The organism is Agrobacterium sp. LEGMi-208b, assembly GCF_059511785.1.
The window spans coordinates 1,677,098-1,907,783 of the sequence record NZ_CM183445.1 but is presented as its reverse complement, the minus strand read 5'-3'; the positions used below and the strand labels follow the sequence as shown (position 1 = coordinate 1,907,783).

General features: G+C 59.5%; 198 protein-coding genes and 2 riboswitches (2 of these 200 cut by a window edge). Of the genes, 85 read left to right on the top strand and 113 right to left on the bottom strand.

What is annotated here, in order from left to right; genetic code table 11:
* Both AC5YUO_RS09280 and AC5YUO_RS09275 read left to right on the top strand, forming a co-directional pair.
* Positions 1-477, top strand: partial view of an MBL fold metallo-hydrolase gene (locus tag AC5YUO_RS09280; RefSeq protein ID WP_400817255.1) — the 3' portion only. It extends 225 nt beyond the left edge of the window; only the last 477 of its 702 coding nucleotides appear in the window; the start codon falls outside the window, past its left edge; its stop codon occupies positions 475-477.
* A 210-nt stretch (positions 478-687) separates the two neighbouring features.
* The gene (locus AC5YUO_RS09275; protein ID WP_496153080.1) at positions 688-2,382 is read left to right on the top strand and encodes an adenylate/guanylate cyclase domain-containing protein; all 1,695 of its coding nucleotides are present in this window, start codon (positions 688-690) and stop codon (positions 2,380-2,382) included.
* Between the two features lie 34 nt (positions 2,383-2,416).
* Here AC5YUO_RS09275 and AC5YUO_RS09270 read toward each other — a convergent pair whose 3' ends face one another.
* Positions 2,417-2,899: a class I SAM-dependent methyltransferase gene (locus AC5YUO_RS09270; protein WP_496153079.1), complete on the bottom strand. Its 483-nt coding sequence runs from the start codon at positions 2,897-2,899 to the stop codon at positions 2,417-2,419.
* Positions 2,900-2,903: 4 nt separating this feature from the next.
* Positions 2,904-4,244, bottom strand: a complete 1,341-nt coding sequence (locus AC5YUO_RS09265) for a nucleotide sugar dehydrogenase (protein ID WP_496153078.1) — start codon at positions 4,242-4,244, stop codon at positions 2,904-2,906.
* Positions 4,245-4,371: 127 nt separating this feature from the next.
* Between AC5YUO_RS09265 and AC5YUO_RS09260 the strand changes: the two genes are divergently transcribed.
* Both AC5YUO_RS09260 and AC5YUO_RS09255 read left to right on the top strand, forming a co-directional pair.
* Positions 4,372-5,469 (top strand): glycosyltransferase family 4 protein, encoded by a 1,098-nt coding sequence (locus AC5YUO_RS09260; RefSeq protein WP_496153077.1) that lies wholly within the window; start codon positions 4,372-4,374, stop codon positions 5,467-5,469.
* A complete protein-coding gene (locus AC5YUO_RS09255; protein ID WP_496153076.1) occupies positions 5,466-6,209 on the top strand; it encodes a polysaccharide deacetylase family protein in 744 nt (247 codons plus the stop codon). Before AC5YUO_RS09260 ends, AC5YUO_RS09255 begins: the two co-directional genes overlap by 4 nt.
* Here AC5YUO_RS09255 and AC5YUO_RS09250 read toward each other — a convergent pair.
* The gene (locus tag AC5YUO_RS09250; protein WP_496153075.1) at positions 6,201-7,163 is read right to left on the bottom strand and encodes a glycosyltransferase family 32 protein; all 963 of its coding nucleotides are present in this window, start codon (positions 7,161-7,163) and stop codon (positions 6,201-6,203) included. The genes AC5YUO_RS09255 and AC5YUO_RS09250 overlap by 9 nt on opposite strands.
* 211 nt (positions 7,164-7,374) lie before the next feature.
* Here AC5YUO_RS09250 and AC5YUO_RS09245 point away from each other — a divergent pair, with 211 nt between their 5' ends.
* The 7 genes from AC5YUO_RS09245 (at position 7,375) to AC5YUO_RS09215 (ending at position 17,057) form a co-directional block, all read left to right on the top strand.
* Positions 7,375-9,267 carry an ABC transporter ATP-binding protein gene (locus AC5YUO_RS09245; protein ID WP_496153074.1) on the top strand — a complete coding sequence of 631 codons (1,893 nt, stop codon included), beginning with the start codon at positions 7,375-7,377 and terminating at the stop codon, positions 9,265-9,267.
* Positions 9,264-11,165, top strand: coding sequence for an ABC transporter substrate-binding protein (locus AC5YUO_RS09240; protein ID WP_496153073.1), 1,902 nt, complete (start codon positions 9,264-9,266; stop codon positions 11,163-11,165). Before AC5YUO_RS09245 ends, AC5YUO_RS09240 begins: the two co-directional genes overlap by 4 nt.
* A 1-nt stretch (position 11,166) precedes the next feature.
* Entirely contained in the window at positions 11,167-12,165 is a 999-nt protein-coding gene (locus tag AC5YUO_RS09235; RefSeq protein WP_400817029.1) for an ABC transporter permease, read from the top strand.
* The gene (locus tag AC5YUO_RS09230) at positions 12,162-13,337 is read left to right on the top strand and encodes an ABC transporter permease (protein WP_065656984.1); all 1,176 of its coding nucleotides are present in this window, start codon (positions 12,162-12,164) and stop codon (positions 13,335-13,337) included. Before AC5YUO_RS09235 ends, AC5YUO_RS09230 begins: the two co-directional genes overlap by 4 nt.
* A 72-nt stretch (positions 13,338-13,409) precedes the next feature.
* On the top strand, positions 13,410-14,618 hold the full coding sequence (locus AC5YUO_RS09225; protein WP_496153072.1) for a glycosyltransferase family protein: 1,209 nt from the start codon (positions 13,410-13,412) through the stop codon (positions 14,616-14,618).
* A 43-nt stretch (positions 14,619-14,661) separates the two neighbouring features.
* Complete coding sequence (locus AC5YUO_RS09220) at positions 14,662-15,909, top strand: glycosyltransferase (protein WP_496153071.1); 1,248 nt, start codon at positions 14,662-14,664, stop codon at positions 15,907-15,909.
* Positions 15,906-17,057 carry a glycosyltransferase family protein gene (locus AC5YUO_RS09215; RefSeq protein ID WP_496153070.1) on the top strand — a complete coding sequence of 384 codons (1,152 nt, stop codon included), beginning with the start codon at positions 15,906-15,908 and terminating at the stop codon, positions 17,055-17,057. Before AC5YUO_RS09220 ends, AC5YUO_RS09215 begins: the two co-directional genes overlap by 4 nt.
* Here the strand turns inward: AC5YUO_RS09215 and AC5YUO_RS09210 are convergent.
* The 6 genes from AC5YUO_RS09210 to AC5YUO_RS09185 form a co-directional block, all read right to left on the bottom strand.
* A complete protein-coding gene (locus AC5YUO_RS09210) occupies positions 17,023-17,763 on the bottom strand; it encodes a copper homeostasis protein CutC (protein ID WP_496153069.1) in 741 nt (246 codons plus the stop codon). The genes AC5YUO_RS09215 and AC5YUO_RS09210 overlap by 35 nt on opposite strands.
* Positions 17,764-17,789: 26 nt before the next feature.
* Positions 17,790-18,995 carry an MFS transporter gene (locus AC5YUO_RS09205; RefSeq protein WP_400817040.1) on the bottom strand — a complete coding sequence of 402 codons (1,206 nt, stop codon included), beginning with the start codon at positions 18,993-18,995 and terminating at the stop codon, positions 17,790-17,792.
* A gap of 62 nt (positions 18,996-19,057) precedes the next feature.
* Positions 19,058-20,491 (bottom strand): M81 family metallopeptidase, encoded by a 1,434-nt coding sequence (locus AC5YUO_RS09200; RefSeq protein ID WP_496153068.1) that lies wholly within the window; start codon positions 20,489-20,491, stop codon positions 19,058-19,060.
* Between the two features lie 12 nt (positions 20,492-20,503).
* Entirely contained in the window at positions 20,504-22,423 is a 1,920-nt protein-coding gene (locus AC5YUO_RS09195) for a beta-N-acetylhexosaminidase (protein ID WP_496153067.1), read from the bottom strand.
* 43 nt (positions 22,424-22,466) lie between these two features.
* Positions 22,467-23,249, bottom strand: a complete 783-nt coding sequence (locus AC5YUO_RS09190) for an SDR family oxidoreductase (protein WP_496153066.1) — start codon at positions 23,247-23,249, stop codon at positions 22,467-22,469.
* A gap of 78 nt (positions 23,250-23,327) precedes the next feature.
* Complete coding sequence (locus AC5YUO_RS09185) at positions 23,328-24,191, bottom strand: MurR/RpiR family transcriptional regulator (RefSeq protein WP_496153065.1); 864 nt, start codon at positions 24,189-24,191, stop codon at positions 23,328-23,330.
* Between the two features lie 243 nt (positions 24,192-24,434).
* Here AC5YUO_RS09185 and AC5YUO_RS09180 point away from each other — a divergent pair, with 243 nt between their 5' ends.
* Positions 24,435-24,920 (top strand): hypothetical protein, encoded by a 486-nt coding sequence (locus AC5YUO_RS09180; protein ID WP_269347004.1) that lies wholly within the window; start codon positions 24,435-24,437, stop codon positions 24,918-24,920.
* A gap of 150 nt (positions 24,921-25,070) precedes the next feature.
* Here the strand turns inward: AC5YUO_RS09180 and AC5YUO_RS09175 are convergent, their stop codons facing one another.
* The 6 genes from AC5YUO_RS09175 to AC5YUO_RS09150 all read right to left on the bottom strand — a co-directional run bounded on the left by AC5YUO_RS09175 (position 25,071) and on the right by AC5YUO_RS09150 (position 30,875).
* Complete coding sequence (locus AC5YUO_RS09175) at positions 25,071-26,183, bottom strand: ABC transporter ATP-binding protein (protein ID WP_400817052.1); 1,113 nt, start codon at positions 26,181-26,183, stop codon at positions 25,071-25,073.
* 189 nt (positions 26,184-26,372) lie between these two features.
* Positions 26,373-27,605, bottom strand: a complete 1,233-nt coding sequence (locus AC5YUO_RS09170) for an ABC transporter substrate-binding protein (RefSeq protein WP_496153064.1) — start codon at positions 27,603-27,605, stop codon at positions 26,373-26,375.
* Positions 27,606-27,643: 38 nt separating this feature from the next.
* Positions 27,644-28,501: a carbohydrate ABC transporter permease gene (locus AC5YUO_RS09165; RefSeq protein ID WP_400817056.1), complete on the bottom strand. Its 858-nt coding sequence runs from the start codon at positions 28,499-28,501 to the stop codon at positions 27,644-27,646.
* Positions 28,498-29,382 (bottom strand): carbohydrate ABC transporter permease, encoded by an 885-nt coding sequence (locus AC5YUO_RS09160; protein WP_496153063.1) that lies wholly within the window; start codon positions 29,380-29,382, stop codon positions 28,498-28,500. Before AC5YUO_RS09160 ends, AC5YUO_RS09165 begins: the two co-directional genes overlap by 4 nt.
* A gap of 13 nt (positions 29,383-29,395) precedes the next feature.
* The gene (locus AC5YUO_RS09155) at positions 29,396-30,577 is read right to left on the bottom strand and encodes a Gfo/Idh/MocA family protein (RefSeq protein WP_496153062.1); all 1,182 of its coding nucleotides are present in this window, start codon (positions 30,575-30,577) and stop codon (positions 29,396-29,398) included.
* 115 nt (positions 30,578-30,692) lie between these two features.
* Positions 30,693-30,875: a hypothetical protein gene (locus AC5YUO_RS09150; protein WP_496153061.1), complete on the bottom strand. Its 183-nt coding sequence runs from the start codon at positions 30,873-30,875 to the stop codon at positions 30,693-30,695.
* Positions 30,876-31,028: 153 nt separating this feature from the next.
* On the opposite strand from AC5YUO_RS09150, the gene AC5YUO_RS09145 reads away from it, so the two are divergent.
* From AC5YUO_RS09145 to AC5YUO_RS09130, 4 genes are read left to right on the top strand one after another with little or no spacing between them, the layout of a single operon-like run.
* Positions 31,029-31,781, top strand: a complete 753-nt coding sequence (locus tag AC5YUO_RS09145) for a GntR family transcriptional regulator (protein ID WP_496153060.1) — start codon at positions 31,029-31,031, stop codon at positions 31,779-31,781.
* A gap of 25 nt (positions 31,782-31,806) precedes the next feature.
* A complete protein-coding gene (locus AC5YUO_RS09140; protein ID WP_496153059.1) occupies positions 31,807-32,829 on the top strand; it encodes an SIS domain-containing protein in 1,023 nt (340 codons plus the stop codon).
* Positions 32,826-33,995 carry an N-acetylglucosamine-6-phosphate deacetylase gene (gene nagA / locus AC5YUO_RS09135; protein WP_496153058.1) on the top strand — a complete coding sequence of 390 codons (1,170 nt, stop codon included), beginning with the start codon at positions 32,826-32,828 and terminating at the stop codon, positions 33,993-33,995. The genes AC5YUO_RS09140 and nagA overlap by 4 nt, the downstream gene beginning before the upstream one ends.
* A 3-nt stretch (positions 33,996-33,998) precedes the next feature.
* Positions 33,999-34,925, top strand: coding sequence for an ROK family protein (locus AC5YUO_RS09130; RefSeq protein ID WP_496153057.1), 927 nt, complete (start codon positions 33,999-34,001; stop codon positions 34,923-34,925).
* Between the two features lie 6 nt (positions 34,926-34,931).
* On the opposite strand, the gene AC5YUO_RS09125 is transcribed toward AC5YUO_RS09130, so the two are convergent.
* Both AC5YUO_RS09125 and AC5YUO_RS09120 read right to left on the bottom strand, forming a co-directional pair.
* Complete coding sequence (locus AC5YUO_RS09125) at positions 34,932-36,185, bottom strand: FAD-dependent oxidoreductase (RefSeq protein WP_496153056.1); 1,254 nt, start codon at positions 36,183-36,185, stop codon at positions 34,932-34,934.
* Between the two features lie 31 nt (positions 36,186-36,216).
* Positions 36,217-36,918 carry a phosphatase PAP2 family protein gene (locus AC5YUO_RS09120; protein WP_496153055.1) on the bottom strand — a complete coding sequence of 234 codons (702 nt, stop codon included), beginning with the start codon at positions 36,916-36,918 and terminating at the stop codon, positions 36,217-36,219.
* Between the two features lie 188 nt (positions 36,919-37,106).
* Here AC5YUO_RS09120 and dxr point away from each other — a divergent pair, with 188 nt between their 5' ends.
* Positions 37,107-38,300: a 1-deoxy-D-xylulose-5-phosphate reductoisomerase gene (gene dxr / locus AC5YUO_RS09115; protein ID WP_496153054.1), complete on the top strand. Its 1,194-nt coding sequence runs from the start codon at positions 37,107-37,109 to the stop codon at positions 38,298-38,300.
* Between the two features lie 35 nt (positions 38,301-38,335).
* Here the strand turns inward: dxr and hemA are convergent, their stop codons facing one another.
* A complete protein-coding gene (gene hemA, locus AC5YUO_RS09110; protein WP_003521261.1) occupies positions 38,336-39,553 on the bottom strand; it encodes a 5-aminolevulinate synthase in 1,218 nt (405 codons plus the stop codon).
* A 370-nt stretch (positions 39,554-39,923) separates the two neighbouring features.
* On the opposite strand from hemA, the gene AC5YUO_RS09105 reads away from it, so the two are divergent.
* The 5 genes from AC5YUO_RS09105 (at position 39,924) to AC5YUO_RS09085 (ending at position 49,329) form a co-directional block, all read left to right on the top strand.
* Positions 39,924-40,175 carry a YMGG-like glycine zipper-containing protein gene (locus AC5YUO_RS09105; protein ID WP_003504940.1) on the top strand — a complete coding sequence of 84 codons (252 nt, stop codon included), beginning with the start codon at positions 39,924-39,926 and terminating at the stop codon, positions 40,173-40,175.
* Between the two features lie 175 nt (positions 40,176-40,350).
* On the top strand, positions 40,351-42,276 hold the full coding sequence (locus tag AC5YUO_RS09100; protein ID WP_496153053.1) for an autotransporter assembly complex protein TamA: 1,926 nt from the start codon (positions 40,351-40,353) through the stop codon (positions 42,274-42,276).
* Between the two features lie 45 nt (positions 42,277-42,321).
* Positions 42,322-46,482, top strand: a complete 4,161-nt coding sequence (locus AC5YUO_RS09095) for a translocation/assembly module TamB domain-containing protein (RefSeq protein WP_496153052.1) — start codon at positions 42,322-42,324, stop codon at positions 46,480-46,482.
* 266 nt (positions 46,483-46,748) lie between these two features.
* Positions 46,749-47,225, top strand: a complete 477-nt coding sequence (locus AC5YUO_RS09090) for a chemotaxis protein CheW (RefSeq protein WP_003504949.1) — start codon at positions 46,749-46,751, stop codon at positions 47,223-47,225.
* 364 nt (positions 47,226-47,589) lie between these two features.
* Positions 47,590-49,329: a methyl-accepting chemotaxis protein gene (locus AC5YUO_RS09085; RefSeq protein ID WP_496153051.1), complete on the top strand. Its 1,740-nt coding sequence runs from the start codon at positions 47,590-47,592 to the stop codon at positions 49,327-49,329.
* Between the two features lie 47 nt (positions 49,330-49,376).
* Here the strand turns inward: AC5YUO_RS09085 and fdhD are convergent, their stop codons facing one another.
* The 8 genes from fdhD to AC5YUO_RS09045 form a co-directional block, all read right to left on the bottom strand.
* Entirely contained in the window at positions 49,377-50,192 is an 816-nt protein-coding gene (gene fdhD / locus AC5YUO_RS09080; RefSeq protein ID WP_496154836.1) for a formate dehydrogenase accessory sulfurtransferase FdhD, read from the bottom strand.
* Positions 50,193-50,549: 357 nt separating this feature from the next.
* Positions 50,550-50,960, bottom strand: coding sequence for a F0F1 ATP synthase subunit epsilon (locus AC5YUO_RS09075; RefSeq protein WP_003492358.1), 411 nt, complete (start codon positions 50,958-50,960; stop codon positions 50,550-50,552).
* Positions 50,961-51,090: 130 nt separating this feature from the next.
* On the bottom strand, positions 51,091-52,545 hold the full coding sequence (gene atpD, locus AC5YUO_RS09070; RefSeq protein ID WP_400817088.1) for a F0F1 ATP synthase subunit beta: 1,455 nt from the start codon (positions 52,543-52,545) through the stop codon (positions 51,091-51,093).
* Between the two features lie 23 nt (positions 52,546-52,568).
* Positions 52,569-53,447: a F0F1 ATP synthase subunit gamma gene (locus AC5YUO_RS09065; RefSeq protein ID WP_496153050.1), complete on the bottom strand. Its 879-nt coding sequence runs from the start codon at positions 53,445-53,447 to the stop codon at positions 52,569-52,571.
* Between the two features lie 30 nt (positions 53,448-53,477).
* Positions 53,478-55,007, bottom strand: a complete 1,530-nt coding sequence (gene atpA, locus AC5YUO_RS09060) for a F0F1 ATP synthase subunit alpha (RefSeq protein ID WP_004443771.1) — start codon at positions 55,005-55,007, stop codon at positions 53,478-53,480.
* Entirely contained in the window at positions 55,007-55,573 is a 567-nt protein-coding gene (locus AC5YUO_RS09055) for a F0F1 ATP synthase subunit delta (protein ID WP_496153049.1), read from the bottom strand. The genes atpA and AC5YUO_RS09055 overlap by 1 nt, the downstream gene beginning before the upstream one ends.
* 261 nt (positions 55,574-55,834) lie before the next feature.
* Entirely contained in the window at positions 55,835-56,221 is a 387-nt protein-coding gene (locus tag AC5YUO_RS09050) for an AGROH133_08824 family phage infection protein (RefSeq protein ID WP_496153048.1), read from the bottom strand.
* Between the two features lie 80 nt (positions 56,222-56,301).
* Positions 56,302-58,518, bottom strand: a complete 2,217-nt coding sequence (locus AC5YUO_RS09045) for a primosomal protein N' (RefSeq protein WP_269708598.1) — start codon at positions 58,516-58,518, stop codon at positions 56,302-56,304.
* Positions 58,519-58,639: 121 nt separating this feature from the next.
* On the opposite strand from AC5YUO_RS09045, the gene AC5YUO_RS09040 reads away from it, so the two are divergent.
* Positions 58,640-59,587 (top strand): tyrosine recombinase XerC, encoded by a 948-nt coding sequence (locus AC5YUO_RS09040; RefSeq protein ID WP_496153047.1) that lies wholly within the window; start codon positions 58,640-58,642, stop codon positions 59,585-59,587.
* A gap of 80 nt (positions 59,588-59,667) precedes the next feature.
* Entirely contained in the window at positions 59,668-60,765 is a 1,098-nt protein-coding gene (locus AC5YUO_RS09035) for a TraB/GumN family protein (RefSeq protein WP_496153046.1), read from the top strand.
* Here the strand turns inward: AC5YUO_RS09035 and AC5YUO_RS09030 are convergent.
* The 16 genes from AC5YUO_RS09030 to sdhC form a co-directional block, all read right to left on the bottom strand.
* Positions 60,749-61,237, bottom strand: a complete 489-nt coding sequence (locus AC5YUO_RS09030) for a DUF2867 domain-containing protein (protein ID WP_496153045.1) — start codon at positions 61,235-61,237, stop codon at positions 60,749-60,751. The two genes, AC5YUO_RS09035 and AC5YUO_RS09030, sit on opposite strands and share 17 nt — an antisense overlap.
* 79 nt (positions 61,238-61,316) lie before the next feature.
* On the bottom strand, positions 61,317-61,817 hold the full coding sequence (locus AC5YUO_RS09025) for a cytochrome b (protein ID WP_496153044.1): 501 nt from the start codon (positions 61,815-61,817) through the stop codon (positions 61,317-61,319).
* 126 nt (positions 61,818-61,943) lie between these two features.
* Positions 61,944-63,350: a dihydrolipoyl dehydrogenase gene (gene lpdA / locus AC5YUO_RS09020; protein WP_496153043.1), complete on the bottom strand. Its 1,407-nt coding sequence runs from the start codon at positions 63,348-63,350 to the stop codon at positions 61,944-61,946.
* Between the two features lie 66 nt (positions 63,351-63,416).
* Positions 63,417-64,061: a LysE family translocator gene (locus tag AC5YUO_RS09015; RefSeq protein ID WP_496153042.1), complete on the bottom strand. Its 645-nt coding sequence runs from the start codon at positions 64,059-64,061 to the stop codon at positions 63,417-63,419.
* Between the two features lie 13 nt (positions 64,062-64,074).
* Positions 64,075-64,488 (bottom strand): MAPEG family protein, encoded by a 414-nt coding sequence (locus AC5YUO_RS09010; RefSeq protein ID WP_496153041.1) that lies wholly within the window; start codon positions 64,486-64,488, stop codon positions 64,075-64,077.
* Positions 64,489-64,557: 69 nt separating this feature from the next.
* A complete protein-coding gene (odhB, locus tag AC5YUO_RS09005; protein WP_035221640.1) occupies positions 64,558-65,796 on the bottom strand; it encodes a 2-oxoglutarate dehydrogenase complex dihydrolipoyllysine-residue succinyltransferase in 1,239 nt (412 codons plus the stop codon).
* A 53-nt stretch (positions 65,797-65,849) separates the two neighbouring features.
* Complete coding sequence (locus tag AC5YUO_RS09000; protein ID WP_496153040.1) at positions 65,850-68,846, bottom strand: 2-oxoglutarate dehydrogenase E1 component; 2,997 nt, start codon at positions 68,844-68,846, stop codon at positions 65,850-65,852.
* 175 nt (positions 68,847-69,021) lie between these two features.
* Positions 69,022-69,924, bottom strand: coding sequence for a succinate--CoA ligase subunit alpha (gene sucD, locus AC5YUO_RS08995; RefSeq protein WP_496153039.1), 903 nt, complete (start codon positions 69,922-69,924; stop codon positions 69,022-69,024).
* Between the two features lie 17 nt (positions 69,925-69,941).
* Positions 69,942-71,135 carry an ADP-forming succinate--CoA ligase subunit beta gene (gene sucC, locus AC5YUO_RS08990; RefSeq protein WP_496153038.1) on the bottom strand — a complete coding sequence of 398 codons (1,194 nt, stop codon included), beginning with the start codon at positions 71,133-71,135 and terminating at the stop codon, positions 69,942-69,944.
* A gap of 33 nt (positions 71,136-71,168) precedes the next feature.
* Positions 71,169-72,131: a malate dehydrogenase gene (gene mdh / locus AC5YUO_RS08985; protein WP_003504984.1), complete on the bottom strand. Its 963-nt coding sequence runs from the start codon at positions 72,129-72,131 to the stop codon at positions 71,169-71,171.
* A gap of 178 nt (positions 72,132-72,309) precedes the next feature.
* The gene (gene zapE, locus AC5YUO_RS08980) at positions 72,310-73,473 is read right to left on the bottom strand and encodes a cell division protein ZapE (RefSeq protein ID WP_496153037.1); all 1,164 of its coding nucleotides are present in this window, start codon (positions 73,471-73,473) and stop codon (positions 72,310-72,312) included.
* A gap of 95 nt (positions 73,474-73,568) precedes the next feature.
* Entirely contained in the window at positions 73,569-74,111 is a 543-nt protein-coding gene (locus AC5YUO_RS08975; RefSeq protein WP_496153036.1) for a protease inhibitor Inh/omp19 family protein, read from the bottom strand.
* 205 nt (positions 74,112-74,316) lie between these two features.
* Positions 74,317-75,096 (bottom strand): succinate dehydrogenase iron-sulfur subunit, encoded by a 780-nt coding sequence (locus AC5YUO_RS08970; protein WP_052818754.1) that lies wholly within the window; start codon positions 75,094-75,096, stop codon positions 74,317-74,319.
* Positions 75,097-75,111: 15 nt separating this feature from the next.
* Positions 75,112-76,953 carry a succinate dehydrogenase flavoprotein subunit gene (gene sdhA / locus AC5YUO_RS08965; RefSeq protein WP_496153035.1) on the bottom strand — a complete coding sequence of 614 codons (1,842 nt, stop codon included), beginning with the start codon at positions 76,951-76,953 and terminating at the stop codon, positions 75,112-75,114.
* Positions 76,954-76,960: 7 nt separating this feature from the next.
* On the bottom strand, positions 76,961-77,341 hold the full coding sequence (gene sdhD, locus AC5YUO_RS08960; RefSeq protein WP_003504989.1) for a succinate dehydrogenase, hydrophobic membrane anchor protein: 381 nt from the start codon (positions 77,339-77,341) through the stop codon (positions 76,961-76,963).
* Between the two features lie 11 nt (positions 77,342-77,352).
* Positions 77,353-77,745, bottom strand: coding sequence for a succinate dehydrogenase, cytochrome b556 subunit (gene sdhC / locus AC5YUO_RS08955; RefSeq protein ID WP_400817126.1), 393 nt, complete (start codon positions 77,743-77,745; stop codon positions 77,353-77,355).
* A gap of 304 nt (positions 77,746-78,049) precedes the next feature.
* On the opposite strand from sdhC, the gene AC5YUO_RS08950 reads away from it, so the two are divergent.
* On the top strand, positions 78,050-78,418 hold the full coding sequence (locus AC5YUO_RS08950) for a hypothetical protein (protein ID WP_496154835.1): 369 nt from the start codon (positions 78,050-78,052) through the stop codon (positions 78,416-78,418).
* 56 nt (positions 78,419-78,474) lie between these two features.
* On the opposite strand, the gene AC5YUO_RS08945 is transcribed toward AC5YUO_RS08950, so the two are convergent.
* The 5 genes from AC5YUO_RS08945 to tsaD are packed head-to-tail and all read right to left on the bottom strand — an operon-like array spanning position 78,475 to position 81,978.
* Positions 78,475-79,119 carry a class I SAM-dependent methyltransferase gene (locus tag AC5YUO_RS08945; protein ID WP_496153034.1) on the bottom strand — a complete coding sequence of 215 codons (645 nt, stop codon included), beginning with the start codon at positions 79,117-79,119 and terminating at the stop codon, positions 78,475-78,477.
* A gap of 7 nt (positions 79,120-79,126) precedes the next feature.
* The gene (locus AC5YUO_RS08940; protein WP_496153033.1) at positions 79,127-79,570 is read right to left on the bottom strand and encodes an EVE domain-containing protein; all 444 of its coding nucleotides are present in this window, start codon (positions 79,568-79,570) and stop codon (positions 79,127-79,129) included.
* Positions 79,571-79,576: 6 nt separating this feature from the next.
* A complete protein-coding gene (locus AC5YUO_RS08935) occupies positions 79,577-79,870 on the bottom strand; it encodes a YciI-like protein (RefSeq protein WP_035221661.1) in 294 nt (97 codons plus the stop codon).
* A gap of 27 nt (positions 79,871-79,897) precedes the next feature.
* Positions 79,898-80,881: an NAD(P)H-dependent glycerol-3-phosphate dehydrogenase gene (locus AC5YUO_RS08930; RefSeq protein ID WP_496153032.1), complete on the bottom strand. Its 984-nt coding sequence runs from the start codon at positions 80,879-80,881 to the stop codon at positions 79,898-79,900.
* On the bottom strand, positions 80,881-81,978 hold the full coding sequence (gene tsaD / locus AC5YUO_RS08925; RefSeq protein WP_496153031.1) for a tRNA (adenosine(37)-N6)-threonylcarbamoyltransferase complex transferase subunit TsaD: 1,098 nt from the start codon (positions 81,976-81,978) through the stop codon (positions 80,881-80,883). Before tsaD ends, AC5YUO_RS08930 begins: the two co-directional genes overlap by 1 nt.
* Before the next feature lie 73 nt (positions 81,979-82,051).
* Here tsaD and hemC point away from each other — a divergent pair, with 73 nt between their 5' ends.
* From hemC to AC5YUO_RS08895, 6 genes are all read left to right on the top strand, one after another.
* Positions 82,052-82,981 (top strand): hydroxymethylbilane synthase, encoded by a 930-nt coding sequence (gene hemC / locus AC5YUO_RS08920; RefSeq protein WP_496153030.1) that lies wholly within the window; start codon positions 82,052-82,054, stop codon positions 82,979-82,981.
* 4 nt (positions 82,982-82,985) lie between these two features.
* Positions 82,986-83,726, top strand: coding sequence for a uroporphyrinogen-III synthase (locus AC5YUO_RS08915; RefSeq protein ID WP_496153029.1), 741 nt, complete (start codon positions 82,986-82,988; stop codon positions 83,724-83,726).
* A 73-nt stretch (positions 83,727-83,799) separates the two neighbouring features.
* Positions 83,800-85,257 carry a mitofilin family membrane protein gene (locus tag AC5YUO_RS08910; RefSeq protein WP_496153028.1) on the top strand — a complete coding sequence of 486 codons (1,458 nt, stop codon included), beginning with the start codon at positions 83,800-83,802 and terminating at the stop codon, positions 85,255-85,257.
* Between the two features lie 4 nt (positions 85,258-85,261).
* Positions 85,262-86,878 carry a heme biosynthesis protein HemY gene (locus AC5YUO_RS08905; RefSeq protein ID WP_496153027.1) on the top strand — a complete coding sequence of 539 codons (1,617 nt, stop codon included), beginning with the start codon at positions 85,262-85,264 and terminating at the stop codon, positions 86,876-86,878.
* 14 nt (positions 86,879-86,892) lie between these two features.
* Positions 86,893-87,381 (top strand): tellurite resistance TerB family protein, encoded by a 489-nt coding sequence (locus AC5YUO_RS08900; protein ID WP_020813557.1) that lies wholly within the window; start codon positions 86,893-86,895, stop codon positions 87,379-87,381.
* Entirely contained in the window at positions 87,371-88,102 is a 732-nt protein-coding gene (locus AC5YUO_RS08895; RefSeq protein ID WP_496153026.1) for a glutamine amidotransferase, read from the top strand. The genes AC5YUO_RS08900 and AC5YUO_RS08895 overlap by 11 nt, the downstream gene beginning before the upstream one ends.
* A gap of 12 nt (positions 88,103-88,114) precedes the next feature.
* Here the strand turns inward: AC5YUO_RS08895 and AC5YUO_RS08890 are convergent, their stop codons facing one another.
* A complete protein-coding gene (locus AC5YUO_RS08890; RefSeq protein WP_400817149.1) occupies positions 88,115-89,347 on the bottom strand; it encodes an MFS transporter in 1,233 nt (410 codons plus the stop codon).
* A gap of 246 nt (positions 89,348-89,593) precedes the next feature.
* On the opposite strand from AC5YUO_RS08890, the gene AC5YUO_RS08885 reads away from it, so the two are divergent.
* Positions 89,594-89,884: a YggT family protein gene (locus AC5YUO_RS08885; protein WP_003492418.1), complete on the top strand. Its 291-nt coding sequence runs from the start codon at positions 89,594-89,596 to the stop codon at positions 89,882-89,884.
* Positions 89,881-90,192: a DUF167 domain-containing protein gene (locus AC5YUO_RS08880; protein ID WP_496153025.1), complete on the top strand. Its 312-nt coding sequence runs from the start codon at positions 89,881-89,883 to the stop codon at positions 90,190-90,192. Before AC5YUO_RS08885 ends, AC5YUO_RS08880 begins: the two co-directional genes overlap by 4 nt.
* A 5-nt stretch (positions 90,193-90,197) precedes the next feature.
* On the opposite strand, the gene ppa is transcribed toward AC5YUO_RS08880, so the two are convergent.
* The 4 genes from ppa to AC5YUO_RS08860 form a co-directional block, all read right to left on the bottom strand.
* Positions 90,198-90,731, bottom strand: coding sequence for an inorganic diphosphatase (gene ppa, locus AC5YUO_RS08875; protein ID WP_400817153.1), 534 nt, complete (start codon positions 90,729-90,731; stop codon positions 90,198-90,200).
* Positions 90,732-90,889: 158 nt separating this feature from the next.
* Complete coding sequence (locus tag AC5YUO_RS08870) at positions 90,890-91,396, bottom strand: GNAT family N-acetyltransferase (RefSeq protein ID WP_080815633.1); 507 nt, start codon at positions 91,394-91,396, stop codon at positions 90,890-90,892.
* Between the two features lie 211 nt (positions 91,397-91,607).
* Positions 91,608-93,428: a translational GTPase TypA gene (gene typA / locus AC5YUO_RS08865; RefSeq protein ID WP_269346894.1), complete on the bottom strand. Its 1,821-nt coding sequence runs from the start codon at positions 93,426-93,428 to the stop codon at positions 91,608-91,610.
* Between the two features lie 150 nt (positions 93,429-93,578).
* Positions 93,579-95,639 carry a M3 family metallopeptidase gene (locus tag AC5YUO_RS08860; protein ID WP_496153024.1) on the bottom strand — a complete coding sequence of 687 codons (2,061 nt, stop codon included), beginning with the start codon at positions 95,637-95,639 and terminating at the stop codon, positions 93,579-93,581.
* 264 nt (positions 95,640-95,903) lie between these two features.
* On the opposite strand from AC5YUO_RS08860, the gene AC5YUO_RS08855 reads away from it, so the two are divergent.
* Positions 95,904-96,362 (top strand): MarR family winged helix-turn-helix transcriptional regulator, encoded by a 459-nt coding sequence (locus tag AC5YUO_RS08855; protein WP_400817158.1) that lies wholly within the window; start codon positions 95,904-95,906, stop codon positions 96,360-96,362.
* A gap of 5 nt (positions 96,363-96,367) precedes the next feature.
* On the top strand, positions 96,368-97,564 hold the full coding sequence (locus AC5YUO_RS08850) for a multidrug effflux MFS transporter (protein WP_496153023.1): 1,197 nt from the start codon (positions 96,368-96,370) through the stop codon (positions 97,562-97,564).
* A 54-nt stretch (positions 97,565-97,618) separates the two neighbouring features.
* Here the strand turns inward: AC5YUO_RS08850 and AC5YUO_RS08845 are convergent, their stop codons facing one another.
* Complete coding sequence (locus tag AC5YUO_RS08845; RefSeq protein ID WP_269346887.1) at positions 97,619-98,842, bottom strand: argininosuccinate synthase; 1,224 nt, start codon at positions 98,840-98,842, stop codon at positions 97,619-97,621.
* A 315-nt stretch (positions 98,843-99,157) separates the two neighbouring features.
* On the opposite strand from AC5YUO_RS08845, the gene AC5YUO_RS08840 reads away from it, so the two are divergent.
* Positions 99,158-100,012, top strand: a complete 855-nt coding sequence (locus AC5YUO_RS08840) for an SDR family NAD(P)-dependent oxidoreductase (protein ID WP_496153022.1) — start codon at positions 99,158-99,160, stop codon at positions 100,010-100,012.
* 131 nt (positions 100,013-100,143) lie between these two features.
* Positions 100,144-100,791, top strand: a complete 648-nt coding sequence (locus AC5YUO_RS08835; protein WP_400817164.1) for a LysE family translocator — start codon at positions 100,144-100,146, stop codon at positions 100,789-100,791.
* A gap of 37 nt (positions 100,792-100,828) precedes the next feature.
* Here the strand turns inward: AC5YUO_RS08835 and AC5YUO_RS08830 are convergent, their stop codons facing one another.
* The 7 genes from AC5YUO_RS08830 to AC5YUO_RS08800 form a co-directional block, all read right to left on the bottom strand.
* Complete coding sequence (locus AC5YUO_RS08830) at positions 100,829-101,623, bottom strand: ABC transporter ATP-binding protein (protein ID WP_065114292.1); 795 nt, start codon at positions 101,621-101,623, stop codon at positions 100,829-100,831.
* Positions 101,620-102,501, bottom strand: coding sequence for an ABC transporter permease (locus AC5YUO_RS08825; RefSeq protein ID WP_496153021.1), 882 nt, complete (start codon positions 102,499-102,501; stop codon positions 101,620-101,622). Before AC5YUO_RS08825 ends, AC5YUO_RS08830 begins: the two co-directional genes overlap by 4 nt.
* Before the next feature lie 106 nt (positions 102,502-102,607).
* Positions 102,608-103,561 (bottom strand): ABC transporter substrate-binding protein, encoded by a 954-nt coding sequence (locus AC5YUO_RS08820; RefSeq protein WP_269346878.1) that lies wholly within the window; start codon positions 103,559-103,561, stop codon positions 102,608-102,610.
* A 108-nt stretch (positions 103,562-103,669) separates the two neighbouring features.
* The gene (rlmN, locus tag AC5YUO_RS08815) at positions 103,670-104,842 is read right to left on the bottom strand and encodes a dual-specificity RNA methyltransferase RlmN (RefSeq protein ID WP_496154834.1); all 1,173 of its coding nucleotides are present in this window, start codon (positions 104,840-104,842) and stop codon (positions 103,670-103,672) included.
* A gap of 266 nt (positions 104,843-105,108) precedes the next feature.
* Complete coding sequence (locus AC5YUO_RS08810) at positions 105,109-105,612, bottom strand: invasion associated locus B family protein (protein WP_003523183.1); 504 nt, start codon at positions 105,610-105,612, stop codon at positions 105,109-105,111.
* Positions 105,613-105,908: 296 nt separating this feature from the next.
* The gene (locus AC5YUO_RS08805; protein WP_006310844.1) at positions 105,909-106,289 is read right to left on the bottom strand and encodes a YkvA family protein; all 381 of its coding nucleotides are present in this window, start codon (positions 106,287-106,289) and stop codon (positions 105,909-105,911) included.
* 51 nt (positions 106,290-106,340) lie between these two features.
* Entirely contained in the window at positions 106,341-106,646 is a 306-nt protein-coding gene (locus tag AC5YUO_RS08800; RefSeq protein ID WP_496153020.1) for a 4a-hydroxytetrahydrobiopterin dehydratase, read from the bottom strand.
* A gap of 58 nt (positions 106,647-106,704) precedes the next feature.
* Between AC5YUO_RS08800 and AC5YUO_RS08795 the strand changes: the two genes are divergently transcribed.
* Complete coding sequence (locus AC5YUO_RS08795) at positions 106,705-107,184, top strand: low molecular weight protein-tyrosine-phosphatase (RefSeq protein ID WP_400817172.1); 480 nt, start codon at positions 106,705-106,707, stop codon at positions 107,182-107,184.
* On the opposite strand, the gene thpR is transcribed toward AC5YUO_RS08795, so the two are convergent.
* Both thpR and AC5YUO_RS08785 read right to left on the bottom strand, forming a co-directional pair.
* Entirely contained in the window at positions 107,118-107,711 is a 594-nt protein-coding gene (gene thpR / locus AC5YUO_RS08790; RefSeq protein WP_080853013.1) for an RNA 2',3'-cyclic phosphodiesterase, read from the bottom strand. The genes AC5YUO_RS08795 and thpR overlap by 67 nt on opposite strands.
* A gap of 68 nt (positions 107,712-107,779) precedes the next feature.
* The gene (locus AC5YUO_RS08785; protein ID WP_496153019.1) at positions 107,780-108,430 is read right to left on the bottom strand and encodes an arylesterase; all 651 of its coding nucleotides are present in this window, start codon (positions 108,428-108,430) and stop codon (positions 107,780-107,782) included.
* A gap of 91 nt (positions 108,431-108,521) precedes the next feature.
* Between AC5YUO_RS08785 and AC5YUO_RS08780 the strand changes: the two genes are divergently transcribed.
* The 3 genes from AC5YUO_RS08780 to AC5YUO_RS08770 all read left to right on the top strand — a co-directional run bounded on the left by AC5YUO_RS08780 (position 108,522) and on the right by AC5YUO_RS08770 (position 112,791).
* On the top strand, positions 108,522-109,232 hold the full coding sequence (locus AC5YUO_RS08780; protein WP_496153018.1) for an ABC transporter ATP-binding protein: 711 nt from the start codon (positions 108,522-108,524) through the stop codon (positions 109,230-109,232).
* On the top strand, positions 109,229-111,790 hold the full coding sequence (locus AC5YUO_RS08775) for an ABC transporter permease (protein ID WP_496153017.1): 2,562 nt from the start codon (positions 109,229-109,231) through the stop codon (positions 111,788-111,790). Before AC5YUO_RS08780 ends, AC5YUO_RS08775 begins: the two co-directional genes overlap by 4 nt.
* A gap of 218 nt (positions 111,791-112,008) precedes the next feature.
* Positions 112,009-112,791 (top strand): Bax inhibitor-1/YccA family protein, encoded by a 783-nt coding sequence (locus AC5YUO_RS08770; protein WP_400817181.1) that lies wholly within the window; start codon positions 112,009-112,011, stop codon positions 112,789-112,791.
* A gap of 123 nt (positions 112,792-112,914) precedes the next feature.
* Here AC5YUO_RS08770 and AC5YUO_RS08765 read toward each other — a convergent pair whose 3' ends face one another.
* The 3 genes from AC5YUO_RS08765 to acnA form a co-directional block, all read right to left on the bottom strand.
* Positions 112,915-113,307 (bottom strand): DUF2794 domain-containing protein, encoded by a 393-nt coding sequence (locus AC5YUO_RS08765; RefSeq protein WP_003523170.1) that lies wholly within the window; start codon positions 113,305-113,307, stop codon positions 112,915-112,917.
* Between the two features lie 400 nt (positions 113,308-113,707).
* Entirely contained in the window at positions 113,708-114,448 is a 741-nt protein-coding gene (locus tag AC5YUO_RS08760) for a DUF1223 domain-containing protein (RefSeq protein ID WP_496153016.1), read from the bottom strand.
* A 189-nt stretch (positions 114,449-114,637) separates the two neighbouring features.
* Positions 114,638-117,331 (bottom strand): aconitate hydratase AcnA, encoded by a 2,694-nt coding sequence (gene acnA, locus AC5YUO_RS08755; protein WP_496153015.1) that lies wholly within the window; start codon positions 117,329-117,331, stop codon positions 114,638-114,640.
* A gap of 270 nt (positions 117,332-117,601) precedes the next feature.
* Between acnA and ccmA the strand changes: the two genes are divergently transcribed.
* The 5 genes from ccmA to AC5YUO_RS08730 all read left to right on the top strand — a co-directional run bounded on the left by ccmA (position 117,602) and on the right by AC5YUO_RS08730 (position 120,714).
* On the top strand, positions 117,602-118,243 hold the full coding sequence (gene ccmA, locus AC5YUO_RS08750) for a heme ABC exporter ATP-binding protein CcmA (RefSeq protein WP_496153014.1): 642 nt from the start codon (positions 117,602-117,604) through the stop codon (positions 118,241-118,243).
* Between the two features lie 202 nt (positions 118,244-118,445).
* Positions 118,446-119,105, top strand: a complete 660-nt coding sequence (gene ccmB, locus AC5YUO_RS08745) for a heme exporter protein CcmB (RefSeq protein WP_059759870.1) — start codon at positions 118,446-118,448, stop codon at positions 119,103-119,105.
* A 73-nt stretch (positions 119,106-119,178) separates the two neighbouring features.
* Positions 119,179-119,940 (top strand): heme ABC transporter permease, encoded by a 762-nt coding sequence (locus AC5YUO_RS08740; RefSeq protein ID WP_400817192.1) that lies wholly within the window; start codon positions 119,179-119,181, stop codon positions 119,938-119,940.
* Positions 119,941-119,944: 4 nt separating this feature from the next.
* Entirely contained in the window at positions 119,945-120,118 is a 174-nt protein-coding gene (gene ccmD, locus AC5YUO_RS08735; RefSeq protein ID WP_496153013.1) for a heme exporter protein CcmD, read from the top strand.
* On the top strand, positions 120,115-120,714 hold the full coding sequence (locus AC5YUO_RS08730; protein WP_496153012.1) for a DsbE family thiol:disulfide interchange protein: 600 nt from the start codon (positions 120,115-120,117) through the stop codon (positions 120,712-120,714). Before ccmD ends, AC5YUO_RS08730 begins: the two co-directional genes overlap by 4 nt.
* Before the next feature lie 16 nt (positions 120,715-120,730).
* On the opposite strand, the gene AC5YUO_RS08725 is transcribed toward AC5YUO_RS08730, so the two are convergent.
* The 7 genes from AC5YUO_RS08725 to AC5YUO_RS08695 all read right to left on the bottom strand — a co-directional run bounded on the left by AC5YUO_RS08725 (position 120,731) and on the right by AC5YUO_RS08695 (position 128,158).
* Positions 120,731-121,912, bottom strand: coding sequence for a GGDEF domain-containing protein (locus AC5YUO_RS08725; protein WP_496153011.1), 1,182 nt, complete (start codon positions 121,910-121,912; stop codon positions 120,731-120,733).
* Between the two features lie 121 nt (positions 121,913-122,033).
* The gene (locus tag AC5YUO_RS08720) at positions 122,034-122,630 is read right to left on the bottom strand and encodes a DUF2585 domain-containing protein (protein WP_496153010.1); all 597 of its coding nucleotides are present in this window, start codon (positions 122,628-122,630) and stop codon (positions 122,034-122,036) included.
* Positions 122,627-123,277, bottom strand: coding sequence for a septation protein A (locus AC5YUO_RS08715; protein ID WP_400817202.1), 651 nt, complete (start codon positions 123,275-123,277; stop codon positions 122,627-122,629). Before AC5YUO_RS08715 ends, AC5YUO_RS08720 begins: the two co-directional genes overlap by 4 nt.
* A 2-nt stretch (positions 123,278-123,279) precedes the next feature.
* Positions 123,280-124,716 (bottom strand): signal recognition particle-docking protein FtsY, encoded by a 1,437-nt coding sequence (gene ftsY, locus AC5YUO_RS08710; protein WP_496153009.1) that lies wholly within the window; start codon positions 124,714-124,716, stop codon positions 123,280-123,282.
* Between the two features lie 32 nt (positions 124,717-124,748).
* Entirely contained in the window at positions 124,749-126,023 is a 1,275-nt protein-coding gene (mtaB, locus tag AC5YUO_RS08705; RefSeq protein WP_496153008.1) for a tRNA (N(6)-L-threonylcarbamoyladenosine(37)-C(2))-methylthiotransferase MtaB, read from the bottom strand.
* The gene (gene dapF / locus AC5YUO_RS08700; protein ID WP_496153007.1) at positions 126,020-126,919 is read right to left on the bottom strand and encodes a diaminopimelate epimerase; all 900 of its coding nucleotides are present in this window, start codon (positions 126,917-126,919) and stop codon (positions 126,020-126,022) included. Before dapF ends, mtaB begins: the two co-directional genes overlap by 4 nt.
* 123 nt (positions 126,920-127,042) lie before the next feature.
* Positions 127,043-128,158, bottom strand: a complete 1,116-nt coding sequence (locus tag AC5YUO_RS08695; RefSeq protein WP_496153006.1) for an MBL fold metallo-hydrolase — start codon at positions 128,156-128,158, stop codon at positions 127,043-127,045.
* Between the two features lie 281 nt (positions 128,159-128,439).
* Here AC5YUO_RS08695 and ffh point away from each other — a divergent pair, with 281 nt between their 5' ends.
* The 5 genes from ffh to trmD all read left to right on the top strand — a co-directional run bounded on the left by ffh (position 128,440) and on the right by trmD (position 132,138).
* Positions 128,440-130,008, top strand: coding sequence for a signal recognition particle protein (gene ffh / locus AC5YUO_RS08690; RefSeq protein ID WP_496153005.1), 1,569 nt, complete (start codon positions 128,440-128,442; stop codon positions 130,006-130,008).
* Positions 130,009-130,019: 11 nt separating this feature from the next.
* Positions 130,020-130,337, top strand: coding sequence for a chorismate mutase (locus AC5YUO_RS08685; RefSeq protein WP_065114319.1), 318 nt, complete (start codon positions 130,020-130,022; stop codon positions 130,335-130,337).
* A 33-nt stretch (positions 130,338-130,370) separates the two neighbouring features.
* On the top strand, positions 130,371-130,748 hold the full coding sequence (gene rpsP, locus AC5YUO_RS08680) for a 30S ribosomal protein S16 (RefSeq protein ID WP_220317723.1): 378 nt from the start codon (positions 130,371-130,373) through the stop codon (positions 130,746-130,748).
* A gap of 120 nt (positions 130,749-130,868) precedes the next feature.
* Entirely contained in the window at positions 130,869-131,435 is a 567-nt protein-coding gene (rimM, locus tag AC5YUO_RS08675) for a ribosome maturation factor RimM (RefSeq protein ID WP_080815609.1), read from the top strand.
* 4 nt (positions 131,436-131,439) lie between these two features.
* Positions 131,440-132,138: a tRNA (guanosine(37)-N1)-methyltransferase TrmD gene (trmD, locus tag AC5YUO_RS08670; protein WP_496153004.1), complete on the top strand. Its 699-nt coding sequence runs from the start codon at positions 131,440-131,442 to the stop codon at positions 132,136-132,138.
* Here trmD and AC5YUO_RS08665 read toward each other — a convergent pair.
* Positions 132,120-132,866 carry a sulfite exporter TauE/SafE family protein gene (locus AC5YUO_RS08665; RefSeq protein WP_496153003.1) on the bottom strand — a complete coding sequence of 249 codons (747 nt, stop codon included), beginning with the start codon at positions 132,864-132,866 and terminating at the stop codon, positions 132,120-132,122. The two genes, trmD and AC5YUO_RS08665, sit on opposite strands and share 19 nt — an antisense overlap.
* Positions 132,867-133,131: 265 nt before the next feature.
* Here AC5YUO_RS08665 and rplS point away from each other — a divergent pair, with 265 nt between their 5' ends.
* From rplS to AC5YUO_RS08645, 4 genes are all read left to right on the top strand, one after another.
* Positions 133,132-133,671 (top strand): 50S ribosomal protein L19, encoded by a 540-nt coding sequence (gene rplS / locus AC5YUO_RS08660; RefSeq protein ID WP_003520506.1) that lies wholly within the window; start codon positions 133,132-133,134, stop codon positions 133,669-133,671.
* 314 nt (positions 133,672-133,985) lie between these two features.
* Positions 133,986-135,719 (top strand): type I secretion system permease/ATPase, encoded by a 1,734-nt coding sequence (locus AC5YUO_RS08655; protein ID WP_496153002.1) that lies wholly within the window; start codon positions 133,986-133,988, stop codon positions 135,717-135,719.
* Positions 135,712-137,025, top strand: a complete 1,314-nt coding sequence (locus tag AC5YUO_RS08650) for an HlyD family type I secretion periplasmic adaptor subunit (RefSeq protein ID WP_496153001.1) — start codon at positions 135,712-135,714, stop codon at positions 137,023-137,025. The genes AC5YUO_RS08655 and AC5YUO_RS08650 overlap by 8 nt, the downstream gene beginning before the upstream one ends.
* A gap of 180 nt (positions 137,026-137,205) precedes the next feature.
* Positions 137,206-138,159 (top strand): rhizobiocin, encoded by a 954-nt coding sequence (locus AC5YUO_RS08645; protein WP_496153000.1) that lies wholly within the window; start codon positions 137,206-137,208, stop codon positions 138,157-138,159.
* Between the two features lie 122 nt (positions 138,160-138,281).
* On the opposite strand, the gene AC5YUO_RS08640 is transcribed toward AC5YUO_RS08645, so the two are convergent.
* Positions 138,282-139,559: an MFS transporter gene (locus AC5YUO_RS08640; protein ID WP_496152999.1), complete on the bottom strand. Its 1,278-nt coding sequence runs from the start codon at positions 139,557-139,559 to the stop codon at positions 138,282-138,284.
* A gap of 427 nt (positions 139,560-139,986) precedes the next feature.
* On the opposite strand from AC5YUO_RS08640, the gene leuC reads away from it, so the two are divergent.
* On the top strand, positions 139,987-141,396 hold the full coding sequence (gene leuC, locus AC5YUO_RS08635; protein WP_400817230.1) for a 3-isopropylmalate dehydratase large subunit: 1,410 nt from the start codon (positions 139,987-139,989) through the stop codon (positions 141,394-141,396).
* Between the two features lie 55 nt (positions 141,397-141,451).
* Here leuC and AC5YUO_RS08630 read toward each other — a convergent pair whose 3' ends face one another.
* The 7 genes from AC5YUO_RS08630 to AC5YUO_RS08600 form a co-directional block, all read right to left on the bottom strand.
* Complete coding sequence (locus tag AC5YUO_RS08630) at positions 141,452-142,912, bottom strand: M48 family metalloprotease (RefSeq protein WP_020010815.1); 1,461 nt, start codon at positions 142,910-142,912, stop codon at positions 141,452-141,454.
* Positions 142,913-143,219: 307 nt separating this feature from the next.
* Positions 143,220-143,936 (bottom strand): thiamine ABC transporter ATP-binding protein, encoded by a 717-nt coding sequence (locus AC5YUO_RS08625; RefSeq protein ID WP_496152998.1) that lies wholly within the window; start codon positions 143,934-143,936, stop codon positions 143,220-143,222.
* Positions 143,933-145,558 (bottom strand): thiamine/thiamine pyrophosphate ABC transporter permease ThiP, encoded by a 1,626-nt coding sequence (gene thiP, locus AC5YUO_RS08620; protein WP_496152997.1) that lies wholly within the window; start codon positions 145,556-145,558, stop codon positions 143,933-143,935. The genes AC5YUO_RS08625 and thiP overlap by 4 nt, the downstream gene beginning before the upstream one ends.
* Before the next feature lie 19 nt (positions 145,559-145,577).
* On the bottom strand, positions 145,578-146,591 hold the full coding sequence (thiB, locus tag AC5YUO_RS08615; RefSeq protein WP_496152996.1) for a thiamine ABC transporter substrate binding subunit: 1,014 nt from the start codon (positions 146,589-146,591) through the stop codon (positions 145,578-145,580).
* A 38-nt stretch (positions 146,592-146,629) separates the two neighbouring features.
* Positions 146,630-146,740: riboswitch (TPP riboswitch) on the bottom strand.
* Between the two features lie 45 nt (positions 146,741-146,785).
* On the bottom strand, positions 146,786-147,178 hold the full coding sequence (locus AC5YUO_RS08610; RefSeq protein WP_003520331.1) for a VOC family protein: 393 nt from the start codon (positions 147,176-147,178) through the stop codon (positions 146,786-146,788).
* Positions 147,179-147,276: 98 nt separating this feature from the next.
* Positions 147,277-149,103 carry an ABC-F family ATP-binding cassette domain-containing protein gene (locus AC5YUO_RS08605; protein WP_496152995.1) on the bottom strand — a complete coding sequence of 609 codons (1,827 nt, stop codon included), beginning with the start codon at positions 149,101-149,103 and terminating at the stop codon, positions 147,277-147,279.
* Between the two features lie 4 nt (positions 149,104-149,107).
* Positions 149,108-149,761 carry a thiamine diphosphokinase gene (locus tag AC5YUO_RS08600; protein WP_496152994.1) on the bottom strand — a complete coding sequence of 218 codons (654 nt, stop codon included), beginning with the start codon at positions 149,759-149,761 and terminating at the stop codon, positions 149,108-149,110.
* A gap of 89 nt (positions 149,762-149,850) precedes the next feature.
* A riboswitch (SAM riboswitch) is annotated at positions 149,851-149,927 on the top strand.
* 84 nt (positions 149,928-150,011) lie between these two features.
* Here AC5YUO_RS08600 and metA point away from each other — a divergent pair.
* A complete protein-coding gene (metA, locus tag AC5YUO_RS08595) occupies positions 150,012-150,938 on the top strand; it encodes a homoserine O-acetyltransferase MetA (RefSeq protein WP_400817242.1) in 927 nt (308 codons plus the stop codon).
* Between the two features lie 176 nt (positions 150,939-151,114).
* Positions 151,115-152,134, top strand: a complete 1,020-nt coding sequence (locus tag AC5YUO_RS08590; protein ID WP_496152993.1) for an aldose epimerase family protein — start codon at positions 151,115-151,117, stop codon at positions 152,132-152,134.
* Between the two features lie 15 nt (positions 152,135-152,149).
* Here the strand turns inward: AC5YUO_RS08590 and mtgA are convergent, their stop codons facing one another.
* The gene (gene mtgA, locus AC5YUO_RS08585) at positions 152,150-152,797 is read right to left on the bottom strand and encodes a monofunctional biosynthetic peptidoglycan transglycosylase (protein ID WP_496154833.1); all 648 of its coding nucleotides are present in this window, start codon (positions 152,795-152,797) and stop codon (positions 152,150-152,152) included.
* A gap of 235 nt (positions 152,798-153,032) precedes the next feature.
* Between mtgA and AC5YUO_RS08580 the strand changes: the two genes are divergently transcribed.
* Positions 153,033-153,947, top strand: coding sequence for a polyprenyl synthetase family protein (locus AC5YUO_RS08580; RefSeq protein ID WP_496152992.1), 915 nt, complete (start codon positions 153,033-153,035; stop codon positions 153,945-153,947).
* A 30-nt stretch (positions 153,948-153,977) separates the two neighbouring features.
* Here AC5YUO_RS08580 and AC5YUO_RS08575 read toward each other — a convergent pair whose 3' ends face one another.
* The 6 genes from AC5YUO_RS08575 to AC5YUO_RS08550 form a co-directional block, all read right to left on the bottom strand.
* Positions 153,978-154,640, bottom strand: coding sequence for a YiaD family glycine zipper/OmpA-like lipoprotein (locus tag AC5YUO_RS08575; RefSeq protein WP_400817248.1), 663 nt, complete (start codon positions 154,638-154,640; stop codon positions 153,978-153,980).
* Between the two features lie 66 nt (positions 154,641-154,706).
* Entirely contained in the window at positions 154,707-155,957 is a 1,251-nt protein-coding gene (gene ispG, locus AC5YUO_RS08570) for a flavodoxin-dependent (E)-4-hydroxy-3-methylbut-2-enyl-diphosphate synthase (RefSeq protein ID WP_496152991.1), read from the bottom strand.
* Positions 155,958-156,077: 120 nt separating this feature from the next.
* A complete protein-coding gene (locus AC5YUO_RS08565; protein WP_400817251.1) occupies positions 156,078-157,268 on the bottom strand; it encodes an MFS transporter in 1,191 nt (396 codons plus the stop codon).
* A 12-nt stretch (positions 157,269-157,280) separates the two neighbouring features.
* Complete coding sequence (locus AC5YUO_RS08560; protein WP_496152990.1) at positions 157,281-158,081, bottom strand: DeoR/GlpR family DNA-binding transcription regulator; 801 nt, start codon at positions 158,079-158,081, stop codon at positions 157,281-157,283.
* Positions 158,082-158,208: 127 nt separating this feature from the next.
* The gene (gene pyc / locus AC5YUO_RS08555; RefSeq protein WP_496152989.1) at positions 158,209-161,670 is read right to left on the bottom strand and encodes a pyruvate carboxylase; all 3,462 of its coding nucleotides are present in this window, start codon (positions 161,668-161,670) and stop codon (positions 158,209-158,211) included.
* A 106-nt stretch (positions 161,671-161,776) separates the two neighbouring features.
* Complete coding sequence (locus tag AC5YUO_RS08550) at positions 161,777-162,514, bottom strand: helix-turn-helix transcriptional regulator (protein ID WP_496152988.1); 738 nt, start codon at positions 162,512-162,514, stop codon at positions 161,777-161,779.
* Between the two features lie 337 nt (positions 162,515-162,851).
* On the opposite strand from AC5YUO_RS08550, the gene AC5YUO_RS08545 reads away from it, so the two are divergent.
* A complete protein-coding gene (locus AC5YUO_RS08545) occupies positions 162,852-164,618 on the top strand; it encodes a glucan ABC transporter ATP-binding protein/ permease (protein ID WP_400817505.1) in 1,767 nt (588 codons plus the stop codon).
* Positions 164,619-164,730: 112 nt separating this feature from the next.
* Here AC5YUO_RS08545 and AC5YUO_RS08540 read toward each other — a convergent pair whose 3' ends face one another.
* Positions 164,731-164,958 (bottom strand): hypothetical protein, encoded by a 228-nt coding sequence (locus tag AC5YUO_RS08540; protein ID WP_496152987.1) that lies wholly within the window; start codon positions 164,956-164,958, stop codon positions 164,731-164,733.
* 484 nt (positions 164,959-165,442) lie between these two features.
* Complete coding sequence (locus AC5YUO_RS08535; RefSeq protein WP_496152986.1) at positions 165,443-173,938, bottom strand: GH36-type glycosyl hydrolase domain-containing protein; 8,496 nt, start codon at positions 173,936-173,938, stop codon at positions 165,443-165,445.
* Between the two features lie 573 nt (positions 173,939-174,511).
* On the opposite strand from AC5YUO_RS08535, the gene AC5YUO_RS08530 reads away from it, so the two are divergent.
* Positions 174,512-175,690: a M20 aminoacylase family protein gene (locus tag AC5YUO_RS08530; RefSeq protein ID WP_496152985.1), complete on the top strand. Its 1,179-nt coding sequence runs from the start codon at positions 174,512-174,514 to the stop codon at positions 175,688-175,690.
* A gap of 77 nt (positions 175,691-175,767) precedes the next feature.
* Here the strand turns inward: AC5YUO_RS08530 and AC5YUO_RS08525 are convergent, their stop codons facing one another.
* Positions 175,768-175,911: a hypothetical protein gene (locus AC5YUO_RS08525; protein WP_003505150.1), complete on the bottom strand. Its 144-nt coding sequence runs from the start codon at positions 175,909-175,911 to the stop codon at positions 175,768-175,770.
* Between the two features lie 229 nt (positions 175,912-176,140).
* Between AC5YUO_RS08525 and AC5YUO_RS08520 the strand changes: the two genes are divergently transcribed.
* Positions 176,141-177,244, top strand: coding sequence for an NAD(P)/FAD-dependent oxidoreductase (locus AC5YUO_RS08520; protein WP_496152984.1), 1,104 nt, complete (start codon positions 176,141-176,143; stop codon positions 177,242-177,244).
* Between the two features lie 12 nt (positions 177,245-177,256).
* Here AC5YUO_RS08520 and AC5YUO_RS08515 read toward each other — a convergent pair whose 3' ends face one another.
* The 4 genes from AC5YUO_RS08515 to denD form a co-directional block, all read right to left on the bottom strand.
* Positions 177,257-178,231: a threonine ammonia-lyase gene (locus AC5YUO_RS08515; protein ID WP_496152983.1), complete on the bottom strand. Its 975-nt coding sequence runs from the start codon at positions 178,229-178,231 to the stop codon at positions 177,257-177,259.
* A 125-nt stretch (positions 178,232-178,356) separates the two neighbouring features.
* A complete protein-coding gene (locus tag AC5YUO_RS08510) occupies positions 178,357-180,141 on the bottom strand; it encodes an IlvD/Edd family dehydratase (RefSeq protein ID WP_496152982.1) in 1,785 nt (594 codons plus the stop codon).
* A gap of 9 nt (positions 180,142-180,150) precedes the next feature.
* Positions 180,151-181,053, bottom strand: a complete 903-nt coding sequence (locus AC5YUO_RS08505) for an NAD(P)-dependent oxidoreductase (RefSeq protein WP_400817493.1) — start codon at positions 181,051-181,053, stop codon at positions 180,151-180,153.
* Complete coding sequence (gene denD, locus AC5YUO_RS08500) at positions 181,050-182,036, bottom strand: D-erythronate dehydrogenase (RefSeq protein ID WP_496152981.1); 987 nt, start codon at positions 182,034-182,036, stop codon at positions 181,050-181,052. The genes AC5YUO_RS08505 and denD overlap by 4 nt, the downstream gene beginning before the upstream one ends.
* A gap of 200 nt (positions 182,037-182,236) precedes the next feature.
* On the opposite strand from denD, the gene AC5YUO_RS08495 reads away from it, so the two are divergent.
* From AC5YUO_RS08495 to AC5YUO_RS08470, 6 genes are all read left to right on the top strand, one after another.
* Positions 182,237-183,682, top strand: coding sequence for an FAD-binding oxidoreductase (locus tag AC5YUO_RS08495; RefSeq protein WP_400817489.1), 1,446 nt, complete (start codon positions 182,237-182,239; stop codon positions 183,680-183,682).
* Between the two features lie 117 nt (positions 183,683-183,799).
* Positions 183,800-184,516, top strand: coding sequence for a FadR/GntR family transcriptional regulator (locus tag AC5YUO_RS08490; RefSeq protein ID WP_400817487.1), 717 nt, complete (start codon positions 183,800-183,802; stop codon positions 184,514-184,516).
* A gap of 201 nt (positions 184,517-184,717) precedes the next feature.
* Entirely contained in the window at positions 184,718-185,878 is a 1,161-nt protein-coding gene (locus AC5YUO_RS08485; RefSeq protein ID WP_496152980.1) for a fumarylacetoacetate hydrolase family protein, read from the top strand.
* A 21-nt stretch (positions 185,879-185,899) separates the two neighbouring features.
* Entirely contained in the window at positions 185,900-186,430 is a 531-nt protein-coding gene (locus AC5YUO_RS08480) for a TRAP transporter small permease (protein ID WP_496152979.1), read from the top strand.
* A 4-nt stretch (positions 186,431-186,434) separates the two neighbouring features.
* Entirely contained in the window at positions 186,435-187,712 is a 1,278-nt protein-coding gene (locus AC5YUO_RS08475; protein WP_142842194.1) for a TRAP transporter large permease, read from the top strand.
* Positions 187,713-187,742: 30 nt separating this feature from the next.
* Entirely contained in the window at positions 187,743-188,750 is a 1,008-nt protein-coding gene (locus tag AC5YUO_RS08470; protein WP_496152978.1) for a TRAP transporter substrate-binding protein, read from the top strand.
* A gap of 109 nt (positions 188,751-188,859) precedes the next feature.
* Here AC5YUO_RS08470 and acs read toward each other — a convergent pair whose 3' ends face one another.
* The gene (gene acs, locus AC5YUO_RS08465; RefSeq protein ID WP_496152977.1) at positions 188,860-190,815 is read right to left on the bottom strand and encodes an acetate--CoA ligase; all 1,956 of its coding nucleotides are present in this window, start codon (positions 190,813-190,815) and stop codon (positions 188,860-188,862) included.
* A gap of 229 nt (positions 190,816-191,044) precedes the next feature.
* On the opposite strand from acs, the gene AC5YUO_RS08460 reads away from it, so the two are divergent.
* Positions 191,045-191,746, top strand: coding sequence for a DUF1013 domain-containing protein (locus tag AC5YUO_RS08460; protein WP_496152976.1), 702 nt, complete (start codon positions 191,045-191,047; stop codon positions 191,744-191,746).
* A 57-nt stretch (positions 191,747-191,803) separates the two neighbouring features.
* Here AC5YUO_RS08460 and AC5YUO_RS08455 read toward each other — a convergent pair whose 3' ends face one another.
* Positions 191,804-192,463 (bottom strand): YggS family pyridoxal phosphate-dependent enzyme, encoded by a 660-nt coding sequence (locus AC5YUO_RS08455; RefSeq protein WP_496152975.1) that lies wholly within the window; start codon positions 192,461-192,463, stop codon positions 191,804-191,806.
* 193 nt (positions 192,464-192,656) lie between these two features.
* Between AC5YUO_RS08455 and leuS the strand changes: the two genes are divergently transcribed.
* From leuS to holA, 3 genes are read left to right on the top strand one after another with little or no spacing between them, the layout of a single operon-like run.
* Positions 192,657-195,287, top strand: a complete 2,631-nt coding sequence (gene leuS / locus AC5YUO_RS08450) for a leucine--tRNA ligase (protein ID WP_496152974.1) — start codon at positions 192,657-192,659, stop codon at positions 195,285-195,287.
* Entirely contained in the window at positions 195,280-195,825 is a 546-nt protein-coding gene (gene lptE / locus AC5YUO_RS08445; protein WP_496152973.1) for an LPS assembly lipoprotein LptE, read from the top strand. The genes leuS and lptE overlap by 8 nt, the downstream gene beginning before the upstream one ends.
* 11 nt (positions 195,826-195,836) lie before the next feature.
* Positions 195,837-196,874, top strand: coding sequence for a DNA polymerase III subunit delta (gene holA, locus AC5YUO_RS08440; RefSeq protein WP_400817474.1), 1,038 nt, complete (start codon positions 195,837-195,839; stop codon positions 196,872-196,874).
* A gap of 72 nt (positions 196,875-196,946) precedes the next feature.
* On the opposite strand, the gene fdxA is transcribed toward holA, so the two are convergent.
* The 4 genes from fdxA to AC5YUO_RS08420 form a co-directional block, all read right to left on the bottom strand.
* Positions 196,947-197,285, bottom strand: coding sequence for a ferredoxin FdxA (gene fdxA / locus AC5YUO_RS08435; protein ID WP_003520294.1), 339 nt, complete (start codon positions 197,283-197,285; stop codon positions 196,947-196,949).
* Positions 197,286-197,443: 158 nt separating this feature from the next.
* Positions 197,444-197,860: an RNA-binding S4 domain-containing protein gene (locus tag AC5YUO_RS08430; protein ID WP_400817472.1), complete on the bottom strand. Its 417-nt coding sequence runs from the start codon at positions 197,858-197,860 to the stop codon at positions 197,444-197,446.
* Positions 197,861-197,864: 4 nt separating this feature from the next.
* On the bottom strand, positions 197,865-200,945 hold the full coding sequence (locus AC5YUO_RS08425) for a helicase-related protein (protein ID WP_400817529.1): 3,081 nt from the start codon (positions 200,943-200,945) through the stop codon (positions 197,865-197,867).
* Between the two features lie 458 nt (positions 200,946-201,403).
* Positions 201,404-202,729, bottom strand: a complete 1,326-nt coding sequence (locus AC5YUO_RS08420; protein ID WP_496154832.1) for a ubiquinone biosynthesis hydroxylase — start codon at positions 202,727-202,729, stop codon at positions 201,404-201,406.
* Here AC5YUO_RS08420 and tesB point away from each other — a divergent pair.
* The 6 genes from tesB (at position 202,705) to AC5YUO_RS08390 (ending at position 210,151) form a co-directional block, all read left to right on the top strand.
* The gene (gene tesB, locus AC5YUO_RS08415; RefSeq protein ID WP_496152972.1) at positions 202,705-203,589 is read left to right on the top strand and encodes an acyl-CoA thioesterase II; all 885 of its coding nucleotides are present in this window, start codon (positions 202,705-202,707) and stop codon (positions 203,587-203,589) included. The two genes, AC5YUO_RS08420 and tesB, sit on opposite strands and share 25 nt — an antisense overlap.
* A gap of 224 nt (positions 203,590-203,813) precedes the next feature.
* The gene (locus tag AC5YUO_RS08410; RefSeq protein WP_496152971.1) at positions 203,814-204,152 is read left to right on the top strand and encodes a P-II family nitrogen regulator; all 339 of its coding nucleotides are present in this window, start codon (positions 203,814-203,816) and stop codon (positions 204,150-204,152) included.
* Between the two features lie 29 nt (positions 204,153-204,181).
* Positions 204,182-205,528: an ammonium transporter gene (locus AC5YUO_RS08405; RefSeq protein WP_059759790.1), complete on the top strand. Its 1,347-nt coding sequence runs from the start codon at positions 204,182-204,184 to the stop codon at positions 205,526-205,528.
* 215 nt (positions 205,529-205,743) lie between these two features.
* On the top strand, positions 205,744-208,410 hold the full coding sequence (locus tag AC5YUO_RS08400) for a DNA translocase FtsK (protein ID WP_496152970.1): 2,667 nt from the start codon (positions 205,744-205,746) through the stop codon (positions 208,408-208,410).
* 50 nt (positions 208,411-208,460) lie between these two features.
* Positions 208,461-209,186, top strand: coding sequence for an outer membrane lipoprotein carrier protein LolA (locus AC5YUO_RS08395; protein WP_496152969.1), 726 nt, complete (start codon positions 208,461-208,463; stop codon positions 209,184-209,186).
* Positions 209,187-209,347: 161 nt separating this feature from the next.
* Positions 209,348-210,151 (top strand): exodeoxyribonuclease III, encoded by an 804-nt coding sequence (locus AC5YUO_RS08390; protein WP_400817461.1) that lies wholly within the window; start codon positions 209,348-209,350, stop codon positions 210,149-210,151.
* A gap of 36 nt (positions 210,152-210,187) precedes the next feature.
* On the opposite strand, the gene AC5YUO_RS08385 is transcribed toward AC5YUO_RS08390, so the two are convergent.
* Both AC5YUO_RS08385 and AC5YUO_RS08380 read right to left on the bottom strand, forming a co-directional pair.
* Complete coding sequence (locus AC5YUO_RS08385) at positions 210,188-210,643, bottom strand: cyclic nucleotide-binding domain-containing protein (protein ID WP_400817459.1); 456 nt, start codon at positions 210,641-210,643, stop codon at positions 210,188-210,190.
* Positions 210,644-210,797: 154 nt separating this feature from the next.
* Positions 210,798-211,481: a response regulator transcription factor gene (locus AC5YUO_RS08380; protein WP_003492637.1), complete on the bottom strand. Its 684-nt coding sequence runs from the start codon at positions 211,479-211,481 to the stop codon at positions 210,798-210,800.
* Positions 211,482-211,664: 183 nt separating this feature from the next.
* Between AC5YUO_RS08380 and AC5YUO_RS08375 the strand changes: the two genes are divergently transcribed.
* Entirely contained in the window at positions 211,665-212,168 is a 504-nt protein-coding gene (locus AC5YUO_RS08375) for a L,D-transpeptidase family protein (protein ID WP_496154831.1), read from the top strand.
* Positions 212,169-212,240: 72 nt separating this feature from the next.
* Here AC5YUO_RS08375 and AC5YUO_RS08370 read toward each other — a convergent pair whose 3' ends face one another.
* A complete protein-coding gene (locus tag AC5YUO_RS08370; RefSeq protein ID WP_003505223.1) occupies positions 212,241-212,810 on the bottom strand; it encodes a CarD family transcriptional regulator in 570 nt (189 codons plus the stop codon).
* Between the two features lie 542 nt (positions 212,811-213,352).
* On the opposite strand from AC5YUO_RS08370, the gene AC5YUO_RS08365 reads away from it, so the two are divergent.
* Both AC5YUO_RS08365 and AC5YUO_RS08360 read left to right on the top strand, forming a co-directional pair.
* Positions 213,353-218,113, top strand: coding sequence for an NAD-glutamate dehydrogenase (locus AC5YUO_RS08365; RefSeq protein ID WP_496152968.1), 4,761 nt, complete (start codon positions 213,353-213,355; stop codon positions 218,111-218,113).
* Positions 218,114-218,218: 105 nt separating this feature from the next.
* A complete protein-coding gene (locus tag AC5YUO_RS08360) occupies positions 218,219-219,595 on the top strand; it encodes an MFS transporter (RefSeq protein WP_496152967.1) in 1,377 nt (458 codons plus the stop codon).
* A 48-nt stretch (positions 219,596-219,643) separates the two neighbouring features.
* Here AC5YUO_RS08360 and phaR read toward each other — a convergent pair whose 3' ends face one another.
* Positions 219,644-220,219 carry a polyhydroxyalkanoate synthesis repressor PhaR gene (phaR, locus tag AC5YUO_RS08355; protein ID WP_003520279.1) on the bottom strand — a complete coding sequence of 192 codons (576 nt, stop codon included), beginning with the start codon at positions 220,217-220,219 and terminating at the stop codon, positions 219,644-219,646.
* A gap of 243 nt (positions 220,220-220,462) precedes the next feature.
* Here phaR and AC5YUO_RS08350 point away from each other — a divergent pair, with 243 nt between their 5' ends.
* From AC5YUO_RS08350 to bfr, 4 genes are all read left to right on the top strand, one after another.
* Positions 220,463-221,644, top strand: coding sequence for an acetyl-CoA C-acetyltransferase (locus tag AC5YUO_RS08350; protein WP_400817452.1), 1,182 nt, complete (start codon positions 220,463-220,465; stop codon positions 221,642-221,644).
* A gap of 172 nt (positions 221,645-221,816) precedes the next feature.
* Positions 221,817-222,542, top strand: coding sequence for an acetoacetyl-CoA reductase (phbB, locus tag AC5YUO_RS08345; RefSeq protein ID WP_400817449.1), 726 nt, complete (start codon positions 221,817-221,819; stop codon positions 222,540-222,542).
* 267 nt (positions 222,543-222,809) lie between these two features.
* Positions 222,810-223,121 carry a (2Fe-2S)-binding protein gene (locus AC5YUO_RS08340; RefSeq protein WP_279656547.1) on the top strand — a complete coding sequence of 104 codons (312 nt, stop codon included), beginning with the start codon at positions 222,810-222,812 and terminating at the stop codon, positions 223,119-223,121.
* Positions 223,087-223,572, top strand: coding sequence for a bacterioferritin (gene bfr / locus AC5YUO_RS08335; RefSeq protein WP_400817447.1), 486 nt, complete (start codon positions 223,087-223,089; stop codon positions 223,570-223,572). Before AC5YUO_RS08340 ends, bfr begins: the two co-directional genes overlap by 35 nt.
* Positions 223,573-223,614: 42 nt before the next feature.
* Here the strand turns inward: bfr and AC5YUO_RS08330 are convergent, their stop codons facing one another.
* From AC5YUO_RS08330 to AC5YUO_RS08295, 8 genes are all read right to left on the bottom strand, one after another.
* On the bottom strand, positions 223,615-224,127 hold the full coding sequence (locus AC5YUO_RS08330; protein WP_020811992.1) for an RNA pyrophosphohydrolase: 513 nt from the start codon (positions 224,125-224,127) through the stop codon (positions 223,615-223,617).
* Positions 224,128-224,173: 46 nt separating this feature from the next.
* The gene (locus AC5YUO_RS08325) at positions 224,174-225,373 is read right to left on the bottom strand and encodes a divergent polysaccharide deacetylase family protein (protein ID WP_496152966.1); all 1,200 of its coding nucleotides are present in this window, start codon (positions 225,371-225,373) and stop codon (positions 224,174-224,176) included.
* A gap of 62 nt (positions 225,374-225,435) precedes the next feature.
* The gene (locus AC5YUO_RS08320) at positions 225,436-226,764 is read right to left on the bottom strand and encodes a S41 family peptidase (RefSeq protein WP_400817441.1); all 1,329 of its coding nucleotides are present in this window, start codon (positions 226,762-226,764) and stop codon (positions 225,436-225,438) included.
* Positions 226,754-228,151, bottom strand: coding sequence for a murein hydrolase activator EnvC family protein (locus AC5YUO_RS08315; protein WP_496152965.1), 1,398 nt, complete (start codon positions 228,149-228,151; stop codon positions 226,754-226,756). Before AC5YUO_RS08315 ends, AC5YUO_RS08320 begins: the two co-directional genes overlap by 11 nt.
* A 147-nt stretch (positions 228,152-228,298) precedes the next feature.
* Positions 228,299-228,781 carry a 23S rRNA (pseudouridine(1915)-N(3))-methyltransferase RlmH gene (gene rlmH / locus AC5YUO_RS08310; RefSeq protein ID WP_496152964.1) on the bottom strand — a complete coding sequence of 161 codons (483 nt, stop codon included), beginning with the start codon at positions 228,779-228,781 and terminating at the stop codon, positions 228,299-228,301.
* Between the two features lie 159 nt (positions 228,782-228,940).
* A complete protein-coding gene (gene rsfS, locus AC5YUO_RS08305; RefSeq protein ID WP_400817523.1) occupies positions 228,941-229,429 on the bottom strand; it encodes a ribosome silencing factor in 489 nt (162 codons plus the stop codon).
* A gap of 69 nt (positions 229,430-229,498) precedes the next feature.
* Positions 229,499-230,083 carry a nicotinate-nucleotide adenylyltransferase gene (locus AC5YUO_RS08300; RefSeq protein WP_496154830.1) on the bottom strand — a complete coding sequence of 195 codons (585 nt, stop codon included), beginning with the start codon at positions 230,081-230,083 and terminating at the stop codon, positions 229,499-229,501.
* 42 nt (positions 230,084-230,125) lie between these two features.
* On the bottom strand, positions 230,126-230,686 hold the 3' portion of the coding sequence (locus AC5YUO_RS08295; protein ID WP_496152963.1) for a glutamate-5-semialdehyde dehydrogenase. Its footprint extends 726 nt past the window's final position; only the last 561 of its 1,287 coding nucleotides appear in the window; its start codon lies beyond the right edge, outside the window; it ends in the stop codon at positions 230,126-230,128.

The following is a 230,686-nucleotide window of genomic DNA, read 5'->3' as shown; positions in this document are numbered from 1 at the left end:
TGGTTTCCCGTTCCCTTGGAGATTTGCTGCGCCAGGATCGCAACGCGGGACTTCAAGGCGGGCGATGTACTCGATGTGCATCCTGGCCTTTCAATCAGAACCGGAATGCTCAATCACCCTGGCAACGCCGTCGGATACCGGCTTGACTGGGAAGGAAAGTCGCTGGCCATCATCACCGATACCGAACATGAGCCGGGCAGCATCGACGAAACCGTGCTCGACCTGATCAGGGACGTCGATCTTTTCCTTTACGACGCCATGTTCACCGATGACGAAATGGGCCTCTATCGCGGTTACGGCCACTCCTCCTGGCAACAGGCAATCCGGCTCGCCAAACTTGCCGGCGCAAAAAATGTCGGCTTCATCCACCACGCCCCAAGCCGCAGCGACGAGGAACTGGATAGTATCGAAAAACAGGCGAAAGCCCTGTTCAGCGGTGCATTTGCGGCCATGGACGGCCAGATCATCGAACTCTGATCGCAATTGGCTCCCGCGAAGGTTTGGCCTGTTCGACCGTTTTTTTAAAGTCCTGATTCAACATCTTTTGCCATGCGGGTATTCGAACACGCACAATTGACCGTTTCCGATCAATTGCTCCACGATATTGCCACGAGACACCCTGCAGTAAGGATGCCATCACGTACGACATGATGATTCTGCGCCGAATGACCACATGATGGGATTTGCATGATCCGTTTCTTTTCGGAGACCAATTTGAGACGCGCCCGGATTTTATCCGGCCTCATCATATTGGCTTTCGTATTTTCCCATCTTTTCAATCATTCCCTCGCGCTCATCTCCATCGACACCGCCGAACGGGCGCGAAAATGGTTCAGCCTGATCTGGCTCAACCCCGTCAGCAGCCTGCTTTTTTATGGCTCGGTTGTCGTGCACGTCTGCCTCGTTCTGCGCTCGCTCTATCAGCGCAGAACGCTGCGCATGCCGCTTCGCGAAGCCCTTCAGGTCATCCTCGGCCTGTCGATCCCGTTTTTGATCATCGGTCATGCCGTCAATATCCGCGTATCGCGCATGCTTTACGGCATCGACATCGGCTATTACTCAGTTGTTCGCCGGCTCTGGATCAACAACCCCGTGGGAGGAGCGTGGCAAAGCCTTGCCCTGATCGTCATATGGGTTCACGGATGTATCGGCCTGTATTTCTGGCTGCGATACCGGGACTGGTATCCGAGAATTGCCGGACTATTCATGACGGTAGCGGTGATGCTGCCACTTCTGGCGCTGCTGGGCTTCAGCGATGCGGGCCGCTGGCTGGAAGAAGTCGATAAAAAATATGCGCTCCCCCCGGGGCTTACCGATACAACCGTGCAAAGGGACGAGATTCCGCTGCAGCGGGAGATGGAAACGCAGATCCAGTTCATCACCGGCGCGACAGAGGCACTTTTCGCCGGTGCCGTGATGCTCGTCTTCATGTTGCGCGGCGTGCGAAGCTGGCGGCAGAGATCGACGGCTATCGAAATCCGTTATGAACATGGTGTACAGGCGCGCGTTCCGGCCGGACTGAGCATCCTTGAGGCCAGCAGGCTGACCGGCATTCCGCATTATTCCGTCTGTGGCGGCAAGGGACGCTGTTCCACCTGCCGGGTGAGGGTTCTCGGCAGTAAAGGGCCGCTTCCGCCTCCCGGAGACATCGAGCAAACCACGTTGCGACGCATCCATGCCGATTCGGACGTGCGGCTCGGCTGTCAGTTGCGCCCTGTGCACGATGTCCAGATCGCGCTTCTCGTCTCGCCACCGCAGCAGAGCGACCTGCCGGCGGATGCACAGGCGGCCCGGCCCGGTAAGGAAGAGGAAATCGCCATCCTCTTTTGCGATCTGCGCAACTTCACCACGCTTTCCGAGGCCAAGCTGCCTTACGACGTCGTGTTTCTCCTCAACCGCTATTTCACCATTGTCGGCCAGGCCGTCGAGCAGGCCGGAGGCCATCTCGACAAATTTATCGGCGATGGCGCCATGGCCCTTTTCGGACTGGGCGATGACGCGGAAAATGCCTGCCGCAACGCCATGAAAGCAGCCGCAATCATATTGCGGGAGCTTTCGATCCTGAACGAAGGGCTGGAAAAACAATTCGCAGTCCGGCTGGAAGTGGTGGTTGGAATTCACTCTGGTCCGACCATCGTCGGCGTCATGGGATATGGCGCCGCAAAAACCCTGACGGCGATAGGCGATACCGTCAACGTGGCAAGCAGGCTCGAATCCAAGGCCAAGGAGTTCGGCGCCGCAATCGTTGTTTCCGAACCGGCCATCATTCAGGCGGGACAGGAGATTGCCGACCTCAGAAGCGAACAAATCGCCATTCGCGGGCGCAACTCGCAAATGAAGGTCTTCCTGCTCTCGAAAGAAGAGAGCGAGCGCTATTTATGAGATCGCTCCGATACTTCTGGTGGAGCAACCGGCTTCAAATCTTGCGATAGAGAAAATAGCGGTCCGTCGGCACGCTTGCCGGCACCGGCAACGGCTTCAGCATGGAATGATCCAGAGGCAGGCCGCTGACCGCGATGCCACCTTTTACCAGCATACCCGCAGCAAGATCGGGCAACCATGTGAGGGTGACCGCATCTTTTTCCGGATAGCCCGTGCCGATATCGGCATGCACGAATGCCGCTTCCGTGCCGACGAAAGCCGGAGCGGTTTGCGATATTTCACCAATCACCAGATCCTCCTGCGCCGGAACGGAGGAGGCATGGGCACCCATGGCCCTGTCGAAAGCGATGATGCGGCGGTTGGGGAACAGCTCCTGGAGGTGATTGAAAGTGCGCCCGTTTCCAAGGCCGATTTCCATAAGCGCCCCTTCGCCCGGCAGATCGAGATCGGCTGCGACATGGTTGAGGATATCCCGCTGCGCGGTCAGACGGCGAATGAAACTATCGAGTCGGCTCATGTTATCAGGCCTTGATGATGTGTTTTGCGGAAATATCCCGACGCGCGAAGACATTGCGTGTGTCGATGATAAGCGGCGCCCATTCGCTTAGAGCAGCATAATCGACATTGTCATGGTCGGTGGCAACGAGAACGGCGTCGAAGGCGCCGATCGCCTGCCTGTCCCATGATACGGATTTCATCCCCATCAGGTGGCTATATTCCCGGGTTTTCGGGATTTCGGCCACGTGGGGATCGAAATAGGCCGCTTCGCCGCCACGCTCCTGAATAAGCTCGATGAGCTTCAGCGAGGGGCTTTCGCGAATGTCAGGTACGTTCTTTTTATAAGCGAGACCGACGACCAGCACCTTCGAACGGCTGAGCGCCTTGCCGGAATGAATATCGAGCGCTTCGGCAACCCGCCCGATGACGTGACGGGGCATACCGGTATTGATCTCGCCGGCAAGCTCGATGAACCGCGTCGGCAATTCATATTCGCGGGATTTCCAGGTGAGGTAGAAAGGGTCGATCGGTATGCAATGGCCGCCAAGACCCGGGCCGGGATAAAACGGCATGAAACCGAACGGCTTGGTCTTCGCCGCATCGATCACTTCCCATATGTCGATACCCATGGCCTCGTAAACGACCTTGAGTTCGTTGACCAGCGCGATATTGACGGCACGGAAGACGTTTTCGGTGATTTTCACCGCCTCGGCCGTGGCATTGGTAGACACAGGGACGATCTTTTTGACCACCGAACCGTAAAAGGCCGCCATCAGCTTACCGGCCGCATCGCCATCGCCGGCAACGACCTTCGGAATGGTCGAGGTCTCGAAATCGCGATTGCCGGGATCTTCCCGTTCTGGCGAAAAGCCGATGAAGAAATCGACACCGGAGACGAGCCCGGTACTTTCCAGGATGGTCTTCACCACGCCGTCCGTCGTGCCGGGATAGGTGGTCGATTCCAGAACCACGAGTTGCCCCTTGCGCAGATGGGCGGCAATATCGCGACAGGTCTTTTCGACATAAGAAAGGTCCGGCTCGCGATATTTTGTGAGGGGCGTGGGCACGCAGATGGCAATGACATCGCATTCGGCAAGCCTGGAGAAATCCGAGGTGGCGACAAAGCCGTCATCCTGTCTCACACTTGCCAACACCTCGTCCGAGACCGCTTCGATGTAGCTGCGCCCGGCCTCGATCGCGGTAATTTTACCGGGATCGATATCGAAGCCGACAACCTTGAAACCGCCTTTGGCGATTGTCATGGCAAGCGGCAGACCGACATAGCCGAGGCCGATCACCCCCGCTTTGGCGCTTTTGTTTTCGATGCTGGAAAGCAGGGTTTTGGAAATGTCTGGGGAAGTCAAAGCGTCTCACGCTCCGCGCATGTGCAAAAGATGCCTTTCAGTTGGGCAAGAATGACGGACCTGTCAAGGCTCGGCCCTTTCAAATTCCGGTTGACGCCCGAGCCACCGGCAACGCACAACCATCGCCATGAAGATCGCCTTTTATTCGCCGCTCAAATCGCCCAACCATCCCGTTCCCTCCGGTGACCGGCTGATGGCCCGCCTGTTGATGAAAGCGATGACGATGGGCGGTCACGATGTTTCCGTCGCCTCGCAACTGCGCAGTTTTCTGAAACAGGCGGATGACTCGGCAAGGGCCTTGCTCGCCGATGAGGCCGAGCGCGAAATCGAGACCATCACGCGGCGCTGGCGACGGGAGGGCGTGCCGGATCTCTGGTTTTGCTACCACCCCTATTACAAGGCCCCCGACTTGCTCGGACCGGAACTGGGCAGACGTTTCCGCATCCCCTATGTCACCGCCGAAGCGTCCTATTCGCCCAAGCGGAATGGGATGGGATGGCAGGCGGTTCAGGACGGTTTGCTGGCCGCATTGAACGCCGCCGCCATCAATATCTGCTTCACCGCGCGGGATCGTGAAGGGCTGGTGCGTGCCTCTCTCGCCCTTCGCTGGGCGATGTTGCGGCCCTTCATCGACGCCGAGGCCTTTCTCAGAAACACACCCCGACCGACACCTGCAAGGCTCATCACCGTCGCCATGATGCGGCCGGGTGACAAGCTCGATAGCTATCGCGCCCTTTCTGAAGCGCTCACCCTGTTGCCGCAAAATCTCGACTGGACGCTGGATATCGTCGGTGACGGACCGGAACGCGCGGCCGTGCAGGCCATGTTCAGCGCGTTTCCCAATCACCGTCTCGTCTGGCACGGGGAAAAAACCGCGGCCGAAATCGCAACGCTTCTTTCAAAAGCCTCTCTCTATGTCTGGCCGGGCCATGGCGAGGCCTATGGTCTCGCCTATCTCGAAGCGCAGGCCGCCGGCCTGCCCGTTGTGGCCGAAGAAGTGGCCGGCGTCCCCGAAGTGGTAAAATCCGGCGCCACAGGATTACTGACACCAGAAAATGATAGAGCCGCCTATGCCGATGCGATTAAAACCCTGCTCGGCAACGGCAGACAGCGCGAAGAACTGGCACGGGCGGCCCGGCAATTCGTCAGGAACGAACGGTCTCTGGAAAACGCCGCGAAAGAACTGAACCATATCCTGCTGCAAGCAAAGGCGCGAACATCATGAGTCTGGAAAAACTCGTTGCGGCACTGGACGAATGCGGGCGGCGCGGCATATCCGCCGATCTCTGGCTCCGGGACGACGATGCGGTGGAGCCGACACAGGCGCTCGACACGCTGCTCGATCTTTGCGGCGGCTTTTCCGTTCCGGTCACGCTCGCGGTCATTCCCGAGACAACGACAGGCAGGCTCGCGCAGCATCTGGATGCGTCTGATATCGCCCAGGTCGCCGTCCATGGCTGGTCCCATACGAATTATGCCGGCGAGAAGGAAAAGAAACAGGAACTCGGATCGCATCGCGATCCGGCCGTCGTTCTCGATGAATTGCAATCCGGACTGGATAAACTCCATGACTTACATGGCGGACGTTTGGTGCCGATGCTCGTGCCGCCGTGGAACCGCATAGATGCCGGTATCGTGAAGGCCTTGGCGGGCCTCGGATATCGTGCCCTCTCCGTTTTCGGACCGGAGAAAACCACCCTGCCGCCCTGCCTGAACACCCATGTCGATGTGATAGACTGGCACGGCAGCCGCGGCGGCCGCGACGACAACGTGCTTTTCGCCGAAACCGCCGCCCGCATCCTGAGCGCCGCCGAAAACGGCGGCACGACCGGCATCCTTACCCATCATCTCGTGCATGACGACAATGTCTGGCGCTTTCTGCGACGGCTTTTCGAGGTGACCGCCAAGCATCCGGCCGCTCGCTGGCGTTCTTCGAAAGACCTGGTCGAGGACATCTCACCATGATTTCCAGGCGATCAGCAGCCCGCTCGCCTCAGTGGAAAGTTTCCACCTGACCGCTTCTACCGTCTCAAAGGGGGCGCGGTCGGGAAGGGACGCGGCAACGAACCCCGCCGGCGCGAGGCTGATGCTGCCCGCCCGGGCGACGATGGTGAAGATCAAAGGACCGGTCGACCACCAGGCGGGCGCACGCGGCATGTCTTCGATAATCCCGGGAAAGGCTTCAAGCATCCTGCTGAAAACCGGATGCCTGGCCGGAGCCGCGATGAAGGAATTGGCAAGCAGCATGCTGCCCTGCCCCGTGTCCCGCGGCGTCTTTTCGTCAAACGCCGTCAACCCCGCCAGAGGCAGGAATGTATCGAAGCTCACATCGTCCCGCGCCGGATACCAGTCGCAGTCGAGATAGATGCCGCCAAACCGCTCCAGCAGGATATAACGGGCCACATCCACCGCGCCCGGATAATCGCCCTTGTCCAGCATGGTTTTGAAGACGCCGTTCGAAAACACCCCTTCACGCTCAAGATCGGCCTCCCGCCAGAGGCGATAGTCGTAACCGTGGTTCGAAGCGTGGGCGGCCCATGCCTCAACCGACACCGGCGCGGCTTTTTCCCCGATCCATATCTGGTGGATGAGCCTTGGCACATCCTCATGGCTTTTAAGGCTGATCGTGCGGCGTTCTTCCGTGGAAAACCGCGCATATTTCTCCAGCACCTGCGGGGGTGGAACAAGCGTATATTGATAACCGATCTTGGCGACCATATCGCCCTCGGCCTTGGCGAGGCGCAGCCGGGCCGCATGCAGCCGGCGCGGCAGGCCGAGCACCGTTTTCTCACCCATCAGGTGGCCGTCCTTTGCTGCAACCAGCGATAAGAGAAGCGCATTGGCTTCCGCATATTGGCCGCCATTTTGCAACTGCCGGGCTTTATCCAGCTGGGCATCATAATATTTCTTGTCGGACATGGATCCTCATCCAGAAACGCTCGTTAACATATCGCCAAACAAAAGGCGTCAGGCAAGCCATCGTGTTTCGGAAGCCGGCTTTGAATTTGCTAAACAATTCGATGTTTCAGAGGCATAGACAGACAACAAACCCTGCGATAACGTGAATTTAAGCCCTCCTGAACAAATTGTCACAAGGCAACGATAAAGAGACGGCAAGGAACCCTTTGGCATGAGCGCAGGCGCAGATTTGCTCCGTATTGAAAATCTGCGGGTCACGTTTTCTCTCATGGGCGGCACCATCGATGCCGTCAGGGGCGCCAGCCTTCGCATTCTTCCGGGAAAAGTCACGGCTCTCGTCGGCGAGTCCGGCTCCGGAAAATCCGTCATCGGCCAGACCATCATGGGCATTCATCCCAAGACGGCGCGCGTGAACGGTCGCGTGCTGTTTACCGATCCGGAAAATGCCGCAGCCGGCCCCGTCGATCTACTGCAACTGCCGAAGGACGGCCGGGAAATCCGTTCGATACGCGGAAACCGCATCGGCCTGATTTTTCAGGAACCGATGACATCTTTCTCGCCGCTGCACACCGTCGGCAACCAGATCGACGAGGCGCTCAGGATTCACAGCATCCTGTCGCCTGCCGAACGTGCGGAAAAAATGTATGAAACGCTCGACCTCGTGGGGTTTTCCAAACCCAAAAAGGTCGTGAACATGTATCCCTTCGAATTGTCGGGCGGCATGCGCCAGCGCGCCATGATCGCCATGGCGCTGATCTGTCGTCCAGCACTTCTGATCGCCGACGAGCCGACGACGGCGCTGGATGTGACCATACAGGCGCAAATCCTCAAGCTCTTGCGCGATCTCCAGAGCCGCCTGAACATGAGCATGCTGCTCATCACCCACGATCTCGGCGTGGTGGCCAACATCGCCGACGAGGTCGCAGTGATCTATCAGGGCGAAATCATGGAGGCCGGCACGGTCGACGACATCTTCAAGTCGCCGAGCCATCCCTATCTCAAGGGCCTGATGGCCGCCGTGCCGCATTTCGACATGAAGCCCGGCGAAAGGCTGAAGGCGCTGCGCGAAATCAACATTGACCACGAAAGCCTCGTTGGCAAGAAAACCGCCGCCGTGAACAAGACCCCCGGTCCGCTTCTGACCGTGGACAATATCAGCAAGACCTTCACGACCCGAAAGTCCAGCTGGTTCCGCAAAGGTGACGCCAACGCCACCAAGGCGGTCAACAGCGTCAGTTTTGAAATTCGCCGCGGCGAATGCCTCGGGCTGGTGGGCGAAAGCGGCAGCGGCAAAACCACCGTCAGCAAAATCCTCATGCGCGCCGTTCGCCCGGATGAAGGCTCGGTGACCTTTCACCGGCCTGAGGGCGACATCGATGTCCTCAATGCCAGGGATGGAGACCTGAAAGAGCTGCGCTCGAAGATACAGATGGTCTTTCAGGACCCGATATCGTCGCTGTCTCCGCGCATGACCGTGGGCAACATCCTGAGCGAGCCGCTGGAAATCCACGGACGGGGCGATGCGAAATACCGCGCGGAGAAAGTGCGCAATCTCGTCAGGGCCATCGGGCTTGGAGAAAGCGCGCTGAACCGTTACCCGCACAGTTTTTCGGGTGGACAGAGGCAGCGTATCGGCATTGCCAGGGCATTGGCGCTCGGTCCCGAGCTTGTCATCTGCGACGAACCCGTTTCCGCACTCGATGTCTCCGTGCAGGCGCAAATCCTCAATCTGCTGAAGGATTTGCAGCAGGATCTCGGGCTCACCTATCTCTTCATTTCGCACAATCTCGCGGTGGTGGACTATATGGCCGACCGCGTGGCCGTGATGTGCGAGGGCCGTATCGTGGAGCTGGCGCCGCGCGAAATCCTGATGCGTTCTCCGGTTCACCCCTATACCAAATCCCTGCTGGCGGCCGTGCCTTTCCCCGATCTCGACCGTCCGCTCGATTTCCGCACCATCGGCAAGATCAGCGCGACGGGCAAATTCGACTGGGGCAAACAGTTTCGCGACGAGGGTGATGGCGACATGATTTCCGCCGATCTCGGCGAAGGCCATTTCGTGCTTGCAAACGGCAATGCGGATATTCGGGAGCTTCGCCCTTGATCACGCGTCGCACCACCCTTGCCCTCCTGGCCTCCGTCTTCCTGCCGGCTTATGCCCGGGCTGCCTATACCGACCCCAGCTATTTCAAGGAAAAACGCGAAAAGGGCGAATTGCCCGACGTCGCCGAACGCCTGCCGAAAAACCCGCGCGTCATCGACATGAAAGCGCTTGGCCGCGAGCCGGGAAAACATGGCGGCTCGGTGCGCATGCTCATTGGCGGCCAGCGCGATATCAGGCTCATGCCGATCAGCAACTATGCCCGCCTTGTCGGTTATGACGAGAAATTCGAGCTTCATCCGGATATTCTCGAAAGTTACGACGTTGAGGAAGAACGCATCTTCACCTTCAAGCTGCGCGAAGGCCACAAATGGTCCGACGGCAGCGATTTCACCTCCGAGGATTTCCGCTATTTCTGGGAAGACGTCGCCCTCAACCGGGAAATCCACAAGGGCGGCCCGCCGATCGAACTTCTGGTCAACAGCAAGCCGCCGTTGATCGAGGTCGTTGATCCGTTGACGGTACGCTACACCTGGGATGGTCCGAACCCGGATTTTCTGGCGAAACTCGCCGCCGCTTCGCCGGCGCGGCTGTTTTTGCCCGCCGCCTATATGAAACAGTTCCACGTCAAATATCAGACGGCGGAAAAGCTTGCCAAGCTGATCAAGAAAAACAAGACGGATGACTGGAGCGGGCTGCATATCAAGATGTCGCGGCAGGTGCGTCCCGAAAATCCCGACCTGCCGACGCTGGATGCCTGGCGCAACACGACCGCGCCGCCGGCCGAACAATTCGTCTTCGAGCGTAACCCCTATTATCACCGGGTCGACGAAAACGGCCTGCAACTGCCCTATCTCGATCGTTTCCTGCTCAACGTCACCTCGTCCGATATCATCTCGGCCAAGACGGCATCCGGCGACAGCGACCTGCAATATTTCGGCCTCGATTTCGCCGACTACACCTTTTTGAAGGATGCCGAAAAGCGCTTTCCCCTGAAGGTGAACCTCTACAAGCGCTCTCAGGGTTCACGTATCGCGCTGCTGCCCAATCTGAATTGCGCCGACCCAGTCTGGCGCAGCGCTTTCCAGGATGTCCGCGTGCGCCGGGCGCTGTCGCTCGCGATAAACCGGCACGAAATCAACATGGTCTGCTTTTACGGGCTGGCAAAGGAAAGCGCCGATACCGTTCTGCCGGAAAGCCCGCTTTACCGGCAGGAATTTGCGGACGCCTGGAGCGCCTTCGACCGGGCGGCGGCCAACAGGCTGCTTGATGAAGCCGGTCTCGACAAGCGCGACAATGCCGGCCTTCGGCTCCTGCCGGATGGTCGTCCGGCCTATATCATCGTCGAAACGACAGGCGAGAGCACGCTCGAAACCGACGTGATGGAACTGGTGACGGATCACTGGCGGCATATCGGCATTGCCGTTTCCGTCCGCCCCACCCAGCGCGATGTCTTCCGCAAGCGCGCCATGGGCGGCGAGGTGCTGATGTCGGTATGGATGGGCATGGACAATGGTGTGCCGACGCCGGACATGCTGCCTTCCGGCCTCGCGCCCACCGGTGATGACCAGCTGCAATGGCCGGTCTGGGGCGTGCATTATCTTTCCGGCGGACGCGAGGGCAAGGAGCCCGATCTGCCGGAGGCGGCGCATCTGCTCGATCTCCTCAAGAAATGGCGCAGAAGCGTCACCGAACAGGAGCGCGAAGCCATCTGGCTGGAAATGCTGGGTATTTACACGCAGCAGGTGTTTTCCATCGGCATCGTCAACGGCGCGCTGCAACCCGTTGTCCATGTCAAACGCATGCGAAACGTGCCGGACAAGGCGCTTTTCGGTTACGAGCCCACATCCTATCTCGGCGTCTATATGCCGGATAGCTTCTGGTATGACGGAGACGCCTGATATGCTGCGGTATATTGTAAAGCGCATCCTCGTCATGATCCCCACGCTGATCCTGATCTCGATGCTGGTCTTCACCATCATCGAGCTGCCGCCGGGCGATTATTTCGAAAGTTATGTCGCCGAGCTGCGCGCCATGGGCGAAACGGCGAACCTTGCCGAAATCGAGGAACTGCGCGTCCGCTACGGTTTCGACCAGCCGGCCCCGATCCGTTATTTCCGCTGGGCGACCGGCATGCTCGTCGGCGACTTCGGTTATTCCTTCGAATATCAGCTGCCGGTCAGCGATGTGGTGGGAGACCGCCTCTGGCTGACGGTTCTCGTCTCCTTCGTCACCATCATCGTCACCTGGATCCTTGCCTTTCCGATCGGCATCTACTCCGCCACGCATAAATACAGCTGGGGTGATTACGGGCTCACCTTTCTCGGCCTGCTCGGCATCGCCATTCCCAACTTCATGCTGGCGCTGATCCTGATGTATTTCGCCAATATCTGGTTCGGCATCTCCATCGGCCATCTGATGGACCGGGAATATCTGAACCAGGCGATGAGCTGGGCAAAGTTCAAATCGATCCTCGAACATATCTGGATCCCCGTTCTCATCATCGGAACGGCGGGCACCGCCGGCATGATCCGCCGCCTGCGCGCCAACCTGCTGGACGAACTGCAGAAACAATATGTCGTCACCGCCCGCGCCAAGGGGCTGCACCCCTTCAAGGTGCTCACCAAATATCCGCTGCGCATGGCGCTGAATTTCTTCATCTCGGACATCGGCTCGATCCTGCCCGCCATCATATCAGGCGCGGAAATCACCGCCGTCGTCCTGTCGCTCGAAACCACCGGCCCCATGCTCATCCGGGCGTTACAGAGCCAGGATATGTATCTGGCCGGTTCGTTCCTGATGTTCCTCGCATTCCTGACGGTGATCGGCGTTCTGGTGTCGGATATCGCCCTTGCCATACTCGATCCGCGCATCCGCTTCGGAGGTGGTAACGTCAAATGACTTCATCCATTCCGAAACCCGGCGAAGCGCTGCCACATTATGTCTCCACCGCACCGTTCGACCCGTCGCTGATCGAACCCAACACGTCGGGAATGGCGGCCTTCAGCAAGGCCTCACAGCTCCGCCTCATGTGGTGGCAGTTCCGTCAGCACAAGATCGCGGTATGGTCCGGCGCCTTTCTGGTGGTGCTTTATCTTTCGATCCTGATCAGCGAGTTTCTCGCACCCTATAATCTCCACACCCGCAATATCGAGCATATTTACGCGCCGCCGCAGGCCATTCACCTGTTCAATGACGGAAAATTTGTCGGCCCCTTCGTTTATGGCCGGGAAATGACGCTCGACATGGACAATCTGCGGCGCGTCTATCGGGATGTGCCGACGGATATCCAGCCGCTGCGTTTCTTCTGCAAGGGCGATACCTATCGTTTCTGGGGCATGTTCGAGGGCAGAACCCATCTCGTCTGCCCGGCGGAGGGCGGTGAATTGTTCCTGCTCGGCACGGATCGTCTCGGCCGTGACGTGCTGTCCCGCATCATCTATGGCGCGCGCATTTCGCTGACCATCGGCCTTCTCGGCGTCGCCATGAGCTTCGTTCTCGGCATTGTGATCGGCGGTCTGGCGGGTTATCGCGGCGGCACCTTCGACCTGATCGTCCAGCGCATCATCGAGGTGCTGCAATCCATCCCGAGCATTCCGCTGTGGCTGGCGCTTGCGGCAATCATGCCGGTGACCTGGAGCCCCATCCTCGTCTATCTCGGCATCACCATCATTCTCGGCATGCTGGACTGGACGGGCCTTGCGCGCGCCGTGCGCTCAAAACTTCTGGCGCTTCGCGAAGAAGACTATGTTTTATCTGCACAATTGATGGGTGCCGGCACGCCGCGCATCATCGGCAGGCACCTTATTCCCGGCTTCATGTCGCATCTCATCGCCTCGGCCACCCTGACGATACCCGGCATGATTCTCGGCGAAACCGCACTGAGCTTCCTCGGCCTCGGTCTCAGGCCACCGATCACAAGTTGGGGAATTCTGCTCACGGAGGCGCGCAGCGTCAGCGTCATTGCGCTATATCCATGGCTTCTCATCCCGACGATCCCGGTCGTTCTCGTCATTCTGGCCTTTAATTTCTTCGGTGACGGACTACGTGATGCTGCGGATCCCTTCAGATAAAATGGAACACCCTTTGATAAACTGCCCTTCCGCCATCGCCTTTTTTGTGAAAGGCAAAAAGAGGTGTGGCCCATGACCTCCCGTTTGAACGACGCGCGTATCCTCATGTACAGCCATGATTCTTTCGGGCTCGGGCATCTGCGGCGGTGTCGCACCATCGCGCATGCTCTGGTGGAGGATTATCGCGGCCTCAACGTCCTCATCATTTCAGGCGCAACGATTGCCGGCGCTTTCGATTACCGCGCCCGCGTCGATTTCGTGAAAATCCCGAGCGTCATCAAGCTGCGCAACGGCGAATATACGTCCATGGATAGACATATCGATCTTCAGGAAACGCTGAAGATGCGCCGCTCCATCATCTACCACACCGCCGAAAGCTTCCAGCCTGACATCTTCATCGTCGACAAGGAGCCGATGGGCCTGCGCGGTGAGGTGGAGGAAACGCTCGCTTATCTCAAGGGACAGGGCACCAAGCTCGTCATAGGCCTGCGCGACGTCATGGATGCGCCGCAGCTGCTCGAGGCCGAGTGGAAGCGCAACAATGTCATGACCAAGATCGGCCAGTTCTATGACCATGTATGGATCTATGGCCCACCCGATTTCCACGATCCGCTGACAGGGCTCGACGTTCCGCAGACCGTGCGCGACAAGATGGATTTCGTGGGATTTCTGCAACGATCCAAAACGCAGGCCGAAACCGTGGCGCATCGGCCGGAAGGCGATTATCTTCTCATCACCACCGGCGGCGGCGGCGATGGCAGTGAACTTATCGACGATGTCATCAATGCCTATCGCCATGACAGCGAACTGACGCACAAGGCGCTGGTGGTGCTCGGCCCCTATATGCCCGCCGATCAGCGTCAGCGCTTCATGAGCAGCGTTGCCGATATTCCGCATATCGAGATCATCGAATTCGACAACCGCATGGAAGACCTCGTCGCCGGCGCGCAGGCCGTCGTCTCCATGGGCGGATACAACACCGTCTGCGAGATATTGTCCTTCGACAAACCCGCCCTCGTCGTGCCCCGCACGGTGCCGCGGGAAGAGCAGCTCATCCGCGCCAGCCGCGCTTCGGAGCTTGGCCTTTTCGACATGCTTCTGCCGGAAGATGCCGAAAACCCGGCAAAAATGGCGGCAGCTCTGAAAGCGCTGCCGAACCGCGCTCCGCCTTCCGTCAATGCGTGCGGGCTGAAGCTCGACGGTCTGGAAAACATATCGCGCCGGATCGCCGAATGGCTGCCGCCCGAGGGCGACAAGGCGCCGATCACGCTGACCGCGTGACCGGCTCCCCCACAAACACCGCTTCAAAAGAGACACGCGCAACGTGACCGATACAAAAAAAATCGTGGTGCTCCTCAAGGGCTATCCGCGCCTGTCCGAGACTTTCATCGCCCAGGAACTTCTGGGACTGGAAAAGGCCGGGCTGAAACTCGAACTCATGTCGATGCGCCGTCCGACGGATAAAAAACGCCATCCCGTTCACGATGAAATCCGCGCACCCGTTACCTATTTGCCGGAGTATCTGCACGAGGAACCGCTGCGCGTTCTGAGGGCGGTTTGGGCCTGCCGCAAAAAGCCGGGCTTCACCAAAGCGCTTCGCCAGTTTTTCAGCGATCTGCCGCATGATCTCAGCCGCAACCGCTTCCGCCGTTTTGGCCAGGCTGCGGTGCTCGCGCACGAATGGCCTGAAGATGCCGAATGGCTGCATGTCCATTTCATCCACACGCCCGCCTCAGTCGCCGCCTATACCCACCTCATGACAGGCACGCCCTGGACGATTTCGGCCCATGCCAAGGATATCTGGACCTCCAGCGACCGCGACCTTGCCGCAAAGCTGCAAAGCGCGCGCTGGGCCGTAACCTGCACCGCCGGCGGCTTCCAGCACCTGCAGAGCCTTTCCGGGGCCAGACAGAATGTGCATCTGAGCTACCATGGCCTCGATCTCACCCGTTTCCCGCATTTCGACACGCCGCGCCCGGCAAGAGACGGTTCAGATGCCGATGATCCGGTGAGGATTTTGAGCGTCGGCCGGGCGGTCAAGAAAAAGGGCATCGATATTCTCCTGCGCGCGCTCGCCTCGCTGCCGCAGGATATCCATTGGCGTTTCACCCATATCGGCGGCGGTGACGAACTGGTTGCGCTGAAGAAACTCGCGGACGAACTCGGCATTGCCGACAGGATCGTCTGGACCGGGGCCATGGACCAGAAACAGGTGCTGGAGAACTACCGGGAAGCGGACCTCTTCGCCCTTGCCTGCCGCATCACCAGCGATGGCGACCGCGATGGCCTTCCCAATGTGCTGGTCGAGGCCGCGAGCCAGGCGCTGACCTGCATCTCCACCAATATCTCAGGCATTCCGGAATTCTTCGTCAGTGGTGAAAACGGCCTGCTGACCGAGCCGGAAAATCCGGCCGCCTTTGCAGAAGCACTTCGCGCCGCGATCACCGATCCGCAATTGCGCCAGCGTCTGGGCGCTGCCGCCGAAGACCGCGTCCGAACGGCTTTCGACCATCGCACCAGCATTGCCGAGTTGAAGGCCCTGTTCGAGACCGAGTGGGAAAAAACGCCATGACCGATCCGGAAAAACGCCCCTGCGTCTTCTTCTACGTCCAGCATCTTCTTGGCATCGGCCATATCGCCCGCGCCAGCCGCATTGCCAACGCCCTTCAGGCGGACGGTTTCGATGTCGTGCTGGTGACCGGCGGCACGCCGGTTCCGGGCTTTCCGGGCGAGGGCATCCGCCATGTCGAATTGCCGCCCATTGCCGTCAGCGACGGCAGCTTTGCCGGTCTGGTCGACAGTTCCGGCAAACCGGTGGATGACGACTTCAGGCGGCTTAGGACCGATATGCTGATCGGCGCCTATCACGGTGCCAAACCCGATATCGTTATCATCGAGGCTTTTCCTTTCGGTCGCAGGCAGGTGCGCTTCGAATTATTACCGCTTCTCGATGAGATCGAGGATAGCGAACCGCGCCCGCTCGTGATGACATCATTGCGTGATATCCTGCAGGAAAAGACCAAGCCCGGCAGGGACGAAGAGACCGTGTCCCTGGTGAAGAAACATTTCGACGCAGTGCTCGTGCACGGCGATCCGGATTTCGCCCGGCTGGAAGACACGTTTCCGCTTGCCGGCGAGATCAGCCAGCGCATCGTCTATACCGGCCTCGTCGCTCCCCTTCCGCCGCCGGAACCGGCGGAAAAATTCGATATCGTGGTTTCCGCAGGCGGGGGCGCCGTCGGTGCCGCACTCATTCGGGCCGCTCTTGAGGCGGCCCCTCTCCTTGATGGCATCAGGAACTGGTGCCTCGTGACCGGTCCAAACGTGCCGCAGGCGGATTTCGATGCGATCTCGGCAGAGGCGCCGGACAATGTATCCGTCTTCCGTTTCCGCAAGGATTTCGCAAGTCTGCTCGCCGGCGCACGGCTTTCGGTGTCACAGGCGGGTTACAATACCGTCTGCGATATTCTTCAGGCCAGATGCCGCTCGCTTCTAGTTCCCTTCGCAGCCGGTGGCGAAACAGAGCAAAGCGCCCGCGCCGAACGCCTGACGCGGCTGGGGCTGGCGAATGTGCTGGAGGAGAAGGACATTTCGGCGCAGCCGATGGCCGATGCCATCAAGGCGGCGCTGACCTTGCCGGCACCCGGCACGATCACGCTCGATCTCGACGGCGCGGCCGGAACGGCTAGAGTTCTGCGCCGCCTTTATGATGAGCGGTGAGAATTGTCTTCAAGTCGCGAACCGCCGCCTCATCGGTAACCTTGCGCCCCGCACCGGTGAAACCGAGCTTCGCCACCCTGCTATCCGGATCATAGGATGGTACGGCGGAGCAGGATGCGTGAATCTCCGTGATCGGAAAGCGATCCAGCAAGGTCTGAACACTCTGCGGACGCACACCGGCACCGGGCATGATGACGATCCGGCCTTCGGCAATCTCCGACAGGCGTGCCAGAGCCTCCATCCCCTCAAGCGCCGAACGCGCACCACCGGAGGTGAGAATTCTTGGGAACCCCAACGCGATGGCGGCTTCCAGGCCCTCTTCCATGTCGGGTACGACATCGAACGCCCGGTGCAAGGTCACATCCAGCCCGTCGGCATGACTGAGCAGTTCTTCAAGCAAGCCGATATCGAGCGAACCATCGCCACGTGATGCGCCGAGCACCACGCCGGAAAGGCCGGCGGCACGTGCCGTGTCGATATCGCGTTTCATCACATCCGCTTCGTCACGCGTGAACACGAAATCACCCGCCCGCGGCCTGATCATGACGCTCACCGGCAGCCCACAGGACGCCGCCCGTTGCATGAAACCCGCCGATGGCGTGACACCGCCGCCCGACAGCGCCGCGCAGAGCTCGATGCGGTCGGCGCCGCCATTGACCGCCGCTTCCAGACCGGCGACATCGTCCACGCAAATTTCGAGAATCATCGTAACCTCTTTCATTTGGGTGGCCGTTACCTGCGGCGGCCCTTTCCATCAAGCGCGTAAAGCATATAAACGCCGCCAAGCCCCACGATCGCTCCCAATATGGAAGTCCCCGAATAGGTGGAGACCAGGGTTCCAACGGCAAAAATCAACGCACCCAGACCAGCGCCGAGGAAGATATTGACGGCAATCAGCGAGCTTCCCAGTCCCGGCCGGTCCGCGATCAGTTCCTGCAGATAGGTAATGGGAATGCTGATGATCGCCGCGGCACCCAGCGCACTGATGACCGTCTGCGCGTAGATATGCCACGGCGCGGAAGCAAGCCCCTGCAGGATGAGATAGATGGCATAAAGCCCCGCTCCCGCCGCAAGTGTCAGTGTCTGCGGAACCTTCTTCTCGATCCAGCCCCATAGAAGAATGAAGACGATTTCCAGCGCAGCGACGATACCCGCAACAATACCGATATCCGCCACCGTACCCTTTGCCTGTCCGGTTATGATGAGCGAGCGCACGGAATCGTTGAGGTGCAGCATCGAACAGATGAGCGCAATGGCGATGACCCTGAGAAGCACCCGCCGCGATCCGATTTCCGCAAGCGAAGCGCGCAGGCCGAAACGCGCTTCGGTCTTCGCCGATGCCGGCGTGGCGGCCCGTGGCAGGCAGAAGGCGACAAGCAGAAAGCAGACGAGCGCGCAAATGCCGGAAAACAGGAATGCCATCAGCATATTGCCGGAATTCACCAGAAAAATACCGACAATGCCCGGCACCAGCACCCAGGAAAGCGAGATCGTCGCCCGCATGATCGAATTCACCGCGATCATGTCGCCCGTTGAAAGGTTGCGCGCATCGGCACGCACATGCGCGAAGATCAACGAATTCATCGCCCCGAAAATCGGCAGGAGCACGAGCTTTGCGGCGACAAAGGCGGTGGCGTTGCCAGCCAGATAGACCAGCATATAACCGCTGACACCAAAGAGCGCGATATAGAGCATCGGCTTGCGATATTCACCCAGCCGGTCGGCAACGATGCCCATCAGCACGCTGGCGCTGACATTGATGACGGCGGCAAAAAGCATCAGCAGGGAATAGACGCTGTTGCTGAGACCGATTTCACGAATGCCGATGACCGCCTGATAGGGGGCGGTCGCCGCATTCGAAAATCCGAAGAACAGGATGGCGAGCGCCCCGATGCGGATCGACGGATTGTTGATGACGATGGAAAGAGCCGACGGCATGGATATTCGCCTGAGATGATCCGGCACCGCCGGATCGCTGGATAGGAGCTACCGGACCGCCGTCATCGCCAGCGGGCCGAAAGGATAGGTTTGGGGCTATAGTCGAAATGCGGCTTCCATGGGTAAAAATCGCCGTCCCGGCGGCGATTTGGAAGGTTTTCGATATCCTGATTGATGACCCCTTCCGTCAGCGCCATGAGGTTGGGATTGGCGATCGGCGCAAGCTCCGGTGAAAGATAACCTGATTTGACGACCAGCAGCCGCACGTCCTTTGGATTAAAGCCGAGACGGGTGAAATCGGAAATCATGTGATAAGGCCGGCGCCGAGCCGCCAGAATGACCGTGATGCCGCCGGTGGAGATCACCGCCTGCCGCTGATCGGCCGCACCTGGATCGTCCAGTTTCAGAACCTTGGCTTCGACGGTGACGGAAGGGCTCTGCGGATCGAGACTGCCGCCGATCTTCAGGGAAAGGCGCGCACCTTCGCCGGCTGCAAAACAGGCTTCGACCGCCGGCTTGTCGGTGATGCCGCCCAGCAGCGCACCCTGCCAGTTGCGCGCAATCAGTGCAGCCAAAACATCGGCGCGATCACCAACCCCACCCCCCGTCGGATTGTCGCCCGAGTCGGCGAGGATGACCGGCCGGCTTGCGGTTTTTTCCGCAATATCCAGAATGACCTCAAGCGGCTCGGTCACGGGGCCGAAACGAAAATCCTCCCGGTCATTCCAGTAGGATTGTGCGATCTTGGTCACGACGGCTTGCGCTGCCCCTTTATCCGTTCCCGTCACCACGGCGCAGGCCGTTGCGCGGGGCTCGTCCGCCCAGACGTAACCGATCATGAAATTCGCATCCCATATGCCGGGTCGGGCATCATAGTCAGGCAGAACCGCATAGAGACTTTGGGCCGGTTCGTCTTCCGTGGATGTCTTTTCACCCGGCAGCAGAACGGGAATTTTCGCCCAGGCCACGCCCGGCTTTTCACCGGTTTTCAAGGCCCTCAACAACATCGTCCACGCCCGCACCATCGTCTCGCGCACGTCGATATGCGGCGCCGTTCGATAGCCGGCAAATATATCCAGCTGATCGATGATCGTCTGGCTGACGTTGCCATGCAGATCATAGCTCGCAGAGACCACGACATCCGTTCCGACTACGGCGCGGGCACTGGAAATCCAGTCCCCCTCAGCATCGTCCATACCTTCGACATTCATCGCGCCATGCATGGCAAGGTAAAGTCCGTCGAGCGGCAGACACGCCGTAAGGCGTTCGAGAAACTCCGCCTTGAACGCCTCATAGGTCGCGCGCGACACGGGGCCGCCCGGCACCGCCCGCGCATGCAGAAGCGGCAATACGTCCGCCTCGCCTTCGCCGAGGAAGTTGAAATATTCGGCCTCCCGAAGCTCCGCACCGCGAAAGACGCGGAAATCCTCCTGCCCCATCAGCACCGGAGAATAGGTGCTGCATTCGGTATGGATTCCACCAACGGCAATACGCATGTCGCCCTCCCCTCAATAAACCGGGCTCAGGGGAACGATGGCGGAAAAGCGCAGCCAGTCCTTCTGGGCCTTCGGCGTCCACGCCGCCTCGGCAATGGCCGGTAGCCTCGGGAAAACCAGATGGTTGAAATAGGCACGATTGAGGAAATGTTCAGACCAGATGCAGGCCTGAACGCCCTTCATCCGCTCCTTCAATTCTTCTGGAAAGTCACCGACAGCTTCATAAGCATAGGTGTGCGACGGCGGAACCGTGCCGGCCCAGCTTGCGCCGGGCTCCTGCCAGGCTTCGTCCTGCACCATGTCGAGATAATAGGCCTGACCCGGCGTCATCACCACATCATAACCCTGCTTTGCAAGCTCAAGCCCGACTTCCGGCTTCTGCCATGCCATCAGCAATGTTCCGGCCGGATCGACACCGCCACCATGGGAAACCTCGTCCCAGCCGGCAAGCTGGCGGCCGCGCTCATGCAGCATCGTCTGAATACGTTTCATGAAATAGGACTGAATGCCGAAGGTGCCGTCCAGCCCTTCCTTGTCCATCAGCGCCTTGGCGAGCGGCGAGGCGAGCCACGAGCCATCTGCAACCTCGTCGCCGCCGATATGGATGAGCCGCGACGGGAACAGCTCCACCATCTCATCGAAGATCTTGCCGAGGAATTCATAGGTCGGCTCGATGGCCGGGTTGAGCGCATTATTGGGATATCCCTGCACCGAGCGATAGCTGTCCGGCGCTTCCTGTCCGTCCGTCAGTTCCGGATAGGCAACAAGAGCCGCGGTGCTGTGACCGGGAATATCCACCTCCGGCACGATTTCGACATTCAACGCCGCCGCATGCGCCACGACCAGGCGCACATCATCCTGCGTGTAATAGCCGGAAACCGGTTCCGCACCATTGCCGAGCTGCGGCAGAAGCGGCGCATCCGGACCACGCGTCGCGCCGACGGTGGTCAGCAGCGGATAGGCCTTGATTTCGAGACGCCACGCCTCGTCATCCGTCAGGTGCCAATGGAAGCGGTTCATGCGCAGCCATGCGAGAATATCGATCAGCCGCAGCACATCATCGGTCGGATAAAATTGCCGCGAAACATCCAGATGGCAACCGCGCCAGCTATAACGTGGCGCATCGCTGATCGTGCCGGAGGCCGGGAAACGGAACTTCGGATCGATACGCGCGCCATGCAGCAGCTGCGCCAGAACTGTCAGGCCATATTGCAGGCCGGCAGCGGCCGAATATTCCACGGTGACAGCGTTGTTGGAGAAGGTGATGCGATAACCTTCCGCTTCCAGCCCGCTATGCTGCTTGAAATGCAGCGGTTTTCCCTCATGCACCGGCGCAAGGCTGAAAGGCACATGCCCGACGGCAAAGAGCCTGCGGAACAACGACAACACGGTTTCCACCGCAAGCACTTCCTCCGCTTTGGCGTCTTCCATCGGGAAAAGTGCGACGGGAAAGCCCTCGCCCGGTTCGGCATCGATTTCAGCCGGCCAGGGCTGGATGGCGAAGGGCAGATCGAGCTTGCCTTCGGGAAGCAGCACCGGCGCCGGCTCGCTGTGGCGCCCATCCAGCATCAGGTCACCCACATCCACGGCGCGATGCGTGCCATCGGCAAGGCTGACATAGGCGGATTTTGCGCCATCCGTGCGATGCCGGGCGGGTCTCAACAGGCCATCGACGGTGAAGCGCCAAGATTTGCCCGGCTCCAGCACGAAACCGGACGGAGGGGCAAATTCATGGAAATTGGCGTTGCGGCGCAGATAGATGGCATTGCCGCACACCGGCTTGTCCACCGTCCGTGTCAGCGAGGTATAGACGATGCGAAAATCCTTCAGCGGTTCGCGGGAAAGATTGACCAGCGTGAAGGTGAAGCCGCCGGATGCGGACTCTGCGAGCGGATGCCATGAATTTTCGAGACGATACTGTGCGAGCGCCATGATGCTCCCCTTATTGCGCATTGAACCCGTCAGAGGGTTTCGGTCAGTAATGTTCGGATTGCGAAAAAGTCCGGGCCAGCGGCGCCTGCCCTGCCGTCAGCCCACAATCAACCGGCAGGCACACGCCGCTGATGGCGGCGGCCTGCGGACCAGCGAGAAAAGTAACCGCATTGGCGACATCCTCGGGTCTGACGATGCGCTGCAGCGGATACCAGTGTTTCGCTTCCTCGAAGACCTGAGGATTGGCGGCGGCACGCGCCTCCCATGCCTGCGTGCGCACGGTGCCCGGCGCGACAGCGTTGGAACGAATACCGAATTTGCCGTATTCGACGGCGATCAGCTTGGTCAGATGGATCAGCCCGGCCTTTGCCGCGCTATAGGCCGGATGACCGAACACCGCCATGCCATTGACGGAGGTGATATTGACCACGGAACCCTGGGTGCGCTTCAACGCCTCCTCGAAAGCCCTGAAGCAAAGAAACGGCGCTTCCAGATTGAGCGCATTGTCCTTGCGCCATATCTCAGCGGTCGTGTCATGCAGGCTGACAGCCCGTGCCGCACCGGCATTATTGACGAGGGTGGCAACATCCCCCAGCACGGAAACGTCTGCGGCCAGCCGCGCAAGATCCTGCGGATCGGTGACGTCACAGGTTTTCGCAACGAAACCCGGACCGGAAAGCCTGGAAAGCGCTTCGGACAGGCCGTCGGCATCGATATCGACCAGCACCACCTTCGCGTGGCTTTCAGAAAGTGCCGCAGCAATCGCCCGGCCAATATCCCCTGCCGCACCGGTTACGATGGCGAGCTGGTCTTTCCTGTCCTTCATCACCTTTACAACTCCCTTGAAACTTTCCGACCCACCACAGGGGCCCGCAGGCAAAACTGCCCGTATTTTTTCTCGCCCTCAGTCACCGAGCAATTGCTTGTCATCCGGATCGCGATGCTCCACGAGCTGCTGCTTGATGTGACGCAACGTCACCATCGATCTTTGCCGCTGGTGGTAAGCGGCAAGCGTCGCCAATATGTCGACGGCGGCCAGATAGGCGTAACGGGACGAGGTCGGCCGGAAGATATTGTTTCCTTCGGGCACATTAACCGCCACCACCATATCGGCCGCGGCAGCGACCGGCGTGTCGCTCTGGGTAAGCGCGATGGTGGTGACCCCCATTTCCCGCGCCAGCCGGAAACACTTCACCAGTTCCATGTTGCGGCCGGAAAAGGACGAACCGATAATCACGTCTTCCTTGCGCGCCGCAGCCGTCATCATCAGCTGCATGCTGTGATCGGCACTGGTCGAAACGCGCAAACCCAGCCGGAACAGCCGGTTCTGGATTTCCGAAGCGATCATCGAGGAATTGCCGCCCGCACCGAAGGCGTAGATCATGCCGCTATTGGCGATCCTGACCGCCGCTTCGTCGGCGATCGCGGGATCGAGTGTCTTGTGCAGCAGGAACAGTGCTTCCTGCGCCTTGGCCAACACCTCTTCCGCGACATCGGAAGGCCCGGTGCTGGAAGGTTCTGATGTGAGATACCGGACACCCACATAGGCCGTCTTGGCAAGGCTGACCTTGAAATCCGAAAAGCTCTGGCAACCGAGACGACGGCAGAACCGCGTCACCGTCGGCGGCGAGACTTCTGCGCGGGCTGCAAGCTCGATGATCGACGCATTGACGGCGAATTCAAAGTCCGAAACCAGAATATCGGCGATCCGCCGTTCCGATTGCGAGAACTGCCCCCTGTCTTCCTGTATCCTTGCGAAAATATCCATGCTCACCGGTCTCCGTTCCGCCAAAACTTAACGCTTGGCCCCATTGCCGATGCACCCTAATAAAGCGCGCCCGTCAACCGCATAGACCCATGAATCGACCATGTTTCGTCCCTTTGACGACACGACGGATACCTTTGATTTGAAAATCATTTTCTCTGTTGATTGGAAGATGAGCATATGCCAACAATATTCACCAGAGAAATCTCCAAATCTTGAAAATAATTTCAACAACGGACCCAAACCATGCGTGATCCCTTCAAGAACCCCTTTCCCGAAACCGACACCGCCCGCCATTCCATCTGGGAGATGCTGGTGACGCGCGATATCGACGCTTTCCTTGCGGCCGACTGGTCGAAGGTCGCGGATGATTTCGTAGAGGACGGCTTCCTCGGCATCAACGCCAACCGTGATGCGAACCCGGACAATTGGCGCCTGTCCTTCCCCTCGCTTGAGGCCTATCGCGACGAGTGGCTGCGGCAGGCGAAGGATTTCCAGACCCAGCAATTCGCGGAAGACCCGCGCCATGCGATTTTCACCACCACCACGCTGGAAGAGATCGAAGTGGAAGGCGAAACCGCGCTGGTGCGCAAGAAGTTCGACGGCGGGCTCCGCAAGGCCGACGGCAGCTTCGACGTCATGAAGTGGCAGACCCTCTATTATTGCCGGCTGCATCAGGGCCGCTGGAAGATCAGCGGCTTCACCGGCTACATGCCCAACCCGATGCCGTGATCCAGCAGACGTGTACGACAGCCTTGAACGCCGGGCCGAAAGCCCGGCGTTGTTTTTTCGCCTCGCGACGACGGACGAAAAACGCCGAAAACGGATCGCATCAGGAAAAGCCGGGCATGGAACGACAGAGTGCATGGCCCGGCTCCGTTCCTATTGGATCAGCTTGAGGACTGACAGGTCGACGCGACGATCGAGAGCAATGCCGCTTTCATCGAAGAGATGGCAATCCGATGCCTTGACGCCGGTGACGATCGGCTCATCCACGATAACGGGCGCGGAGCCGGGAAGCAGAGCGCAATAGTTCTCACCCGTCGGCGCGACGCCATAAGCGATGGTATTCACCCCAAGCCGCTCGATCACGCTCGGCGCGACCTTGATGTTGAGATCGGCCGCTTCGAGACCGGTATGTTCCGGGCGAATGCCGAGCGTCAGCTGCTTACCCTCAAGACCGGCACGGGGCTCCACCGGAACAGTGATCGTCTGGCCCTCATAGGCCACCGTCACGCCCTCGGCACTGACCGATTTGCAGGTGACCTTCAGGAAGTTCATTTTCGGATTGCCGATGAAGCCGGCCACAAACAGGTTCGCCGGCTTGTGGTAAAGCTCGAGCGGCGCACCGACCTGGGCGATTTCCCCGGCATTCAGCACCACGATACGATCAGCCATAGTCATGGCTTCCACCTGATCGTGGGTGACGTAGATCATCGTCGCCTTCAGCGTCTTGTGAAGATTGGTCAATTCGATGCGCATATCGGCGCGAAGGGCGGCATCGAGGTTCGAAAGCGGCTCGTCGAACAGGAATATTTTCGGCTCGCGAACGATGGCGCGGCCGATCGCCACGCGCTGGCGCTGGCCACCGGACAGATTGCCGGGCCGCTGCTGCAGGCGCTGGTCTAGCTGGAGGATTTTCGCGACACCCTCAACCTTCTGCCTAATCTTCTCCTCCTCCATCTTCTCGACCCGGAGGGGAAAAGCGATGTTTTCGAAAACCGTCATATGCGGGTAGAGCGCATAGGACTGGAACACCATGGCGATGCCGCGTTTGACCGGCGGCAATTCATTGACCTTCACGCCGTTAATGACGACGTCGCCGGCGGAAATCTCCTCAAGGCCGGCGATCATGCGCAGCAATGTGGATTTACCACATCCCGAAGGGCCGACAAAAACGACGAACTCGCCATCCCTGATGTCGAGCTGAACGCCCTTGATGACTTCGAAATGTCCATAGTTCTTGCGGACGTTGTTGAGATAAAGCTGACCCAAGACTTGCCTCTCCCGTCAGCGGCCGACATCAGGCCACGTTCAGAGATGTTCCGAAACAGGGACAAAACCGCGCCGGATCGGAACCGTTGAAAAATACGGGAGGGAGCGCCAAAAAAGAGCGCAGGCATTCCCGCAGCGAAATTGAGAGGATGCGGGCGGCCTTGCGCCCGCATCCGTGGTCATGAGAAATTATTTGTACTGCTCGAGAGCGGCGGATGCCTTCTTTGCGGCATCTTCCGGTGTTGCCTTGCCGGTAACGACGGACTGCACCATCTCGATCATCGTGTCCTGGAAGCCCTTGTAGTCGGTGAAGAGCGGCTCAGGACCACCATAGGCGATACCCTCGATCAGCGGCTTCCAGAAGGGATCCTTGGCTACGAATTCATCGACCTTGGCTGACGGACGCAGCGGAGTGAGGCCGGCGCCGCCCTGCAGCTCATATTCACCCTGCGGGCCGGGCGAGGTGATGAATTTGGCGAATTCGGTCGCCTTTTCTTCCACGCCGGTTCCCTTGAAGATCGCAAGGCTGTCGGTGATGAGCAGCGTGCCGGGACCCTTGGCTTCAGGGCCGAGCGGCAGGGTGGCGATGCCCCAGTTGATCTTGGTTTCCTGCAGGCGGGTTGCAGCACCCGAGCCCGCCTGGATCATGCCGACCTTGCCATCGAGGAAGATCGCGCGGATTTCGTTCTGCTCGTAGGCGGTCGGGCCTTCGACGGAATAGGGCGTGATGTCCTTGTAAGCCTTCAGCGCTGCAACAACCTGCGGGCTGTCGACGGTGATCTTGTCGCCGTCAATTACCTTGCCATTATTGGTGTAAACCCAATGCATGAACTGGTGCATGGTATTATCGAAGGTCTTGGCGGGCAGGCCATAACCGGCAATGCCGGTCTTTTCCTTGATCTGCTTGGCAAAGGCGATTTCTTCAGCCCAGGTCTTCGGCGGCACTTCCGGGTCGAGGCCGGCCTTCTTGAACAGATCCTTGTTCCAGTAAAGCGCCTTGGTCGAGAAAGCGACCGGCACGCCCCATTGCGTATCCTCGAAGGTGACCGTGTCGACGATGTTGGGGTAATAGCTCTTCTTTTCGTCTTCGGTCATCGGCACCGGAACGATGAGATCGTTCTGCGCGAACTGCTTCAGCGTGCGCGAACCGACATAGGCCATGGCGACCGGTGTGCCGGCAGCGGCGAGCGTCGTGGCCTTGTCCTGGCACTGCTCCCAGCCGACGACCTCAGGCACGACCTTGAAGCCTGCATTCTTGCCTTCCCATTCCTTGATGTATTTTTCATGGATGGGATCCATCTTGTCGCCGCAATAGATCCAGCTGATCTCCTTGTCGGCGGCATGCGCCGCCACCGTGCCAAGGGCGGTGGAACCGGCAAATGCGAAAGCGCAAAGCGCCAATCCGTAATGTTTCAGTGCCATGGTTAGTCTCCCGTTTTGGTAGTCGTTCCGGTTATTGCTTATTTCACCGCGCCGGCGGTCAGCCCGCCGACGAGATATCGTTGCATCAGGAAGATCGCGATCATCGCCGGTGCGATGCCCACGAAGCTCGCTGCCATCAGCTCGTTCCAGACGACCTCCTGCCGGCCGAAATAGGCAAACAGCCCGACCGGCAGCGGCATGTATTCCGTCTTCGAGTTGAAGGTCAGCGCGTAGATGAATTGCTGCGCATAGGCTTCGATGAAGGAGGAAATCGCGACAACAGCAATGCCCGGCGTTGCGATCGGCAAGACCACCCTGCGAAGCGTATAAAGCCGGCTCGCCCCATCCACATAGGCCGCTTCCTCCAGCTCGCGGGGAATGCGGCGCATATAGGTCACGAGAAGCAGGATGCCCGTGGGGATGATGAAAGCGACACCGGGAATGATCATCGCGAAATAACTGTTCAGCACACCGATGGACCGCATCAGCCGGAACAGCGGGATGAGCAGCACCGCGCCGGAGAACATCTTCACCGCCAGGAATATGCCCAGCAACAGGCCGGCTCCCTTGAACTCGAAACGCGCAAAGGCATAGGAGGCGGGTATGACGAGCACAAGCACGATCAGGGTGATCGAACCGGCGATGAAGAACGAATTGAAAATATAAAGCGCGAAGCCCGGTACGCTCACCCACATCGTCCGGTAGGCCTCGAAGGAGCCGTTCTCCGGCCAGAACCTGTAGGGTGAGGAAAACAGCAGGCTGAGCGGCTTCAGCGATACCAGGAAGCCTTCGACGAAAGGCGCCAGCACGAAGGCCAGGAATACGGCGATACCGCAATAGATTCCGACCATTTCATACCAGGTGTAGCGGTTGATCCTCGCATGTCTGTCGGTCATCGTGTGGCCTCCTGCGAGAAACGGCGGGTGATGCGGAAATAGAAGAAGGTGAAGATCGACAGGAAGATGCAGATGAGCACGGCGCGTGCGGCACCTTCACCATATTTATAAGCGCCTATCGCCGTCTTGTAGGTGTCGATGATCATCGTTGTGGTTTCGCCGTTCGGACCGCCACGCGTGAGGATCCAGATGATATCGAAGGAGTTGAACGTCGAAATCAGGGACAGGACCGACATGGTGATCATGGCGGGCAGCATCAGCGGCAGCGTGATGCGACGGAAGCGATAGGCGCGGCTGGCGCCGTCCGTCCACGCCGCTTCGTAAAGGTCCTGCGGAATGGACTGGATTGCAGCCAGCAGATAAAGCGTCACCATCGGCACGCCGATCCACACATCGGTGACGATCGTCGCCCAGAAGGCCGTTCTGCCATAGGCGAGGAACGCGACCGGGCCGTCCACCAGGCCGAGATTCTGCAGCACCCCGGAAATCATGCCGAACTGGCCGTTATACATCCAGCCCCACATGAAAATACCGATAGCCATCGGCACGATCCATGGCGGCATGGTCAGAATGCGAAACACTGCGCGACCGGGAACGGCGGAGTTCAGCAGCACGGCACCAAATGTGCCGATGATCATCTTTATCGAGACGGAAAAGAACGTCCAGACAAAAGTCCGCGTGATGACATCGGCAAAAGTCGCGTTGAAAATCTTCTCGTAATTGATGAAACCGACCCAATTCGTCACTTTTTTAAGCGACGCATCGGTAAACGACAGAATGAATGTATCGACGAGCGGATAGGCGACGATCAGTGTGATGTAGAAGAGCGCCGGCAGAAGAAGAAACCAGGCGAAGATGACTGCGCTGCGTTTTGCATCCATCGCGCAGTCCCCCTCAAGCCGATTTCACGGCGGGGGATTTCGGCTGACCGTGCAGCGCCAGATCATACTCCTCCCACACCGGTTTAAGATCGACCACCTTGCGGCCATGGCGCGCTTCATCCATGGCAAGCGCCAGAATGCCGGCCTCGATCGCGTCGAGCGCGGAAACCGGCAAGGGCGCGCCCTTGACGATATGGGCGATCACATCCTCGGCCATCTGCTCATCCGCGCCATAATGCTGCGAGAGCGTGGTCGCCGCCGAATAGGTCTTGGCGACCGTCTTTTCATTGGTACGGGCATTGTGAACGTTCAGGAAACCTCGCACGAAATCACCCTCCGCCATTCCCTTAGCACCGATGACGCAGAAGCGGCGGAAATCATCGGGGACGTTGAGATTGGTATGGAAGGCAAGCGACGCGCCGTTTTCATATTCGACGATCGCCGTCTGGTAATCGATGATGTCGCCGTCGCTGTCGAACACCTTGTCGGAGCCCATCCAGCCGCTCGGCTTGCGGTGATAGACTTCCATGTCGTTGATGCCGTCATTCTGCGGCGCGTTCGCGGGCGTGAAGCTCTTGCGACCGCCGAAGCTCGACACGAAACGCGGCCGCGCGCCGACCACGCCATTATAGAGATCGAGATCGTGGCAGCATTTTTCCAGCATGAAGGAGCCGGAATAATTCTCGTAACGCCGCCAGTCACGCATGAAGAATGCGCCGTGATAGGGCGGGATATGCTCCGAGGCCTCGATGGAAACAACATCGCCCAGCTTGCCTTCGGCCTGCGCGGCGCGCAGATCGCGGTAAAGCGGCGAATAACGCAGGACCAGACCAACAAGCAGCCGCTCATGGCCGTGCTTGTTGAGCAGCCGGGCGAGTTCGAGGCTTTCCTCGATGCTGACGACGATGGGTTTTTCCGAGAAGATGGTGCAACCGGCCTCAAGGCCGATGCGGATATGCTCCAGATGCATGTGGTTCGGCGAGCCGATCATCAGGAGATCGAATTTTTCACCGGCGATCAGCGCTTCCGGGCTGTCATAAACCTTGCCGGCCGAAATGCCCTTTTCCTGCAAACCCGGCAGACCTGCCGGATGAGGGTCGACATAACCGACGATCTCGAAATCCTTGTCGATCTCATGAAAAACGTAGCCCAGATAACCGAGACGGAATCCGAGTCCGATAATTCCCACCTTCATGAACTTTGTTCCCTGTTCATTCGTAATTCATTTTCGCAGAAGCAACCATTTCTGTGCTGGCCGTCCAGTTATCTGCGATAATTTCCCGTCACGATGAAATTAATTTTCACGACGGTCAAGCTAAATTCGATTTCGCAAACGCTGTCGCGAATTGGAAACCGATTTTCCCGGCGCGACGGATGCGAAACAGATCGCCGCCGACCACCGACGCAAAAAACAATACCAAAAAAATGCCAATCGTCCAGAGCAATTCCGCTATCGAGAAAATTTTTTTGGTTAATGCGAAAATATAAAGCACTGAGCCTCATTATTCGGCAAAATATCGAAAAAACCACCGATTAATCGTACAAATATAGTAATGGTTCTATTTTGGTATTGCCGATTGTGTGGCATATGATATAGCCAGAGCCGGCCATATCGCCGACCACATGGATCGTGACAGAGGTTATGGATGAACGGGGCAGCGCTTAATCTGGACGACCTGCAATCAGGCGGCGGCCCGCTTTACCTGAAACTGCGCCAGACGATTGAAGACGCCATCAATGGCGGCCGCCTGAAGCACGGCGACGCCTTGCCGCCGGAGCGCGATATCGCCGAAAGCGCCTGCGTCAGCCGCGTCACGGTGCGCAAGGCGGTGGACGATCTCGTCCGCGACGGCCTTCTCGTTCGCCGGCACGGTTCGGGTACTTTCGTCGTCAAGCCCATCACCCGTATGCAGCAGCCCCTGACCAAGCTCACCTCGTTTACCGAGGACATGCGCCGGCGCGGCATGACGGCAAGCACCCGCTGGCTGGACAGAGGCCTGTTCCACCCGACCGGCGACGAGATGATGGCGCTCGGCCTTTCCCAATCGGCCATGGTCGCGCGGCTCACGCGTCTGCGTCTTGCCAATGACCAGCCTATCGCACTCGAAGTCACCAGCCTGCCCGGCGATATTCTGCCTGACCCGCAACTGGTGGAAAACTCGCTGTATCTGGAGCTTGAGAAAAACGGCATTCGCCCCGTGCGTGCCATTCAGCGCATCTCCGCCCGCAATCTCACGGATGAGGAAACATTGCTGCTTGGCGTTGCGCCAGGCTCGGCAGCGCTTTCCGTGCAGCGCATGGCCTATCTGGAAAGCGGGCGCCTCATGGAAATATCCCGCGCGCTGTACCGCAGCGACGCCTATGACCTCGTCGCCGAACTGACGATGGGCCCCGAGTGACAACCTTGATCAAGGACACGAAACGATGACAACCCTGATGCGCCAGGAAATCGATGAGATTCCCGATGCAGTCGCCCGCCTGCTGGACAATGCCAATGCCGACTTCCACGAAGCCGGAGGCAGGCTGAAGGCCCGTGATCCGGTCGTTATCGTCACCATTGCGCGCGGCTCCTCCGACCACGCCGCGCATTTTCTGAAATATGCCATCGAATTGCAGACCGGGCTTCCTGTCGCTTCGCTCGGCCCCTCGCTCGCCTCGATCTACCAGACGAAGCTGCGGCTGGACCGGGCGGCGGCCTTTGCCGTCTCGCAATCCGGCAAAAGCCCTGACATCGTCGCCCTGGCGGAAAGCGCTCGCAAAGGCGGCGCACTCACCTTCTCGCTGGTCAACACCCTGCCCTCCCCACTCGGCGAGGCAGCCAATCACGCCATCAACATCCAGGCCGGTCCTGAAAAAGCGGTGGCCGCAACCAAATCTTTCGTCAACTCCATCGTCGCTGGCCTCGCAATCCTTGCCGAATGGACGGAAGACAGCCTGCTTGCCAAGGCCGTCAGCGCCCTGCCGCAAAATTTCGCCAAGGCCATCGCGCTCGACTGGAGCCAGATCGGCGAAGCGGTCAAGGGCGAAGAATCGCTTTATATGCTGGGCCGCGGCCCCGCTTTAGCCATTGCCGCGGAAGCCGCCCTCAAATGCAAGGAAACCTGCGAACTCCACGCGGAGGCCTATTCCTCGGCGGAAGTGATGCACGGCCCGGTTTCCCTGGTCGCGCCGAAGTTTCCCGTGATCGCTTTTGCCGCGCGTGACCGCGCCGAAACCTCCGTGACTGAGATCGCGGCCGGTCTCGCCGGCAAGGGCGCAAGCGTTTTTGTTACCTCCGCGAAGGGCAACCCGGCCAAGCCTCTGCCCTTCGTGGAAACCAATCACCCTTTGACCGATGCTTTGTTGCTGATCGCGCCGTTTTACGGCTTCATCGAGCAATTGTCGCGCGCACGCGGCTTCAATCCGGATGCACCCGTGGCATTGAAGAAGGTGACGGAAACCCAATGAGCAGCAAGGCATTTGTCGGCGCCCGCATTTTCGATGGCGTCGCGTGGCACGATGGCAAAGCGCTCGTGACCGGTGATGGCCACGTTGTCGACATCATCGACCGCGTATCCGTGCCCGCAGACGCCGAAATCATCGACACGGAAGGACTGCTGATTGCACCGGGTTTCATCGACCTTCAGGTCAATGGCGGCGGCGGCGTGATGTTCAACAATGCGCCGGATGTGGACGGTATTGCCCGCATCTGCTCGGCCCATGCGCAATTCGGCACCACTGCACTGATGGTCACCCTCATCACCGACCGGCCGGACATCACCTCCAAAGCCGCCGAAGCCGGCATCGCCGCACACAAGGCAGGGGTGCCCGGCTTTCTCGGCCTGCATTTCGAAGGACCGCATCTTTCGGTCACACGCAAGGGCACACACGATCCGGCGTTGATCCGAAAGATGGAAACGGCCGATCTTGCGGTGCTGACGGCCTGCAAGGCGAAGCTTCCTTTCGTGCTGACAACCATCGCCCCGGAAAACGTAACCGAGGAGCAGGTCGCAGCGCTGCGCAAAGCCGGCATCGTCGTTAGCCTCGGCCATACCGATGTGGGCCTCAGCGTCGCGACGGCTTATGTCGAGGCCGGCGCGTCCATGGTGACGCATCTCTTCAACGCCATGAGCCCGCTCGGCCACCGTGAACCGGGACTGGTGGGCGCGGCACTTTCGAACGGCAAGCTGGATTGCGGGCTGATCGCCGATGGTTTCCATGTCGATCCCGCAGCGATCGGCATTGCGCTTCGCGCCAAGAATGGTCCCGGCCGCATTTTCCTCGTCACCGACGCCATGTCCACCATCGGTACGGATGACGACGGTTTCGAACTGAACGGCAGGCGTGTCTATCGCAACGGCGGCCGGCTGACGCTTGAAGACGGCACGCTGGCGGGGGCGGATATCGATATGCTCTCCTGCATCCGCTTCATGCATGAAAAGCTGGACACACCGCTGGAAGAGGCCTTGAGAATGGCCTCCGCCTATCCTGCCCAGGCGGTCGGCGCTTCCGGCAAAGGTAAGCTCCTGCCCGGTTTCGATGCGGATTTCGTCATGCTGACACCCGATCTTCAGATGCATTCGACATGGATATCAGGAGAAAAAATCCACGATGCCGCACGTTCCGGAGCCTGAATCATGATCGTTTGTTTCGATATAGGCGGAACGACCATCAAGGGCGCGATTGCCTACGCTCCCGACGATATTCGGCCCGTGCCGCGTATCCCGACGCCCAAGACCAGTTTTGAAGACTTCGCCGCCGGCCTGAAATCGGTCATCGATAATAGCGGTGGCACACCCGGTTGCGTGTCGCTGTCGATTGCCGGCGTCATCGATCCCGACACCGGCAAGGCCACTGTCGCCAATATTCAGAGCATCCATGGCAGGGTATTGAAGGACGAGCTGGAAAAGGCGCTGAACCTTCCCGTCATCGTATCCAACGATGCGGATTGCTTTGTGATCGCCGAATCGGAAATCGGTTCCGGGCGGGGCCACCGCGTGGTTTTCGGCGTCATCCTCGGAACGGGTGTCGGCGGCGGGCTGGTGATCGACGGCAAGCTCATCAACAGCGATGGCGGTTTCGCCGGAGAATGGGGGCACGGGCCGGTGGCCGCGACATTGGCCGGAAATCCGCCGGTCTCATTGCCGCGTTTCGAATGCGGTTGCGGCCTTGCCGGCTGCGTCGATGCGATCGGCAGCGCCCGCGGCATGGAAAAACTGCATTCGCATCTTCACCAGCGGGAGATGACCAGCGAAGATATTATTGCGGCCTGGCAGGCGGGCGATGCGAAGGCCGCAAGGACCATTGATGTCCTCATCGATATTCTCGCCTCGCCTCTGGCGATGGTGATCAATGTCACCGGCGCAACCATCGTGCCGGTCGGCGGTGGACTTTCGAATTCGAAGGCGCTTCTCGCCGCTCTGGACGAGGTGGTGAGGAGCCGCATTCTGAGACGCTTCGACCGCCCTCTCGTCGTGCCCGCCATCTGCCGCATCGAGCCGGGGCTGATCGGTTCCGCCGTCATCGGGCTGAAATATGAGAAAGAAGCCGCCGGCACCGCCTGAGCGGCATCACACCGTCTTAATCTTTTCCCGGCGGAAGCCCAGTCCCACCAGCCGGCCGGTCAAATGGGAAAGAAGCGGAAACCGCATGATAGCCAATACAAAGGCTGGCGGTCCTTTCGGTTTTTCCGCATCGGCCCGTCCCTTCTTGCCGCCGATACGCATCATCCGCTGCAAAAACTGCGTGGCCTTGGTCGGGAAGGATCGCCGCTTTTCAATTGCAGCAAGATCGTCATCGGCAATGGCACGACCGGACAGGAGCACCGGCACCAGTATATTAGCGGCCGCAACCGCATCCTGAATGGCGAGGTTAATGCCAACACCACCGACAGGCGACATGGCATGGGCCGCATCACCGATGCAGATCAGGCCGGGTTTCCACCAGCGCTTCAGCCGGTCGATACGGACGGTCAGGAGATGCACGTCGTCCCAGCTCTTGAGCTCATCGAGCCGCTCCCGTGGAAAAGGGCAGATTTCCGCGACCCTGTCCCTGAAGGCTTCAATTCCCTGCAGCTTTATGTCGGCGAAAAATCCCTTTCGCACCACATAACCGCATTGCCAGTAATCGCCCCGGTTGATCATGACGAAACCCTGCCGCGAGCCGGCATGCCCCATGGTTTCCGTCGGATCACCGGGCTGTTTCGAAAGACGCAACCACAGCACCTCGGTCGGAATGCCGAAGCGCTGCACCTCCAGCCCCGCCGCCTCGCGGACAATGGAGTTGCGTCCATCCGCCCCCACCACCAGATCGGCCTCGATCTCGATGATGCCTTCCGGCGTGCTGACCGTGAGACCGCCGACATGCCCGCCGCGCTCGACCAGACCGGTCACCGGCGCATTCATCAGCAACCGGAAATTTTCGTATTGCCCCGCCTTGCCGACGATGAAATTGAGAAAATCCCATTGCGGCATAAAGGCGATGAAGCGGTGACGGACCGGCAGGCGGGAGAAATCCGCTATCGTGATACGCTCGCCGCCGATAACAGCATTCAGCCTCGGCGCCCGCGTATGCGGCAGGCTCAGGAACTCATCGATGAAACCCAGTTGCTCCATCAATTCAAGCGTCGAGGGGTGGATGGTATCGCCGCGAAAATCGCGGAGAAAATCGCCGTGTTTCTCGACGACGACGACATCGATACCGCTGCGCGCAAGCAGCAGGCCAAGCATCATGCCCGCCGGCCCGCCGCCGGCGACGGCGACCGCGGTACGGATGTGCTGAACGGCCCTGCCGTCATTTTCCGGAGCGACTTTCGCTTCTTCCATCACCTTCCCCCCTGCATCCCGCTTAAGGTCCTTATCGTGTATCCGCCGCCGGAAGGTTTGCATTTTTCGGCTGCGGCCAGCCCTGCGCATCGAACCGGAACAACATTTCGGACCGGGCAAAGATAAAGGCGAAGGCCATGGCCGTCCACATGCCGAGCAACAGTCCGGCGGCAACGTCGCTTGGATAATGTGCGCCGACGATGACACGCGAAACACCGATGACAAGGGCAAGCAGAAGAAACGCCCAGCGGAAACGCGGCATCAGCATGGCAAAAACACCAAAAAAAGCTCCGGCGGCTGTCGAATGGCCGGAAGGGAAACTTTCATAGAGATTATCGCCGGTAAATGGAGTGAGGCTATAGGCGCCCATCTCCAGGAAAAGCTCCGGCCGTGCCCGCCCGATCAGGAATTTCAGCGTATGGACGAGAATGCTTGCCGTTCCGATCGTCAGGAAGAAATAGGCAAGAAGCCGCCATGCCGTCCTCAATCGTCCATTATAGGTCTGCGCCTTTATAACCCGTGCGGCGACATAGGCCAATATCGCCAGAAGGCCGGTGGAATAGAGCATCCAGCGGAAGGTTCCGAAATCGGTAATGGCGCGGTTGAAGGAAACCACTCCTCCTGGCAACGCCTGCGCGCTTTCGGAAAGACGCGGATCGAAAGGAATGAAGACCAGGACCAGCACAAGGCTTGTCGCAAAAATCCATCCGCTGGAAACCAGGAAACGTCGCATCAATATCCTCTCATTGTTTTTCTTGCATATGGCTTTGCCTTCCGCAAAAACAATAGCCCGGGCTTTGTCCTTGTTATGGCTGGTTTTCGCGAGTAGAGGCTAATGCATGTGGCCCGAAAATGCGTAGCGGTTTCGGGAGAACGACAAGCACCAAGAGGTGCGAACCGGAAAAGACCGACGGACTGAATATGACGAATGCCAGTGAAATGCCGCGCAAGCTGACAATATTGGGTTCGACGGGTTCGATCGGCACCAGCACGCTGGATGTCGTCCGTCAGCTGGGTGGCCGCGACGGGTTCGAGATCACGGCTTTGACCGGAGCGGGCAATATCGCTCTCCTGGCGCAACAGGCGCGGGAATTCGGCGCGCGGCTGGCGGTTACCGCCGAGGACGACAAATATGAAGCGTTGAAATCCGCCCTTGCCGGCACCGGCATCGAGGTTGCCGCAGGCAAATCCGGCCTTGAAGAAGCCGCTTCGGCGGATGCCGGCTGGGTGATGGCAGCGATTGCCGGAACCCCCGGCCTTGCGCCTACTCTTACAGCCGCGCGGCGTGGCGCGGATATAGCGCTCGCCAACAAGGAATGCCTGGTTTCGGCTGGCGATGTCTTTCTGCGCACCGTCAAGCAGGGCGGTGGCAGGCTGATCCCCGTCGACAGCGAACATAGCGCAATCTTCCAGTGCCTAACGGGCGATCATAAACAAGCCGTGGAACGCATCGTGCTGACGGCTTCCGGCGGCCCCTTCCGCACCTGGTCGCGCGATGAGATGGCCAATGTCACGGCGGATATCGCCCGCGCCCATCCCAACTGGTCGATGGGGCTGAAGGTCTCCATCGGCAGCGCCTCGATGTTCAACAAGGGGCTGGAAATGATCGAGGCAAAATATCTCTTCGATCTCAGGCCCGACCAGGTGGAGGTGATCGTCCACCCGCAGTCGATCATCCATTCGATGGTGGGTTACACCGACGGCTCCTATATCGCCCAGCTCGGCTCCCCCGATATGCGAACCGCTATTTCTTATGCCCTCACCTATCCGCAACGCGGCAATCTGAATGTCGAGCGGCTGGATTTCGCAAAACTGGCGCGGCTCGATTTCGAAGCGCCGGATGAAGCCCGTTTCCCGGCGATCCGTCTGGCCCGCACGGCACTGGAGCGCGGCGGTTTGCAGGGCGCCGCCCTGAATGCCGCCGAAGAAACCGCCTTTCACGCCTTCGTTGCCGGCGGCATCGGTTTTCTCGATATGGCCGAGATCGTCGAAACGGTCATGGACCGGATGCATGACGGGCGCTCCGCCGAGACGATGGACGATGTTTTCGCTGCGGACGAGGAAGCCCGCCGTCACGCCCGCGAATTGATCGCCACCAAAGAAAAGGCCGCGTAAACGCGGCCCGGTCTTCTCTTGTCTAAACTGCGGCCTTACGCCACCGCCCGCGCCAGCGCACAATGCGACCAGAGCTGGTGCAACGCGCCGACCAGATGCTCGATATCGGCATCGCTATGCAGTGGCGTCGGCGTAATGCGCAGGCGCTCGGTCTTGCGCGGCACGGTCGGATAGTTGATCGGCTGCACATAGACGCCGTGATTGTCGAGCAGGATATCCGAAATCCATTTGCACTTGGCGGCATCGCCCACCATGACAGGCACGATGTGGCTTGGATTGTCCATGTGCGGAATACCACGTGCATCCAGAAGACCGCGCAGCTTGCGCACCCGGTCCTGATGGCGGGCGCGTTCGAAGGGGCTTGCCTTCAGGTGCTGGATCGAAGCGATCGCACCGGCAGCAAGCGACGGCGGCAGGGCCGTCGTGAAGATGAAGCCGGAAGCGAAAGAACGGATGAAGTCGCAAACCGCCGTAGAACCGGTAATGTAACCGCCCATGACGCCGAAAGCCTTGCCGAGCGTCCCTTCGATGATCGTCAGGCGATCCATCAGGCCTTCGCGCTCGGCAATGCCGCCGCCGCGCGGTCCGTACATGCCGACGGCATGAACTTCATCGAGATAGGTCATGGCGCCATAACGGTCGGCCAGATCGCAGATTTCCTTGATCGGCGCGATATCGCCATCCATCGAATAGACGGATTCAAAGGCGATCAGCTTCGGCGCATTCGGATCCGCCGCCTTGAGCTTGGCTTCGAGATCCTCGAGATCGTTGTGCTTCCAGATCACCCGCTCGCAACGGCCGTACCGAATGCCCTCGATCATCGACGCATGGTTGAGCGCATCCGAGAAAATGATGAGCCCCGGAATTTTCTGGCCGAGCGTGCCAAGGGTTGCCCAGTTGGACACATAACCCGAGGTGAAGATCAGCGCCGATTCCTTGCCGTGCAGGTCGGCAAGTTCGCGCTCAAGCAGGACGTGATAATGGTTGGTGCCAGAAATATTCCGGGTGCCTCCCGCACCCGCGCCACAGTGATCGATGGCGGCTTTCATGGCTTCGATGACTTTCGGATTCTGGCCCATGCCGAGATAATCGTTGGAGCACCAGACCGTGACGTCCTTGCGCTCGCCATTGGCGTTATACCGTGTCGCGCGGGGGAAATTGCCCTGCTGGCGTTCGATATCCGCAAAAACGCGATAGCGTCCCTCAGAATGCAGGCTTTGCAGTTCCGTCGTGAAAAATGCCTCGAAGTCCATGCCATGCTCCAGAATTGACCAGATCGTTTTCTGCCTCGACACCGGGACCGTCAACCCTTGTGGGCCACATTAACCGCGTCTGCGTCAATTCGCCGTTGTTTTGAACCATTCCAATAAACCGTTTATAGAAGATGATGGAAAGTACAAAATTGATTCACATCAAAAAACCCGGATTTTTGGAACCTTTTTTAAGCCGCGCCGTTGTTTGGGACGCAATCGATTTACGCTCGGAGGAATGCCTGAAGAGGAGGCTTCCCTAAACGACATCGAATTGTTAGTTATCTGTGGCGGTCGGAGGTAGCAGTCGCCGCAGATAAATATGGGACGCCTACCGAGCCGAAGAGCTCATTGTAACGTTGGAGAGAGTTTCATGAAAAAGGCAATCATATTTGCGCTCGTCGGCCTGTCGCTCGCAAGCTGCACGCAGACTGAAAAGGGCGCTTCCATCGGTGCCGTTTCCGGTGCTGTTATTGGCGGAGCCATCACGGGCAACGTTCGTGGCGCAGCAGTCGGCGCAGCAATTGGCGGCGTAGGCGGCGCTCTTATCGGCAATGCTTCCGAGCCGGGTTATTGCTATTATCGCGACCAGTACGGTCAGCGTTACACGGCACGTTGCCGCTAATCTCATCACGAGATACCGTTGCACAGAAGCCCCGGTCACCCGGGGCTTTTTGCGTTAAGGGCAGCAAAACACAGGCGCAAGGGTCCTCAAAGCCGTTTATTTATGATTAAATTGCAATGTTAACGGACAGGAAACGGGTTAGGGCGACAATAAAGGCTCAACCATAAAGCAGCATATGCGAAGAACACGAACTAACCCGAAGACAGGTATTGCGTATCGGAAAGCTGGCACCGCACTTGCGGTTGCCGTGACGTTCGCCCTGTATCCGGCGTTTACCCGTGATGCCTTTGCCTTCAAACTGTTCGGCATGCGCCTTTGGGGTTCGGAAGAACCGGAGGTGGAGGTTATCAACCCCGTCAAATATGCCGTCACGCTTGATGTCGCCGATGCCGATAAATCCCTGAAAGACAGCCTGGAAAACAGCTCGCTTCTTCTCGCCGACAAGGACAAGCCGGCCTCCGGCGATCTTGGCCTTCTGATAAAGGCGAGAGACGACCGGGACAGGCTGATCGCGGCGCTTTATGAAAACGCCCGTTATGGCGGCATCGTCAAGGTCACCGTCGCCGGCAAGGATGTGGATGCTCTGCCGCCCAATCCGGTGTTCGATCATTCCGCTCCGGTGCCCGTGGTCATCACGGTTACGCCCGGCCCGGTGTTCAAACTTGGCAATGTCAGGCTTGAAGGCGATGTGACCGGTCGCAACCTTGAGGAATATGGCCTGACGACCGGCGGCGACGCCGGTTCTCTCGCAATCATCCGCGCCGGCAACAAGCTGATCGACGATCTGAAGGCCGAAGGCCGTCCGCTTGCGAAGCTGACGAAGCGCGAGGCGGTCGCCAACCACGCGACGAACACGGTCGATATCACCATGGCGGCCGAAGGTGGTCCCGTGGCGCCCCTCGGCACAGTCACCGTCACGGGTGAAAAAACCGTCGATGGCGATTTCATCCGTCGTTATTCGCGCCTCAATGGCGGCGAGCCCTATTCGCCGGAAAAACTGCGCAAAGCCGCCGACCGGCTGCGGCAGCTCGGCGTCTTTTCCAGCCTCACCATCAAGGAAGCGGGAACGCTGGCGCGCGACGGCACCATTCCGCTTACCATCGAGGTTTCGGAAGGCAAGCACCGCTATTTCGGCGTTGGCGCGCAATATTCCACCACGGAAGGCATTGGCCTTCAGGGGTATTGGGGCCACCGGAACCTGTTCGGACAGGCGGAATCGCTGCGTATCGAAGGTTCGGTTTCGCGCATCGCCGAAGCATCGAGCGTCGAAGGCATGGATTATTCGGCGGGCATCACTTTCACAAAGCCCGGCATGTTCAATCCGCGTACCACCTTCAAGACCAGCCTGATTGCCAAGACCGAACACCCAGATACATACGACGCCAAGACGGTGACGGGCACGGCCGGTTTCGCCTACGAGCTGAACGACACCGATACAGCCGCAGCCGGCCTCGAGGTGCAATGGGCCGACACGGAAGACGCATTCGGCAAAAACGAATATCTCACGACCTCCATCCCGCTGGAATTCGTTCGCGATACGCGCGATGACAAGCTCAACCCCACCGAAGGCTTTCGCGCCTCGGTGGCCGCCAAGCCGAGCTATGAAGCGCTGAACGGCACCTTCTTTTCCTCTTTCGAAGGTTCCATTTCAGGCTACAAGGGGCTTGGCGCCGAGGACCGGCTGATCATGGCCGGAAAGCTTTCCGGCGGCGTACTGGTCGGCGGCAGCGATCTGCAGGACATTCCCACCACCAGGCGTTTTTATGCCGGCGGCGGCGGATCGGTCCGCGGTTACAGCTATCAGGAAATATCGCCCTATAATGCCGCCGGCGACGCGACGGGCGGCCGCTCCTATGTGGTCGGTTCCATCGAAGCCCGCATCAAGGTCACCGATACGATCGGCATCGTGCCCTTCATCGATGCGGGTGTGGTTTCGGAAGACGTGGCACCCGATTTTTCCGATATCCGGGCTGGCGCCGGTATCGGCCTGCGTTACGCGACGCCCTTCGGGCCTCTGCGTCTCGATGTCGCCATGCCGCTCGACAAATATGATGGCGGCAACAGTTTCGGCATTTATGCTGGCATCGGTCAGTCTTTTTAAACGCCGCAGTCGAACACCCTTGCAACAGAGTGTAGATTACCCTTTATGAAAACGTTGATTCGATTGCTGAAATGGCTGGGCTACGCTGCTTTGTGCGGCGTGGTGCTGGTGTTGCTTGCGGTTCTGTTCGTCGGATTTACACCGATGGGCGCAAGAATTGCCGCAAAGCAGATTTCATCGCTCGTTTCCACACCCGATCAGGTAATCGAGATTTCGCCCCCGAGCGGCCTTTTGACCGGCCGCCTGCGGCTCGACAATGTCACCCTTTCAGACCGGCAGGGACCCTATGCCCGCGTGAACCAGATCGCCGTCGACTGGTCGCCGCTTTCGCTGCTTGCCGGCACCTTCCATGCCGACCGGGTTTCGGCCGGATCGATCGATGTCGAGCGCAAACCGCTTGCCCCGGAGCAGACATCGACCAAGAGCTCCGGCAATTCCTCGCTACCGATCGAAATCGCCGTCGACAAGTTCAGCTTTCCCGATATCAGCCTTGGCCAATCGCTTCTCGGCCGTCCCTTCGACCTGAACGCGGAAGGCAATCTCACGGCTGCCCAGGACGATATGCGGCTGTCGCTCACCGCCCATCGGCTTAATGCGCCGGATGCGGAGGTCAATGCCGACATCGCCTTCCTTCCGAATGAGAATGTTCTCAAGCTGAAAGCGGAGATGAAGGAACCCGAAGGCGGTCTTCTCGCCACGCTGCTTTCGCTTCCCGGAACGCCTGCGGTGGCGATAGACCTCAACGGCGAAGGCCCGCTTTCCAATTGGACGGGCACGTTGCGCGGCAATGTCGCCGGCAACCCTGTCGTCAACGTCACCGGCCGCCACCTTCTGGCAGATGATGGCACCCGCCGTATCGAAATTGCAGGCGGTGGTCAGCCGGACCTGCTGCTGCCCCCCGCCTTCCGCCAGCTTTTTGCCGGCGAGACGAAGCTCGACGCAAACGCCACGCTCTCGCCGCAGGGCCGCATCGAAATCGGCAGCAGCACACTGGAAACCGGCACCCTGCTGCTGACGGCGTCAGGCACGGTCGATCCGAACGGTCAGAACAATCTTGCCGCCAATCTCATCGGCACCGCCGGCCCCGTGGATTTCCGCTGGCCGCTGGAGAATGGCGAGGTTCAGGCGCTCATCAACGGCCTCGACCTTTCCCTCAAGGGTGGCGCAGACGCCGCAAATCTCAACACGACCGTATCGTTGCGCAGCCTCTCCCTGCCGCAAGGCAGGCTCGATGACGTCAAGCTGACGGCCGAGAGCGCCGATCTCAACATCGCCAACCGTAGCGGCACGATTGCGACGGTCCTGTCCGTGGCGCAATCCTCCTTCGTCAGCCCCGATATCGACCGGCTGGTGCGGGCACCCCTAACCATCAAGGCGCCGCTCAGCCTCACCTCTTCCTTCATCGGCTTCGACGGCGCCACACTGGAAAGCGCCAGTGTCGGTGGAACGCTGAACGGCAGTTTCGATCTCGCCGGCAATCGCCTGACCTCCAGCGTGCAGCTCTTTGCGCTGCCCGCCACGCTGCCTCCGGCGCTCGCGGAAAAATTCGACACCACCATCGCCCTCCAGGGCGATATCGACCTGACTATCGGCGGCCGCACCAGCGTTGAAAACCTCGTCGTGAAATCGGGAACGATCGAAGCCACAGGCAATGTCGGCCTCGAAAACGATGCATTGAGCGCCAGCCTGACGGGTAAATTTCCCGCTCTTGAAAAGTTGACGCCACAGGCGAAGGGCGTCGCCGATTTTGCAATCGAGGCCAGCGGCGCACTTGCAGCGCCGGATTTCAACGTCACCCTGGGCTCCGAAAGCGCAATCCTTGCCGGACGAACACTCGAATCGCTGAAGGTGAATGCAACCGGCAAGGCCGATCCCGCCGCGCCTCAGGCAAAACTCACCGCCAGCGGCAGCCTCGACCGGCAGAAGATCGACGCCAATGCCGATGTGGTGCAGACCGAAAACGGCACGGCTATCCCCGAGCTGCATGTGGCCGTAGGCCGCAATATCTTGAATGGGCAGCTGCAATTCTCGCAGCAATTCCTGCCATCGGGCAATCTTTCCTTCAATTTCCCCGATCTTGCCCTGCTCGCCGCGCTCGCTGCGCAGCAGGCGAACGGCGATATTGCCGGTGACATAACGCTGAGCAACGCCAATGGCCGGATTGCGGCAACGATCAAGGCCAATGGCGGCAGCATCCGTCAGGGCACGACAACGATCTCCAAGCTGGCGGCCGATATTTCCATTGACGACCTTCAGGCTCTCGCCATCAATGGCAAGCTCAGCGCTGATAGCGTCAATGCCGGCGCCGCCTCGATTTCCGCCCTGAATGCCACCATCGGCCATTCCAGCACGACGACGCAGTTCGACGTCAACGGCCGTTACGACAATGCACCGCTGGTGGTGAAGGGCAGCGCCGACACCGGCGGATCGCCGATGACGGTACGGCTCGACGCCTTTTCCGCCGCCCCCAAAGGCATTGCGGTGCGCCTTGAAAAACCGAGCACCATCGCCATCCAGAATGGCACGGCCCGCATCTCCGATCTGACCATCATCACGGGTGAAGGACGCATCGAGGTCAACGGCACCGCCGGGTCGACGCTCGATGTCAATGCCGATATCCGGTCGCTGCCCGCCAGTCTCGCAAATGCTTTCGCCACCGGGCTGGATGCGGCAGGCAGCATCTCCGGCACGGTGAGCGCCAAGGGTGCGGCATCGGACCCCGCGGTCGACTACAATCTGAACTGGACCAATGCCGAAGTCGCGCAGACACGCGCGGCGGGGCTCGCCGCACTCGGCATCAAGGCGAACGGCCGCTTTGCCGGCGGCACCTTGCAGATCGATACCAATGTCTCCGGTCAGGGCGGCATGGCGCTTTCCGGCGGCGGTTCGCTTGGCATCGCCGGCAATCGTCCACTTTCCATGGCGTTTACAGGCAGATTGCCCTTCTCCGCCGTCGCGGCGCAAACCGCAGCGCAGGGTCTCGATGTGGATGGCACCGCCTCCATCGATGTGAGGATTTCCGGCAGCGCCTCCGCGCCTGTCGTTACCGGCAGCATCACCACCGATGGGACGCGCCTCACCGACGTGCGCAGGAACCTGACCGTCAACGATCTCGGCGCGACCATCACCTTCGACCGCGACCGCGCGGTCATTTCCCGATTGACGGGTAAGCTGGCGGGCGGCGGAACGATCTCGGGAACCGGCAGCGTCGGCATAGCCGGTGGTTCGGGTTTCCCCGCCGATATATCGATCACCCTTAATCGCGCCGGTTATAATGACGGCACGCTGGTGACGACGGTGGTGAGCGGCACGCTGACACTGAAAGGCCCGCTGTTGAATTCCCCCGTGCTGGGCGGCAACCTGACGCTGGACAGAAGCGCCATCACCATTCCGGAGAAGCTTCCGGCCTCGCTGACGGAAATCGATGTCAAGCACAAGAACGCCCCGCCGAAGGTGCGCGCGCAGGCCAAGGCGCTCGGGGCTGACCAGGGCGGCAGCGGCAGTTCCTCCACCATCAATCTCGATCTGCAGGTGAATGCACCGAGCGGTATCTTCGTGCGCGGACGCGGCATCGATGCGGAACTCACGGGCAATCTGACGATCCGTGGCACAGCGGCCGTTCCCGTCATTTCCGGCGGCTTCGAAATGCGCCGTGGCCGGCTCGAAATCCTCACTCGCCGCCTCGATTTCACCACCGGCAATATCAGTTTCGGTGGCGGCCTCGTTCCGGTTCTCGATATGAAGGCGGACTCGACGGTCGGTTCGACGACCATCACGGTGGCGGTTTCCGGCAATGCCAACGATCCGACCTTTGCTTTCTCCTCGGCGCCCGCCCTGCCGCAGGATGAGGTGATGGCGCAGCTGATCTTTGGCCAGTCCATGTCAAAACTCTCAGCGCTGCAGATCGCAAGGCTGGCCGATGCGGCCGCCCAGCTGGCCGGCGGGCGTTCCACCTCGCTGTTCGACAAGCTCAGAAGCAATCTCGGCGTCGACGATCTCGATATTTCGACGGATTCCGAAGGGCAGGCCCGCGTTTCCGCCGGTAAATATCTGAACGAAAGAACCTATCTGGAGCTGCAGCAAAGCGGAGAATCCGGTGCAAAAGCCATCATCAATCTCGATGTCGGCCGGGGCGTGAAGCTGCGTGGGGAAGCGGGCGGCGATGGCGAAGGCGCGGCCGGCATTTTTTACGAGAAAGAATATTAGCATTTGCAGTAAAAGTGCGTAGCGGTTTTACGTCCGGATAATCCGTAAAATCAAAGAGAGAGTATTTTCGCGATTCGAAGAAAAGCGAAAACGCTCCAGGGCCGCTTCGTATTTAGGTTTGCGAAACCATCTCGTGCTACGACTCTTCCATTGACGACGGAAATATTGTTTCCGGCTGTTCAGGCACCAGGCAGAACGCCAAATTCGCATTGCAAGTGTCGGTGCACTTGCGCCGGCCTCCACAGCGAGCATTGGGAAGAATTCTGATGGCAATGATTAACTCTACCAATTTTGGCGGTGAGACGCTCGAAATCATCGCGTTCCGCCTGCATGATCAGGAATTCTGCGTGAAGACGACGACCATTCGCGAAATCCGCGGCTGGGCGCCTTCCACGCCCATTCCGCACGCACCGAAAGACGTCATCGGCGTCATGAACCTGCGCGGTTCGGTCATTCCGATCATCGATCTGGCTCACAAGCTCGGCATGAAGAGCACCGTCGCCAATGAAAGAAGCGCCATTGTGGTGGCGGAAGTGCACAATATGGTCATCGGCATGCTCGTCGACCGCGTTTCCGACATTCTGACGATCCCGGCAAACCAGGTTCAGCCGGTTCCGGAAATCTCGGCCTCCTTCGACAAATCCTATTCGGAAGGCATCATCGCCAACGAACATGGCATGATCTGCTTCCTGAACCTCGCGAAAATGTTCAAGGGAACCGAAGCGGAAGATCTCGCGGCCTAATCAGGCCTTTTGGCTGGCCTCACCGCACGAAGACTTTCGATCAATCCAGACCGCCGGAGCACCTGCCCGGCGGTTTTGTTTTTCCTCCTTACCCCGTTTTATTAAATAAGAACATTTTAATATTATGGATATCTAATATTAAAGACCGAGGATCAGTATGCGCCGGCACGACTATCACGCGGGCCCGATACCTGACCGAGGCGGAGAGAGAAAAGTGCCTGCATTGCTGCCTTCGGCGGCAAACCTGTTCGTTGTTCAACATGATACGACGTGGACCGCATAGTCTGTGCGGCTCGCCGCGCCGTGGGCCGTTTTTGGGGGACGTATAATGCTGGGGTTAGGGAAAAGCGCAGACAACAGAAATATGCTCGATGCGATATCGAGATCGCAGGCGGTCATAGAATTCGATCTCAAGGGTAATATCCTCACCGCGAATAAAAATTTCTGCACGGCGCTGGGTTATGATCTTGCCGAGATCGTCGGCAAGCACCATCGCATCTTCTGCGACAGCGAGCTTGCCGCGTCGCCGGCCTATCAGGAATTCTGGGACTCTCTCGCCCGTGGCGAGTTCCAGGCCAAGGAATATCGCCGTATCCGCAAAGACGGCTCGGTTATCTGGATCGAGGCCTCCTACAACCCGGTTTTCCGTTCGGGCAAACCCTATAAGGTCGTGAAGATCGCCACCGACATCACCGCCAAGAAGATCAGGGCCGTGGACGATGCGGGCAAGCTGGAGGCGCTCTCCCGTTCGCAGGCCACCATCGAGTTTTTGCCGGATGGCACCATCATCACCGCCAATCCGAATTTCTGCGCCACGGTGAATTACGACCTCAAGGAAATCGAGGGCAAGCACCACCGCATCTTCTGCGATCCGGCCTATGCCGCCTCGCCTGCCTATAGCAACTTCTGGCCGCGACTGGCGGCAGGGGAATTCATCTCGGATGAATTTGTCCGTTACGGAAAGAACGGCAAGGAAATATGGATTCAGGCCGCCTATAATCCGGTACTGGACGAGGCCGGCAAGGTGGTGAAAGTGGTGAAATTCGCTACCGATGTCACGCCGCGCATGAGCGCCATCAGTGTGCTTGCCGATGCCCTGCGGGCACTTGCCGAAGGCGATCTTGTGCAGCGCCTCGACAACAGTTTCGTGCCCAGCATGGAAAAGCTGCGTGCAGACTTCAACGAAGTCGTCGCCAGGCTGCAGGCCACCATGCTGACCATCGCCCATAATGCCTCGACAATCGCTTCCGGCTCCGGCGAAATCCGCATCGCCGCCGATCAGCTTTCGCAGCGCACCGAACAGCAGGCCGCCTCACTGGAAGAGACCGCAGCCGCGCTGGAGGAAATCACCACCACCGTTACCGATGCCAGCCAGCGCGCCGGCGAGGCCGGCAAACTGGTATTGCGGACGAGAGAACATGCCGAACATTCCGGCGATATCGTCCAGCAGGCAATTTCCGCCATGGATGCGATTTCGCGGTCCTCCGGTGAAATCACCAACATCATCGGCGTCATTGACGACATCGCCTTCCAGACCAATCTTCTGGCACTGAATGCGGGTGTCGAAGCCGCCCGCGCCGGGGAGGCGGGCAAAGGGTTTGCCGTCGTGGCGCAGGAGGTCCGAGAGCTTGCGCAGCGATCCGCCGTTGCGGCCAAGGAAATCAAATCCCTCATCAACACCTCCCGCGAACAGGTCGCCAATGGTGTGGATCTGGTGGGCAGAACCGGCGGCGCGCTCCGGGATATCCAGTCGCAGATGAGCGAGATCGACACCAATGTCTCGGCCATCGTTGAAGCCTCGCGCGAGCAGGCGAATGGTCTTAGGGAAATCAATCAGGCCGTCAACGTCATGGATCAAGCCACCCAGAAAAATGCTGCCATGGTCGAGGAAACCACCGCCGCCAGCCACGGCCTCGCCACGGAGGCGGAAAATCTGCACGAGTTGCTGCGGCAGTTCAGAATATCGCATGAGGCATCGGCATCACCCACACGCGCGGCAAACAAAAAGCCAGCCGTCGTTACCAGACTTCCGGCGCCGCAGCCACGATATGCCGCCCCGCCAAGGTCTCACGGAAACGCCGCAGCGGAATGGGCGGAATTCTAGACCTGTTCTGAAGCCGGGAGGCCGCCGGGACGATGGCGGCCTCAACATTATAGAATGATACGATCCGCCCGGGTGAAGATTTCAAAATCTTCACCCCGCACCAGTGCGACAAGTGTGACACCCGCCCTCTCGGCCGTTTCGATGGCAAGTGCCGTGGGTGCTGAAATTGCCGCTAGAATGGGACTGCCAAGGATAGCCGTCTTCTGGACCATTTCCACCGACAGGCGGCTGGTGACGGCCACAATTCCCGCCTCGGGAGATATCTCCGCATTGATGACCGCACCTGCGAGCTTGTCGAGCGCATTATGGCGGCCGACATCTTCGCGGACAGCAAGCAGCCCTTTTTGAGGATTGTAGAAACCCGCGCCGTGAACTGCCCTCGTTTCGCGATTGAGACTTTGCGCCTCATTCAGCGCTTTCACCGCAGCAACCACGTCATCACCGTCAACGGAGACTTGCACGCCGCTCAACTCCGGTACCACGCGGACCGCCTGCTCTATGGATTCGATGCCACAAAGACCGCAGCCGACAGGGCCCGCCATATGTCGCCGTCTTGCCCTCAGCGCATCCGCATTGGCATCCTGCAAATCCACCTGAACATCGAAACCCTGCCCGGCTTCGATCACCTCGATGGACCGGATTTCCGCCCTTGCGGATATGATGCCTTCCGTAAGACTGAAGCCGACTGCAAAATCGACAAGATCGGCGGGGCTGGCCATCATCACGGCATGCGTGCTGCCGCCATAAGAAAAGGCGACTGGCACCTCCTCCGGCACCGCCCTCTCGCCCTCGGTTATAGCCCCTTGCCGCACAGCGGTTCGTGCGACCCTTCGGTAACTTGCCTCTGCCGACACGCTGATCACTCCTCCATGACGAAAATCTGCTTCGCCTCGCTCATGGTCCCAAAGCAGCATTTCTTCCCGCTATCACATCTAACCGAAAGCCCGGAAAATCGGAATCGGTTTCCCGGCTGCCCCATCGAAACAGAACCTTTGAAGGCGCTCCTCGCCTTACCCATTTTCCGCACGTGAACCACTGACGCAATCCCGCCAAGGCCATTCTGAAGCTTGGACTAGGCCAACCGGTGGGCTCCTATGCGAAAGCAGCCATGTTTCGCCTGATGGTGAGGCAACAGCCCAAAACAAAAAAGCGACCGAAACGGCCGCTTTCTGTTTTGGATTTTTTGTGGGCAGTCATTCTTTCGAACCCGCCCGGTGCTTTCAAGCAGCGACGAGAACCTCATGCAGGTTCGTCAGCTCATAGAGGTGCTTCTCAAGCTTGGTCAGATGTTCGTGGTGATGATTGCCCTCTTCGATTTCGGCCTTGGCCGCATCGATACGCTTCTGCAGCGTGTCGGGAGACATATCATCGGCCGAAACGGCGGATTCGGCGAGAAGCGTGCAGCCGGTCGGCAGAATATCGGCAAAACCACCGAAGACGACATATTTATGCGTCTCGCCGGAAGCGAACTTCACCGTTACCAGACCTGGCTTGATCGTGGTCATCGTCGGCGCGTGATTGGCCAGAACGGTCATTTCACCCAGCGTAGCCGGGATGACGACTTCCGTAACCGTTTCGGAAACGAGCAGACGCTCCGGGGAAACGAGATCGAATTTGAAACTGTCAGCCATGGCTATTCACTTCTTTTCAATTACGCGGGCGTCACGGACTTGTTTTTTACAACAAAGGCGAAAGCCTTTCCGGTTTCGCCACCATTGTCGGCAAGGCGCACGGATGAACCGCGCGCCCGCCAATTCATGATCAGGCAGCCTCGGCAGCCAGCTTCTTTGCCTTTTCGATGGCTTCTTCCATCGAACCGACCATGTAGAAAGCAGCTTCCGGCAGGTTGTCGTACTCGCCGTTGACCAGGCCCTTGAAGCCCTTGATCGTGTCTTCGAGCGCGACAAGCTTGCCCGGCGAACCGGTGAAGACTTCAGCAACGAAGAACGGCTGCGACAGGAAGCGCTCGATCTTGCGGGCGCGGGCAACCGTCAGCTTGTCTTCTTCCGACAGTTCGTCCATGCCGAGGATGGCGATGATGTCCTGAAGAGCCTTGTAGCGCTGCAGGGTCGACTGAACCTTACGGGCAACTTCATAGTGCTCTTCGCCGACGATCATCGGGTCAAGCATACGCGAGGTGGAGTCGAGTGGGTCAACAGCCGGGTAAATACCCTTTTCAGCGATCGAGCGCGACAGAACCGTCGTTGCGTCAAGGTGTGCGAACGAGGTTGCCGGAGCCGGGTCGGTCAAATCGTCGGCGGGAACGTAAATCGCCTGAACCGAGGTGATCGAACCCTTGTTCGTGGTGGTGATGCGTTCCTGCATCTGGCCCATGTCGGTTGCCAGCGTCGGCTGATAACCCACGGCCGAAGGAATACGGCCGAGCAGAGCCGACACTTCCGAACCAGCCTGCGTGAAGCGGAAGATGTTGTCCACGAAGAACAGAACGTCCTGGCCTTCGTCACGGAAGTTTTCAGCGATCGTCAGACCGGTCAGAGCAACGCGCGCGCGGGCGCCCGGCGGTTCGTTCATCTGGCCGTAAACGAGCGCAGCCTTGGAGCCTTCGCCGCCGCCGAGCTTGTTGACGTTCGATTCGATCATTTCGTGGTAGAGGTCGTTACCTTCGCGGGTACGTTCACCCACGCCGGCGAATACCGAATAACCACCATGCGCCTTGGCGACGTTGTTGATCAGTTCCATGATGAGAACCGTCTTGCCAACGCCGGCGCCGCCGAACAGGCCGATCTTGCCGCCCTTGGCGTAAGGAGCCAGAAGGTCGACGACCTTAATGCCGGTGACGAGGATCTGTGCTTCGGTCGACTGCTCGACGTAAGACGGTGCATCCTGGTGGATGGCGCGCTTCTTGGCCGTGGTGATCGGACCGGCTTCGTCAACCGGCTCGCCGATGACGTTCATGATGCGGCCGAGCGTTTCCGGACCGACCGGAACTTCGATCGGTGCGCCGGTGTTGGCGACGGCCTGACCGCGGACGAGACCTTCGGTCGAGTCCATGGCGATCGTACGGACGACGTTCTCACCGAGATGCTGCGCGACTTCCAGAACCAGGCGGTTGCCGTTGTTCTCGGTTTCGAGCGCGTTCAGGATCGGAGGCAGTTCGCCTTCGAACGCCACGTCGACAACAGCGCCGATAACCTGGGTAACCTTGCCCGCGCCGTTCACCGCTGCGGTTTTCTTGGGGGTAGCTGCCTTAGCCATTATCCTTACCCTCTTTCCTTACCTCAGAGCGCTTCCGCGCCCGAAATGATTTCAATGAGTTCCTTGGTGATCTGAGCCTGACGCTGACGGTTGTAGGACAGCGTCAGCTTGTTGATCATTTCACCGGCATTGCGCGTTGCATTGTCCATCGCGCTCATCTTGGCGCCCATTTCACCGGCAACGTTTTCGAGCAGAGCCCGGAAAACCTGAACCGAAATGTTGCGCGGAATAAGGTCTTCCAGAATAGAAGCCGCATCCGGCTCATATTCGTAGACGGCGTTCTGCGTCGCGGCATCCTCTTCCACAACAGGCGTTGCGGCCGGAATGAGCTGCAGACCGGTCGGGATCTGACTGATGACGGACTTGAATTCCGAATAGATCAGCGTGCAGACATCGAACTCACCCGCGTTGAAGAGCGAGATCACCTTCTTGGCGATCTGGTCGGCGTTTTCAAAACCGACCTTCTTCACTTCGCGCAGTTCGACACGCTCGATGATGTTGGCTGCAAATTCGCGGCGAAGGCTGTCGTAACCCTTCTTGCCAACCGTGATGATCTTGACCGTCTTGCCTTCCGAAATCAGCTTGCGGGCGTGATCGCGGGCAAAACGGGAAATCTGCGAGTTGAAACCGCCGCAAAGACCACGTTCAGCCGTGCAGACGACGAGCAGGTGCACGTCGTCCTTGCCGGTGCCGGTCATCAGCGCCGGAGCAACGTCCGCCTCGACCGCCGAAGCGATGTTGGCAAGAACGGCGCTCATGCGCTGAGAATAAGGCCGGGCGGCCTCCGCGGCTTCCTGGGCGCGCCGAAGCTTCGCCGCGGCGACCATTTTCATCGCCTTGGTAATCTTCTGCGTCGCCTTCACGGAGGCAATGCGGTTTTTCAGATCCTTTAGTGAAGGCATCCGTTATCCGTCCGAGTAAAAGAGCCCTGATTACGAGAAAGACTTGGCGAAGCTATCAAGAGCGCCCTTGAGCTTGCCCTTGGTATCGTCGCTGATAGCCTTTTCCGTGCGGATGGTGTCGAGGATCGCCTTGCCTTCCGACCGGAGGTAGGAGAGCAGACCCTGCTCGAACTTGCCGACCTGTGCGACCGGAACCTTGTCGAGGTAACCGTTGACGCCGGCGAAGATCACCGCAACCTGTTCTTCCGTCTTGAGCGGAGAGAACTGCGGCTGCTTCAGAAGCTCGGTCAGGCGGGCACCGCGGTTGAGCAGGCGCTGCGTGGAAGCGTCGAGGTCCGAACCGAACTGGGCGAAGGCGGCCATTTCGCGATACTGGGCGAGTTCACCCTTGATCGAGCCGGCAACCTGCTTCATCGCCTTGATCTGAGCGGCGGAGCCAACGCGCGAAACCGACAGACCGACGTTAACGGCCGGGCGGATACCCTGATAGAACAGGTCGGTTTCAAGGAAGATCTGGCCGTCGGTGATCGAGATCACGTTGGTCGGAATAAAGGCCGAAACGTCGTTACCCTGGGTTTCGATGACAGGCAGGGCCGTCAGCGAACCAGCGCCCATTTCGTCGGAGAGCTTTGCAGCGCGCTCGAGAAGACGGGAGTGAAGATAGAAAACGTCGCCCGGATAAGCTTCGCGGCCCGGAGGACGACGCAGCAGAAGCGACATCTGACGATAGGCAACGGCCTGCTTGGAAAGGTCGTCGTAACCGATGAGGGCGTGCTTGCCGTTGTCACGGAAATATTCGCCCATGGCGCAGCCGGCAAACGGTGCGAGGTACTGCATCGGAGCCGGATCGGAAGCCGTTGCGGCAACGATGATCGAGTACTGCAGCGCGCCGCGCTCTTCCAGAACCTTGACGAACTGGGCAACGGTCGAACGCTTCTGACCGATAGCGACGTAGACGCAATAAAGCTTGTCGCCGTCAGGACCATTGTCGTGAATGGCCTTCTGGTTCAGGATCGTGTCGAGAATGATCGCAGTCTTGCCGGTCTGGCGGTCGCCGATGACGAGTTCGCGCTGGCCGCGGCCAACCGGGATGAGCGCGTCGATGGCCTTGAGGCCGGTCGACATCGGCTCATGAACCGACTTGCGCGGAATGATGCCTGGAGCCTTGACGTCAACGCGCGAACGCTTGGCGGCATTGATCGGGCCCTTGCCGTCGATCGGGTTGCCAAGCGCGTCAACGACGCGGCCGAGCAGTTCCGGGCCGACGGGAACGTCAACGATAGCGCCAGTCCGCTTTACGGTGTCGCCTTCCTTGATGTCACGGTCCGAACCGAAGATAACCACACCGACATTGTCGGCTTCGAGGTTAAGCGCCATGCCGCGGATGCCGCCCGGAAACTCGACCATTTCACCAGCCTGAACATTGTCGAGACCGTAAACGCGGGCAATACCGTCACCGACGGAAAGCACCTGGCCGACTTCCGAGACTTCCGCCTCGTTGCCGAAATTTTTGATTTGATCTTTCAGAATTGCGGAAATTTCCGCGGCGCGGATATCCATCAGCCAACCTCTTTCAGTGCAAGCTTAAGGGTGGAAAGTTTGGTGCGAAGAGACGTATCGATCTGGCGGGAGCCGACCTTGACGATCAGGCCACCGAGGATCGAGGGATCGACGGTAACGGAAACCGCCACATCCTTGCCGGTAACGCTCTTCAGCGCCGCCTTCAGTTCAGTTTCCTGCGCCTCGTCGAGCGCATGTGCCGAGGTGACCTCGGCGGTGATTTCGCCGCGGTGGGCAGCGGCAATGGTGCGGTAGGCGCGGATCATGCCGGGAACGGCAAAGAGACGGCGGTTATTCGCAACAACCTTGAGGAAATTGAGTGCGAGACCAGCGATGCCGGCCTTTTCGCAGATCGCGGTGATTGCCTTGAATTGATCCTCGGCGGAAAACACCGGGCTCGCAACCAGACGCTTCAAATCGTCGCTTTCGTCGAGAAGTGCGCCAAACTTGTCCAGTTCGGCCTGAACCGCTTCGACCGTACCCGCTTCCAAAGCAAGCTCGAAAAGCGACGACGCATACCTTTCCGCTACACCGGATGTTCCCTGGGAGGTCTCTGCCACGGGCACTTTTTCCCTGCTAATCGTCCAAGACCATCAGCGATGGGGCTCCACCGCATCAAATTCTTGAAATCGTTTCAATTTCCCCGAAAAAGACCGGAATTCCCCCCTGCCTTTTCCCAATTTCGCGGTCCGTCTAGCATAGGACGCCGGGACTCGCAACACGCGTAATAGCGGAAAGCGCCGTTTGGGCAAGGGGGAATGCGTTTAAATTTTCCGATTTCGCTCAGGATGCGGCATCTGTGCGTCACAAAAGGCAAAAAGGCCGCCTCAGACCAGCCCGAAGACGTAGCTCAACGCGAGTGCGGACAGCAGAAAGTGCACAACCAGAAGTAAGAAATTCCGCATGGTTGCGCCACCATCCGACAGTATGGAGAGAATGCCCCCGAACACGCTGAGGCCGAAGGCCGCACCAAAGGCGAGATAGACCATGGGCTGGGCGAGAAGCAGGGCCGCCGCACCGAGACCGAGATAGAACCCGGCAAGTGAAGAACGTACCAGCGTATAACCATCCCTGCGCTCACCGGCCGGCTGCAGACCGAAAGCGCGAAGCGTCAGCCCCGGTGCAAACATGAAAAACAGGCCGATGATGGCTGATACCACCGCCGCGCCGAAGGCCAGTTGTTCGCCGAATTCGGCCGGAAAATAAAACTCCATCTCGTTCCCCAAATCATTGTGTCGTTCGCTCGCGTTATGACACGGTCATGACAAGTGGAAAACGCCCTCTTTGGCAAAGTTCAAAGGAAACTTTGCGGATCGATATCGAGCTGTACATGCACGCTGCCCCGCTCCTTCGGACCATTGGCCAGCAATGTACGGAGAAAAGACTGCATGTCCGAATTGCGCCGCCCGTGCACCAAGAGGCGGAAACGGTGACGGCCACGGATCAGCGCCAGCGGTGCTTCCGCCGGGCCAAGTAGCATGATGCCGGTTACCTGCGGCGCGGCGGCCCTTAGACCACGCGCATGAGTTTCGGCCTCCCCACGCGTATCGGCGGAGACGATGATTGATGCGAGCCGGCCGAAGGGCGGCAGAACGGCTTTTTCCCGCTCCACGATCTCCCTTTCGTAAAAGGCGGAAGCATCACCCGAAACGATGGCCTGCATGACAGGATGTTGTGGCTGATAGGTCTGCAGAAGACCATGGCTCTTCAAACCCGTGCGCCCGGCACGCCCCGTCACCTGCGAGAGCAGCTGGAACGTCCGCTCCGCCGCGCGCGGATCGCCATTGGCAAGGCCGAGATCGGCATCGACGATGCCGACAAGCGTCATCAGCGGGAAGTTATGGCCCTTGGCGACGAGCTGCGTGCCGATGACGATATCGGCCTCGCCCTTGACGATGGCCTCCAGCTCCAGCCGCAGCCGCTTGACGCCCATGAGATCGGAGGAGAGCACGATGGTGCGGGCCTCGGGGAAATGTTTCTCCACCTCCTCGGCAATACGCTCCACGCCCGGCCCGCAGGCGACCAGATGGTCGAAGGTTCCGCATTCCGGGCAATGGTCGGGTGTCGGCTCGTTATGGCCGCACTGGTGGCACTGCAATTGATTGCGGAAGCGGTGCTCCACCAGCCAGCTGGAACATTGCGGGCACTGGAAACGGTGGCCGCAGACCCGGCAAAGCGTCAGCGGCGCATAACCGCGACGATTGAGGAACAGCAGCGCCTGTTCGCCCTTCTCGATCGTCTTGCCGATACCGCGCAGCAGGACGGGTGAGAGAAACCCTCCCCTTTCCGGCGGGTGGCGGCGCATATCGACGAGATGCAGGTCCGGCATCGCCGCATCGCCGAAACGCGTATGCAGGTGAATGGTGTTGTATCGCCCCGAGCTGCCGTTGACCTGGCTTTCCACCGAGGGCGTGGCCGAGACCAGCACGACGGGGAATTCGGCGATACGCGCCCTCACCACAGCCATGTCGCGCGCATTATAAAAGACCCGATCTTCCTGCTTGTAGGCCGGGTCGTGCTCTTCATCGACGATGATAAGACCGAGATTGTCGAAGGGCAGGAAAAGCGCCGAGCGCGCGCCGGCCACCACCTTTACCTCACCCGTCACCGCCTGCCGCCAGACCTTCTCGCGCATCCGCGGCGACAGGTCCGAATGCCATTCCGCCGGTTTCGCGCCGAAACGATCCTGAAAACGCTCCAGAAACGCCGCCGTCAGGGCGATTTCCGGCAGCAGGATAAGGACCTGCTTGCCCTGACGCAGCGTTTCCGCCACGGCCTCGAAATAAACCTCGGTCTTGCCCGAGCCAGTCACACCGTCAATCAGCGAGACATGAAAGCCGCCCTTGCGCACATCCTCGAGTATCTCCGAAGCGGCCTGTTTCTGCGGCCCTTCCAGACGCGGCTCGACATAATCTGGATCAGGCTCGGCCACGACAGGCGGAGCGGGCAGGAAAACCGTCTCGAACACGCCCTGCTTCACGAGACCGTCGATGACGCTGGTCGAAACGCCGGCGGCATGGGCAAGCCCGCTTTTCGTCCAGCCGTGGCCTTCGGCCGCCAGCTCCATCACGCGCTCGCGGGCGGGGGTGAGACGCTCCGGCCGGCCTTCCGTCAGCCGCAGGCCCTCAATCATCGGCTCGGGATCGAAGGCGGCGGGCGCGCGCAGCGCCATGCGCGCCACGAGGCCGGGCGGAGACAGCGTATAGGCGGCAACCCAGTCGACGAAGCGGCGCATCTCCGCCTTCAGCGGCGGGCACTCGAAACTCTTGGTGATGGGCCGTAGCTTCTTCGGATCGACGCCCTTCTCGCCGGCATCGTCCCACACCACGCCGAAGACCTGCCGGGGACCAAGCGGCACCTGCACGACGGAACCGGTCTCCACCACCATATCCTCAGGCACGGCATAGCTGTAAGGCCCCGGCGCCGGCATGGGCACGAGAACGGGCACCGTACGCGTGGGCGACGGCGGGTCGAACAGAGCCCCAAACAGATCGGACGAATCTTTTGCCATGATGTGGCGACCATGCCCCGGCGACAGGAAAAAGGAAACCGCCCGGATGTAGTGGGGGCGCCCAGCAAAGTCCACCTCTTAACCAAATGCTGACCATAAGCGCATAGTTTCAAGGCATGGAATGGAGCGCCGCGTGACCGAAATCCTGACATTTGCCGAACCCGATCTCCTCAACGAGCGTCAGTCCTGGCTCGCCACCCTTGCTGGCGAACGCCGTCTTGCCGACAACACCGTCGAGGCCTATGAGCGCGACACCCGCCAGTTCCTGACATTCCTCACCGGCTATATCGGCAAGCCCGCCGCCATAAGAGATATAGCCGATCTGCGCCCTGTCGATCTGCGCGCCTTTCTGGCCAACCGACGCAAGGAAGGCGCCGGCCCGCGTTCGCTCGGCCGGCATCTGGCCGGCCTGCGCTCGCTGCTGCACCACCTACAAAAAAAGGGACTCGTGAATGCGGCCGGCGCCACCGCCATGCGCGCGCCAAAACAGCCGAAATCCCTGCCGAAACCGCTCACCGACCGCCAGGCGCTGAAGATCACCACGGCCGAGGCGCAGTTGAACGAAGAACCCTGGATCGCCACCCGAAATGCCGCTGTTCTTTCGCTGCTTTATGGCTGCGGTCTGCGCATTTCCGAGGCGCTGGGTCTCACCCCGGCCGATTTTCCGCCCGGCGCCCGCAGCCTGCGTATCACCGGCAAGGGCAACAAGACGCGGATCGTGCCGCTGCTCGCAGTGGTCACGGAAGCGGTCGATACCTACAGGAAGCTTTGCCCCTATGCGCTGGCGGCGAATGAACCGATGTTCCTTGGCGCACGCGGCGGCAAGCTGCAGCCGGCCATCATCCAACGGGAAATGCAGAAGCTACGCGGCGCTTTCGGCCTGCCGGAGAACGCCACGCCACATGCGTTACGCCATTCCTTCGCCACCCATCTTCTGGCCGGCGGTGGGGACCTGCGCACCATTCAGGAGCTGCTCGGCCATGCGAGCCTCTCCACTACGCAGGTCTATACCGGCGTCGATACCGCGCGACTGCTGGAAATCTACGATAACGCCCACCCGCGCGCCTGAAGCAGGAATTGGTTAACCATAAACATTAACCAGACGTCCAAGCCACCGTTCTATAAGCGAACAAGAACCGGATTGGACCGATGCACAGCCTGATAAAACCTCAAAATCTCACCGCCACCCTGATGGGCAAGACCGGCGACGCCCTGCTCTGGCTGCTCGCTGCCCTGCATGTCACCGCCGTTGCCATTCTGCTCATGACCTTGCTGTCGCTTACTGAAGCGGGGGCCGCAGAGCAGAAGATCACCTGCACGGGCAGCGACATTCTTGTCGAGATGCGCAAGACCAATCCGCAAGCTTTCGCTAAGATCGAACAGGAAGCGGCTGCCATTCCGAACGGCAAGGGCAATTTCTGGCGCATCGAAAAGGCAGGCACGGCCCCGTCCTATCTTCTCGGCACCATGCATGTCACCGATCCGCGTGTTCTGGAAATGCCAACCGCTGCCAGCCCCGCCTTTGAAAAATCCGCGACCGTCATCGTGGAGTCCGACGAAATCGTCGACGACAAGAAGGTTGCGGCGTCGCTGCTGAGCAAGCCCGAGCTCACCATGTTTCTGGATGGCAAATCGATCACCGACATCCTGTCCCCGGAAAATGTCGTGCGCCTGGAAAAGGGTCTCAAGGAACGCGGCATTCCGCTGAATGCCGTTTCACGCATGAAGCCCTGGATGCTGTCGAGCTTCGTCGCCCTGCCCGCCTGCGAGTTCGCCCGCAAGGCGACAGGCCTTTCCTTTCTCGACAAGAAGCTGGCCGAAGATGCGCTTGCGGACGGAAAGCGCCTCGTCGGGCTGGAGACCATGGTGGAGCAGCTGACGGCCATGTCCGAGCTGCCGATGGAATTTCATCTGCAGGCGCTGATCGAAACGCTGGAACTCGGCGACCGCATGGATGACGTCATGACGACCATGACCGATCTCTACGTCGCCGGCGATATCGGCATGACCATGCCGATGCTGAAAAGCCTGGACCCCAAGAAGGCGGCGGCGGAAAGCGAACAGGGCTACGCCGCCTTCGAACAGCGCATCATCACCGACCGTAACCATGTCATGGCTGATAGGGCCACCCCTGAGCTTGCGAAGGGCAATGTCTTCATGGCCGTCGGCGCTCTGCATCTGCCGGGCGAGGAAGGCCTTGTAGAACTGCTGCGCGCGGAAGGCTTCACCCTCACGCGGGTCGACTGACCCGCTCACTCCCGATGCTGACGGGCCGGACATTGGCACAGAACGGCCGCATCGTCGCCGGCACGATGCGGCGGTGAAACGGCCCGACGACAAGAAGATAAAGCCGCCCGAACAGGTTCTTGCGCCGGACGATAGTGGTGACACGCACCAGCTGGCGGTTTCCCTTTTCTTCGAGATCGACGACGATCCGGAAATCGAGATGACGGTCGTCGAAGCCCAGCACGGTCCGCTGTGGCGTGGAGGACAGGACGGGAAAACCTCCTGCCGATGTACCAGCCGCCAGTTCAACAGTTCTCAACCCGAAAAACGCTACGAGGCGGTTTCGAAGCGCCATAAGGCTGCTGATCCATGCCGGAGGATGATCGAGAAGGAGCCTGCTCACATCGAGTGAGGACAACTCGGGCGTCACCATCTCTCCCTGATAGCGATCCCGCCAGTCGGCGCCCGGCAATATGTCTTCAATGTCCTGCATTCCTGAACCCCAGCCGCACGATGCGGCAAGGATCATAGTCCTCTTTTTCCGAGGAACCGGGAACGCGACAAACCGCCGCTTAGCCGTGTGTCATGCGCTTCAGGACGTTGGTGCGCCAGTAGAACTGGTGAACCAGAACGGCGACGATGTGACCGGCGATCAACACCCACATCAATGCCTTGAAGGGACCGGAATGCAACTGCCCGGCGGGCTGGGCACCGAAATAATAAGCGGCGATACCGGAGAGGGGCAGGACGAGGAACAGGGCATAAAAGGTGAGATGTGCCACCTTCGCCGCGATCTGAAACGGCCGCGGTTCTTCAACGGGATGCGGCGGCACGCCCTGGAAAAAGCGCAGACAGAGACGCAGTGCCGCAAGCAACAGGATGGCAAAACCGACATAGGCGTGAATATTGGCCGAAGACACCTGTTCCGGTGTCAGTGTTTCGCCCCTCCGCATCAGCCGGTAGGCATGGGCCATGGCGTCGGGAAACAGCAGATTGAAGAAGATCAGAAGCGCCATTGCCCAGTGAATGACACGCTGCGGAACGGAAAAGGAAACTTGACTGGAAGATGCCATTTTATTGCCTTTTATCAAAAGGTTAGACAGGCTATGGCGCGAGTATGAGAAACCCCGGCCTGCATGGCAAGCCGGGGTTCAGCAGATGACTGAAATTTAATATTCGAGCGTCCGGCCCAGGCCCGATCACATATGGATCGGCTTGAAGAATGTCGCCAGTGCTGCTTCCTTCACGGCTTCCGACATGGTCGGGTGCGCATGGCAGGTGCGGCCCAGATCTTCCGAAGAACCGCCGAACTCCATCAGCACGGTGATCTCGTGGATCATTTCGCCGGCGCCGAAGCCGACGATATGGCCGCCGAGAACCCGGTCGGTTTCCTTGTCGGCAAGGATCTTCACGAAACCATCCGTCACCTGCATGGCGCGGGCGCGGCCATTGGCGGTGAAGGGGAACTTGCCGACCTTGTAGGCGACGCCAGCGGCCTTCAGTTCTTCCTCGGTCTTGCCGACGGAGGCGATTTCAGGCTGCGTATAAACAACAGCCGGAATGACGTCGTAGTTCACATGGCCGCGCTGGCCGGCGAGGATTTCCGCGAGCGCAACGCCCTCGTCTTCCGCCTTGTGGGCCAGCATCGGGCCCTTCACCACGTCACCGATAGCATAGATGCCATCGACATTGGTCTTGTAGTGGCCGTCGATTTCGACGCGGCCGCGGCTGTCCAGCACGACGCCGGCTTCCGCAAGGCCGAGACCTTCGGTATAGGGCTTGCGGCCGGTTGAGATCAGCACGACGTTTGCTTCCAGCGTTTCAGCAGCGCCGCCCTTGACCGGCTCGAACACCACCTTTGCGCCGGCAGCGGTCTTTTCAACGGCCGTTACCTTGGCGCCGAGCTTGAAATCGAGACCCTGCTTGGCGAGCAGACGCTGCGACTGCTTGGAAACCTCACCATCCATGCCGCCGAGAATATTGTCGAGATATTCGACCACGGTCACCTTCGCGCCGAGACGCGACCAGACCGAGCCAAGTTCAAGGCCGATGACGCCGCCGCCGACAACGATCAGCTTTTCCGGAACCTTGGAAAGAGCGATTGCGCCGGTGGAGGAGACGATGACGCTTTCATCGATATCGACCTGAACGCCCGGAATGCCGGCAACATCGGAACCGGTGGCGATGACGATATTCTTCGCTTCGATTTCTTGGCTCCCGCCCTTGTCGTTGGTGACGGAAACCTTGCCGGCGGAAACCACCTTGCCGGTGCCCTGGAAGGCGTCGATCTTGTTCTTCTTGAACAGGAATGCCACGCCGTCGACATTGGCCTTCACCACGCCGTCTTTGTGGCCCATCATCTTTTCAAGGTTCAGCTTCGGCGCGGCGACTTCGATACCGAGCGAATCGACGCCATGGGCGACATGCGCAAAGGTTTCGGACGCATGCAGCAGCGCCTTGGAGGGGATGCAGCCGACATTGAGGCAGGTGCCGCCATAGGTCGCGCGCTTCTCGATGACTGCGACCTTGAGGCCGAGCTGTGCCGCCTTGACCGCGCAAACATAACCGCCGGGGCCGGTGCCGATTACAACTACATCATATGCCATGTTCTGGTTCCTGCTTTATAGGGGCAAGATATCGGATCATTGCCCAGCTTCCATTTGACCTGAAACTCAGGCCGCTTTTTCCGTTGCGAGTTTTATACCGAGTGCGATGAAGACCACGCCGCTGGTGCGGTCGATCCATTGGCTGGCGCGCTGAAATGCAGCGCGCATCCGCGGCGTGGTCATGAAAAGGCTGACGCCGACGAACCAAAGGATGAGGCAGCTTGCCATGACGAGGCCGTAACCGAATTTGATGGTGACCGGCGTATGCGCATGAACCACCGTCGAAAAGATCGACAGGAAGAAGAACACCGGCTTGGGATTGAGCGCATTGGCGGCGAAGCCGAGCGTGAAAGCCTTCAGGGCGGTCTGCCTGCTTTTGACCGGCACGACACCATCCGCATCGGCCTCCGGCAACTCGGTTTTGCCGGCGCGTAGCGCCTTGACGCCGATATAGATCAGATAGGCGACGCCGAGCCACTTGACGATGTTGAAGAGATAGATCGACTGGGAGATGATCAGGCCAAGTCCGAGGATCGTATAGGTGACGTGGAACATCAGCGACGTCCCCACACCGAAACTGGTGATGATGGCCTGTCTGCGCCCATGCACCATGGCCTGGCGCATCACCATGGCGAGATCGGCGCCGGGCGAGACGATCGCAAAAGCGAAGATCGCCATCAGGGATGCAAGTTCGATCAAATACTGATGCATCTGAAACAAGCCTCTAGAACATCAACACGAAGAGCATCAACAGCAGGCCGAGCATTGAACCAAGCCAGACCAATGAGCGGATATAAGGTACGCCGGCCAGATAGAGCGGTATGTAAATCACTCGGCAGATCAGCCATATCCACGCGCCGGTCAGTGCCAGTCCGGACGGATCGCCGGCCATGATGACGCCAAAGGCGAGCGCTATGAAAGCCGGATAGGTTTCTCGGAAATTTTCCGAAGCGCGGGCTGCACGGCCGGTAAACCTGCCTTCCGGCTTCTTCTCCGCATCCCGTGGACCGGCATTCCAGTCCAGCCCCAGTTCCCGCGTGGCCGTCATGGCTTGCAGCATGATATGCGCCACAAGCAGCAGGACGCTGAGACCGATCAGCGGTAAAAAGGGTGAAGCGGCAAGAAATGTCGGCTGCACTTTCGCTCTCCTGATGCAATTTCAGCGGGACCTCAGTTGAAATCCCGCTGAAAGGAAAAGCAAGACCGATTAAAGATCAAGAACCAGACGTTCCGGATCTTCGAGGCTTTCCTTGACGCGGACGAGGAAGGTCACGGCTTCCTTGCCGTCAACGATACGGTGATCGTAGGAGAGCGCGAGATACATCATCGGACGGATGACGACCTGACCGCCGATGGCGACCGGGCGCTCCTGGATCTTGTGCATGCCGAGAATACCCGACTGCGGTGCGTTGAGGATCGGCGAAGACATCAGCGAGCCGTAGACACCACCATTGGTGATGGTGAAGGTGCCGCCCTGCATGTCGGCCATGCCGAGCGAGCCGTCGCGGGCTGCCTTGGCGAGGCGGCCGAGTTCCTTTTCGACGCCGGCGATGGAGAGCTGGTCGGCATCGCGAATGACCGGAACGACAAGGCCCTTGTCGGTGCCGACAGCCATGCCGACGTGACAATAGTTCTTGTAGATGATGTCAGTGCCGTCGATTTCAGCGTTGACGGCGGGCAGTTCCTTCAGCGCGTGGGTCACGGCCTTGGTGAAGAAGCCCATGAAGCCGAGCTTGACGCCATGCTTCTTCTCGAACACGTCCTTGTAGCGGTTACGCAGGTCCATGACCGCGCTCATGTCCACTTCGTTGTAAGTGGTGAGCATGGCGGCGGTGTTCTGCGCATCCTTCAGGCGACGGGCGATCGTCTGGCGCAGACGGGTCATCTTTACGCGCTCTTCGCGAACCTGATCCTGCTCGGCCGAAACCGGACGGGGAGCAGCAGCAACCGGTGCCGGGGCGGCGGCAGGCGCCGAAACGCCCTTGGCGACAGCGGCGAGAACGTCACCCTTCAGAACCTGGCCACGCTTGCCGGAACCGTCGACCTGATCGGCGGACAGGTTGTTTTCAGCCAGCAGCTTGCCGGCGGCAGGTGCCGGCGGCATGGAGCCGGTTGCCGGAGCGGCGGTTGCCGCGGGAGCCGGTGCAGCAGCTGCTGCTGCAGGCTTTGCCGGTTCGGCAGCCGGAGCGGAGGTTGCTGCACCAGCGGCACCTTCGGCGATCTGGCCGAGAAGGGCGTCAAGACCGACGGTCTCGCCGTTCTGCGCAACGATTTCGGTGAGAACGCCGGACGCAGGCGCCGGGACTTCGACGGTAACCTTGTCGGTTTCCAGTTCAACGAGCGGTTCGTCGGCCTTGACGGTGTCGCCGACCTTCTTGAACCAGGTGCCGACGGTCGCTTCGCTGACGGATTCGCCGAGGGTTGGTACGCGGATTTCAGTGGCCATGATCTAGTTCCGTTATTCAGGTGTCTTTTTTGCGGGGCGATGCGGGAGAGTTTTCACTCTCCCAGCGCGTCTTCCAGGAACGCAGCAAGCTGCGCCAGATGCTTGGACATCAGGCCGGTCGCCGGAGAGGCGGCCGCCGGACGGCCCGTGTAACGGACCTTCTGGTACTTGGCGTCGATATGCGCCAGAACCCATTCAAGGTAAGGATCGATGAACGACCACGCACCCATGTTCTTCGGCTCTTCCTGGCACCAGACCATCTCCGCATTGCGGAAGCGAGACAGCTCGTTGATGAGCGCCTTGGCCGGGAACGGGTAAAGCTGTTCTACGCGCAGCAGGTAGATATCGTCGATACCGCGCTTTTCACGCTCTTCGAGAAGATCGTAATAGACCTTGCCCGTGCACATGACGACACGGCGGATCTTCGAATCCTTCTGCAGCTTGATCGGGCCATCCTTGATGACTTCAGCATCGTCCCACAGGAGACGGTGGAAGGAGGACTCGCCTGCAAGCTCCGCCAGCGAAGACGTGGCACGCTTGTGACGCAGCAGCGACTTCGGCGTCATCAGGATCAGCGGCTTGCGGAAGTCGCGCTTCACCTGACGGCGCAGGATGTGGAAGTAGTTGGCCGGCGTCGTGCAGTTGGCAACCTGCATGTTGTCTTCGGCGCACATCTGCAGCCAGCGTTCCAGACGGGCGGACGAATGTTCCGGGCCCTGCCCTTCGTAACCATGCGGCAGAAGGCAGACCAGACCGGACATGCGCAGCCACTTGCGTTCACCCGAAGAGATGAACTGGTCGAACACCACCTGCGCGCCGTTGGCGAAGTCGCCGAACTGGGCTTCCCAGAGCGTCAGCGCGTTCGGGCGGGCGAGCGAGTAGCCATATTCGAAACCGAGAACGGCTTCTTCCGAAAGCATCGAGTTGATAACTTCGTAACGCGCCTGCGTCGGCGAAAGGTTGGCGAGCGGAATATAACGCTCTTCGGTCTCCTGATCGTAGAGGACCGAGTGACGCTGCGAGAAGGTGCCGCGTTCGCAATCCTGACCGGAAAGACGGATCTTGTGGCCGTCGGCAACGAGCGAACCGAAGGCAAGCGCTTCCGCCATTGCCCAGTCGATGCCTTCGCCCGTCTCGATCATCTGTGAGCGGTTTTCCATGAAACGCTGGATGGTGCGGTGGGCGGTGAAGCCCTCCGGAATGGTCGACAGCTTCTTGCCGATTTCCTTCAACTGCTTCATCGGCACACCGGTCTTGCCACGACGCTGCTCATCGGCATTGTCGGCGGCGCGCAGGCCCGACCACTGACCATCAAGCCAGTCGGCCTTGTTCGGCTTGTAGGACTGGCCTGCCTCGAACTCCTGCTCGAGATGGGCGCGCCAGTCGGCCTTCATCTTCTCGAATTCGCCTTCGCTGATCAGACCTTCGGCGATCAGACGGTCGGCATAGATGCGGGCGACCGTCTTGTGAGCGCGGATGACCTTGTACATCTTCGGCTGCGTGAACGCCGGCTCGTCGCCTTCGTTATGGCCGAAGCGGCGGTAGCAGAACATGTCGATGACGACAGGTTTGTGGAACTTCATGCGGTATTCGGTGGCAACCTTGGCCGCATAGGTCACCGCTTCCGGATCGTCACCGTTGACGTGGAAGATCGGCGCTTCGATCATCTTGGCAACGTCGGACGGATAGGGCGATGAACGCGAGAAGGCCGGGTTCGTCGTAAAGCCGATCTGGTTGTTGATGATGAAGTGCATGGTGCCGGCAACGCGGTGGCCGCGCAGGCCGGAAAGGCCGAGAATTTCAGCGACCACGCCCTGACCCGCGAAAGCGGCGTCGCCGTGCAGAAGCAGCGGCAGCACCTTGGCGCGTTCGGAGAGCGGAATGATGTCGCCGTCCCACTGCTTGGCAAGCTGGTCCTGCTTGGCACGCGCCTTGCCCATGACGACGGGGTTGACGATTTCGAGGTGCGACGGGTTGGCCGTCAGCGACAGGTGAACCTTGTTGCCGTCGAATTCACGGTCGGAGGAGGCACCCAAATGGTACTTCACGTCACCCGAACCTTCAACGTCGTCCGGCTTGAACGAACCGCCCTTGAATTCGTGGAACACGGCGCGATGCGGCTTGCCCATGACGTTGGTCAGAACGTTCAGGCGGCCACGGTGGGCCATGCCAAGAACGACTTCTTCCAGACCTTCCTGGCCGCCGCGCTTGATGATCTGCTCCAGCGCCGGGATCAGCGATTCACCGCCATCCAGGCCGAAACGCTTGGTGCCCTTGAAACGCACGTCGAGGAACTGCTCGTAGCCTTCGGCTTCGACCAGCTTCGACAGAATGGCCTTCTTGCCTTCAGCCGTGAAGGCGACGCCCTTGTCCGGGCCTTCGATGCGCTCCTGGATCCAGCCTTTTTCTTCCGGGCTGGACATGTGCATGAATTCGACGCCGATGGTGGAGCAGTAGGTGCGCTCCAGAATATCGATCATCTCGCGCACGGTCGCATATTCGAGGCCGAGCACGTTATCGATGAAAATCTTGCGGTCGTAGTCGCTTTCCTCGAAGCCGTAGGATTTCGGCGAAAGCTCGTTGTAATCTTCAACCGCAACGGCAATGCCGAGCGGATCGAGCTTGGCGTGCAGGTGGCCGCGCATGCGGTAGGCGCGGATCATCATGATGGCGCGAACGCTGTCACGGGTCGCCTGCAGCACTTCGGCTTCGCTGACCGGCTTACCCGTATCGGCGCTCTTGGCTTCGGCCTTCGCCTGAACCTTCTTCTCGATGGCCTTTTCAACCGTGGCCCAGTTGCCGTCGAGTGCGGATACCAGTTCGCCATTCGCCGGGATAGGCCAGTTGGCACGCTTCCAGGAGGCGCCCTTGGCCGCCTTCTTCACATCTTCCGGATTATCGGACAGTGCCTTGAAGAAGCTCTGCCACTCCGGCGACACGGAAGAGGGATCCTCTTCGTACCGGGCATAGAGCTGCTCGATATAGGCTGCATTCGCGCCGTCCAGAAACGACGTGATCTGAAACTGCTCGTTCGCTTCTTGCCTTGCCATTGTGTTCTTGCGGACTTATCCGTCCGCCTCCTCGATGCCGTTAGGGCCGTTCACCGGCCTGCCGCTTTGATTATTGCTGTCTGCCGCCGGGGCGGTATGCCGTCTGTCTGTCTTCTTGCGGCATCGGGCAGCGCGGCGATAAAGCCGCGCCGCCCGTTACCGGTCTCATGTGGTCTCAGCCCTTGAGGACTTCAACCAGCGTCTTGCCGAGGCGCGCCGGGGAAGGCGAAACCTTGATGCCGGCTGCTTCCATGGCTGCGATCTTGGACTCTGCATCGCCCTTGCCGCCGGAAACGACAGCGCCGGCGTGACCCATGGTGCGGCCCTTCGGAGCCGTACGGCCCGCGATGAAGCCGGCCATCGGCTTCTTGCGGCCCTTCTTGGCTTCGTCGATCAGGAACTGCGCCGCATCTTCTTCAGCCGAACCGCCGATTTCGCCGATCATGATGATCGACTGCGTGGCTTCGTCGGCGAGGAACATTTCGAGCACGTCGATGAACTCGGTACCCTTGACCGGGTCGCCGCCGATGCCGACAGCCGTCGTCTGGCCGAGGCCTTCGTTGGATGTCTGGAACACGGCTTCATAGGTGAGCGTGCCCGAACGGGAAACGATACCGACCGAACCCTTGCGGAAGATGGAGCCCGGCATGATGCCGATCTTGCATTCTTCCGGCGTCAGGATGCCCGGGCAGTTCGGGCCGAGCAGGCGCGACGTGGAGCGGTCGAGGCGAGCCTTGACGCGAACCATGTCCATGACCGGGATGCCTTCGGTGATGCAGGTGATGAACGGGATTTCCGCATCGATGGCTTCGATGATGGCGTCGGCTGCACCTGCCGGCGGAACATAGATCACGGATGCGTCTGCACCGGTCTTTTCCTTGGCTTCAGCAACCGTTGCGAAGATCGGCAGGCTTTCGCCCTTCGATCCGGTCCAGGTTTCACCACCCTTCTTCGGGTGAATACCACCAACCATCTGCGTGCCGTAATAGGCAAGCGCCTGTTCGGTGTGGAAGGTACCGGTCTTGCCGGTCAGACCCTGAACGAGGATCTTCGTGTCTTTATTAACGAGAATAGACATTATTTCCGGTCCCTCAATTAGCCGTTGATCGCCGCGACGATCTTCTTGGCTGCGTCGTCCAGATCGTCAGCAGCCGTAATCGCAAGGCCAGATTCGTTCAGGAGCTTCTTGCCAAGTTCGACGTTGGTGCCCTCGAGGCGAACAACGAGCGGAACCTGCAAACCGACTTCCTTCACCGCGGCGATCACGCCTTCGGCGATGACGTCGCACTTCATGATGCCACCGAAGATGTTGACGAGGATACCCTCAACCTTCGGGTCAGCCGTGATGATCTTGAAGGCTGCCGCAACCTTCTCCTTGCCGGCGCCACCGCCGACGTCGCAGAAGTTAGCCGGCTCTTTGCCGTAAAGCTTGATGATGTCCATCGTCGCCATGGCAAGACCTGCACCATTGACCATGCAGCCGATGTTGCCGTCTAGCGCCACGTAAGCGAGGTCCCACTTGGAGGCTTCGATTTCCTTGGCGTCTTCTTCGGTCTCGTCGCGCAGCGCCTTGACATCGTCATGGCGGAACAGCGCGTTGCCGTCGAAGGACATCTTGGCGTCGAGAACGCGCAGATGGCCATTTTCCATGACGATCAGCGGGTTAACCTCGAGGAGAGCCATGTCCTTCTCGTTGAAGGCCTTGTAGAGGATCGGGAACAGCGACTTTGCGTCTTCGGCTGCAGCACCCTCAAGCTCGAGAGCCTTGGAGATCGCGGCAACGTCAGCGTCGCTCACACCCTTTTCCGGGTTGATGGCGATGGTGTGGATCTTCTCCGGCGTGTCGTGGGCGACAGCCTCGATATCCATACCGCCTTCGGTGGAAACCACGAAAGCGACCTGGCCGACCGAACGGTCAACCAGCAGCGAGCAGTAAAGTTCGCGTGCAATGTCGGCGCCGTCTTCGATGTAGAGGCGGTTGACCTGCTTGCCGGCATCGCCCGTCTGCGCGGTGACCAGCGTATTGCCGAGCATGTCCTTGGCATGGGAGACGACCTCGTCGATCGACTTCGCCAGACGAACGCCGCCCTTGGCGTCGGGGCCGAGTTCCCTGAACTTGCCCTTGCCGCGACCGCCAGCATGGATCTGGCTCTTGACGACGTAAAGCGGGCCGGGAAGCTGCTTTGCGGCAGCTTCGGCTTCTTCGACCTTGAGGATGGCGACGCCTTCAGCAACCGGCGCACCGTAGCCCTTCAGAAGAGCCTTGGCCTGATATTCGTGAATATTCATGGAATAATCCCTGTTTGGAGCCGCTTTAAGCTATTACTTCAGCGACGGAGCGATGTTGACGCAGGCTTCGCAAAGACCAGCGACAGCGCCGACGGATTTCTGGAAGGCGGCTTCTTCTTCCTTGTTCAGTTCGATCTCGATGATGCGCTCGATACCGCCGGCACCGATGATGGTGGGCACGCCGACATACATGTCGTCTACGCCATACTGACCCGAGAGGTGGGCAGCGGCGGGCAGAACGCGCTTCTTGTCCTTGAGATAGGATTCAGCCATTTCGATTGCAGAAGCGGCCGGCGCATAATAGGCCGAACCGGTCTTCAAGAGGCCGACGATTTCAGCACCGCCGTCACGGGTGCGCTGGATGATCTGCTCAAGGCGCTCGGCGGTCAGCCAGCCCATCTTGACGAGATCTGTCAGCGGAATGCCGCCAACGGTGGAATAACGTGCGAGCGGCACCATCGTGTCGCCGTGACCGCCAAGAACGAAGGCAGTGACGTCCTGAACCGAAACGTTGAATTCTTCAGCCAGGAACAGGCGGAAACGCGCGCTGTCGAGAACGCCGGCCATGCCGACGACCTTGTTCTTCGGCAGGCCGGAGAACTTCTGCAGCGCCCAAACCATGGCGTCGAGCGGGTTGGTGATGCAGATCACAAAAGCGTTCGGGGCATATTTCTTGATGCCGGCGCCGACCTGTTCCATGACCTTGAGGTTGATGCCGAGAAGATCGTCGCGGCTCATGCCGGGCTTGCGGGCAACGCCGGCAGTGACGATGCAGACGTCTGCGCCTTCGATGGCGGCATAATCGGAAGCGCCGGTGAGCTTCGCATTGAAACCTTCAACCGGGCCGGACTGGGCAATATCCAGACCCTTGCCCTGCGGAATGCCGTCGGCGATGTCGAAGAGGACGATATCGCCCAGTTCCTTCAGGCTGGCGAGGTGTGCCAGCGTGCCGCCGATCATGCCAGAACCAATAAGTGCAATTTTTTTGCGAGCCATCGAATGCTTCCTCTTGAGCTTCAATTCAATTTCACCGCGCCAAACCGGCAGCCAAATTGTCGCACTTCGATTAGCCCCATTGGCCAAAATTGGCAACAGATTCTTTTGTGATGAATATTTTCAATCGTTTAGATCATTATTTTCTTACGTAAACGTAAGAAAATACGTCACGAAAGTGTCAAACTTTCTGGCGTTTCTCGTGGTGCAACGCCAGATAATCCGCACTGCGCATTTCAAACAGGCGCGAGGCGGTGCGATCGAATTCGAAACCTTCCGTCCCCTTGCGCTTGCCGAGCAGATCTTCCGGCATGGCTGCGGCGGAGGCGAAAAGCCTGACGCTGTGATCGTAAAGCGCATCGATGAGGATGATGAAACGCTTGGTCTCGTTACGCTTGTCGGCATTCAAGAACGGAATATGGTCGATGAAGACCGTATCAAAACGATTGGCGATGGCAAGGAAGTCGGAGGCGCCGAGCGGCTTTTCGCAAAGGTCGGAAAAGGAGAAACGGGCAACCCGGCCGCTGGCGCGCGGCACCAGAATGGAGCGGCCCTTCATGGGTATCTCGGTCGGTGCAACGAGGTGGCCGGCAATCATGTGCCGCCATGCCATGTCCATCGCCTGATCCGCCGAACCGTCGAGCGGCGTGACATAAACCGGCAGACTTTCCAGCTTCTCCATCCGGTAATCGGTGGGGCTGTCCAGCGTCACCACCTCCACATGCTTCTTCAGCAAATCGACGAAGGGCAGGAAAAGGCCGCGATTGAGACCGTCCTTGTAGAGATTGTCAGGCACGACGTTGGAGGTCGTCACCAATGTGCAGCCATTGGCAAAAAGCTCGGTGAACAGCCGGGCGAGGATCATTGCATCGGCAATATCCGTGACGGAGAACTCATCGAAGCACAGGAGTTCTGCTTCCGCCAGGAGCTGGGCGGCGACGGGCGGAATGGGATCGGCCTGCTTGGTCTCGCCATTCTTCAGTTTCTGCCGGTGCGCATGCACGCGATCATGCACATCCGCCATGAATTCATGAAAATGGCAGCGCCGTTTGGAGGAGACGGGCGCCATCTCATAGAACATATCCATCAGCATGGTCTTGCCGCGACCGACGCTCCCATAGACATACAATCCCTTGACGGTCTTCGCCGGGCCGGACTTGCGGGCGAACATCCAGCCGAGAGCGCTCGTTTTCTTGGCGGGCTTGCGTGCCTTCAGATCGGCGAGAATGCGGTCGAGATGGGCAGCTACGCCAAGCTGGGCGGCGTCGGCCTGCAAGGTGCCAGCTGCCGTCAATGCGTTGAGCTGTTCAACGACACTATGATTGTAGTCAGGCAATGGCTTCATGAAAAAGCGCCCCGGACGCGGGCGCAAATATGCACCCGCGACGAATGGAATTGCTGCTTAGAGCGAAGAAGGCAATCCGGCTGCACCGGAAATGCTCATCGGCTGAGGCTGAGCGGCTGACCGCTATTGGTCGTGCCATCGAAGCGCGCATCGGCGCTTTTGTAGACACGGCCGATCGTATCGCCCGAACGGTTCTTGAAGAGGACCATCTTGCCGGACACTTCCCAAGAGCCCATCGCCGTCAGCTCGCCGGAGCAGCCACGCGTGCCGCCACGCGAGCCGCTGCCGAGATTGGTGAGCGTCAGGAACATGTCGCAATTGGCGCCGCCATTGGAAACGCGCCAGTTGCCGACCATGGATTCCTTGGTGACGTCGAGTGCCGTCGTCGGCGGAGCGGCAGAAGCCACATCGGTGCCGCCAGGCGTTGCCGAAGCGGGTGCCGATGGGAACTGGCTGCCCGAAGCGCCGCCGGGCGGCGGCAGGGCGCCGGACTGAACGGAGGGAACCGGCTGCGCCTGCAGCGGCGGCGTATAACCGGGATTATTGCTGCCGTTGTTGTTGTAATCGTAGGAGGTACGTTGGCAACCGGCAAGGCTCATCACAACCGCAAGGCCCGTCACCACATATCTGAATTGCATATCAAGCTCCCGATTCTCTCGCTTCCGGAAAGACCATGATCAAACAAGAAGGCTGAATTATTACCAAAGCCTTATCTTGCGCAAGCGATGGCCTGGATAATTACCATTTCGGTCGATTTTTACCGAATTTTCCCACGCCGGGTTGTAAAAAGGGCCACGGTCGAGACCGCGGCCCGATAAATTTTCTGTCGTCAGCGAATCGCCTTTAGACGCGACGCTCGACCATCATCTTCTTGATTTCCGCGATCGCCTTGGCCGGGTTCAAGCCCTTCGGGCAGGCCTGCGCGCAGTTCATGATGGTATGGCAGCGATAAAGGCGGAAAGGATCCTCGAGATTGTCGAGACGCTCGCCGGTTGCCTCATCGCGGCTGTCGATCAGCCAGCGATAGGCCTGCAGCAGAACGGCGGGACCGAGGTAACGGTCGCCATTCCACCAGTAGCTGGGACAGGAGGTAGAGCAGCAGGCGCAGAGAATGCACTCATAAAGACCATCCAGCTTCAGACGATCCTCATGGCTCTGTTTCCATTCCTTGGCGGGCGTCGGCGAAACCGTCTTAAGCCAAGGCTCAATGGAGCGGTGCTGCGCGTAGAAATTCGACAGATCGGGAACGAGGTCCTTCACAACAGGCATATGCGGCAGCGGATAAACCTTTACCGTGCCGTTGATCTCTTCCATGCCCTTGGTGCAGGCGAGCGTATTGGTGCCGTCGATGTTCATCGCGCAGGAACCGCAGATGCCTTCGCGGCAGGAGCGGCGCAGCGTCAGCGTCGGGTCGATATTGTTCTTGATGTAGAGAAGCGCATCGAGAACCATCGGCCCGCAATCGTCGACATCGATATAATAGGTGTCGATGCGCGGATTCTGGCCGTCATCCGGGTTCCAGCGATAGATGCGGTATTCGCGCACATTCTTGGCACCGTCAGGCTTCGGCCAGACCTTGCCTTCGTTGATCTGGGAATTCTTGGGGAGAGCGAGTTCAACCATGTCCAGTTCCTCAAATCAGTAGACGCGCGCCTTCGGCTCGATCTTTTTGGGATCGATACCGTCGGCGATCAGGTCGGTGTGAACCGGGCGGTAGTCGAGCTTGACGTCCCCTTCGGGGCTGACCCAGGCGAGCGTGTGCTTGCGCCAGTTCACGTCGTCGCGACCGGCGAACGGACCGTCGACGAAATCCTCGCGGGCATGCGAACCGCGGCTTTCCTTGCGCGCTTCCGCGCCATAGACCGTGGTGATCGCATTGGCCATCAGGTTGTGCAGCTCGAGCGTCTCGACCAGATCGGAGTTCCAGACCATCGAACGGTCTGTAACCTTGACGTCCGGCAGTTCCTTCCAGATGGCGGAAAGACGCTGGCAACCGCTTTCCAGCGATTCCTGCGTGCGGAACACGGCCGCATCGTCCTGCATGGCGCGCTGCATCTTGTCGCGCAGCACCGCCGTCGGCGTCGAGCCATTGGCGAAACGCAGGCTGTCGAAGCGTTCCATGATCTTGTCGCAGGCAGCGATGTCGAGCGCGGGAACCGCCGCATCGCGGTCGATGACCTGGGCAGCGCGGATGGCGGCGGCGCGGCCGAAGACCACGAGGTCGATCAGCGAGTTGGAGCCGAGGCGGTTTGCACCGTGAACCGAGGCGCAGCCGGCTTCGCCGACAGCCATCAGGCCGGGCGCGATACGTTCCGGGTTATCGGCATCGGCGTTCAGCACTTCGCCCCAATAGTTGGTTGGAATACCGCCCATATTATAGTGAACCGTCGGCAGAACCGGGATCGGCTCGCGCGTCACATCGACGCCGGCGAAAATCTTGGCGCTTTCGGAAATGCCCGGAAGACGCTCATGCAGGATCGCCGGATCGAGGTGATCGAGATGCAGGAAGATGTGATCCTTGTTCTTGCCGACACCGCGGCCTTCACGGATTTCCATCGTCATGCAGCGGGAGACAACGTCACGCGAGGCAAGATCCTTCGCCGATGGCGCATAACGCTCCATGAAGCGCTCGCCTTCGGAGTTGACGAGATAACCGCCTTCACCGCGTGCGCCTTCGGTGATCAGGCAACCTGCGCCATAAATGCCGGTCGGGTGGAACTGCACGAATTCCATGTCTTGGAGCGGCAGGCCGGCACGGGCGATCATGCCGCCGCCGTCACCTGTGCAGGTATGGGCCGAGGTCGCCGAGAAATAGGCGCGGCCGTAACCGCCGGTCGCCAGCACCACCATCTTGGCGGAGAAACGATGTATCGTGCCGTCATCGAGGTTCCAGGCGACGACGCCGGTGCAGCGGCCGTCTGCCGACATGATGAGGTCGAGCGCGAAATATTCGATGAAGAATTCCGCATTGTTGCGCAGCGACTGGCCATAAAGCGTGTGCAGGATGGCGTGGCCGGTACGGTCGGCGGCAGCACAGGTGCGCTGCACCGGCGGGCCTTCGCCGTAATTCTGCATGTGGCCGCCGAACGGGCGCTGGTAGATCTTGCCTTCTTCGTTACGCGAGAAAGGCACGCCGTAATGCTCCAGCTCATAAACCGCCTTCGGCGCTTCCATGGCGAGATATTGCATCGCGTCGACGTCGCCGAGCCAGTCGGAGCCCTTTACGGTGTCGTAAAGGTGCCACTGCCAACAGTCGGGCGTCATGTTGGTAAGCGATGCGGCAATGCCGCCCTGCGCCGCGACCGTGTGGGAGCGGGTCGGGAAAACCTTGGTGATGCAGGCCGTGCGGAAACCCTGTTCCGCCATGCCGAGCGTTGCGCGCAGACCCGCGCCGCCGGCGCCCACCACGATCACGTCATAGGAGTGATCGACATAGGTGTAGGCCTTGCCATTCTGGGAAGGTGAACTGATCGATGCCATGGCGGACTTATCCTGCGAATGCGATTTTCAGAATGGCGAAGATGGAAAGACCGCCAATCAGAATCGCGAAAAACGTATTGAGCATCAGAAGAACGAGCTTCGAAACCTCGGCGTGAACGTAGTCTTCGATGATGACCTGCATGCCGAGCTTCATGTGGATGAGGCCGGAGACCAGCACCAGAGCCATAATGACCGCAACGAGCGGGTTCGACAGCGCGGCGACGACTTCCGGATAGGGCGCGCCGGCATATTTGATGAGGAAGATCACGAAGAAGATCAGCAGCGGAACGTTGGCGACCGCAGTGACACGCTGGCGCAGGAAATGGTCGGTGCCTTCCTTGGCGGAGCCAAGACCGCGAACCTTTCCGAGAGGTGTACGCATATCCATGAAAAATCTCCTCAGCGCACGATCAGGACAATGACCCAGATCAGCGCGGTCAGACAGATCGACGCGACCCACGAGGCCTTTGCCAGCTTGGTGGTAAAGTGCTTTTCGAAGCCATGACCCAGATCCCACATGAAATGGCGAAGACCGCCCAGCATGTGGTGGACCAGAGCCCAAGTATAGCCGATCAGGATGAGCCTGCCGATGATCGTGCCCATCGCCCAGTTGACCCAGTCGTAATAGGCAGGCCCCGAAGCAAGAGCGATCAGCCACCAGGCAACCAGAAGCGTCCCGAAATAAAGCGCGCCGCCTGTGATGCGGTGCACGATGGATGCGACCATCGTCGGGATAGGCTTGTAAATTTGAAGATGCGGCGACAGAGGCCGGTTATTAGTCGCATTCGCCATCAGAACCTCGCGGCGTTTTCCCGTGCGCCCATCAAACGGGACGCCCCCAAGCAACAGCACATGACGAAAGAATGTGCATTGCACCAACCGCGACGTTTAATCACATGGGGGCGTCATCACAAGCACATTTCATGACCGATTCGAATTTAATCGATTGGTTCACGAATTTTTTTTGGATTTTTTTGCGTCAAAATAAAAAATCGAGCGTTTCCAAGATTTACGCCCTCAAAATATTTACCTTTACGTAATTCAGAAAAGGTGTAATTTACGATTGGTTAACCTCGAAAACCGGAGCATGATGCTCATGTTACAATGCCGAATCGCCGCCCTGACCATGATGGTTGCAGGCGCCATTTTAACCTTCGTGCCACTGGCAGTGGCAGAAGATTTTTATGGTCGCCATGATTATCGGCACCGTCAATCGCAGGTGAGCTTCTCCACCGATGGGCTGCCATCCACCCTCCCCGGCGGCACCTATGTCGGCGGAATATCAGCCCTGCGGGTGCGCGGAAACGGCAATTATTTCGCGATTGGCGGTGGGTTATCGCGACAGCGCGCAACCGCTGCCGCCACCGCGCAACTTGCGCCCAGGGCCAAGATCATCGACGTGCGCGCCGAAACTGCAGGCGATGCCTGCGCCTACGAACATGGCGTCTGCATCATCAGGCCCTGAAGCATTCCAGTAAAAATGCGAAAAGGCTTTGCATCTGGCAGTGCTAAACCGCCTGATCAGATAAAGCGCCACACCGTGGTCTTCTTCACTTCGCTGTCTTCCAGCGCCCGCGTCACCGGCACCTGATAGGTCGCCTCGGCGCGCAGACGCTGTTTGGGCAGATAGGCCCGTCCCGGATCGCCCACAAGCACGCTCACGCCATTCTCCGTCAGTTCGAGAAACCACGGCACGAGAAGATCGGCAAAGGCACGGTCATAGAACACGTCGCCGGCCAGCAGGATATCCGCCTCGACCGGCTTACCGACCAAATCCAGCCCCGTAAAACCGATGTCCACGCCATTGAGCGCCGCATTCAACCGAATGGCCGTTTCCGTCCACGGATCGATATCGGCAGCCAGAACCGCACTGGCGCCCGCCTTTGCCGCAGCAATGGCGACGAGCCCGGAGCCGCTGGCGAAATCCAGCACGCGCTTGCCGGAAACGCTTTCAGGATGATCGAGAACATACCGGGCAAGCCCCTGACCACCGGCCCAGGCGAAGGCCCAGAAGGGCGGCGGCAGGCCGATCTCTTGCAGCTCCTCCTCCGTCTTCAGCCACAGCTCATGGGCTTCAGTGGCGAGATGAAGACGCAATTCCGGCACATGCGGCGGATGCATGATGGCAGCATTGTCGAGAATGAAGCGTTCGGGATCAGTCCTCACCGAAACATCAGTCCGGTGATTTCGGCGGATTGGCAAGGCCGCCCATGCGGCAGACCTCGAGATATTCCTCTTCCGTCACCGGCTGTACGGAAAGCCGCATTGAAGTGACCAGCGACATCTTCGCCAGTTTCGGATTGGCCTTCACATCCTTCAGCGAAACGGGCTGCGGCATGTCGCACACGGCGCGGATATCCACGCAATCCCATTTCAGATCGCCTTCCGCAGTCGAATCCGGATGCGACAAGGCGCAGACTTCGACGATGCCGACGACATCCAGCCCCTCATTGGAGTGGTAAAAGAAGCCCTTGTCGCCGATCTTCATGGCGCGCATGTTGTTGCGCGCCTGATAGTTGCGCACGCCGGTCCATTCTTCGCCCGCATCACCCTTGGCCTTCTGCATTTCCCAGGACCACTTGAACGGCTCGGACTTGTAAAGCCAATAATTCGCCATGTCCGGTCACGCTCCCGGATTGTTGAAGACCCAATTATAGGGCTTCACGTCAACGCTTTCGAACAGGCCGGCCTTGGCATAGGGATCGGCATCGGCGAGAGCCTTTGCCGCCTCGATATCGGCGGCTTCAACGATCACGAGGCTGCCATTCGGCTTGCCTTCGGCATCCAGAAACGGGCCGGCGATCTTCAGCGTGCCCTCGGCGTTCAGCCTGTTCAGATGTTCCAGATGGGCGGGGCGCGTTTCCATGCGCACATTCAGATGGCCGGGCTTGTCCTTGCAGATAAAGGCAAACAGCATTTTCGTCTCCTTATGGTCGGCCAACATTCATTCAGTGGTGATGGGCCGTGTCATCAATTGTTGCATGGCGCTCGCCACATCCAGATTGCCGTCGATGATGGCGGCCACCGCCTCGGTAACCGGCATGTCGACCGCGTGATGCTCACCGAGCCGGGCGGCGACAGCTGCCGCAAAGGCGCCTTCCACCAGCCCGCCGGACATGTCCTTGCCCTCACCCCGGCCAAGCGCGATGCCGAAACGCAGGTTGCGCGATTGGTGGCTGGTGGCCGTCAGCACCAGATCGCCGAGGCCGGACAGTCCGCGCACGGTATCGGCCTTGCCGCCCATGGCGACGATGAGCCGCGACATTTCGGCAAGCCCGCGCGAAATCAGCGCCGCCCGGGCGGAATCGCCAAGGCCGGCGCCTTCAACAATGCCGGCGGCAATGGCGAGAACATTCTTCAGCGCCCCGCCAAGCTGCACGCCGATGCGGTCGGTCGAGGCATAAAGCCGGAAGGTCCTGCCGGAAATCGTCGTTGCCAGCCGTTCGGCGACCGCCGCATCTGCCGCCGCAATCGCCATGGCCGTCGGCAGTCCGCGCGCAATATCGGCCGCGAATCCCGGACCGGAGAGAACCGCAATCGGATGATGCGGCAATTCCGCTTCCAGAAGTTCCGTCAGCAGCCGGCCGGAGCTGCGGTCGATACCCTTGGCGCAGGTGACGATGATAGAGTCATTAGCCAGGTAAGGGCCGTAATGGCGGGCCGCGTCGGCGTGAGCCTGCGAAGGCATGGCGAAGAGGACGATACTCGCCCCCGCCAGCACATCGGGCTCTGCGGAAAATTCAAGCGCATCCGGCAGGTCCACACCCGGCAAGGCCGCCTCATGCACACGGTCGTTTCTAAGGTCGGCCATCAGTGACGGATCGCGGCCGAGCAGGATCACGTCATGCCGGTTTTCCAGCGCGATGACGACGGCAAGCGCGGTTCCGAAGGCGCCGGCGCCGATGACGACGATTTTTTCCCGCTGCATCAGGCCTTGGCTCCCCTTTTACCGAAACCGATCAACGTCTCCGCGCTGCCATCAAGCGGCCAGCGCGAGCGCGGCGGAATGTCCAGCGGATCGGCTTCCCTACCATCCGCCATGCGCTCCAGGCCGGCCCAGGCGATCATCGCGGCATTGTCCGTGCAAAGCCGGTGCGGCGGCGCAACGAAACGGAAGCCATGGATATCGCAAAGCGCCTGCAGCGTCTGGCGGATTTCCTGGTTGGCGGCGACACCACCGGCCACGACCAGCGCGGGCATGGTCTCCAGCTGCGGAAAATCTTGTTTAAACCGCGCAAGGCCGCGGCCGATACGGTCTTTCAGGGTGCGCGACACCGCCTTCTGGAAGGAAGCACAGATATCGGCGATATCCTGCTCCGAAAGCGGCGCGATGGCGGTCGCCGCCTGCCGCACCGCCGTTTTGAGGCCGGAAAAGGAAAAATCCAGCCGCGCTTCCCCCACCATCGGGCGCGGAAGCGGAAAACGGTCCGGGTTGCCCTTCGCCGCCGCTTTCTCGACGGCAGGCCCACCGGGATAGGGCAGGCCCAGAAGTTTCGCAGTCTTGTCGAAGGCCTCGCCCAGCGCATCGTCGATGGTTGTGCCCCAACGCTCATAATCGCCGACGCCGCGCACCAGCACCAGCTGGGTATGGCCACCGGAAACCAGCAGCATCAGATAGGGAAAAGACAGACCGTCGGTCAGCCGCGCTGTCAGCGCATGGCCTTCCAGATGGTTGATGGCGTAGAGCGGCTTGTCCGCAGCCTTGGCAATCGCCTTGCCCGTCATCAGTCCCACCAGCAGGCCGCCAATGAGGCCGGGGCCAGATGTAGCTGCGATGGCGTCGATATCGGCAAGGGTCACGCCCGCCTGCTCCAGCGCTTCTTCCACCAGCGTGTCCAGCGCCTCGACATGGGCGCGCGCGGCGATCTCCGGCACCACGCCGCCATAGGCGCTGTGTTCCTCAAGCTGCGACAAAACGACGTCGGAGACGATTTCGCCACGCCCGTCCGCATGCCGAACCACAATGGATGCAGCGGTTTCGTCACAGCTGGTCTCTATGCCGAGGATACGAAGAAAGGGGGTCATCAAATCTGTTCGTTCATTGCGATCATGCGCGAAGTTGGTCTAAGACAACTCCGGTAACAATGGATAGACGCGGATGCAAACAAAACCTTTCCGAATCGGCACGCGCGGCAGCCCGCTGGCGCTTGCGCAGGCTTATGAGACCCGCAGCCGGCTGATGACGGCGCATGGTCTGCCGGAAGACATGTTCGAAATCGTCGTGCTGTCCACCAAGGGTGACCGGATTACCGACCGCGCTTTGTCGGAAATCGGCGGCAAGGGCCTGTTCACCGAGGAACTGGAAAACCAGCTTCTGTCGGGCGAACTCGATATCGCCGTGCATTCCTCCAAGGACATGCCGACCGTTTTGCCCGAAGGGCTCTATCTTTCCGCCTTCCTGCCGCGCGAAGACATGCGCGACGCCTTCATAGGCCGCACCGCGCCGAGGCTTCTTGAACTGCCGCGGGGCGCCATCGTCGGTTCCGCATCCTTGCGCCGCCAGGCGCTGATCCGTCGACTGCGGCCGGATCTGAGCGTCATCGTCTTCCGCGGCCTGGTCGATACACGCCTGCGCAAGCTCGAAGAAGGCCAGGCGGATGCGACGCTGCTTGCCTTTGCCGGCCTGAAGCGGCTGGGCAAGGAGAATGTGCCGACGGAAATTCTCGATCCGAGAGAATTCCCCCCCGCTCCCGCCCAGGGCGCAATCGGCGTGGAAAGCCGCGTAGGTGATAGGCGCATGGACGAGCTGCTTGCCCCGATAAACGACAGGCCGACTTTTGACGCCGTGACCTGTGAGCGCGCCTTCCTGGCGGCACTTGACGGCTCCTGTCGTACGCCAATCGCCGGCTATGCCACCTGCGAGGGCGAGGAACTGCATTTTTCCGGCCTCATCCTCACCCCCGACGGCCAGACAAGCCACGGCATCGAAATCTCCGGCAACCGCAGGGATGCGGCGAAACTCGGCCGACAGGCCGGCGAAGAGGTGCGCGCCAAAGCCGGCAGCAATTTCTTCGAAGGCTGGAGCTGAGCCGGTGCGGATCGTCGTCACCCGTCCGCAGCGTTCGGGCGAAAGGACGGCGGCGAAACTTGAAGCGCTGGGCCACACACCGGTGCTTCTGCCGCTGTTTCATCCCGTCCATCATGGCGAACGCGCCATCTCGGCGCTGTCCAACCCGATGGGGGCAATCGCCGCAACCAGCGCCGAAGCCCTGCGGGCACTGGCTAGGTCCGAAGAGCAGCTCGCCCCCTATCTGTCAAAACCGCTTTTCGCCGTCGGCGGCGCAACGGCAGAGGCCGCAAGAAAAACCGGCTTCGAACGGATATTTACCGCCTCCGGAGACGCCCTCGGCCTGACCGCGCTGGTGACGCAGCACCGCACCTTTCTGACCGAAGACGAACCCTTGCTCTATCTCGCCGGCAGGCCACGCGGCACGGTCTTCGAGGAAGGCCTCGCCGCCGCCGCAATCCCGTTCAGAACGGTCGACTGTTACGAAATGCTGCCCTCGGTCATCTCTCAATCCATGCTGGAAACGGCTCTTGCTGAACCCGCCGCAGACGTCGTGCTGCTCTATTCTTCAGAAGCGGCGCGAGCCTTTTTCCGGCATGTATCGGTGGATCGATACAGGTTGAAGCTGGCGGCGACAAAATTCATCTGCATCAGTCACAACGTGCTTTCTCTGGTTCCGGAAATCTTTCATGCAAACGCCATCGCCGCCAAAGAGCCGAGCGAGGCCGCGATGTTTGAACTTCTGCGCCACAACTCTGGAACCTAATTCGAGCTCACCTCTTTCCTTTGCCGCCGTCACTGACTAGGTTTAGATTACTGCAGGCAGAAATGAGGTTGTCATGGTATCGGGAAAGCCGCCACGCCACTCCAAGTCCAAAGCCGAACCGGTCACCATCGACCTGGACGCGAAAGACGTGAAAGCAATTTCCGCTGACGTGGACGCTACCAAGACGGACGAAAAGCCGGGTGACGAAACGCCTGCGGCCACCTCAGCGTCCAGAGTTTCTGGCACAAAGCCTGAAGCAGCCACAACGGGCAACCCTGCCCCCGTCTGGGATCAGCCTAAGAAAACCCCTATCGAGCCTGAACCCAATGTCGGCAAAGCGGAAGCCACAACCGCCGGGTCGAAGGCTGAGGGCCCTGCGGACAGGCAGAAGGAGCCCATCTCGTCGGCGCCCGTTCCGCCCAAAGCCGAGGCAAAACCGACGACGGACACCGTCGAGACCAGCGCCGCTGCGGCTGCGGCTGCAGCCGCAAGCGCGAAGCCGGCCCTTGGCTCCACGGCTTCCTCCAGTGCATCCAGCGGCGCCACTGCCCCAAAACCATCGACCACGTCCTCGTCTTCAGGACCCGCCAAGCCGTCCACGTCACAGCAGGTGGAACGCAAACAGGCCGCAACCTCCGGCCTGGTCGCGGCGGGTATCGTGGGCGGCCTCGTGGCACTCGCCGCTGCCGGCAGCATGCAATATGCCGGCATCCTGCCCTCCTTTAATGCGAACAGGGCCGGAAGCGAGGGAATCGCCGCGCTGAAAACCGATCTGGGCAGCTTGCGGCAGCAGCTTGCCAATGCACCAGCTGCCGACACCTCGGCGCTGGAGCAGCGCATCACGACCCTCGAAAGCGCAACGGGCGAGGCCCGCCAAGTGGATGGGCTGTCGGAAAAAATCACCGCTCTGGAAGCTGCCCTCCAGTCGGAGCGAGCCGCGCAGGCCTCGGCGACGGCGGAGCTGACACGCCGCCTTGCCGATGCGGAAGCCAAGATCAACGAGCCGCGCGACGATATCGAAGTCGCCCGCGCCATCGCTTCCGCGGCGCTGAAGGCTGCGATCGATCGCGGCGGGCCGTTCCTGACGGAACTCGACACGCTCTCCAAGGTCACGCCCGACGATCCGGCCATCGCATCGCTGCAATCCTTCGCAGCAACCGGCGTGCCGTCGCGTTCGGAGCTGATGCAGAAATTTCCCGATGTCGCCAATGCGATGCTGTCGGCCATCAATCAGCCTGATCCCAATCAGGGCATCATGGAACGCCTGACCGAAAGCGCCTTTTCGCTGGTGAAGGTGCGCCCGGTCGGAAATATCGAGGGCGAGACACCCGATGCGATGATCGCGCGCATGGAAAACAAGCTGCGCAACGGCGACCTGCAGGGCGCGGCACTTGAGTGGAACAGTCTTCCCGATGCCGCCAAAACGGCATCCGCCGATTATAAGAAATCTCTGGATGCGCGCATCGAGGTCGAAAATCTGGTCGGCGGCACGTTGAACCGCGCCATCACCAGCACCGGCAAACAGGGGTAAGGGCATGACCAGAATTCTGATTTTCGCCGTTATCGTTCTGGCTCTCGGTTTTGGCTTCTCCTGGCTGGCCGACAGGCCCGGCGTCCTTTCCATCGTCTGGCAGGGCCAGCTGATTGAAATGAGCCTGATGGTCGCCGCCTCCATCATTGCGGCATTGGTCGCCGCCGTCATGCTGGTCTGGTGGGTCGTCAACGCCATCTGGACATCGCCCAACGCCGCCCGTCGTTATTTCCGTGCCCGCAAGCGCGACCGGGGTTATCAGGCTCTCTCCACCGGCCTCATTGCCGCCGGTGCGGGCAACGCCATCCTCGCCCGCAAGATGACAGCCCGTACACAGGGACTGCTGAGTGCCGATCAGGAACCACTGATCCATCTGCTCGATGCGCAGGCCGATCTGATCGAAGGCAAATATGACGAGGCGCGGCGCAAATTCGAAGCCATGGCCCGCGATCCCGAGACCCGTGAACTTGGCCTTCGCGGCCTTTATATCGAGGCGCGCCGTCAGGGCGCCTACGAAGCCGCCCAGCAATATGCCGAGGATGCGGCGGAAAAAGCACCCTATCTGCCCTGGGCGGCACAGGCGACACTGGAAAACCGTTGTCGCAACGGACAATGGGACGACGCCATCCGCCTGCTCGACCAGCAGAGGGCGGCCAGCGTCATCGAACGCGGCGAGGCGGAGCGGCTGAAAGCCGTACTTCTCACCGCCAAGGCCGGCGAAAAGCTGGAAAGCGACCCCGTGGGTGCCCGCGAGGATGCCAAACACGCGCTCAAGCTTGCCAAGAGCCTCGTTCCGGCAGCGCTGATCGCGGCAAAATCCTATCTGCGCGAGGACAATCTGCGCAAGGCGGCCACGGTTCTCGAACCCGTCTGGAAGAACGATCCACATCCGCAACTCGCCGAACTCTATGTCCGCGCCCGCAGCGGCGATACCGCCATCGACCGGCTGAAACGGGCTGAGCGGCTGGAGAGCCTGAAACCCAACAATATTGAATCGCTGTTCGCCGTGGCGCAGGCAGCGCTCGACGCCAAGGAATTCGCCAAGGCGCGGGCCAAGGCCGAAGCCGCCGCGCGGATTGAGCCACGCGAAAGCATCTTCCTCTTGATGGCCGACATAGAGGAGGCCGAAACCGGCGATCAGGGCCGGGTGCGCTACTGGATGGCGCAGGCGCTGCGCGCCCCGCGCGATCCCGCCTGGGTGGCCGACGGCGTCGTTTCGGAAAAGTGGCTGCCAGTTTCACCCGTTACCGGCCGTCTCGACGCTTTCGAATGGAAAGCGCCTTTCGGCCAGCTTGAGGCTCCCGTCGAAGACCTGACAATCGAAAACGCGATTGCTGCAGCGCCCGCAAGGGCCGAACCGGCCGCGAAGACGATCGTTGTCGAAGCCGCACCTGAGACCCGCGCCGAACCGAAACCCGCCCCGGCCGAACCGATCGAGGTCAAGCCGGTTGTATCGGTCCCGCAGGAGAAAAAGCCGGCCACAATCGAAGCACCGGTAGAAACCGATGTTACGGATGAAAAGGCGGAAGCCGTGCCGTTTTTCGGCGGCGCGCCGGATGACCCGGGCGTCAAGAAACCCGGCGCGGAAGCCGAACCCAAGACCCGGCTCAAACTCTTCTGACGAACAGGATATCGATGTTCCAGCAAATACAGTCGTTTATTCAGAACCTCGTCGGCCCGCACGGGGATGATTTCAGCCCCGACGATCTGAGGGTGGCGGTGGCCGCCCTCTGTTTCCAGGTGATGGAAGCGGATGGCACCGTCTCGAAAAGCGAGCGCGACCGGTTGCGCGAAATCCTCCAGGACTATTACCATCTCGATGCCGGCAAGCTCGATGCGCTTCTCGCCGCCGGCCAGGAGGCCGGTAAGGAAGCCGTCGATTATTACCGCTTCACCACCGATATACGCCGCCATCTCGATGAAGATCAGCGCGTGGAGCTTATTGGCATATTATGGGATATTGTTTACGCTGACGGCGAACGAAGCGAAATGGAAGACCATGTGATCTGGCGAGTCGCCGACCTGCTTGGTGTCTCCGTGCGCGACAGGGTTCTGCAACGTCAGCAGGCCGCCACGAGGTCCGGGCCTGCTGAAGAAAGCGAAAACGAAGACGATGCTGTTTGACCCTTCCAGGCAACAGAGAAAACAACCATCGCTGCTCATCGTCCTGCATCAGGAACGTTCCACGCCCGGCCGTGTCGGCCAGATGCTGGTGGAAAAAGGGTATCGTCTGGATATAAGGCGACCCGCACTCGGGGACGACCTGCCGCAGACGCTGGAGAAACACGCGGGCGCCATCATCTTCGGTGGCCCGATGAGCGCCAACGATTCTCATGATTACGTCAAAGCCGAAATCGACTGGCTGAAGGTGCCGCTGAAGGAAAACAAACCTTTTCTCGGCATCTGTCTCGGCGCGCAGATGCTGTCCAAACATCTCGGCGGCAGGGTTGAGGCCGACAGGGAGGGCAAGGTGGAGATCGGCTGGTATCCGCTCCATGCCACCGAGCACGGGCGGCTTCTGATGCCGCATTGGCCGAAGATGGTCTATCATTTTCACAAAGAGGGGTTCGAGCTGCCACGCGGAGCCGAACTTCTGGCCTCGGGCGAAACCTATCCCAACCAGGCCTATCGCTACGGAAAAAACGCCTGGGGCCTGCAGTTTCACGCCGAACTGACCCGCGCCATGATGCATAGCTGGGTGGTGCGCGGCGCGCAGCGTTTCGGCATGCCGAATGCGCAGGTGGGCAGCCAGCATCTGGAAGGCCGCATGCTGTTCGACACGCCGCTCAGGGCATGGCTCGGCAATTTTCTCGATCTGGTTTTTGAGGGCAAGGCGCAGCGCTAAGGCTCATCGCCGTCAGTGCGGCGCATCCAGATTATCGATCTTGCGCAGCTTGGAGAAACCGAGCGCCCAGATAACCGCCACCGCAAGCGTGCCGGCCCCGCCAATGACAACGGCCGGCACGGCCCCGACGACATGCGCCATGGTGCCGGCGCGGAACTCACCCAACTCATTCGATGCGCCGACGAACACCATGTTCACGGCATTCACGCGCCCGCGCACCTCATCCGGCGTCCACAGCGCGATCAGGGTCTCGCGCACATAAACCGACACCATGTCGGATGCGCCCATGACCACCAGCGCGGCGATGGATAGCCACGCGGTCTGCGAAAGCCCGAAGACCACGGTGGAGACGCCGAAGAGGCCGACGCCGATAAACATCAGCAGGCCGGCATGGTGGCGGATGGGCTTGAACGCCAGAATGACAGCAACGGTGATGGCTCCGATGCCGGGCGCTGCCCGCAGGAGCCCGAGACCCCAAGGCCCGAGCGTCAGCACTTCCTTGGCAAAAATCGGCATCAGCGCTACGGCGCCGCCCAGCAGCACCGCGAAAAGATCGAGCGAGATCGCGCCAAGAACGATTTTTTCCTGCGCGATGAATTTGAACCCGGCCAGCATGGTTTCAAGGCTGATGGCTTTTGCCGGGCCGCGTTGTTCCGGTTTGCGGATCGACACCGCAAGCGCTGCCGATACGATAAAGAGCACGAATGCCACACTATAGGCGACGGAAGCACCGAGGCCATATAGCAGGCCGCCGGCGACGGGACCGAGAATGGATGCCATCTGCCATGACGATGAATTCCAGGCGATCGCATTCGGCAGATCCTCGACCGGCACAAGATTGGGTGCCAGCGACTGGACGGCCGGCCCCATGAAGGCTCGCTCTATGCCGAAGACGACGAGAATGGCGAAGACGGGCCACGGAGAAAAACTGTGCGTCAGCGTGAGCCCCAGAAGCGCCGCAGCACATAGCGCAGCCATCAAAAGGCATATGGCCATGATCCGCCGGCGATTGTGCCTGTCGGCGACCGTTCCGGTGACGAGGATCAGAAGCAGAGACGGCAGAAACTGGAACAGCCCGATCAGGCCGAGATAAAAGGCGTTGCCGGTCACTTCATACATCTGCCAGCCGACCGAAACGCTGACGATCTGGATGGCGAAGGCCGAGAAAAACCGGGCGCTGAAAAAGCGGCGATAGGAACTATGCCGGAATGCACCGAAACGGTTTTCGGCGGAAGGGAGGGACATCGGCTGGGTGCTCGCGAGACAATATGAGATGTCTGCAATAGAGCGATATCACAGGAATCGCCAGCCCTCACCAGCGGGATGACGAAAACTGTGAGCGGTTTTCGCCTGAAATCCCGCTACAAAGCCATGAACCAGATTGTGATGATCGCCGGTCGATCAGCCCAAAGATCATTACGATCCGGCGCGACACTTGCCGGTTCACGCGTCAATGTCTAAATGTCTTGCAACCAAGATACGGAGATATTGATGCTTGCCCTGTTTCAGACCATCGATCTGGCCTTGAACCTCTATACGTGGGTGCTGATCGCCAGCGCTATTTTTTCCTGGCTTTACGCCTTCAACGTCATCAATTCCCGCAACCAGTTCGTGAACGCCATCGGGAGTTTCCTGGTCAATGTCACGGAACCGGCCCTGCGCCCCATCCGCCGCATTCTGCCCAATCTCGGCGGTATCGACATCTCGCCGATCATCCTGCTGCTGATCATCTTCTTCATCCGCTCCTTCATGTGGAACACGCTTTATCCGATGACGGTTTGAGCGGCCTCTGGCGAAAACACGATGATCATGTCCGCCTGTCGGTTCGGCTGACGCCAAACGGCGGGCGGGATATGATCGACGGCGTGGAGCAGGATGCGGACGGAAACGCGCATCTGAAAGCCCGCGTCAGCGCCGTGCCGGAAGGCGGCAAGGCGAACAAGGCCCTCATTGTTTTGCTGGCAAAAAAACTCGGCCTGCCCAAATCTTCCATCACCTTCATTTCAGGCGAAACAGCGCGTAAAAAAATCCTCCGGATCGATACCGACCCGGAGGATTTCGAAAAGCTTTTTAAAAAGCTGGCAGTTTAGCGCTATCAGCCCTGCGCCTTGTAGCGCTCGATGGCTTCGACGATCAGCTTCTTGGCGACGTCGACATCCTGCCAGCCGCCCATCTTCACCCACTTGCCGGGCTCCAGATCCTTGTAGTGCTCGAAGAAGTGCTCGATCTGCTTCAGCGTGATCTCCGGCAGGTCGGTGTAGTTGTGGACCTTGTCGTAACGCTGCGTCAGCTTCGGAGCCGGCACGGCGAGGATTTTCTCGTCCTTGCCGCCGTCATCTTCCATGATCATCACGCCAATGGGGCGGACATTGATGACACAGCCCGGAACCAGCGGACGGGTGTTGCAGATCAGAACGTCGATCGGATCGCCATCGTCGGACAGGGTGTGCGGCACGAAGCCATAGTTACCCGGATAGGTCATCGGCGTGTAGAGGAAGCGATCGACGATCAGCGCACCGGCATCCTTGTCCATCTCGTACTTGATCGGGTGTCCACCGACCGGCACTTCAACGATGACATTCACATCATTCGGCGGATTCTTGCCTACGGAAATTGCATCGATACGCATTCGCTTCCCTCATTCGACGGGTTGGATTTGGTTTTCGATACTGGGAAAGTCGCCGCATTGCAACATGGCTTTGGGCGGATAAGGCAGAATGAGCGATTTGAGGCCATAGCGATGATGCATCGCCCCGCGCGAAACAAAAATAGCGGGAAATTTCCCTGTCAGTTCCAGACGAAACCGACCTTGCGCAGTGACTTGCCGTCGAAATCTTCCATCCCTTCGGCAATATCCCGGCCGCCATGCGAACGGAAGAACCGATTGGCGACGTCGCTGTCTTCGAGGCACCAGACAACGATGCCGTTGCAGCCAAGCGAGGTCAGCAATCTGCGCGCTTCCGTAAACAGCAGCGAGCCAAGCCCGATGCCCTGATATTCCGGCCGCAGATAAAGTTCGTAAATCTCGCCATCCTGCGGCAGCCCGCGTGCCCGGCTGAGGCCCAGTGTCGCATATCCGGCGACCACACCGGCCACCTCCACCACCAGCATGGTCGCGGAGCCCTTGGTTGCCTTCTTCCACCAGATTTCCCCACGACGCTCGAGCATCTGCGTCAACGGCCGATGCGGGATAAGCCCGGCATAGGCCTGTTGCCACGACAGACGGTGCGCCTCGGAGATGGCACGCGCATCATGCGGTTCAGCACGGCGAACATCGATGGATAACGTTTTCATAACGCGATTCTGGCCCCGGCCACGGAAACTTACCAGTCATAAAGGTTAACGCCGGCAAGCTTACCCACAGCCTATTCATGTGGACGACCAGAAAAAATTAACGCATCCTTAACCTTTGGCAAAGCGCCTTTCGACTCATGCACACATAAAAACGAGCGCAAAAAAACCCGGCTCAAGGCCGGGTTTTCAAATTCGCGACGACCAACCGCAATCAGATTGCGAGCTTGGCCTTTTCAAAACGCTTGCGGTCATTTGCGTCGAGGAACATCTTGCGCAGACGGATCGACTTCGGCGTCACTTCCATCAACTCGTCTTCCTGGATCCAGGAAAGAGCGCGGTCGAGCGTCATGCGGATCGGCGGCGTCAGCTTGACAGCTTCATCCTTGCCGGCGGCGCGGATGTTGGTCAGCTGCTTGCCCTTCAGCACGTTCACTTCGAGATCGTTGTCGCGCGTGTGAATACCGATGATCATGCCGGCATAAACCTTCTCACCCGGCTCGATGATCATCGGGCCGCGATCTTCCAGGTTGAACATGGCGTAGGCAACAGCCTCGCCCGAACCGTTGGACAGGAGAACGCCGTTGACGCGACCGGCAATCTGGCCCTTGAAGGGCTGATAGTCGTGGAACAGACGGTTCATGATGGCCGTACCGCGCGTGTCGGTCAGGAGTTCCGACTGGTAGCCGATCAGGCCACGGGTCGGAGCATAGAACTTCAGACGAACGCGATTGCCGCCGGAAGGACGGAGCTCGGCCATTTCAGCCTTGCGCTCGGACATCTTCTGAACGACGACACCGGAATGCTCTTCATCAACGTCGATCACGACTTCTTCGATCGGCTCCAGCAGGGTGCCGTTCTCATCCTTGTGCATCACGACGCGCGGACGCGAAACGGCAAGCTCAAAGCCTTCGCGACGCATGGTTTCGATCAGAACCGCCAGCTGCAATTCGCCACGGCCGGATACGAAGAACGAATCCTTGCCTTCAGCCTCTTCGATCTTGAGCGCAACGTTGCCTTCGGCTTCCTTGAACAGACGGTCGCGGATAACGCGGCTCGTAACCTTGTCGCCTTCGGTGCCGGCCAGCGGGCTGTCGTTGACGATGAACGACATGGTGACGGTCGGCGGATCGATCGGCTGCGCGGTCATCGCCTCGGTCACGGATGGATCACAGAAGGTATCGGCGACCGTACCCTTGGAGAGACCGGCAATAGCCACGATGTCGCCGGCATGGGCTTCGTCGATGGCCGTGCGCTCGATACCACGGAATGCGAGGATCTTGGAAATACGACCGGTTTCGATCGTCTTGCCATCCTGGCCCAGAACCTTCACGGCCTGGTTCGGCTTGATCGAACCGGAGGCGATACGGCCGGTGATGATACGGCCGAGGAAGGGGTTGGCCTCAAGGATCGTGCCGATCAGACGGAACGGACCTTCTTCAACCTTGGGCTCAGGAACATGTTCGAGAACCAGATCGAGCAAGGGTGCGAGACCCTGATCCTTCGGACCTTCCGGGTTAACGTTCATCCAGCCGTCGCGGCCAGAACCGTAGAGGATCGGGAAGTCGAGCTGCTCGTCGGTCGCATCGAGGTTCGCGAAGAGGTCGAAGACTTCGTTGATGACTTCTTCATGGCGGCCATCCGGACGGTCGATCTTGTTGATCGCAACGATCGGACGAAGACCAACCTTCAGCGCCTTGCTGACCACGAACTTGGTCTGCGGCATCGGACCTTCGGAACTATCGACCAGAACGATCGCGCCGTCCACCATCGACAGGATACGCTCGACTTCACCGCCGAAGTCGGCGTGGCCGGGGGTGTCGACGATGTTGATGCGAACACCCTTCCACTCCACCGAGGTCGCCTTGGCGAGAATGGTGATGCCGCGTTCCTTTTCGAGGTCGTTGCTGTCCATCACGCGCTCTGCAACGCGCTGGTTATCGCGGAACGAGCCGGACTGCTTCAGAAGCTCGTCCACGAGCGTCGTTTTTCCATGGTCAACGTGCGCGATGATCGCGATGTTGCGAAGTGCCATTGTTCAAAATCTCTGAGGTTGGGCGCTATATTGATGATAAACGCCAATTTAGTTTGGCGCGCTCATAACCTTTTTTTTGCAAATGCGAAAGGGGGGCCCATGTCATAAGCCCCCTGCGCTCAGCTTCTAGCTCAGAAATGTGACAGTCTCTTATAGGAGACCGCGCTTCGAAAGCATGGCGTCCGGGCTCGGCATCTTGCCACGGAAGGCGAGATAGGCCTCCTCTGGATCGATCGAGCCGCCAACGGAATAGATATTGTCCTTCAACCGTTGCGCCATCTCGCCATCGAAGGCATTGCCGGTTTCCTCGAAAGCGGCAAAGGCATCGGCATCAAGAACTTCCGACCACATGTAGGAATAATAGCCGGCGGAATAACCATCGCCCGAGAACACGTGCTGGAAATGCGGTGTCGCATGGCGCATGACAATGGATTTCGGCATATTGAGGCCAGACAGCACCTCGCCCTGTACAGCCATCGGATCGGCAACGTTGTCACGGGTATGAAACGCCATGTCGACAATCGCCGAAGAGGTGAACTCCACCGTGCTGAAACCGGCATTGAAGGTCTGTGCGGCCAGAACCTTGTCCAGCAGCGCCTTCGGCATCGGCGCGCTGGTCTCATAATGCAGGGCGTATTTTTCCAGAATTTCCGGCACCGTCAGCCAATGCTCGTAAAGCTGCGACGGCAATTCAACGAAATCGCGAGAGACGCCCGTTCCGGAAACGGAAGGATAAGTGACATCGGACAACATGCCATGCAGCGCGTGGCCGAATTCATGGAACAGCGTGCGCGCATCATCAAGCGAAAGCAGAGCCGGTTTCCCCTCGGACGGTTTGGCGAAATTGCAGACATTGTAGATGATCGGAATTTCACCGACGGTCCCATTCTTCAGGGGCAGCTTGTGCTGCGACTGGAAGGAGCTCATCCATGCACCTGATCGTTTGGAAGGACGGGCGAAATAGTCGCCGAGGAACATGGCCTTGAGATCGCCGTTACCGTCGCGGATTTCGAAAACCCGCACATCCGGGTGATAGGCGGCAACGCCCTTGACTTCAACCGCTCGAATCCCAAACAGCCGCCCGGCCACATCGAAACAGGCTTCGATGATCTTTTCCAGCTGCAGATAGGGCTTCAATTCCGCCTCGGAGAAACTGAATTTCTGGGCGCGGAGCTTTTCGGCATAATGCCGCCAGTCCCACGGCAGCACGTCGTGGTTCTTGCCTTCCGCGGCAATGATGGCGGCCAGTTCGGCCTCTTCTTCACCCGCACGGCGGACGGCTTTTTCCCAGACCTGACCGAGAAGACCGTTCACCGCATCGGCCGTCTTCGCCATCGTGTCATCAAGCTTGTAGGCGGCGAAATTCGCATAACCGAGAAGCTTTGCCTTTTCTTCGCGCAGTTCGAGGGTGCGGTGGACGATCTCGCGATTGTCGGTCTCGCCGCCATTCTCACCCCGCGCCACCCATGCCTTGAAGGCCTGTTCACGCAAATCGCGGCGCTCGGAAAATGTCAGGAAGGGCTCGATGATCGAGCGGGAAAGGGTAACGGCAAATTTGCCGTCCTCGCCATGCTCGCGGGCGGCTCCCGCCATGGCGTCCCGCAGGAAACCGGGAATGCCGGCAAGCTCCTCTTCCGTCGCAAGCAGAAGCTTCCAGTTCTTTTCATCCGCCAGCACATTCTGCCCGAATTTCGCACCCAGACCGGCAAGTTCCTCATTGATCGCGGCCAGCCGCTCCTGCCGATCCCTAGGCAATTTAGCGCCGGAACGCACAAATCCCTTCCAGTGCCGTTCGAGAACCCTTTTTTCTTCGCCCGTGAGCCCCAGCGTCTCGCGCTTTTCCCACAATGTGTCGATGCGTTTGAACAGCGCCTCGTTCATGCCGATCTTCGAATAATGCCGAGACATTTTTGGAGCGATTTCCCGCTCCAGCGCCTGGATCACACCATTGGTATTGGCGCCTGCCCTGTTCCAGAACAACGACGAAATGCGCGAGAGATCGTCACCGGCGATTTCGAGTGCGGTCACCGTGTTTTCGAAACTCGGCGCCTCTGCATTGCCGGCAATTGCATCGATTTCCCGCTCGTGGGAAAGAAGGGCAGCCTCAAAGGCCGGCGCGAAATCCTCATCCTTGACCGCATCGAATTTCGGCAGACCATTATGGCCGTTCCAGTGGACGAGTGCGGGATAAGGCGCGGTCTTCAATGGCATTTCATCTTCCTTGTACAATTCCTATTCAAACCCATATGGGCACGCCTCCACCGCCAATTCAATATGCCGGGCGGAGATGACAGAGGATGTGGAAAAAACGCAGGAAGTACGGTCTCTTTGCTTCGTCGTAACAATTGTCGACTACGTTGCGGGTCATTCAACAACCGAACTGACGCATGTTTTACTCGATTTTCGACAATATGATTTGTGCACCATTGATTATCGCCCGGAATTTAGTAAGGCTGACTTACGAAAAGGCGAAGCATGGGCACGAAACGCGAAAAAGATTCACTGGCATTTCTGTTGAACAGCGGCGCACGCCTGCTGAACAGTGCTTTCGAGCGCCGAATTTCTGAAGCCGGACTGGGCCTGACCCCCGGCGAAGCGCGTGCCTTGCTGACGGTTGCCGTCGTTGATGGCAGCAAACAGTCGGATATCGCCGCCCGCCTCGGCATCGAGCCCATGACGATCTGCGCCTATCTCGACAAGCTGCAATCCCTCGATCTCATCGAGCGCCAGCAGGACCCGCAGGACAGACGTTCCAAGCGCATCGTGCTGACAAAGAACTCCACCAACATGCTGGAAGCAGTGCGCCAGGAGATCGATGAACTCGTTCGTCACGCCACGCAGGGCCTGAATGAAGAAGAGGTCGCGCTTTTCCGCAGTTTCCTGCAGACGCTTCGCAACAATCTCCAACCGGAACAGCCGGGCCAGAGCTGCTGACCGCAATGCCGCCAGAACCGATCATGTCCACAAAACGCACGGCCATGCTCGGCGCGTTGCTGACGGCGCTGGCGCCGATTTCCATGGCGATCTATACGCCGGCCATGCCGGAGCTGACACGGGTTTTTGCCACAAACGAATCCGCAATAAAACTCAGCTTGTCACTTTATTTTGCCGGTTTTGCCATGGCGCAGCTGCTCGCCGGGCCCGCTTCCGACGCCTTCGGCCGGCGCAGGGCGAGCCTCGTTTTCCTCTCAATCTTTCTGGGCGGCGGGCTGCTGGCGATTTTTGCCCCGACGATTGAAGTGCTGCTTTTCGCCCGGCTCGTTCAAGGCATCGGCGCCTCCGTCGGCATGACGGTGGCGCGCGCCATCGTCCGCGACCAGTTCACCGGTGCGGAGGCCTCCAGCATCATGAACCTTATCGGCATCATGCTGGCCGTCGGCCCCGCCATGGGACCGACGATCGGCGGACTTTCGCTTGCGGCTTTCGGCTGGAAATCCGTGTTTTTCCTGATGGCCGGCCTCGGCGCCGTCGCTATTTTCTCCGTGGTGATTTTCCTGCGCGAAACGACGGTCCCGGACAAAGGCCTGATCCGTCCCCGCCGGCTCGTTTCGGCCTATGGCACCTTGCTGACCGAACCACGCTTTCTTCTGGCCGCACTGGTACTTGGCGGCTCCATCGGCGCGCTTTACGCGCAGGCCACCATGCTGACCTTCATCCTCATCAACACCGTCGGCCTGACGCCCACCGCCTTCGGCATCGGCATGTTGATGCAGACCGGCGCCTATTTCTTCGGCTCGATCGCCCTGCGCTACATCGCGCCGAGACTGGGTGACCGCCGTTCCGTCATGCTCGGCCTCAGCTTTTCGGGAACAGGCGGCCTGCTCATCCTGCTGTCAGTCTTCCTCATACCGCCGTCCTTCCTCTCCATCATGGGCCCCGTGGCGGTTGCAACGGTTGGCATCGCCTTGCTGACACCCTCGATGGTAACGGCAGCACTTGCCCCCTTCCCGCATATTGCCGGCTCGGCTTCAGCGATGATGGGCTTCATCCAGATGGGATCGGGTTTTGCGGGCGGCGCTGCCGCCTCGCTCATCGGTTCGCCCTTGACCGGCTTCGGCATCATCATCCCGGCGATGGAATTCATGGCCGTTGCGAGCTACATCGGCTTCCGCATCGTCTCCAGAAGAGAGACATGAAAAAACCCGCCGGCGTTACCGCCCGCGGGTTTCATTATCTTCACGACAGCGGAATTACTTGCTGAGGTTACGCTTGGCCAGCGTGCGCAGGCGCAGCGCGTTGAGCTTGATGAAGCCTGCCGCATCCTTCTGGTCGTAAGCGCCGTGGTCGTCCTCGAAAGTCACCAGCGCGTCGGAATAGAGCGACTTGGCGCTTTCGCGGCCGGTCACCATAACATTGCCCTTGTAGAGCTTCAGCGTCACTTCGCCTTCCACATGCTCCTGGCTCTTGTCGATCAGCGCCTGCAGCATCTCGCGCTCCGGCGAGAACCAGAAACCGTAATAGATCAGTTCGGCGTAACGCGGCATCAGCTCATCCTTGAGATGCGCCGCACCCCGGTCGAGCGTGATGGATTCAATGGCGCGGTGCGCAGCCAGCAGGATGGTACCGCCGGGCGTCTCGTAAACGCCGCGCGACTTCATGCCGACGAAACGGTTCTCGACCAGATCGAGACGACCGATGCCGTTTTCACGACCGTAATTGTTGAGCGTGGCGAGAAGCGTCGCCGGCGACATTTCAACGCCGTTGATGGAGCAGGCATCACCCTTGCGGAAACCGACCTTGATGACGGTTGCCTTGTCGGGAGCAGCTTCCGGGGAAATGGTGCGCATATGCACATATTCAGGCGCTTCCTGTGCCGGGTCTTCCAGAACCTTGCCCTCGGAAGAGGAGTGCAGCAGGTTGGCGTCGACGGAGAAAGGCGCCTCGCCCTTCTTGTCCTTGGCGACCGGGATCTGGTGCTGTTCGGCGAAGTTCAGGAGGTCGGTACGGCTCTTGAACGTCCAGTCGCGCCAGGGCGCAATGATCTTGATATCAGGGTTCAGCGCATAGGCCGAAAGCTCGAAACGGACCTGATCGTTGCCCTTGCCGGTGGCGCCATGGGCGATGGCGTCCGCGCCGGTCTTCTTGGCGATCTCGATCAGGTGCTTGGAAATCAGCGGACGGGCAATCGACGTGCCGAGCAGATAGACGCCTTCATAAACGGCGTTGGCGCGGAACATCGGGAAGACGAAATCACGCACGAACTCTTCGCGGACGTCCTCGATGAAGATTTCCTTGATGCCCAGCATCTCGGCCTTCTTGCGCGCCGGCTCGAGCTCTTCGCCCTGGCCGAGATCGGCGGTGAAGGTCACGACTTCAGCGCCAAGTTCCGTCTGAAGCCATTTCAGGATGATCGAGGTGTCGAGGCCGCCGGAATAGGCGAGAACGACTTTCTTAACGTCTTTCGGGAGTGCCATAATGATGTCCATCTGCATGATGACGGCATCGACACACCGCCATTTCCTTGGGATTTCGGCACTTTTACAGTGCAACCCGAAATGTGTGAAGCGCTTTTCCGTGAGATAAGCGACAAAACAATTGATGGACGCGTTTGACGATGGGTGACGATGGTCCGCGGCAACGGGAACGAAGCGATTGTCACATGCATTTAGAAAATTCGCGCTTTATCATAAAGCGGCGCGATCGACTTGAAGACCGTGAATGAAGCCACTCAGGTTCAGGCAACGTTGCAAACCGCTGGAAACAGCAGAAACGACGCGAAGGAGAAACCTATGACGACCATCCACCCCGCATTCAAGGAAGATAATGTCGCTGTCATAACAGGTGCGGCATCCGGTATCGGACTTGCCGCCGCCCGCAAATTCGCCGGTTTCGGCATGAGCGTCGTGCTTGTCGATCTCGATGGCGAAAAGCTCGCCGCAGCGCATGCGGATATTCTGGCCGTTGCCAAGGACGGCGAGGCGCAGATCGTCGCCATCCCGACCGACGTCTCGAAACTCGATGAGCTGGAGGCGCTGGAACGTGCCGTGATCCAGCGTTTCGGGCGCATCCACGTTCTCATGAACAATGCCGGCATCCAGCCGGGCAGCGCCATCTTCGGACCGCAGGCCAATTGGGAAAAGATTATCGGCGTCAATCTGATGGGCGTCATAAACGGCAGCCGCGTTTTCGGCCAGGGCATGATCGCCCATGGCGAGCCGGCGCTCATCATCAATACCGGCTCGAAACAGGGCATCACCACGCCTCCGGGTGATCCGGCCTATAATGTCTCGAAGGCCGGTGTGAAAACCTTCACGGAAGCGCTTCAGCACGAGCTGCGCAATATCCCGAACGGCGCGGTTTCCGCCCATCTCCTGATCCCCGGTTTTGTCTTCACGGGCCTCACCGCCCATGGCAGGACGGAAAAACCGCAGGGCGCATGGACCGGCGAGCAAACCGTCGATTTCATGATCGAGAGTATTGGCCGCGGCGATTTCTACATTCTCTGCCCGGATGGCGAGGTGGACCGCCCGACCGATGAGAAGCGCATCCTCTGGGCTGCCCAGGATATCGTTGAGAACCGCCCACCGCTGTCGCGCTGGCACACGGAATATTCCGCCGCCTTCACCAGCTTCCTGAAAAACTGAACTTCCAGCCGCCGGACTTGAAGGGTGCGGCGGCTTTTCTCCGCTCGCAGGGGCGTCATCGCTCAAAAACATTGGCAGAAACACGAAACCGCGTTAAGCAACCGCAATCTCCAGATTTTACGGGTGCCGCGATGGATTTCGTTCCGAGCCTGCCAACATTGATCGCCTTTACCGTTGCCATTCTGCTTCTGGCCGTGACGCCGGGGCCTGATATGACGCTCTGGATCAGCCGCTCTTTGCGCGAGGGCCGCGCGGCGGGTTTCATGACACTGGTGGGGACTAATATCGGCATCACCGTGCACACGATGCTGGTCGCTTTCGGCGTCGCTGCCCTCATCGTCGCCTCGCCGACCGCCTTCATGATCCTGAAAACCGGTGGTGCGGCCTATCTAGTCTGGCTCGCCATTCAGGCGATCCGCAAGGGCTCGGATTTCGTGATGGTGAAAGGCACCGGTGAAAAAGCACAGGCCTCGCTGAAATCGGCCTTGCTGAACGGTATCTGGGTCAATCTGCTGAACCCCAAGGTCATCATCTTCTTCATGACCTTCCTGCCGCAATTCGTCAGCGCCTCCGATCCGCATGTGACCGGCAAGCTGATCTTCCTCGGCATCTGGTCCATCATCGTGGCGCTGCCGATCGGCATCGGCATCGTGATTGCCGCCGATGTTCTCTCCGCATGGCTGCAGCGCAACCGGAAGGTTCTGCGGGGACTGGATTATACGATCGCCGGCGTCTTCTCGCTTTTCGCGGTCAAGATTTTCTTCACGCAAACGCGCTGAGGGCAAATAAAAAGGCGCCGTAAGGCGCCTTTTTTAATCAGCCGATCAGCAACTCGTCATCGTCAAGCGTCTGGCCGCGTATCTTGCGGAACATCTCGATCAGGTCTTCGACCTCGAGATCCTTGCGGCTGTCACCGGACACGTCGAGCACGATTTCACCGGCATGCAGCATGATCGTGCGGGTACCGTAATCCAGCGCCTGACGCATCGAATGGGTGACCATCAAGGTCGTCAGCTTGCGCTCCGACACAACCTTGCGGGTCAGCTCCATCACAAATTCCGCCATGCCGGGATCGAGTGCCGCCGTATGTTCATCCAGCAACAGCACGTCCGAACCTGATAACGTCGCCATGACAAGCGACACGGCCTGCCTCTGCCCACCGGACAGAAGGTCCATACGGTCCTTCAGACGATTTTCCAGACCGAGATTGAGCGAAGCGATACGTTCCCTGAAGAAATCCCGCCTGCCGCGTCCGAGCGCCGGCAGAAGGCCGCGGCGCTCACCACGCGATGCCGCAAGCGCCAGGTTCTCCTCGATGGTCAGCGCACCACAGCTTCCCGCCAGCGGGTCCTGAAACACGCGCGCTACCCGTCCCGCCCGGCTGGCAGTCGGCTTGCGGGTAACGTCAGCACCGCCGATCATCACCTTGCCTGCGGTTGGCAGGACATCGCCCGCCAGAACGCCGAGCAGCGTGGATTTGCCCGCACCATTGGAGCCGATGACGGTAACGAAAGAACCATCCTCGATGGTGAGATCGATCTTGGCCAGCGCCTGCTTTTGCAGCGGCGTACCGCGCCCGAAGACGACCTGGATATCGGAAAGCGAAATCACGATGTTGCTCCCCCACGGCGCAGTCGCGGCAGGATCAATGCGATGGCCACCAATACCGCCGTTACGAAATTGAGATCGGACGCCTTGAGACCCAGCACATCGCTCGACAAGGCAAGCTGAATGGCGAGACGATAGGCGATGGAGCCGAAGACACAGCCGATCAGCGCGATCAGGATGCCGCGCGCACCGAACAGCGTTTCGCCGATGATAACGGCGGCAAGTCCGACGACGATGGTGCCGACACCCGAGGTCACATCGGCAAAGCCATTGGTCTGCGCGAACAATGCGCCACCGAGGGCGACCAGCGCATTCGAAAGCGCCATGCCGAGATAGATCTGGTTGCCGGTCTTCACGCCCTGCGCCCGCGCCATCCGCGCATTGGCCCCCGTCGCCCGCATGGCAAGGCCCGCATCGCTTTCAAGAAAACGCCAGACGAGAATGACCGCGATCAGCACCAGCGCACCAACGAAGAGAGGCCGCACCAGATATTCGGAAAGGCCGAGACCGTAAAACGGCGATACCATCGTATCCTGATTGAGCAGCGCCACATTCGGCTTTCCCATCACCCTGAGATTGACGGAAAACAGCGCGATCATCGTCAGGATCGAGGCAAGCAGGTTCAATATCTTGAAACGAACGTTGAGGGTGGCTGTCACGATGCCAGCGGCAGCGCCGGCAACCATGGCAATCGCCGTCGCGACCCAGGCATTCAGACCGGCGATGATCAGCACGGCAGCCACGGCGGCGCCAAGCGGAAACGAACCGTCCACGGTCAGGTCAGGAAAATCAAGCACCCGGAAAGCGAGATAGACGCCGATCGCCACGAAAGCGAAGACCAGTCCCAGCTCCACGGCACCCCAGAAGGCGATTTGGCTCACGGTAATGTCCTTGTTATTGCCGCCATCAGGCGGATACGGGCACCGTCTCGTGCCACGTAAAACGGGCGGCGAAATGCCGCCGCCCGCAATTCAGTCAGGTTGCAGTTCAGTCGATGACCTTGGTGGCGCGCTTCGTCACGCTTTCAGGGAAGGTGACGCCAACTTTTTCAGCAACCTTCTTGTTGATCACGAGATCGGTGCCGACAGCAACGGTGGCCGGAATGTCGCCCGGCTTTTCACCCTTGAGGATGCGGACAACGACGGCGCCCGTCTGCTTGCCAACGTCGAAATAGTTGAAGCCGAGCGCTGCAACCGCACCACGCGCGACGGAATCCGTGTCGGCGGCGTAAAGCGGGATCTTCGCTTCGGAGGCAACGCCAGCTGCCGCCTCGAAAGCGGAAACGATGGTGTTGTCAGTCGGAACGTAGATCACGTCGGCCTTGCCGACCAGAGCGCGGGTTGCACCCTGAACTTCAGCCGACTTGGTGGCAACGGATTCGACAACCTTCAGGCCGGCCTTGTCGGCTTCGGCCTTCAGCAGGGCAAGCGTCGAGGCGGAATTGGCTTCGGCGGAGTTGTAGATGAAGCCGATGGACTTGGCGTTCGGGGAGATTTCCTTGATGAGCGCCAGGTGCTCGCCAACCGGCAGCATGTCGGAAAGGCCGGTCACGTTGCCGCCGGGCTTTTCCATGCTCTTGATGAGCTGTGCGCCAACCGGATCGGAGACAGCCGTGAAGACGACCGGAATATCGCGCGTGGCCGCAACGACAGCCTGAGCCGACGGCGTGGAGATCGGCACGATGACCGAAGGGGCGTCGCCCACGAACTGGCGCGCAATCTGCGCTGCGGTGCCCGGATTACCCTGCGCGGACTCATAAAGGAACTTGAGGTTCTCGCCTTCCTTGTAACCTGCTTCGGCAAGAGCCGCCTTGACGCCATCACGGGCAGCGTCAAGCGCCGGATGTTCGACAATGGCGGTGACGGCAACGGTGACGTTTTCAGCCTTGGCCGGCAGAACGATGGCGCTCGCAGCAGCGAGAGCCAGAATGAATGCGCGCATGGATATCCTCCTGTTGGTTCCCTGTTTTCGTCTTTCTAGGAACAAGACAGACCGAAATCAATCGGAGAACCGCCGGAAAACCAGCTTTATGGCGCAAATGCGGCTTATTCAGTCATCCGCGCCGTGATTGGCGATCATCATCGCCTCAAAAGCCAGTCTTTCGGTCTTGCGCATGCGTTCCGATTCCGACTTCAACTGGCCGCAGGCGGCGAGAATATCGCGGCCGCGCGGCGTGCGGATCGGCGAGGCATAACCTGCCTGATTGATGAAATCGGCGAATTTTTCGATCTGCGCCCAGTCGGAGCACTGGTAGTTCGTGCCCGGCCAGGGATTGAACGGAATGAGATTGATCTTGGCCGGAACGCCCTTCAAAAGCTGCACCAGCATCTTTGCGTCTTCCAGGCTGTCATTGACATCCTTCAGCATCACATATTCGAAGGTGATGCGGCGGGCATTGGAAAGACCCGGATAGTTGCGGCAGGCCTCGATCAGCTCCTTTAGCGGATATTTCTTGTTAATCGGCACCAGCATGTCGCGCAGATCGTCACGCACCGCATGCAGCGAAATCGCCAGCATCACGCCAATCTCGTCGCCGGTGCGGAAGATTTCCGGCACAACCCCTGATGTGGAGAGCGTCACACGACGCTTGGAAAGCGACAGGCCATCACCATCGGTGGCGATCAGGAGCGCGGTCTTCACATGCTCGAAATTATAGAGCGGTTCACCCATGCCCATCATCACGATGTTCGACACCTTGCGGCCTTCGCTCGGCACATAGGCGCCGACCGGCGTCGAACCATCGGGAAAATCGCCGAGCCGGTCACGCGCCAGCAACAACTGGGCAAGAATTTCCTCGGCCGTCAGGTTGCGCACCAGACGCTGCGTGCCGGTGTGACAGAAGGAACAGGTCAGCGAACAGCCCACCTGGCTCGATATGCAGAGCGTGCCACGCCCTTCTTCCGGAATATAGACCGTTTCGATCTCGACGGGACGGCCAGCGCCGCGCGGCGGAAAACGCATCAGCCATTTGCGGGTGCCGTCATTGGAGATCTGCTCCTCGACGATTTCCGGACGCGCGATGGTGAAGGCCGCCTTCAGCTTCTCGCGGAGTTCCTTGGCGACATTGGTCATATTGTCGAAATCGGAGACGCCGCGCACGTAAAGCCAGTTCCACAACTGGCTGACGCGCATCTTCACCTGCTTTTGCGGCACGCCGATCTCGGCCAGCGCCTCGCCCATTTCCTCACGCGTCAGACCGATCAGCGACGGCTTGCCGGACATGAGATCGCTATTGGCGATCAGCGGGGTTTTGACTGCCAGGCCGGCAGGAGCTTGCATTACGGACATCACGTTATCCCATCGTTCCATGCATCGCACGACCGGCCTGTCGAAAAGGCGGAAAATCGTCTGCATGTCGAGAAAATCAAAGGCGGAGCACTTTTCGCGCATCCGCCTGTCAATGTTGCCGCGCCTTTAGCATCAAACTGGCAAAAACGCAAATGGCCGGTCGAGGACCGGCCATTGTCAAATGCAATGGAATGTCGGGATTACTTGCAGCTCTCGATCTGCTTGAGAGCAGCCGAAATACCCGAGAGCGAATAGGAATAGGATGTCGCGGTGCCACGGCCGGAAACCGCCTTGACGGTCATCGACTTTCCGCCCTTCATGGCGGCGACGAGAGCGGGCTCTTCAGCGGCGTTTTCAACCCAGGCGGCCTTGTCCTTGGTGAACATGACGAAGTTCTTGTTATCGATCGTCACATTGACCTTGGAGCCCTGCTTCAGCGGATAACCCACCATGGCCTGCGGCTCGTAGGAGATGTTCTGGCCGGGACGCTGCGACACGATGAAGAATATATCGCCGTGATCGACGCTCGCCGGTTCCTTGGCGGTCGGAATGGAAAGAACGTAGCAGACGGTGCTATTGCCCGATTTGTACGAATAGGCACCCCAAGCATTGAACTGCTGGATGCGCGTGGGCGACTGTGCAGATGCTACGCCGACGCTGGTCAGCAAAATGGCCGCTGCGGTTGCTACACTTCTTACAAACATAGAATTTCCTGCCGGGTTATTGTCTTCCATTGGCCCGAAGCAGCGGCGAGCCCAGTTTCTGGATCGGCCACGTTCAGGTGCGGATCGTCTTTTCTCATTGTGGTCGGGAAGCGGTTACCAAACCGTCAACAACACGCATAAAATGCCGGAAACGTCCGGCGGTGTTACAGATTGGCGACTCCCGACGCCCTGGGGAGAAGGGCGGGGCACGTCCTTCCTTCGTGTGTATGACACATAAATTCAGGCAAGAATTTGTCACCCGCCGGGCTCCGCCGGGCGGAAACATCACAGAGACGTTACCCGGCTTCCTGCTGTCGCTTCAGCATGGCGTCAGCCGCCTCATAGTGTTCCATCTTGATATGGGCGCGGATCATGGCGAGCGCTGCCGTGATGACGGCGATATCATCGGTAAAACCGACGACCGCCAGCATGTCCGGCACCGCATCGATAGGCATGATAAAATAGGCAAGGGCGGCCAGAATAATACCCTTGGCGCGCAACGGCGTGTCGCGGTCAATCGCGCAATAATAGGCCGCCGCCGCGTCGCGCGCGAAGGGAACCTTCGTCATCACCCGCTTCAGCTTGGGCCAGAATTTGGCGCGCACGACATTCTCACGCTCCTGCTGCTTGTCGGTTTCACCCGGCAGAAGAATTTCACCGATTTTCACATCATCCATGATCGACGGTCCTCCGGTCACGGCTATTATATGGGATTTAAGGTTCGCCGTTCAATTGCTCCGGCCTGCAGCTGCCTTCTGCATGGCCTCGGCCAGAAGAAAATCCCGCTCCGTTACGCCCTGTGAATCGTGAGTGGTAAGACAGACCTTGACCCGCGAATAGACATTGGACCATTCGGGATGATGATTGAGCCTTTCCGCAACAAGTGCGGACTCGGCCATGAAACCGAAGGCTTCCGCAAAGCTGGAGAACTTGAAGGAACGGACGATCGCCGCCCCGTCCTCTCGCAGGGCCCAGCCCTCGAGTTTTGACAATGCCTGCCGGATGGCATCCGGCTCAAGTCTGGGATATTTCATGAACTTGCCTCCGCTTGAGACCCATTAACGCTTCAACGACCGGATCGACGCATATTCCATGAAACATATAGCTGTTCTTTTTGTCTGCATGGGCAATATCTGCCGCTCACCACTTGCCGAAGGCGTTTTGACAAACCTTGCTGATAAAGACGGTGTTTCCCGCCAACTCACGGTCGACTCCGCCGGAACCGGCGGCTGGCATACCGGCAATGCCCCGGATCGCCGATCCATCGCGATAGCCCGTAAGCATGGCATCGATATTTCAGGGCAGAGCGCGCGGCAGGTCAGTCAGGCCGATTTCGAAAACTTCGATCTCATCCTTGCCATGGACACGAGCAATCTGGCGAAACTGCTTCAAAAGGCGCCGGAAAACCACAGGCACAAAATCCACCTGTTTCTGGACTATGCTTCGGGACGCCACGAGAGCGTCCCGGATCCCTATTTCGGCGGTGAAGACGGTTTTCTGACCGTCTACAACATGCTCTTGGCAGGATGCAGATCGTTGCTCGAAAAGATGGAGCTGGACCGCGCCTCGTGAAGCGGAAACGCCTCTTCAACGATATAAGGCCCACCACCCACCGATTCCTTCGACGACATCAGCACGAAGCGGCCGACCGTGAAGGGCGACGTGCGGAAGTTGCCGCGTCCGGAAAGATAATGCACCACATCGTCCACACGCGAGGAGCGCAGCCGCGCCAGCGTCACATGCGGCATGAATTTGCGGGGATCAGGCGGGAGACCGATCCTTTGACAAATTCTCTCGATCTCCGCCTGCAGCGCATGCATTTCCGGGGAGGGAGAAACCCCCGCCCAGATGGAATGCGGCTTCTTGGAGCCGAAGGAACCCATACCGGTAAGATTGAGCTGGAACTCCGGCCTTTCGATCCGGTCCAGCCTGTCCACGACTTCATCGGCGGTCCGACCGTCGATGTCACCGATAAAACGCAGGGTTATGTGATAATTCTCCACATCGATCCACCGGGCTCCCGGCAGACCACCGCGCAACAATGAGAGGCTCATAGCCGCATTGCGCGGAATTTCGAGGGCGGTAAACAGTCTCGGCATGGCGAGCTCCCCGAATCTCTTGGCAGAACAAGCATAGCGAATCACGCAATGCAGGCGGGCGCAAGTGCTTATTTTTTTTGCGCACCGATTGTCTTGATGAAGCTTTCAACAGCCGGCAAAGATTTCTCCACCATCATCGCCACCCCCTTGGTATTGGGGTGCATTTTGTCGTCGAGCTTCAGCGTATCATCCGTCACGACGCCATCCAGAAAGAAGGGATAAAGCTGCAGGTTGTATTTTTCCGCAAGCTTCGGGAAGATTGGATTAAAGCGGCTGGCATAATCATCGCCCATATTCGGCGGCGCCATAATGCCGACCAGCAGCACGGCTATGTTACGTTTCTGAAAGCCGGAAATGATGGTGTCGAGGTTCTTTTCGGTCTGTTCGGGGGCGATGCCGCGCAAAGCGTCATTGGCGCCCAGTTCCAGAATGACCCCGTCAGTGCCATCGGGAACCGACCATTCCGCCCGCGCCAGACCACCGGAGGAGGTATCGCCGGAGACACCGGCATTGGCGATGGCGACATTGACGCCCTTTGCCTTTAATGCAGCTTCAAGCTGTGCGGTGTAGCTGTCGGTGGGGGGAAGCTGATACCCGGCCATCAGGCTGTCGCCGAAGCCGACCAGTTGCAATGTCCGCTCCTGAGCCATGACGGCAGTGGCGGAAAAGGCGGTGGTGAAAATGACGATGAAGTGAAACAGGGCAGCTTTAAATCTCATCACGGCTTTCCTAACTTGGTTCCCATTGTCTGAAATACCGACCGCATCGACCGCCAGACCGTTTTCATCACCCTATATAGGAACGAGAATTGTGACGAAAAGCATCATAGAGCTGAAGAAGGCCGACCTCACGCTCGGCAATGCCGCCGCCTCCGTTCACGTTCTCAAGAACATCGATCTTTCAATCGGAGAGAGCGAGGCAGTGGGTATCGTCGGCCCTTCCGGTTCGGGAAAGTCGACACTGCTGATGGTGCTCGCCGGTCTCGAGCGGCTCGATAGCGGCGAAATCATCATTGCGGATACGGAACTGCACAAGCTGGGGGAGGACGCGCTGGCGGATTTCCGCGGCCGGAATATCGGCATTGTTTTCCAGTCCTTCCATCTCATCGCCAATATGACGGCGCTGGAAAATGTCGCCGTTCCGCTGGAGCTGGCAAACACCCCGAACCCCTTCGAGATCGCCAGACGCGAGCTCGTCGCCGTTGGTCTCGGCGAGCGTCTCAATCATTATCCCGGCCAGCTCTCCGGCGGCGAACAGCAGCGTGTCGCCATCGCCCGCGCGCTTGCCCCCTCACCGGCCGTGCTGATTGCTGACGAACCGACGGGCAATCTCGATACCGATACCGGCAGGCAGATCGCCGATCTTCTCTTTGCCAAACAGGCCGAACGCGGCATGACGATGATCCTCGTCACCCATGATCCGTCGCTTGCCGCCCGGTGCTCGCGGCAGATCAAGGTGCGCTCCGGCGAGATCGAGGGCGACAGCGCCATATCCCAGATGGCGCGGGCGGTGTCCGCATGATCGGATCCATTCTCCCGTCTTTTGCCAATATCAGAAACGCCGCAAGGCTGGCACGGCGCGAAATCCGCGGCGGTCTGCGTGGCTTCTACATTTTCCTCGCCTGCATCGCGCTTGGAACCGGCGCCATCGCCGCCGTCAATTCCGTCTCGCGCGCAGTCACCAGCGCCATCGCCACGGAAGGCCAGGCCATATTGGCGGGCGACGTGCGTTTCGAACTGCGCAACAGGGAAGCAACGCAGGAAGAGCGGGCCTATCTCGACGGCCTCGGCACCGTCGCGGTTTCCACCGGGCTGCGCTCCATGGCCCGCCTTGCCGATGGCTCCGAACAGACCCTGACGGAAGTGAAGGCTATCGACGGCGCCTACCCGCTCTACGGAACTTTCGTGGCCGAACCGAACCGGCCCCTGAATGAGCTTCTGGCCGGAAACGGCAACACCTACGGCGCCATCGCCGCCCCGCTTCTGCTGGAACGGCTGGGAATCAAGGTCGGCGATGAAATCCTGCTCGGCAATGTGAAGCTGAGACTGACCGGCACAGTGGTCGACGAGCCGGATGCTCTCTCCGATGGCTTCGGTTTTGCCCCGAGGCTGATGGTCAGCCGCGACGCCCTTTTCGCCTCGGGCCTCGTTCAGACCGGAAGTCTTGTCGAACACGCCTACAAGATCAAGCTGAACGACCCTTCGACGCGAGCGACAACGACCGATGCGGCCAACAAGGTCTTTCCCGATGCTGGCTGGTCCATTCGCACCAGTGACCGGGCAGCGCCGTCGCTGACCGAAAACGTCAACCGTTTCTCGCAATTCCTGACGCTGGTGGGCCTTACCGCCCTCATTGTCGGCGGTGTCGGCGTCGCCAATGCCGTTCGCGCTTTTCTCGATTCCAAGCGCACCACGATCGCCTCGCTGAAATGCCTCGGCGCACCGGCCTCCGTGGTCACAATGACCTATCTCTTTCAGATCGCCTTCATTGCCGCCGTCGGCATCGTCATCGGCCTTGTGGTCGGTGCCATCGCGCCCCTCGTCGCCATGCGGTTTCTGGAAGGCGTGCTGCCTGTGCCGGAAGAGCTTGCCTTTTATCCCGCCGCGCTCGGTCTCGCCGCCCTGTTCGGTCTCCTGACCACGCTCGCCTTCGCCATCGTGCCGCTTGGGCAAGCGCGTGAGGTTCCGGCAACCGCGCTTTTTCGCGAACAGGGTTTCGAAGAGGGAAGCTGGCCCTCCTGGCCTTATCTCGCCGCAACCGGCCTGCTTCTGGCAGCACTTGCCGCACTCGCCATCTTTTCGGCGGAAGACCGTTTCATCGCCTCGGTTTTCCTCGCGGCCATCGCTTTTGCCTTCGTGGTCCTGCGGCTGGTGGCGTCGGGCGTCAAGGCCATCGCCAAACGCAGCCCCCGCGTTCACTCCGCGGCCCTTCGTCTGGCAATCGGCAATATTCACCGTCCCGGCGCGCTCACCCCTTCGGTCGTCCTCTCCCTCGGCCTCGGCCTGACCCTGCTCGTGACGCTGACGCTGATCGACGGCAATCTGCGCCGTGAATTGACGGACAGCCTGCCGGAAAAGGCGCCGAATTTCTTCTTCGTTGATATTCAGGGCAGCGAAGTTCAGGGCTTCCGCGATCTCGTGAAGCGGGAAGCGCCTGATGGCACGCTGACAGAAGTGCCGATGCTGCGTGGCCGCATCATGGCGCTGAACGGCACGGACGTGACGAAGATGGAGGTTCCGCCGGGAGGACGCTGGCTGCTGCGCGGCGACCGGGGAATTACCTACTCACAGGATATTCCCGAAAATGCAACGCTGACGGAAGGAGGCTGGTGGGGGCCGGACTATAGCGGCGAACCGCTGGTGTCCTTCGCCGCGAAGGAGGCGGGAGATCTGGGCCTCAAGATCGGTGACAGCGTGACCGTCAACGTGCTCGGCCGCAACATCACGGCCAGGATCGCCAATCTGCGCAATGTCGAATGGGAATCCCTGTCGATCAATTTCGTCATGGTGTTTTCGCCAAACACTTTCCGCGGCGCGCCGCATGCATGGCTGGCGACACTCGCCGACCCTTCCGCTTCCGCAAGCGACGAAGGCCGCATATTGCGCTCTGTCACCAACACCTATCCGACAATCACCAGCGTGCGGGTGAAGGATGCGCTCGACGTCGTCAACCGGCTGGTCGGCCAGCTCGCCACCGCCATCCGTGCCGCTGCCGCCGTTGCCCTGATAGCCTCCGTCCTCGTTCTCGCCGGCGCACTTGCCGCCGGAAACCGTGCCCGCACCCATGACGCGGTTATCCTGAAAACGCTGGGCGGCACACGAAGCCTGCTCATCCGCGCCTTCTCCTACGAATATATGATGCTCGGCCTCGCCACCGCTGTCTTCGCGCTTTTTGCCGGCGGCGTTTCCGCATGGTTCGTGATCGCCCGCATCATGAAGCTGCCCTCCAGTTTTCTTCCGGATGTGGCGATCGGAACCCTCGTCGTCGCCCTCGTCATGACTGTTGGCATCGGCCTCATCGGCACCTGGCGGATTCTCGGGCAAAAGGCCGCCCCGGTTCTCAGGCAGGCAGGTGAATGATCGTCGGTTGTGCGCCGCTTAACTTTAACGATTAATTCTTTGTAATGATCGCCAAAACGTGAGCGCTTTTCGCGCATATGGTGTCTTTTCGACGGGAAAAGGCCTTGTATCGAACACGTTCTGCCATCATATTCTTGAGCAGGCTTGCTGAAGCTCCGCAGCGGCGCCCGGGAGGTATCCCGACACCGTAGCAATCACGGGGCTCAAAAGAGGAAACAATGGCTGACTTCAATAACTACCAGAACCGCATGGCGCAGAACCGTGCACAGACTGGTGCGATGATCGATGAAGGTCTTCGCGCCTACATGCTCAAGGTTTACAACCTGATGGCGCTGGCTCTGGTCATCACCGGCGTTGCAGCGTTCGGCTTCGCCATGCTTGCTACGACGAGTGATCCCGCAGCAGCGGTCGCCACGCTGCCGAATGGCAAGATGCTGACGTCCCTGGGCGCCCTTGTTTATGCGTCGCCGCTGCGCTGGGTCGTCATGCTGGCACCGCTCGCACTGGTTTTCTTCCTTAGCTTCCGCATCCAGAACATGAGCGTTTCCGCCGCGCAGACAACGTTTTGGGTCTATGCTGCTCTTATGGGCGTGTCGCTGTCCTCGATCTTCCTGAGATATACTGAGGGAAGCATCGTACAGACGTTCTTCGTGACCGCCGCTTCGTTCGGCGCGCTCTCGCTCTACGGTTACACGACGAAGAAGGATCTTTCCGGTTTCGGTTCGTTCCTGATTATGGGTCTGTTCGGCCTGATCATTGCCTCCATCGTCAATATCTTCCTTGGTTCCGGAGCCCTGCAGTTCGCGATTTCCGCGATCGGCGTGCTGATTTTCGCAGGCCTGACCGCCTACGACACCCAGAAGATCAAGGAAATGTATTTCGATGCTGACGATGTTGCCGTGGCTGGCCGCAAGGCCATCATGGGCGCACTGACGCTTTATCTCGACTTCATCAACCTCTTCACCTTCCTTCTGCAGTTCCTCGGAAACCGCGACGACTAAGGCTGAGGTTCGATTGCCAGACATACGAAAGGCGGCCCATCGGCCGCCTTTTTTCTTTAGGAAGATTCTTCACTCGTCAGCCAGAGCGTCGCCTGCCTGCGGGCGGTCCGCTTCTGCGAAAGCTCATTCGATGAGCTTCAAAACCTTGTCGAAGACCTTCAGGACCTGCGGCAACTCATGGCCACGTTTCAGAATGCGGCCATCCGTATTCACCACGCAATAGGCACCCTGCTTCGCCGCCAGCTTGGGATTTTTCTCGATCCTGAAAAGCGGCATTTCACCCGAACGCTTGAAGACGGAAAACACCGCCTTTTCCTTCAGGTGATCGATGGCGTAGTCACGCCACTCGCCCTCTCCCACCATCCGGCCATAGATGCGCAGGATCGCATCCAGCTCGCGGCGGTGAAAGGTGACCGGTAAAGGGTCCTTGTTCTTTTTATATTCGCGGAGATCGATAACGGTGGAATTGTCACGTGAAGCGGTCTGCACCTGCTGCACATCCGGTTGATCGGTCATCCAATACCTCCGATTCCACCCAAATCATCCGTGCAGTGTGAGCCTGGGAGGGCGAAATTGCAAGTCTTTGCACCACCATGGAACAGAGGACGGGGAATGCCGGGAAAGGTCTGACAAGCCTTCGAATGGCAGCGGAACCAGAAGGAGGCAGCAGGGAATGGCGTCCAGCGATGCCGCCGGAGGGCGTGCCGAAGGCAAAGGCAAGGGTTAAAAATGGTAACCATTTAGGCAGCCATTTTCACACGGCCTGCCGTATTTCGGTCAAACCATGGCCCGAATTGGGTGGAATAGTCCTATTGTCAATTGATGCCTAGGCACCAAGATGACCCGGTCCGGTGCATTGACCCTTTACCCCCAGCCCCCAATGCCCGGACCGGATCTTCCATCGCCCGACAGGCGATCAGGGGGTTTCATTTCCAAGCAGGATACTTGCCCCGACGATTGCCGCGGGATCGCCGCTGGCATTGGCCGTCTGCAACAGTACGGCGCAGCCACCCTTTTTAACCTTGGCCACCACGCTCGCCGGAAGCTTCACCGTCATCGGCGAACCATCCCACATGCCGACTGTCTGCACATCATAGACGCTGTGCCAGTAGGACATTTTTTTCCCCTGGTTTTCGCCCTTCTGCACATCCACCGTCTGCTCGCGGGTGAAATAGGCGACCACGACATCGGCCTTGCCGCTGCCCGCACCAATATCGATTTCCACCTCGTCACCGGCAAATTTCGACGAGACCGGCACGTTCAACCCCTTGCCCTCACGCTTGAAAGCGTCGAGCCTGTCATAGATGCCACGCACATCCGCACCCTTGACGTGGTCGCGACCATTCAGAATGGCCTGCGGTGTATAGACCCCGTTACGGCCGAGCGCGCGCATATAACCATATTGCCGGTCGGTATTTTCCTTCGATGCCAGCGAATCGGTCCAGCCGAGATAATTCCAGTAATCGACATGGTAGGAGAGGCCAACGACATCGCCCTTCTGGATCATCTTGCGCAAGGCTTCATCCGCCGGCGGGCAGGAGGCACATCCCTGCGATGTGAACAATTCGACGACGCCCTTCACGGCCTCCTGCGCCTGCGCGGAGGTGACGAGGAACGTGCCGAGAAGACATATCGACAGGGGGAATTTCAGCGGCATTACAAAAACCTTTGTCCGGAAGAGATCCAGACGAATTGATGCGATCAATCCTGCCGGGATGCAAACCGGAAAATAACGTCTATTGCCCTTCAATAGAAAGTCACGAAGGGGTGAGCGACAATCACAAAAAAAGAGACCATGAAACGGAAAGACGCCGGGATTTCTCCCGACGTCTTCGATTGTTGAAGCTTATGCTGCCAGATCGCGAAGAACGGTCTGCAGAATGCCGCCATTGTTCATGTAGATCACTTCATCAAGCGTATCGATGCGGCAAAGAAGCGGAACTTCCTTCACCGTACCGTCGCTATAGGTGATCTTGGCGATCTTCTTCTCGCGCGGCTTGATTTCGCCTTCGAGACCGTCGATCTCGACGATTTCGTCACCCTTGAGATCAAGGCTCGCCCAGGTCGTGCCTTCCTCGAAGACGAAGGGAACAACACCCATGCCAACGAGGTTCGAACGGTGGATACGCTCGAAGGACTGCGCGATGACGGCCTTGACGCCGAGCAGGTTCGTGCCCTTCGCCGCCCAGTCGCGGGACGAGCCGTTACCATATTCGACACCGGCAAAGATGACGAGCGGGACGCCTTCCGCCTTGTATTTCATGGCGGCATCGTAGATCGACATCTCTTCCTTGGACGGATAGTGGATGGTGTAGCCACCTTCCTTGCCGTTCGGGCCGAGCATGTGGTTACGGATGCGAATATTGGCGAAGGTGCCGCGCATCATCACTTCATGGTTGCCACGCCGCGTGCCGTACTGGTTGAAGTCGGCCACGGCAACACCATGCTCCGTCAGATAGGCGCCGGCAGGCGATGCAGCCTTGATCGAACCGGCCGGAGAAATGTGGTCGGTGGTGATCTTGTCGCCGAAGAGACCGAGGACGCGCGCGCCCTTGATGTTCTTGAGGCCGGTGCCTTTTTTGCCCATGCCGACGAAATAGGGCGGATTCTGAACATAGGTCGACTGGTCGTCCCAGGCATAGGTCTGGCCCGGAGGAACCTGAACGGCCTGCCAGTTCGCATCGCCCTTGAACACATCGGCATACTTCGTTTCATAAAGCTCGCGGGTGACGTATTTCAGGATGAATTCCTGGATTTCCTTGGAGGTCGGCCAGATATCCTTGAGATAAACAGGATTGCCGTTCTGGTCGTCGCCGATCGGCTCCTTGGTCAGATCCTTCTGGACCGTGCCGGCAAGGGCATAGGCCACGACGAGCGGCGGCGAGGCCAGATAGTTCGCCTGAACGTCCGGCGAGATACGGCCTTCGAAGTTGCGGTTGCCCGAGAGAACGCCTGCGGTGATCAGGCCCTTGTCGTTGATGGTCTTGGAGATCGCAGGCGGCAGCGGGCCGGAATTGCCGATGCAGGTGGTGCAACCGAAACCGACGAGGTTGAAACCGATCGCATCGAGATCCTTCTGCAGGCCCGACTTGTCGAGATATTCCGCAACCACCTGCGATCCAGGTGCAAGCGAGGTCTTCACCCATGGCTTGGACTTCAGCCCCTTGGCGACCGCATTGCGGGCGAGAAGGCCCGCGGCGATGAGAACCGAGGGGTTGGAGGTGTTGGTGCAGGAGGTGATGGCGGCAATTGCCACATCGCCATGCCCAAGATCGAAAGCTTCGCCTTCAACCGCGTAACGGCTGTTGAGCTGGCCGGGCTTCTTGTAGTCATTTTCAAGAGCCGTCGCGAAATTCGGCGCGATGGTTTCAAGCGGCAGGCGGCCTTCCGGACGCTTTGGGCCAGCCATGGAAGGCACGACGTCACCAAGATCGAGTTCAAGCGTGTCGGTGAAGACGAGATCGGAACCATCGCCGGTGCGCCACATGTCCTGCGCCTTCGAATAGGCTTCGACGAGGGCGATGCGGTCCTTGGCGCGGCCGGACATGGTGAGGTAATTGATGGTTTCGCCGTCAACCGGGAAGAAGCCGCAGGTCGCGCCATATTCCGGGCCCATGTTACCGATGGTGGCGCGGTCGGCGAGAGACATCGAATCGAGGCCAGGGCCGAAGAATTCGACGAACTTTGAAACCACGCCCTTCTTGCGCAGCATCTGCACGACGGTCAGTACGAGGTCGGTCGCGGTCACGCCTTCCTTCACCTTGCCGGTCAGCTTGAAGCCGATGACTTCGGGCAGAAGCATGGAGACCGGCTGGCCGAGCATGGCTGCCTCAGCCTCGATGCCGCCCACGCCCCAGCCGAGAACGCCGAGACCATTGATCATGGTCGTGTGGCTGTCGGTGCCGACGCAGGTATCCGGATAAGCGATCGTTTCGCCATCCTCTTCCTTCGTCCAGACGGTCTGGCCGAGATATTCGAGGTTGACCTGGTGACAGATGCCGGTGCCGGGTGGAACCACACGGAAATTCTCGAAGGCCTGCTGGCCCCACTTCAGGAAGCGGTAACGCTCGCCGTTGCGCTCATACTCCAGCTCGACGTTGCGGGCAAAGGCGCTCGGCGTGCCGAATTCATCGACGATGACAGAGTGGTCGATGACGAGATCGACGGGAACGAGCGGGTTGATCTTTTCCGGATCGCCGCCGAGGGCCTTGATACCGTCACGCATGGCGGCAAGGTCGACAACAGCGGGAACGCCGGTAAAGTCCTGCATGAGAACGCGGGCGGGGCGGTAGGCGATTTCGGTTTCGGTCAGGCCCTTATTGTTCAGCCATTCGGAAACCGCCAGAATGTGCTCCTTGGTAACGGACTGGCCGTCCTCGAAACGCAGCAGGTTTTCCAGAAGAACCTTCATGGAATAGGGCAGCTTGGAAACGCCCTTCAGGCCATTGGCTTCAGCCTTGGGAAGGCTGAAATAGACGTAATCCTTACCGTCAACGGTAAGGACGGAACGACATTGGAAACTGTCGAGTGATTTGGGCATGGATCAAAAACCCCGCTTACTCTGATAGCCAACACGTGCGTGCGGACACCTATGCACTCATGCACATCAGGATGCGGGTACGACCATTTCCGCTGTCCGCACGTGAAAATTGCTCCTCGCAATCGTCAAGTCCGGCGCAAGATGATGTTCACGCCGGCCGCTGGCGTGGTTGACACCCATATAGATAATTTCGGAGAAACGTGCCAGACCATTCAACAAAGCTAATCGATTTTTTTATCGAAACGACGAAATCTGAAACGGAACCGCAGCATGGATTTGACGGCGGAAAATCTTGGCGTGCGACGCGGCGAAGATTTCATATTCATGAACATTTCCTTCAAGTTAAGCAACGGCGAGGCGTTGCTGCTGACCGGACGCAACGGCTCGGGAAAATCCACGCTCCTGCGCACGGTGGCCGGCCTGCTGCGTCCCGAAAAGGGGAGGGTGAAGATAGCCGGCGAAGGAATAGACGCCGAGATGCGGCCGTCGGAGGCCTGCCATTATCTCGGCCATCGCAATGCGATGAAAATGGAACTGACCGTCTCGGAGAATCTGCGCTTCTGGAAGGACTTCCTCGGCGATTTCCCCGGCGGCGCCGGCACGACGATCGACGAGGCGGCGGAGATCGTCGGCCTTGCGGGCATTACCCACCTGCCCTTCGGTTATCTCTCCGCGGGTCAGCAACGACGTTTTGCCATGGCGAAGCTTTTGATTGCATGGCGACCGGTGTGGATACTCGATGAGCCGACGGCGGCGCTCGACAAGGCTGCGGACGGGATGTTTACCGATCTCGTCAAAAGCCATTTGGGGAAAGGCGGGATTGTCCTGGCTGCGACCCATCAGTCTTTGGGTCTGGAGAATGCGCGTGAATTGCAGATGACGGGTTTTGCGGGGGTGGAGGCTTGGGCATGAACGGTTTGCGCGCGAGGCATACCCCCCTCTGCCCTGCCGGGCATCTCCCCCACAAGGGGGGAGATCGGCAAGAAGCCCTCTTCTCGTTTCATTCCCACGCTTTGAGATGGGCGAGACCTTGCCGCGAGTCGATCTCCCCCCTTGTGGGGGAGATGCCCGGCAGGGCAGAGGGGGGTAACGCCCCAGACGCGGAGCAACCCCAATGACCGCCCTCCTCCTCCGCGATATCAAACTCTCCATCCGTGCCGGCGGCGGCGCGCTGATCGGCGTGCTGTTCTTCATGACCGTGGTTGCCGTCATCCCCTTCGGCGTCGGCCCGGATCTCAACCTGCTCGCCCGCATCGGTCCGGCCATCGTCTGGATCGGCGCGCTCCTGTCCGCCCTTCTCGGCCTCGACCGGCTGTTTCAGGCCGAGCGGGATGACGGCTCCCTCGATCTCATCCTGATGCAGGAAACCCCGCTGGTGCTGACCGTCTTCGTCAAATGCCTGGCGCACTGGGTCACAACCGGCCTGCCGCTGGTGCTTGCTTCACCGCTGCTCGGACTTTTCATGAACATGGACGAGGTGGCGATCGGTGCCGTGATGCTCACGCTTCTTGTCGGCTCACCGGCCATCACCTTCATCGGCGCGGTGGGCGCGGCGGTTGCCGTTGCCCTGCCGCGTGGTGGCCTTCTGGTTTCCATCCTCGTCCTGCCGCTCGCCATTCCGGTGCTGATCTTCGGCGTCAGCGCTTCCTATGCGGCGGTGCAGGACCCGGCGCCCTTCATGCCGCCCTTCCTCATTCTCTGCGCGATCACGTTATTTTCAGCCGTCACCGGCCCTTTCTTTGCTGCTTTGGCCCTGCGCAATGTTATGGATTGAGGAAACTGCAATGACGATCCCCGATTGACAGGGATCAATTGCGGGACGGCCATTCTCGGGTTACACAAACGGCATGAACGAGCAGACCTTCACCATCACCAAATTCAGTGATCTCGCCAATCCCACCCGGTTTCTGGCGCTGGCGACACGTATTCTGCCCTGGCTCGCCGTTCTCACGGCGCTGGTGCTGGCCGCTGGTCTTTATCTGTCCTTCACCACCGAGGGTGATTACCAGCAGGGCTACACGGTACGCATCATGTATGTGCATGTGCCCTCCGCGTGGCTCGCCATGATGTGTTATTCGGTCATGGCGGTCTCTGCCATCGGCACCCTCGTCTGGCGTCATCCGCTGGCGGATGTCAGCCATAAAGCCGCCGCGCCCATTGGTGCCGCCTTCACGCTGATTGCGCTCATCACCGGGTCGCTCTGGGGCAAACCCATGTGGGGAACCTGGTGGGTATGGGATGCGCGACTAACCTCCGTTTTCGTGCTGTTCCTGATGTATCTGGGGCTGATCGCGCTCAATCGTGCCATGGACGATCCGTCCAGAGCCGCCCGCGTCAGTGCCGTACTGATCCTCGTGGGTTTCGTGAATATCCCGATCATCAAATTTTCGGTGGAGTGGTGGAACACGCTGCACCAGCCGGCAAGTGTCATCCGCATGGGCGGTTCCGCCATCGATGCGGAGTTTCTCTGGCCGCTTCTAACCATGGCAGTCGGCTTCACGCTGCTGTTCTTCACCCTGCACATCGCCGCCATGCGCAACGAAATCTGGCGCCGGCGCGTGGCCGCGCAGCGGCGGCTTGCCGCCCGCATGGCCAACCGGGAGGGCTGAGGTGATGACACACGCCTTTTATATCGGCATGTCCTATGCGGCGACCGGCCTCGTCGTTCTCTGTCTCATCGCCTGGGTCGTCGTGGACGGTCAGGCACGCAAACGGGAACTGAAGGAACTCGAGGCATCCGGCATACGCCGCAGGGCGAGAGCCGCTTCCGCAGGTGATGCGCAATGACGCAGGCTGACCCCGACACCAAGGCCAAAACGACGGGTCGCGCCCGTTATGCGCTGGCGCTGCTGCCGCTGCTGCTGTTCGGCGGTTTCGCCCTCATTGCCGGCAAGATGCTCTACGATCAGGATGTCAACGGGCTGGATATCAGCGCCATTCCGTCAGCGCTGATTGGCACTAGGGCACCCTCCCTGTCGCTGCCGCCACTGGAGGGCTCGAACCTTCCGGCGCTCACCGATGCCGCCATCAAGGGCAAGCTGACGCTAGTCAATGTCTTCGCCTCCTGGTGCATCCCCTGCCGGCAGGAGCATCCGCTGCTTAAGGAATTGGCGAAGGACAGCCGCATCACCGTCGTGGGTATCAACTACAAGGACAAGCAGGACAATGCACTGCGCTTCCTCGGTGAACTCGGCAATCCCTTTGCTGCGATAGGCGTCGATCCAAACGGCAAGGCCGCGATAGACTGGGGCGTCTACGGCATTCCCGAGAGTTATCTGGTCGGCGCGGATGGCACGATCCTCTATAAAAAGGTCGGCCCCTTCGATGCCCGCAGCGTCGAGCGCGACCTGCTGCCCGCCATCGCCGCCGCCGCCGGGAAATAACCCACCCGGCAGGGCCTCACCCCTTGGTAACGACCCTCAGCGAAGGGCCCTCAGCCGACAGACGTATACCTTCAAGCACGACCTGATCGCGACCACCGCGCTTTGCGGCATAAAGGCTGTCATCGGCCCGCTTGATGGCGTCGTGGATGGAATGATCTCCCCTCGCGATGGCCGAGACACCGAAGCTTGCGGTGATCTGGCTGGTCACACCGCGGTTGCGCCAATCGAGCGACGAGAGGCCTGTGCGCATGCCATTGGCAAGCTGGCCGGCCGCGGCGGCCGTGCTGCCTGGCAGGAAGACCACGAATTCTTCACCGCCGAAACGCGCCACCAGCGCATCTTCGGGCGCGTTTCGCCTGAGAAGGTCAGAAAGGCCGATGAGTACGATATCGCCGGCCGCATGACCGTAAACATCGTTGATGCGCTTGAAGTGGTCTATGTCGCAGGCGATGATCGCACCGTCAGGCGTATCGTTGCGAAAATCGGGAACGCGCCGGTCGAAACCACGGCGGTTCAGTACATCCGTCAGCGGATCGTGCTCTGCCGCATGCAGATGCCGGTCGACAGTGACGGAAATCTGGCTGGCCAGCACGGAAAGGGCGAGCAGGAAGCCGAAGATGCTCGCGGCAAGCTGCATGTAGAAGGCATAGTCGGATTCGAAAAATTCGCTGAGCTCGATCATCGAGCCACCCGGCGTCATCACCAGCAGCATGCCTATGCGCACCAGCGTTTCCAGCACCACAAGACAGGCAATTCCCACCATCAGCCTGTCGGCAAGCGCCACCGGCCGCTTCCGCACAATCCAGACCGGGATAGCAAGCAAAAGGGCACAGACGAGATCGCCGATGACGAGTTCGCGTTTCAGATCCGGCGTGACGAAAACATGGAAGGCGACCAGCAATATCGCCACCGCCACAATCGACAGCCGTGCCTTGGTATAAAGCGGCCGCTCAAAATGGGTGAGCAGCGCGTGGCCATAAAGGAAGAAGGCGGAGAAGAACAGCAGGTTCGAAAGGATCGCCTGAACTTCGAAAGGCAGGCCGCCAAGCACGAGCGGTGTGGCGAAACCAAAAGCCGCCGCAAGATATCCGATGCCCCAATAGCGCGCCGAAGCGTGGCCGATCCTCTGCAGGAACAGGAATACCACGCCGAATGTCAGCATGATGAAGGGAAGAAGATAGGCGAAGTTATCTTGCAATGGGTTCTGCCGGAAGGAAAAACGGGCCTTTGAAGCCGGACGTTATCGCAATGCCCTTAAGAAAGCCTGCATATAACGCGCGGTTTCAGCGCCTTTCCGGCCAAAATCCCGGCGAGCCCATTCACATTTGCGGGAGCGCGTTCTGCCATTCCTTGATTGCTTCGACAGGCCAGACCAGCATGACCACATTCAGCGTCAGATTATCGCGGATCAGCCAGCCGGTGAAAATTTCAAAGACGATGGCGATCACGACCGTCAGCCATACCGGCACGCGGGCGGCGAAGAGGAAACCCAGCACCATAAAGACCGTATCCATCGCCGAGTTCAGGATGCTGTCGCCGGTATAACCCAGCGCCATGGTCGCCGTACGGTAGCGATCGATGATGATGGGCGAGTTTTCGAGGATTTCCCACGCCGCTTCCACCAGCACCGCCAGCGAAAGACGCATGGAAAGCGGTTTGTTGCGGAACAATAGCCAGGCGAACCAGTAGAACAGGAACCCGTGAATGATATGCGAGGGCGTATACCAGTCTGCCAGATGCTGGGAATTGCCCGGCGTGTTCACGCCCGGTTCGAACAGCTTCACATAACCGCATTCACAGATGGGAATGCGGCCCATGGCATAGAGAATGACGATCTGCAGGAGAAGCAGCCCGGCGGCCACGCCGAACCATTTGAGCGAACGCGAACGGGAAACCGGCATCTCCGCAACTGTCATTTTTCGTCCTTGTTGAGAGGCTCAAGCGAATGGCGCATGACGAGCGGCATCTGGGCCATGGTGAAGATGATGGTGATCGGCATCGTGCCCCACACCTTGAAGGCCACCCAGGTATCGGTGGTGAACATGCGCCACACCACCTCGTTCAGCACCGCGAGAAAGAGGAAAAACACGCCCCAGCGCAGCGTCAGCTTGCGCCAGCCCTCATCGGTCAGCCTGAAGGCCGAATTGAAGACGTAGCCCAGCAGCGATTGCCCGAAGAACAGGCCGCCCAGCAGGATGACGCCGAACAGCGTGTTGACGATGGTCGGCTTCATCTTGATGAAGGTATCGTTCTGCAGCCAGAGCGTCAGCGCACCGAATACCAAGACCACGATGCCCGATATCAGCGGCATGATCGGCAGTTTGCGCGTCAGCACCCATGAAACCGAAAGCGCCAGCGCCGTTGCGATCATGAACAGGCCGGTGGCGATGAAGATCGGTCCGCCGAATTCCGTCAGCACGGGGAAGGTGGAGGCCAGCCATTCGCCGCGGGAATTGGCGAAGAAGAACACCATGAGCGGGCCAAGTTCGAGCACGAATTTCAGGAGCGGGCTGATTTCCGCCACCATCTTTTCGCTTTCCTTGGGATTGCTTTCGATGTCCATACTCAAACTCCCGCAATGGCCTTGGCGAAATCTTCCGCCTCGAAGGGCTCCAGATCATCGACACCTTCACCCACACCGATGAAATAGACCGGCAGCTTGTGTTTGGCAGCGATGGCAACGAGGATACCGCCCCGCGCCGTGCCATCCAATTTTGTCATAATCAGGCCCGAAACACCCGCGACATTGCGGAATATTTCCACCTGGTTCATGGCGTTCTGTCCCGTCGTCGCATCCAGCGTCTGCAGCACGGTGTGCGGTGCATCCGGATCGAGCTTGCCGAGCACGCGCACGATCTTTTCCAGCTCCGCCATCAGTTCCGTCTTGTTCTGCAGACGGCCGGCCGTATCGATGATGAGCACATCGCTTTTCTGCGCCCGCGCCTGTTCATAGGCGTCATAAGCAAGCCCGGCCGCATCCGCACCGAGCTTGGTGCCGATGAATTCCGAGCCCGTACGGTCGGCCCAGATCTTCAGCTGCTCGATCGCCGCCGCGCGGAACGTATCGCCCGCCGCCAGCATCACCTTGAGGCCCGAGCCGGAGAGCTTGGCGGCAAGCTTGCCGATGGTGGTCGTTTTGCCGGTGCCGTTCACACCAACAACGAGAATGACATGCGGCTTATGCGAGAGATCGAGTTCCAGCGGTTTCGCGACTGGTTTCAGAACCTTGGTGATCTCGCCCGCCATGATGCGCGCCACGTCCTCGCCGCTCACATCCTTGCCATAGCGTTCGGAAGACAGAGCACCGGTGATGCGCATGGCGGTCTCGACGCCGAGATCGGACTGGATGAGAAGATCTTCCAGCTCGTCGAGCGTATCCTCATCCAGCTTGCGTTTGGTGAAGAGCGCCGAAATCTGCGTGGTCAGCTGCGATGAGGTGCGGGCGAGGCCCGCACGCAGGCGCTGGAACCAAGTCAATTTCACCTGTGGTGCAACAGGGGCAGGCTCCTGGCGCTCACGAGCGGATGAAAAACCCTTTGGTAGAGCTGGCGGAATCGCGGAGGGCTCGGCAGCTGTGGCTGCTTCCGCCTCATCGAGCAGCGCATCCATCGCATCCGCATCCAGCACGACATCCGCTGCTTCAGGGGCCGCTTCGGCCTGCTCTTCGGCGGCTGCTTCCGCCTCTAATAACGACAGCGGCACCAGGCCCATATCGCCGGAAATCTCGGCACCGGGCAGAAGCGGAGCGTCCTCGTCTTCGTCCTCTTCGGAGGAAACCAAATCCGTCGCCTCATCAGCAGCCGGGCCGCCAGCCGTCTCCATCTCCAGTTCGGAAACAGGGTCCCTGTCGACAGCATCATGCGCTTTGGCATCGCTCAGCGCGGCTTCGAAGGAGGCATTTTCATTGCCGCGCTCAAGCGCAGCGTCCTCTTGCGGCCGCTCTTCCGTTTCGGCCTTGTCCTTGCCGAACGAAAAGACTTTTTTGATGAAGCCGAGGGCCATGGTTGTTCCCGTGTCTTTTCTCTTTGGTCGCCTCAGGCCGCATCCGCCGCCAGAAGCTTCATGTTCAGATGTTTGCCGTTGTGGCCGGTAATCGCAACCTGCGCAAGAGTGCGCGGGGCAAGATCAGGCGCTGCCACCAGCGTGAAATTGTCGGTATGGGCAAAACCGTTGTTTTCAACGAGTATCGTCTGCACTGAACCGACCATGTTTTGCAGATGCGCCTGTCTCAGCGCCTCGCCGCGCGACCGAAGCCGTCCCGCCCGCTCCTTCACCAGCGCGCGGTCCAGCTGCGGCATGCGCGCCGCCGGCGTGCCCGCACGCGGGCTGTAGGGGAAGACATGCAGGCTGGAAATACCGCATTCTTCCGCCAGCGTCGCCGCGTTTTCGAGCATCTCTTCCGTCTCGGTCGGGAAACCGGCAATCATATCCGCACCGAAGGCGATATCGGGCCTCAGCGATCGCACCTCGTGGCAGAAGCGAATGGCATCGGCCCGCAAATGGCGGCGTTTCATGCGTTTCAGGATCATGTCGTCGCCATGCTGGAGGGAGAGATGCAGATGCGGCATGAAACGCGGCTCATCGGCAATCAGATCCATCAGATGATGATCCGCCTCGATACTGTCGATGGAAGAAAGCCGCAGGCGAAGAATATCTGGCACCTGCTTCAGCAATGTCTTGGCGAGGTAACCGAGCGACGGCTCGCCCGGCAGATCAGCCCCATAACTCGTGGCATCCACCCCGGTCAGCACGATTTCGCAATAGCCACTTTCCGTCAGCCTGCGGGCCTGATCCACCACCGCCCCCATCGGCACGGAGCGCGAATTGCCGCGCCCATAGGGAATGATGCAAAAGGTACAGCGATGATCACAGCCATTCTGCACCTGAATGAAGGCGCGCACATGCCCGTCAATGTGCTTGACCATCTGCGGCGCGGTCGCCTTGATGCTCATGATGTCGTTGACGCGCAGCTTTTCTTCCGCCGAAACGCCGAAATCCGGCAGCGCGCGATAAGAGGCGCTTTTCAGCTTCTCCTCATTGCCCAGCACCGCATCCACCTCGGGCATTTCGGCAAAGGTCTGTTTTTCCGTCTGGGCGGCGCAGCCGGTGACGATGATGCGCGCATGCGGATTGTCCCGCCGGGCGCGGCGGATGGCCTGGCGCGCCTGCCGCACCGCTTCGCTCGTCACGGCGCAGGTATTGACCAGCACGGCATTGTTGAGCCCCGCCTTTTCGGCCTCCGCCCGCATCACTTCCGATTCATAGGTGTTGAGACGACAGCCGAAGGTTATGACCTCGACGCCGCTCATACGGCCCCCCGTTCGACCGCATCCCGCGCCCAGACGCCGGTGACGGGATCGACGGAACCCGACCATTCCCATTCGGCCGGGCCGGTCATGATGACGTGATTATCCTCACGCCAGTCGATGGTCAGCGGCACGCGGATGGTGCTGGAGGCAACATCGATGGTGACCTTTCGGCCCGTGCGGCCGGTGCGGGCGGCGGAAACGGCCGCCGCACAGGCGGCGGAACCGCAGGCAAGCGTCAGCCCCGCGCCGCGCTCCCAGGTGCGGGTGCGAAGCCCGCTGTCGGAAATCACCTGTGCCAGCGTGATATTGGCCTTTTCCGGGAACATCGGGTGGTTTTCGAGCAGCGGCCCGAAACGTTCGAGATCGAACGCCATCGGATCGCGATCCACCCAGAAAACCGCATGCGGATTGCCCATGGACATGACGGCGGGCGAATGCAGGATCGGTGCATCGATCGGCCCGATCTGCAACTCGATGCGGCTCGTATCGTGAAACTCTTCCGAAAGCGGAATGTCGCTCCAGCGGAAACGCGGCAGGCCCATATCGACTGATATCATGCCGTCTTCATGTTCGACAGCGTTCAGAATGCCCGCGACCGTCTGGAAGGTGAAGCTGGTCTTGCCGGTTTCGGACGACAGCGCCTGCACCACGCAACGCGTGCCGTTGCCGCAGGCCTGCGCCTTCGTGCCATCGCAATTGAGGATATCGATGAAGGCATCCGTGCCACTGACACGCGGATCGTGAATGGCCATGATCTGGTCGAACTGTGTGGCGGGATCGGCATTAAGCGCGATTGCCGCCGCCGGCGTGACCATATCTTTACGGCCGCGCATATCGACAACGAGAATCTTGTTGCCAAGCCCGTTCATCTTCGCAAATTCGACCGTATCCGCCATTGCCCTAAACCTGAAAACTGTCTGAAAATCGGATTGCATAGGGGATTTCCCCGCACTTTCGCCCTATATGGCGGAAAGGACAGCAAATTACCAGACTGTTGCGGCGCAAACGCGGCGGCGGCCTTAGGCTAAAGGCACGTCGAAAACCTCGCCGGGACGCATCGGCCGGAAACGGCTCTCCTCCACCCCCTGCTCCGACAGCGCGGCCTTAAGCGCCGCAAGCGGCGCATCCACCGCCTCATCGGTGAGCTGTACCGTACCCCAATGGTGTCCGCAGACATGCGCCGCACCGCAAAGCTTCATGCCTTCCACGGCTTCCGCCGGGTTCTGGTGCTGGCCCTTCATGAACCAGCGCGGTTCATAAGCGCCGAAAGGCAGGTTGGCGAGGCGGAATTCGCCGTGTTTCTTGCGCGCGGCGTGGTAGTTGAGTCCCTCGTGAAAGCCGGTATCGCCGATATGGTAGATCTTGCCACCAGGCGTTTCGATAACGAAGGCTGCCCAGAGCGCCATGCGCCGGTCATTCAAACCGCGGGCTGACCAGTGGTGGCAGGGCTCGAAGTGAATTTTCACCGAACCCGTCTCCACCACATCGCCCCAGTCGCCCACCTCGATACGCGCCGCCTCGACACCGGTGCGGATGATGGCGTCATTGCCTAGCGGCGTGATGAAAAGCGGCTTGTGCGCCACGTGCAGGCGCTTCAGCGTCTCCATATCCAGATGGTCGTAGTGATTATGCGTCACCAGCACCAGATCGATGGGTGGCAGATCCTCGAAACGGATGCCGGGCGGATTGACCCGTTTGGGACCGGCGAAGCTGAAGGGGCTGGTACGCTGCGACCACACCGGATCGATAAGAATATTCAGCCCGGCCGTCTGGATGAGAAAGGAGGCATGGCCGACGAAGGTGACGCGCATGTCCCTGCCGTCAATCCGGGCTTCCGGTTTCGCGAAGGGAAAGGGGCTGGGATAGTTTTCCGGCCATGTGGCGCGCTCGCCATTGAAGCGCCACTTCAAAAGGCCCATGAAATTGCCGGGCGGCGAGCCGCCGGGATTGAAGAAGCGCACCCCGTCGAAATGATCGGAGATGGGGCCGCTATAATAGGCGCTGGCGTTCGAACGGCGGGCATAGAGACCACCGCCCGCCAGAGCGAGCAGACCAAGAGCGGAAAAACGAAAGAAGTTTCGGCGTTTCATGACAAAGGTATAGGAAGCGGAATGGCGCCGTTCAAGCGCCGCCAATCGCGGCTTGCGGCCGATCACGCAAAGATGAAATGCAGGCTTTGCCGGCCGCAAACCGGCATCGCCTTGACTTTTCCCGCACTTTCCTGTTTATCCCGCCCATCAGCTGGCAGTTTCATGACTCCAAGCCGCCGACCGGGACCCGCAAAGGTATAAAGAGATCCCGGAGGTCAACACCCGACAGCGCGATGCGCCCTCGGGTGCTTTTTGGCTTTGCGTCTTGTTTTTGCCAGCGAAAGCACCGACGTTTCGGAGACCCCGGAACGAAGAAGGAAGAAACGATGTTTGAAAACCTCCAGGACCGCCTTGGTTCCATTCTGAATGGACTGACCGGCCGTGGCGCGCTGACGGAAGCCGATGTTGCCGCCGCCCTGCGCGAGGTTCGCCGTGCGCTTTTGGAAGCGGACGTGGCGCTGGAAGTCGTGCGCTCCTTCACCGACAAGGTGCGTGAAAAGGCCGTTGGTGCCGCCGTCCTGAAATCCATCAAGCCCGGCCAGATGGTCGTCAAGATCGTCCATGACGAACTTGTCGAAATGCTCGGCACCGAAGGCGTCTCGATCGACCTGCATGCGGCTGCCCCCGTCGTCATCATGATGGTGGGTCTACAGGGTTCTGGTAAAACCACGACCACCGGCAAGATCGCCAAGCGCCTGACCGACCGCGAGAAGAAGAAGGTGCTGATGGCATCTCTCGACACCCGTCGTCCGGCCGCACAGGAACAGCTTCGCCAGCTCGGCGTCCAGACCGGCGTCGACACGCTGCCGATCATCGCCGGCCAGTCGCCAACCGATATCGCCGCACGCGCCGTACAGGCTGCCAAGCTCGGCGGCCATGACGTTGTCATTCTCGACACCGCCGGCCGCACGCACATCGACGAACCCTTGATGCTGGAAATGGCCGACATCAAGAGGAAGTCCAACCCGCATGAAATCCTGCTGGTCGCGGATTCGCTGACCGGTCAGGACGCCGTCAATCTGGCACGCAATTTCGATGAGCGTGTCGGCATTACCGGCCTCGTGCTCACCCGTATGGATGGTGACGGTCGCGGCGGTGCGGCTCTCTCCATGCGCGCCGTTACCGGCAAGCCGATCAAGCTGATCGGTATCGGCGAGCGCATGAACGAACTCGACGAGTTCCATCCGCGCCGTATCGCCGACCGTATTCTCGGCATGGGCGACATTGTCTCGCTGGTCGAAAAGGCCGCCGAAAACATCGACGCGGAAAAAGCCCGCGCCATGGCCGAGAAGATGGCCAAGGGCAAATTCGACCTCAACGATCTCGCCGATCAGCTTGGCCAGATGAAGAAGATGGGCGGCATGGGCGGCATCATGGGGCTGATGCCCGGCATGGCCGGCATGAAGGACAAGATGGCTTCGGCCGGCATGAACGACAAGATGTTCGACCGCCAGATCGCCATCATCTCGTCGATGACCAAGGCCGAGCGCGCCAACCCTGACATTCTGAAGCACAGCCGCAAGAAGCGCATCGCCGCCGGTTCCGGCACCGATGCCGCCGAAATCAACAAGCTTCTGAAGATGCATCGCGGTATGGCCGACATGATGAAGGCCATGGGCGGCAAGGGCAAAGGCGGCATCATGAAGCAGATGATGGGCGGCCTTGCCGGCAAGATGGGCCTCGGTGGCCTTGGCGGCGGCATGCCTGATCTGTCGAATATCGATCCGAAGCAGCTTGAAGCGCTCCAGAAGCAGGCGGAAGCCGCCGGTCTCGGCAAGCCGGGTGCAATGCCGGGTCTTGGTGGCATGCCAGGTGGATTGCCGGGTCTCGGTGGAGCCAAGCTGCCGGGTCTTGGCGGCATGCCGGGCCTGCCCGGCTTTCCGAAAAAGAAGTGAGGGGGACGCCCGTGAACAATGCAGAGGTGAAAGCCCAGCTTTCCGAATACCGCCAGTCGATCGACAATATCGATGCCGCACTGGTTCACATTCTTGCCGAACGTTTCCGCTGTACCAAGGCGGTGGGCGTGCTGAAGGCAAAGTACAATTTGCCGCCGGCAGACCCGGCGCGCGAGGAATACCAGATCGAACGCCTTCGCCGTCTGGCGAAGGACGCCAATCTGGACCCGGATTTCGCCGAGAAGTTCCTGAACTTCATCATCAAGGAAGTCATCCGGCATCATGAAGCAATCGCCGCCGAACATGGCGGTAACGAAAAGACCGCCTGAACGGCGGACAAACTACCTCAAGGAGTAAATAACATGGCACTTAAAATTCGTCTCGCACGCGGTGGTTCCAAGAAGCGCCCGTATTACCAGATCGTCGTTGCTGACGCCCGTTCGCCCCGCGACGGCCGTTTCCTCGAGAAGGTGGGTTCCTGGAACCCGATGCTTGCCAAGGACAACCCGCAGCGCGTTGAGCTGAAGGCTGACCTCATCAAGGAATGGATCGCCAAGGGCGCACAGCCGACCGACCGCGTTCTGCGCTTCCTCGCCGAAGCCGGCCTTGCCGAGCGCGCCGCTCGCAGCAACCCGGAAAAGGCAAAGCCGGGCAAGCGCGCTCTCGAGCGTATCGCTGAAAAGAAGCAGAAGGCTGAAGATGCAGCCGCTGCTGCTGCGGAAGCCTCTGCTGCAGAATAATCTGTACGGAAACTTGTAAAGAACGGGTGGCGTGGTTTTCCATGCCGCCCGTTTTTTGTTTATTTTGGCGTCAACAAACCTTAAAGCTGACGCAACCAACACCAGAAGACGGACGGCCCGATGGCAAAGCTGGAAAACCCGGTACTCATGGCAAAAATCGGCGGCGCGCAGGGCCTGCGCGGCGAAGTCCGTGTCAGCACCTATACGGCCGATCCGATGGCGCTCGGCGACTACGGCAATCTTGTCACTGCCGATGGCCGCGTTTTCGAAATTCTGGAGGTGCGCGAGGGCAAGAATGTCGTCGTCGTCCGTTTCAGAGGCATCAACGACCGTAATGCGGCGGAAAGCCTGAACGGGCTGGAACTGTTCATCGAGCGCGACAATCTGCCTGACGACGAGCTTGACGATGACGAGTTTTATTATGCCGATCTGGAAGGGCTGGAAGCCGTTGATGCCGAGGGCAAAAGTTATGGCGCCGTCAGCGCCGTCTATGATTTCGGCGCCGGCGATCTGCTGGAACTGAAAGGCGCTGGCCGCCGGCCCGCCCTCATTCCCTTTTCGGAAGCGGCCGTGCTCGAGATCGATCTGGAAGCCGGGCGCATTCTCATCGACCCGATGGCCGCCGGCCTGATCGACAATCCCGACGACAAGGACGAAACCGGCGTATCGCCGTTCGGCAAGAAATAAAACAATGACCTTCAAGGCCACCGTTCTGACGCTCTACCCGGAAATGTTTCCGGGGCATCTGCAATATTCGCTGGCCGGCAAGGCGCTGGAGCGGGAGCAATGGTCGCTGGAGGCCGTACAGATCCGCGAATTTGCCACCGACAAACACAGAAGCGTCGATGACACACCGGCAGGCGGCGGCGCCGGCATGGTGTTGAAACCCGACGTTCTGGCTGCGGCCATCGACCGTGTTTCGGATGGCGATACGCGCCCGCGCCTGCTGATGAGCCCGCGCGGCAAACCGCTGTCTCAGGACCGTGTGCGCGAACTCGCGGCGGGCGAAGGCGCGATCATCATCTGCGGCCGGTTCGAAGGCGTCGACCAGCGGGTGATCGAGGCGCGCGAACTGGAGGAAGTGTCGATCGGCGACTACATCCTCTCCGGCGGCGAGCCGGCGGCGCTGACACTGCTGGACGCCGTCGTCCGCATCCTGCCGGGCGTCATGGGCAACGATCTTTCCGGCGTGCATGAGAGCTTCGAGGGCGGGTTGCTGGAACATCCGCATTATACCCGCCCGCAGGTCTGGGAAGGCCGCGATATTCCCACCGTCCTCACGTCAGGCAATCACGCCGCCATCGACAGGTGGCGGCAAGAGCAAGCGCTGAAACTGACGCAGGAAAGGCGCCCGGACCTCCTCAAGAAGGCTCAGGCCGAAACGAAATAATAGGCCGTCAGCACCAGCCCGACCGCAATCACCAGCCAGCGAATGATCCACTGCGGCACGCGCCTTGCGGTATGCACACCCGCATAGCCGCCGAGCGCGGCTGCCGGAAACATGATCAGCGCCGCCCACCAGGACACGACACCACCGCTGACGAAGATGGTAATGGCGATGACGGCGATCACCACCGACAACAGGTTCTTCAGCGCATTCAGATGATGATAGCTGCCGCCCGAGGTTATCCCGAGGATGGCCAGCATCATGATGCCCATGCCCGCTCCGAAAAAACCGCCATAGATGGAGGCGAGCCCCTGAAAGACGAGGCTCGGCAGATTGCCGGGAGAACGTTCCGCACTCGCCTTCGGCCTGAGCCACGGGCCGGCGGCGAAAACGGCGGTAGCGGCCAGAAGCAGCCATGGAACCAGCTGGCGAAAGGATGGATTGTCGAGCGACAGCAGAAGCAGCGACCCGGCCAACCCGCCGACAACGGACACGGCCGACAGCAGGATCGCCTCGCGCCAATGGGCGCGGATTTCCGGCCCATAGGCGATCACGGAAGTGATATAACCCGGAAACTGCACGATAGCCGAGGTGGCATTGGCGACGATGGGCGGCAGGCCGGCCAGCGTCATCGCCCCGAAGGTCAGGAAAGTGCCGCCACCGGCGATCGCATTGACGACGCCAGACAGAAAACCTGTCGCAAACAGCATGAGAACGATGAATATGGACATGGCCCCTCCCAAGGTTCCCATGCCATATCCGCCAGCACGCCGCTTCGCAACTGCCGGAACGCGGCGCGTAATTGATAAAATATTGTCATGAAAGGGATGACAAACGGCGCATCCTCGTGTATGTGCCCGCGTGGAAATGGGAAATATCCCAACCGAAAGCAAAGAATGGCGAACCCGCTCCTGCCGCAAGGCATGGTCTGAAGGCATTGACCGACAGGCGAACCGTTGAGCGCTCTGGCTGTTTCAGAAGAAATCAGAGGTTAACATGACCAATATCATTCAGCAGCTGGAAGCCGAACAGGCCGCCAAGATCGAAGCAAAGCGCACCCTGCCTGAGTTTTCTCCGGGCGACACCCTGCGCGTCAACGTGCGCGTTACCGAAGGTAACCGTACCCGCGTTCAGGCTTACGAAGGCGTTTGCATCGCCCGTTCCGGCGGCGGCCTTTCCGAAAGCTTCACCGTTCGCAAGATCTCCTACGGCGAAGGCGTCGAGCGCGTATTCCCGATCTACTCCCCGCTGGTCGAAGGCGTTGAAGTCGTTCGTCGCGGTAAGGTTCGCCGCGCGAAGCTCTACTACCTGCGTGATCGTCGCGGCAAGGCTGCCCGTATCGTTGAGAACACCGGTACGCGCGCCCGCAAGCTGAACGAGTCCGAGCGTCAGGCGCTTGCCGACGAAAAGGCACGTCTGGAAGCCGAAAAGGTAGCAGCAGCACAGGCTCTGGCCGCCGAGAAGGCAGCAGCCGAAGCCGCAGAAGCCAAGGCAGCGGAAGAAGCAGCAAAGGCTGCGGAAACCGCAGCGGAATAAGATTTCCATTTCGATGGATTGATCGAAAGGCGGTCTTCGGGCCGCCTTTTTTGTTGCCCCGACATATTGCAGCAAACCACGCAGGGAAAATTCGGCAGGCAGCTTGAAAGCCGAACCCGGCAAGCATTGGCTTGCCAGAGCTTGCCGAACGAAAGCTGCGCCTTTCAGCCATTTCCTTCACGGAAGGATGCGGCGGATTTCGATTAACAACAAATGCTTATCTGATTTTTTTGCCCGGCTGTTTTAGCCCATTCTCGAACAGCATTGCCTAATTCCATTTATTGTGCGATTTTCTTGCCGTTTTAGGTGTTATTATGTTTTTCTTTAATTCTTTTTTAACAAAAAATAAGTCCGCTTTCCTGGCCGTTGGCCTCGCCAGCGCGTTGATGAACATTCTTAATCTTTCCGGCTCGCTTTTCATGCTGGAAGTTTACGACCGTATTCTGCCCAGCAAGAGCATTCCATCTCTTGTGGCATTGGTCGTTCTCCTGATCGTTCTCTACGCGTTTCTGATGGCGTTCGACGCGTTAAGGGGCCGGATATTGGCGCGCATCTCGGACAATATGGATGACGCGCTCAATCGAAAGCTTTTCAGGGCGTCGATCAGCGCGCCGCTCCTCGCTTCCGCCAAGATCGATGGGCTGCAGATCGTCGGTGATCTCGATCAAATTCGCCAGTTTCTTTCCGGCCCGGGTCCGGCGGCCTTTTTCGACATTCCCTGGCTGCCCATCTATCTGCTGATCTGTTTCGCCCTGCATCCCTGGATCGGTTTTGCGGTGCTCGGCGGGGCCGTGGTTCTCGTCGTGCTGACGCTTCTGACCAACTGGCTGACGGAAAAGGCGACAAAGCAGGCCTATGCCGCGCGAGGGCAGAGAAACGTTCTTGTCGGCAGCAGTCAGCGCAACATTGAATCCATCAAGACCATGGGCATGATGGCTGCGGTGACGTCCATGTGGGACGAATTGCACTCCAGATATCGCTCCGTCACCCTGTCGACGTCGGATACGGCAGGCATGCTCGGCGCCATGTCGCGAACCTTCCGCCTGTTGCTGCAATCCGGCGTCATGGCCATTGGCGCCGTGCTTGTCATCGACGGCAATGCATCGGCGGGCAGCATCATCGCGGGCTCGATCCTTTCCGCAAAGGCGCTCGGCCCGGTCGAACATGCGATTGCAAACTGGCGCAGCTTCATGACCGCAAGACAGGGCTTGAAGCGCGTTAACGAGTTTCTGGAACTGGTGCCCGAACCGGCACCGCCGCTCTCCCTGCCGCGTCCGCAATATACCGTCGCTGTTGACCGTGTAACGGGTGGGCCACCCAGTGGCGCGCGCGATACGGTCGCCGATATTTCCTTCACACTGAACGCGGGCAATGGTCTCGGCATCATCGGCCCAAGCGCATCCGGCAAGTCCACATTGGCACGCTTGATGACCGGCATCTGGCCCTATGAACGCGGCTCCGTCCGCTTCGATGGGGCCGCGCTCAACCAGTGGGATTTCGAGTTTCTCGGCAAATCCATCGGCTACATGCCCCAGCAGGTGGAGCTGATGCCGGGGACCGTGGCGCAGAATATCGCACGCTTCGACCGTGATGCGACAGCGGAAGCAATCGTCGCCGCAGCCAAGGCCGCACAGGTGCATGAGCTGATCCTGAACCTGCCCAATGGTTACGACACCCATATAGGTGATCGGGGCGAAGCTTTGTCGGGCGGGCAGAAACAGCGCATCGGCCTTGCCCGCGCGCTGTTTGGAGAACCCTTCTTCGTCCTCCTCGATGAACCGAACTCCAATCTGGACAGCGAGGGCGAAGGGGCGCTGCGCAATGCCATTGGCGACATCAGGGCCCGCGGCGGCATCGTCGTCGTCATTGCCCATCGCCCCAGCGCCATCGAAAGCGTCAATCTGGTGATGGTGATGAGCAACGGCCGGATGCTGCGCTTCGGCACGAAGGAAGAGGTGCTGGCGCAAATCCTGCGGCAGAATATCCGCCAGGTGCCTGAGGAGGAAGAAACGCGCAAGATTGAAAACCGGGTGAGCGAAAATGGTTGAGGCGGAAAAACCCGGCATGACGAATGTTTCCATTCTCAGACACTCGACCGCGGTGGTCGTTCTCGCCCTTGGCCTCCTGGTCGGATTGGGCGGCTGGGCGGCTTTCGCAAAGCTTGCCGGCGCGGTGGTGGCCACGGGCCGGGTGGTTGTTGAAGGCAATTCCAAAAAAATCCAGCATCTTTCCGGCGGCATCGTCAGCGCAATCAATGTCGCCGAAGGTGACAGGGTCAAGGCCGGTCAGGTCCTGTTGCGGCTGAGCGCCACCGTCGTTCAGGCGAACCTCTCCATCGTCGAAAATACGCTGGCGCAACTTTATTCGCGTCGGGCTCGTCTGCGCGCGGAAATTGCCGAGGCACCGTCTTTCACCGTGGCGGAAGATCTGGCGGCCCTGACGAATTCGAAGGCGGCAAAGACCTTCATCGATAGCGAGCAGAACCTTTTCAACAGTCGCCGCAGCGCGTTGAGCGGCATGAAAAAGCAGCTTGGAACACGCAAGGATCAGCTCGCCGACGAGGCACACGGTCTTGAGGTGCAAGTGGAGGCGACGGAAAATGAGCTTGCCATTGTAAAGGAAGACGTTTCCAAGACCGACGAGCTGTTCAAAAAAGGGCTTGTCACGCTTCAGCGCCTCAACCTCCTCAAGCGCCAGCTTTCCAACCTCGAAGGCCAGCAGGGCCAATATATCGCCGCCCGTGCGCAGACGGTTGGCAAGCTGAGCGAACTGGACCTGCAATTGCTTCAGCTCGACGAAGACCGCAAATCGGAAGTCACTAAAGATCTGACATCGATCGAAGCAACCGTTGCCGAATATGAAGAGCGGTTGGCGGCAACGCGAGACCAGCTGGATCGTCTCGACATCCGATCGCCGATCGCCGGTCGCATTTACCAGCTTTCAGTGCACAACATAAATGGTGTCATTCAACCGGGCGAAGTGCTGATGCTGGTGGTGCCGGAGCAGGATGAGCTTGCCATTGAAGCCAATATTCCGCCGCGAGACATCGATCAGATTTACGTCGGGCAGCCGGTCACCATTCGTTTCACGGCATTCAACCAAAGTACGACACCGGATTTGAACGCAGAAGTTGCAGTCGTCGCCCCCGACCTGCAGACAGATTCCCGAACTGGCACATCCTATTACGTACTGAGCATAAAGCCCGACAAAGCCGGCACCGCGCACCTACCTGGCGGTAGGTTGTATCCCGGCATGCCGGCCGAAGTGTTTATCCAGACCAGCGAGAGGAGCGTTCTCTCCTATTTTGTTAAACCATTCCAGGACAGGCTCAGGAAGACGTTCGTTCAGGAATAGTCTATTACGATAGGCTATAGGATAGGTATAATTTTCCAACACACCAAATACGTGATTTTTTTAAAAAATGATTTTTCTTATATTGTATTATGGTTTTTTATGTATTAAATATCACCCGCAATAATTAGCAGAAACTTAATTTTAATTCATCGATTTCTCAAAGATTTTTAGGAGTTTAAAATGGCGTTAAAAGTAACGTTTGGTAATGGCGGCGCCGCTTCGGTTTCCTCGCTTACCTCCCTCATCGACCAGGAAGCTTATAAGCTCCTCACGGAATCGACCGCCCAGGTGAAGAACGGTTCCTCGATGGAATCCGGCAGCGTCAACGTCGGCGCTGTAGCAGTCCCCGGCACTGGTGCAGGCGGTACGGTTGACGTTGGCTACGACGCTTCTTCGAACGGCTTCACATTTGACGTATCGTCAGCATGGAACTCGGTAAAGAACGCTCTCGCCCAGTCCGACACCTCTGAAAACCTCACCTTCAAGGATTTCGTTCAGGTCGACGTTCATCTCGGCGGCACCGGCTCATCCACTGTGGAAGTTATCAATGCCAAGCGTGGCAACATCTCGACTGGCGCAGGCAATGACACGGTCAACGTCTCCGTCGTTTCGAACGACAAGGCTTGGGTAAACGCCTTCAACATCGACACGGGTGCCGGCAACGATACGATCACCGTGAAGGCCGGAACTGCATTCAACGACGCAGGTGCTGGCGGCATCGCTGCCGGAACCAACGTTGTTAACGGTGGTGCCGGCGTCACAGACGGCAGCTTCACCTCGGTCAAGATCGATGCGGGTGCGGGCGACGATAAAATCGACCTGAGCGGTGTAAACTTGGCTTCGTCGCTGGTGACCGGCGGCAAGGGCGTCGATAAAATCATTGCAAGCGGTGGTGCCGACACCTTCGTTTTCAATCTCGGCGACATGGCCAAGAGCATCGCCACCGACACCATCGAAGGCTTCAACGCCTCCGTGGACAAACTGAAGCTGGTCGGCACCGTGCTCGACAACTGGGCGGTCTCGACGTTCGAAAACGACACCATCCTCAGCTACAACGTTTCTGGCGAGCACAAGGGTGAGAAGATCATTGTCGCCGGTGTTCACCTGACCGGTAGCGACTGGTTCACCGCATAATTCTCTCAAAGAGAATTTCATCTATTGCCGCTTAAAAATGATTGTGGCCCGGAAACCTCCGGGCCACATTTTTTACATATGCGACGGTCGGCAGCCGCATCGGCTGCCGCGATCTTTCAAAATCAGGCGGCCTTGACCTGACTGCCCATTCTCCGCGTTGCGATGATGACCAGCACCCCTGCAAGCGCCAGGCAGAAAGCAAGGAAGAACATCGGCGCGATGGTGCTGCCGGTCTGATCCTTGATCCAGGGCACGACATTCTGCGCCACGAAGCCACCGAGATTGCCGACCGAGTTAATCGCGGCGATACCGGCAGCCGCGCCCGCGCCCTTGAGGAAGCGACCGGGCAGGCTCCAGAACACCGGTTGGCCGGCAAAGATGCCCGCGGCGGCGACGCAGAGGAAAGCGAACTGCAAAACCGGATCGGTGAGCAATGCCGACATCAACAGGCAGAAGGCGCCGATGAAGGCAGGACCGACAATATAGGGCGTCTTGTTCTCCGCCTTGTCGGCGGCCAAAGGCACGACGAACAGGGCGATGGCCACGATTACCCAGGGGATGATGTTGATGAAGCCATTGGCAGTGTTGGAAACGCCGAAGCTCTTTACGATGGTCGGAAGCCAGTAGCTGAGGCCATAGGCCGCCAGCGGAAATCCGACATAGCAAAGCGCCATGAACAGAACGCGCGGATTGATCAGCGCCTTGAAGCCGTCCTCCGCATGCTCTTCCATGCCCCTGTTCTCTTCAGCCAGCCGGTTCTTCAGCCAGTCTTTCTCATCCTGCGTCAGAAATTTCGCCTTTTCCGGGGTGTCGTCGAGATAAAAGAAGGTGGCGATGCCGGCGATGACGGCCGGAATACCCGTTGCCAGGAACACCCATTCCCATCCGGCATAACCAAGGAAACCATCCAGATCGAGCAGCATGCCGCCGAGAGGCGCGCCGATGGCATTGGCAAGCGCGCTGAAGATCATGAACAGACCGATCATGCGGCCGCGATAATCGCGCGGGAACCAGAGCGTCATCAGGAACAGCACGCCGGGGAAGAAACCCGCTTCGCAAAGCCCGAGCAGGAAGCGCAGGATGTAGAACATCGTGGCGTTCTGCGTATAGGCAAGCGCGATGGTGACGGCGCCCCAGGAAACCAGAATGCGGGCGAACCATTTGCTGGCGCCGAAACGGTTGAGGAACAGGTTGCTCGGCACTTCGAAGATGAAGTAACCGATGAAGAACAGCGAAGCGCCAAGGCCATAGGCATATTCGCTCAGACTCAGCGCATCGACCATCTGCAGCTTGGCATAGCTGACATTCTGGCGGTCGATATAGGCGATGAGATAGAGAAGGCCAAGAAACGGCATCAGCCGCCAGGTGATCTTCGAGATAAGGGCTTTTTCGGATACCATATGCTTTTCCCTCCCTTCGATTTCTCGTCGAAACGCAAATGATAAGGGAACCCATCTATATGTGCATTGCAAAGTACGCAAGTTGCATTGCATCATAACCATTGGAGAACCCCCGCAACACAGGCCTGTTACGGGCCTTCCGCCATGATGCAGCGCATATAGAAAATGCCGAGCCGTCGCGTGCAGTGCTATACGCATTCATATTGCCGTAAAACCGGCGATCTGATATGAAGGCAGCCATGGGATCTAAATTCGGATGTCTCGCGCAGAATGTTTATGTGCTGCAGGACCACAAGCGTCTGCCGGCACGGTTCTTTGCGCGCGTTTCCGGGGCGCTCACCAGCCGACTTAGGCTCGCCTGACAGCAACTGCTGTCCACCGCCTTTCTGAACCCTGATTACCCTTTTCCATGACAAGGCATAGAGCCATGAGCGCACCCCGCACCTTATATGACAAGATCTGGGACGACCACGTCGTCAATCGTGACCCGGACGGAACCTGTCTTCTCTACATCGACCGTCACCTCGTGCATGAGGTGACGAGCCCGCAGGCTTTCGAAGGCCTGCGCATGGCCGGTCGCCCCGTGCATTCGCCGGCCCGTACGCTGGCCGTGGTCGACCATAACGTTCCGACCACCGCCGACCGGCTGGAAGGCATCAAGAATGAAGAAAGCCGCATTCAGGTGGAAGCGCTTGCGCAGAATGCCAAGGATTTCGGCGTCGAATATTATTCCGAGCGCGACAAGCGTCAGGGCATCGTCCACATCGTCGGCCCTGAACAGGGCTTCACCCTGCCGGGCATGACGATCGTCTGCGGCGACAGCCACACCTCCACCCACGGCGCTTTCGGCGCGCTCGCGCATGGCATCGGCACATCGGAAGTGGAGCATGTTCTGGCGACCCAGACGCTGATCCAGAAAAAGGCCAAGAACATGCTGGTGCGTGTCGATGGCAAGATTCCTGATGGCGTGACCGCCAAGGATATCATCCTTGCAATTATCGGCGAGATCGGCACGGCTGGTGGCACCGGCCACGTGATCGAATTTGCCGGCGAGGCGATCCGTTCGCTCTCCATGGAAGGCCGCATGACGGTCTGCAACATGACCATCGAAGGCGGAGCCCGCGCCGGTCTGATCGCGCCTGATGAGACCACCTTCGATTACATCAAGGACAAGCCACGCTCGCCAAAGGGCGAAACGCTGGAACAGGCCATCGCCTATTGGAAAACGCTGAAATCCGACGAAGGCGCCCATTATGACAAGGTCGTGGTGCTGGATGCGGCCAACCTGCCGCCCATCGTCTCCTGGGGTTCATCTCCGGAAGACGTGACTTCCGTTGAAGGCATTGTGCCCAATCCCGATGATATCGAGGAAGAAAACAAGCGCGCTTCCAAGTGGCGTGCGCTTGACTACATGGGCCTGAAGCCCGGCACACGTATCACCGATATCGCCATCGACCGCGTCTTCATCGGCTCCTGCACCAACGGCCGCATCGAGGATTTGCGCGCGGCGGCGAAGATCGTCGATGGCCGCAAGGTCGCTCCCACCGTTTCGGCCATGATCGTGCCCGGCTCCGGTCTCGTGAAGGAACAGGCGGAATTGGAGGGTCTGGACAAGATTTTCCTCGACGCCGGCTTCGAATGGCGCGAACCGGGCTGCTCCATGTGCCTTGCCATGAATGACGATCGTCTGAAGCCCGGCGAACGCTGCGCCTCCACCTCGAACCGCAACTTCGAGGGCCGTCAGGGCTATAAAAGCCGCACCCACCTCGTCTCCCCCGCCATGGCGGCGGCGGCGGCGATCGCCGGTCATTTCGTCGACGTGCGTGAGTGGCAATAATCGCCGCAGATGCCCGATGACAAAACCCCGGATCGCTCCGGGGTTTTTCTTGGGCCTATTCCGAAATGATCTTCACCCGCTGGCCCGGCTGAATGGTGGCCGTTGCGCTCATGGCATTGATCATGCGGAACATGTCGAGCTTCCGGTCGGTTCCCATCATCCGCGCCGCCATCGTCGCCACGGTTTCACCGGGCTTCACCGTCACCACCCGCACCCTCAGCGGCTTCAGCGAGGCGATTTCCTGCGGCGTCATCTTGCGGAAACTGGTGCGCAATGTATTGGCGATGGAATCGAGCTGCGTATTGCCTTTCGGCACGGCGGTCAGAAAACGGAATATCTGCTGGCCGACGCGAATGACGGTCACGTCGAAATCCCATTTATCCGCGCTTGCCCGAGCTGTCGCAGCCTCCAGACCGTTGATCTGGGTTTCCTTGACCGTTTCCGGCAGCAGGCCGGCAACCCAGCCGCTGGTCAGATAATTGGCAAGGCTCGTCTGTTTCGGATCGGCGACGCCGTCAAAACGGATCGCCATATCGCCCGGTCCCGTCGCCAGAACGGCCTCGACCTTGTTGTCGATGACGAAACCTTCCGGCACGTCGAAACGGATGCCGAGCGTTCCATGCAGGAACGTCTGGCCCCGGACATAACCTTCCTGCGGGCTATCGCCATAAAGCAGGCCGTCTATGCCATCCAGAAACCAGTCGCGACCACGATCCCCGACCTGGCCGTCCTGACCGAAGGCGCGGGCATGACGGCGCGCAAGCTCGATGCGCTGCGGCGTGTTGGGGTGGCTGGAAAGGAAGTCGAGGCTCTGGTCGTTTTCGGGATCGGCCGAAGAGAACCGCGCATAGGCCGCCATGGAATCCAGAAAACGCGGCGAGGCAAAGGGATCGTAACCGGCCTCGCCCAGCATCCGCACGCCGATCACATCCGCCTGCAATTCCTGCTGGCGTGAAAAGGCCGCGAGCCGCAGCTTGCCGCGCGCGAGCGCCTGCTTGCCGGCAAGATCGCTGGACAGCACTTCGGCAACCACGCGGCTGGCAATTACCTCCGCCTCTTCCCGGCGCTGGCGTTCGATGCCGTGATTGGCGGTGACATGGCCCATCTCATGTGAAAGCACGGCGGCCACTTCCGAAGCATCGTTGGCAAGTGCCAGCAGTCCGCGCGTCACGTAAAGATATCCGCCCGGCAGCGCAAAGGCGTTGATGGCCGGCGAGTTGAGGATAGTGATGCGATAGGATTGCTGCGGGTTTTCCGAAACGGCCGTCAGAGCGCCGGCGATACGCGCGACAAGCCGCTCCGTCTTGGCGTCACGATATTCACCGCCATAACTCGCCACGATGCGCGGATGCTCGCGCGCACCCATCTGGGCACGGGGATCATTCTTCTGCACCTCTTCCACGGTCTGCGGATTATCCGACGGGCGCAGGGTGGACTGGTAGGCCGGGCTGAAGAGAGACTGGCACGACGACAGGAACACCGCAGACGCGGTCAGCACGGAACAGGCGGCAGCCATCCTGCCCGAACGGCGAAGGCCTGAACGGGAGAAGAGCCTCCACTGTGCAGTCATGCTATTTCTCATTCTCTATGCCTGCCCCTAACGTTCCTGATCATCCGTTAATTGCAGACCAGAATAACAGATTCGCCCCAACGGGCGATGAATGCCAAAACGGTAAAAACGATCCATCAAGTCCGGATTATTCCTGAAGAACGCAATAATTCCCATCTTTTCTCGGGCAACAACTTGAAACTGGCAAGTGCAAATTAGCGCCATTGAAGTCATCTAAAGCGATTGCCAGCGGCACACGTCGAAAATAAGGCGATCACCCGTTCAGAAAACTGTCCACCGCCTTCACATTTTGTGTGGCGAAGAAATCTGCGGTCGGGCCGGTATAGACAACACGGCCGCGTTCAAGAAAAACCACCTGCTGCGCCAGCTTTTTTATGTCGTCGGGGTGATGCGTGACAATAATCACCGTGTTTTTTGTTTCTCCATGCAAGTCGAGAAGCAGGGACGTCATACCCGCCCGCAATCCCGGATCGAGTGCCGCAAAAGGCTCATCGAGCAGCATGACCGGTTTTTTCCTGACCAGCGCGCGCGCCAGCGCCGCCCTCTGCCTTTCTCCGCCGGAAAGCGTGCCTGGCAAGCGCTTGTCGAAACCCGCAAGCCCGACACGAACGAGGGCCTTCTCGATCCGTTCCCGGTCTTCCACCCGCAATTTCAGCCCGGGGCTGACACCCAGAGCGACATTGGTGAAAATATCGAGATGCGCAAAAAGATTATTGTCCTGAAAGATCGATGAGACCGGTCTTTCCGAAGGATCGAGCGCAGTCACGTCCTGTCCGCCGATCATGACGCGGCCGGAATCCGGCGCCTCGAAACCGGCGACGAGGTTGAGAAGCGTCGACTTGCCCGAACCGGACGCGCCGACGACGGCGGTTATCCGGCTTTGTGGGAATGTGCAATCGAGGTCGAAATCCTGTGTTCCAAGCCGCAGCCTGACCTTGTCCAGCTCAACGGCAAAATCATCGCCTGTCATATGCTCGCCCTTGCTGGTTGGGATTGCCGTGAAACGCCGCCTGCGGCAAGCAGCAGGCAGATGATGCCGAGAAGGAAGGCATAACCGGCGGCGTCATTGGTGCGATAGCTGCCCATATTGCTATAAACCAGCCATGGCAAGGTGACGAAATTTTCCGACCCGAACAGGGCAACCGCGCCTAAATCGCCAAGAGACAGGGCCATGGCAAAGGAAAACGCCATGGCCAGCGGCCGCCACAGAACCGGTAGATCGGCGAACCGCAATCGCGTCAAGCCCTGAAGCCCCAGACTGGCGGAAAGCCGGCCGGTGCGCAAAAAATGACTGGTGAAAGCCGGCTCCAGAACCCGCATGGAAAGCGGCAAAGCCATCAGCATATTGATAAGCGCCACGAGGACGGGCGCATAGAAGCTGACATCGCCGAAGACCCGCAATAGAAGGAACCACCCGCTTCCCAACACCACAGGCGGCACCAAAAGCACCAGCGAAGACCCTGCCCCAAGCAGAGCGGAGAGGAAGCGCAGTGGTTTCCCCGCCTGCCGTCTGGAGCCTATCTCCTGCCGTGCGCCGATGATCGCCATGCAGCAGAGCACGACAAGGGCTGCGGAGAGAAGGGCGATTGCAAGACTGGTCGCCGCCGCGCGCAGGAAAATCGGCGCGGACAAAAGACGCGGCAGATCGGCCCTCAAGCCCGAGACGGCTATGGCGACAAGCGGCAGGCCGATCAGCAGAATTACGAAAACGATTGCCGCGCCATCCCAGAGGCGGGCGCCAATGCCCTTGCCATCAAAACGGTGATGGGAACGACCGAGCGACGGAATTTCCGCTTCGGGCGACGGTAAAAAAGCGAGAAGTCCGAGCAGGATTGCGGTGAGGGCAATCTGCAGAACCGAAAGCGCAATCGCCCGCTGCGGATCGAAATCGAACCGCAGCGCCTGATAGATCGCGACCTCCAGCGTCGTGGCCGCCGGCCCGCCACCCAACAAAAGAACGAGCGTGAAGCTGGTAGCGCACAGCATGAAAACAAGCCCGGCAATGCCGGGAACGAGACGCGCGACTGCCGGCCATTCGATAAAACGGAAAATCGAAACCGGCCCCATGCCGAGGCTCGCCGCCATGCGCCAATATTCACCCGGAATACGCTCCAGCCCGGCGAGCATCAACCGGACCGAAAGCGGCAGATTGAAAAACACATGGGCGATGAGGATGCCGGAAAGGCCATAAATGCTGAAAGGCTCATTCGCCCCGGCAAAAACCAGGGCCGTATTCAAAACACCCTGCCTGCCCCAGATGGTGATGATGCCGAAGGCGCCGACGATGACAGGCAGACCCATCGGCACCGCCATCAGCCTGATGATCCAGATCCTTCCCGGAAATACGCGTCGCCGGCCAAGCGCCAGCGCCACTGGCAGGCCGAGGACAATAGAAAGAACAGTGGAAAGCGTTGCCTGATAAAGCGTGAAGCGCAGGATGCGCAGCGTATAGGCATCCATTATACCGGCCGCGGACGCACCGGCATCAAAGGACAGGAGAGCTGCAACGGCGAGCGCCATGAACAGGAAAACGGCGGCAAAAGCCGCCGTTCCGAAAATGATCGACCGCCGGTAATCACGACGCAGCATCATGCGCGGGTGTGCCTCTTCCTCAATTCATGCTCATGGCGGCAAGCCATTCATCGATCCATGCCTTGCGGTTCTTCGCCACCTCTTCCGGATCCATCAGGAAAGTCTTCTGCGGCACGACGAGTTTGGAAAACGCCTCCGGCAAGGGCTTCGAGGTTGCCGCAACCGGCATCATCCAGTTGTTTTCCGGAATGGCATCCTGAAAACCCGATGTCAGCGTGAAAGCGAGGAATTGCTTTGCCAGTTCCTTATGCGGTGCATTTTTAAGGAGACCGGAAACCTCGATCTGGATGTAATGCCCTTCGGAAAAGGCGGCGGCCTGATAACGATCCGTCTTTTCCGCGACCATGTGATAGGCGGGCGAGGTGGTGTAGGAGAGCACCATCGGCACCTCCCCCTTGGTGAAAAGGCCATAGGATTCCGACCAGCCCGGCGTAACGGTGAGAATACGCTTCCTGAGCTTTTCCCAGGCTTCCGGCGCCTTGTCGCCATAAACCGATTTCACCCACAGCAGCAGGCCCAGACCCGGCGTGGAGGTGCGCGGGTCCTGAATGGCGATCTTCTGCGCGGCGTCGCCTTCAACGAGGTCCTTAAGGCTCGTCGGCGGATTCTTCACCGTCTGCGTGTCGTAGATGACGGCGAAATGACCGTAATCATAGGGAACGAAAACATCGTCCTTGTATCCGCCCGGCACCTTGGCCGCCGATGCATCGATGCCGCTGGCATCGAATAGACCGGTCTGTTTTGCTTCCGCGACAAGATTGGTGTCGAGACCGACGACGACATCCGCCTTGGACCCCGCCCCTTCAAGCTTCAGGCGATTGAGTAGCGCCACACCATCGGCCACGCCGACGAAATTGACCGTGCAATTACAAACCTTCTCGAAGGCCTCCTTCACCTTGGGACCGGGACCCCATTCGGAAACGAAGCTTTCATAGGTGTAGACGGTCAGTTCCTGCCTGTCCTGTGCGACGGCAAGACCGGGCAGAAACAGCGAAGCGGCAACGAGGGAATTCAGGAAAAGACGACGGCGCACGGGTATCTCCTCAAAAATCGATAGGGAAATAGCCGCCTGCGTTAAAGCCGTCTAATCCCTCCGCCGGTATGAACCGGATCAGGTTCTTCGGGTTGGCAAGCCTCTCAGCCTTTTGCGTCCAAGCACAAAAGACACCCCGTTAGATCAAGATGATGGTGTAGTCCCGCCGTCCCTGATTGGCAAGATGGCCGAGGTCAGCCCTGCTCCGTCATATGCACCAGTTCCCAGACATGCCCATCGGGATCCTGAAAGCTGCCGGCATACATGAAACCATGGTCCTGAACGGGCTTCCAGCCGCTACCGCCGGAGGCAAGCGCGGTGGCGATCATCCGGTCGATTTCCTCGCGGCTTCCCGCAGAAAGACAGGTCAGAACTTCGGTGGTGCGCGTCGCGTCGGCAATATCGCCGTTGATGAAATCACGGAACCGCCCCTCCTGGAGAAGCATCACGAAGATGTTTTCCTCAACGATCATGCAGAGCGTGCGGTCATCCGAATATTCCGGGTTGAAGCTGAAACCGAGAGCCGTGAAGAAGTTCCTTGATGTCTCGATATTCTTGACCGGCAGATTGACGAAAATCATGCGCATTTTCACAACTCCTCCAAACGAACGCCGGCATAGAACGGCAATTCCGCTTTTCTGTCAAAGGCCGAAGCAGGACCGGTCAAACGAGAGCCCGATTGCCTTCAGCCCTCCAGTTCCTCGCGCAACATCTCCAGTTCCAGCCATTCTTCTTCCATGGCCTCCAGCTTGTCGCGCAGCTTCGACATTTCCTGCGCCAGCGTGTTGAAGGCATTCGGGTCCTTGGTGAAAAGCTCAGGGTCGGCCATGCGCTGCTCGCGTTTTGCGATTTCGCTTTGCGCCTTTTCCATCTCCTTAGGCAGATTTTCGAGCGCGAATTTCTGCTTGAAGGAAAGCTTGCCCTTGGCCTTTGAAGGATCCTGCGATGGGGAGGCCGAAGGTGCGGCCTTCGCCTTTTCCTGTTTTTCCGCCTTGCGTTTTTCTTCCGCAGCACCCTTGCGCTGCGCCATCATGTCCGAATAACCACCGGCATATTCAATCCATCGACCATCCGGCTCGTCCGGATTGACGGGCGCGATGGTGGAAGTGACGGTGCGGTCGAGAAAATCGCGGTCGTGGCTGACGAGAATGACGGTGCCGGAAAAGCCCGCGACGATTTCCTGCAAAAGATCGAGCGTTTCGATATCGAGATCGTTGGTCGGCTCGTCAAGGATCAGAAGATTGGTCGGCCGCGCCAGAATGCGCGCCAGAATGAGACGCGCGCGCTCGCCGCCGGAAAGGTTGCGGATCGGCGTGCGGGCCTGTTCCGGCTGGAACAGGAAATCCTTCATATAGCCGGTAACATGCTTCAGTTCGCCATTGACCAGCAGGTTTTCACCCCGGCCATCAGTCAGATAATGCGCCAGCGTATCGTTGGGATTGAGATCTTCGCGCTTCTGGTCGAGCGTCGCGATCTCCAGATTGGTGCCGAGCTTCACCGTGCCGCTATCGGGCTCCAATTGACCGGTGAGCATCTTCAGAAGCGTCGTTTTACCGGCGCCGTTCGGACCGACGAAACCGATGCAATCGCCGCGATGGACGCGCAGCGAAAACGGCGCGACGATCACCCGCTCGCCGTAAGCCTTGGTGATGGCCTCGGCCTCGATGACCAGCTTGCCGGATTCGCGCCCTTCGGTGACGGTCGCCTGCACCGTGCCCTGCGGTCCCTTGTGGCCGCGATATTCGGCACGCATCGCCTGAAGCTCGCCGACGCGACGCATATTGCGCTTGCGCCTTGCGGTCACGCCGTAGCGCATCCAGTGTTCTTCGCGCTCGATGGCCTTGCCGAGCTTGTGCTGCTCCAGCTCTTCCTCTTCCAGCACCTTGTCGCGCCATTCCTCGAAATGGGCGAAACCGCGATTGAGACGACGGGACTGGCCACGGTCGAGCCAGACGGTCGAAGTCGAAACCTTCTCCAGAAAACGGCGGTCATGCGAGATCAACACCAGGGCACTGCGCGTCTGCTGCAACTCGCTTTCAAGCCATTCGATGGTCGGCAGATCGAGATGGTTGGTCGGTTCGTCCAGCATCAGGATATCGGGTTCCGGCGCCATCACGCGGGCAAGGGCCGCACGTCGCGCCTCACCGCCGGAAAGGCTTGCAGGGTGCTCCTGCCCGGTGAGGCCAAGATGCTCGAGAAGATAGGTGACGCGATAGGGATCGTCACCGGGTCCGAGCCCCGCTTCGGCATAGGCCTGAACGGTGTCGTAACCGGCAAAATCCGGCGCCTGCTCCAGATAACGGATGGTGGCGGCCGGATGCCGGAAAACCTCGCCCGACTGCGCCTCGACGAGACCCGCAGCGATCTTCATCAGCGTCGACTTGCCCGAACCGTTGCGCCCGACGAGGCAGATGCGGTCGCCCGGTTCCACCTGGAGATTGGCGCCATCGAGCAGCGGGGTCACGCCGAAGGTCAGCTTGATGTCATCGAGTTTCAAAATTGGGGGTGCCAAGGCGTCAGGCTCCGGTCAGATCATAGGGGCGGGCGAGCACGATGGCTTTTCCGCTTTTCAGCGAGAAATGCACGGGGCCGCCATTCGCGACATTGGAAATAGTGCGGGACGAACCGAAAGCAAGCGCGAAATCCGTCAGCGGATAACGCACATTGCCGATATCGAGCCCCGCAAGGGCGGTTAGTCCGGCAACGGAAAACAGCGAAGCGGGCGGCAGATCGATATCGAGCGAACCGGCAAGCAACGGCCGGGCCTCTTCTTCACCCGATGTCAGCGTAACGTCGATACCCCGTTCGGCAAGCGCCACCGCGTAAAGAAGGTGCTGAAGCGCATGGTCGCTTCTCGCACCCCCAAGCGCACCGACGAGCACCAGCGAATGCGCGCCACGGGAGAGAGCTTCCGATACCGCGATCTCGCCATCGGTTACCGCCTTCGCAGCCGGATATGGCTGCCGCGCCACATGGGGCCAGGCATTGAGCAGCTCCTTGCTGGCGGAATCGAAATCCCCGACCCACAGCTCCGGCGCAAGGCCAAGCGGTCCGGCGTGGCGCATGCCGCCGTCGGCAGCAATCACACGGCTGTCCGCGACCGCCTCTTTCAGACGATCGGTCACCGTGACATCGCCGCCAAGCAGAATGGTGAAGCGCTCTTTATCCATGCCCTGCCTTATCGCACCTCGGCCAAAAATGGAAAGCCGAAACCCGATGAAATCAGCCTATATTGATTTTCGCCGGCTTCGGGATTATGAAACGCCTCAGTGGTGATTTGCCGACCGGCTTGCAGCCACTTTAAAGAAGTCGCTAAAGGGTCGAGGAAAAGGGCAATTTCCTGGGACCGGTCGCGATTTCCGCTGCCGGTTTTTTTGTTTTCGCAACGTTCTTTACGTGATCCGGAAAAGAGAGTTCGACATGCCGATCAAGATTCCCGATACGCTTCCCGCTTTTGAGACCCTCGTTCATGAGGGCGTGCGGGTCATGACCGAAACGGCGGCCATCCGGCAGGATATCCGCCCGCTCCAGATCGGGCTCCTCAACCTCATGCCGAACAAGATCAAGACGGAAATCCAGATGGCGCGCCTCGTCGGCGCCTCGCCGCTGCAGGTGGAGCTGTCGCTGGTGCGGATCGGCGGCCATCGCGCCAAGAATACGCCGGAAGAGCATCTTCTGTCTTTCTACGAGACGTGGGAAGAAGTGCGCCACCGCAAGTTTGACGGTTTCATCATCACCGGTGCCCCCGTGGAGACGCTGGCCTACGAAGACGTGACCTACTGGAACGAAATGCAGAAGATTTTCGAATGGACGCGGACAAACGTCCATTCGACACTCAATGTCTGCTGGGGCGCGATGGCCGCCATCTATCATTTCCATGGCGTTCCGAAGCACGAGCTGAAGGAAAAGGCTTTCGGGGTCTATCGTCACCGCAATCTCTGCCCCTCATCGATCTATCTGAACGGCTTTTCGGATGATTTCCAGGTTCCGGTCTCGCGCTGGACCGAGGTACGCCGCGCCGATATCGAAAAGCACCCGAAACTCGAAATCCTGATGGAGTCGGAGGAAATGGGCGTTTGTCTGGTGCATGAGAAAGAGGGCAACCGGCTCTATATGTTCAACCATGTCGAATATGATTCGACATCGCTTTCGGACGAATATTTCCGTGACGCGAATGCCGGCGTGCCGATCAAGTTGCCGCATGATTATTTTCCGCACAACGACCCGGAACTTGCCCCGCTCAACCGCTGGCGCAGCCATGCCCATCTGTTTTTCGGAAACTGGATCAACGAAATATACCAGACGACGCCCTATGATCTCGAAGCCATCGGGCAACTCGCCGCGTAAAGCGCGTCGCGTTTTATCGAACGCATGCGACGCGCTTTCGTTTTTGTTCTAAGCATGTCTTTGTCCCAAAACCGCGGCTCACTTTTGGGAGACATGCTTTGAATGCGGGATTGCGAATTGCCGGAAAATGACGCAACGTCCGCCCGGCAATTCACGATACCAGGGAGAATGACGAGATGGGCGACGCGGCGGCGCGGGAGAATTTCGGTTTCACGGCAACCGGCGAAAAGGTCGAACGGGTCACCATCTCAAAAGGCGGGCTGACGGCCAAGGTCATCACCTGGGGTGCCGTCATTCAGGATCTGCGCCTTGAAGGCCACCAGCCGCCGCTCGTGCTCGGCTTCGACAAGTTTGAGGATTACAAATATTCCTCCTATTTCGGCGCCACCCCCGGCCGCAACGCCAACCGCATCGGTGACGGCCGGTTCTCGATCGACGGGCACGACTACCAGCTGGAGCTGAACGAAAAGGGCGTGACCCATCTACATGGCGGCAGCGACGGCATGGGCAAGCGCAACTGGATGCTGATGGAACATGGCGAAAGCCATGCGGTGCTGCAGATCATCGATCCCGATGGCCGCGCCGGTTATCCCGGCAATTGCACCGTCACCGCCACTTATACGATTCTCGACGGCGGTGTGCTTTCGGTGGTCTATGAAACGGTGACCGACAAGCCGACCATCGCCAATGTCTGCCAGCATTCCTATTTCAATCTCGATGGGGCAGATACCGCACTTGGGCATGAGATCAGCATCGCGGCTGATTTTTACCTGCCCACCAACGAGAAGCAGATACCGACGGGCGAAATCCGCTCCGTCGAAGGCACCGTCTTCGACCTGCGCCAGCCGACACCGATGCGGCGCAAGGAAAATGGTGAGCAGGTTCTCTACGACCATAATTTCTGCCTGTCGCCCGAACGCCGCGCAAAACGCAAGGTCGCCCGCGCCTATTCGCCTGCCTCCGATATCGCCCTTGAGGTTCACACCACCGAACCCGGTGTGCAGTTTTATTCGGCCTTTAAACTGGATGTCCCGGTTCCTGGCCTCGATGGCCGTCATTACGGACCCTTTGCCGGGTTTTGTCTGGAAACGCAGATATGGCCAGACGCCGTCAACCACGCAGATTTCCCGCACGCCATCCTGCGGCCGGGTGAAACCCTGCGTCAGGAAACCGACTATATTTTCAAGAAAGGCTGAAGCTGCGCGCTGGGGTCAATCCAGCACGCAGCCGACATAACCCCCGGAGGCGCGGGCGCGCCGTTCGATAAGGCCGGCAAGCCGTTGCAACCCGCGTCCGGGCTTGCTGGCGACGCGGTCGATGGGATTGGGCAATGAAACAGCCAGCAGCGCCGCCTGGCGGGAACTGAGCTTCGCGGCCGGCACTTTGAAATGGTGCTGGGCGGCAGCTTCGATGCCGTAAATGCCCGGTCCCCATTCGGCAACGTTGAGATAAATCTCCATCATCCGTTTTTTCGACCAGACGAAATCAGCAGCGACTGCCAGTGGCAATTCCAGCCCCTTGCGCAGAAAAGAGCGCCCATTCCATAAAAACAGGTTCTTGGCCGTCTGCATTGGAATGGTGCTGGCGCCGCGGGTGGAAGCCCCCTCAAGCGCATCGCTGACCACGGATTGCATCTGGTTCCAGTCCACGCCGCCATGAAAACAGAATTGCCCGTCCTCGGACATCATCACGGATTGCACAAGGCGTGGCGAAATATCCTCAAGCGGCACCCAGCGTCTGTCATAACCCTGCAGGGTTACCAGATCGGCCAACATCAGCGTCGAAACAGGCCGGATAAACGGCAGCGCATAGACCGGAATCAGCAGATAGGGCAGGATCAGCAAAGCCGGCAAGGTCATGATGATGCGCTTTGCCAACGTGCGAAAATCCACCTTCGGACTGCTCCGGTCTTCCGCCAGTACGGCGTAATCTGCGTCGCTTTCAGGCGTACTGCTCAATATTCGTCAAAGCCCCGCACCAATTGAAGCCTTTCATAGTCCATTGCCGCCTTCAAGGCGAGTCCGGTCGAATAGTTGCGCCTCTGGAATCACGAAAAGGTTTGCCTGCATTCGCGCGGCATGCCAAAGAGCGCGCATGGACGCTCAGATGACGAATTTCGAAACGCGGCTGCGCGAAAACGCGGCAAAAACCGAAGCGCTGCTTGGCCGCCTGCTTTCCGGCGAAGCGCGCGCGGACGAAATCACCCGCCCGCAAAACCTGCTCGACGCCATGCGCCATGGTGTGCTGAACGGCGGCAAACGCCTGCGGCCCTTCCTCGTCATCGAAAGTGCCACCCTTCTGGGCGGAGATGCCGAAGCCGCTCTCTATGTCGGTGCCGCACTGGAATGCCTGCATTGTTATTCGCTTGTTCATGACGATCTGCCGGCCATGGATGATGACGACCTGCGCCGCGGCCAGCCGACCGTTCATCGCAAATTCGATGAAGCAACTGCCATCCTTGCCGGTGACAGCCTGCTGACACTCGCCTTCGATATCATCGCCTCGGATGAAAGTCCGCTCGCAGCCGGGCGCAAGGCCGCGCTCGTACTCTCGCTTGCCCGCGCGGCAGGCATTGGCGGCATGGCCGGCGGTCAGGCGCTCGATCTGGCCGCTGAAAAGAAAGCGCCTGATGAGGACGGCATTATTACATTGCAGGCTATGAAAACCGGCGCTTTGCTGCGTTTCGCATGCGAGGCCGGCGCGATCATTACCGGCAGCGATGTTTCCGAGAGGCGAAGGCTACGCCTCTTCGGCGAAAAGATCGGCCTCGCCTTCCAGCTTGCCGACGATCTTCTGGATCTGACCGCCGATGCCGCTACCATGGGCAAGGCAACCGGCAAGGATGCCGCACGCGGCAAGGGCACGCTGGTGGCGTTGCGCGGCGAAGACTGGGCACGCCGCAAGCTGCAGGAACAGGTGGCCGAAGCCAGCGAACTCTTGGCCCCTTATGGCGAAAAGGCCGCGATTCTCATCGCGGCCGCAAGATTCATCGCCGAACGGAAAAGCTGAGCGGATAACCCTCAGCTTTTCATCATCCAATCAGCCCTTGAGCGGCGAAATCAGCACTTCGACGCGGCGGTTCTGGGCACGGCCATCCGACGAGGCATTCGAGGCGATCGGCTGAGACGGGCCGTAACCGAGCGTCGAAATACGGCGCTGGTCGACGCCACGCGCACCGAGATAATTGGCAACAGAGGCTGCACGACGCTCGGAGAGCGCCTGGTTATGCTGCAGGCTGCCGGTGGAATCCGTATGGCCGTTGATGTCGATCAGCGTGCGGTTGAACTTGTTCAGTACGATGGCGACGGAATCGAGCGTCTGGTAGAACGGCGGAATGACCTGGTCCTGATCCGTTGCAAAGGTGATGTTGGACGGCATGTTGAGAACGATGCTGTCGCCACGGCGGGTAACCGAAACGCCCGTACCCTGGAGCTGAGCGCGAAGCTCGGCTTCCTGACCATCCATGTAATTGCCGATGGCACCGCCGGCGAGCGCGCCAATGCCCGCGCCGATAAGCGCGGCGTTACGACGACCGGTCGGCGAACCGCCAACAGCCAGACCACCCAGAGCGCCAACGACAGCGCCGATTCCGGCGCCGCCGGCCGTGTTCGACATCTTCTGCTCGCCCGTATAGGGATCGGTGGTGGTGCAGGCGGAAAGATAGGTGCCGCAAAGGGCGACGATCGCGATTTTTTTGATCATGTGTTTTGATGCTCCGAGAGGTTCAGGAGGTATGACAGTGGAATTCCGGCCTTTTCACGGTCGTTTTTACTCCGCCGCATCTTTCTGGCCAAAACGCTTTTCGATGTAATCGATCACAAGCGCTTCAAAATCGGCGGCGATATTGGGACCACGCAGGGTCAGCGCCTTTTCGCCATCGATGAAGACCGGTGCAGCCGGGCTTTCGCCGGTTCCGGGCAGGGAAATGCCGATATCGGCATGTTTGCTTTCACCGGGGCCGTTGACGATGCAGCCCATGACGGCGACATTGAGCGCCTCGACACCCGGATATTTCTCACGCCAGATCGGCATGTTCTTGCGAATATCGTTCTGGATGTTCTGGGCCAGTTCCTGAAAGACGGTGGACGTGGTGCGTCCGCAGCCGGGACATGCCGCAACGACCGGAATGAATTGCCGGAAACCCATGACCTGCAGCAATTCCTGCGCCACCTGCACCTCACGGGTGCGGTCGCCATTCGGCTCGGGCGTCAGCGAGACACGGATCGTATCGCCGATGCCATGCTGCAGCACGTAACCCATGGCGGCGGACGAAGCGACGATGCCCTTCGAACCCATGCCCGCTTCGGTGAGACCGAGATGCAGGGCGTGGTCGGAGCGTTCCGACAGCATCGAATAAACCGCAATCAGATCCTGCACCTGGCTGACCTTGGCGGACAGGATGATGCGATTGCGCGGCAGGCCGATTTCTTCGGCGAGTTCGGCGGAAATCAGTGCCGATTGCACGATGGCCTCACGCGTCACCTGACGAGCGGAGAGCGGAAAACCCTCTTCCTTGTTCCTGTCCATCAGCGTCGTCAGCAGTTCCTGATCGAGCGACCCCCAGTTGACGCCAATGCGCACGGGCTTGTCGTAACGAATCGCCATTTCGACGATTTCGCCGAACTGCTTGTCCTTCTTGTCCTTGAAACCGACATTGCCCGGATTGATACGGTATTTCGCCAGCGCCTCGGCGCAGGCCGGATGATCGGCGAGAAGCTTGTGGCCGATATAATGGAAATCGCCGACCAGCGGCACATCAAGCCCAAGACGCAGCAACCGCTCACGGATTTTCGGCACGGCGGCTGCACTCTCGTCGCGGTCGACCGTGATACGCACGATTTCCGAACCGGCCCGAAACAGTGCCGCCACCTGCTGCACGGTAGCGTCAATGTCAGCCGTATCGGTGTTGGTCATCGACTGAACAACGACGGGCGCGCCGCCACCGACGATGACGCCGCCCACGTCGACGGCGACGGATGCGCGGCGGGGCTTCGGGTCGTAATCGGCGTGTGACGTCATGGCGATCTCTGGAGCTTGCGGCAAGGTCTGGCAATTGAGGTGAAACAAGGGGGCCTGCTTGTCAACACCCAACGCATGAGAGCTTCTACTTTACCGCAATCATGGCAAAATTCGATACGCCTATTCCTTGCCCGCACCATCCGCATGACGGGCGAGCCGCGAAAGTAGCAGAACCACCACATGCAGCAGCGGCAGGAACAGGAAGACGCTGGCAAGGCCGGTATGTTCCGCGATGAAACCAATCGCCGACGGTGCTACCAGAATGCCGGAGTAACCCATGGTCGTGACTACCGAAAGGCCGATCCCGGGCGCGAGACCCGGCATGTTGCCAGCGGCCGAAAAGGCAATCGGCACCATATTGGAAATGCCGATGCCGGCAATCGCGAAGCCGATGATGGCGATAGTGGAATTTCCCGCAACACCGGCAATGAGAAGACCGATAATCGACATGGCCGAGCAGAAGCGCAGGGTCGTCACGGCTCCAAAGCGGTCGCGCACCAGGTCGCCGGCAAAACGCATGGCCGCCATGGTCATGGAAAAGGCCGCGAAGGCGAAGCCCGACTGGGACACCGAAGCGCCGAGTTCATTGCGCAGATAAAGCGCGCCCCAATCGAGGATAGCACCCTCGGGAATCATCGAGAACAGCGCCATCAGGCCGATGATCCACGGCAGCGGCGTAAGCGGCAGGCCGCCTTTCGGGCGCTCCTCTTCCGGATGCGGACGATCCGCGAGAACCCGCGGCCATGCAATGACCAGCAGCACCAGCGCGATGACCGTCAGCGCAATGGCGTGCCCCTGCACGCCAATGGCGGTGATGAGGTAACCGCCGAGACCCGCCCCGATCAGGCCGCCCAAGCTCCAGAAGGCGTGGCAGGATGACATGATCGCCCGGCGCATATCACGCTCGACCGCTACCGCATTGGCGTTCATGGCGACATCCATCGCCCCCGTCAGTCCGCCGAACAGAAATACCGCGATCACCCCTGCCCAAACGGTGCCCGCCCAGGAAATGAAAAGCAGTGTCGGCAAAAAGATCGCGGCAGTGACAAGGCTGACCGTACGCGAGCCGAAACGGGCGATCTGGGAACCGGCAATGGGCATGAAAACCAGTGAGCCGATACCGAAGACCAGAATGATGAGGCCGAGCGCGCTTTCACTGAGGGACAGGCGCGCCGCAAATTCCGGAATCTTGGGCGCCCATGACCCCATCATGAAGCCGTTCATCAAGAACAGCAGGGAAACGCCGAGCCTATGCCGTGTCAGATAGGACGAGCGCCCGGCCGTCGGCGAAAATGTCGTGGGGCCATTCATCAGCAATATCCTTCAGACTTGACCATGAGAAAACGGAGCGACGTCATCTTCGCCGCAATGAACCTGCACGCCTTTTGCCGACAGCGCCTCGACGAATGCATGGTCGGCATCCTGTTCCAGCACGAGGGAAAGAGGCGGGGAAAAATCATGTACATGGAAAGCTGCCCTATGGCCGAGCTTTTCCGTGGTAATTGCGGCGACAATCCGGTGGCTGGCGCTGCAGGCGAGCCGCTTGAACACCGCATCTTCGAAAACATCAGCCGACAGACCCGTCTCGTCCGCGACACCGCAGACACCGAGAATGCAGAGATCAGGCCGCATCAGTTCAAGTTGCCGAAGCGCCATGGCGTCGATCGCAGCGCCAACGGCCGGATCGACCTTACCGCCGATCAGCACCAGATCGATATCGGCCCGCCCCGTCAGTTCAGCCGCAATGGCGGGCGTGTTCGTCACCACCGTCAGATTGAGTTCTGCGGGGATCGCGCGTGCGATGGCAAGATTGGTGGAACCGGCATCAATGAAGACGACCATGCCCGGCTCGAGAAGCGGAACAACGGCGCGCGCCAGCAGGGCCTTGCGATCCGCATCCTCGCCAATGCGTGTCTTCAGCGGCACCGTCTTGCTGTCGGAAAGCAGCGCGCCGCCATAAACGCGCAGGCATTCCCCACGCGCCGCCATCTCGCGCAGGTCGCGGCGCACCGTATCTTCGGAAACGCCGAAGTTCTGCGCAAGATCCTGCGCCAGCACCCGGCCGCTTTGTCGTAGTTGCGCAAGGATGAGCGCCTGCCGCTCACTGACGAAATGATCACTCATCGAAACTCATGCATAAACAGGAATAAACGTGCACGAACATGCATATTCGAATTTCTGGCGAAGCGCAATAAAAAACGCCCGCCGAAAGGCGGGCGTCTGATACTGCAATCGGTGTTTCGATATGCGTTTATTCGGCGTAAGCGATCAACAGATCCTTGGCATCGATCTGGTCGCCGGGCTTTACGAGAACTTCCGCGATCTTGCCATCGCGTTCGGCATGCAGCGCGGTTTCCATCTTCATGGCCTCGATGGAAAGCAGCACGTCGCCGGCCTTGATCTCCTGGCCCTGATTGACGAAGACCCGGCTGATCACGCCCGGCATCGGCGCGCCGATATGAACGGCGTTGCCCGGTTCTGCCTTGCGGCGCACGGCGGAGCCGGAAGCGCCATGGGCGCGATCCGGTACCTTGATACGGCGCGGCTGACCGTTGATCTCGAAGAACACCGTCACCATGCCCTTATCGTCCGTGCCGGACGAGGCCTGATTGACGATGACCAGCGTCTTGCCGCGTTCGATATCGGCAAACAGTTCCTCGCCATCCTCCATGCCATAGAAATAGGCATGGGTGGGCAGCACGGAAACCGGGCCATAGGTCTCGGCGGTGAGCGCGAAGTCGGTGAACACCTTCGGATACATCAGATAGGACGCGAACTCGAAGTCATCGACCTTGCGCTCCAGCTTGGTCTCGATCACCTTCCGTTCGGCATCGAGATCGGCATCCGCCAGCAGTGAGCCCGGACGCACCGTATAGGGTGCTTCACCCTTCAGCGCCTTTTTCTGCAGGGCTGCGGGCCAGCCGCCCGGCGACTGTCCGAGATCGCCCTTCAGCATCGACACCACCGAGTCCGGGAAAGACACTTCGCGGTCAGGATTTTCAACGTCGGCCACCGTCAGATCCTGGCTGACCATCATCAGCGCCATATCACCGACGACCTTGGAGGATGGCGTCACCTTGACGATATCGCCAAACATGCGGTTGGCATCGGCATAGGCCTGCGCCACCTCGTGCCAGCGGCTCTCGAGACCCAGCGAACGGGCCTGCTCCTTGAGGTTGGTGAACTGGCCGCCCGGCATTTCATGCAGATAGACTTCCGAAGCCGGTCCCTTGAGATCGCTCTCGAACGCCGCATACTGGTTGCGCACAGCCTCCCAATAGAAGGAAATGCGGCGGATCCATCCGGTATCGAGACCCGTATCGCGTTCCGACCCCGCCAGCGCCTCGACGATCGAGCCAAGGCATGGCTGCGAGGTATTGCCGGAGAAGGCATCCATTGCGGCATCGACGGCATCGACACCCGCATCCACAGCCGCAAGAACGGTCGCGGCGGAAATGCCGGACGTATCATGGGTGTGGAAGTGGATCGGCAGACCGGTCGCCTCGCGCAGCGCCTTGAACAGAACCTTGGCGGCAGCCGGTTTCAGCAGGCCCGCCATATCCTTGACGGCGATGATATGCGCACCGGCCTTTTCAAGCTCGGCGGCAAGGCCGGTATAATATTTGAGATCGTATTTCGGACGCGCCGAATTAAGGATGTCACCGGTGTAGCAAATGGTCGCTTCGCAGAGCTTGTTCTCCTCGGCAATCGCATCCATCGAGACACGCATATTCTCCACCCAGTTCAGGCAGTCGAAGACGCGGAAAAGATCGACACCACCCCTTGCGGCCTGACGAACGAAGTACTTCACGACATTATCAGGATAGTTCTTGTACCCGACACCGTTGGCGCCGCGCAGAAGCATCTGCAAAAGCAGGTTCGGCGCGCCTTCGCGGATGAGCGCAAGACGCTCCCACGGATCTTCGGTCAGGAAGCGCATGGAAACGTCAAAGGTCGCACCGCCCCAGCATTCCAGCGACAGAAGCTGTGGCAGCGCCTTGGAATAAACGCTGGCGACGCGGGCGATATCATGGGTGCGGACGCGGGTGGCCAGAAGCGACTGGTGCCCGTCGCGCATGGTCGTGTCGGTGACCAGAACGCGTTTTTCGTTGCGCATCCAGTCCGCAAAGCCCTTGGGGCCGAGCTTGTCCAGCAATTGCCTGGTACCGTCAGGCGTCGGCGCATCGATATAGGGCACGATGGGCTTTGCCGCCTTTTCGGAGGGCTTCGCACGACCCTTGGTTTCGGGATGGCCGTTGACGGTCACATCGGCCAGATAGGTCAGAAGCTTGGTGGCGCGGTCCTGACGCTTGACCTGCGCGAACAGTTCCGGCGTCGAATCGATGAAGCGGGTCGTATAGGTGTTGTTGCGGAAACTGTCGTGACCGATGATGGCTTCGAGGAAGGTGAGGTTGGTCGCAACGCCGCGGATACGGAATTCGCGCAGCGCGCGATCCATGCGGTTGATCGCCTCATCCGGCTGCGGTGCCCAGGCCGTGACCTTGACGAGCAGCGGATCGTAATAACGGGTGATGACCGCGCCGGTATAGGAGGTGCCGCCATCCAGACGGATACCGAAGCCGGAAGCCGAACGATAGGCGGTGATGCGGCCATAATCCGGAATGAAGTTGTGTTCCGGGTCTTCCGTGGTGATGCGGCACTGCAGTGCATGGCCATTGAGGCGGATATCTTCCTGTTTCGGAACGCCGGATTCCGCCGTGCCGATCGCAGCCCCTTCGAGAATATGGATCTGCGCCTTGACGATATCGATACCGGTCACGACTTCGGTGACGGTGTGTTCCACCTGGATGCGCGGATTGACCTCGATGAAGTAGAATTTGCCGGTATCGGCATCCATCAGATATTCGACCGTGCCGGCGCCGATATAATTGGTCGCGGCGGCAATCTTCAGGGAATAGGCGGCCAGTTCCTGGCGCTGCGCTTCCGACAGATACGGTGCAGGCGCACGCTCGACCACCTTCTGGTTACGCCGCTGGATCGAACAATCGCGCTCGAACAGATGCACGACATTGCCATGCGTATCGCCGAGCACCTGGCTCTCGACGTGGCGGGCGCGCTCTACGAGCTTTTCGAGATAGACTTCGTCCTTGCCGAAAGCGGCCTTCGCCTCGCGCTTGGCTTCCGTCACCTCACGGGCGAGGTCTTCCTTTTTGCGGATGGCGCGCATGCCGCGGCCGCCGCCGCCCCAGGAGGCCTTCAGCATGACGGGATAGCCGATTTCCTCGGCCATGCGCTCCACTTCCGCAATATCGTCCGGCAGCGGATCGGTGGCGGGAACAACGGGGACATCGACCGAAATCGCCAGATTACGGGCAGCCACCTTGTTGCCGAGCTGGCGCATCGTATCGGCCGTCGGTCCGATGAAGGTGATGCCGGCCTTGTTGCAGGCCTCGACGAATTCGGGGCTTTCGGACAGAAGACCGTAACCGGGATGGATCGCATCCGCCCCGGAGAGCTTCGCCACGCGGATAACCTCCTCGATCGAAAGATAACTCTCGATCGGCCCCATATCCTTGGCAAGATGCGGACCCCTGCCCACCTGATAGGACTCGTCCGCCTTGAAGCGGTGCAAAGACAGCTTGTCCTCTTCCGCCCAAATCGCAACGGTTTTTATCCCAAGCTCGTTCGCTGCCCGGAAAACGCGGATCGCTATTTCGGATCGGTTGGCAACAAGTATTTTCGATATCTTCAAGACGGTCTCCCCACACGCCAAAACAAAATTTCTGCTGCACTGCGGAATTAAGCAGCAAAACCCGGTCTTGGAAAGGGCAATTCCGGCGAGAACTGTCCTGTTTGCGCTAGCTCAGCAAACCATGACGAAAAGCAAGTGCGACGGTATGCTGCCGGTTCTTGGCGCTGAAACGGCGCTGGATTCCGTTGATATACCAGTCGACCGTGTGGTTGGAGATCGATAGTTGACGTCCAATTTCGGTGGAAGTCATGCCGTCCGCCATCAGCGTCAACACCTCCATTTCGCGCCTCGTGAGCTCGAGAGCGGAAACTTCAGGGGTGTTGCTGAAGCCATGGGCCTGCCCGGAAAGATCGAGCAGGCGCCAGAACACGGCGCGCGTCGCCGCATCGAGCAGCTCCACCTGCAAGGAGGGCAATTGCCGGTCCTGGCCGCCGATGAAGACCGCACCGATAAAGCCCGCACGGCCGTGCACGGGAAAGGCGTAACCACCCTGCAGACCGTATCGGCCGGCATCGTGGAAAAAGACGCTCGCCCTTTTGCGATGCATCGCACGCGGCAGGCCCTCCAGCGCTTCCTTCCACTGAAACGGCTTGTGCACCATGCCGATCACCTTGCGGACGGGATCGACGAGATTGTATTTTTTGGCCCTGTAGACCTCCAGCCAGCCTTCGGGCAGATGCTGTGCGAGAATCTGGCCGGTGGAGGCGAGCTCCCCGGTCATCCGCCTGCTGACGAGAAAATATTCGAAACCGTATTCGCGAATAAGCGTTGCAAATTCGGAGCGAACGCGGTCGGCGCTTCCCGCCTGGTAACACGCAGAGATGAAGTGAAGAATATCATGCATAAAGACAGGGGGTCCGGGCTTGGCTTGAAGGGAATGACACGAAGGACATGGTCCCGCGATGACGTCATGTTACTCGGGCGCCGGTCGGTTGAGATTGAACATATCGTCGTTAGCAATCCCTGAAACGAAGATGCGAAATCTTGTGACGGCAGATCCCGGGAAACATCAGGTTCGGTTTTTTCGGTTCGCACGCGCGGTCAATCTGTTAAGCCGCCATTCAGACAGAAAGAGCGATAATTACACAAAATTCGCCGTCTCATGCAACCTTGCTAAAGTAGCATAGCGTTGAGGCCGAACGATAAACCGCTTGAAAAGACGCTCGGACTGGATTGAAAATTTGACCTTGTTTCAGGTTTACACACGCGCTCTGCGCTATCTGACCGTACATAAATGGCGGGTGACGGTGGTCGTCATCGCCAACGTCATTCTTGCAGCGATCACCATCGCCGAACCGGTGCTGTTCGGCCGGATCATCGACGCCATCTCTTCCGGCACCAATGTCACGCCTATTCTCATTCTCTGGGCGGGCTTCGGTGTCTTCAACACCGTGGCTTATGTGGCCGTCGCCCGTGAGGCCGATCGTCTGGCCCATGGCCGGCGCGCCTCGCTGCTGACGGAAGCCTTCGGGCGCATCATCTCGATGCCGCTCTCCTGGCACCATCAGCGCGGCACATCCAACGCCCTGCACACGCTGCTGCGCGCCAGCGAAACGCTGTTCGGCCTCTGGCTGGAATTCATGCGCACGCATCTCGCCACCTTCGTCGCGCTGGTGCTGCTCGTCCCGACCGCCATGTCCATGGACCTGCGCCTGAGCTTCGTTCTGATCGGCCTCGGCATCGTCTACTGGTTCATCGGCAAGTGGGTGATGGGCCGCACCAAGGACGGCCAGGCTTCGGTTGAAGAGCACTATCACAGCGTTTTTGCCCATGTCAGCGATTCCATCAGCAACGTGTCGGTGCTGCACAGCTACAACCGTATCGAAGCTGAAACCAAGGCGCTGAAATCCTTCACCGAAAAGCTGCTGAGCGCCCAATATCCGGTGCTCGACTGGTGGGCCTTCGCCAGTGCCCTGAACCGCACGGCCTCCACCGTTTCGATGATGATCATCCTCGTCATCGGCACCGTGCTCGTCAAGAACGGCGAATTGCGCGTGGGTGACGTCATCGCCTTCATCGGTTTCGCCAATCTCCTGATCGGCCGTCTGGACCAGATGCGGCAATTTGTGACGCAGATTTTCGAAGCCCGCGCCAAGCTTGAGGATTTCTTCGTGCTGGAAGATTCCGTCAAGGAGCGGGAAGAGCCGGGCGACGCCCGCGAATTGTCGAATGTCTCCGGTACCGTGGAATTCCGCAACATCAATTTCGGTTTCGCCAACACCAAGCAGGGCGTTCACGACGTTTCGTTCACGGCGAAGGCCGGCGAGACCGTTGCGATCGTCGGACCGACGGGTGCCGGCAAAACCACGCTCATCAACCTGTTGCAACGTGTTTACGATCCCGATTCCGGCCAAATCCTGATCGATGGAACCGATATTTCGACGGTCACGAAAAACTCGCTTCGCAATTCCATCGCGACGGTGTTCCAAGATGCCGGCCTGCTGAACCGCTCCATCCGCGAAAACATCCGCCTCGGCCGTGAATCGGCCACCGATGCGGAAGTGGTGGAGGCAGCAGCTGCGGCCGCGGCAACGGATTTCATCGACAGCCGCATCAACGGCTACCTGACCCAGGTGGGCGAGCGCGGCAACCGCCTGTCCGGCGGCGAGCGTCAGCGTATCGCCATTGCCCGCGCTATCCTGAAGAACGCCCCCATTCTGGTTCTCGACGAAGCGACCAGCGCGCTGGACGTGGAAACCGAAGCCCGCGTGAAGGCGGCCGTGGATGCACTGAGAAAGAACCGCACGACCTTCATCATCGCTCACCGCCTGTCGACTGTCCGCGATGCGGATCTGGTCCTGTTCCTCGATCAGGGCCGGGTCATCGAGAAGGGCACTTTCGATGAGTTGAGCCAGCGCGGTGGACGCTTCACCTCGCTGCTGCGCACCAGCGGCCTGCTGACCGAAGACGAAGGCCAGCAGCCCCGGCCAAAGGCCATTGCCTCCTGAGGCTTGGGCAACCGGAATAGAGACAAGGGCGGACAGCATGTTGTCCGCCCTTTTTCTTTGTCCGCTTCCCGACGATCGCGCCAAACCATGGATCGCTATCGGAGAATTTTGGTCAAAGAACCTGCCAGCCAAAAATCAATCTGCCCGAATGGGAAGGCATTTCCAGAAAGGCAACAAGACCTGCTGTGAGGTTGATCAAGAAAACTCCGAGAACCACGCCAAGCGTGATTCCAACGCTCGTTTTCCGGGGGTAGCGCGCCAACCAACAGGACAACGCCAGGGAAAGAACGGTGAGCACCACCAACAGTGCCGATTCTGTGAAAGATGCGCTGAATTGCAAGGGAACTCCCTTTTCGATCTACTGGAAAAATATCGCGAGACGCGCAGAGATCACGCCAGAGCCCTGGGAGCGATTCCCTAAATCGACCATAGATGACAAAATGCCGTTGCCCATCGTCAGAAATGGATCACTCGCAACTGCTGCTTCTGCCTGAAAAGGCTGACGGTATCGTACGTCCTGCTTAAACGGAATCGTTCGGCCTGCTCTAGCGCTTCGTTTTCCCGCATTTTCCGGACGTAAAACCACTTCGAACTTTTACCGGAAACGCTCTACCGGACAACCCGGCCCGCGTCATCAAGGCTTTCGTAGATGACCTCATTTTCGATGTCGTCGGTTTTCAGCCTTTGAATGTGAAAGAGACCGGACATCCACACGATGATCCGGCCGACATGCTGAAGCGGAAGCAAAGCCAGCCCCATAAAAATTCAGGCCCCTGCGTCACCACAAGAGCCTGAGTTTAAAAGTAAAAGGAGATGTGGCCGTCTCAGTCGAAGGGGATCACCCGATCATCGGCCGACAGCACCTTGCCATCAACGGATATGGAGGCCTCCGCCGTGTCGGCCTTGCGGCTGACGACGATGTCCCTTGCTTTCCCGTCGAGCATGATCTTCACCGAGAAACCGCTCCAGTCTTCCGGCAGCGACGGCGAAATATGCAGCTTTCCGTCAGTGCGAGTGATGCCGAGAATACCCTCGACCGCTGCGCGGTAGAGCCAGCCGGCGGAACCGGTGTACCAGCTCCACCCGCCACGACCCGCATAGGCGCCTTCACCATAAACATCGGCGGTCACCACATAGGGTTCGACCCGATAGGTTTCCGATGATGCCGCATCCAGAGCGTGGTTGACCGGGTTAAGCAGCTTGAAGCAGTTCCACGCCTCCTGCGCGCGGCCTTGCTTGGCAAGCGCAAGAACCACCCAGGTCGCGGCATGGGTATATTGTCCGCCATTTTCGCGAACACCCGGCGGGTATCCCTTGATGTAGCCCGGATCATGCGGCGCACGCGAGAAGGGCGGCGTGAAGAGCCTGATAATGCCGGTCTGCTCATCAACCAGATGCTCCATGACCGCATCCATTGCCTGCCGCGACCGAGCCTCTTCGCCTTCACCGGAAAGAACACTCCAGCTCTGGCCGAGCGAATCGATCCGGCATTCCTCGCTTTCGGCGGAACCCAGCGGCGTGCCGTCATCGAAATAACCACGGCGGTAATAGCTGCCATCCCAACCCGCTGTTTCCAGCGCATTGCGCAGCTTTTCCCGGTGCGATGCCCATTTGCCGACGCGGTCGGTATCGCCGCGCTTTTCCGCAATCTCGATGAAATCGCGCAACGCTCCGGAAAGGAACCAGCCGAGCCAGACGCTGGTACCCTTGCCGCCGACGCCGACACGGTTCATGCCATCGTTCCAGTCACCACCGAGGATCAGCGGCAGGCCGTTTTCGCCGGTGCGATGAATGGCAAGATCGAGCGCCAGCGCGGCATGTTCGTAAAGCGTGGCCGATCTGTCGCTGGTCTCCGGCTGGAAGAATGCGTCATGCTGTCCGGGCATCAATGCTGCGCCCTTGAGGAAGGGGATGCTTTCATCGAGGATGGCGGCATCGCCCGTGGCCGAGACATATTGGTTGATCGCATAAGCAAGCCAGACAACATCGTCCGAGATGGTGGTGCGAACACCGGCCCCCGTCAGCGGCAACCACCAGTGCTGCACATCGCCTTCCGGGAACTGGCGGCCTGCCGCGCGCAGGATCTGCTTGCGGGCGAGATCCGGCTGGTAGAGCAGGAAGGCCAGCGTATCCTGCAACTGGTCGCGGAAGCCGAAGGCGCCGCTCGACTGGTAAAAGGCCGTGCGCGCCAGAATGCGGCACGCCAGCGCCTGATAGGGCAGCCAGTTATTGACCATGTGGTTGAAGCCGGCATCGGGCGTGGAGACCTGCAGCTGGCCGGTAAAGCCCGTCCAGAACGCCTTGCTTTCTTCCAGCACCGACAGGAAGTCCGCCTGGCGAACATCCTTCACCAGGGCTTCGGCCTCTTCCGCATTGTCGGCATCGCCGAGAATGAAGGTCATGTGCCGTTCTTCGCCGGGCTTCAGGTGGATTTCCTGCATCAGTGCCGCGCAGGGATCGCCATCGACCTCGGTGCTGCCGCTGAGCGCCGCACCGGACACGATGCCCTGCGGGGCCTGTGCCGAACCGAAGCGGCCGATGAATTCCCGGCGGCTGGTGGTGAAGCCGCTTGCCTCGCTGTCGAGTGTCAGGAACGAAGTGCGGGCGCTATAGTCGATGCTGTAGGGGTTCGACGCGAAGATCGCGTTGCTGCCCGCATCATGCCTGCTCAGGATGAACGGCGCGGATTTCTGGCCGTTATTGCCGAGCACCCACTCCACATAGGCATAGACCTTCAGACGGCGGCTTTTCGAACCCTTGTTGCGCACGATGACCTGCGAGAACTTGACCGGCTTTTCTCGGTCAACGGTCTGCGTCAGCTCGACTTCGAGCGTATCCGCCACGCCGGTCAGGATGGAATAACCAAGACCATGGCGGGTTTCGAACATGGCTTCGGGATCACGCGACAGCGCGGCACAGGGCGTATAGAGCTTTCCTGTTTCCACATCGGCGACATAGAAGGCCTCACCCGGCCGGTTGATGACAGGGTCATTGGTCCAGGGTGTCAGCTGGTAGTCGCGCGAATTGCGGCTCCAGCTGAAACCGGCACCTTCGGCCGAAATATGGAAGCCGAAATTCTCGTTCGAGATAACGTTGATCCATGGATGCGGCGTGGATTGCCCACCATTCAGGCGCACAACATATTCCTGGCCGTTCCTGGCGAAGCCGCCGAAACCGTTCCAGAAATCGAGATCGCCCGCATCCTCGACCGGCTCCGCAACCGGGAAGGCCGGCACGGGCAGGCGGGCCTGCGCAGCATCAGAGGTGCCGTCAGGACCGCGATTGGCCGCAAACAGCGAGACAGCGCGGTTGATCTGGTCGACGATCTTGCCGTTGCGCACATGCAATACGACGCGGGAAGCGGCGAGAAGCGCGCTCCAGGTCTCTTCATCCATCAGGTCGCGGCGCACGGAGAAGACGTGCGGGCGACCGCCATCGGCGGGATTGATGCGGCGTTGCGTCTCGGAAATATGATCGAGCGCATGCTGCATGTCCTGTGCGTAGGACGCAGCCCGTTCGTTGACGATGACGAGATCGAAGATCACGCCGCGCGAACGCAGATATTCGTGGGCGCTTAGCGCCTCGCGGGCAATATCCATGTCCATATCGTCATTGATGCGCAGGCTGAAGATCGGGAAATCGCCCGAAATGGCAAGCGGCCACAGAGCGCGCTGCGAAGCGAGGCCCGTTTTCAGCGTTTCCGAATCCGCGCGCAGATGCATGTCGGGATAGGTCAGATAGCGGCCGAGATGCTGGAAGGCGGCCGCCTGCTGCGAGGTAACGCCCACATGGCGCATCTGCACCTGCGTGCGCGTCCAGGCATGCACGAGTTCATGGGCGAAAGCGTCGGGATGACGATAACGGTCGATCGCCTTGTCGACTTCCTCGCGGCTCGGGGCGGCAATCGTCCAGAAGATCACGCTCACCTTCTTGCCCGCCGGCACGCGCACGGTGCGCCGTAGGGACAGGATCGGATCCAGCGTGAAACCATCGGTGCTGGAAAGCGTCGCACCGGCATCGAATGCCGCCGCTTCGCGCAGCGACCGGCCGCAGCCGATGAACTTGGCGCGATCCGTCTCAAATTCCGTCGGGCGCGACGGGCCGGCATTGTCGGCGGCCAGATGCGCGATAACGGTGCCCGGCTCGTTCGGGCTGCGACGGTTGCGCCAGGCGCGGATGACGTCACCGCGGCGACCGATTTCCGTCTGCACGAACATGCGCGAGAACAGCGGATGGGCGTTGTCATCATCCTCAGACGCGATGACCGGCTCCATATAGGAGGTCACTTCAATGTAGCGATCCTCGGAACCGACGTTCAGCAGGGTGATGCGGCGACCTTCGGCATCGTGCTCGGTGGCAACGATGCACTCGACCACGCTCTGCAGATCGCCTGTTGTCTTGTGGAACTCGGCCTTGTCATCGGTGAAGATCGTCTTGGTCTTTTCGCCTTCGATGACACGCGGCTCGGCCGTCGCACTCCACCATTGTCCATTGGTGGTGTCGCGCAGGAAGATGAAGGTGCCCCACCGGTCGTCGGTCGGATCCGCCTTCCAGCGGGAAATCGCCTGTCCGTTCCACTTCGAATAACCCGCACCCGTCGAGGTGAGCATCGTCGAATAATGGCCGTTCGAGAGGAATACCACTTCGCGGTCGCGTACCGCCGGATCGGCGATGGAACGCACTTCCGCACGCAACAGGTCGGCCTGTTCCTTGCCGGGGGTTTCGGGCTCGTATTTGGCGCTCATGACCGGAACTTCGCGCGGGGCCTTTTCCTGCAGCAGCAGTTCGGCCGCCTCGATCACCGGATCGGAATGGAAGAGTTCGCGCAGCACGCCATCAAAAGCGACGTTGGCGACAGCCGCAATCGACATGCCGTGGTGGTGGGCATAATAGTTATAGACCACCGCGCAGACCTTGCCGTCAGGCACGCGTGTCGGCGTGAAATCCACCGCATCGTGGAAACCATACTGGCCGAGCGCACCAAGCTTGCGCAGCTTGTCGAGGTTCTCAAGCGCACCATCAGGATCGTACTGGCTGGCGAGGATCGACGCATAAGGCGCAATCACCGCATTCTGGCCGAGGCCACGCTTGAGGCCAAGCGTCGGCACACCGAAATTGGTGTACTGGTAATTCATGTTGTGGTCGCGGGCGTTGAACGCCGCTTCGGAAATGCCCCACGGCGTGCCGAGACGACGACCATGATTCATCTGTTCCTTGACGATCAGATTGTTGGTCTGGTTGAGGATGCCACCCTGACGCTCCTGCATGACCAGCGGCGGCATCAGATATTCGAACATCGAGCCCGACCACGACACCAGCGCGCCCTGCGCACCGATCGGCACAACCTGGCGGCCGAGACGGTACCAGTGCTCGGTCGGCAGATCGCCCTTGGCGATGGCAAAGAGGCTGGTCAGGCGGCATTCGGAGGCGAGAAGGTCATAGCAAGCCTCGTCCAGCTCCTTGCTTTCAACACGGTAGCCAATCGACAGAAGACGACGATCCTTGCGGTAAAGGAAGGTGAAATCCATCGAGAAGGCGAGGTTACGGCTGCGGTCGCGCAGTGATGCGAGACGCTGGCGCAGCGGCTCCATATTGGTGAGGTCGATGGCGCTGTCGGAAATATGCGCCTCGCAGGATTCCACCAGCAATTGCGCCCAGCGGGTCACTTCCGCGCTCTGCGTGGACTTCACCTCGTGATCGACATTGGTTGCAAGCTTCTGGATATCGCGTGCCAGAACAGCAAGATTGATGACGCGGATCGAGGCGAATTCATGCTCGCGCTTGACGGAGGCGAGCGCATTGGAGAAGCCGATGATGCGCTCTTCAAGACGGCGATGCAGCGGACGCAGGTTCTTGCGGTTGTCGGGCAGCGCCTTCAGCGTTTCGCGCAGAATACCGGCGACATCGCCGATACCATCCAGATTGCCCTGAAGATGGGCCGACGGTGCTTCCGCCCAGTCACGGCACGCGGACGAAACCGCAATCAGGTGACCGGCGAGATTGCCGCTGTCCACGGCCGAAACATAACGCGGTCCAAGCGTCTGCAGGGTGTCGGTGTGATACCAGTTGTAGAGATGGCCGCGATGCTTCTCCATCTTCTCGACGGTCTGGATCGTGTTCTCGATCCGCTCCAGCGTATCGGCAAAGCTGATCCAGCCGAACTGGCGCGCCGAAATGACGGAGAGCAGATAGACGCCGATATTGGTGGGCGAGGTGCGCGAAGCAACGATCGGCTCCGGCGTTTCCTGGAAATTGTCCGGCGGCAGGTGGTTTTCCTGCGGCGTCACAAAGGCCTCATAATAACGCCAGGTGCGGCGGGCGATCTTGCGCAGTTCGAAGGAGACGTGTTCGGAAACGAACAGCCGGTCTTCGGTTTCAGCCGACTGGCTGACATACCAGGCGACGGCCGGAGACAGAACCCAGAGCAGCGTGAAGGGAATACCGATCAGGAAGGCATTGTCGCCCGGCAGCGCCGCAAACAGCAGGCCGAGCATCGCCACGACGGGCGCATGCCACATCTGGCGATAATAATCGACGATGCTGCCCTGCGCGCTGGACTGCATGCTGGCGGCGGTGCGCCATTCCAGCATCAGCTTGTGGCTGACGAGCAGACGGTAAAGCGAACGGACAATCGCGTCCGTCATCATGCAGGCGGCATCGGCAATGAAGACGATACGCAGCGCAACCTGCGCATTGGTGGCGCGGATTTCCGACCAGATGGTATGGAAATGCGCCTGCGGCACTATGTCGGTGGAGCGCGGCACGAGGCCGGAGAGCAACGAGAGCGTGGGGGCGACAAACAGCGAGAAGATCAGCAGGATCTGCCAGATCAGAGCACCCAGCGGATCCATGAAATACCAGCCGAGGATCGAAGCGAAGAACCAGGCGATCGGTGTCAGCGAGCGACGCAGATTATCGACCATCTTCCAGCGGCCGATGGCGGTGACGCCACGGGCACGGTCAAGGATGAAGGGAAGCAGCTGCCAGTCGCCACGCGCCCAGCGGTGCTGGCGCGAGACTTCAACCTCGTAGCGGGTCGGGAAATCCTCGACCAGTTCCACATCGGTCACCAACGCGCAGCGTGCGAAGGAGCCTTCGAGCAGATCGTGGCTGAGGATGGAATTCTCTTCGATCCGGCCCTTCAGCGCCGCTTCGAAGGCATCCACGTCATAAAGACCCTTGCCGGTGAAGGTGCCTTCGGAGGTCAGGTCCTGATAGACGTCGGAAACAGTAAAGACATAAGGATCGATGCCGCGATTGATCGAGAAGACGCGCTGGAACACGGAGGCGTCCTTGCCCGTCGTCAGCGAAGGCGTAACGCGCGGCTGCAACAGGCCGTAACCTTCCACGACACGACCGGATTCCGGATCGATCTTGGGACGGTTGATCGGGTGGTGCATCTTGCCGACGAGCTTGGTGACCGCGTCGCGCATCAGGCGCGTATCGGCATCGAGCGTCATGACATATTTGACATCGGCCGGCACGATATTCGCACCGCCGAGGAAGGTCGTGTCCTTGTCGCCGCGCAGCAGCATGTTCAGCTCATGCAGCTTGCCGCGCTTGCGTTCCCAGCCCATCCAGCAGCCTTCGGCCGAATTATAGATGCGGCGGCGATGCAGCAGGTAGAAACGTGTCTTGCCATCAAAGGCATAACGGCTGTTCAGCGCCGCAAGCTCGCGCTTGGCATAGTCGAGAATCTCGATGTCGTCATCGGACTGCTCATATTGCGCATCGCGCCAGTCGCTCACCAGCGAGAAATAGATCTCGCCATGTGGATTGGCGAGATAATGCACCTCGATATTGCGCATCATCTCATCGACGCTGTCGCGGCTGGTCAGCATGCAGGGCACGGCAACAAGCGTGCGGGCATCCTCAGGAATACCGTTCTTGAACTCGTATCCGACCAGCCGGAAAGGCTTCACGAAGAAGGTGACAAGGGTGTTGAAAAGACCGGTCGCCCCTTCCGAGGCCGGCAATGCGAACATCAACAGGAAGGCGGTGACGACATACCAGGGCATGCCCGCCTTTGCCAGGAACCAGCCAACCGCAAGCATCGCGACCGCCGTGATGAGAAGCACCGGCGCGGCGATGGCGAGCCAGTTGAACTTGCGCATCGAGCGGACGATGTGCTGCGACGCGAGCGGTCGATACCCCAGCGCCTTTTCAAGCTCGAAGCGGCGTTGACCGACGAGTACCGAGCCCACATTGACACGATGGTTTTCGTCAGCGCCCGCAGGCAGATCGGACCGTGCCATTTCGACGGCGGCACGCGCCACCTCCACTTCGGTCTTGGGTGAGCGGCGCGCCAGAAGCTCGATGGTGTTGCGATAGGTGTTGCGCGAACCGAAATCGAGAATCTCGTAATCGGTCTCCTCGCGCAGAACCTTGTCGATATGGCTGACTTCCTCGAACCATACCGACCATTCGGTGTCGTCGATTTCACGCAGGCTCTTGACGATGTTGCCCATCGTCACATTGCCGGAGGCCAGACGATTATGTTCCGACATCATGACGTTTTCGGCGTCGGTGCCGGCGGCATGCAGACGCTCTTCGAGCCAGGCAACGGCAAAACCCGATGTCTGCGAGCCATTGCGGAGACGATAAAGGAATTGCGTCGCAAAGGTCGGATCGTCGACCAGCGAATCGACCTGCTTGAGAAGTGCGGCCGATGCTTCGGCGTCGTTCAGACGAATGATCTCATCCACCACCTCATTCGCCTTCTGGCGCATGCGGCGCGAGCGCTCGACGCGGATCGAGATGCGGCGCAGATTTTCGATGAGGACAAAACGGATGATCGACGGCAGCGCCCACAATTCGCCGATCTGCAGCGTCTTCGAGGTCTGGTAGCCGTCCACCAGCGCCGTCATGTTCTCGCGCGAAACCGTGCTGTGGGTATGGGCGACATAAAGCCAGCCGAGTGCCATGACCCGCGGAATCGTTACCCCGCCCACCATCATCGTCGGCAGCTGGCGATAGAATTTGCGCGGAAAATCGCGCCGCACTTCCTGGATCGCCTCTTCGATGACGTAATGATTGTCGAGCAGCCATTCCGCCGCCGGCGTAATCGTTGCACCGTTTTCCGCATCGACGGCCGTGGTGCGGTAAACCCTGAGGATTTCCTTCTCATTCTCGCGGTGACGCTCGAAGAAATCGAATTCCATGAAGCCGGGCAGGCTGTCGGCACCATCGCGGGAAAGCGCGGCACCGGCATCATGCAGTTCCTCGATCGTCATATAGGACGCACGGATCGAATCGTTGTGATCGATCTGCTTCGTCTCGGAATCACGGGCGGCGGCGGTCGGGGTGATATGAAATGACATCGGGCTCGTATTCTGAACTTTATGGAGACTTGTTCGACTTGACCGGCATTTCGTCCATGGCGGGAACACACACGAAAATCAGGCCACGCTATATTTATGACTTATCCTGAACCTTCGGTGAACCGGACGCGCTGGGCGGAACGGATCGTCAAGCGCAGGATATCTGCAGGAACGGCATCCTGCGGCGTAATGATTCCAGGATATGTGCGACGCTCGGGATCGGTATGGACAGAGTATTTTCGATAAGGGGCAGAAAATGGCGTCCTGCGGCCCGGCAATGCCGTTCCGACCGGATTTCGCACCCTCCCCGACGGCGAAAATTGTTCGCGCAACGTCCGATAATCCCCCGTTGACAACCTGAAAGGCAACACGAACCGAGAGGGCCCGCGCTACATCCGAAAGAAGCTAATGCCCCAGGACGTCAATAGTTCCATGCCACCTGTCGCGGCACGATGCAAGCGCTGAATTTCGGGGCATTTCGGGGCAGGCTACGCCCCTTACGCATGGCTGTATATGCTGCTATGTCATTTGCAAAAGGCGCCGGAAAAAACGGCCGAAACCGGGACTTTGAAAATGACCAGACAGACCGCAAATCTCGCATCCTTTGCCAACCATATGCCTGATGTGGTGGCCATTCGTCGCCACTTGCACCGCAATCCCGAAATCGGCCTTTCGGAGTTCAAGACCTCGGATTTTATTGCCGAACAGTTGGTAGCAATGGGTTATGAAGTCACGCGGGGGCTAGCCGGAACCGGTATCGTCGCCACGCTCAGCAATGGTGACAGCACCCGCACGCTCGGCATCCGCGCCGACATAGACGCCCTGCCGATCCATGAAGAAACCGGTGCGGATTATGCGAGCGCCAATCAGGGTGTGATGCATGCCTGCGGCCATGACGGCCACACCGCCATGCTGCTCGGCGCAGCGAAGATAATTGCCGAGCGCAAGAATTTCGACGGAACCCTGCATCTGATCTTCCAACCTGCGGAGGAAAATTTCGGCGGCGCCCGCATCATGATCGAGGATGGGCTGTTCGAGCGCTTCCCCTGCGATGCGGTCTTTGCCCTGCATAACGATCCCGGCCTGCCCTTCGGGCAATTCGTGCTGCGCGACGGACCGATCCTTGCCGCTGTCGACGAATGCAAGATCACCGTCAACGGTTATGGCGGTCACGGCGCCGAACCGCAGGACGCAGCCGATCCCATCGTTGCCGGCGCAAGCATCATCATGGCGCTGCAGACGGTTGTTTCCCGTAACATCCATCCGCAATTGTCGGCGGTCGTCACCGTTGGCGCGTTCCATGCCGGCGCTGCCAGCAACGTCATTCCCGAGACGGCGGAAATGCTGCTGACCATCCGCTCCTTCGATCCGGGCGTGCGCGACGAACTGGAAAGGCGCATCAGGGCGATAGCCGAAGGCCAGGCCGCCAGCTACGACATGAGCGTCACCATCGATTACGAGCGCGGTTATAACGCAACCGTCAACCACAAGACGGAAGCGGATTATGTCGCCGATCTCGCCCGCCGTTTTGCCGGACCCGAAAACGTGGCCGAGATGCAGCGCCCGTCGATGGGTGCGGAAGACTTCGCCTATATGCTGGAGAAACGGCCCGGCTGTTATTTCTTCCTCGGCACCGCGCGCACCGAAAACGACCCGCCGCTGCACCATCCGAAATTCGATTTCAACGACGATATCCTGCCGATCGGAACCGCTTTCTGGGTCGATCTGGCAGAAGATTACCTGAAGGTGTGAATGGGCATGAAAAAGGCCGGTCGGAGGAGCGACCGGCCTTTTGTTCTCAAATTACCTGATGAGAAAAGTCGGGAGGATCAGGGAACGAGACCGAATATGACGGCAGCGACAAAAGCCACGCAGACGCCGACAAGAGCCGCATGAACCGAATCTTTCCAGTTACGCGGCGACTGGGGCTGCGAGACAAAGTCTTTTACTTTTCCTGCCTTGGAATAAGACATTGTACACTCCCTTCCTGCTCGGCCCTTCAAAACGGGCATTGCTTATTTCACTTGTAGAATAGCTTTATTCCCCACTGCTTCAGTAGAGATAAAATTCCATAAGATCGGCGCATCGGGAAAAATACGGATTGCGACTTGCCCGTCGGCAAGCATCAATCTACCCATGGCTCGGTATCAACGCGGCGGCGGGCATTTCCGTTCAAAAGCAATGGCAGGCACGGAAAAGACCATGACGGATATCGACGCCATCATCATCGGAGCCGGGGTGATCGGGCTGGCAACAGCGCGCGAACTGGCGATGCGTGGCCTATCCGTCATCATCCTCGAAAGCGAAAAGGAATTCGGCTCGGCCACCTCCTCCCGCAACAGCGAGGTCATCCATGCCGGGCTCTATTATCCTCTGGGAAGCCTCAAGGCCCGACTTTGCGTGGAGGGCAAGGAGCGGCTCTATGCTTTCTGCCAAAGTCACAGCGTTTTACATCGTCGCTGCGGCAAACTCATCGTCGCCACGAGCGATGAAGAGACGGCCATGCTCGCCACGCTGCGCAAAAAAGGCAAAGCAAACGGCTGTAACGACCTTGAACTGATCGATGAACGACAGGCGCTCCTGCTCGAACCCGCGCTCACCTGCGTCGCAGCCCTGATATCGCCCTCGACCGGTATTATCGACAGCCACGCTTATATGCTGGCGCTGCTTGGAGACGCACAGGATCATGGCGCAGCCCTTGCCCTGAACGCACCCTTCGAAAAGGCAGAGGCAACGGGCGATGGTTTTCTGGTTCATGTCGGCGGGGCCGAGCCTACCAGCCTGACATGCCGGCTGCTCGTCAACTGCGCCGGGCTTGTTGCACCGATGCTGGCAGGAAAGATCGAAGGATTGCCGGAGGATGGGATCCCGCAGGCGCGTTTCGCCAAGGGCAGCTATTTTTCGCTCGCCGGCAGGTCGCCCTTTTCACGACTGATCTACCCGGCGCCGCACACCCATGGCCTCGGCGTGCATCTCACGCTCGATCTTGCCGGCCAGGCCCGTTTCGGGCCGGATGTGGAGTGGGTGGACACCATCGACTACGCCGTCGATCCGCGCCGCATGGAGGGTTTTGGTGATGCGATACGGCGCTATTGGCCGGGCCTTCCCGATGACGCGCTGATCCCGGCCTATTCCGGCATCCGGCCGAAGATTTCCGGTCCCGACGAACCGGCCATGGATTTCCGCATCGACGGGCCGGAAACGCACCGCGTCGCAGGCCTCGTTAATCTCTTCGGTATAGAAAGCCCCGGCCTGACAGCCTCGCTGGCGATCGCCAACGAGGTCACAGCACGGCTCGAGGCCTGATCTCAACCTCACTCAGCCGAAACGGGACAGCGCGCCCGCCATGATCTCCGGATCGACATTGCCGCCGGAGGCGACAGCAATCACCGTTTCACTCTCCAGTTCAGCACAGTGGAAGAGGGCGGCCGCCAGAGCCACCGCGCCACCGGGTTCAACGACGATCTTAAGCCGGTTGAAGGCGAGAACCATCGCCCGCAGCGCCTCCTCCTCGGTCACGGCAACACCTTTCCCGCAAAGCCCAGCCATGATCGGAAAGGTGATGTTGCCGGGCTGTGGCGTGACGATCGCATCGCAGATCGAACCCGAGGTGGTGGCGTTACGCTCGATCTTACCCGAGGCAAGGGAGCGAGCCACATCGTCGAACCGTTCCGGTTCTGAAGTCCTGACCTTATAGTTCGTCGCTTTCGCTGCAAGCGCAAGGGAGATGCCGGATGTGAGGCCACCGCCACCACAGGGCACAAGAACCTCGGCTGCATCGATACCCAGTGCCGCGCCCTGTTCTGCAATCTCCAACCCCACCGTCCCCTGCCCGGCAATGACCAGCGGTTCGTCGTAGGGCCTGATCAGCGTCAGCCCCCGCTCGCGCGAAATGCGATCTCCGATGGCATCGCGATCTTCGTTCGCCCGGTTATAAAGCACCACCTCCGCCCCGTAGGACCGGGTATTGTCGATTTTAATTTTCGGCGCATCGGACGGCATGATGATGACGGCGGGAACGCCGTGCAGGCGGGCGGCGAGCGCCACGCCCTGGGCATGGTTGCCGGAGGAAAACGCGATTACGCCCTTGGCGCGCACCTCCGCCGGCAAGCCGGAGACGGCCGACCAGCCGCCGCGAAACTTGAAGGAACCCGTTCTTTGCAGGCACTCGGCCTTTACGAACAGCCTTCGCCCGGCAATGTCGTCCAAAAAAGGTGACGACAGCAAGGGTGTCCGCACCGCATGGTTGCCGATGCGCTTACGCGCGGCCTCTATCATCGAAATATCTGTCATGCCCTGCCCTCGATAATGCGGATGTAACGCGGATTCGCGGGTACATTAGGAGGTCGCAATCAATTGCGAAACCGTCCGGAAAATAAAAATCCCCGGACGCGGCCGGGGATTTTTGTCACCTGTGATCAATGATTGTGCCGGGGCATCTTCTCGGCGATCCGGCGGAAATCTGCGGCCCCTTCGAGAACCGCGCCGTCGGAAAGCTGGGTCACGGATTGGCGATAGATGCGCTGCCATGGCGTCGCATCGGCGGGAACGGCGGGAATGCCGTCCGCCTTGCGGGCGGCAAGCTGCTCATCCGGCACCAGCGCATTGCATTCACCCCTATTGAAATCGATGCGGATCACATCACCCGTGCGAAGCCATGCCAGTCCGCCGCCTGCGGCGCTTTCCGGCGAGGCGTTGAGGATAGACGGGCTGTCCGCCGTTCCCGATTGCCGGCCGTCGCCGATCGTCGGCAGGCTGGTGATGCCTTTTTTCAACAGCGCATCCGGCGGCTGCATGTTGACGACCTCAGCCGATCCCGGCCAGCCGCGCGGCCCCGCACCGCGAATGACGAGAATGGTGCGCTCATCGATATCGAGGGACGGATCGTTGATGCGGGCGTGATAGTCTTCCGAACCATCGAACACCACGCATTTGCCCTCGAAAATGCCCTCGCGACCCGGCTCGCTCAGATAACGCTGGCGGAATTCCGCCGAGATCACACTCGTCTTCATGATGGCGAAATCGAACAGATTGCCCTTGAGAACGAGGAAACCGGCGCGTTCCTTGAGCGGCTTGTCATAGGGCAGGATCACGTCGCGGTCGGTCGATTCCCGACCTTCCAGATTTTCCGCCATGGTCTTGCCGGTTACGGTCGGACAGTTTCCATCGAGCTTGCCGGCCTGCAGAAGCTCCCACATGATGGCGGGCGTGCCGCCAGCGCGGTGATATTTCTCCCCCAGCCATTTGCCGGCCGGCTGAACGTTGGCCAGCAGCGGAATGTCGTAACCGTGGACCTGCCAGTCCTCCTCGCGAAGTTCAACGCCCGCATGTTTGGCCATCGCGGCCAGATGCGGTTGGGCGTTGGTCGAACCGCCGATTGCAGAATTGACGCGAATTGCGTTCAGGAACGCCGCGCGCGTCATGATGTCGGAAGGCTTGATGTTCTCGACAACCAGTTCGACGGCGCGGCGACCGGTACGATAGGCCATCTGGCCGCGTTCACGGTAAGCGGCCGGTATCGCACCACAACCTGTCAGCGACATGCCGAGCGCCTCCGCCATGGCGTTCATGGTCGAAGCCGTACCCATGGTGTTGCAATGCCCGACGGAAGGAGCGGATTCGAGCGCCGCCTGCAAAAACTCCTCGCGGGTGATTTCGCCGGCGCCGTATTTGCGGCGCATCCGCCAGATCACCGTGCCGGAGCCGACCAGATCGCCGTCATGATAACCGTCGAGCATCGGTCCGCCGGAAAGGACAATGGCCGGAATATCGACCGTGCTTGCAGCCATCAGTGCCGAAGGCGTGGTCTTGTCGCAGCCGGTGGTCAGAACGACACCGTCGAGCGGATAACCGTAAAGCACTTCCACGAGGCTGAGATAGGCAAGATTACGGTCGAGCGCCGCCGTCGGGCGCTTGCAGTTTTCGAACATCGGATGGGTCGGGAACTCGATGGGAATGCCACCCGCATCACGAATACCGTCGCGCACCCGCTTGACCAGTTCCACATGGACGCGGTTGCAGGGCGTCAGGTCGCTGCCGCTCTGGGCGATGCCGATGACCGGTTTGCCGGAACGCAGTTCTTCCGGCGTGACGCCGTAATTCATGAAGCGCTCCAGATAGAGCGCCGTCATGTCGAGATGATCAGGATTGTCGAACCAGTCCTGCGACCGCAGGCGGCGCATGGGTGTCTTCTCGTCGCTCATGAGCCCGTCTCAGCCCTGTTCCCGGTTGTTGAGTTTTTCGAGGTAAAGCAGGATGCCGCTATGGTCGATATCGGCACCGCCGTCACCGACGAAGTCGTCGAATTCCCGCGTCACCTGCTGGGTCAGCGGTAGTGTCAGAGCCATATCTTTCGCCATTGCCAGCACGCCGTTCAGATCCTTGAGCTGGAACTTGGATGGGCCGCCCGGCGCAAAATTGCGTTTCACCATGCGTTCGCCATGCAGTTCCAGAATCCGGCTTTCGGCAAAACCGCCACGGATGGCGTTGCGGAAACCTTCACGGGACGCACCGCCCGCTTCCACCAGCATCATCGCCTCGGCAACCGCGCCGATCGTAATGGCGACGATCTGCTGGTTGGCGAGCTTGCAGAGCTGACCCGCACCCGAAGGGCCGACATAGGTGAGGCGGCCCATCGGCGCAAAGACATCCGCAAGACCCGAGATCAGCGCCTCGTCACCACCGGCCATGATGGCGAGCGTACCGGCCGTCGCGCCGGGCACACCGCCGGAAACCGGCGCATCGACGTGATGAATGCCGAGCGCCTGAAGCCGCGAAGAATGTTCACGCGCAATCGGCGGCGCAATCGAGCTGCTGTCGATGACGACCGCACCCTTTGCCAGCACTTCGGCCACGCCGGCCTCGAACAGCACCTCGCCCACGGCCTTGCCGTCGCTCAGCATGGTGATGACGATATCGGCACCCTTGGCGGCCTCCGCCGGCGATGCCGCGACAACCGCGCCATCGGCGACAAGCGCTTCGGCCTTGTCGGCGCTGCGGTTCCAGACCGTGACCGAAAAGCCGGCACCCAGCAGGCGCCGGGCCATCGGCCCACCCATCAGGCCCGTGCCGATAAAGGCGACAGACCGCTTCTTCTCCTCCCCACTGATGCTCATTTCAGTGAACCTCCCAGTTCGTCCTCGATATGAACCTGAATGATGTCTTCAAACGAGCTTTCAGCCGTAAAACCCAGTTCGCGGGCGCGCCTGGCTTCGAAACCGGGTGCCCAGCCTTCGCACATGCGCATGATCATCTCGTTCGGCTCGCGGCGGATGAGGGCAACGGCCTTTTCACCAGCGACCTTGCGCAGCGCCTCGATCTGCTCTCCGACGGTGGCGCTGAGGCCCGGCATAGACAGGTTGCGGCGCGGGCCGACCTTTTCGACATCGATCGTCGCGCCATGGATGAGGAAGCCGACGGCGGAACGCGGCGAGGCATGCCAGTGGCGAATGCTTTCCGGCACCGGCAGAACCGCTTCCTGGCCAACCAGCGGCTCGCGCAGAATATTGGAGAAGAAGCCGGAGGCGGCCGCATTCGGCTTGCCGGGACGAATGCAGATGGTGGGCAGGCGAATGCCGATGCCGTCAAAGAAACCGCGACGGCTGTAATCGGATAGCAGCAATTCGCAGATCGCCTTCTGAGTGCCATAGCTGGTCAGCGGCGTGGTGTGGAACTCGTCCGGGATCGGATAGGGGAGCGGCGCACCGAAGACGGCGATCGACGAGGTGAAGACCACGCGCGGCTTGTAACCGTCCTTGCCGTTGGCAATGCGGATGGCGTCGAAGAGATAACGCGTGCCATCGAGATTGATGCGGTAACCTTTGTCGAAATCGAGTTCGGCTTCGCCGGAAACGATGGCGGCAAGGTGGAAGATGACATCCGGACGGGCTTCGACCAGCTTTTCAGCCTCGCCCAGCGCGGAGAGATCGGCCGCGCGCGCATCGACAGCGCCGGAAAAACCGGCAGGCGCTTCAGGCTGGAACACGTCGATAAGCGTGAATTTCTCGACCGGCTTGCCGCCGAGCGATCCATCCTTGACGAGACGCTGCGTCAGCTTGCGGCCAACCATGCCTGCGGCGCCGATGATTGCGATATGCATGTCTTCCTCCTCTTTGTCCCGGTCATTCTCCCGAGACCGAAAAAACGTCATCGGCCAACCGACCGATAAATTAGCTTGTAAGGTTGTCTGATAACCTTATATGATCGAGTTGAAAATAGTATTTTTTCACAAATCGGCAAAAGCAAGGGCGATGAACCCTTGCGCGGGCACTTTAGGGCGGATTGGACGGAGAGGGTGAAATGACGATCGTGAGCGAACACGATATCGAGGAATTGCGGTTCTCGCTGAAGAACAAGCTGGGCGAGGCTTTGCTGCTGATTTCGCAGGAAGACATGCTGCGTTATTGCCGTGACTGGCATGGCGACGTCACCAGTTCTGCCGTGGCCGTCATCCGTCCCCGCTCGACCAAGGAAGTGTCCGACGCCGTCCGGGCCTGCGCCGAACTCGGCCTCGCCATCATCCCCCAGGGCGGCAATACCGGTCTGGTGCTTGGTGGCATTCCGGATGCGCCCAAGCACCAGGTCGTATTAAGCCTCGAGCGCATGAATGCCATCCGCACCATAGATGGCGACGATTTTTCCGCCGTCGTGGAAGCCGGCTGCATTCTCTCGGAATTCAAGGATGCGGTTGAGGACAAGGGCATGTTCTTCCCGCTGTCGCTCGGCGCGCAGGGCAGCTGCCGCATCGGCGGCAACGTCTCCACCAATGCCGGCGGCATCAACGTCCTGCGTTATGGCATGACCCGCGAACTGGTGCTGGGTCTCGAAGTGGTGCTGCCGGATGGCACCATCTGGAACGGGCTGTCGACGCTGCGCAAGGACAATCGCGGCATCGATCTGAAGCAGCTCTTCATCGGCGCGGAAGGAACGCTCGGCATCATCACCGCCGTTGCCGTCAAGCTTTACCCTAACCCCGAACATGTCGAGACGGCCCTGCTTGGCCTCAATTCGCTCGATGACGCCATCAAGCTTTACCGCCGCGCCCGCCGCGAATGCTGCGATCTCATGTCCGCCTTCGAATTCATGCCGCCGATCGCCTTCACGCTGGCGATCGAGGCTATTCCCGATCTGAAGATGCCGATTGCCGGCGATTATCCGGCCTATGTGCTGATGGAAATCTCAGGCTCCGGCCTGGTGGACACGGCTGACCTGATGGGACGCTTCCTCGAGGGCGTGATGGAAGACGGGCTGGTGCTGGACGGCGTCATCGCTTCCTCGCGCGCGCAGGCGCAATCGCTGTGGCTGTTCCGTGAAGGTATGAATGAAGGCCAGGCACTGCGCGGTGCGCATATGCGTACCGATATTTCCGTACCTTTGTCGAAACTCGCGGCCTTCGTGGCCGAAGCCGAGGCGGAACTGGCGGAAAAACTGCCGGAGTGCCTCGCGGTTTCCTACGGCCATGTCGGAGACGGCAACGTCCACCTCAACGTGCTGCCGCCAAACGGTTCGACACCGCAGGAGCGCGAAGCCTTCATCTATAAGTCCAAGACATTCGTCAACGAGGTCCTCGACCGCTATGTCGGCAGCATCAGCGCCGAGCACGGCATCGGCCGCCTGAAGCGCTCCGATTTCGAAAGCCGGCTATCTGATGTGCAGCGCCGGATGATCACGGGTCTGAAAAACGCCTTCGATCCTGATTTGCGGATGAATCCCGGTTGCCAGATAAGCCTGCAACCGGATAGCTAATCGAGGAACGGCAAAGGCGGCTGAAAACGCCGCCTTTGAAAGCCCTGCTGACGGCGAAGGAGGAAGTCGCCTGTCGCGGGAAAACGAACCAATCGTTTCTGTGGAACGGGAGCAATCATGACGCTGGAGTTCAATCAGATACATCGCAACGACCATCTGCCGGGCCGTATCGCCGCGGAGATTGCGCGCGAAATCAATGATTCGAAGCTCGGACCGGGCGACAGGCTTCCGACCGAACATGTTCTGGCAAAAACCTTCGGCGTTAGCCGCTCGGTCATCCGCGAAGCGATCGCGCAATTGCGCAACGAAGGCTTTGTCGAAACCCGGCAAGGCGTCGGCGCATTCGTCACCGATCCCCGGCAAAGACTGTCCATTCGCATCGAGCGGTCCCGGCTGAACGACCCGGAAAATTTCCGCGACCTTTTCCAGCTGCGCATGCCGCTGGAAATAGAGGCGGCGGGTCTCGCCGCGCTGCATCGCAGCCCGCAGCAGCTGACGCGGCTGGCGGCAGCTTTGGAAAAGATGAAAACCGCCGACGACTGGTCGACGGAAGGCGTTGCGGCCGATCTCGACTTCCACCGCATTCTGGCAGAAGCGACGCAGAACGAATATTTTCTGATGTTCCTCGGCTTCATCGCTGAACGCATCAGCTCCGCCATCAATATTGCTTTTTCGCGTGCGGTTTTTGGTGAAATTCTCGAGGTGACGATCGCCGAACATGTGGCAATCTACGAGGCTGTCGAGAAGGCCGATGCCAGTGCCGCCAAGAACGCCATGCGCAAGCACCTGATCGGCGCCGCAAGCCGGGTCAATCTCGAACTGGATATCTTCTGAGCGGCAAATGAGTACGCCGGTAAAGCTATAGGACAGGTTCACGGCTTTCCGGGAATTGAGACGCGAAACACGATAATTTTGTCGGCGAAGCCGCTAGACTCGTAGCAAAAGTCATACTAAGAAGAACGGGATTAGGTTGTCAGACATCCAGACAATAAGACCGCAGGAGGCGGCCTGTCGGGTGCTGAAGGGGAGGACTACATGACCGGGACAAGGTCCATCGACGCTACCGCAATTTTGCCTGAAGATTTCGAAAACGCGCTGCTCGTCGGACGCGTCTGGTCGAAAAGCGAAGGCGGTCCCTGCCCTGTCCTGCTGAAGGGCGGTGTGCTCTATGACCTCACTTCGCTTTCCCCAACCATGTCCGAACTTCTGGAAAAGACGGATCTGGTGGAGCGGCTTGCCGATACCGGCACATTCGTCGCACTCGGCACGCTGGAAGCGTTTCTGGACGGTTCCGCCGGCGAACTTCTTGCCCCCAACGACATCCAGGCCGTGAAGGCCGCCGGTGTCACCTTCGCCGACAGCATGCTGGAGCGCGTGATCGAAGAACAGGCCAAGGGCGATCCGCTTCGCGCGCAGGAAATTCGCGGGCGGCTGGCCCCGGTTCTCGGTGACAACCTCAAGGGACTTGAGGCCGGCTCCGAAAAAGCCGCCGAAGTCAAGAAACTGCTCCAGGAAATGGGTCTCTGGTCGCAATATCTGGAAGTGGGCATCGGCCCGGATGCGGAGATATTCTCCAAGGCGCAGGCCATGGCCTCGGTCGGCTGCGGCGCCTTGATCGGCGTTCACCCGAAATCGCAGTGGAACAACCCGGAGCCGGAAGTGGTGCTGGCCATCGCCTCCGATGGCCGCATTGTCGGCGCAACGCTCGGCAACGACGTCAACCTGCGCGATTTCGAAGGCCGTTCCGCCCTTCTGCTCAGCAAGGCGAAGGACAATAACGCATCCTGTGCGATCGGTCCCTTCATCCGCCTGTTCGACGGCAACTTCACCATTGAAGATGTGAAGAAATCGCAGATCTCGCTTCTGGTCGAGGGCGAAGACGGTTTCACCATGACGGGCGTCAGCCCCATGGAGGCGATCAGCCGCACGCCGGAAAACCTCGCTTCGCAGCTTTTGAATCGTAACCATCAATATCCTGACGGCGCGGTCTTTTTCCTTGGCACGATGTTCGCGCCGGTGAAGGACCGCCATGGTCCAGGTCTCGGTTTTACCCATTCAAAGGGTGACCGTGTCGAAATCTCCACGCCCAAGCTCGGTAAGCTGATCAACTGGGTCACCACGACCGACGAATGCCCGGAATGGACATTCGGCACCGCGGCCCTGATGCGCAACCTGGCGAAACGAGGGCTGCTCTAGATATTTCTTCGGGAGGGGAAAATGCAAAAGACCATCAATCTCTTTTACCGGATTCTCGAAATCATTCTCGTCCTGCTGCTCGCCGGCATGTCGATCATGGTCTTCGTCAACGTCGTCATGCGTTATACGATGAATTCCGGCATCAACGTCTCGGAAGAACTGTCGCGTTATTTCTTCGTATGGCTGACCTTCATCGGCGCCGTGCTGACATTTCGTGAGAACAGTCACATGGGCATCGAAACGCTCGTGATGTTCCTCTCCCGCCGTGCCCGCATCGTCTGCATGATCGTGTCGAACATGATCATCCTGGCCTGTTCCGCCATCTTCTTCTGGGGAACCTGGAAGCAGTCCGGCATCAATGCCAGCATGCATGCGCCCGTCACCAAGCTTTCGATGATCTGGGTCTATGGCGTCGGCATGTTCACCGGCGGCCTGATGTTCGTCATCGCACTGGAGCGCCTCTACCGGCAATTGACCGGCCGCGTGACCGAAGACGAAATCGCCCAGTTTGCGGGCGAGAACCTGACGATCGAACAGCTTTCGGAGCGCTGATACCATGACACTTCTCGTTTTTATCGGCTCTCTCTTGGGAGCCATGGCGATTGGCGTTCCCGTCGCTTTCTCGCTGATGTTCTGCGGCGTCGTGCTCATGTGGTACATGGGCATGTTCAACACCGCGATCATCGCCCAGAACATGATCTCGGGCGCAGACACCTTCACGCTGCTCGCCATCCCCTTCTTCATTCTGGCCGGTGAATTGATGAATTCGGGCGGTCTTTCCCGCCGCATCATCGATTTCGCCATTGCCTGCGTCGGCCATATCAGGGGCGGCCTCGGCATTGTGGCCATCGTCGCAGCCATCATCATGGCCAGCATCTCCGGTTCAGCGGCTGCCGATACTGCGGCCCTCGCTGCCATCCTCATCCCGATGATGGCCAAGGCCGGTTACAACATTCCGCGCTCCGGCGGCCTCATCGCCGCAGGCGGCATCATCGCCCCTGTCATTCCGCCATCCATGGCCTTCATCGTTTTCGGTGTCGCCGCCAACGTCTCGATCACCCAGCTGTTCCTCGCAGGTATCGTTCCCGGCATTCTGATGGGCATTTCGCTGATCGTTGCCTGGCTGATCGTGGTGCGCAAGGACAACATCAAGCCGCTGCCGAAAACCACCGCCAAGGAACGTCTCATCGCCACCGCGCGTGCCGGCTGGGCGTTGGGCATGCCCGTCATCATTCTGGGCGGAATCAAGGCCGGCATCATGACGCCGACGGAAGCCGCCGTCGTGGCCGCCGCTTACGCGCTTTTCGTCGGCATGGTGATTTACCGCGAACTGAAGCCGGCGGATCTCTTCCATGTGCTTCTGCGCGCCGCCAAGAGCACCTCGATCATCATGTTCCTCGTCTGCGCGGCACTCGTCTCCGCATGGCTCATCACGGCAGCGAACATTCCGAACGAAGTCGCAAGCTATATCGAGCCGCTGATCGATCGTCCGATGCTGCTGATGGTCGTCATCATGGTGCTGGTCTTCATCGTCGGCACCGCGCTCGACCTGACGCCGACCATCCTGATCCTCACGCCTGTTCTGATGCCCATCATCAAGCAGGCGGGCATCGACCCGGTCTATTTCGGCGTTCTCTTCATCATCAACAACGCCATCGGCCTGATTACCCCTCCGGTCGGCGTGGTTCTCAACGTCGTCAGCGGCGTCGGCCGCATCCCGCTCGGCAAGGTCACGATCGGCGTTTGGCCGTTCCTCGTTGCCGAAACCATCGTCCTGGCGCTGCTGGTGATTTTCCCCGACATCGTCATGGTTCCGTTGCAGTACCTTCGTTAATTTCTCGAACACAATCCAAGGGAGGATATTATGAGAAAGCTTCTTCTGACCACCACGGCAATCGCATTCGCCGTTGGCGCCGCAGCGCCGGCAATGGCCGAATTCAACAGCCGCAATATCCGCGTTTCGAACGGCATCAACCAGGACCACCCGGTCGGCAACGGCATCAAGGCCATGCAGGCCTGCCTTGACGACAAGTCGGGCGGCAAGCTGAAGCTGACGGCATTCTGGGGCGGCGCGCTCGGCGGCGACCTTCAGGCGACCCAGGCCCTGCGCTCCGGCGTTCAGGAAGCCGTCGTGACGTCCTCTTCGCCGCTCGTCGGCCTCATCCCGTCGCTCGGCGTCTTCGACCTGCCGTTCCTCTTTGCGAACGACAAGGAAGCTGACGCGGTCATGGACGGCGCTTTCGGCGACATGATGAACAAGAAGCTGGAAGAACAGGGCTTGGTAAACCTTGCTTATTGGGAAAACGGCTTCCGCAACCTGTCCAACTCCAAGCACGCCGTGAACAAGTGGGAAGATTTCTCGGGCCTCAAGGTCCGCGTGATGCAGAACAACATCTTCCTCGACACCTTCCAGAACCTCGGCGCCAATGCAACGCCGATGGCTTTCGGTGAAGTCTTCTCGGCGCTGGAAACCAACGCGATCGACGCTCAGGAAAACCCCTATGTGACGATCGACACCTCAAAGTTCTACGAGGTGCAGAAGTACATCACCGAGACGAACCACGCCTATACGCCGTTCCTCTTCCTCTTCTCCAAGCCGATCTTCGACAGCTACACGCCCGAAGAGCAGGCAGCGCTGCGTGAATGCGCAGTTGTCGGCCGTGATGAAGAGCGCAAGGTCATCCGCGAACTGAACCAGAAGTCGCTGGAGAAGATCAAGGCCGCCGGCCTCGAAGTGAACAGCCTGTCTCCTGAAGAGCAGACCCGTATCCGCGAAAAGTCGATGGTCGTTTACGAAAAGCACAAGGCTGAAATCGGCGCTGATGTCGTTGACGCCGTTCTGGCGGACCTGAAGAAGATCCGCGGCCAGTAAGCCCATCTGGTTGAAATAAAAAACACCCGGAGGTTTCCGCCTCCGGGTGTTTTTGTTTGCAGAAAACTCAAGATCGAAAAAAGGCTGCCAAAGCAGCCTTTTCCGGAAATCAGGATGCCATGCGATTCTGCCGGTTGGCGATGAGATCTTCGACGACGGCCGGATCGGCGAGCGTCGATGTGTCCCCCAGCGCACCAAAATCATCCTCGGCGATCTTGCGCAGGATACGTCGCATGATCTTGCCTGAACGGGTCTTTGGCAGGCCCGGCGCGAACTGGATCTTGTCCGGCGTCGCAACCGGCCCGATCTCATTACGCACGTGCTTTACCAGCTCCTCACGCAGCGCATAGTCGCCGTTCTGGCCCGCCATCAGCGTGACATAACAATAGATGCCCTGCCCCTTGATGGCGTGCGGATAACCGACCACGGCCGCTTCCGAAACGAGATGATGCGACACCAGCGCCGATTCCACTTCAGCCGTGCCGAGGCGATGACCGGAAACGTTCAGCACGTCATCGACGCGGCCGGTGATCCAGTAATAACCGTCCTCATCACGCCGGCAACCGTCGCCGGTGAAGTACTTGCCCTTGTAGGTGGAGAAATATGTATCGACGAAGCGCTGATGATCGCCGTAGACGGAGCGCGACTGGCCCGGCCAGCTGTCGATGATGCAGAGATTGCCGTCCGCGGGGCCTTCCAAAACATTGCCCTCCGCATCGACAAGCTGCGGCTGCACGCCGAAGAACGGCCTCGTTGCCGAACCCGGCTTAAGATCGGTCGCGCCGGGCAGCGGCGAGATGAGAATACCGCCGGTTTCCGTCTGCCACCAGGTGTCGACGATCGGGCTCCTGTCCTCGCCAACCACATGATAATACCACTCCCAGGCTTCCGGATTGATCGGTTCGCCAACCGTGCCGAGAAGCCGCAGGCTTTCGCGCGAGGAGCGCTGGACGAACTGGTCGCCCGCACCCATCAGCGATCTGAGCGCCGTCGGTGCAGTGTAAAAAATATTGACCTTGTGCTTGTCGATGACTTCCCAGAAACGCCCCTGATCCGGGAAATTGGGAACGCCTTCGAACATCAGCGTCGTCGCGCAGTTCGCCAGCGGCCCATAAACGATGTAGGAATGGCCGGTGACCCAGCCGACATCGGCCGTACACCAGAAGACCTCGCCATCCTTGTAATCGAAGACATATTCATGCGTCATCGACGTATAGACGAGGTAGCCGCCCGTCGTGTGCAACACGCCCTTCGGCTTGCCGGTGGAGCCCGACGTATAGAGGATGAACAGCGGGTCTTCCGCACGCATCTTCACCGGCGGGCAATCCGGCTTCACCGTGGCGATTTCCTGATGGTACCAGACGTCGCGACCGGGCGCCCAGCCGGTCTTGCCGCCGGTGCGGCGTACGACGAGAACCTTGTTGACGATGACATATTGCTTGGCGGCGATATCGATCGCCTTGTCGGTATTTTCCTTGAGCGGGATCGGCTTGCCGCCGCGCACGCCCTCGTCGCAGGTAATGACGAAGGTGGACTGGCAGTCAACGATGCGGCCAGCCAGGGCTTCCGGCGAGAAGCCGCCGAAGACCACCGAATGGATGGCGCCGATTCGGGCGCAGGCGAGCATGGCATAAGCCGCCTCCGGTATCATCGGCATATAGATCGTGACACGGTCGCCCTTCTTGACGCCGTGCTTTTTCAGCACATTCGCCAGACGGCAGACATACTCATAGAGCTGGTTATAGGTGATCTTCTTGTCGATATAGGGATTGTCACCCTCCCAGATGATCGCCGTCCGCTCGCCATGCGTCTTCAGATGCCGGTCGATACAGTTATAGGAGACGTTGGTCAGGCCGTCTTCGAACCACTTGATCGGCACCCTGCCCTTGAAGGACGTGTTCTTGACCTTGGTATAGGGCTTGAACCAGTCGATCCGCCGGCCGTGCTTGTCCCAGAACTTTTCCGGATCCTCGACGCTCTCCTGATACCATTTCTGGTAACGCTCATTGTCGATGAGCGTGCGGGCCTTCGCCGATTTGAGCACCGGGTAGATTTTGGCAGACATGAACTCCTCCTGGAACCGATATGGCTTTTGACGTGGCCCGAGACTCCCACCTCAGGCATGTGGTGAATTCATAGCAGTTCAAATCCGCACGGCAATTAGACAAAGGTCATTTGTTTCGCAAAGAATTGCAATTATGATGCAATCCGGTTATAGAGCGCCAATATCCCGGAAATCAGTGGTTGATACCACGCCCGCGACACCGGCGCGGACGGACAGAAGGACTGTATCTATGGCTCAACAATTGCTCATGCCAAAGGCTACGGCTGTATGGCTGGTTGACAACACCGCGCTGTCGTTCGATCAGATCGCCACGTTCTGCAAACTGCATCCGCTCGAAGTCAAGGCGATTGCCGATGGTGAAGCCGCGCAGGGCATCAAGGGCCTCGACCCGATCGCCACCGGACAGCTTTCCCGCGACGAGATCGCCCGCGCCGAAGGCAATCCGAACTACAAGCTGAAGCTCTCCGAGCCGAAGGTGCGCGTGCCGGAATCCAAGCGCCGTGGCCCGCGCTATACCCCGGTTTCCAAGCGTCAGGATCGTCCGAACGCCATTCTCTGGCTTGTTCGCAACCATCCGGAACTGAAGGATGCGCAGATCTCGCGCCTCGTCGGCACCACGAAATCGACGATCGAACAGATTCGCGACCGCACCCACTGGAACTCGGCCAACCTGACGCCGATGGACCCCGTAACGCTCGGCCTCTGCAGCCAGATCGACCTCGACCTCGAAGTCGAACGCGCCTCGCGCGGCCGTCCGCTGCCGACTGCCGAAGAACTCGACAACACGCTGCAGCCGGCAACCGCGACGGAAGGCCTGGACTACAACTTCCAGCGTGAGGAAGACGACCAGATCGACGCCGATGCGGTCTTCAAGAAGCTTTCGTCGCTGAAGTCCACCCAGAAGGATGAAGACGAAGACGATCAATATTGATCGTAGCCGCTCGAACCATCAAACCCGGCCATTGCGCCGGGTTTTTTGTTGGATGGCTTATCGTGCGCCAAAAATCGCCGAACCGACGCGCACGCTGGTCGCACCGAATTCGACGGCCGTTTCGAAATCGCCAGACATGCCCATGGAGAGCTTCTCAAGGCCGCATTCCTTGGCGAGCTTGGCCAGAAGGGCAAAATGCGGACCGGGATTTTCCTCCGCCGGCGGAATGCACATCAGTCCTTCGACCTGCAATTTCAGCTCGTCCCGGCAAAAAATCACGAAAGCGACAGTTTCACGCGGGTCGATGCCCGCTTTCTGCGGCTCCAGCCCGGTATTCACCTGCACGTAAAACCGCAGGCTGCGGCCCTGCCTGACGCATTCTTCGGCAAGCGTGCGGGCGATCTTCTCCCGGTCGACACTCTGCACCACATCGAACAGCGCCACGGCATCCGCCGTCTTGTTGGACTGCAGCGGACCGATCAGATGCAGCTCGATATCGGGCGTCTTCTCTTTCAGCTCCGGCCACTTGCCCTGCGCTTCCTGTACGCGATTTTCGCCGAACAGGCGCTGGCCGGCATCGATCACGGGCTGGATCGCCTCCGCGTCGAAAGTCTTCGAGACGGCGACGAGGGCGATATCCGTCGACTTGCGACCGGATTTTTCCGCAACATCCGCAATGCGCTGCCTGACATCCTCAAGACGTGCTTCGATTTCCATCACAAGACCTTCATTTGAACCATTCGCAACGCTAACTAGACGCCGATTGCCTTGATGCCAAGCAGGTTTAGCACCATTTGAGGCACGCTGGCCAAGATTGAACGCCCGAATGCCCCGCCAAACTTGACGCCCCGGTCGTTTCATGGTGAAGGTCAGCGCAAATTTTTCCCCTCGATACCCGGAATTCTACACAATGGCCATCGAACGTTACAATCCTCGCGACGCCGAGCCGCGCTGGCAGCAGAAATGGAACGAAGACAAGGTTTTCGTCACCGACAACAGCGATCCGCGTGAGAAATATTACGTTCTGGAGATGTTTCCCTATCCCTCGGGACGCATCCATATGGGCCATGTCCGCAACTACGCCATGGGCGACGTCGTCGCGCGCTACAAGCGCGCCCGCGGCTTCAACGTCCTGCACCCGATGGGCTGGGACGCCTTCGGCATGCCTGCGGAAAACGCCGCCATGCAGAACAAGGTCCATCCCAAGGACTGGACCTACCAGAACATCGCCACCATGCGCGGCCAGCTGAAATCCATGGGCCTGTCACTGGACTGGACCCGCGAATTCGCCACCTGCGACGTCGAATATTACCATCGCCAGCAGGCGCTGTTTGTCGATTTCATGGAAAAGGGCCTGGTTTACCGCAAGCAGTCCAAGGTCAATTGGGATCCGGTCGACCACACGGTTCTGGCCAATGAGCAGGTGATCGACGGCCGCGGCTGGCGCTCCGGCGCGCTGGTCGAGCAGCGTGAACTGACGCAATGGTTCTTCCGCATCACCGATTTCAGCCAGGACCTGCTGGACGAACTGGACGAACTGGATCAATGGCCGGAAAAAGTGCGCCTGATGCAGAAGAACTGGATCGGCCGCTCAGAAGGCCTGTCACTGCGCTGGCAGACGGTTGCTGAGACGGCGCCGGAAGGTTTCTTCGACATCACCGTCTATACAACGCGCCCGGACACCCTGTTCGGCGCCTCCTTCCTGGCAATCGCCGCCGACCACCCGCTGGCAAAGGAACTGTCGGCGAAAAACCCTGATATTGCCGAGTTCTGCGATGAATGCCGCCGCCATGGCACCTCGCTGGCAGCGCTGGAAACCGCGGAAAAGAAGGGCATTGATACCGGCGTCAAGGTCCTGCATCCGCTGGATTCCAGCTGGGAACTGCCGGTCTACGTCGCCAACTTCGTGCTGATGGATTACGGCACCGGCGCGATCTTCGGCTGCCCCTCCGGCGATCAGCGCGACTTGGATTTCGCCCGCAAATACGGCCTGCCGGTCGTGGCCGTCGTCGCCCCTGAAGGCCCCGATGCCGCAAACTTCACCATCGACGATACCGCCTTCACCGATGACGGCGTGATGATCAATTCCGGCTTCCTGAACGGCATGAAGACGGCGGACGCCTTTGAGGCGATGGCGCAAAAGCTTTCTGCGCAGACGCTCGGCAACACGCCGCAGGCTGAACGCAAGGTCAATTTCCGCCTGCGCGACTGGGGTATTTCCCGCCAGCGTTACTGGGGCTGCCCGATCCCGGTCATCCATTGCGAAGTCTGCGGCGTGGTGCCGGTTCCGAAAAAGGACCTCCCGGTCAAGCTGCCCGACGATGTGACTTTTGACGTGCCGGGCAACCCGCTGGACCGGCACCCGACCTGGCGTCATGTCTCCTGCCCGCAATGCGGCCATGATGCGCGCCGCGAAACCGACACGATGGATACCTTCGTCGATTCCAGCTGGTATTACACACGCTTCACCGCGCCGTGGGAAGACCAGCCGACCGACCCGAAGGTCGCCAACCACTGGCTGCCGGTCGACCAATATATCGGCGGTATCGAGCACGCGATCCTGCACCTGCTCTATTCGCGCTTCTTCACCCGCGCCATGCGCGAGACCGGCCATGTCGGCGTCAAGGAACCCTTCAAGGGCCTGTTCACGCAGGGCATGGTCGTGCACGAGACCTATAGCCATGGCGAGGGCATGAGCCGCGAATGGATTTCGCCCGCCGACCTGCGCATCGAGGAAACGGAAGGCGCACGCAAGGCATTCCTGCTGTCATCGGGCGCAGAGGTGAAAATCGGCTCGATCGAGAAGATGTCGAAGTCGAAGAAGAACGTAGTCGACCCGGATGATATCATCGCATCCTATGGGGCCGATACCGCACGCTTCTTCGTCCTGTCGGATTCTCCGCCCGATCGCGACGTCATCTGGTCTGAAGCCGGGGTGGAAGGCGCAAACCGGTTCGTCCAGCGCGTCTGGCGCATCATCGGCGAAGCGGCGGAAGAGCTGAGAGCGGTCCAGCCGAAGCCGGCAACCGAAGGCGAAGGTCTGGCAGCCTCCAAGGCGGCCCATAAGACGCTGAAGGCCGTTCAGGAAGATCTGGACAAGCTCGCCTTCAACAAAGCCATCGCCCGCATCTACGAACTGGTCAACGCGCTCGCTGCACCGCTCGCCGATGTTGCCGCCGGCGGCAAGGCGAACGACGTGAAAGCGGCCGCCCGCGACGCCGTTGAAATTCTCATCCGCATCATCGCCCCCATGACGCCGCATCTGGCGGAAGAATGCTGGTCGGCATTGGGCAATGAAGGACTCGTCGCCCAGACGCCATGGCCGACCTTCGTGGCTTCGCTGGTCGAGGAAAACGATGTGGTCATGCCCGTGCAGGTCAATGGCAAGAAGCGCGGTGAATTGACAATCGCGCGCGATGCGGATCAAGATGCGGTCCGCACGGCCGCCCTTGCGCTTGATGCCGTCAAATCGATTCTTGCCGGTGGCGAGCCCAAGAAAGTCATCGTGGTTCCGCAGAGGATTGTGAACATTGTTGTCTGACGTTTTTTCAAGATGGAGCCGCATCGCGGCAGCGATTTCCGTCGTGACGATGGCTGGTCTTCTGGCAGGCTGCCAGGTGCGCCCGCTTTACGGCGAGGCTTCCGGAACCAAGGAGAGGCTGGCAGCCGTCAGCGTCTCCGAGAGCGGCGGCAGAGTCGGGCAGGAAGTCCGCAATCAGCTGATCTTCCTGATGTCCGGCGGCGCTGGCGAACCGGCCACGGCGCAATATAACGTCAAGGTTTCCGTAAGCTCGAGCGCCACGTCAACGGAAGTGCAGAATTACGACCTGACGACCCGCGCCAACAACAATTACGATGGCCCTTACCCCGGTCGTGTCGTGATGAGCGGTCAATATGTGCTGACACGCGTTTCCGACGGTCAAATCCTGCGCTCCGCACGCCGCAGCGTGACGGCGCAGGTGGACCTGCCGCAGCAGGAATTCGCCAAGATCAGGGCAACCCGCGACGCCGAGAACCGTGCGGCCCGGGAACTGGCTGAAATCATCCGCACCGATATCGCCGCCACCCTCGGCCGCTGAGAGCGGCGGCCGTGACGGAGATAAAGTCCCATGAATTTGAGCGCTTCGCCGAAAATCCGGCGGAGCGCTTTCGCGTTTTCGTACTTTACGGCCCCGATCGAGGCCTCGTGTCGGAACGCGCAGGCGTCATCGCCAAAAAGACCGGCATCGATCCCGATGACGCTTTCGCATCGCTGAAACTGACCGCATCCGATCTGCAGGGCGATCCGGGCCGTCTGCTTGACGAGGTGAACGCCATCGGCCTCTTCGGTGGCGAAAAACTCGTCTGGGTCAAAGGTGCCGCCGCGGAAAAGGCGCTGGTGGATGCGCTCCAGATTCTTGCCGAGACACCGCCAGAGGCGAGCTTTCTCATCATCGAAGCGGGCGACATCAAGAAGGGTACGGGACTACGCAAGATCGCAGAACCGGCACGCTCCATCGCCGCAATTCCCTGTTATGCCGACGATGCGCGCTCCTTGAACGCATTGATCGATCAGGAGCTCTCCGCCGATAATCTGCGCATTGCACCGGCCGCGCGGCAGAGACTGATTGAATCTCTCGGCGGCGACCGTATCGCCTCGCGCAACGAAATCCGCAAGCTGGCGCTCTATTGCCGCGGGGCCGAGGTGATCGAGGAAGACGACGTAGTGGCGATCATCGGCGATGCCAGCACGGTTTCCGCGGACGACGCCGTTGATGCCATTCTGAAAGGCGACAGAAACGCCTTTTTCCATGCGACGCAGAAGATCGTTTCTTCGAAGACCCCGATCTTCCTTGTGCTCCAGGGATGCCTCAAGCAATTCCAGCTGCTCGACCAGATGCGGGCCGAAATGGATGAGAAAAAGCTGCAGGCCGGTCAGGTCATGCAGACACTTGGACGCCACATCCATTTCCGCCGAAAACCCATCATCGAAAGAGCGCTGCGAACATGGCAGCCAGCGGCGATCGCCCGCGAGATGAACCGTCTGCAGGCCGCCATCCTGCAAAGCCGTCAGCGGCAAAGCCTGGAGGAAAGCGTGGCCCTTCTGACATTGCTGTCCACCACGCTGCAATCCGGCCGTGGCGGATGAGGCCAACAAAAAGCCCTCGCGCTGCTGCTGCGAGGGCTTTTTAATCACGGTTTCGCCATCAGACTTTAAAAATCAGTCGCCCTGTCCGGGCTCGGCAGAGAAATAGAGCTCAAGCTTGCCTTCGACGCCGTCCATTTCCTTGGCTTCCGGCATCGGGTCGCGCTTGATCGTGATATTCGGCCAGATTGCCGCATATTCGGCATTAAGCTTCAGCCATTTGTCGAGACCCGGCTCCGTATCGGGCTTGATGGCTTCGGCGGGACATTCCGGTTCGCACACACCGCAATCGATGCATTCATCGGGATTGATCGCGAGGAAATTTTCACCCTCGTAAAAGCAGTCGACGGGGCAGACCTCAACGCAATCGGTATATTTGCAGCGGATGCAATTGTCGGTCACGACATATGTCATGATGAACTCCAGAATATGCAGGCCGGGTCTGTGGGCTTCGGAACACAAGCCGTCGCCCGGAATTCAGACAGGGCAATTTCGCAAGTGACGTAATGCCTTTGCCTGCAGATAGCAAGGATAAACAATTCTGAAAAACGGGTGCGACCTGGAGGTTTATTCTAATCTTTGCTTCCGTCACTATCAGACAGAAACCTGTCGAGCGCCCTGCGCTCCTTTTTCGTCGGTCGCCCGCTGCCCGGCTCGCGCAACGCCTGCTCGAGAGGCGTCAGCCTGTCGGAAGGTTCCCGTGGCGGTGTCTCATCGTCATAGAGAAGTCTGGCTTCCTCATAGGGTCCACGCCGTGTTCCCCCTGACTTGACAACAAGCACCTTGTCCATCCGCTCGAAGCCGATCTCCAGCCTGTCGCCCGCCTTTACCACATGGCTGGACTGGCGAATGGCAATGCCGTTGACCTTGACGTGGCCCGACTGAATGTAGCTTTGGGCAAGCGAACGGGATTTGGCCATACGGGCAAAGAACAGCCACTTGTCCAGACGCTGACGCGTGCTTTCCAGTGGCTGTTCGCTGCTTCCCATAGGCTTACTTCTTCAGCTGCTCCTTGAGAGCAGCGAGCTTTGCGAAGGGTGAATCCGGATCGAGCGGCTTTTCCTTGCGTGGCGGCTTGGCTTCGAAGCGCTGCTGACCCTGCGGCTTTCCGCCACGGTCATTGCGTTCCGGCCGGTCCTTGCGCTCCCCGCGATCATGACGATCATTGTTGCGGTTGTTGCCACGGTCGGGACGGCCGCCATCGCGCTTGCGCTCGCCGTCGCCACTGCGATTGGCAGCTTCGCGGTTTGCACCGTCACGATTGTCGCGACGACCTTCACCACGACGCTCGCCCTGTTCGCGCGCGCCTTCACCGCGGCCCTGGCCGCGATTGCCGGGACGACGGTTTTCGCCACGCTGATTTTCGTTGCGACCACCCGGACGCCACAGAAGAACGGGCTTGGGCTCGGCGGCCTCCGCGCTTTCCGGCGCAGCCTCGGCAACGATAGCCTCTTCGCTGGCAGCTTCGGCAACGGGTGCCTCGACAGCTTCGCCTTCCGCAACAGCCGCCGTTTCGGACACCTGCTCTTCGGAAACCGGCTCGTGCTCCTCGGTCTCGATGTTTTCCTCTTCAGCCGTCGCCGCTTCTGCGGCAGCCGGAGCAGAGGCACCGGCATGGCTGGCGAGGAAGGCCTGCGCCTCTTCCGCCGTCACCTGATCGGCGCGATAACCAAGACCCTTCAGAATTTCTTCCATGTCGTCAAGCGTCGCGCCGAGAATGGAAAGCATGGCGGTCGTGGTCGTGAAACGGCGACCATCATAAGCACCTTCCGGGCGCGGCTGCTGGCCGGGTTTCCACTGCAGCAGCGGGCGGATGAGATCGGCCAGACGCTCCAGAATATCGATACGCACGGCACGCTTCCCAAGGAAGCGGAAACCGGCGAGCTTGTAGAACATGCGCTCGAAGCTGGCATCGGTGACGACCGACGTACGGCCGGCGGCCAGCACCGGGATGAGATCGCCATAACCCGGCTTGCCGAGGCCGTCATTCTTCAAGGCCCAGAGCAGCGTGACAAGCTCCGCCGGGGCGGGCTTGAGAAGCGCAGGCAGGAAAACATGATAGGCGCCGAAACGCACGCCATAACGGCGCATGGAGGCACGCGCATCCTGATCGAGCGACTTCACGTCTTCGGCAACGTCGCGGCGGAACAGGACACCAAGATTTTCGACGAGCTGGAACGCCAGGCCCTTCGCCAGACCCTGAAGGTCCTCGGCGCGGGAAATATCGTCCAGCGGCTTCAGCACGGTCGCAATCTGGTGATTGACGAAACGCTCGACGCGCGCCAGCGCATGATCGCGGGCATTGCCGCTCAGCTGCTCATCGGCGAGCAGGATCACCCGCGGCTTCATGATGTTGTCGCCGGCCGAAAGGCGAGCCACCGGCTCGCCCAACCAGCGAACCAGACCATCGGAGCTCAAAGCGAGATCGCCATTTCCACTGGCGTGCAGACGCGCGGCACGCGCCTCGTATTCGAGCGCAAGCGCCTTCTGCGCCGCAGCCTGCACGGCCTTCTGATCCGGCCCTTCCATTCCCGGCACCGGTGTGAACCGGAACCCGGCCAACTGGCCGACGTGATGACCTTCTACGAAGACATCACCATTTACACTGATTTCAGCTTCAAGCATCGCATTCTCTCTCAGGCGCCTCATGAGCACAGATGTCCTGCGATCAACAAAGCGTTTCGTCAACCTTTCATGTAGCGCATCGGACAATCGATCCTCGATTTCCCGCGTCTTTTCTTGCCAGTGTGTCGGATCGGCAAGCCATCCTGGGCGGTTCGATACATAAGTCCATGTTCTGATCTGCGCAATCCTCGCAGACAAGGTATCGATCTCTCCATCCGTACGGTCGGCGCGGCGCACCTGCTCGGCCATGAAATCCTCGTTCACCGCGCCACGTTTGACGAGATCGAAATAGAGCGTGGAAATCAGATCGGCGTGCTGTGCGGGGGCGATGCGGCGATAATCGGGCAGCGCGCAGGCCTCCCAGAGTTTTTCCACCCGCGCATCCGTCGTCGTCACATCGATGATCTCGGGGTAGCGCGACAGATATTCAAGCGCCTGCTGGTCGATGGCTGGCAGAGCCCTCGAAAGCCCCTGGATCGTCGGCGCGGCATCAAGGCTCGTGCGCAGATTGGCAATGGATGAAAAATCGAAGTTTTTCGTCCGCCATTGCAGCACCTTCACCGCATCGAACTGATGGGTTTCGATCCGCTCCACCAGCTCGTCGTCGAACGGATCGACACGCCCCGTGACACCGAATGTACCATCGCGAAGATGACGGCCGGCGCGGCCGGCGATCTGGCCGATTTCACCCGGATTGAGATTGCGGAACTGGTAACCGTCGAATTTGCGGTCCTGCGCGAAGGCGACGTGATCGACATCGAGGTTGAGACCCATGCCGATGGCATCAGTCGCGACAAGATATTCCACATCACCCGACTGGTAGAGGCCCACCTGCGCATTGCGCGTGCGCGGCGAAAGCGCGCCCAGCACCACGGCCGCGCCACCGCGCTGGCGGCGTACAAGCTCGGCGATGGCATAAACCTCATCGGCGGAAAAGGCGACGATTGCCGTGCGCTGCGGCAGACGGGTGATCTTCTTCTGACCGGCATAAAAAAGCTGCGACAGGCGCGGCCGCTCCACCACGGTTATTCCCGGCAGCAGCTTTTCGAGGATCGGGCGCATCGTGCCGGCACCCAGAAGCAGCGTCTCTTCCCGTCCGCGCAGATGCAGCACCCGGTCGGTGAAAATGTGCCCTCGCTCGAGATCGCCGGCCAGCTGCACCTCGTCGATGGCAACGAAAGCGGCGGTCGTCTCGCGCGGCATGGCTTCCACCGTGCAGACGGAATATTTGGCTTTGGGAGGCGCGATCTTTTCTTCGCCTGTTATCAGCGCCACATTCGGCGCACCCACCTTCTCGACCAGACGGGTATAGACCTCCCGCGCCAGAAGACGCAGCGGCAGGCCGATGACACCGCTGCCATGCGCGACCATCCGCTCGATCGCGTAATGGGTCTTGCCGGTATTGGTGGGGCCGAGAACGGCCGTGACACCGCGGCCGCTCAGGATCATGGGGCGAAAATTCAACGTAGTATCCGCGAATCGACTTCATCTGCTTGTCGTGCCGCCCGGCATCACCAATGCGGGCCGCACGCACCACACATGGCAACGCCCGCTGACAAAGGCAATAGGCCTCATCCGTAAAGTAGCCAAGGAGGAATCCGCCAATGATTTTTCTGTACAGATTCAGTGACTTGAAGGTCCAAAAAGAATCCGGCAAAAATGGAATAGATTCGGCTGCGGAACAGTCTGCGAACGAATCGAATACGAATCGCTGACTCCACAGGATTCAGCTTTTGTTCTCCGCAATATCTGGGTGGTGAGGATGCGGCCCATACCAGATTATGAATCCGGATAAGTCCTTGGCCGGATTCGGCTTTACGGTAAAGCCGCCGGGCAGAAAATACCGGAATCGGCTGTCAAGCGGCAATCCCGGAAAAGCTTATCCAAAACATCCACGAAGGATCGGATCAGAGCGCCTCGCCGGCAAGCAGACGCGGCGCATTCGCATCCGTCGTGCCGGCGGCCTGGCCGATGAAATAGGATTTGAGACCCGGCAAACGATCCACCACGCCCAGACCGAAATCGCGCATGATGCGGATGGGGCCGACATCGTTGGAGAAAAGCCGGTTCAGCACATCCGTCGTCACGCCCATGCGCAGCGTGTCGAAACGACGCCAGGATTGATACCGCTCCAGAACGTTGAGGGAGCCGATATCGAGGCCGAGACGGTCCGCCTCGACCACGGTTTCGGCAAGCGCCGCCACATCCTTGAAACCGAGATTGAGGCCCTGTCCGGAAATCGGGTGGATGCCGTGCGCCGCATCGCCCGCAAGCGCAAACCGTGGCGCAACGAAGGAGCGCGCCAAAGTCAGACCGAGCGGAAAAGCACGGCGGGGACCAACGGGACGGACGGGACCGAGCTTGTGGCCGAAGCGGCGCTCCAGCTCTTCCTCGAACACCAGATCGTCGGAAGCGACCAGCCTGTCGGCGTCGGCCTTGCGTTCGGTCCAGACGAGCGAGGAACGGTTCCCCTTGAGCGGCAAAATGGCGAAAGGGCCGGAAGGCAGGAAATGTTCTTCAGCACAGCCCTCATGCGGCCGCTCATGTTCGACCGTGGTGACGATGCCGGACTGGTCGTAATCCCAGCGCACGGTTTTGATACCGGCCATGTCCCTCAGCGCCGAGCGAACCCCGTCACAGGCAATCAGCAACCGGGTTTCGAGCGACGATCCGTCGGAAAGGTTTATGGCCGTCGATTGCGGCCCTGCGGTAAAGCCTGAAACGCTGAGACCATGGCGCATTTCGACACCGAGGCGCTCGCACAGGCCTCGCAAGGCACCCACCAGAGCGACGTTCGGAACCATGTGGGCAAAAGGCCTGCCCGCTTCCACCGCGCCATCGAAGGTCAAAAACACAGGGCGGACCGGATCGGCGGTCTTCGAATCGGTAACGATCATCTTGTGGATCGGCTGAGCCTCGGGCTCGATCTCGTTCCATATGCCGAAGACATCGAGCATGCGCGTGGCCGCGGCAATGATGGCGGAGGCGCGCATATCCTTCTTCCAGACGTCCTCGGGAGCGGCCTCGACCACCTGCACATCAAGGTGCGGGGCCGCCTGCTTGATTGCGACAGCAGCGGAAAGACCGACATATCCGCCGCCTGCAACTACCACGTCCAGCATCACGCTTCTCCTCAAATCTTGTGCACGCATCATCGGCGCACTATAGACCATGTGACGTCTTCCTACAGCCGGAGCAGGCCGAAAAAATGTCGCATCCCTCGCAAACGTCAGACCCGATGGCCAATCTCATCGCCACGCTCGATCTCGAGAAGCTGGAAGAGAACCTCTTCCGGGGCGAAAGCCCGCAGATCGGCTGGCAGCGGGTTTTTGGCGGCCAGGTCATCGCGCAGGCCCTGATCGCCGCGCAAAGGACCGTGGATGACGACCGTTTCGTGCATTCGCTGCATGCCTATTTCATGCGCCCCGGCGATCCGCTGGTGCCCATCGTCTATCAGGTGGAGCGCATCCGTGACGGCGCAAGCTTCTGCACCCGCCGCGTGGTCGCCATCCAGCATGGAAAAGCCATTTTTTCCATGTCGGCCTCGTTTCAGATTTTCGAGGATGGTTTCGACCATCAGATCAAGATGCCGGATGTGACACCGCCCGAGAAGCTGATGAGCGAGGAACAGATGCAGGCGGCCTTCCTTGCCAAGGCGCCCGCTTCCATCCGCAAATACTGGAGCAACAAGCGGCCGATCGAGATCAGGCCGGTTTCGCTGACCCATTATATCTCTAAGGAAAAGCTGGAGCCGCAGCAGGATATCTGGGTCCGCGCCGTTGGCGACGTGCCTGCTGATCCGCGCCTGCAATCGGCCATCCTCGCCTATCTCTCCGACATGACCCTGCTCGACACGTCGCTTTATGCCCACGGCACGACGATCTTCGATCCGTCCATTCAGGTGGCGAGCCTCGATCACGCCATGTGGTTCCACCGCCCCTGCCGGCTGGACGACTGGCTGCTCTACACCCAGGATAGCCCCAGCGCGTCCGGCGCACGCGGTCTGACCCGTGGCAATATTTTCACCAGACAGGGTGAACTGGTCGCCTCCGTGGCGCAGGAGGGTTTGATCCGCAAAAGGGCAAATGATTAAATAATGTGCTTTTTCCGAAAATCGCACATTTAATAGACGCAAATTTTGGCGACAAATGCCCCTTTTTCAGACGCCGTTCATATAAGTTTTATATTTCAATACGTTAGAGACACACTCAAAACTGGCACGTCCTTTGAATGTATGTCCTCAGTCGCTGTTACTGATCTGCCAGCGGCAGGAGAGTCGGCTCCGTGCCGAGGACAAAACAAAGGATGGGAAACCAGATGAAAATTGTGATGGCCATTATCAAGCCGTTCAAGCTGGATGAAGTGCGCGAAGCGCTCACCGGCGTCGGCATCCAGGGCCTGACCGTGACCGAGGTAAAGGGTTACGGACGCCAGAAGGGGCATACCGAGATTTATCGCGGCACGGAATATGCGGTGAGCTTCCTTCCCAAGCTGAAGATCGAGATCGCAGTTCCATCCGACGTCATCGACAAGGCTGTCGAGGCGATCGCGTCTGCGGCAAAGACCGGGCAGATCGGTGACGGCAAGATCTTCGTCTACTCTATCGAACAGGCCGTGCGCATCCGTACCGGCGAAACCAACACAGAAGCGCTTTGAAGCACGGCTGACAGGGGAGTTTTCCAACCATGCAACTCAACAAGTTTTCAACGCTCGGCAAGCTGGGCGCCGCAGCGGCGGCCCTGATGGCGCCGGCCATCGCCTTTGCCCAGGATGCCGCGCCGGCAGCAGCCGCAGCGCCCGTTCCGGAAAAAGCCGACACCGCATTCATGTATGTCGCGACGATCCTCGTGCTTTTCATGATCATTCCGGGTCTGGCCCTGTTTTACGGCGGCCTCGTCCGCACCAAGAACATGCTCTCCGTTCTCATGCAGTGCACGGTCGTCGGCGCGGTCATGATGCTCGTCTGGGTCATCTACGGTTACTCCTTCGCCTTCGGCGGCGGCACCGGCCCCTATTTCGGCGGCTTCGGCAAGCTGTTCCTGTCGGGCGTTTCGCTTGACAGCACCTCCGCCACCTTCTCTGAAGGCGTCGTGATCTACGAATACACCTTCATCGCCTTCCAGATGACCTTTGCGGCCATCACACCGGCTCTGATCATCGGTGCTTTTGCGGAACGCGTGAAGTTCTCCGCCGTCATCCTCTTCACCATTCTCTGGGCCACCTTCGTTTATTTCCCGGTCGCACACATGGTCTGGGATGCGAACGGCCTGATCTTCGGCATGGGCGCGCTCGACTTCGCCGGCGGCACCGTCGTTCACATCAATGCCGGTATTGCAGGTCTGATCGGCGCGATCATGGTCGGCAAGCGCACCGGCTTCGGCAAGGACATGATGGCTCCTCACTCCATGACGCTGACGCTCGTCGGTGCCGCCATGCTGTGGTTCGGCTGGTTCGGCTTCAACGCCGGCTCCAACCTTGAGGCATCGGGTGGTGCGGTTCTCGCCACCATGAACACCTTCCTCGCAACCGCAGCAGCCATCGTTTCCTGGTCGCTGGTTGAAAGCTTCACCCGCGGCAAGGCCTCCATGCTGGGCGCCGCTTCGGGCATGATCGCCGGCCTCGTCGCCGTCACGCCTGCCGCCGGCTCCGTCGGTCCGATGGGCGCCATCGTTCTCGGCCTCATCGTTTCGCCGATCTGCTACTTCTTCGTCTCCGTGGTGAAGAACAAGTTCGGTTATGACGACACCGCCGACGTCTTCGGCGTCCACGGTATTGGCGGCATCATCGGCGCTCTCGGCACCGGCATCTTCACCTCGCCGCTGCTTGGCGGCACGGGCAAGGAAGACTTCTCCATCGCCTCGCAGCTCTGGACCCAGTTCGTTGCCGTCGCCATCACCATCGTCTGGTGCGCCATCGTCTCGGCAATCCTCTACAAGATCGTCGACGTCATCGTTGGTCTTCGGGTTCCGGTCGAAGCCGAACGCGAAGGTCTCGACCTCGCAACCCACGGCGAAGCCGCCTACCACTCCTGATATCGCGGACAAGGGGTTCTCCATCCCCTCTCCCAAAAGAAGGCCCGCTCCGGCGGGCCTTTTTCTTTGCTGAAAATCCGAAGCGCATCAAAAGACCGCATGGTTAACACGACATTAACCAGCGAGCGGTTAGTTTTCCCTGTCAATCCGGGATCAGGTCACCCTGCCGGATCTTGCCGAAACCACAAAACAACGGGTTCAGGGACATGGGCAGAATGCATTCTCCGACATTCGATGGTCGTCACACGCGCTTCGTGTTGACGGCGTTTTTCGTGCGTCAGATCATGGCTCTCGCCGGTTTTGCTCTTTTAGCCACGATTGCGCTCGGCATCGCCGCGCTTGCCACATGGAATGTGGCGGATCCGAGCCTCTCCTATGCCACGGGAAACCAGCCCACCAATCTTCTGGGTTACAGCGGCGCAATCTTTGCCGATATCGTGATGCAGTTCCTCGGGCTTTCCGCAATCATCTCGCTTCTGCCCGTCATCGCCTGGGCGATCGCGCTGATCGCGGGTCGCAAACTCCACCGCATACCTGCCCGCCTCGTCGCATGGGTTGCGGGCGCCATCGTCTGCGCTGCCTCGCTCGGCTGTTTTCCGGCCCCCGTCACCTGGCCGCTACCGAACGGCATCGGCGGCGTCATCGGTGACATGATCCTGCGCTTTCCCGCCCTTTTCATCGGCGCTTACCCCACCGGCACCATCGCCACGGTACTGGGTGTCATATTTGCGGCGCCCGCCGCTTGGCTGATGCTGTTTGCCGCCGGTATTGTGGGCGGTCTGGATGACGAGTTAGAACGCGAAGAAGCCGCTCCCGTCGCCACCAGCAAGGCCCGCGCAACCCGTGAGGCAGAAGAGGATGATGAAGACGACGGCGAGGGTTTCTTCGCCAATATGCTCGCCTTCGGCGCGCTGACGCATTACTGGTACATCACCCAGGCGCGTTTCCGCCGCCTGTTCGGCCTGAAGTCGAAATCCCTGCACGACGAATTCGAACATCCTTACGACTTCAACGAATATGAATTCGGCACGCTGAACGAGCCCTCGCGCCTCAAGACCGCAATCAATCGCCTCGACCAGCGCGCAGAGCCGTCTTTCGAAGAACGCGCCGCATCGCGTCGCCAGATGTCGCCTCCCTCCATTGCGCTCGATCACGACGAGGACATGGATGACGAACCACCCTTCGACGCGGATGGACAGCGGCTGCCGAACGGCATTCTCTCCGACGACGAGTCCGACCAGAAATTCACCGCCAGACAGGCGCCTGGACGCGGGCAGCCCAGAATAACCGCCCCTTCGGCACGCCCGAAGCCGAGCGAGCGCGTGGCAAGGGAGGCGCAGGCCTCTTTCATCGCCGCAGACGGTTTCCAGCTCCCCACCGTCCACCTTCTGGCGGAACCGAAGAATGTCGTGCGCGACAATATGCTGAGCGAGGAAGTGCTGGAACAGAACGCCCGCCTTCTGGAAGGTGTTCTCGAAGATTTCGGCGTCAAGGGTGAGATCATCCACGTGCGCCCCGGCCCGGTGGTGACACTTTACGAACTGGAACCGGCACCCGGCATCAAATCCTCGCGTGTCATCGGTCTTGCGGATGACATCGCCCGCTCCATGAGCGCAATTGCCGCCCGTGTCGCCGTCGTTCCCGGCCGCAACGCCATCGGCATCGAACTGCCGAACCAGACGCGCGAAACCGTGTTCCTGCGGGAGCTGATCGGCAGCCGCGATTTCGAAAACAGCAAGGCCAAGCTCGCCATGGCGCTCGGCAAGACCATCGGCGGCGAACCCGTCATCGCCGATCTCGCCAAGATGCCGCATCTGCTGGTCGCCGGCACCACCGGTTCGGGCAAGTCGGTCGCCATCAACACCATGATCCTGTCGCTGCTTTACCGCATGTCGCCGGAACAATGCCGCCTGATCATGATCGACCCGAAAATGCTGGAACTGTCGATCTATGACGGCATTCCGCATCTGCTCTCTCCCGTCGTCACCGATCCGAAAAAGGCCGTCGTGGCCCTGAAATGGACGGTGCGCGAGATGGAAGAGCGCTACAAGAAGATGTCGAAGATCGGCGTGCGCAACATCGACGGCTTCAACAGCCGCGTGCAGCAGGCGCTCGACAAGGGCGAAATCCTCACCCGAACCGTACAGACCGGCTTCGACCGCCAGACCGGCGAGGCGATCTACGAAACGGAAGAGTTCGACCTGAAGCCCCTGCCCTATATCGTCGTCATCATCGACGAAATGGCCGACCTGATGATGGTCGCAGGCAAGGACATCGAAGGCGCGGTGCAGCGTCTGGCGCAGATGGCGCGCGCCGCCGGCATCCACGTCATCATGGCGACGCAGCGCCCCTCCGTCGACGTCATCACCGGCACGATCAAGGCAAACTTCCCGACCCGCATCTCCTTCCAGGTGACGTCGAAGATCGACAGCCGTACCATCCTTGGAGAACAGGGCGCCGAACAGCTGCTCGGCATGGGCGACATGCTCTATATGGCAGGCGGCGGACGCATCCAGCGCGTACACGGCCCCTTTGTTTCCGACAATGAAGTTGAAGAGATCGTCGCTTATCTGAAAACACAAGGCGCGCCGGAATATCTGGAAGCCATCACCGAGGAAGATGACGAGGAAGGCGCTGGCGGCAACCCGGCCGGCGGTGGCAACTTTTCCGATTCCGAAGACCCCTACGACCAGGCCGTCGCCGTCGTGCTTCGCGATGGTAAAGCCTCCACCTCCTATGTGCAGCGGCGCCTCGGCATCGGCTACAACCGCGCCGCCTCGCTGATCGAGCGCATGGAGCAGGAGGGCATCATCGGCCCCGCCAACCACGCCGGAAAACGCGAAATACTCGTACCGACGGAAGCAGACATCATCGAGCGATAACGTCCGCAACCAAGCGCGGCGGAGAAGCGTTATTACACGCTTTCAACGTCATGAAGCCGCCGCCTTTTATGCGGACAATTGCTGCGATGAAGGAGAACAGAATGAACGACCTCACCACCGGCGAGACGGCCATCGCAAACGCAAAGCAAAACGGCGTGACGCGACGGGGCGTGCTGACGGCATTTTCCATGGCTGCGGTGATCGCCGGCCTGTCGCCGCTCGACGCATTTGCCCAGGCAGCCGGCAATACTGCCACTGCGCAGAAAATCGCCAATCATTTTTCCTCGGTCAAAACCATGATGGGCGAATTTGTGCAGTTCGGCCCGCGTGGTGAGCAGACCGGCGGCAAGTTCTACATCGAACGGCCCGGCAAACTCCGTTTCAACTATGAAGATCCCTCACCCATGCGCGTCATCGCCGACGGCAAGAACGTCGTCATCGGCAACATGAAGCTGAAGACATGGGATCTCTATCCGCTGTCCAAGACGCCGCTCAGCCTGCTTCTCTCCGACAAGATCGATCTCGGCAACCAGAAGGTCCGCGATGTGAAGGAAGAATCGGATCTGACCACCATCGTACTCGGGGACAGGAGCGTCTTCGGCGATTCCACCATTACCCTGATGTTCGACCCGAAGACCTTCGATCTGAGACAATGGACCACGACCGACGCCCAGAACAAGGACACGACGGTCATGATCTTCAATGTGCAGACCGGCGTGAACCTTGATGAACGCGTCTTCAACATCAATTACGAGGAAGTCCGCAAAGGCGGCTGAGGCTTCAGGCCCAGAGGAAACTCTTCGAAAGGCGACCCATGGTCGCCTTTTTCATTTTCCCGCTAAAATACATTCCCGTTTTCGTCACGATGTTATAAGCCTGCGCCCCGGAAACTTGTCACGGCCCATGCGGTTCGCGGCAATAAAAGCGGAGCACATGCATGTCGTTTTCGATAACCACCTGGAACATTAACTCGGTCAGGCTCAGAATGCCGATCGTTGAGCAGTTTCTGGTGCGTTACAAGCCCGACATTCTCTGCCTGCAGGAAACGAAATGCCCAAATGGCGAGTTTCCGATGAAGCCCCTGAAGGCACTCGGTTATGAGCACGTCATCATTCATGGCCAGAAGGGCTATCATGGCGTCGCCATCGCCTCGAAGATTCCACTGGCCGAAGACCATCGACAGGACTATTGCGGTGTCGGGGATGCGCGGCACATATCCGCGATTTTCCAGGTTGGATCGCGCCGCGTGCGGCTGCATAATTTCTACGTTCCGGCCGGTGGCGACGAGCCGGATCGGTCGATCAATCCGAAATTCGGCCACAAGCTCGATTTCATCGAGGAAATGAAGGCGCTGCGCGCCGATGGCGTGCCCGGCACCTCATCCATTCTCGTCGGCGATCTCAACATCGCGCCGCTCGAGAACGATGTCTGGTCGCACAAGCAACTTCTGAAGATCGTCAGCCACACGCCTGTCGAAACCGAAGGCATGCTTGACATCATGAAGAAGGGCAACTGGCTCGATCTGATGCGCCTGAACGTGCCGGAGACGGAAAAAATCTATACCTGGTGGAGTTACCGAGCCAAGGACTGGGAAGCCGCAGACCGCGGCCGCCGTCTCGACCATATCTGGTCGTCGCAGGATCTCGGTTCCTCGCTCGAAAAAATCGACATATTGCGCGAGGCCCGCGGCTGGAACCGTCCATCGGACCATGTTCCCGTCACTGCCCATTTCCGGTTCTGAACAGGGCTTTAAGGCGAAGCCGGTTCGGCGCGGAAGTCAGACGAAGCGGTTGTGCAAACGGGCTGCCCCCGCAGCCAGCGAAGCGATATTATCGCGAATACGCGCCGACACGATATCGGCAACCTCCGGAAACTCCTCCACCAGCCGGTGGAAGAGGATGCGCGTTATCCGGATGACTTCGGAATCCTCCGCCGCGACGGCAGTGAATTTCCGTTCGCAGAGCGTGAAAAGCGCGAGTTCAGAGAGCAACGCACCCTTGCCCGGTGTCGCCTGCAGCACGGGCTTTCCATCCCGCCCGGCCGCGAAAAGCTCGAAATGGCCTGATGTCACCGCAAAGGCGCATTCGGCCGGTGAATGTTCCCGGAACAATGTCTGCCCGGCCGAGACACGGCGGCGTTCCGCACCGAAGGCGATAAGCCGCAGCTGGTCATCGCTGAACCCCGCGAATAACGGCACTTGCCCCAGCAGCATGATATCGTCCGTCAAGGCCATGTCGATCGTTACTCCGGAAAACCGCCTGCATCACTATAGCGGTTTTCCAATATCGTCCCTCAAAATACAAGATGTTAGAACGCCGCGCGTCATTTCGGACGCGCGGCGTGAACTTTCAAACCTGACATGATGACCAGCGCAAAGGCGCCCGTTGTCAGGGAACGATCTTGTAGCCGCCGTTCTCGGTCACCAGAATTTCGGCATTGGAGGGGTCGCGTTCGATCTTCTGGCGCAGGCGATAGACATGCGTTTCCAGCGTGTGTGTGGTCACCCCGGAATTGTAACCCCAGACCTCCTCCAGCAGGACATCGCGGGTCACCACGGCGCTGCCGGCGCGGTAGAGATAACGAATGATCGCCGCTTCCTTTTCCGTCAGCCGGATTTTCTTCCCGTCTTCGGTTGTCAGAAGCTTCTGGCTGGGCTTGAACTGATAGGGTCCAACGGTGAAAACCGCGTCCTCGCTCTGCTCATACTGGCGCAATTGAGCCCGGATACGCGCCAGAAGCACGGCGAAGCGAAACGGCTTCGTCACATAGTCGTTGGCGCCCGCCTCGAGCCCGAGGATCGTATCGGAATCGGTGTCGTGCCCGGTGAGCATGATGATCGGTGCCTTGAAGCCGCCCTTGCGCAACAGCTTCACCGCTTCACGGCCGTCCATGTCGGGAAGGCCGACATCCATGATCAGAAGGTCGACCTGGGCGGTCTTGGCGGTCTGCATCGCCTGCGCGGCATTGGCGCCGCTGAGCAGCGAGAATTCCTCATAGGGAGACAATTGCTCGGTCAGCGTCTCCCGAAGATCGTCGTCATCGTCCACCAGAAGGATAGTGCGAGCCGTCATTCGGATTCTCAGCCTTTCTTACTTTAATCGTCAGCCAATTCAGCGGTTTGCCGATAAAAGGTCAACCCATTGCCATCATATGATGAAGTGCTATGACTTCACGTTAAATAACCTGCAAAGCAAAATCTCGTGAAAAACATGAGCAAACGCCCCCCAGAACAACGTAAACGCGTGTCGACGCTCATGGTTCGGCCGGCTCCCCTGAAAATCAGCCGGGCCATCGTGCAATTCGGGCATCTCACCTTTCCCGCCGCCATCGGACGTAACGGCCGCACCCCACTCAAACGCGAGGGAGACGGGAAATCACCGATTTCCGTCATCCGACTGCTGCATGGATTTTATCGCGGCGATCGCATTTCCGCTACTGCGACGGTATTGCCCATGCAACGGACGCGAAAATCGATGCTGTGGTGCGACGAGCCTCGCAACTCCAATTACAACAGGCTGGTCAAGGCACCCTTCACGCCAAGCCATGAAGAAATGATGCGCAAGGACGGCCTCTACGATGTCTGTCTGGTGCTGGACTGGAACATCACCTCACGAAGCCGCAACCGCGGCTCGGCGATCTTCATACACATGATCCGACCGGGATACGAGCCGACCGCAGGCTGCGTTGCCCTCCACTCCCGCGACATCAGGCGCATTTTGCCCCATCTGCGCAAGGGCACGAAAATCCGTATCCTGTGATGGGTATCCAGCCAATCGGGCAACAAAAAACCCGCCATCAAGGCGGGTTTTTTTAGAGGGAAAAGCCGGTTATTAAGCGGCTTCGTCCTGAGAATCGTCCTCTTCGACGGTCTTGCCGCGCTTGGGGCCCTTGGCAAGGTTGACTTCCACCAGGCGAACAGCCTCGGTTTCGGACATCTTGTTGACGGCGGCGATTTCGCGCGCCATGCGGTCGAGAGCGGCTTCGTAAAGCTGACGCTCGGAATAGGACTGCTCCGGCTGATTTTCCGCACGGTAGAGATCGCGCACAACTTCCGCAATCGCGATGAGATCGCCGGAATTGATCTTCGCATCATATTCCTGCGCGCGGCGCGACCACATGGTCCGCTTCACACGCGCCTTGCCCTGCACCACTTTCAGCGCCCGCTCGACAAAATCGCCTTCGGAAAGCTTGCGCATGCCGATGCTGACGGCTTTGGCGACGGGAACTTTAAGACGCATCTTGTCTTTTTCGAAATCAATGACAAAAAGCTCAAGCTTCATGCCGGCGACTTCTTGTTCCTCGATGGCAGAAATGGTACCGACACCATGAGCGGGATACACAATCGCTTCACCGGTCTTGAAACCGTGATGTGCTGGAGATTTCTTCTGCTGGGTCGTCATTCGTTCTAAAAACTCCCTGTTACATACCCGGGGATGCCGGGGTTGGGTCGGTCAGGCCCTGATGAGACGGGGGAACCGTCAGGTGACTCCGCACTGGTCCAGCCGTGCACGCAAAAACACACCTTCCCGTCTTGCGGGGTTCGATAACGTAAACGCTCGATATGTCACGGAAACCGCGTGCAAAAGAGGTGTTGCTTTCGTGGTGTTTTTGGGCACACAAATGCCACGCTGTGGATCAGTGTCGTTGGTGTACCACAAAAATAGGCGCAAATCAATAATTTGCTTCGACCGTGGCCGCAACATCACATGGCAGCCAAAGAACCGCCTAAAAATTAGCCGCAGAAATACTGTCAAAATGCTTCGTGACAGGCCCTCATGGCAAAAGCAGCAAAAAAATTTCGTTTCCAAACTGAAGAAACACGAAAGCCTCTTAAACTCTTCGTAATTCCACGCCAATATCCGATTCGACTGAAAAGGCAAAATCCGCAAATTGGCGATGCTTTTTTATATTAAAGTGTGATTTTTGGAGGAATCCACGTCAAATGGGCTACAGAAATAATCCAAAACGCGAAAAACAGATCGAAAAAGCGCGCCAGCAGGCAATTGCCGAAAATGTCCAATTTCTTGATCCAGGTATTCTTTATGGAAGGGCAAGCGCCGACGATATAGAATATTATTCCGCAGAGATGCTGGCTGCGAGCGCCGCTCACAGTTTCGAGGCGCTTTCGCACTGGGCCGGAGACGCTCCGTACATCGGCATCTCCCAGGTGGAGGGCGTTTCGCCGCGGGACATTCCGGTAACGGTCCTGACCATTATCGGCCGCAATATGCCCTTCCTCTACGATTCCGTCATGGGTGAGGTCACCAGCAGCTATCGCGGCCTTTACCTCGCCGTGCACCCGATACTGGTGCGTGACGAAAGCGCGCAGGCGGGTTATCGTCTTGCGGAACCCGAGGATGATCCCGCTGAGAATATCAGCCTCATCCAGCTGCATATCGCGCCGCTCACGCAGCAGGCCGCCGCAACGCTGGAAGAAAGGCTGCGCTTCGTGCTGACGCAGGTCCAGTTTGCCTATCGCGACTGGCGGCCCATGCTGGCGAAACTCGACGAGGCACTGGACGAATTGTCCAAACGCGGCTCGTCACGGCGCAAGACGGAGCGTGCGGAAGCCGTCGAATTCCTCAGCTGGCTTCGCAACGACAATTTCACCTTCCTCGGCATGCGCGACTACACCTATTCCGGCAAGGGAAAGAACGCCAAGATCGAGCGCGGTGACGGCGTCGGCCTCGGCAGCCTCAGCGATCCGGATGTGCGCGTGCTGCGCCTCGGCAAGAACGCCGTGACGACGACGCCGGAAATCCTTGCCTTCCTCGACGGCCCGGATTTCCTCATCGTCACCAAGGCCAATGTGAAATCCATCGTGCACCGCCGCGCCTATATGGATTATATCGGCATCAAGCGCTTCGACGAGGATGGCAATGTCATCGGCGAACTGCGCATCGTCGGCCTCTTCACCGCCACCGCCTATACGCGCTCGGTCAAGCAGATACCCTTGCTGCGCGCCAAGGTCGCGGAGGTCGAACGGCATTTCGGCTTCGATCCGAACAGTCACTCCGGCCGCATCCTGCAGAACACACTGGAAGCTTATCCGCGCGACGATCTCTTCCAGATCGAGACCGATCTTCTGATCCGCTTCGTCGAGCAGATCATGGAACTCAGCGACCGGCCGCGCGTGCGCGTTCTTGCCCGTATCGACCGTTTTGACCGCTTCGTTTCGGCCATCATCTTCGTTCCGCGCGAGGAATATAATTCCTATGTGCGCGAGAAGATCGGCGATTATCTGAGCAGGGTCTATGACGGACATATTTCCGCCTATTACCCCGCCTTCCCCGAAGGCGCCGTCGCCCGCGTCCACTTCATCGTCGGCCGCACGGAAGGCAAGACGCCGCGTATCGCCCAGGATAAGCTCGAAGACGCCGTCAGCGACATTGCGGCGCGCTGGATCGATCATTTCATCGCCCTCTCCGAACCGGGTGCGCCGGTGCTGGAGGTCGATCAGGCCTATCAGGAAGCCTTTACCCCGGAAGAGGCGATCGGCGACATGCCGGATATTCTGGGTGCGGCGAAGGGCGAACCCGTCCGTATCGAATTCTATCAGCAGGAAGGCCAGTCGGCGGAAACGCTGTCGCTGAAAATCTTCCACCGCGACGGTCACCTGCCGCTTTCGCGGCGCGTGCCGCTGCTCGAAAATCTCGGTTTCAACGTCATCAGCGAGCGCACCTTCGATATCGGCGTCGTTTCGGACGGCGAAAAGCACGATATCGTGCTGCATGACATGGAACTGTCCGTCTCCAAGGGAACGACGCTCGATCTGCCGCACTATGGACCGAAACTCGAAGAAGCATTCCTTGCCGCCTTCTCCGGCAAGGTGGACAATGACAACTTCAACCGCCTGATCCTCGCGTGCGGCCTTACCGTGCGCGAAGTCTCCGTGCTGCGCGCCTATGCCCGTTATCTCCGCCAGACAGGCATCGTCTATTCGCAGGAGCATATTTCCGAAACACTCTATAAATATCCGGCCATCTCCCGGAATATTTTCGCGCTGTTCAAGGCCGGCTTCGATCCGTCTGTCGATGAAAAGAAGCGGCTGAAGAAACTCGCCGAAATACACAAAACAATCGAAGCGGCCCTGAGCGGCGTTCCCAATCTCGATGAGGACCGTACCCTCAGACGTTACGTCAATGCCATCGACGCGACGTTGCGCACCAATTACTTCCAGAAAAACGACGATGGCACACCGCGTGACATTCTTGCCTTCAAGTTCGATCCCAAACATCTGGATGGCCTGCCCGATCCGCGTCCCTTCCGCGAAATCTTCGTTTATGGAACCGAGGTCGAAGGTGTGCATCTGCGCTTCGGCAAGGTCGCGCGCGGTGGCCTGCGCTGGTCGGATCGCGGTCAGGACTACCGCACGGAGGTGCTCGGTCTCGTCAAGGCGCAGCAGGTCAAGAATGCGGTGATCGTTCCGGTGGGCGCCAAGGGGGGCTTCTTCCCGAAGAGCCTGCCCGCCGGCGGCTCCCGCGACGAGGTCTTCAATGCCGGCCGCGAGGCCTACAAGACCTATATCCGCACCCTGCTTTCGATCACCGACAATATCGTCGATGACGCCATCGTGCCGCCGGCCGATACGTTGAGGCTCGACGGTGACGATCCCTATTTCGTCGTCGCCGCCGACAAGGGAACGGCAACCTTCTCCGACACGGCGAACGGTCTTGCCCATGAGGCCGGCTTCTGGCTGGACGATGCCTTCGCATCGGGCGGCTCGGCCGGTTACGACCACAAGAAGATGGGCATCACCGCGCGTGGCGCCTGGGAAACGGTGAAACGCCATTTCCGGGAAATGGACACCGACATCCAGACGACCCCCTTCACGGTGGCGGGTGTGGGCGACATGTCCGGCGATGTCTTCGGCAACGGCATGCTGCTGTCGGAAAAAATCAGGCTGATTGCCGCCTTCGATCACCGCGACATCTTCATCGACCCGAGCCCCGATACCGACAGGTCCTTTACTGAGCGCAAGCGGCTTTTCGAATTGCCGCGCTCCAGCTGGCAGGATTATGACCGCTCGACTCTCTCCGCCGGCGCAATGATCATTTCCCGCTCGGAAAAATCGGTAACGCTGACGCCGGAAGCCGTGGCCGCCATCGGCATCGACAAATCAGTCGCCACGCCCTTCGAGATCATGACCGCGATCCTGAAGGCGCCGACCGATCTCCTCTGGTTCGGCGGCATCGGCACCTACATCAAGGCGGCGGTGGAAACCAATGCCGAAGTGGGTGACAGGGCCAATGACCCCATCCGCGTCAATGCAACAGAGCTACGCGCCAAGGTCATCGGCGAAGGCGCCAATCTCGGCATCACCCAGAAGGGTCGCATCGCCTACTCGCTTTCGGGCGGGCGCTGCAACTCCGACGCCATCGACAACTCGGCCGGCGTGAACTCCTCCGACGTCGAGGTCAACATCAAGATCGCGCTCGCCTCCGCCGTCAACAGCGGGCGCCTGACGATGCCGAAACGCAACCAGCTTCTTGCCTCCATGACCCCGGAAGTGGCGCAGCTGGTATTGCGCAACAACTACCTGCAATCGCTGGCGATCTCGCTGACGGAGCGGCTCGGCCTTTCGAACCGCGAAGAACTCGGCCGCCTGATGAATGCACTGGAGACGGCCGGACAGCTGAACCGCAAGGTCGAAACCCTGCCGAACAATGCCGAACTGAGCGAAAGATATGCCTCAGGCAAGCCGCTGACCCGGCCGGAAATCGGCGTGCTCCTCTCCTATGCCAAGCTCACCCTGTTCGACGCATTGGTGGCGAGCCCACTTCCGGACGAGCCTTATCTACAGCATCTTCTGGTCGATTATTTCCCGGCAAAGATGCAGAAGAACTATGCGGACGATATCAAGTCGCATCGCCTGCATCGCGAAATCGTCGCGACCGCGCTCGCCAATGCCGTCGTCAATCGCGGCGGCCCGGGCTTCGTGCAGAAACTTGCCGATGCGAGCGGCCTTCTGGCGGCCGATGTCGTCAAGGCGGCGGTGATCGTCGAGGATGGTTTCGGTCTCAAACGCCTGTGGAGCGAAGTCGACGCGCTTGACGGCAAGGTCGGGGGTGAAGTCCAGAACGGGCTTTATGCCACGATCACCCGCATCTTCTCGGATGCGAGCAGGCTTTACCTGCAAACCGGGAGCGCGGGCGCGGCAACGGGCGACATGGCGACCGAAATCGAGCGCCTGAAAACCGCGATCAAGACGCTGTCGCCGGCAGCGGCGAAGTATCGCCGCGAACTCGGCGTCACGGAAATCGACGGTGTTCCTTCCGGTCTTCTGGAGGAACTCGATACGCTTTCCCTGCTCGTCTATGTGCCTGAAATCATGCGCATCGCCGAAAGCGCCGGCACCACGCTTGCGCGCGCCGCCGAAAGCTATGCCACCGTCTCGTCGACCTTCCGCGTCGCGCGTCTGCTGGATGCAAGCCAGCGCATCACCCCGGCGGATCATTACGAGAGCCTGGCTCTCCTGCGCAGCCAGGACCAGATCTCCTCGTCGCGACGCCGGATCGTCATCTCCGCGCTGACCGAATATGCCAGGGAAAAGGATCCGGTTCAGGCCTGGTATGCAGCGGACCGCGTGCGCGTCAACCGCATCGTCTCCGAACTCGGCGCACTCAGCGACAGCGGCGATACCAACCTTGCCCGTCTGACGGTCGCGGCCGGGCTGCTTGGCGATATCGTTCAGGCACGCTGATCGGCAGCCTTAAAACACGCCATCCGGGTCCCCCGGATGGCGCCAGACAAGACGGATGCACCCGCATCGCGCATTTTATTTCCCGATTTTCCGATAGGACGATGAATGACTGTCCCTTCCCCAAATGCGGAAACAGTGGTTGCCAAACGCGGCATCTGGGGCTGGGTGATGTTCGACTGGGCAGCGCAGCCGTTTTTCACGGTGGTCACGACTTTCGTTTTCGGGCCCTATTTCGTCGCCCGCCTCACCGATGATCCCATTTCGGCGCAGGCGACATGGAGCAACATGGCGACGGTGTCGTCGATCATCATCGCCCTCTTCTCCCCGATCCTCGGCTCGATTGCCGATCAATCCGGCGCGCGCAAGCCATGGATCGCCTTTTTTGCCGTCATCAAGATCGTCAGTCTCTTTTTCCTCTGGTTTGCCGCACCCGGTTCGCCGCTCATTCTTCCAATCGTCTCCATGATCCTCGCCTCCATCGCGGCGGAATTTTCCATCGTCTTCAACGATTCCATGATGCCGCGGCTGACCAATCCGCAAAATGTCGGACGCATTTCCAACCTCGCCTGGGGGCTCGGTTATCTCGGCGGCATGGTGGTGCTGATTGCCGTGGTGACGCTTCTGGCCGCCAACCCACAGACCGGGGTGACCATCGCCGGTATCAAGCCGCTTTTCGGCCTCGATCCTGCAACCGGCGAGGATGCCAGAATAACCGGCCCACTCGCAGCGCTCTGGTATCTCATCTTCATTCTGCCGATGTTTCTTCTCACTCCCGATGCTGAAAAGGGCCTCCCCTTCGCAACCGCGATCCGCTCGGGATTGGGAGAGCTGAAGATCACCCTGCGCGAGTTGCGCTACCGCCCCATGCTGTTGCGGTTTCTGATTGCGCGCATGCTCTATCAGGATGGCGTCAATGGCGTTCTCATTCTGGGCGGTGCCTTCGCAGCCGGCATGTTCGGCTGGGCGACGATGGAAATCGGCCTCTTCGGCATCCTGCTCAATGTCGTCGCCATCGCAGGCTGCTTTGCGGCCGGGCGCGTCGACCAGAAACTCGGGTCGCGCATCACCATCCTCGTCAGTCTGGTGCTTCTGCTGGTCGCCACGCTTGGCATCGTCTCCACGGAGAAAGGCTCCACCCTGTTCGGCTGGGTGCAATTATCGACGGTGGATAATGGCGGTATTTTCGCGACCGGCGCGGAGAAAGCCTATCTGCTGTATGGCGTGCTGATCGGCCTTGCCTTCGGCCCGGTTCAGGCTTCGTCACGCTCTTATCTAGCCCGCAATATCACCGTGGCGGAGGCGGGCCGTTATTTCGGCATTTATGCGCTCTCCGGACGCGCCACCAGCTTCATGGCAACCCTGTCTTTTTCGATAGCAACCACTATAAGCGGCTCTGCCCATATCGGCATGGCGACACTCATCGTGTTTCTGGGATCCGGGTTGCTGCTGTTGCTGCGCGTGCCGGAAAGATCGGCACGCTGAAGCAGAAGCCGATGCGGTTCATCAAAACCCGGCATCGGCCCGACAGGATCAAAGCTGGTCGAGCTTTTGCTGCAATGCGCGCAACTGCGCCTTCAGCTCATCGATTTCAGATGCATTCGGCTTGCGGGTTTCCTTAGGCGCCTGCGGCATTGCGAAAGGCGTGAAACCCTGCATCGCCTGCCGGAAGAGCTCCGTATTGCGGCGGATCTGCTCTTCCATCATCTGCAGTGGCGCCTGAAAATTGCGGGCCAGCGAGCCATCGCCGAAAGCCTTGGCCATATGCTCCTGCATCTGGCTCTGCTGGTCGGAGAAGGTCTTCATCGAATGTTCGAGAAATGTCGGCACGACCATCTGCATCTGGTCACCGTAATAGGAGATCAATTGCCGCAGAAACGCCGTCGGCAGCAGCGTATTGCCGGTTTTGGCCTCCTGTTCGACGATGATCTGCGTCAGGACGGCATGCGTAATGTCCTCGGACGACTTGGCATCCTGAACCTTGAAGTCCTCACCGCGCTTGACCATCTGCGCGAGATCATCGAGCGTCACATAGGTGCTGGTGCCGGTATTGTAGAGCCGCCGGTTAGCGTATTTTTTAATGATTGTTTCGCCGTCGTGTTTCGCCATGCCCGCCTCCTCGCGATGATGGTATTTTCTTGTTTTTTGGTGTTCTTGCTCTTCCCGGCGCAAAGTGTATGCGCAAAACAAGCCCTCTGACAAATGTTTTGTGCATCGCAACAGTTTGTTTTTTGCGCAGCAATTTTCCGCAAGATTTCAGCGTGATTTAGCAACATCTTTTAAAGCAACTTTCGGCATTTGACTTGTATTGAAAGCTTTGCCAGTCTCCGCCCGCAAGTGAGGAGAAAACTGATGACCCTGCCTTCAATCGTGATTGCCAGCGCCGCACGCACAGCCGTCGGCTCTTTCAATGGCCACTTCGCCAATACGCCAGCCCACGAACTCGGTGCGACCGTCATCAGCGCCGTGCTGGAGCGCGCCGGTGTGGCGGCGAGCGAAATCGATGAAGTCATTCTCGGTCAGGTTCTGACAGCAGGTGAGGGGCAGAACCCGGCGCGGCAGGCTGCCATGAAAGCCGGCATTCCACAGGAAGCAACCGCCTTCGGCCTCAATCAGCTCTGCGGCTCCGGCCTGCGCGCCGTGGCCCTTGGCATGCAGCAGATCGTCACCGGCGACGCGAACATTGTCATTGCCGGCGGCCAGGAATCCATGTCCATGGCACCCCACTGCGCCCATTTGCGTGGCGGCGTGAAGATGGGCGATTTCAAGATGATCGACACCATGCTGAAGGACGGCCTCACCGACGCCTTTTATGGCTATCACATGGGCATCACCGCTGAAAACATCGCCCGCCAATGGCAGCTTTCCCGCGATGAGCAGGACCAGTTTGCCGTCGCATCGCAGAACAAGGCTGAAGCCGCGCAAAGTGCCGGCCGTTTCGCCGACGAGATCGTGGCCTTCACGGTAAAAGGCCGCAAGGCCGATATCGTCATCGACACCGATGAACATATCCGCGCTGGCGCCTCGCTGGAAACCATGGCCAAGCTGCGCCCCGCCTTCGACAAGGAAGGCACAGTCACGGCCGGCAACGCCTCCGGGCTGAATGACGGTGCCGCCGCCACACTTTTGATGTCGGAACAGGAAGCAGGAAAGCGCGGTATCAGGCCGCTGGCCCGTATCGCCTCCTGGGCGACGGCGGGCGTCGATCCGCAGATCATGGGCACCGGTCCCATTCCCGCCTCCCGCAAGGCGCTGGCCAAGGCCGGCTGGTCGATCGGTGATATCGGGCTTGTGGAAGCCAATGAAGCCTTCGCAGCCCAGTCCTGCGCGGTTGTGCGCGAACTTGGCCTCGATCCTGATATCGTCAACGTCAATGGCGGGGCGATTGCCATCGGCCATCCGATCGGTGCCTCCGGTGCGCGCGTCCTCAACACCCTCATTTTCGAGATGCGCCGCCGCAACGTGTCGAAGGGTCTCGCAACGCTCTGCATCGGCGGCGGCATGGGTGTCGCCATGTGCATCGAAGCACTCTAGAAACCGCTACGCAACTTGCCAAAAAGCAATTCCGGTTCGGTGCGCAATAGGGTAGAAGCGGCCTCCCATTGGCCGCATTTCTGTGGCCGGTGAGCACGACAAACAAGTTCTGCAAGACAGAGAAGCATCCTCGCATATGCAAGCGCTTCGATCACAGGTCATGGAGGCCGATATGAGCCGGGTTGCTTTGATTTCCGGCGGGACGAGCGGCATAGGCGCCGCAATCGCCCGCGCCCTCCAGGCGGCCGGCTACCGGGTGGCCGTCAATTACGCCTTCACGACGGACAGGGCGGAAGCATTCCGGAAAGAAACCGGCATCCCGGCTTTTCAATGGGACGTGCGCGACTATGACGCCTGCGTCAATGGCATAGCCCAAGTGGAAGAGACCTTCGGTCCCGTCGAGGTGCTCGTCAACAATGCCGGCATCACCCGCGACGCGATGTTCCACAAGATGTCGCCGCAGCAATGGCGCGAGGTGATCGACACCAACCTCACCGGCGTGTTCAACATGACGCATCCCGTCTGGCCGGGCATGCGTGATCGCGGTTTCGGCCGCATCGTCAATATCTCCTCCATCAATGGCCAGAAGGGACAGGCAGGGCAGGCCAATTATTCCGCCTCAAAAGCGGGCGATATCGGCTTCACCAAGGCGCTGGCCCAGGAAGGCGCCAGCCGCAATATCACCGTCAACGCCATCTGCCCCGGCTATATCGGCACGGAGATGGTAAGAGCGATCCCGGAGAAGGTCCTCGCCGAACGGATCGTGCCGCAAATTCCCGTCGGACGATTGGGTGAACCGGAAGAAATCGCGCGCTGCGTTCTGTTTCTGGTTTCCGACGAGGCCGGTTTCATCACCGGCTCGACCATGACGGCCAATGGTGGCCAATATTTCGCCTGACGCCGCCCGTCCCTGTCCTCTCGGCCACCTGAACTCAGTAAACTTTTCGTGATGTCGCTTTCGATATTTTTGCTGCGCACAAAAACTTGAAGGTGAAACACTGGAAAGACAGGAAGCCTAAACCAATGAAAATACGATAGTTTTTGTATAGTTTAGAATGAGTCTAGAAAATCCTGAGCGCCTTGCCGAGAGGTTTTTCTTGACATTTGCTGTCCTGTTTTGGTTTAAGAATGAAAACAACGTGTTGCGTCATACAGGCAGTCCATCATGCTGGTTTGCAGCTGCAATTACATCACCGATCACGATATCCGGGACGTCATTAACGAGCTCCTCGACGAGGACTGTTGGCAGCTCATCGTTCCGGCAAAAGTGTATCACGCCATGGAAAAACGCGGCCGCTGCTGCGGCTGTTTCCCCACCGTTGTCGACCTGATCATCAAAACCACCGAAGAATATCATGCCCGTCGCCACTCGACTGAGGCCGATGTTTTTGATTTTATGTCCCGCTTGAAGCAATTCCATGAAGACAACAGGAGAGCGGACATTGAAAGGCGACAAAAAAGTCATCGAGCGGCTTAACGAGGCCCTTTTTCTCGAACTCGGTGCGGTAAACCAGTACTGGCTTCACTATCGTTTGCTGGAAGACTGGGGCTACACGAAGCTCGCCAAAAAGGAACGTGCTGAATCCATCGAGGAAATGCAGCACGCCGACAAGCTGGTCGCACGCATCATCTTCCTTGAAGGTCATCCCAACCTTCAGACCGTCGCGCCGCTGCGCATTGGCCAGAACGTGAAGGAAGTCCTGGAATCCGACCTTGCCGGCGAATATGACGCCCGCACCTCCTACAAGAAATCGCGTGATATCTGTTATGAGGCCGGAGACTACGTCTCCATGAAGCTTTTCGAAGAACTGCTGATCGACGAGGAAGGCCATATCGACTTTCTCGAAACCCAGCTGGAACTGCTCGGCAAGATCGGCGTGGAAAAATACGGCCAGCTCAACGCCGATTCCGCCAACGAAGCGGAATAAGCACTGGCGACAGGACAGAAAAGGCGGCCAAGGCCGCCTTTTTTATTTGCCGGAAAGGTGCTGGAACTCCGCCACGACCTGTTCGTATACCGCGCGCTTGAACGGCACGATGAGTTCCGGCAGGCTTTCCATCGGCTTCCAGTCCCAGGCGTCGAATTCGGCCGTATGCCCGGTCGGCGGCGGATCGATCTGGATCTCGCTTTCGTCGCCTTCGAAGCGGAACGCGAACCAGCGCTGCGCCTGCCCGCGATATTTGCCCCTCAGGCCGATACCGATCAGTTCAGGTGGCAGGTCATAGTGAATCCAGTCGCTCGCCTCCGCAAGCAGGCTCACCGTTTTCATGCCCGTTTCTTCGTAGAGTTCGCGAATGGCGGCCGTCAAAGGCCGCTCGCCGTCATCGATGCCGCCCTGTGGCATCTGCCACAAATGCGGTGAGCCATCATATTCGGAATTGCCTTCCTTGATACGCCGGCCGGCCCAGACAAGGCCCTCGGCGTTCAGCACCATAATTCCCGCACAGGGACGGTAAGGCAAATCTTCTGCTTTGATTGTCATGGGAAACCCGCACTGTCTGAGCGCCAGAAATGGCCGCAGGGAAGGTTTACTGCCCTGCCTGCCCGGAAACAAGCGCAGAAACACCGACAATCTCGATGCCGCGCCCACCAGCCTCGCGCGACCACTTCGAGATCGCCGCAACGCTTTCATCGAAAGCCGACGCAACGCCGATTGCCTGGCCGTTACGCCGCGCAATTCGCTCCAGTTCGTCCAGCTTGCGTAAAATCGCAGCTTCGGTGACTTCGCCGTCGAGCAGAATATCGGCGAAACCCTGTGGGGCGGAAATCGCCTTGGCGATACCGCCGCTTAGCGACTGCGCAGAGGAACCATCATCCAGAAATAGCAGGCCACGCTTGCCTATATCCCGCATTACCGGCTCCAGCGCCGCCTGCTCGGCAAGGAAACGCCCACCGAGATAATTCATGATGCCGGTATAATTGGTTATTTTCGCCATGGAACGATGCAGGCGGTCAATGTTGACCTTGGCGGGATCACCCGCCAGCAGGGTGTCCGGGCCGGGATTGGTACCCGGATAACCGAAAGGCTCGAGCGGTATCTGCAGAAGGATTTCATGTCCTTGCCGGCGCGCCTCCTGCATCCAGCGTTGCAGGCTGTTGCCGCTGGCGGCAAAACCGAGCGTCACCTCCGGCGGCAGTTCCCGGATCGCTTTTTGCGACCCTGTCTGGCTGAGACCCAGCCCGCCGACCACAATCGCCACCCGGGTACCGCGTGCGCCGGACCAGGGCCGCGCATATTGCTCCATCGGCCGCAAGCCGTCCGCACCGATGACCGGCAACCCGCCGAATGCGGTTTCTTCCAGCAGCTCCTCATTGGGTCGCGTCGCCATGCGCGGATCCTGACCATAGGTCTGGCCGCTCATCAGCACCGGCCCGTCACCCTCGCGGGGACGGGGAGAATAAACCGATACGACATTGCCGTCTGGCATCGTCTCGCGATTGATATTGGCGCCCGAGCGCCCGCTTTGCGGCTGGAGACCGGCGGCATTGCCGGGAGCCGTCACATCCGCCGGTGCTATTTCAGGTGTTTTTTCGGCAAGCTGAGGCTGTGCATCCGGCCCGCTCGCCGTCTTCTGCAAATTGCCGGGCGAAAGCGCCGTGTAGACGGACAAGCCGCCGATTGAAAAAACCGCAAGCACCGACAGAGCCATAATGACGGAAAAGCGCCGGTTGATACCGGCGCTTTTTTTCTGACGACCCATAAGCGGTTTTCGCAGGTCCGAAGGCAATGAACGATCCGTCCAAACGGTTGGGCAAGAGATGGAATGCGCCGGCTGACCGGCGCACTATCTTACTGCTTGTTGACCACAGCCTTTTCCGGGTTCGGCGGGAAAGACGGATCCGTCTTGCTGCCGCGCAACAGGTCCAGAGCATAGTTGAGCTGGATGTCGTCCTTGGCTTCCGGCGGAACATAGGCAGAGGAACCCGAACCTTCGTCGGTTTCGCTCTGGCCCTTGATGTGGCCGGAAAGACCGGATTCACCTTCGGTTGTCACCTTGCCCTGCAGCTCAGGCGGCAATGGCTGCTCCACCTTGATGTCAGGCTCGATGCCCGTACCCTGGATCGATTTACCCGACGGCGTGTAATAGAGCGCCGTGGTCAGGCGCAGTGCGCCCGCTTCACCCAGCGGAATGATCGTCTGGACCGAACCCTTGCCGAAGGAGCGCGTGCCGACCACGGTCGCGCGGCGCAGATCCTGCAGGGCGCCGGCAACGATTTCCGAAGCCGAAGCCGAACCGCCATTGACGAGCACGATGACCGGCTTGCCATCGGTCAGATCGCCTGCCGTCGCGTTGAAGCGGCGGGTCTCGTCGGGGTTACGGCCACGGGTCGAAACGACCTCACCACGCTCAAGGAAGGCGTCGGAGACATTGATCGCCTGATCGAGCAGACCGCCCGGGTTGAGGCGAAGGTCAAGCACATAACCCTTCAGCTTGTCGGCCGGCACATCCGCCTTGATCTTCTTGATCGCCTTTTCGAGATCGTCATAGGTCTTCTCGGTAAAGGAGATGACGCGCAGATAACCGACATTGTCACCTTCGACGCGGGACTTGACGGCGCGCACGGCAATGACATCACGCATGACGGTGAATTCGAGCGGCTTGTCGGCGCCCTGACGGATGATCGTCAGCTTGATCGGCGTCTTGACCGCGCCGCGCATCTTTTCGACCGCCTGTTCCAGCTTCAGGCCACGAACCGGCGTACCGTCGATTTCCGAAATGAAGTCGCCGGCGAGAATGCCTGCGCGGGAAGCCGGCGTGTCGTCGATCGGCGTGATGACCTTGACGAGCTCGTTCTCCATGGTCACTTCGATGCCGAGACCGCCAAATTCACCCTTGGTCTGGGTGCGCATGTCATTGGCATCCTTGGCATTCATGAAGCTCGAATGCGGATCGAGCGAGCTCAGCATGCCGTTGATGGCGTTTTCCACCAGCTTCTCGTCATCCGGCGGCGTCACATATTGTGCGCGCACGCGCTCGAACACGTCGCCAAAGATCGACAGTTCCTTATAGGTCGAAGGCCCGGCCGCCTGTGCCGGCATGCTCGCCGAATAAATCACGCTCATCGCCGTGGCGCCCATAAGCCCACCGATAAGGAGAAGCGAAACCTTACGAATCATTGTGCGCCCTTCCGGTATTTTTTGCGGTCCACCACGGTTGGGAATCAACCGGTACACCGTCTTTCCTGAACTCAATGTAGAGCGTTGGCCTGTCGGTTTCCAGCGCCAATGCTGCTGCACTCGCTACTCTTTTTGCACCCATGGAGGCGATGGGCTCTCCGGAGAACACGAACATGCCCTGCCGCGTCCTCACATTGTCCATGCCCGTCATCACCACATGATATCCATCACCCGTATTGAGGATGATCATCCGGCCATAACTGCGAAAATCTCCGGCAAACACCACGAAGCCGTCTGCAGGCGCCGTCACGATGGCTTCCGGTCCGCTCGCAACGACAATTCCCTTGGAAAAGTGGCCCGTTCCGTCCGCATCGCCGAAGCGCCGCAGCACCTCGCCGGCAACCGGCACCTCCAGCTTTCCCTTCAAACTCGCGAAGGGATATGCGGGCGCAATACGGTTTTTATCGGGCATTCCAGCCTCGGCCGCGGCGCGCTCCTTTTCACGTTCCGCCTCCGAAAGACGGGCCAGACGCTGCTCTTCCGCCCGCGCCTTTTCCATCGCCTCCCGCACCGAGGTAATCTCGCCTTCAAGCGAACTGACCAGCCCCTCAAGGCTCGTCGCCTTGCTCGCAAGCTCTTCAGATCGCTTGCGTTCCGCCTCCAGCTCCGCCGCCGTCTGGGTGTTCTTGCGGTCATTTTCGGCAATCAGCAGGTCAAGGCGTTTTTCCTCTTCCAGACTTGCCGTCATCATACCCGTAAGATCGTCCTTTTCGCGAGCGATTGCCTGCCTCAGATCGGTCAATTCTTTGAGAGCGGCGACCAGCTTGTCGGTTTCACCGCGAATGCCGGGCACGACGGCGCCGAGAAGAATGGCGCTTCGCACGGACGCAAGCGCATCCTCCGGCGAGACGAGAAGGGCGGGGGGCGGATTTCGGCCCATGCGCTGCAACGCCGCCAGAACTTCCGCCAGCACCCCGCGTCTTTCCCGCAGCGACGCCTTGACGCCATCCTCGCGCACCGAAAGCTTGGCGAGGCGATCCTCACCATCGCTGATCTTGGTTTCCAGCGCCTTGCGCCGGGCAGCGGATGCGATCAGCTCCTCCCGGATGCGGGCGCTGTCCTGATTGAGGGAGGCGATGCTCTCCTCAAGCGTCCTTGTCTTGTCTTCCGAAAGACCGATGCTGTCTACCAGTTCCTCCAGATCCTGCCGGTTCTGGTCGCGGCGCTTCTCCAGCGTCTGCAGCGCATCCGGAGAGGAATCATCGCCTGTGGCCGGAACGGCACCCGCATCGTCCCGCGAATAGGTCGGACCGATCCCCAGGACGAAAGCAGCAATAACCGCGCCCGCAAGGGCAGCGTGCCGTTTTCGTTGAGGCCTGTTGTCCATGTGAACTTTCTTTGATGCCGAAGCAGGAGCGTCGATATTAGGGATTTTGCCGCGATCTTCCAAGAGGCCTGAGAAAGGCCGCCCGCTGCCAGCGGTGTCGCGGAGCTTCATGTTAAAATTGAGACATTTCTCCGAATCGGAGCCCGTTCAAACGCGATGATAGGGATGGCCGGAAAGGATTGTGACGGCACGGTAGAGCTGTTCGGCAATCAGGATACGAACGATCTGATGCGGCCATGTCAGCTTGCCGAGATTGAGAACGGCCGTCGCCTTGTCATAGAGCGTGGGGTCGAGCCCGTCGGCTCCGCCTATGGCAATTATGAGATCGCGCTTGCCGCTATCGCGCAGATCGCCAAAAAATGAAGCGAAGGCAGGACTATCGAGCGCTTTTCCGCGCTCGTCCAGCAGGACGAGGGCAGCTCCATCAGCCAGATGTTTTTCCAGCATCGCGGCTTCTTCGCGCTTGCGGGTCTCCGCATTGGAAGCGCGGCTTTCGGCAACCTCGATCACCCGTGAAAACTCCAGCCCGATCGCCGGGCCGGTCTTTGCCAGGCGCTCGGTATAACGGGCCGCAAGATCCTTTTCAGGGCCGGATTTCAGCCGTCCCACCGCAAAAATTGAAATCCGCATCGCAAACCTGCATTCGTCGTGACCCAACAGGGTCACGCTCTTAACAGCATAGCCTGCGGATTCCTATGCGGCCGGTCTGATTTCCGGCCAGAGGCACCGTTTCCGAAGTCAGATATGATCTTCGGCAAAAGCGATGCACTCGCTCAAAGGCTCACCGCATCAATGCAGCGTCTCTTCCGGCATATCCGGCGTCGCCCACATTTTTTCAATGTTATAGAAGGCGCGGATTTCCGGACGGAACACATGAACGATGATATCGCCGGCATCGATAACCACCCAGTCTCCGGCCTCAAGACCTTCAACGCGGGCGTTTCCGAACCCTTCATCCTTCATATCTTTCAGGAGATGCTCGCAAATCGCCGAGACATGCCTGTTCGACCGCCCGGAGACCACGACCATGTAGTCCGCAAGTGCCGATTTTCCGGCAATGTTGAGAGAGACGATATCTTCAGCCTTGGAGTCCTCGAGGCTCGCGAGGACGGTTTCGAGGGCATGGCCGGCGGCATCGGCGCCACTGTCCTGACCCTTCGGGATAGCAACGAACGCTCTTCCCTTGGCGTGTACTGTTGTCAGAGGTTTTCCTTTCCAAGAATGACAAAACAGGCACTGCGCGACGCGATTCTCTGCGTCACACAATAAAGGTGGCATCAAAACATTAACTTTTCAAGATATGGAGCCTTTGACACCCGGCCCATACATCATTTGTGATCGAAGGCGTCATTTGCGACCGTTTCGCAGTGCCGTGGAGCTGAGTGTCGAACGCGGCCCATGAATGAAAACCCAGGCGGGAGCGCGTTTTTTCCACAAAACGCCGGCATCGTCCTCATCTATCCGCGCCTGGCTGAAAGCCTGCGCCATGGTGGAGGAGAGGTAGGACAGAGTCGAACCCGGTCGATCGATCACCGCGATTGGGAAAGTCTCAGCGATGGTGCGCCATTTCTGCCAACGGTGAAAACTCTTCAGATTGTCGGCGCCCATGATCCAGACGAAGCGAACATGCGGATTCTTCGCCTTCACCTTGGCAAGCGTATTGGCCGTATAGCTCATGCCCAGCGATTTTTCGAAGGCCGTGACCTTGATGCGGGGATCATGAACAAGCTTTTCGCAAGCGGCGATGCGGTCTTCGAGGGACGCCAGTTCCGAACGGCTTTTCAGTGGATTGCCCGGAGTGACGATCCACCAGAGCTGATCGAGACCCAGCCTGCGCAGCGCTATTTCCGCCACCAGCGCATGGCCGGCATGCGGCGGATTGAAGGAGCCGCCGAAAAGCCCGACGACCATGCCGCGCTCCACATGCGGCATGGTGAGATAACGTCTGTCGAGGCGCTTATCGGCCGGCAAATATCACGTCCGTGTCTGGCCGGTGCCATGCACACGGTATTTGAACGAGGTGAGTTGCTCGACGCCGACAGGACCGCGTGCATGCATCTTGCCGGTGGCGATGCCGATTTCAGCACCCATGCCGAATTCGCCGCCATCCGCGAACTGCGTCGAGGCATTGTGCAGCAGAATGGCCGAATCGAGTTCGTTGAAGAACCGTTCGACCACATCAGGGTCCTCGGCAATCACCGCCTCTGTGTGGTTGGACGAATAGGTGCCGATATGATCGATCGCACCGGAAATGCCATCCACAACGGCGACCGAAATGATCGCATCGAGATATTCGGTGCGCCAGTCCTCCTCCGTTGCCGGCACCAGATCCGCCACCACATCGCGAACCGCCTGCGAACCGCGCACTTCGCAGCCAGCTTCGATCAAGGCCTTGACGAGCGGCGTGAGATGCGTGGAAACGGCAGCGGCATCCACGAGCAATGTCTCTGCCGCCCCGCAAATGCCGGTGCGGCGCATCTTGGCATTAACGACGATACGTTTGGCCATGTCGAGATCGGCAGATTTGTCGACATA

Coding starts and splice junctions, on each gene's coding strand:
- AC5YUO_RS09275 (WP_496153080.1), top strand. CDS start 688: ATGATCCGTTTCTTTTCGGAGACCAATTTGAGACGCGCCCGGATTTTA.
- AC5YUO_RS09270 (WP_496153079.1), bottom strand. CDS start 2,899: ATGAGCCGACTCGATAGTTTCATTCGCCGTCTGACCGCGCAGCGGGAT.
- AC5YUO_RS09260 (WP_496153077.1), top strand. CDS start 4,372: ATGAAGATCGCCTTTTATTCGCCGCTCAAATCGCCCAACCATCCCGTT.
- AC5YUO_RS09255 (WP_496153076.1), top strand. CDS start 5,466: ATGAGTCTGGAAAAACTCGTTGCGGCACTGGACGAATGCGGGCGGCGC.
- AC5YUO_RS09250 (WP_496153075.1), bottom strand. CDS start 7,163: ATGTCCGACAAGAAATATTATGATGCCCAGCTGGATAAAGCCCGGCAG.
- AC5YUO_RS09245 (WP_496153074.1), top strand. CDS start 7,375: ATGAGCGCAGGCGCAGATTTGCTCCGTATTGAAAATCTGCGGGTCACG.
- AC5YUO_RS09235 (WP_400817029.1), top strand. CDS start 11,167: ATGCTGCGGTATATTGTAAAGCGCATCCTCGTCATGATCCCCACGCTG.
- AC5YUO_RS09230 (WP_065656984.1), top strand. CDS start 12,162: ATGACTTCATCCATTCCGAAACCCGGCGAAGCGCTGCCACATTATGTC.
- AC5YUO_RS09225 (WP_496153072.1), top strand. CDS start 13,410: ATGACCTCCCGTTTGAACGACGCGCGTATCCTCATGTACAGCCATGAT.
- AC5YUO_RS09215 (WP_496153070.1), top strand. CDS start 15,906: ATGACCGATCCGGAAAAACGCCCCTGCGTCTTCTTCTACGTCCAGCAT.
- AC5YUO_RS09210 (WP_496153069.1), bottom strand. CDS start 17,763: ATGATTCTCGAAATTTGCGTGGACGATGTCGCCGGTCTGGAAGCGGCG.
- AC5YUO_RS09205 (WP_400817040.1), bottom strand. CDS start 18,995: ATGCCGTCGGCTCTTTCCATCGTCATCAACAATCCGTCGATCCGCATC.
- AC5YUO_RS09200 (WP_496153068.1), bottom strand. CDS start 20,491: ATGCGTATTGCCGTTGGTGGAATCCATACCGAATGCAGCACCTATTCT.
- AC5YUO_RS09195 (WP_496153067.1), bottom strand. CDS start 22,423: ATGGCGCTCGCACAGTATCGTCTCGAAAATTCATGGCATCCGCTCGCA.
- AC5YUO_RS09190 (WP_496153066.1), bottom strand. CDS start 23,249: ATGAAGGACAGGAAAGACCAGCTCGCCATCGTAACCGGTGCGGCAGGG.
- AC5YUO_RS09185 (WP_496153065.1), bottom strand. CDS start 24,191: ATGGATATTTTCGCAAGGATACAGGAAGACAGGGGGCAGTTCTCGCAA.
- AC5YUO_RS09180 (WP_269347004.1), top strand. CDS start 24,435: ATGCGTGATCCCTTCAAGAACCCCTTTCCCGAAACCGACACCGCCCGC.
- AC5YUO_RS09170 (WP_496153064.1), bottom strand. CDS start 27,605: ATGGCACTGAAACATTACGGATTGGCGCTTTGCGCTTTCGCATTTGCC.
- AC5YUO_RS09165 (WP_400817056.1), bottom strand. CDS start 28,501: ATGACCGACAGACATGCGAGGATCAACCGCTACACCTGGTATGAAATG.
- AC5YUO_RS09160 (WP_496153063.1), bottom strand. CDS start 29,382: ATGGATGCAAAACGCAGCGCAGTCATCTTCGCCTGGTTTCTTCTTCTG.
- AC5YUO_RS09155 (WP_496153062.1), bottom strand. CDS start 30,577: ATGAAGGTGGGAATTATCGGACTCGGATTCCGTCTCGGTTATCTGGGC.
- AC5YUO_RS09145 (WP_496153060.1), top strand. CDS start 31,029: ATGAACGGGGCAGCGCTTAATCTGGACGACCTGCAATCAGGCGGCGGC.
- AC5YUO_RS09140 (WP_496153059.1), top strand. CDS start 31,807: ATGACAACCCTGATGCGCCAGGAAATCGATGAGATTCCCGATGCAGTC.
- nagA (WP_496153058.1), top strand. CDS start 32,826: ATGAGCAGCAAGGCATTTGTCGGCGCCCGCATTTTCGATGGCGTCGCG.
- AC5YUO_RS09130 (WP_496153057.1), top strand. CDS start 33,999: ATGATCGTTTGTTTCGATATAGGCGGAACGACCATCAAGGGCGCGATT.
- AC5YUO_RS09125 (WP_496153056.1), bottom strand. CDS start 36,185: ATGGAAGAAGCGAAAGTCGCTCCGGAAAATGACGGCAGGGCCGTTCAG.
- AC5YUO_RS09120 (WP_496153055.1), bottom strand. CDS start 36,918: ATGCGACGTTTCCTGGTTTCCAGCGGATGGATTTTTGCGACAAGCCTT.
- dxr (WP_496153054.1), top strand. CDS start 37,107: ATGACGAATGCCAGTGAAATGCCGCGCAAGCTGACAATATTGGGTTCG.
- hemA (WP_003521261.1), bottom strand. CDS start 39,553: ATGGACTTCGAGGCATTTTTCACGACGGAACTGCAAAGCCTGCATTCT.
- AC5YUO_RS09105 (WP_003504940.1), top strand. CDS start 39,924: ATGAAAAAGGCAATCATATTTGCGCTCGTCGGCCTGTCGCTCGCAAGC.
- AC5YUO_RS09100 (WP_496153053.1), top strand. CDS start 40,351: ATGCGAAGAACACGAACTAACCCGAAGACAGGTATTGCGTATCGGAAA.
- AC5YUO_RS09095 (WP_496153052.1), top strand. CDS start 42,322: ATGAAAACGTTGATTCGATTGCTGAAATGGCTGGGCTACGCTGCTTTG.
- AC5YUO_RS09090 (WP_003504949.1), top strand. CDS start 46,749: ATGGCAATGATTAACTCTACCAATTTTGGCGGTGAGACGCTCGAAATC.
- AC5YUO_RS09085 (WP_496153051.1), top strand. CDS start 47,590: ATGCTCGATGCGATATCGAGATCGCAGGCGGTCATAGAATTCGATCTC.
- AC5YUO_RS09075 (WP_003492358.1), bottom strand. CDS start 50,960: ATGGCTGACAGTTTCAAATTCGATCTCGTTTCCCCGGAGCGTCTGCTC.
- atpD (WP_400817088.1), bottom strand. CDS start 52,545: ATGGCTAAGGCAGCTACCCCCAAGAAAACCGCAGCGGTGAACGGCGCG.
- AC5YUO_RS09065 (WP_496153050.1), bottom strand. CDS start 53,447: ATGCCTTCACTAAAGGATCTGAAAAACCGCATTGCCTCCGTGAAGGCG.
- atpA (WP_004443771.1), bottom strand. CDS start 55,007: ATGGATATCCGCGCCGCGGAAATTTCCGCAATTCTGAAAGATCAAATC.
- AC5YUO_RS09050 (WP_496153048.1), bottom strand. CDS start 56,221: ATGGAGTTTTATTTTCCGGCCGAATTCGGCGAACAACTGGCCTTCGGC.
- AC5YUO_RS09045 (WP_269708598.1), bottom strand. CDS start 58,518: ATGGCAAAAGATTCGTCCGATCTGTTTGGGGCTCTGTTCGACCCGCCG.
- AC5YUO_RS09040 (WP_496153047.1), top strand. CDS start 58,640: ATGGAGCGCCGCGTGACCGAAATCCTGACATTTGCCGAACCCGATCTC.
- AC5YUO_RS09035 (WP_496153046.1), top strand. CDS start 59,668: ATGCACAGCCTGATAAAACCTCAAAATCTCACCGCCACCCTGATGGGC.
- AC5YUO_RS09030 (WP_496153045.1), bottom strand. CDS start 61,237: ATGCAGGACATTGAAGACATATTGCCGGGCGCCGACTGGCGGGATCGC.
- AC5YUO_RS09025 (WP_496153044.1), bottom strand. CDS start 61,817: ATGGCATCTTCCAGTCAAGTTTCCTTTTCCGTTCCGCAGCGTGTCATT.
- lpdA (WP_496153043.1), bottom strand. CDS start 63,350: ATGGCATATGATGTAGTTGTAATCGGCACCGGCCCCGGCGGTTATGTT.
- AC5YUO_RS09015 (WP_496153042.1), bottom strand. CDS start 64,061: ATGCATCAGTATTTGATCGAACTTGCATCCCTGATGGCGATCTTCGCT.
- odhB (WP_035221640.1), bottom strand. CDS start 65,796: ATGGCCACTGAAATCCGCGTACCAACCCTCGGCGAATCCGTCAGCGAA.
- AC5YUO_RS09000 (WP_496153040.1), bottom strand. CDS start 68,846: ATGGCAAGGCAAGAAGCGAACGAGCAGTTTCAGATCACGTCGTTTCTG.
- sucD (WP_496153039.1), bottom strand. CDS start 69,924: ATGTCTATTCTCGTTAATAAAGACACGAAGATCCTCGTTCAGGGTCTG.
- sucC (WP_496153038.1), bottom strand. CDS start 71,135: ATGAATATTCACGAATATCAGGCCAAGGCTCTTCTGAAGGGCTACGGT.
- mdh (WP_003504984.1), bottom strand. CDS start 72,131: ATGGCTCGCAAAAAAATTGCACTTATTGGTTCTGGCATGATCGGCGGC.
- zapE (WP_496153037.1), bottom strand. CDS start 73,473: ATGAAGCCATTGCCTGACTACAATCATAGTGTCGTTGAACAGCTCAAC.
- AC5YUO_RS08975 (WP_496153036.1), bottom strand. CDS start 74,111: ATGCAATTCAGATATGTGGTGACGGGCCTTGCGGTTGTGATGAGCCTT.
- AC5YUO_RS08970 (WP_052818754.1), bottom strand. CDS start 75,096: ATGGTTGAACTCGCTCTCCCCAAGAATTCCCAGATCAACGAAGGCAAG.
- sdhA (WP_496153035.1), bottom strand. CDS start 76,953: ATGGCATCGATCAGTTCACCTTCCCAGAATGGCAAGGCCTACACCTAT.
- sdhD (WP_003504989.1), bottom strand. CDS start 77,341: ATGGATATGCGTACACCTCTCGGAAAGGTTCGCGGTCTTGGCTCCGCC.
- sdhC (WP_400817126.1), bottom strand. CDS start 77,745: ATGGCGAATGCGACTAATAACCGGCCTCTGTCGCCGCATCTTCAAATT.
- AC5YUO_RS08950 (WP_496154835.1), top strand. CDS start 78,050: ATGTTACAATGCCGAATCGCCGCCCTGACCATGATGGTTGCAGGCGCC.
- AC5YUO_RS08940 (WP_496153033.1), bottom strand. CDS start 79,570: ATGGCGAATTATTGGCTTTACAAGTCCGAGCCGTTCAAGTGGTCCTGG.
- AC5YUO_RS08935 (WP_035221661.1), bottom strand. CDS start 79,870: ATGCTGTTTGCCTTTATCTGCAAGGACAAGCCCGGCCATCTGAATGTG.
- AC5YUO_RS08930 (WP_496153032.1), bottom strand. CDS start 80,881: ATGCAGCGGGAAAAAATCGTCGTCATCGGCGCCGGCGCCTTCGGAACC.
- tsaD (WP_496153031.1), bottom strand. CDS start 81,978: ATGACCCCCTTTCTTCGTATCCTCGGCATAGAGACCAGCTGTGACGAA.
- hemC (WP_496153030.1), top strand. CDS start 82,052: ATGCAAACAAAACCTTTCCGAATCGGCACGCGCGGCAGCCCGCTGGCG.
- AC5YUO_RS08910 (WP_496153028.1), top strand. CDS start 83,800: ATGGTATCGGGAAAGCCGCCACGCCACTCCAAGTCCAAAGCCGAACCG.
- AC5YUO_RS08905 (WP_496153027.1), top strand. CDS start 85,262: ATGACCAGAATTCTGATTTTCGCCGTTATCGTTCTGGCTCTCGGTTTT.
- AC5YUO_RS08900 (WP_020813557.1), top strand. CDS start 86,893: ATGTTCCAGCAAATACAGTCGTTTATTCAGAACCTCGTCGGCCCGCAC.
- AC5YUO_RS08895 (WP_496153026.1), top strand. CDS start 87,371: ATGCTGTTTGACCCTTCCAGGCAACAGAGAAAACAACCATCGCTGCTC.
- AC5YUO_RS08890 (WP_400817149.1), bottom strand. CDS start 89,347: ATGTCCCTCCCTTCCGCCGAAAACCGTTTCGGTGCATTCCGGCATAGT.
- AC5YUO_RS08885 (WP_003492418.1), top strand. CDS start 89,594: ATGCTTGCCCTGTTTCAGACCATCGATCTGGCCTTGAACCTCTATACG.
- ppa (WP_400817153.1), bottom strand. CDS start 90,731: ATGCGTATCGATGCAATTTCCGTAGGCAAGAATCCGCCGAATGATGTG.
- AC5YUO_RS08870 (WP_080815633.1), bottom strand. CDS start 91,396: ATGAAAACGTTATCCATCGATGTTCGCCGTGCTGAACCGCATGATGCG.
- typA (WP_269346894.1), bottom strand. CDS start 93,428: ATGGCACTTCGCAACATCGCGATCATCGCGCACGTTGACCATGGAAAA.
- AC5YUO_RS08860 (WP_496153024.1), bottom strand. CDS start 95,639: ATGCCATTGAAGACCGCGCCTTATCCCGCACTCGTCCACTGGAACGGC.
- AC5YUO_RS08855 (WP_400817158.1), top strand. CDS start 95,904: ATGGGCACGAAACGCGAAAAAGATTCACTGGCATTTCTGTTGAACAGC.
- AC5YUO_RS08850 (WP_496153023.1), top strand. CDS start 96,368: ATGCCGCCAGAACCGATCATGTCCACAAAACGCACGGCCATGCTCGGC.
- AC5YUO_RS08845 (WP_269346887.1), bottom strand. CDS start 98,842: ATGGCACTCCCGAAAGACGTTAAGAAAGTCGTTCTCGCCTATTCCGGC.
- AC5YUO_RS08840 (WP_496153022.1), top strand. CDS start 99,158: ATGACGACCATCCACCCCGCATTCAAGGAAGATAATGTCGCTGTCATA.
- AC5YUO_RS08835 (WP_400817164.1), top strand. CDS start 100,144: ATGGATTTCGTTCCGAGCCTGCCAACATTGATCGCCTTTACCGTTGCC.
- AC5YUO_RS08820 (WP_269346878.1), bottom strand. CDS start 103,561: ATGCGCGCATTCATTCTGGCTCTCGCTGCTGCGAGCGCCATCGTTCTG.
- rlmN (WP_496154834.1), bottom strand. CDS start 104,842: ATGTCCGGCAAGCCGTCGCTGATCGGTCTGACGCGTGAGGAAATGGGC.
- AC5YUO_RS08810 (WP_003523183.1), bottom strand. CDS start 105,612: ATGTTTGTAAGAAGTGTAGCAACCGCAGCGGCCATTTTGCTGACCAGC.
- AC5YUO_RS08805 (WP_006310844.1), bottom strand. CDS start 106,289: ATGGATGATGTGAAAATCGGTGAAATTCTTCTGCCGGGTGAAACCGAC.
- AC5YUO_RS08800 (WP_496153020.1), bottom strand. CDS start 106,646: ATGAAATATCCCAGACTTGAGCCGGATGCCATCCGGCAGGCATTGTCA.
- AC5YUO_RS08795 (WP_400817172.1), top strand. CDS start 106,705: ATGAAACATATAGCTGTTCTTTTTGTCTGCATGGGCAATATCTGCCGC.
- thpR (WP_080853013.1), bottom strand. CDS start 107,711: ATGCCGAGACTGTTTACCGCCCTCGAAATTCCGCGCAATGCGGCTATG.
- AC5YUO_RS08785 (WP_496153019.1), bottom strand. CDS start 108,430: ATGAGATTTAAAGCTGCCCTGTTTCACTTCATCGTCATTTTCACCACC.
- AC5YUO_RS08775 (WP_496153017.1), top strand. CDS start 109,229: ATGATCGGATCCATTCTCCCGTCTTTTGCCAATATCAGAAACGCCGCA.
- AC5YUO_RS08770 (WP_400817181.1), top strand. CDS start 112,009: ATGGCTGACTTCAATAACTACCAGAACCGCATGGCGCAGAACCGTGCA.
- AC5YUO_RS08765 (WP_003523170.1), bottom strand. CDS start 113,307: ATGACCGATCAACCGGATGTGCAGCAGGTGCAGACCGCTTCACGTGAC.
- AC5YUO_RS08760 (WP_496153016.1), bottom strand. CDS start 114,448: ATGCCGCTGAAATTCCCCCTGTCGATATGTCTTCTCGGCACGTTCCTC.
- acnA (WP_496153015.1), bottom strand. CDS start 117,331: ATGCCCAAATCACTCGACAGTTTCCAATGTCGTTCCGTCCTTACCGTT.
- ccmA (WP_496153014.1), top strand. CDS start 117,602: ATGGATTTGACGGCGGAAAATCTTGGCGTGCGACGCGGCGAAGATTTC.
- ccmB (WP_059759870.1), top strand. CDS start 118,446: ATGACCGCCCTCCTCCTCCGCGATATCAAACTCTCCATCCGTGCCGGC.
- AC5YUO_RS08740 (WP_400817192.1), top strand. CDS start 119,179: ATGAACGAGCAGACCTTCACCATCACCAAATTCAGTGATCTCGCCAAT.
- ccmD (WP_496153013.1), top strand. CDS start 119,945: ATGACACACGCCTTTTATATCGGCATGTCCTATGCGGCGACCGGCCTC.
- AC5YUO_RS08730 (WP_496153012.1), top strand. CDS start 120,115: ATGACGCAGGCTGACCCCGACACCAAGGCCAAAACGACGGGTCGCGCC.
- AC5YUO_RS08720 (WP_496153010.1), bottom strand. CDS start 122,630: ATGACAGTTGCGGAGATGCCGGTTTCCCGTTCGCGTTCGCTCAAATGG.
- AC5YUO_RS08715 (WP_400817202.1), bottom strand. CDS start 123,277: ATGGACATCGAAAGCAATCCCAAGGAAAGCGAAAAGATGGTGGCGGAA.
- ftsY (WP_496153009.1), bottom strand. CDS start 124,716: ATGGCCCTCGGCTTCATCAAAAAAGTCTTTTCGTTCGGCAAGGACAAG.
- mtaB (WP_496153008.1), bottom strand. CDS start 126,023: ATGAGCGGCGTCGAGGTCATAACCTTCGGCTGTCGTCTCAACACCTAT.
- dapF (WP_496153007.1), bottom strand. CDS start 126,919: ATGGCGGATACGGTCGAATTTGCGAAGATGAACGGGCTTGGCAACAAG.
- ffh (WP_496153005.1), top strand. CDS start 128,440: ATGTTTGAAAACCTCCAGGACCGCCTTGGTTCCATTCTGAATGGACTG.
- rpsP (WP_220317723.1), top strand. CDS start 130,371: ATGGCACTTAAAATTCGTCTCGCACGCGGTGGTTCCAAGAAGCGCCCG.
- rimM (WP_080815609.1), top strand. CDS start 130,869: ATGGCAAAGCTGGAAAACCCGGTACTCATGGCAAAAATCGGCGGCGCG.
- trmD (WP_496153004.1), top strand. CDS start 131,440: ATGACCTTCAAGGCCACCGTTCTGACGCTCTACCCGGAAATGTTTCCG.
- AC5YUO_RS08665 (WP_496153003.1), bottom strand. CDS start 132,866: ATGTCCATATTCATCGTTCTCATGCTGTTTGCGACAGGTTTTCTGTCT.
- rplS (WP_003520506.1), top strand. CDS start 133,132: ATGACCAATATCATTCAGCAGCTGGAAGCCGAACAGGCCGCCAAGATC.
- AC5YUO_RS08655 (WP_496153002.1), top strand. CDS start 133,986: ATGTTTTTCTTTAATTCTTTTTTAACAAAAAATAAGTCCGCTTTCCTG.
- AC5YUO_RS08650 (WP_496153001.1), top strand. CDS start 135,712: ATGGTTGAGGCGGAAAAACCCGGCATGACGAATGTTTCCATTCTCAGA.
- AC5YUO_RS08645 (WP_496153000.1), top strand. CDS start 137,206: ATGGCGTTAAAAGTAACGTTTGGTAATGGCGGCGCCGCTTCGGTTTCC.
- AC5YUO_RS08640 (WP_496152999.1), bottom strand. CDS start 139,559: ATGGTATCCGAAAAAGCCCTTATCTCGAAGATCACCTGGCGGCTGATG.
- leuC (WP_400817230.1), top strand. CDS start 139,987: ATGAGCGCACCCCGCACCTTATATGACAAGATCTGGGACGACCACGTC.
- AC5YUO_RS08630 (WP_020010815.1), bottom strand. CDS start 142,912: ATGGCTGCCGCCTGTTCCGTGCTGACCGCGTCTGCGGTGTTCCTGTCG.
- AC5YUO_RS08625 (WP_496152998.1), bottom strand. CDS start 143,936: ATGACAGGCGATGATTTTGCCGTTGAGCTGGACAAGGTCAGGCTGCGG.
- thiP (WP_496152997.1), bottom strand. CDS start 145,558: ATGATGCTGCGTCGTGATTACCGGCGGTCGATCATTTTCGGAACGGCG.
- AC5YUO_RS08610 (WP_003520331.1), bottom strand. CDS start 147,178: ATGCGCATGATTTTCGTCAATCTGCCGGTCAAGAATATCGAGACATCA.
- AC5YUO_RS08600 (WP_496152994.1), bottom strand. CDS start 149,761: ATGGATAAAGAGCGCTTCACCATTCTGCTTGGCGGCGATGTCACGGTG.
- metA (WP_400817242.1), top strand. CDS start 150,012: ATGCCGATCAAGATTCCCGATACGCTTCCCGCTTTTGAGACCCTCGTT.
- AC5YUO_RS08590 (WP_496152993.1), top strand. CDS start 151,115: ATGGGCGACGCGGCGGCGCGGGAGAATTTCGGTTTCACGGCAACCGGC.
- mtgA (WP_496154833.1), bottom strand. CDS start 152,797: ATGACCTTGCCGGCTTTGCTGATCCTGCCCTATCTGCTGATTCCGGTC.
- AC5YUO_RS08580 (WP_496152992.1), top strand. CDS start 153,033: ATGGACGCTCAGATGACGAATTTCGAAACGCGGCTGCGCGAAAACGCG.
- AC5YUO_RS08575 (WP_400817248.1), bottom strand. CDS start 154,640: ATGATCAAAAAAATCGCGATCGTCGCCCTTTGCGGCACCTATCTTTCC.
- ispG (WP_496152991.1), bottom strand. CDS start 155,957: ATGACGTCACACGCCGATTACGACCCGAAGCCCCGCCGCGCATCCGTC.
- AC5YUO_RS08565 (WP_400817251.1), bottom strand. CDS start 157,268: ATGAATGGCCCCACGACATTTTCGCCGACGGCCGGGCGCTCGTCCTAT.
- AC5YUO_RS08560 (WP_496152990.1), bottom strand. CDS start 158,081: ATGAGTGATCATTTCGTCAGTGAGCGGCAGGCGCTCATCCTTGCGCAA.
- AC5YUO_RS08550 (WP_496152988.1), bottom strand. CDS start 162,514: ATGCATGATATTCTTCACTTCATCTCTGCGTGTTACCAGGCGGGAAGC.
- AC5YUO_RS08535 (WP_496152986.1), bottom strand. CDS start 173,938: ATGTCATTTCATATCACCCCGACCGCCGCCGCCCGTGATTCCGAGACG.
- AC5YUO_RS08530 (WP_496152985.1), top strand. CDS start 174,512: ATGACCAGACAGACCGCAAATCTCGCATCCTTTGCCAACCATATGCCT.
- AC5YUO_RS08525 (WP_003505150.1), bottom strand. CDS start 175,911: ATGTCTTATTCCAAGGCAGGAAAAGTAAAAGACTTTGTCTCGCAGCCC.
- AC5YUO_RS08520 (WP_496152984.1), top strand. CDS start 176,141: ATGACGGATATCGACGCCATCATCATCGGAGCCGGGGTGATCGGGCTG.
- AC5YUO_RS08515 (WP_496152983.1), bottom strand. CDS start 178,231: ATGACAGATATTTCGATGATAGAGGCCGCGCGTAAGCGCATCGGCAAC.
- AC5YUO_RS08510 (WP_496152982.1), bottom strand. CDS start 180,141: ATGAGCGACGAGAAGACACCCATGCGCCGCCTGCGGTCGCAGGACTGG.
- AC5YUO_RS08505 (WP_400817493.1), bottom strand. CDS start 181,053: ATGAGCATCAGTGGGGAGGAGAAGAAGCGGTCTGTCGCCTTTATCGGC.
- denD (WP_496152981.1), bottom strand. CDS start 182,036: ATGCATATCGCAATCATCGGCGCCGCAGGCATGGTTGGCCGCAAGCTG.
- AC5YUO_RS08495 (WP_400817489.1), top strand. CDS start 182,237: ATGACGATCGTGAGCGAACACGATATCGAGGAATTGCGGTTCTCGCTG.
- AC5YUO_RS08490 (WP_400817487.1), top strand. CDS start 183,800: ATGACGCTGGAGTTCAATCAGATACATCGCAACGACCATCTGCCGGGC.
- AC5YUO_RS08485 (WP_496152980.1), top strand. CDS start 184,718: ATGACCGGGACAAGGTCCATCGACGCTACCGCAATTTTGCCTGAAGAT.
- AC5YUO_RS08480 (WP_496152979.1), top strand. CDS start 185,900: ATGCAAAAGACCATCAATCTCTTTTACCGGATTCTCGAAATCATTCTC.
- AC5YUO_RS08475 (WP_142842194.1), top strand. CDS start 186,435: ATGACACTTCTCGTTTTTATCGGCTCTCTCTTGGGAGCCATGGCGATT.
- AC5YUO_RS08470 (WP_496152978.1), top strand. CDS start 187,743: ATGAGAAAGCTTCTTCTGACCACCACGGCAATCGCATTCGCCGTTGGC.
- acs (WP_496152977.1), bottom strand. CDS start 190,815: ATGTCTGCCAAAATCTACCCGGTGCTCAAATCGGCGAAGGCCCGCACG.
- AC5YUO_RS08460 (WP_496152976.1), top strand. CDS start 191,045: ATGGCTCAACAATTGCTCATGCCAAAGGCTACGGCTGTATGGCTGGTT.
- AC5YUO_RS08455 (WP_496152975.1), bottom strand. CDS start 192,463: ATGGAAATCGAAGCACGTCTTGAGGATGTCAGGCAGCGCATTGCGGAT.
- leuS (WP_496152974.1), top strand. CDS start 192,657: ATGGCCATCGAACGTTACAATCCTCGCGACGCCGAGCCGCGCTGGCAG.
- fdxA (WP_003520294.1), bottom strand. CDS start 197,285: ATGACATATGTCGTGACCGACAATTGCATCCGCTGCAAATATACCGAT.
- AC5YUO_RS08430 (WP_400817472.1), bottom strand. CDS start 197,860: ATGGGAAGCAGCGAACAGCCACTGGAAAGCACGCGTCAGCGTCTGGAC.
- AC5YUO_RS08425 (WP_400817529.1), bottom strand. CDS start 200,945: ATGATCCTGAGCGGCCGCGGTGTCACGGCCGTTCTCGGCCCCACCAAT.
- tesB (WP_496152972.1), top strand. CDS start 202,705: ATGTCGCATCCCTCGCAAACGTCAGACCCGATGGCCAATCTCATCGCC.
- AC5YUO_RS08410 (WP_496152971.1), top strand. CDS start 203,814: ATGAAAATTGTGATGGCCATTATCAAGCCGTTCAAGCTGGATGAAGTG.
- AC5YUO_RS08405 (WP_059759790.1), top strand. CDS start 204,182: ATGCAACTCAACAAGTTTTCAACGCTCGGCAAGCTGGGCGCCGCAGCG.
- AC5YUO_RS08400 (WP_496152970.1), top strand. CDS start 205,744: ATGCATTCTCCGACATTCGATGGTCGTCACACGCGCTTCGTGTTGACG.
- AC5YUO_RS08395 (WP_496152969.1), top strand. CDS start 208,461: ATGAAGCCGCCGCCTTTTATGCGGACAATTGCTGCGATGAAGGAGAAC.
- AC5YUO_RS08390 (WP_400817461.1), top strand. CDS start 209,348: ATGTCGTTTTCGATAACCACCTGGAACATTAACTCGGTCAGGCTCAGA.
- AC5YUO_RS08385 (WP_400817459.1), bottom strand. CDS start 210,643: ATGGCCTTGACGGACGATATCATGCTGCTGGGGCAAGTGCCGTTATTC.
- AC5YUO_RS08380 (WP_003492637.1), bottom strand. CDS start 211,481: ATGACGGCTCGCACTATCCTTCTGGTGGACGATGACGACGATCTTCGG.
- AC5YUO_RS08375 (WP_496154831.1), top strand. CDS start 211,665: ATGGTTCGGCCGGCTCCCCTGAAAATCAGCCGGGCCATCGTGCAATTC.
- AC5YUO_RS08370 (WP_003505223.1), bottom strand. CDS start 212,810: ATGACGACCCAGCAGAAGAAATCTCCAGCACATCACGGTTTCAAGACC.
- AC5YUO_RS08365 (WP_496152968.1), top strand. CDS start 213,353: ATGGGCTACAGAAATAATCCAAAACGCGAAAAACAGATCGAAAAAGCG.
- AC5YUO_RS08360 (WP_496152967.1), top strand. CDS start 218,219: ATGACTGTCCCTTCCCCAAATGCGGAAACAGTGGTTGCCAAACGCGGC.
- phaR (WP_003520279.1), bottom strand. CDS start 220,219: ATGGCGAAACACGACGGCGAAACAATCATTAAAAAATACGCTAACCGG.
- AC5YUO_RS08350 (WP_400817452.1), top strand. CDS start 220,463: ATGACCCTGCCTTCAATCGTGATTGCCAGCGCCGCACGCACAGCCGTC.
- phbB (WP_400817449.1), top strand. CDS start 221,817: ATGAGCCGGGTTGCTTTGATTTCCGGCGGGACGAGCGGCATAGGCGCC.
- AC5YUO_RS08340 (WP_279656547.1), top strand. CDS start 222,810: ATGCTGGTTTGCAGCTGCAATTACATCACCGATCACGATATCCGGGAC.
- AC5YUO_RS08330 (WP_020811992.1), bottom strand. CDS start 224,127: ATGACAATCAAAGCAGAAGATTTGCCTTACCGTCCCTGTGCGGGAATT.
- AC5YUO_RS08320 (WP_400817441.1), bottom strand. CDS start 226,764: ATGATTCGTAAGGTTTCGCTTCTCCTTATCGGTGGGCTTATGGGCGCC.
- AC5YUO_RS08315 (WP_496152965.1), bottom strand. CDS start 228,151: ATGGACAACAGGCCTCAACGAAAACGGCACGCTGCCCTTGCGGGCGCG.
- rlmH (WP_496152964.1), bottom strand. CDS start 228,781: ATGCGGATTTCAATTTTTGCGGTGGGACGGCTGAAATCCGGCCCTGAA.
- rsfS (WP_400817523.1), bottom strand. CDS start 229,429: ATGCCACCTTTATTGTGTGACGCAGAGAATCGCGTCGCGCAGTGCCTG.
- AC5YUO_RS08300 (WP_496154830.1), bottom strand. CDS start 230,083: ATGCCGCATGTGGAGCGCGGCATGGTCGTCGGGCTTTTCGGCGGCTCC.